The sequence below is a fragment of the Lacinutrix venerupis genome (assembly GCF_001971745.1).
Lineage (GTDB): Bacteria > Bacteroidota > Bacteroidia > Flavobacteriales > Flavobacteriaceae > Lacinutrix > Lacinutrix venerupis.
This window is the reverse complement of record NZ_CP019352.1, coordinates 115,343-346,028: the sequence shown is the minus strand read 5'-3', so window position 1 is coordinate 346,028 and position 230,686 is coordinate 115,343. Positions and strand designations below refer to the sequence as shown.

The window sequence follows — 230,686 nt, the reverse complement described above, 5'->3', positions numbered from 1 at the left end:
TTTAGCTTGTTCTGGCCAAGTTCCTGGTTTATGAATTTCAAAACGTTTACCACCACTTTTTAAAACTTCTAGACATTTTTCTACAGTACAATCTGCTAATCCTGCCCAAGTTGTAATATCATGATTATGAAATAACTCTTTTATTTTTGGTCCAATACCTTCTACCACAGTTAAGTCATCCTGTTTTATTGTTTTTCCAAAAAATAATTTTGCAGATGCCGCATCAAAAGCCACTGCCACTGTTCCACTTGATTGTTTTGGAGCTACAGCAGTTAAACTTGCAGCAGCTGATCCTCCAGAAGAGTTTCCTCCAGAGAATGTAGATTTCTTATTTGCTTTACAAGCCTCTAAATCTGCTTCAAGCTTAGAAATTCTATTTTTATAAACATCAACGTCTATTTCATTAGAGGTTTCATTATTTCCTCCACCTAAAAGCTTTCCTAATAGATATCCTAAAATTGCGCAAATAACACCAACTAATAATGGTATTAGCCAGCATGGAATGTTTGATATTAATAATAAAGTCATAATTATATGTTTTCAATGTTAGTTTAATGTTACTACTACTCTTCGGTTTTTTGCTTTTCCTTCATCAGTATTATTATCTGCAATTGGTTTATCTGGACCTTCTGAAGATGTTTTAATTTTACTTGAAGAAACACCATTACTTACCAAATAATTTTTGGCAAATTCTGCTCTATCCAAACCTAATCTTATATTGTTCTCTCTATTTCCAGTATTATCCGTATGCCCAATAATTTTTATAGAAGCACTATCCAATTTATCAACATATTTCACCATTTTAAATATTTTTTCACGCTGCTTAACATCAAGGTTTATAGATGCAGAAGCTGTATTAAAATATAGCACTAAAGGATCTGCAATAATCTCATCGTGCAGTTCTTTTAAAGCATCTGCTTCGCTTGTATCATTCTCGTCTTTAGTAATTATGCTATAAGATACTGGTCCGTAATATATATTTGAGTCATCAGGAGTTAAATCATCATTTAATTTACCATAAGTATTTATCATTTTAGAAGACATCCCGTGAGACACAAAATAATTTTTTATTGCATTTGCTCTTGCCAATCCAAGATTTGGAAATGCAGAAGTATTATTTTCTTCACTTGTATAATATCCAGTAATATCTATAGCTTTTCCAGGATTATCATTTAAATATGTAGACATTTTTTCTATTTCTACTTTTAAATCATCTGAAACGGGCTCTAACAGAGAAAAGGCCGAACCTTTAAAATTAAAATTATCACTACTATTAAATTCTAAACTACTTTTAGAATCTATTGCAGAAAAAACATTTTTTGTTGCAATTTTTACTTCTGGTTCTCTAACGATATTTTCGACTTCCGCTTCTTTATTTGCTGCTTCTAAACAAGGTTTACAACAGAAAAAATAATACAAAATAGTGCCGATAATAATGGTTAGCAAAATACCAAGAAGATAACTGGTTTTTTTACTCATTATATTTTGATTTAGTGTTAGTGAGCCTTAAGTTATTAAAAAAGTGTTAATTTTTAACTTTTTTTGTAACAAAATAGAAATCAAATAGTTAAAATTCGGTAAAATTACCAAAATAAGCGATTAACTTACATTGTGTAATTATAAGTGTTTTTCATAAAAAAAAGCCACATCTCTCGATGTGGCTTTTTAACTAACAAATAGTTATATTTTACAAATCAAACTTTATACCTTGAGCTAAAGGTAACTCGTCTGAGTAATTTACTGTATTTGTTTGGCGTCTCATGTAAACTTTCCAAGCATCAGATCCAGACTCACGTCCACCACCTGTTTCTTTTTCACCACCAAAAGCACCTCCAATTTCGGCACCAGAAGTTCCTATATTTACATTTGCAATTCCACAATCTGATCCTGCAAACGACAAGAATTTTTCTGCCTCTTTCATCTCATTAGTCATAATAGCAGACGATAATCCTTGTGCTACTCCGTTTTGAGTATCTATTGCATTTTCAACATCTCCAGAATATTTCATTAAATATAAAATAGGTGCAAAAGTTTCAGTTTGTACTATTTCAAAATCATTTTCTGCTTCAATAATTGCTGGCTTTACATAACAACCAGACTCATAACCTTCACCTTCTAAAACGCCTCCTTCAACTAAAACGTTTCCACCTTCGGCTTTTGCTTTTTCAATTGCTGTTAAGTAAGTGTTTACAGAATCTTTATCTATTAATGGTCCTATATGATTTTTTTCATCTAAAGGATTTCCAATGGTTAATTGCCCATAAGCACCAACAATAGCATCGCGTACTTTATCGTAAACACTTTCATGAATAATTAATCGTCTTGTAGATGTACAACGTTGTCCACAAGTTCCTACCGCACCAAATACTGCTCCTGGAACTACAACTTTTAAATCTGCAGTTGGTGTAATAATAATAGCATTGTTTCCTCCTAATTCTAATAGAGATTTTCCAAAACGTTCTGCAACTGTTGCACCAACAATACGTCCCATTCTTGTAGAACCTGTAGCAGAAATTAATGGAATTCTAGAATCTGTAGTCATCATTTCTCCTACCTTATAATCTCCATTAATGATACAAGAAATACCTTCTGGCAAATTATTTTCTTTTAAAATTCCTGCAATTATATTTTGGCAAGCTACTGAGCAAAGTGGTGTTTTTTCTGATGCTTTCCAAACACAAGTATCACCACAAACCCAAGCTAAAGCTGTGTTCCAAGCCCAAACCGCTACTGGAAAATTAAATGCAGAAATAATACCTACAACTCCTAACGAATGCCACTGCTCACGCATTACATGTCCTGGACGTTCAGATGGAATTGTTTGTCCGTTTAATTGTCTAGATAAACCTACAGCAAAATCACAAATGTCTATCATCTCCTGAACTTCACCATAACCTTCTTGAAGCGATTTACCCATTTCGTAAGACACTAACTTACCTAAAGGCTCTTTTAATTCTCTAAGTTTATTACCAAATTGTCTAACAATTTCACCTCTTTGTGGCGCTGGCATCGCTCTAAAAGTTGTAAAAGCAGAAGTTGCTGCTTCCATTACTTTCTCGTAATCTTCTTTTGTTGTTGTAGAAACTTTAGCAATTAAAGAACCATCTGTTGGCGAATACGAAGAAATTTCTTCTCCACTTCCAAAGTTATTTGAACCAGTAGAAGTACCATGGTTTACATCTTTTATGCCTAATTGCTCTAAGGCTTCTTTTATTCCGAAATCAGTTGAAACTGCTTGCATATATCTCTATTTTTTACGAATTATTAAATTTTGAAGCGAATATACTAATAAATATGCGTTTTTACAGTTATAGCTTTCTTAAAAAAATGTAACTTTAATGCTAATAAAAACCTCCAAAAAAAATGAAAAAAATTGTCTTCTACATCGCACTTTGTTTATTAGCATATAGCTGTGGCGAACTCGTACCAAATCCAGATGATAATCCTGAAAATATTACAAGAGAAAATACAAATACAGAAAACACATCTAAAAAAGTAAACGATTTTGCTATTGTTATACATGGTGGCGCAGGAACTATTTTAAAAAAGAACATGACAGATGAAAAAGAAGCCGAATACAAAGCCAAATTAGAAGAAGCTATTAGAACCGGTTATACCATTTTAAAAAACGGAGGAAGTAGTCTTGATGCTGTTGAAAAAACCATAAATATTTTAGAAAATTCTCCGCTTTTTAATGCAGGAAAAGGCGCGGTTTTCACAAATGCCGAAACCAATGAGTTAGATGCTTCTATAATGGATGGAAAAACGCTAAATGCAGGCGCTTCCGCAGGAACAAAAACCGTAAAAAACCCAATTAATCTTGCTAGAGCAATTATGGAAAAATCACCTCATGTCATGATGGCTGGTGAAGGTGCAGAAACGTTTGCAGAAGAACAGAATCTAGAACTTGTTTCTCCAGATTATTTTAAAACTGAAAACAGACTTAAAACTTTAAAACGAGTAATTAAAAAAGAACAAGAAAATACTCTTGAAAATAAATCGGCTTTTTACGATGCAGATATTAAAGACAGTAAATTTGGAACAGTTGGCTGCGTTGCCTTAGATAAAAACGGCAATTTAGCCGCTGGCACTTCAACCGGAGGCATGACAAATAAACGATATGGTCGCGTTGGAGATGTGCCAATTATTGGCGCTGGAAATTACGCTAATAATGCAACGTGTGCAGTTTCTGGAACTGGTTGGGGAGAATTTTTTATTCGCGCAACGGTTGCTCACGATATTTCTGCACTAATGGAATACAAAGGTTTAAGTTTAAAAGCGGCTGCAAAAGAAGTAATACAAAAAAAGGTTCCTAATTTAGGTGGAAATGGTGGTATTATTGCAGTAGACAAAAACGGCAATATGGTAATGGATTTTAACACCGCAGGAATGTATCGCGCAAGTATGAACGATAAAGGCGAATTAATTGTAAAAATCTACTCCAAATAAAACTTTAACAAAAATCTAACAATCAACCACAAACTAAATTTAAACAATTGAGCGTAATTATATTAACAAGAATACTCTCACCAGATTTTTCTTATCACTGTAATTCACTTTTAAACCAGCAACTATGCAAATAAAATCATTTTTTGCCTTGATTCTCTGTATCTTCTTGGCACAGTCTTGTAAGAAAAAATCAACCGAAACCGATAACCTTTTTAAGTTTAGAGACTATATTAGCTATACTACTTCTGGACGTGTTTCTACCTCTAGTAATATTCAAATTAGTTTAGCTAAAGAAGTCGAAGGTTGGGAAATAGATAATATAATTGAAGACGATTTAATTAGCATTACACCTCACGTTTCTGGAAATTTAACTGTTGCTAACAAACATGCGTTAACATTTACACCAAATGAAGCTTTAGAAAGTGACACAGAATATTCTGTTACTGTAAAATTAAAAGAAATATATCCAGATATTCCATCGGAATTTTCAAACTATACATTTCAATTTAAAACCATAACACCAAACTTTAATATTGTTACTAACGAGTTACAATCCTATAGCAAAGAATGGCAATACTTATTAGGTGTCGTAAAATCTGCAGATAACATTACAATAGATCAAGCCAAGCAATTAGTTGAAGCTTCGCAAGGCGGAAAAGATTTAAAAATTGAATGGAATGAAAACAGATTACCATCAAGACAATTTGAATTTAAAATAGATAGTATAAACCGAAAAATTGAAGACAGCGAAATTATTGTAAAATGGAACGGAAAAGCCATTAAAGCAGACAATTATGGAGAGAACACAGTAATTATTCCTGGTAAAAACAACTTTATAATTACTAAAATAGATGTTATACAGAACCCAGAACAGTACCTTTCTATAAATTTTTCCGACCCTATTAAAAAACAACAAAATTTTGATGGATTGGTAACCATTCAAAATATCAAAAATTCAAAATACGTGGTCGATGGTAATGTTTTAAAAGCCTATCCAGATTCAAAAATCACAGGAAACGTACAGGTTGATGTATTTCAAGGCATTAAAAACACCGAAGGCTATAAACTTAAAAAACCATTTTCTGAAACTATTTCTTTCGAAGAAATAAAACCTCAAGTTCGCTTAGTAAATAGTGGTGTTATTCTTCCTAATTCACGGGAATTAAAATTCAATTTTGAAGCCGTAAATCTTAAAAAAGTAGACTTAAAAATTATAAAAATATACGAAGACAATGTACTTCAGTTTTTGCAAGACAATAATCTTCAAGGAGGTAACGATAATAGTATTAGACAAGTAGGAAGACGCATTGCAAAGCAAACCATTACCTTAGTAAACGATGGTATTGAAAATGACGGAAAATGGAAAACATACAGTGCAGATTTATCTAAATTTTTAACTGTAGATCCAGGTGCTATCTATCGCGTAGAAGTAAGCTTCAAAAAAGAATATTCCTTGTACGATTGTTCTGTAAATAGAAATATTACAAATTCTGAAAACAACGATGATTATTATGAAGATGAGTACTACGAAGACGATTATTACTACGACGAATACAGCGAAAGTACCACAGAAGACGAAGACCGCAGAGAAGAAGAATACTGGGATAATGTAACGTACAGATACAGAAATTACAACTACAATTGGAGAGAACGCGACAACCCATGTCATGATGCATACTACAATCAAGATCGTGAAATTTCACAAAATTTATTAGCATCAAACCTTGGCGTTATTGTAAAAAAAGGAGCAAATAACAACTACTATTTTGCAGTTACAAATATCTTAAATACTAATGTTGAAGCTGCAGCAAAAATAACGCTTTACAACTACCAACAACAGGAAATTTCTAGCACTAGAACAGACCAAGAGGGTTTAGCTAAAATAGAAACCAACAATCACGCTTCTTTTGCAATTGTAAGCAAAGGTAAAAATAAAACTTATATAAAGTTACGAGATGGTCAAGCACTATCACTAAGTAAATTCGATGTTTCTGGAAACCATTTACAACGTGGCTTAAAAGGATATATTTATGGAGAACGAGGCGTTTGGCGACCTGGAGATTCACTTCATCTTACTTTTATTTTAGACGATAATGGTAATAAATTACCAAAAGGTCATCCAGTAAAAATGGAAGTTACAGATCCTAACGGAAAATTAGCCTACAAAAAAATTACAAGCGAAAACATAAATAACTTTTACACGTTTACAGTACCTACTTCAACCGAAAACAAAACAGGAAACTGGAATGCAAAAGTTAGTGTTGGTGGTGCTACGTTTTACAAAGGTTTAAAAGTAGAAACTGTAAAACCAAACCGCTTAAAAATTAAAGTCGATTTTAATAATGAAGTGCTTTCCGGTAGCGAAGCCTTAAACGGAACACTAAATGTTAATTGGCTACATGGAGCACCTGCAAAAAATGTAAAAACTGAAATTAAAGCCAAATTCAGTAATGCATATGCTCCTTTTAAAAAATTTAAAGACTATACATTTAGAGATCCTTCTCGCTCGTTTTCTCAAGAAGAACTAAACGTTTTTGAAGGCAATGTAAACGAAGATGGTTTTACCGAAATTAAAAACAAACTAAGCGTTGGGCAAAATGCTCCTGGCATGTTAAACGTACAATTTTTAGTACGTGCTTTCGAAAATGGTGGCGATTTTTCTATGGATGCTTTTACAAAACAATATGCACCTTACAAATCGTTTGTTGGATTACGTTCGCCTAAAGGAAGAGCTTATGGCTCGTTTTATACAGACGAAAATCAAACCTTCGATATTGTGGTTGTAGACGACCAAGGAAAGCCTATAAAAAGAAACGGATTAGAGGTAAAAGTTTATAAAGTTGAATGGCGTTGGTGGTGGAATTCGTCTTACGATAATTTATCAAAATACACCTCAAGTTCTTTTCATAAACCATATATGAATAGTAAAATTAATACCGATGCTAATGGTAAAGCCAGCTTCAATATTAATGTTCCAGAAAAAGATGGCGGACGCTATTTAATTCGTGTTTACGATCCTGAAAGTGGTCACGCAACCGGTCGTACAGCTTATTTTTATAAAAATTGGTGGAAAAAGCAACCAACAGGCGATAAAGAGGCAGCAAAAATGTTAGTTTTTTCAGCAGATAAAGAAAATTATAATGTTGGTGAAACTGCTAAAATTACGTTTCCTTCTGGAACCGAAGGTCGTGCATTAATTTCTATAGAAAATGGCACGGAAGTTATAGAGCATAAATGGTTAAAAACAAAAGCTGGTGAAACGGTTGTAGATATTCCTATTACTAAAGCAATGGCGCCAAATGTGTTTGTAAACATTTCATTATTACAACCGCATGCTACAACTGCTAACGACTTACCGTTACGTCTTTATGGAGTTATTCCAATTTTAGTTGAAGACCCAAACACCAAATTAGAACCTGAAATTAGAATGCCTAGCGTTTTAAAACCAGAAGAAGAATTTACTGTTATTGTTTCAGAAAAAAACAACAAACCTATGACGTATACTGTGGCAATGGTTGAAGAAGGTTTATTAGATTTAACGCGATTTAAAACACCAAATGCTTGGTCGTCATTTTATGCACGCGAAGCTCTAGGCGTAAAAACTTGGGATATTTTTGATGATGTTGTTGGCGCATACTCTGGTAGTATCGATCAAATATTTGCTATTGGTGGAGACGGAAGTGCTGCCGAAGGAAAAAACAAAAAAGCAAACCGTTTTAAACCTGTTGTTAAAGTTTTAGGTCCGTTTACATTAGAACCTGGCGGAAGAACAGAACATAAAATTAAAATGCCTAATTATATTGGCGCTGTGCGAACTATGGTTGTTGCTGGAAACACAGAGACTGAAGCTTATGGAAGCACAGACAAATCTGTTGAAGTTAAAAAACCTTTAATGGTTTTAGCGACGCTACCTAGAAAACTAAGTCCTGGTGAAAAAGTTACACTTCCTGTTACTGTTTTTGCTATGGAACCAAAGGTTAAAAATGTAGATATTAAATTAAAATTAAGCAACGGCATTTCTGTTGTTGGTGAGAAATCTAAAAGATTATCTTTTGCAAAACCAGATGAGCAAATGGCTTATTTTGAGCTTGATGTTAGCAAAGCAAATGGTATAAATACAGTAGAAGTTATTGCAACTGGAAATGGTGAAAAATCAACCTACAAAGTAGAACTTGATGTTGAGAATGTAAACCCAACAACCTCTAAAGCGCTCGATCAAACGTTAGAAAAATCGGCTTCAGCTAGTTTAGATTTTACAACTTTTGGTGTTGAAGGTTCTAACAGTGCAACGGTTGAATTTTCAACAATGCCACCAATGGATTTCTCTCGAAGACTTCAATATCTTATTCAATATCCTCATGGTTGTGTAGAGCAAACGACGTCAGGAGTGTTTCCGCAGTTATATTTAAATGAAATTTTTGATATTCCGTTAAAGAAAAAACAAGAAATTCAATCTAATATAGAAAATGGCATTAAGCGTCTTGGAAATTTTCAAAGACCAAATGGAGGCATGAGTTATTGGATGGGAGAAAACACTGCTAATGATTGGGGAACTAGTTACGCAGGACACTTTATGCTTGAAGCCGAAAAACTAGGATTCGTACTTCCTTTAACCTTTAAAAGTAATTGGATTAAATATCAAAAAGAAGCAGCAAGAAGTTGGAGACCAAGCTACAAAACATACAATAGTGATTTAGCACAAGCATACAGATTGTACACTTTAGCCTTAGCAGGAAGTCCAGATTTAGGTGCTATGAACAGGCTTAAAGAATTTAGCGAAATTTCTAACGAAGCAAAATGGAGATTAGCTGCTGCTTACGCTCTTGCAGGACAAACCGAAGCTAGCAACGCTATTTCTAAAACAGCAAACATAGAATTTGTAGCACCAAAATATAACTATTACACCTATGGCTCTATAGATAGAAATCGTGCCATGGCATTAGAAACAATGGTACTTACCAAAGATTCTAGAATGCAAGAATTAGCAAAAACATTGGCTAAAGATTTATCGAGTAACCGTTGGATGAGTACACAAACTACAGCTTACAGTTTATTAGCAATGGCTAAAATGGTTAAAGCAAACGGTGGAAAATCTCTTGATTTAGAATATACAATCAATGGTAAAACCGAAACCATAAACACCAAAAGCGCAATAGCTCAACGTGAATTAAAAGTAATAAACGGAAACAATAAATTAAGCTTTAAAAACAAACAAGGTAATGTGGTTTACGTTCGTGTTTTAAATTCTGGAAAATTGCCTTTAGGTGAAGAATTAACAGAACAAAGAGGTTTAAGTACAAGTGTAGTTTATAAAGATTTAAAAGGAAATGTAATCGATATTAAAAATCTTAAACAAGGTCAAGATTTTGTGGCAACTGTTACTGTATCTAATCTTAAAAACGAACGTGTTACAGATGTTGCTTTAACACAAATATTTCCTTCTGGTTGGGAAATTGTAAATACGCGTTTTACTGCCTTTGGAAGTAATACCACAAGCCAAGCACGATTTACAGATATTCGAGATGATCGTGTAAACTTTTATTTCGATTTAAATAAAAAAGGAAAATACGGTACAAATACCTTTAATGTTATGCTTAACGCATCATACTTAGGCACCTATTATTTACCAGGTGTTCAAGCGGAAGCCATGTACGATAATGAGTTTTTAGTACGCACAAAAGGACAATGGGTAACCGTAGAAAAATAACAAATTCCTGCGCAAGCAGGAATCTAAAAAACAAAAAAAAGACCACTATGATTTGAAATTGAAGATAATAAAGGACGCTTTATTAAAACGCTTTCAGGTGATAACAAACCAACTAAAATGTTTAACTGTCATATTAATTTAAAAACAAAACATTATGAAAACGACAAAACATTTTATCACAGCAATTGTATTATTATTTGTAGCACTTGGTTACAGTCAAGACTATGCTTACGTAACAGCAGACAGCGGTTTAACGGTTAGAGAGCTTCCAGATATTGGTGCTTCAAAACTAGGAAAACTTATGTACAACGAAGCTGTTGAGGTTGTAGAAAAAACAGATAAAAAACTGGTAATTCTAGACCAAGGCAAAAAAGTTGAAGGCGAATGGGTAAAAATTAAAATGAATGGCTATCAAGATTTAAAAGGCTATGTTTTTAATGGTTTTTTATCTGAAAATAAAATGGCTAAAATTGTGAATATTAAACTCACCGAAGCAGATATTAATATTAAAAATTTAGCTATTTATAACGACGATGAATTGCAAGATTTAACAACAAAAAACAATCTTAACATAGATATACATGTTAAAAATACTCCTGGTAAAAAAACCATTGAAGTTAAAAATAACAATTATAAAAGTGTAAAAATTTTACAGCGCTATCAAAACACAATAAATATCTTAGATGAAGATTCTCTTTGCGATTTAAGTGAGTGGAAGCAATTTCAATCGGACTGGAAACCAATTAAAAAAATAAATAAAACAAGGTTCGAAACATTAACTTACACCGAAGCAGATACAAAACAATTTGTTCCTTTTGGCATTGAAGATTTAAAAACTATAGTTTCAGAAAAATGTGGAGAAAATTGGGTAAAAAACGTAGAAAATATAAGTAATACGCATCAGTTTCCTATTAGTGTGTCAACAAATCAAGTATTTTTAAAATTCATATTAACAGATTTCGACGATAATATTACTGAAAAAACAGTAACATTTACAGTACCAAAACACGAAAATTAATTAAAAAAGATTTCCGCTTTCTCGGAAACTAAAGATGAAAAACTTTAAACCATACTACGCAGTGATTTTTACTTCTACTAGAACTGAAGGCGACAACGGTTACAGTGAAATGGCAGAATTAATGGAAACTTTAGCTAAAAAACAAACTGGTTTTATTAGCATAGATTCTGCCAAAAGCGAAGTAGGAATCACTGTTAGTTATTGGGAAAACTTAGAAGCAATACAACTCTGGAAACAACAAACAGATCATGTAGTTGCACAACAAAAAGGGATTAAAGATTGGTACTCTTGGTACAATGTAAAAATTTGTAAAGTGGAACGTGAATACACTTTCAAGCGCATGCAAGAATAAAAATGAATAAAGCATTTGCCTACATAAAAAAGCACAAAATAAAGTCGGTAATTATCGTTATACTTTTGCTTGTCTATTACTTTTGTTTACCAAAGCAACTCTTTAAAGATCCAACAGCAACGGTAATCACCAGTAGCAACAATACATTATTAGGCGCACAAATTGCCAAAGATGGCCAATGGCGATTTCCTAAAAACGATAGTGTGCCAGAAAAATTTAAAACCTGTATTATTAATTTTGAAGATGAGTATTTCTACAAACATCCTGGTTTTAATCCTGTTTCAATATTTAAAGCACTAAAACAAAACATTAATTCTGGAGCAGTAAAACGAGGCGGAAGCACATTAACTCAACAAGTTATTCGTTTATCACGAAAAGGACAATCGCGAACGTATTTCGAAAAAATTAAAGAAATTATTCTTGCCACGCGTTTAGAAATTCGCGAAAGCAAAGATGAGATTTTAGCATACTATTCTAGCTACGCTCCTTTTGGAGGCAATGTAGTTGGTATTGATGCTGCATCTTGGCGCTATTTTAATAGAAATCCACATGAATTATCTTGGGCAGAAAGCGCAACTTTAGCCGTTTTACCTAATGCGCCAAGCTTAATTTATCCTGGGAAAAATCAAGAGAGATTATTAAAAAAAAGAAACAGATTATTACAAAAACTCCTTCAAAATAAAATAATAGATTCCCTAACTTATAATTTATCTATTGCAGAAGGTTTACCTCAAAAACCGTATCCATTACCTCAAATCTCACCGCATTTACTTCAAAAAATAGTAAAATCTAATTCTGGAGAACGCATAAAAACAACAATAAATTACAAACTACAGCAACAAGCAAATAATGTGGTTTACAACCATTATAACTTATTAAAACAGAATGAAATTCATAATATTTCAGTTCTCGTTTTAGATGTAAAAACACGCCAAGTTTTAACATACATTGGTAATGCACCAACAGATAAAAAAAACCAGAAAGATGTGGATGTTATTACTAAACCCAGAAGTACAGGTAGTATTTTAAAACCATTTCTTTATGCCGCCATGTTAGATGCAGGTGATTTATTACCAAACACACTTGTGGCAGATATTCCTACTCAATTTGGAAGCTATGTGCCAGAAAACTACAATAAAGAATTTGATGGTGCAGTTCCTGCAAGCCGTGCATTGTCGCGCTCTTTAAACGTTCCTGCAGTAAGAATGCTTAAAGATTTTGGGTTAGATAGATTTCACCACTATTTAAAAGATTTAAAACTGAAAGACATAAAATACAATGCAAACCACTACGGTTTATCTTTAATTCTTGGTGGTGCCGAAAGTAATTTGTGGGATTTATGTAAAAGCTACGCGAGTTTTTCTTCAACTTTAAATCATTTTAACGAAACATCAAGTGAGTATTTTTCAAATGAATTTTGTGAACCCACTTTTTTAGCTTCAGAAAATATGGACTTCGGAAAAAAATCTACAGAAAAAACATTATTTGACGCTGCATCAATTTACCTTACTTACGAAAGTTTAAAACAAGTAAACAGACCTGAAGGTGATGAAAATTGGGAGTTTTTTGATGATTCCAAACAAATCGCATGGAAAACAGGAACCAGTTTTGGCTTTCGAGACGCTTGGGCAATTGGCACTACAAAAGATTATGTGGTTGGTGTTTGGGTTGGTAATGCAGATGGCGAAGGAAGACCTGGTTTAGTTGGTGTAGAAGCTGCTGCTCCAATCCTGTTTGACGTTTTCGATTTGTTACCAAATAGCGAATGGTTCGCCAAGCCTTTTGATGAAATGACAGAAATAAATGTATGCAAACAAAGTGGTTATAGAGCCGGACAATATTGCGAACACAGCTTAAAAACATTTGTTCAAAATAGCGGACTTAAAACAAAACCATGTCCTTACCATAAATTAGTTCATTTAGACAATTCTAAAAGCTATCAAGTAAACACTTCATGCGAAACAATAAACAACATAAAAAACACTTCTTGGTTTGTGCTTCCTCCTTTAATGGAATATTATTATAGGAGTAAAAATCCATTTTACAAAACACTTCCTCGATTTAGAAATGATTGTATTACTATTGAAGATGAAAAAATGCAATTTATATACCCAAAAAACAATGCAAAAATTTTCCTTCCTAAAGATTTTAACGAAGAAACTAACGAGCTAATTTTAAAGATTGCACATTCAAAAAAAATGAGCACTGTTTATTGGTATATTGACAATAAATACATAGGAAAAACCACTGAAATTCACGATATAGCAATCAAGCCTTTAGAAGGCAAACACACCATTACCGCCATAGACAAAGTTGGCAACGAATCCCGAATAAACTTAGAGATTAGTCAATAATTTTAGAATAATATTGAATACTTGAAAATTTTAGTTCATAATGCATCACTTCATCGAAAAAGAATGCATTACGTCTATCTGTAACAAGATATGTAATAAATTAGCATATATTTAACAATCAATTCTTGTTTTAATAACATACTAACACTGATCATATAATGAAAAAGATTACTTTATTGTTGATTTTACTTTTCATAAGTTTATCAATAAATGCTCAAACTTATTTAACCGAAAATTTTGACACAGAAATTCCAGCATCTTGGACTATAGATGATGGTGGTGATGCCACTGGAGATTCCTGGATTTCTGGACAACAAGGATTTGCAAACAACAGCCTTGATGGCACAAATGCTGCTATTGTAGATAGTGATGCAAATGGAAATGGTACACTGTTATTCGAAACATTAACCTCTCCAGCTTTTGATACAACAGGAGCCACTGCTATTTTTTTAGATTTCACTCAATACTTTAATAATGGTAGTACAGATACTGCCACTGTAGAAGTTTGGGATGGTAGTGCTTGGGTTGCTGTTTTAACACAATCGGCAGATGCTGGTACTTTTGCAACACCAGATGAACAACACATTGATCTTACAGCATATTCTAACAATGCAATGCAAGTTCGTTTTGTGTATGATGACAACGATATTTGGGCTTGGTATTGGTTAATTGATAATGTTATTATTTACAATGCTACTTGTCCTAATCCAGATAACTTAACTCTTATTAATACAACTGCAACAGAAGCAAATTTTTCTTGGACAGCAGGAGGAACTGAAACGGCTTGGGAAGTTGCTGTGCAGCCTCAAGGAACAGGTTTTCCTACCGGATCTGGCACTGCAACATCAACAAATAATCCATATTTAGCATCAGGTTTAACACCAGCTACAAATTACGAAGCTTTTGTAAGAGCAGATTGTGGTGGTGGTGATTACAGTATTTGGATTGGTCCAATAAATTTCGCAACAGAATGTACAACTTTTATAGCACCATACACAGAAGGTTTCGAAAACGGAGGTGCAATACCTTTATGTTGGTCGATGGATGGAGGTCAAGATTGGTTCTTTGATGATGCTCCAGGTTTTAACCACATTGGAGACAATGGAACAATAACTGGTAATACAGCTACAAACGGATATTTTGCATGGGCAGATTCTTCAGGAAATCTTGGTGCAAGAACATTAACCACTCCTTTAGTAGATGTCTCTGGACTTACAACACCAGCTATTACATTTTATGAAATTAGTGATAATGAAGGAAATGATAATTCACAACTAGATGTAGAAGTTTGGGATGGTGCTGCTTGGAATTTAATGGCAACATATAACACAAACACAAGTGGTTGGGAACAACGTACAATTAACATTAGTACTCTTAATATTACTGGAGATGTTCAAGCAAGATTTATTTTTTCTGAAGTAATAAATTCAGGAGATTTTTATGATGATATTGCAATAGACGATGTTACTTTTGATGAATTACCATCATGTGTTAACCCATCAAACTTAGCTGTAGACGCTACAGCAGCAACTACTGCAACATTATCATGGGTTTCTAACGGTACAGAAACAGCTTGGGAAGTAGCAATACAAGCTCCTGGAACAGGAATTCCTACTGGAGCTGGAGATGCTGCAACAACTAATCCATATACAGCAACAGCATTAACACCAGCAACAACATACGAATATTATGTTAGAGCAGATTGTGGTGGAGGAGATTTTAGTGATTGGATTGGACCATTAACTTTTGATACAGAATGTACAACATTTGTAGCACCTTACACAGAAGGATTTGAAAACGGAGGAGTTATTCCATTATGTTGGACAATGGATGGTGGAGAAGACTGGTTCTTTGATGATGATCCTGGTTTTAACCACATTGGAGATAATGGTACAATTACTGGAACAACTGCAACAAATAATTATTTTGCATGGGTAGATTCTTCTGGATCTAGTGCTCCAGCAACATTAACAACTCCTTTTGTAGATGTATCTGGCTTAACTACTCCAGCATTATCATTTTACGAAATAAGTGATAATGAAGGAAATGATAACTCTCAATTAGATGTAGAGGTTTGGGATGGTGCTGCTTGGAATTTAATGGGCACATATAATACAAACACAAGCGGTTGGGAAGAAAAAATAATAAATTTAAGTACACTTACAATTACAGGAGATGTTCAAGCACGATTCATTTTTTCTGAAGTTATTACACCATTAGATTTTTATGATGATATAGCTATTGATGATGTTACTTTCGATGAATTACCAACATGTGCTAACCCATCTAACTTAGCTGTTGACAGTACAACTGACACTACAGCTACATTATCTTGGGTTTCTAATGGTATTGAAACAGCATGGGAAGTTGTTGTTCAAGCTCCTGGAACAGGAACTCCTACTGGAGCTGGAGATGCTGCAACAACTAATCCATATACAGCAACAGGTTTAACAGCTATTACAGACTACGAATATTATATAAGAGCAGACTGTGGAACAGAATTTAGTGACTGGATTGGTCCATTTACATTTACAACAGAATGTGCAACATTTACTGCTCCATATACAGAAGGTTTTGAAAATAGTGGTACTATCCCAGATTGTTGGACAATGTTTGGTGGTGAAGACTGGGAATTTGCTGATAATGGTGGATTCGAACATATAGGTAATAACGGTACTATAACTGGAACAACTGCAACAAATGGTTATTTTGCATTTGTAGATTCTTCTGGATCTGATGCTCCAGCAACATTAGTATCTCCTCTTATAGATGTAACAGCTTTAACAGCACCAGCTCTATCTTTTTATCTATTAAGTGATAATGAAGGAAATGCCAATTCTCAATTAGATGTTGAAGTTTGGGATGGAGCAGCATGGAATCCTGTTGGAACATACAATACAAATACCAATGGCTGGGAATATATTATAATTAATATTAGTACATTAACAATTACAGGAGACATACAAGTTCAATTTATATTCTCTGAAGTTATAAATCCTACAGATTTCTATGATGATATTGCGATTGATGATGTAACAATAGACGAGTTACCTCCTTGTTTATTCCCTAACAATATAACAACAGCTAATATAACAGAAACATCTGTAGACATTTCATGGTTACCAGGTGCAGGAGAAACGGCATGGGAATATGTTGTACAACCTGTTGGAACAGGAATTCCAACAACTAACGGTACAGCTACAACAAGTACAACCGTTACAGAAAATGGACTTACAGCCGGAACAGCATACGAAATTTATATAAGATCAGATTGTAGTGCTTCTGGTGATGGATTTAGCGATTGGACTGGTCCTATAACTTTTTCAACATTACCTGCTAACGATGAATGTGATGCAGCGATAATGTTTACAGCAAACGCAGATGGGAATTGTACAAATTTTATAAGTGGTTCTTTATACGGAGCTACACAATCAACACAAGCAAATCCTTGTACTGGAACACCAAATGATGATGTATGGTTTTCTTTTGTTGCCGTATCTACAGATCATGCAATCAACATTAGCAACATTGTAGGTTCTACAACATTTTTATCTCATGGATTATATGAAGGTACAGATTGTGATAACTTAACAAATATAAGCTGTAGTACAGCAAACGAAAATATAGTTAATGGCCTTACTGTTGGAGATACTTATTATATTAGAATATTCTCTAATGGCTCAACACCTACGACAACAACTTTCGACTTATGTGTATTTACAGTTCCACCTCCAATTTACGTAACTTTATCAGATGATATAAACGGAGATAACGACGAAAATGATGACATCTACAGTGTACAAGGTTTAGTTGAAGATGTATTAGTAAACTCTCCGTGTTCTACAATATCAAACATTACATCTTCTACAGGAACAGATTTTGGTTCTGATAATGGAATTGGTTATTTTGAAGCTAATGGTTCTGGATTCCCTTTTGAAAGTGGAATTGTAATGACTACAGGTAATGCTGCTGATGCACCTGGACCAGAAACAGGAACTGTTAGTAGTGGTGGTTGGCCAGGAGATGCAGATTTAGAAGCAGAAATTAATGAAGGAACAACTAATGATGCCTCAATTATAGAATTCGATTTTGTACCTTTTATTGAAGATATGTCATTCGAATTTATATTTGCTGCTGAAGAATATGGAACATTCCAATGTGGATATTCAGATGCTTTTGCATTCTTATTAACAGATACTGTAACAGGTGTTACAACTAACCTTGCAGTAGTGCCAGGTACAACAACACCAGTTTCTGTATTTACAATTAGAGATAATACATATAACGCAAATTGTCCTTCAGCTAATGAAACATTATTTGATGCTTACTATGGAGCAGGTGGCTTACCACCAATCTCTAACCCAACCAACTTTATAGGTAGAACAGTACCATTAATAGCACAATCTACAGTAGTACCAAATAGAACTTACCATATTAAATTAGTTATTGCCGACGATGGAGATACTGCTTACGACTCAGCGGTATTCTTAAAAGCTTCTAGTTTTGAAATTGGTGAAGTAGATTTAGGAGAAGATATTCTTCTAGCAAACGGAAACGCAAATTGTGAAGGTGAAAGCGTAACTTTAGATATTGGAGTACCTGTTGGTGATAATGCAACTATTACTTGGTATACAATTGATGAATTTATGATTCAAGAGCCTATTATAAATGAAACTACTGGACTTCCTGAAGATGGATTAACTTTAGAAGTTACAGAAACTAACACTTATCAAGTAGAAATAGTTTTAAACCAGAATGCTTCATGTTTTGTTATAGATAATATTATTGTAGAATTCTTCCCAAGTCCTGAGTCACCAGATTCGTTACCAGACGTTCTTGGCTGTGACACAGATAATACGGGTCAGGCTTTCTTTGATATTACCGAAAACGAAGCATCAATTATTGGTACTCAAACCGATGTATCCGTAACTTATTACGAAACTCAAGCCGATGCTGAAGCTGAAACAAATGCAATAGCTAACCCAACAGCTTACCAAAGCACTCCTCCAACTATAATTTATTATAGAATAGAGAATGATACCACTGGTTGTTTTAAGGTTGGTACTTTTAACTTAGCATTAGCACCAAAACCTGTTCTTGTTCAAGCTGAAGACATTCTTGGTTGTGATGATGACGAAGATGGTATTTCTAATTACGATTTAACTTCTAACGAAGCAGTAATAATTAATAACCAAACAGGATTCAACTTCTCGTATCATACTAATTTAGCAGATGCTGAAGCAAGTACAAATGCTATTACTAACCCATCTGATTTTGATGGAGGAGCTCAAACTATATATGTAAGAGTAGAAGATGCTTCAAGCGGTTGTTTTGAAACAACAACGTTTAATTTAGCATTTGGCATATCACCGGTAACAACTTTTGATTCTGCTATTAACTACGAAGTATGCCCTAACGCTACAGTTCCAATCACTGTAACAGCAATAGCAGATAATTATTCGGAATCTGAAGTAACAATTACTTGGTATAATGAAGGTGTATTAGTTTCTGGACAAACAGATTTAACTATAGATAATGTATTAACATCTGGAACATATACAATTGAAGTAATGTTTAACGAAACAGGTTGTACAGCTAGCGAAGATATTTTTGTAGATGAACTAGAATCATGTATAATTCCACAAGGTATTTCGCCAAACGGAGACCAGAAGAATGACACGTTTGATTTAAGTAGTTTCGATGTTCAAAGCTTAACTATATTTAATAGAAATGGAGTAAAAGTTTACGAGAAGACGAATTATACAAACGAGTGGCATGGTCAATCATTAGATGGCGATGAGTTACCAGTAGGGACATATTACTATGTAATGAACTACCAAGGTAATAAAACAAAAGCCGCTTGGGTATATATCAATAGAGAAAACAAATAATCCAAACCAACTAGAAACCAATAATAATACAGATGAAGAACATACTATATATCGTATTCCTAATAGTTGTAGGAGTACAAGCGCAGCAAGATCCACAGTACACGCAATATATGTACAATATGAATGTGATCAATCCTGCGTATGCAGGATCAAGCGAAAGCGTATCCATAGGCGCATTATACCGTAGTCAATGGGTAGGTTTAGAAGGCTCACCAAGCACAGCAACCTTAGCGATACATTCTCCGGTAGGTAACCGAGTAGGATTAGGTTTATCATTAATTAGTGATGAGGTAGGCCCAGTAAGTGAGACTAACGCTTATGTAGACTTTTCTTATACTTTACCAGTAGGAAATGTTACAAAATTAGCTTTTGGATTAAAAGCAGGAGCAACTTTTCATGATATTGGTTTAGCAGGTATAGACACTATAGATCCTGATGATCCATTTTTCTCACAAGATGTTAATCAAACAACAGCCAATGTAGGAGCCGGATTATATTTATACCAGCCAAACCGTTGGTATTTATCAGCATCGATGCCAAACATTTTAAATGGAACACATTTAGATAGTGAGGGTAGAAAAATAGGTTCAGAATCAGAACACTTATTTGCAGCAGCAGGTTATGTATTTGATTTATCAGAGAACTTTAAATTAAAGCCACACGCTTTATTAAAGTATGCCTTTGATGCACCAGTAAGTTACGATGTTAACCTAAATTTATTTATGTACGATGTTGTAGAAATAGGAGCCGGATACCGACTAGACGATTCGTTTAGTGGTATGGTAAACTTTATGGTATCACCATCGCTTAGAATAGGTTATGCTTACGATGCTATTCAATCAGAATTAGATGTTGTAACAGATGCCTCACACGAGATCTTTGTAAACTTCGATATTAATTTACCAAGAAAAGTATCACGTTCACCACGTTATTTCTAAACCACAAAAGCTAACACAAAAGACAAGGACCAGATGAAACACTTAAAATTAATCATAACACTAGTCATACTAAGTAGCTTTAGCGTGACAGCACAAACAAAGGCAACAAAGAGTGCCGATAAGCATTTTGATAAATACCAATTTGTAGAAGCCATAGAAGACTATAATAAATTAGTTGAAAAAGGTGAAGCAGATGCATACGTTTATGGACGATTAGCAGAAGCTAATTATAACATCTTTAATACCACAGAAGCAGAGAAATGGTATGCAAAAGCATTGGAAACTTCTCAAGAACCAGAAATGATTTTCAAGTATTCTGAAATGTTAAAAGCCAATGGAAAGTACGAAGCATCTAACACGCAAATGAAAAAATTTGCATCTATGCGTCCAAGTGACGATAGAGCAGCAATGTTTATGAGCAATCCAGATTACCTTCCTAAAATTTTAGATAGAGGAAAGAAATTTAATGTTCAAAACATGGATATTAATACAGCAGTATCAGACTTTGGAGGTACACTTAAAGATGGAAAATTATACATCTCTTCAGCAAGAAATAATGCAAGAAAAAACTATGGCTGGAATGAACAACCATTTTTAGATATGTATTCATTTACACAAGCAGAAGATGGGTCGTACCAAAACGAAACAATGTTAGGAGATAAAATGAATACAAAGTATCATGAAGGATTAATGTCTTTCTCTCCAGATGGAAATACGGTATACTTTTCAAGAGAAAGTTTCTATGAAAACATTTACGAAAAAGACTCTGTATCTAATACAAAATATAGTGTATTACACCTGTTTAAGGCTAACAAAACAGGAGATAAATTTTCTAACATAGAAGCTTTACCAATAAACAGTAAAAACTATTCTATAAAAAATCCAAGTGTAAGTCCAGATGGTTCAACACTATATTTTGCAAGTGATATGCCAGGAGGATTTGGAAAGTATGATATTTACAAAGCAAGCATCGATGAAAATGGACAAGTAGGAACGCCTGTAAATATGGGACAAAAAATAAATACAGAAGGTCATGAAATGTTTCCATATATAAGTGATAATAATACACTTTACTTCTCATCAATAGGACATTTAGGACTAGGAGGAATGGATGTATTTTACACTAAAGAGATTGATGGTAAAATGGCACCGGTAAGAAATGTTGGAGTACCAATAAACTCTAATGGAGACGATTTTGCATTCTCAATAAATGAAGAAACAGGAGATGGTTTTGTATCTTCTAACAGAGAAGGCGGAAAAGGAGATGACGATATTTATGCATTTAAAAAAATACAACCACTTTGCGATGTACAAATCATAGCAACTATTGTAGATAACAAAACAAAAGCACCATTAGCCGGAGCAACAGCATCTTTAGTAGACGACCAAGGGAATGTTTTAGCTACTAAAACAGCAGACCAGAATGGTAAAGTAGAATACATTATAGAGTGTGATAAAGATACAGAACTGCAAGTAACAATGCAGGATTACGAAAGCAACACGCTAGCTATTAAAGGAACAGACGAGGAAGAAGCACTTGTAGAAATTGCATTAAATCCAATAGAAAAAATTATAGAGGTAGAAGAAGTAGTATTAAATCCAATCTATTTTGATTACGATAAATCTAACATTACAGCAAAAGCAGCCTTTGAGTTAGATAATTTAGTACAAGCCATGAATAAGTATCCAGATATGGTTATTTATGCAACATCGCATACCGATATTAGAGGAGGTGATAACTATAATTTACGTCTTTCAGATAGAAGAGCAAAAACAACAGTACAATACATTATCTCTAAAGGTATAGATGCATCAAGAATCTCTGGAGCAGGAAAAGGAGAAACAGAATTAGCAATAGACTGTGGTGATAACTGCACAGAAGAGCAACACCAAATGAACAGACGTTCTCAGTTTAGAATCATGAGCGGTGGACCTAAAGCTAATTAAAAAACAGCTATACAAAAGTTTAACCAACTAATACAACCAACAAAAAAAAGCCGCAACTAAGTTGCGGCTTTTTTATTTTTAAAAATTTTATTTCCCTCCTAACATTAATAATTCATTACAAACAACTTCTGTTGTATAACGCTTTATACCATCTTTATCTTCCCATGCACGAGTTGTTAGTTTTCCATCTATAGCAACCTCTTTCCCTTTTACCACATATTTCTCAATAACATCTGCTGTTTTTCCCCAAGCAACTACTTGATGCCATTGGGTATCAATAATTTTTTCACCTTGCGAGTTTTTGTAACTTTCGTTTGTTGCTAAAGTAAATTTTGCAAGTTTTTTACCGGATTCTAAATTAACAATTTCTGGATCTTTACCTAAATTACCAATTAACTGTACTCTGTTTCTTAACGTATTCATAAGATAAGTTTATTTTAATATTGAATGTCATTAGTTCGATTCAACACTGCAAAGATGCGATGCAGAGAAAGAATTAAACGGTATTTACACATTTAATGTCGGATGTAAACATTTGTAGTCGTTTGTAAACGAATAAATTGTATCTTACAAATCAACTATTTATAAATAAATGATTGTTAATATAGAAACCAAAAGGCTTATACTTAGAGATATAAGAACTGAAGATTTAAATGGTATGTTTGAATTAGATTCTAATCCAAATGTTCATAAATATTTAGGTAATAATCCTGTTAAAACTAAATCTGAATCTTTAAAATATATTGAAAAAATTCAAAAACAATATAAACAGTTTGGTATTGGTAGATTTGCTGTTATTGAAAAAAAATCTAAACAATTTATTGGTTGGTCTGGTATAAAATTTAATACAGGACCAAAAGAAGCTTTAGGAAGCAAAACAGATTTTTACGATATTGGATACCGCTTTATTGAGCACTATTGGAATAAAGGTTACGCAACAGAAACTGCTATTGTAGCTCTTGATTACGGTTTTAAAGAATTAAAATTAAAAACTATTGTAGGTGCTGCAGAAATTGGGAATATAGCATCAAATAGAATTCTTGAAAAAATAGGTTTAAAATATAAAGAGCAATTTCCATTTGAAAATGAGATGATTAATTGGTACGAATTAAACACAGAAGACTATGCAAAAAAAATGTCCTGAATGTGGTGATAAAATTGTTGGGAGAATAGATAAAAAATTCTGCAGCGATGGATGTAGAAATGCACACAACAATAAAGTAAATAAAGATGGAAAAAATCTTATACGTAATATAAATAACCGACTACGTAAAAATTGGCGAATTTTAGAAAGTTTAAATCCAGAACAGAAAACAAAAACTACTAAAACGAAATTAGAAGCTAAAGGATTCGATTTTAATTATTTTACAAGCATTTACACAACAAAAGCAGGCAAAGTGTATTACTTTGTATACGACCAAGGTTATTTGCCTATAGAAGGCGAATTTTATGCTATAGTAAAGAGAAATTAAACTTATTTAATACAAACAAATATTAAGGCTTCCAATTTTGTTGTTTTAATTGCATAGCAGCTTTTAAAATATCTTTTTGGCTTATTTGCCCAACTAATTTTCCGTTTTCAACAATAGGAAAACGTCTTCTTTTTGAGGTTAAAAAAACTTGTGCAGCATCAAAAACATTTAGATTACCATCTATAGTTTCAACATTAGTTATCATATGTTTTTCAATAGAATTATTATCCATTGGCATGTTATGATACCTACTATCACTAATTTGTTTGATACAATCACCTTCTGAAATAATTCCAATTAATTCATTATTATCATTTACAACTGGACCTCCAGAAATTTTATATTTAATTAATGCATCTACAACTTCTTCTACTGTTTGTGTAGCTTTAAAAGTTATTAAATCGCGTGTCATAAAATCACTCACTTTAAAATTTTCTTTTAAAATACTATTATTTTGCTGAGTCACTTTTCGTGCTCCTTGAAAGCTTTTAATTCCCATAATTTTAAGTTTTTTTGACATTAACAAACAACTTAAATCTACTCATTTTTAGACATTTAACCTAATTATTTAATAAATTTTAGTATTTAAAGTTATGCATAAATAGATGTTAAAATAAAAAAGACCTCGTAAAAAACGAGGTCTTTTTAAATTATTTATTACAAAATTTTACTACCAAATTCTCACACGCTTCTCTGGCGCTATATACATTTTATCACCTTCTTTAATATTAAAAGCTTCGTAAAATGCATCTACGTTTAAAAGTGGTTGTACAGCTCTATTCATTCCAGGAGAATGTGGATCTGTTTTAATTTTAGTTTTTAAAGCATCGTCTCTCATTTTAGTTCTCCAAACTGTTGCCCAACTCATAAAGAAACGTTGCTCTGGTGTAAAACCATCAATGTTTTCTGGTCTTCCAGATTCTTCATAACTTAACTGTAAAGCATCATAAGCAGCTAAAACACCTCCTAAATCACCTATGTTTTCACCTAGAGTAAATTTACCGTTTATGTTAACTTCTGGTAACACTTCAATAGCATCGTATTGTGCTGCTAAATCTGCTCCTAAGCCTTCAAATTTTGTTAAGTCCTCTTTAGTCCACCAATCGTTTAAGTTTCCATCTTTATCGTAACGTGATCCAGAATCGTCAAAACTATGAGAAATTTCATGACCTATTACTGCTCCAATACCACCATAATTTACCGCGTCGTCTGCTGTATAATTATAGAAAGGTGGTTGTAATATTGCTGCAGGAAATACAATTTCGTTATATGATGGGTTAAAGTAAGCATTTACTACTTGAGGCGCCATATACCACTCGGTCTTATCTACTGGTTTTCCTAGTTTATCGATATCTTTTTTAAAGTTCCAAGCTCTAGCATTTAAAGAGTTTTGAAGATATGAGCCTCCTTCTTCGGTACTTTTTATCTCTAAAGCAGAGTAGTCTTTCCACTTGTCTGGATAAGCAATTTTAATTTGAGTTGCTTTTAGTTTTTCTATAGCCTTTTCTTTAGTTTCTGGGCTCATCCACTCTAAATTATTGATTCTGTTTTCGAATGCTAAAATTACATTCTGAATCATTTTTTCTGCTTTTGCTTTTGCTTCTGGCGGAAATTTTCTTTCTACATATAGTTTTCCTAATGCTTCTCCTAAAGTCCCATTTAAGCTTCCTAATGCACGCTCATCTAAAGCGCGTTGTTTTTTAGCTCCATTTAAAGTTTTACCATAAAATTCCCAGTTTGCGTTATCTAGTTCTGTAGATAAGCGTCCTGCTGCATTATTAAATGTTCTCCATCTTAAATAAGCTTTCCAATCGTTAACATTACCTTCTGCAAGAATTTCTTGTAAACGATTATAATATCCTAAATCCCCAACAATTACTGTGTCTAAGTTTTTTGCTCCAATACCATCAAAGAAATTTCTCCAATTTACAGCTGGCACCATTTTTTGTAATTCTTCAATTGATCTTGGATTGTAACGTTTACGAGCATCACGTCTATCTACTTTATCCATTTTAGCTTCTGCTATACGTGTTTCGAAGGCTAAAATTTTATTGGCTTGCTCTTTTGCTTCTTCTTCTGTATCTCCTAAATACTGTAACATTCTAGAAACATGTTCTAAATATTTTGCTCTTTTTTCTTTAGAATCTTCATCGTCTTTTACATAGTAATCTCTGTCTGGCAAACCTGTGCTACCTCCTCCAACATAGGCAACATTTCTATTACTATCTTTTGGATCACTTCCTACACCAAAACCGTAAAGTCCGCCACCACCTTTAGGCTCCATCTCTATCATGTAAGCTTGTAAGTCTTCGATTGTTTTTATAGCTTCAATTTTAGCTAAATAAGGCTCTAAAGGTTTTATACCTTGCTCATCTCTACCCACAGTATCCATTATTGTTTGAAAATAATGAACTGCTTTTTCTTGGTCTGATCCTGGAAGAACTTTAATAGTTTCCATTTCTTCATTGGTGTTCATAGCTGCTTTTAATATAGCTAAAGCATCTGCATCGGTATTTTTTCTAAGTTCAGAAAAACTTCCCCAAGTAGAACGATCGTCTGGAATTTCGTTTGTTTCCAACCACTTTCCGTTTACATATCTAAAGAAATCGTCGTTTGGCTTAACAGATTTATCCATAAAATCTAGGTTAATACCTGGTGTTTCTTCAAGTTTTACCATTTCTTTTTTAGGTTCTTCTTTACAAGCAACAACAGTTGCAATAGCAAAAGCACCTAATAATGATAATTTAGTGATTTTAGTTTTCATTTGTTTTAGTCTTTAGTTGATATTTAGCGTGTAATTTACACAGATATTTAGTAATTTTTATTTGATTTAACATAAAAAGAAGTTTTAACTAAAATATTGTAGACATTAATAAGTATATACTTACTTAAGTTTTAGCTTTTTAATATAAAGACTATCAAAACTAGATTTTAATTTTACAACCTCTGTTATATTTTCATTGGGAATGGCAATAGATAAAACGTAATGGGCCACTTTCCACTGGTTGTTTTCAAGTTTTAAAATACCAGATCCTCTACATAATTTCATTTGAGTGTCTAACAACTCATCAAACCAAGCTATTTTATGGTTGTCGTAAACATAAATATTTCTATCTACAGCAGTAAAACTCCAAGCTTTACCTTTATCGAAATATGGTTTTGAAAAAGATTTAAAGGCATCGTTTTGCCAATTTTCTGTAGCATCTGTACCAATAAAAACTCCATCTTCTGTCATTAAATTAAAGTAGTTATCGAAATTTGCTTCTGCTGCTGCTTTATGCCAATTATCTAATGTTGTATTAATATTTGTTTCTATTTCTTTAATTGAGATAGTTTGATCTTTATCTGTATTTACTTTTACTTCTGTTTTACAAGATACTAAAATTAATCCTGCTAAAAATGGTATAATTATTCTCATAACGAATCTGGTTTTATAATGTTTTGTGCTTCTTTTTCAAACTTTTTATTTATTTGAAGTGTAACGTATGAAAAGGATTGAAACAACTCTTTTACACCTATTAACTTTTCTTTTTTACTAGAAGTATTTAGGTTTATTATTTCTCTAAATTTTAAAAGTTTTGTTCTTAAAATTAAAATTCTTGCATTAATTGATTCACTATTAATAGCTTCTGGAATAGTAGTTTCTAAATCATTTAATATTGTTATAAAAACCTGGTCGTCTGTTCTAAAAAACTTAAAATCACCTTGCTTTACTTCTTCTATAGCTCTATATACTATATTATAAGCTTCCCAAGAATCTAAAGTTACTCTTGCTTTATTGTCTATACCGTATTCAATAAAATTTATTTTAGAAATATCTTCTTTAGTTATTTTTGTTGAGTCGTTTACCTCTACACTAGTTTCTATTGAAGAATTTGACTTATTATTACAAGATGAAAGTATTATTAAAAAGGCTAATATAATTATGTGTTTCATTTTAAATTTATATTGTTTATTACAAATATATTGTATTCAAGCTTTTAAGTTCTTAGTTATATCATAAAAATAAAGTCTCTTTATTAATATTTTAGTTTTAACTAAATGTTGAATAAAATCTTATTATTTTTGGGACACATTTTACACCTTAATAGTTATGTCATCTAAAATTTTAATTATTGGAGCTTGTGGCCAAATAGGCTCTGAACTAACATATAAACTTAGAGAAATCCACGGAGACGACAATGTAATTGCTAGCGATATTAGCTATAACAACCTTGGCATTGTTAATTCTGGAATTTTTGAAATTATAGATGCTATGGATTATAAATCCATTCTTGTTTGTGTAGAGAAGCATAAAATTGATACTATTTATTTAATGGCTGCTATGTTAAGTGCAACTGGAGAAAAATACCCAATGAAAGCATGGGATTTAAATATGACTTCTCTATTTCATGTTCTTGATCTTGCAAAAGCTAAATTTATTAAAAAAGTATTTTGGCCTTCTAGTATTGCTGTTTTTGGACCTTCTACTCCTAAGGAAAATACACCACAATATACAACCATGGAACCAACAACTGTTTATGGTATTACTAAACAAGTTGGAGAACGTTGGTGTGAGTATTATAACGAAAAATACGATGTAGATGTAAGAAGTATTCGTTATCCTGGCATTATTAGCTGGAAAACTTTACCTGGTGGTGGTACTACAGATTATGCTGTTGAAATTTACCATAAAGCACTAGAAGAAAGCAAATACGAATGTTTTTTATCTGAAAAAACTGCGTTACCAATGTTATTTATGGACGATGCTATTAAAGCAACGGTAGATATTATGGAGGCTAAACCTGAAGCTATTAAAATAAGATCGTCTTATAATTTATCTGGAATTAGTTTTACACCAGAAGAAATTGCGCTATCAATACAAAAGCATATTCCAGATTTTAAAATGAGTTACAATCCAGATTTTAGACAAAAAATTGCAGACTCATGGCCAAAAAGTATTGACGATACTCAAGCTCGTGAGCAATGGAACTGGAAACATAGCTTTGACCTAGAAGCTATTACTAAAGAAATGTTGACGCAACTAAAAGCTACTAAAAAATAGCTTTTAATTACGCATAAATTATTAATACCCAACTTTAGCTCTAACACGCTTTAAAACAGCATCCGCTACAACTCGTGCTTTTTCTGCGCCTTTGGCTAATGCATCTTCTATTTTGTCTAAATTACTCATGTAATAATTGTAACGTTCTCTTTGTGTTTCGAACGTTTTTAATATTAATTCAAACAAAGCTTGTTTAGCATGACCATAACCGTAATTACCATTTTCGTAATTAGCTTTCATTGTTGCTATTTCTGCTTCAGAAGCCATTAAACTATAAATTGCAAAACAATTACATGTAGACCAATCTTTAGGGTCTTCTAATGCTGTACTATCGGTTTCAATACTCATTATTTGTTTACGCAGTTTCTTTTCTGGTAAAAAAATGTTTATTGTATTTCCTTTACTCTTACTCATTTTAGCACCATCTGTTCCTGGAATAATCTTACCATCTTCCTTTAATTCACTTTTAGGAATAACAAAAGTTTCTCCCATTTTTGCGTGAAAACGTGAAGCTACATCACGAGTCATTTCTATATGTTGTAATTGGTCTTTACCAACAGGAATAATTTCGGCATCATACAATAAAATATCTGCTGCCATAAGCATTGGGTATGTAAATAAACCAGAGTTTACATCCTCTAACCTATCTGCTTTATCCTTAAAACTATGTGCTAATGTTAAACGTTGGTACGGAAAAAAACAACTTAAATACCAAGACAATTCTGTTGTTTGCGGTATATCACTTTGTCTATAAAAAACTGTTTTTTCTATATCTAAACCTAAAGCTAACCATGTTGCTGCTGTAGAATACATGTTATTTCTAAGTGTTTCACCATCTTTTATTTGAGTTAAAGAATGCATATCTGCAATAAATAAAAACGATTCGTTTGCTGTATCGTTTGCTAAATCCATTGCCGGCATTAAGGCTCCTAAAATGTTTCCTAAATGTGGTGTTCCTGTACATTGTATTCCTGTAAGTATTCTTGCCATGGTACTTTCTGCTAAATCTTAAATTTTTAATGCGAATTATTTAAAATTCGACGTAATTCTATTCTGAAAAAACAAAGGTATTTTTTTTCGTTTAAAATAGCTCAAAACAATTATGTATTTTTGGTGGCTATGATTGTATTTAAATACATTTTTTGGTTTTTATATCGTATTTGGTTTTACATATTGGTTGCATTACCAATTATAATTATGTTTCCATTACTTATTCTTTCTATTCTAAAAGAATCTTGGTATCCATTCTTTTTTAAGTTGGCTCGTATTTGGGCTCGCTTTATATTAATAGGTATGGGTTTTAAAACTAAAACTATTAAAGAGCAATATCCTGAAAAAGACAAGAGTTATATGTTTATAGCTAACCATACCTCTATGGCAGATATTATGCTAATGCTGGTTACTGTAAAAAATCCATTTGTATTTGTTGGTAAAGCAGAATTAGCAAAAATTCCTTTATTTGGCTTTTTTTACAAGCGTACTTGTATTTTAGTAGATAGAAATAGCCCTAAAAGTAGACAAGCCGTTTTTTTAAGAGCACAAAAACGCTTAAAGCAAGGTTTAAGTGTTTGTATTTTTCCTGAAGGTTTAGTGCCAGAAGAACATATTCTTTTAACAGATTTTAAAGATGGTGCTTTCCGTTTAGCCATTAACCACCAAATACCTATTGTACCTATTACTTTTGGAGATAATAAAGAACGTTTTTCTTATACTTTTTTTAGCGGAAGTCCAGGAAAAATGAGAGTGAAAATTCACAAATTTATAAAGACTGAAGGCTTAACTAAAGAAGATGCTAAGAACATAAACGAACAGTCTAGAACTGTTATTTACAATCAGTTATTGGCTTTTGGAAGTAAGTAGGTTAACTGCTAACTAAGTTTTAAAATCCACGCTCTTTTTGCAGCTGTTCGTAAGCTTTTTGTACTTGTTTAAATTTGTCTTCGGCTCCTTTTTTATGTTCCTCTCCTAAGTGCTCTACTTTATCTGGATGGTATTTTTTAGCCATTTTTCTATAGGCTTTTTTTATCTCGTCGTTAGTAGCAGATTTTGTGATTTCTAGAATTTTATAAGCATTATTACTGCTATTATAAAACATTGCTTTTATACTATTATAATCTCCTGAACTAATCCCTAAATAACCTGCAATAGTATAAATTTGGCGCTCTTCATCTTCGGTTACCATACCATCTGCTTTAGCAATATTAAATAAGAAATGCATAAGTTGTAAGCGAGAGGCATGATCCATCATTTGTTGTATTTGCATACAAACTTGACGTAGTGGTATGGTTTGCTGACTTACTTTTTTAAATAATGAAAACGCTTTATTAGCCCTATCCTTACCATACATACTAACAAACTGAGAACGTACATAATCCAACTCACGTTGATCTTGTTTACCATCTGCCTTTATAACTACGGTTGCCAAAATTAGTAAGCTTACCTCAAAATCTCCAGAAGTAGTTTGTGCTCTTCTTTGTTGCTGCGTTCTATAATTTGGGCGTCTTTGTCTACCTCTTGTTTGCTGGGTATCACTATCTCCTAATAAAAAACCTCCATTTCCAGAAGCAAAGGCATCACCAATACTGCCTAATGCTAATCCAATTATTGCTCCTATTGGTCCTCCAAAAGACCAACCTAATGTGGCGCCAATCCATTTTAATCCACTCATTATTTTACCATTGTATTTTAAGATTGTAAATATAATACTTTGTTAGTTGTCAATACTCTTGTTTTGTTACGACTATTATTTGGTATGTATATTAAGAATTTTCACGTTTAAATAGCATAATCTAACTTTTTTAAGTTTTTGCTAAAAAGAGAATAGTAATAGTCTGAACTTATGGCACCATAAAAGATATAAAGCAATGCCATATTAATTATTGCATGGTTTTTGATTAACTTTGCATAAGTAGATATAATAATATTAAAAAATAGAAGATATGTATCCAGCAGAAATGGTAAAACCTATGAGCGAAGATTTAACAAACGCAGGTTTTGAAGCATTACACACAGCAGAGTCTGTTGACGAAGCTATAAAAAGAGAAGGAACTACTTTAGTGGTGGTAAACTCGGTTTGTGGTTGTGCAGCAGCAAATGCACGTCCAGGTGCAAAAATGAGTTTAAATAACGATAAAAAACCTACCAATATTGTTACTGTATTTGCAGGTGTAGATAAAGAAGCAGTAAACCAAGCAAGAACACATATGGTACCTTTTCCTCCAAGTTCGCCAAGTATGGCTTTATTTAAAAATGGAGAATTGGTACATATGCTAGAACGTCATCACATTGAAGGTAGACCTGCAGAATTAATTGCAGAAAATTTAATGGATGCTTATAACGAACATTGTTAGAAAACATTAAGTTTTTATAACAGCTTATTAATAGTATTTAGTACTAAGTATTATTTAAAAACCACGTTTTTTAAACGTGGTTTTTTTATTTTTGAAAGATAGATTTATTACTACATCATGAGAAAAATTCTAGCATACCCTTTAACATGTATTTATTTCCTATTTTTTGGGCTAACTCTACTAGTTTTTCACCCAATACAATGGTTTTGCTTTAATGTTTTTGGTTACACTGCACATAAAAAAAGTGTAGATATTTTACAGTTTTTTTTAATGCGTTGTATTAACCTCTTAGGTTCTACGCATCAATTTATTAATCCTTATAAGCTAGATAATTCTCAACCTGTAATAATAGTTTCCAACCATCAAAGTATGGCAGACATTCCACCATTAATGTGGTATTTTAGAAAGCATCATGTAAAGTTTGTAAGTAAGAAAGAGTTAGGCAAAGGTCTACCTAGTGTTTCTTATAATTTACGACATGGAGGTTCTGCCTTAATAGACCGTAAAAATCCTAGACAAGCCATTGCAGCTATTAGAAAATTTGCAGATTACATAGAAACTACAAACCGTGCAGCAGTTATTTTTCCTGAAGGCACTAGAAGTCGTGACGGCAAACCTAAAGCTTTTCACACAAAAGGTTTAGCAACATTAATAAAATATGTACCAAGTGCTATTATAGTTCCTGTTACTATTAACAACTCGTGGAAAAACTTACGTTATGGTAAATTTCCAATGGGAATTGGAAATCATTTAACCTTTACAGCGCATAAACCTGTTAAACCTAGTGATTTTGAAACTCAAGAGTTATTACTCAATCATATTGAAAATACAATTAAGAACAGTGTAATACTATAAAGTTATGTCAATAAAAAATGTAAGATTAGAAGTGATGAATTTTCTGGAAAAAGACATAGAATCACTTATAGAAAAATATTTAATTCCTGTTGAAACCATATGGCAACCATCGGACTTTTTACCAAACTCTGAAGGCCCAAATTTCTTTGAAGAAGTAAAAGAAATAAGAGAACTCTCTAAGGAATTGTCTTATGATTTTTGGGTAGTTTTAGTTGGAGATATGATTACCGAAGAAGCGTTACCAACCTACGAATCTTGGCTAATGGATGTTGAAGGTGTAAATCAAGTAGGTAGAAATGGATGGGCAAAATGGGTAAGACATTGGACGGCCGAAGAAAACCGTCATGGAGATGTTTTAAACAAATACCTATACCTTTCTGGACGTGTAAACATGAAAGAAATAGAGCAAACTACACAGCATCTTATTGCAGATGGATTTGATATTGGCACAGCTCAAGATCCTTATAAAAACTTTGTTTATACTAGTTTTCAAGAATTAGCAACATACGTATCTCACAATCGTGTTGCAAAATTAGCAAAGCAAAAAGGCAATAAACAATTAGCTAAAATGTGTAAAATTATTTCTGGAGACGAAATGAGACATCACCATGCTTATAGTGAATTTGTAGAGCGTATTTTTGCTGTAGATCCAAGCCAAATGATGTTAGCATTTCAATACATGATGAAACAAAAAATTACTATGCCTGCTCATTTTTTAAGAGAATCTGGAGGAAAAATTAGTACTATTTTTGAAGAATTCTCTAATACAGCACAACGTATTGGTGTTTATACATCTATGGATTATATAGAAATTCTACAAAAATTAATTAAACGTTGGGAAATTGATAAAATCACAGGCCTTACAGATGAAGCCGAAAAAGCTCGTGACTATTTAATGAAACTACCTTCTAGAATGATACGCTTAGCAGAACGTATGAAAATTCCAGAAAACTCTTATCAATTTAAATGGGTTGAACCAGCAAAACTATAATATGTTTAATCAAGATATAATTGAAGCTACCAAGGCGTTTGTAAAAAAAGAATTTGTTGGCGCCGAAGGTGGACACGATTGGTTTCATACTTTAAGAGTTTACAACAATAGTTTGCTTATTGCAAAAACAGAAAATGCCAACGCTTTAGTAATTGCATTAGGCGCACTACTTCATGATATTGCAGACAGCAAGTTTCATAATGGAGACGATACTGTTGGGTCTAAAAAAGCAAGAGAGTTTCTTTTTAAACTAAATGTAGATTCTGCAATAATAGAACACGTTGTTGCTATTATTGAAAACATCTCTTTTAGTTCTAATATTGGCAAAAAAAACACTTTCAACTCTATAGAATTACAAGTGGTACAAGATGCAGATCGCCTAGACGCAATTGGAGCAATTGGTATTGCACGTACTTTTAATTATGGTGGTTTTAAAAATAGAGCGCTTTATAATCCAGATATTAAGCCAAATCTTAATATGACTAAAGCAGAATATAAAGCATCAACGGCGCCAACTATTAATCATTTTCATGAGAAACTATTACTTTTAAAAGACACTATGAACACCAAAACAGCCAAAAAAATTGCCAAACAACGCCATAATTATATGGTAGGTTTTTTAGACCAGTTTTACGGAGAGTGTAATGGAGAGCGTTAATAAATTAAATAAAAGTGAAGACTACCAAACCAAGATTAATTTTATACGTGGTTTTAATTATAGCCGTTTTTACCAACTTTATGTTTAATGGCTTTTCACAAAATTTTATAGACTATAAAAGCTTATGCTTTGCATTGTTGCTTTTAGGAATTGTTTTATTAAGTACATTCCGTATAAAAAAAGAATAATTGAAACCTAATAAGACTATTGTATAATCTGCTTCATTTCACCTCTATATTTAGATGCATTTTTTCCAGTAATTTCTTTAAACAACTTATTAAAGTGAGAAAAGTTATTAAAACCACATTCAAAACATACATCTGTAATACTCATTTGTGTTTCTACTAATAGTTTTGTGGCATGTACAACTCTATATTCGTTTACCAATTTTGTAAATGTTTTACCTGTTGCCTTTTTAAAATAACGACAAAAAGCTGGCACCGTCATACTCACTTGTTCAGCAATAGTATCTAAACTAATATGTTCTTTAAAATTACTATATACGTATTTATAAACAATATCTATTTTTGCATTGTCTTGTAAGTGGGTTTCAAAAGCGTAGCCGTCTGCATTTAATAATGTATAATCTTCTGCTTCTGCTAAAATATTAAGGATATCCAACAACTTTATAACACGTTTAAATCCTTCATATTTAGGAAGTTTTGTTATTTTATCGCCTACCTTTTTCTTTGTTTCTGGTTGAAAAAGCACTCCTTTTTTTGCGCGTTCTAATAATAAAGAAATACTTGCCATTTGTGGAAGGCTAAAAAAATCTTTACCTAAAAATTCTGGATGAAACTGTATTAAGGTTTCTTTACCTTTAGCCGTTAGCCTATTTTCAAATCCGTTATGTGGTAAATATGAACCTATTAATAAAAGTTGACTATTATTAAAGTAAGACATATGATTACCAATATGTCTTCTACCTTTACCTTTATTTACATAAACTAGTTCTATTTCTGGATGAAAATGCCAAAAAGCCTGGTCTCTTTTTCTCTTTTTTAATTTATTTACTGCTAAAATAGAGTTTCCAAATCCAGGAGAAATTTTTTCTAAAATGGGTTTGTTATTCAAATGAATGTATGTTTTAAAATTAATGTAAAATTAATACTTCTGTTTTTAAAAATATATACAAAATTACCTTTTATTTATCTTATTTTAACCTTAACACTCATTTAAGACTTTAAAAGTGTTAATATAACATATATATTAGCAAAAATAGACGTTTTCTAAACTACCCATTACACATACCTTTGTAGTGTTAATTATAAATAAATAACATTATGAAAAAAGCAATTAAAAAAAGTTTATTATTTGTTGCTGTATTGGTAACAATGGTGAATTACGCAAGTAACGTATCTCCATTAAATGAAGATGACAACGTTAAAAAAACAGTTTTAACATTAAACAATGTAAAAGAAGGTCAACAATTATTAATTAAAGATAATAATCAAGTTATACTTTATAAAGAAGCAATTTCAAAATCTGGAGAATATAAAAAAGGATTCGATTTAACAGCTTTACCTAATGGAGATTATTACTTTGAACTTAATAAAGATATTGTAATAGAGGTTATTCCTTTTAAAGTTAAAAACAACCTAGTTACTTTTAATAAAGAAGATAAAACGCAAATTTTTAAGCCTTTTGTAACTTTAAAAAACAATACTCTATTTGTATCTTCTCTTTCTTTAAACGCTTCTCCTATTGAGTTTGTTATATATTACAAAAACGGTTCAACAACCGAGCTAATTCACGAAGAGAATATTAAAGATAAAGTAAATATCCAAAAAGCATACACATTAGATGCTACAAAAAAAGGAGACTATGTATTTGTTACTAAAACACAAAACAGAGTCTTTACAAACAATATTAACCTTTAGGCTCTAAGATAAGAGAGAGTTTAAGACCATTTAGTTAGTTAGTAAAAAGTGAGCTTTAAAAAGCTCACTTTTTTATTTAAATAAACTTAGTTGCCCATCTTTAAATTCCTTGTATAATGTAGTATTGAGATGAGGCATAGCTTTATTTTTAAAATACTTTAATTTGGCAAGTTTTACTAAGTCGTTAATTTGTTTAGCAATATTTCCTTCACCATGCATACGTGTACCATAACGACTGTTATTTAAACTACCTCCATGACAGTTTTCAATTTGATGTAAAACTTTTTCTGCTCTATCTGGAAGTGTTTTTCTTATCCAATCTGTAAAAATTTCTCCTATAGCTCCATTTAATCTTACAATTGTGTGTGCTATGTTTAATGCTCCAACTTCGGAAACAGCTTTTGCCAAAGGTAAAATTTCATGACTATTAATAGATGGAATAATAGGTGCTAGCATAACATTTACAGGAATACCATTTTCACTTAATATTTTAACTGTTTCCAACCTTTTTTTAGAAGTTGCGGTTCTTGGTTCTAAAATACGCCTTGTTTTTTCGCATAAAGAAGTAATAGAAATATTAACCGAAATTAAATTGTCTTTTGCCAATGCTTTTAAAATATCTAGATCTCGAAGTATTAATGCGTTTTTTGTAATAATAGCTACAGGATGCTTATACTTTAAAAATACTTCTAAACATTGCCTTGTTATTTTATAGTCTTTTTCTGCTGGTTGATAACAATCTGTGTTACCAGACATAACAATTGTTTGCGCCTTCCAAGATTTCTTTTTAAGCAATGCTTCTAAAAGTTTAGAGGCATCTTTTTTTACTAGAATACGACGTTCGAAATCTAAACCAGCACTGTATCCCCAAAACTCATGACTATTTCGGGCATAGCAATAAATGCATCCGTGTTCGCAACCTTGATACATATTCATAGAATATGCCATACCAACATCGGGACTTTTAACTTTATTAACTATTGTTTTGGGAAAAACAGGAAGATAAAGTGTTTTATTTTTATCTGGTTCTTCACCTTCTTTATGGCAAAATTCTAAAAAATCGTCACGCTGCTCATGGCTTAATTCAAAAAAACGATTGTGTACATTGAGTTGTGCACCTCGTCCTTTTATAATAGACTTGGAGTTCATAATGCTAAAAATTAAAGGTGATTACTATTATTGTAGTTACCTAAAATTAGCTATTTTTTTAAAGCAAAATTGTTAAAGTAACTGTGTATTATTAACAACTTCTACAACTACACTAAATTAACATAATTATACAAAATATTAACCTTTATGTTGTTTTAAATATCGCATTGTGTTAATATACTATATAAATAAGCAAATATATAATCTAATAAATCTTACTATGTTATATAAATTTGCACTTTAAATTTAAATATAAAATGAAAAAAGCAATCAAGAAAAACATAGTATCTGTAATAAGCTCTTTTAACTATTATAGTTAAATATATAATTACAGAATTTAGTATACACGCTAACAAAAGAAAGCTTCAATTAAATTGAAGCTTTCTTTGTTTTAATAAAACTCAATTCAAGAGTTTTAAATATTATTTCCCAGGAAATTCTGCCTTACGTTTTTCTAAGAACGCTGTAGTTCCTTCTTTAAAATCTTCGGTTCCAAAACAATTTCCAAATTGTTCTATTTCTGTTTTATAACCATTTATACCATCTACATAATTAGCATTTACAGCAGTTATAGCTTTACTAATGGCTACAGAAGAATTTCTCATAATTTTACTTGCTATTTTTTCGGCTAGAGGTATTAATTCTTCTTGAGATACAACATGGTTTACTAAACCATAATCCTTAGCTGTATTAGCATCAATCATACCTGCTGTCATTATCATTTCCATAGCACGACCCTTACCAATTAATTGTGGCAAACGTTGTGTTCCTCCATAACCAGGTATTACACCTAAAGAAACTTCTGGTAAACCCATTTTTGCATTATCACTTGCTATTCTAAAATGTGCTGCCATTGCCAATTCTAATCCACCTCCAAGTGCAAAACCATTTACAGCTGCAATAACCGGTGTGCTTAAATTTTGTACAAAATCGAATAACAACTCTTGACCTTTTGCCGCTAATTTTCCTCCATTTTCTACGTTAAAATTTGCAAATTCACTTATATCTGCTCCAGCTACAAAAGCCTTTTCTCCAACTCCCGTAATTATTATCACTTTTACAGAAGCATCGTTATTTGCAGTTTTAAACGCATCATGAAGTTCTTCAATTGTCGCCTTATTTAGTGCGTTTAATTTTGAAGGTCTATTAATTGTAATTGTAGTAATAGCGTTTTGAGATGTTGATATAATGTTTTCGTAATTCATAATAAATATGTTTATTTCTTTTAATTACTCAGCTTTATAACTGATACTTAATATTTTGTGAGTTTTAAAACTCTTATTTAACTAAAGGTTTATTTTTTAGGAAAAATTACGGTAAATGTTGTGCCTTGATCCTTAATAGATACAAAAGTAATAGTTCCATTATAAGTTTCCACAATATTTTTAACCATTCCTAAACCTAATCCCATTCCACTAGACTTTGTGGTAAATTTAGGTTCGAAAATTTTTAATTTATTTTCTTCGGAAACGCCAATTCCATTATCTGATACTGTTATTTTTATATTTTCATTATCATCGGAAACGTTAACAATTATTTGAGGCTGCCTATCTTCAGGAATTGCTTGAATACCATTTTTAATTAGGTTTGTAACCACTCTTATTAATTGGGTTCTATCAAACTTAGCTATAATTTCTTTTTTATCAGATTGAAATGTAATGTAGTTTTCATTGAAAATATCGAGTGTTAAATCTACTATTTCAACAACATTAAGTGTTTCGTTTTTTTGTGCCGGCATTTTTGCAAAATTAGAAAAAGCGCCTGCAATAGAACTCATTGTGTCTATTTGCTGAATTAAAGTTTTAGAGTATTCATCTACTTTTTGATGAATATTTTCATCGTTTGGATCGAATTTTCGTTGAAAGCTTTGTACTGTTAATCGCATTGGTGTTAATGGATTTTTTATCTCGTGCGCCACTTGCTTTGCCATTTCCCTCCATGCTTGCTCTCGCTCGCTAGTTGCTAATTGCACAGCACTTTCTTCTAACTCATCAATCATATTATTATAAGAGTTTACTAGTGCAGAAATTTCTTCGCTATTATCTGTTACATCTATTTTAGAGTTTCGTTTTTCTAGCTTTGTAGCTCTCATTTTTTCACTTATAGTTTTAAGTGATTTTGTTATATATTTTGATAAGAAAAACGCCAATGAGATAGCAGCCAACATTACTAAAATAAAAGTGTAGGCTAAACGTCTTAAAAATTCGTTTAGCTCTTTAGCAAGAAAATCGTCTTTTTCTAAATAAGGTAAGTTTAAAATTGCTAAAGGTTTAAATTTAGCGTCTGTTATATAGTTATAAGAAGATCTGTATGTAGCATCTTCGTCTTCTCTTTTTACTACTACACGATGCTCTGCTGTATTTAACAACCTATTTAATACTTCTGCATTAATACATTTAGTTGTTTGTTCTGGTTTTAAATCACTTTTAGAAGATATTAATAAAGAACCTTCTAAATCGTAAAGATTAATTTGAATATTATGTACCTCGGCAACCTCGTATATTTTAGATTTAAATATTACAGGTACTTTTTCCGTTATAACTTCAAAAGAGGTTTGTTTTATTACATAGTCTAAGCTTGTTATAATAGCTTTTTCTTTTCTAATTAAACGTTCTCTGTGATAGTCTTGAGTTTCTTCGTTATATTGATATATTACAACTACTGCTATTAAAATAGAAGATAACAATACCAGCAAAATCATTGCTATAAAAATTCTAGTTCGTAAAGACAGTTTTTTTAATTTCATATGTTTTTTCTGTTTCTACGTTTAGCCTTTTTAGCTTGTTTGGCTTGATATTTCAGGTATTTATGGTGTGCTTTTATTGTTTTTTCATCTAAATAGCCGTTTGCATCTAGATTGTAACCCAGGTTTATAAGTTGTTTTTGGTACGAAATAAATTTTTCTTGTTCTTTACCCGTTTTCTTTACAGTAAAAACATTAGTTCCTGGTAATTTATTTTTTTCAGATTTGTTACATTCTACTTCTTTCCATTCCACAGGCTTATCATAATAGAAACAACGCTCATAACATTTTCCTTGCTTAAAATTTGAAGGCAAGCTTATATTTTGAGCATTTATACCACTAAATGTAAAAGATATTACTGCTAGAAAGAATGAAAACCTCATAAAATTAAATTTCAATAAATATAACAATAATCAAACCAAAGTTGTTGTATATAAATTTGAAAAGCAATACTATTTTTTGTTTACTAGGCTTCAGGATTTTTTTTTCGAATAGACTTATATAATTTAAAACCTAGCATTAACAAAATGCCTAAAATAAAAATACCTATTACTCCAAAAATCCAATTAAAAGCACTTTTTAAAAGCACCAAAAAAATTACTGCAAATAAAATAAATGTGGCTCCTTCATTCCACAAACGCATAAAATTAGATGTTTTTTTTACTATACCTTTTTGTAATTGCTTAAAAAAAACATGTGTTTGTAAATGGTATATAATTAGTAAAACTACAAAACCTAGTTTTACTTGCATCCAATCTTGATATATTAAATATGGATTTAAATAAAATAAAGTTAGCCCAAAACAAAAAGCTAAAATAGCTGATGGCCATGTAATAATAGTCCATAATCGCTTTGCCATTAATGCTAATTGCTTACCTAAAATTTCCTTTTCTGGAGATGGTTTATGGGAAGCTTCTATTTGATAAACAAATAATCTTGGAATATAAAACAATCCAGCAAACCATGTTATTATAAAAATAAGATGTAGCGCTTTTATGTAATTATAGTAATCTTCCATTAATTATGCTTCAACACCATTTTTAGACCAATTATTTATTTTATTTGCTAAAAAGGTTACCCAATCTTTATTAGTATTTAAGCATGGAATTGTTGTAAATTCTTTACCACCCATTTCATGAAAAATTTCTTCGCCTTCCATAGCAATTTCCTCTAAAGTTTCTAAACAATCACTTACAAATGCTGGTGTTGCAATCGCCATTGTTTTTATTCCTTTTTTTCCTAAACGCTCAATAGTTCTGTCTGTGTATGGTTGTAACCATGGATCGAATCCTAAACGCGATTGAAATGATGTTGAATATGTATCTGGTTTTAGTTCTAAATATTCTGCCACCAAACGTGTTACTTCTAAACATTGATGACGATAACAAAACTCGTGAGCTTTACTTGGTGTTGCACAACAAGACCCATCTATTTTACAGTGCGATTGTGTTACATCACTCTTTTTAATATGGCGTTCTGGAACACCGTGGTAAGAAAACAATAAATACTCATAATCTTTACCTTTTAACTCGTTTTTTATGCTGTTTGCTAAAATAGAAATATAGTCTGGATTGTTATAAAATGGTGGTAAAGAGTCTATTTTTAAATTTGGAAAAAATTCTTCGCGTAATTCTTCGGCTAAAACCAAAATAGTCTCTGTTGTTGCCATAGCAAATTGAGGATATAAGGGAATTAAAAATACCTCGTCACAACCTTTATCTACTAATTCTTGTAATCCTTTTTTAATGGTCATACTTCCATAACGCATTGCTAAAGCTACTGGCAAACTAGTTTCTTCTTGAACTTTGTCTTTTAATCTTTCAGACAATACAATTAATGGAGAACCTTCGTCCCACCAAATTTTCTTGTAAGCCGCCGCAGATGCTTTTGGTCTTGTATTTAAAATAATTCCTTTTACTAATGCTGTTCTAGCTACTAATGGAATATCTATTACACGTTCGTCCATTAAAAATTCGCCAAGATATTTTTTTACATCTTTAGGTTCTGGACTATCTGGTGATCCTAAATTTACAAGTAATGCTCCTTTCATATAATTTTTTAAGAAAAAAGAAATCTTTTTTATTGTTTATGCAAAAATACAACACAATAATATATTAAACCATATATTAAATCGTTGCTTATGTTATAAACACGTTAAAATCCTATAATTTATCGTTAGTTACTACGAATTAAATATATTTATATTCGCTTAATATTAAATACATGCAAAAAACGCTAAAAACACTTTTCCTATTTATAGGTTTTGTATGCTTCTCTCAAACACAAGAACAAAGTTTACTTTGGGAAATATCGGGTAATGGTTTACAAAAACCATCTTATATATACGGCACCATGCATGTTAGCAAAAAAGTAGCATTTAGATTAGACGATGTTTTTTTTGAAGCATTAGCAAAAAGCGATGCTATTGCTCTTGAGAGCGATCCTTCTACTTGGTTAGACTACAGTTATGATTCTGCTATTTTAGCTCCTCAAAATATAAACACCAACTATAAAGAAGGTTTTTACTCCTCTAAATTTAGTTTAAAGCAACCAAACGAACTATTAATAAGAAGTGCGATTCGTCAAGATAACCGTATGTTAAATGGTTATTTGTACCGAAAAAACTCGAATACAGATAATTTTGAAGAAGAAACCTACCTCGATATGTTTATTTATCAAGCAGGTAAAAAGAAAAATAAGCCAATTATAAGTCTTGAAGACTTAGATGAAGCAGAGTTTTTAACCAGCAAGGCACGCACAAATGCTTACAAGAAAAAAATAGATCCATGGCTAACCGAAATTTATAAAAAAGAGCCTCCTTATTTATTACAAGAAAACACTTATCGCGAACGTAATTTAGCACTTTTAGACTCTATTGGAGAGGCTTCAAACACACAGTATTTTAGAGAAAATATGCTTTACACTCGAAACGACAATATGGTTAAAGTTTTAGATAGTGTTATGCAAGAAAAATCAATTTTTGCCGGTGTTGGCGCTGCACATTTACCTGGAGAACGCGGGATGTTAAAATTGCTACAAGATAGAGGTTATATCGTAAAAGCATTACTTAGCACACAAACTAAAAACGGACAAATAAAAAAACAAAAATTAGAAAATTTAATAGTTCCTCCTGTTTTAAAAGAATATGCTACCGCAGATGGTTTTATAACCATGAAAAGTTTTAGTGATTTAAAAGAATATTTTTACAACGGTCAAAAATTTTCAATTTCTCCAGACATGACTAATGGTGCTTTTTTAACTGTTAGCAGGTTTAATATATTTGATTATTTACCAGTCGAAGAGAAAATTACTTTAGAGCGATTAGAAAATTTTTTATTTGAAGACATTCCTGGTGATATAGTTTCAAAAGAAAAAATAACAACTCCTTTTCCTGGTTTAAGTATTTTAAATAAAACCAAGAAAAACGACTATCAAAAATATCATATCTATAAAACACCTTTAGAAATTATTGTTATAAAATTTGGAGGACCTAAAAACTATGTTTTAGATTATGAAAAAGAACTTTTTGAATCTATAAAATTTAAAAAACCTTCTAATAAATTAGAAAATTTTAAATCTCCTTTTGGTAAATACGAAGTGCGTTTGCCTAAATTTAACACACAAGACAACCTTAATAATGCTGGAGATAAGCTAATTCAAGCCAATATGGGTGACGATTTTTATTTTATAAAAGAAGCTGTAAATCAAGATACCTATTACATTGAAGAAGACGCTTTTGAAGCTAAATACATAACAGAAAATTTTTTTAAAGATTTAAAAATCAAAAACAACATATTTGGCGAGTTTAATAATGAAACCTACAAAAGCTACGAAGCTATTGGTGCTTTTGATTCGGTTTCAAACAGAAAAATTCATCTTAAAACTATTGTAAAAGATGGTAGTTATTATCTTTTAGGTTATTCAGGAAATGAAAAAGCAAAAGCAGATGCTTTTTTTAAATCTTTTAAGTTTAAAAACACAAACTATAATGGTTTTAAAACTATTACAGATACTTCGCTGTATTTTACTGTATTAACAAATACAAAACCAGTAATTCCTAGATATAATCGTTATAAAAATAATAACAAAAAGGATTACGAAGAAAACACAAAACAAGCTACTTACTACTCTAAAGCTAACGAACAAATATCGGTAATTAGAACTAAGTTTCACGATCTTGAAATGTATAACAACATTGATAGTTTATGGCAAGAAATAGAAGATTCTAGACTACCTAAATTTAAAAATGAGGATAATAAAGTACTTCAAATAAATAACAAAAAGAAAACACAAAAAAACAACACATATACTTATAGTTATACCTTAACCGATTCTCTAAGTGCAAAAGCAATACGCGTAAAACACATTGTAAAAAAAGGCGTATTATTTACTATTAAATCTTTAAACGATTCAATAGATAAACCATCTGCTTTTATTACCAATTTTTACAAGACGTTTAAACCCATAGATACTATTATGGGAGAAACTATTTTTAAAGATAAAACCCAACGTTTTTTTAATGCACTAAAAGAAGATGATAGCTTAGTGATAGATACTTATCACTTATTAAAATTCAATAAATCTCATACAAATACTATTATTGAATTAGTTAAAAATTTCGATTTTCCAGAGAATAAAGAAGACATAAAAATTAATTTTATAAGTGAATTAATAGAGTTAGACGCTGCAAAATCTTTACCTTTTTTAAAGACGCTTTATGTTAACTCATATTCTAATCCAAAAATTCAATCAACCATTTTAAAAGCGCTTTTAAACAAAAAAAATAAAAAATATTATAAAGAAGTACTAAACTTAATGCAAAAGGATCTACCATTAGAAAAATACGCAGTACAGTCACTTTTTTATACGTATAAAGACTCTCTAGAACTTAAAAAAGAATTATTTCCAGAACTTTTAGAATACACAAGTATTCAAGAATACAAAGAACCTATTTATAATATTTTAGCCAAATTAAAAGATAGCAGTTTAATAAAAACTAAAGATTATAAAAAGTACAAAAAAACTATTATTAATGATGGTAAAATGGAAATAAAACGCAGTTTAAGCGAAAAATCCGGCTACCAATCTAGAAAAAGTGCATTATATAGTTATGTTAAATTAATTTTCCCTTTTAGAAAAGAATCTGCCGCAGAAAGCTTTTTCCAAAAACTACTAGACAGTGAAAATGCAGAAGCCTTAACAACATACTACGCATTATTAGAAAAAGCAAAAGAGCCTATTCCTGCAAAACTTAAAAACAAAACTTTAGACGAGTATAAAAATCAAGCCTTGTTAGTCGATAAGTTGTATGCGCTAAGCTTAAAAAAACCTTATTTAACTAAAGAAATTTCGCAGCTTAAATATGCAAAATCTTACCTATTTAGCAATGTAAATATTGAAACCGGAATAGACTTTATTTCTTTTGTAACACAAAAAGGTTTTGAAACAGATAAAGGAAAAAAAGGAACAATTTATTTCTTTAAGCTCGACTCTAAAAGTGAATATGGAGACTCTAAAAAAATGTATTACGTTGCTTTTTTAGAAACAAAAAAAGAAAACGAACTAGCCACAGAAGTTTATTTTCAATCTAATTACAATGGAACTTATATTAGTGAAAATGAAAAAGAAGAAGAAGTTATTGAAAACGTTCTAAAATTAGTAAAATATAAAAATAGAAAAAGAATTAATTCAATTTATAATTAGTTTAAAACACTCAATAAATCTAGCCAACAGACTGCACATATTTTTTAGGCGTTGTTCCATATTTTTTCTTAAAAGCAGCAATAAAATGGCTCGACGTACTATAGCCAACACGCAAACCAACCTCGTTAACATTATGTGTTCCAGATTCTAGTAGTTTTCTAGCTACCTCCATTTTATAATCTAACAAAAAACTAAAAACACTATCACCATAAATTTGCTTAAAGCCTTCCTTTAGTTTTTTAAGTGTTAAACCTATTTCGTCTGCCAACTCTTGTAAACTTGGCGGCTCTGCCATTCTAGAAATAACAATATCTTTTGCTTTTCTAATTTTTAAAACATTAGCTTCATCTACAAGAAAAGGACACTGTTCAATATCTGCATCTTCACTTCTATTAAAATATAAGCTCAATATTTCATAAGCTTTGGCTTTAAAATAAATGTTTTTAATTGAAGCATTTAAATTATAATTAACCAATTGGTTTAACGCTATTGCCATAGATGGAGAAATTTTACCATCTTTATAATACTTTTTGTCGCGATTATCCTTACTTAAAAATGTAATATAGTCTGCTTCTTGAGAAAATAAACCATGAAATTTTTTAATAGAAATAATAACCGATACCAACCAAGAATTTGGTTTTACTTCTAAATGAATTGGTAAATCACGCTCAGGATTATAAAGTAAAAGAGAAGTCTCCTCTGCAACATTTAAGGTGTAATTTCCATTATTAAATAAAAATAGACTCTCTCCTTTTAAGCAAAAATGAAACTGTATAAAACTACTATCTATTTCACGCTCTATTATTTTAACTTCCTGTGTATCATTTTGATGTGTTAAAATAAAAACACCATCATCGGCACGTGTTTCTACAAAAAAACCTTTAGCGATACTTTTACTATTTTTATTTTCCATATATATTATAACTCTATTTAGATTTGTTCTAAACTACAAAACAAATAACGCTCGTAATTATAGCAAATATAGCACTTTTCAAGATTTATCATTAAAAACAACGACAAAAAACCACTAGCGACACTATTAGTTCTTTTAGCGTTGTTTTATCACCTATTGAGATATTATTTTTGCTGTCGTTACATTATGAAGCAATATCACATTTCAAAAGGTTCTACATTTTACGCCATTGGCTTAAGCTACAAAAAAGCTGATGCCGAAATTCGTGGTCATTTTAGTTTAAGTGATGACGCTAAAATTAATTTGCTTAATCAAGCAAAAAATAATGGTATTGAAAGCCTAATAGTAACTTCTACTTGCAATAGAACCGAAATATTTGGTTTTGCAGAACATCCTTTTCAACTTATTCAATTACTTTGTGAAAACACAAAAGGAACTGTAGAAGAGTTTCAAAAAGTAGCATATGTTTATAAAAATAAAGATGCTATTTCTCATATGTTTCGTGTTGGATCCGGGCTAGATAGCCAGATTTTAGGCGACTTCGAGATTATAAGTCAATTAAAAACAGCTGCAAGAATATCTAGAAAACATAAATTATTAAATCATTTTATTGAGCGTTTAGTAAACTCTGTTATTCAAGCTAGTAAGCGTATAAAAAATGAAACCGATATTTCTTCTGGTGCAACATCTGTATCATTTGCATCGGTTCAATATATAATGAAACATGTTGAAAACGTTTCAAATAAAAACATTTTATTATTTGGAACTGGAAAAATAGGAAGAAACACCTGCGAAAATTTAGTAAAACATACTAAAAACGAGCAAATTACACTAATAAATAGAACCAAAGATAAAGCAGAAGCTGTTGCCGGTAAATTTAACTTAGTTGTTAAAGATTATGCAAATCTTCAAGAAGAAATCAATGCTTCAGATATATTAATTGTTGCAACAGGAGCTCAAAATCCAACAATAGATAAACATATTATTCAGTCTAAAAAAGACTTATTAATTTTAGATTTATCAATTCCTAAAAATGTAAATAATAACGTTCAAGAATTAGATAACGTTAAACTTATACATTTAGATGACTTATCGCAAATTACCGATGAAACTTTAGCTAACAGAAAGCAACACATTCCTTTAGCAGAAAGTATTATTGAAGAAGTAAAATTAGAATTCAACAATTGGCTTGAAACAAGAAAATTTGCACCTACAATTAAAGCTTTAAAAGTAAAGCTACACGATTTTAAAAAATCTGAATTAGATACACAACGCAAAAAAATTGCAGATTTTAACGAAGAACAAGCCGAATTAATTAGCAATAAGTTAATTCAAAAAATAACAAATCACTTCGCTCATCATTTAAAAGACGAAGCCATATCCACAAACGATAGCCTGGAACTTATTCAAAAAGTATTTCAGTTAGAACCTATAAAAAATGTCTAAAATTATAAGAATTGGAACTCGCGATAGTGAGTTAGCGCTATATCAAGCCAACGCTGTAAAACAACAATTAGAACATTTAGGACATAAAGCAGTAATTGTTCCAATAAAATCTACAGGTGATATTGTTTTAGACAAACCATTATACGAGCTTGGTATTACTGGAATTTTTACCAGAACTTTAGATATTGCCATGCTTAATGGAGATATAGACATTGCTGTACATTCTTTAAAAGATGTACCAACCGTTTTACCAAAAGGAATTGTACAAGCTGCAGTTATGAAACGTGGAAACGTTCGAGACACTTTAGTATTTAAAGGTACCGAAGAGTTTTTAGGTGCAAAAAATGCAGTATTAGCAACAAGTAGTTTACGCCGAAAAGCACAATGGTTAAACCGCTACCCTACACATACTATCGAAGATATTCGTGGAAATGTAGCAACTCGCTTACAGAAATTAGAAGAAACAAAACATTGGAATGGAGCCATTTTTGCAGCAGCTGGACTTGGCCGTTTAAATGTTCGTCCTGAAAATTCAGACAATTTAGAATGGATGGTTCCTGCTCCAGGACAAGGCGCTATAATGACTGTTGCTCTTGAAGAAGATGAAGAAACAAGAGCTATTTTAGCAGAAATTAATCATGAAGAAACACAAATTTGCGTACAAATAGAACGTGAATTTTTAAACCGATTAGAAGGTGGTTGCACAGCTCCTATTGGCGCTTTATGCTACATAAAAGACGAAGAAGTTAATTTTGAAGGTGTTTTATTAAGCCCAAACGGAACTAAAAAAATAAGCGTTCAACGTGTTAAGCCATTAGGGCAGCATAGCGACATGGCACAATGGTGTGCAGATTATGTTATAGAAAAAGGCGGAAAACGTTTAATGGATAACATTAAACAATCTACCAAACCAATAAATGTTTATTCTACAAAATCATTTACAGAAGATCAACGCTTGTTGTTTAACGAAAAAGTAAATTCAGACAGCAGTGATTTTGTAAAAATAAGTTTAAACAGAATAGCTCCAAGACTATTAAAAAACGAAATAGAAAATGTAATAATTACAAGTAAAAATGCTGTTGAGGCACTACTTACTAACTTTTCTCCTATAGAATTACAATTTAAAAACATTTACTGTGTTGGACGTAGAACAAAACGCATGGTAGAAAAAAGAATTGGTAAGGTAAAACATAGTGAGAATAATGCTAAAAAATTAGCAGAATATTTAGTTGAGTTTATGGATGGTACAGAAGCTACATATTTCTGTAGCGATTTAAGGTTAGACGATTTACCAAACATACTTAATGAAAACAATATTAATGTAAAAGAAATTGAAGCTTACCAAACAAAATTAGACAGTGTTAAAATTAGCGATTCTGTAGAAGGTGTAATGTTTTACAGTCCATCTACAATAAAAAGTTTTAAACAAGAAAACACAGTAAAAGATAACATGATTGCTTTTTGTATTGGAGACTCTACAGCAAAAGAAGCGAAGCTTTACTTTAAAGACGTTAGAGTAGCAAAAGTTCCAACCGTAGAAAGTGTTATTGAGTTGGTAAACGAATATTATATATAGAATTTAATAGAGAGTTGACAGAGTGGCCGATTGTGCTACCTTGGAAAGGTAGTGTACTTGCAAAGGTACCAAGGGTTCGAATCCCTTACTCTCTGCAAAAAAACCTAAATTAGGTTTAAAAGAAATAATACCATTAAAAATATTCCTGAATTCTCAGGAATGACAGAAGTATGATTAAAAACGATTTATTTTTAAGAGCATTAAAAGGAGAAACAGTAGAACGTCCACCAGTTTGGATGATGCGTCAAGCAGGTCGTTATCTTCCAGAATTTATGGAAATTAAAGCTAAATACGATTTCTTTACACGTTGCCAAACACCAGAATTAGCAAGCGAAATTACCGTACAACCAATACGTAGATATGGTATGGATGCTGCAATATTATTTTGTGATATTTTAGTAATACCACAAGCAATGAATATTGAAGTACAAATGAAACCTAATTTTGGACCTTATTTACCAAATCCTGTTCGTACTCAAAAAGATGTTGACAATGTAATTGTACCAGACGTAAAAGAAAGCTTAAGCTACGTTTACGATGCTATTAAAATGACTAAAGAAAAACTAAACAACGAGATTCCGTTAATTGGTTTTGCAGGTTCACCATGGACAATTTTATGTTATTGCGTACAAGGTCAAGGCAGCAAAAACTTTGATAAAGCAAAAGAGTTTTGTTTTACAAATCCAGTAGCAGCACACCAATTACTTCAAAAAATAACAGATACAACTATTGCTTACTTAAAAGAAAAAGTAAAAGCAGGAGTTAACGCTGTACAAGTATTCGATTCTTGGGGAGGCATGTTATCGCCAGTAGATTATCAAGAATTCTCTTGGAAATATATACAACAAATTATCGATGCCTTAAAAGACGAAACACCAGTAATTGCTTTTGGTAAAGGTTGTTGGTTCGCACTTGGTGAAATGGCAAAATCTGGAGCATCTGCTTTAGGTGTAGACTGGACGTGTTCTGCACATAACGCACGTTATTTAACCGGAGGAAACATTACTTTACAAGGTAATTTTGATCCTACACGTTTATTTTCGCCTCCAGCAGAAATAAAAAAACAAGTACACCAAATGATTAATGATTTTGGTAAAGATAAATACATAGTAAACCTTGGTCATGGTATTTTACCAAACATTCCATTAGAAAATGCTAAAGCGTTTATTGATGCTGTAAAAGAGTATAAAGCATAACATATAAATGCTTATTTTGGTTGTTCAATTTGTAACAGGTAAGGCAAATTTTCGTCTACTAAGTTATTCAACTTAAAACCAAAAATGATTAAAAATATAATTAAAGGTATTAAAGCATACACTGGAGCTTTCTCGTTAATTTCAAAATTAAAACTTTGGAAGTTTTTTTTAGTTCCTGTTATCATTAGTATTATTACAGCAACAATTATAGGTCTTACAGCATATAGTTTGTCTGACAATATTGGGAGATTTATAGCCAAAATATGGCCTTGGGAAAAAGGGATAGAAACCTTTACTTCTATTTCAAGCTTTCTTGGAGCTGCAATAATAATTATTTTAGGTTTTATACTTTATAAACATATTGTAATGGCGCTTTCTGCGCCATTTATGAGTCCGGTTTCAGAAAAAATTGAAACGCATCTTACAGGCAAACACAAGCATGAACATAGAATAACATCGTTTAAAGAACAATTATGGAGAGGTATTCGTATTAACGTTCGTAATCTACTTAAAGAAATCCTATTTACAATTCCTTTAATTTTAATAAGTTTTATTCCTGTAATTGGCTTTGTTTCTACCATTTTAATATTCTTAGTTCAAGCTTTTTATGCCGGTTTTGGGAATATAGATTACACACTAGAGCGTCATTTTAAATACAACGAAAGTATTGCATTTGTAAGAAAAAACAGAGGCTTTGCCATAGGAAACGGCATAGTATTTATGTTGTTTCTATTAATCCCTTTTATTGGAATTATAATAGTTTTACCACTTTCAGTTATTGCAGCAACTACGCAAACAGTAGAACGTATTCGAAATGAAAACGAACTTATAAAAGCAGATAACGCATAATATGATTCAAGCATTTAATGGTTTCGAAATAAGTCCAATTCACGAAGGTGATGCTTGGAAAATTTGTGATTTTATGGTTACAAATCAAGATCGTTTTAAACGTTATTTTCCAAAAACTTTAGAGCAAAACTTAAATCCTACACTATCGCAATTATTTGTAGAAACCAAAGTAAAACAGTTTAATAAAAAAGAGGAATTTTTATTTACGCTAAAACATGCCGAAACCAGAAAGCTCGCAGCAATTATTTACATTAAAGAGCTAAATTGGATAAAAAAACAAGGCGAATTTGCTTACTGTATAGATTATAATTTTGAAGGACAAGGTTTAACCTCTAAAGCCATAGGATATTTATCAAACCATGCATTTAACAATTTAGGCCTTGAAACGCTTCAAATAATAGCTTATAAAGACAATAAATCTAGTATTAAAGTAGCTTTAAACAACGGATTTACTTGGCAAAAAACATTACCAAAAGAATACACTCCTATAGGTGAAACACCTTTAGACATGGAGTTATTTGAATTATATAAAATATAGATATGAAAGATAAATTCTTTAACTACATACACGAATTACAAGACACTATTACTGCCGCTTTTGAAACCATAGACGGTAAAGCCAAATTTCAAGAAGATATTTGGAAACGTCCTGAAGGTGGTGGAGGAAGAACACGAGTTATAGAAAACGGTAATGTTATAGAAAAAGGTGGTGTAAATATTTCTGGTGTACATGGTAAACTGCCAGACTCTATGCAAAAATATTTTGGTGTAGAAGATGCCGATTTTTTTGCCTGCGGATTAAGTCTAGTTATTCACCCAAAAAACCCAATGGTTCCAACCGTTCATGCAAATTGGCGCTATTTTGAAATGTATGATCAAGACGGTAATATTGTAGACCAATGGTTTGGTGGCGGTCAAGATTTAACACCTTACTATCTGTTTGAAGAAGATGCGAAACACTTTCACCAAACCTGTAAAACAGCATGCAACAAACACAATCCAGAATTCTACCCTAAATATAAAGCACGTTGCGACGAGTATTTTTATAATACTCATAGAAACGAAGGTCGAGGTGTTGGTGGTTTATTTTTCGATTATTGTAAAGCTACTGAAGAAATAAACATGAAAAACTGGTACGATTTTGTAACAGAAGTTGGTAATAGTTTCATTTCGGCATATCTTCCTATAATGGAAAAAAGAAAAGATTTACCATACACCAAAGCACAACGCGATTGGCAAGAAATTCGTCGTGGTCGCTATGTAGAATTTAATTTGGTACACGATAAAGGCACCCTTTTCGGTTTAAAAACAAATGGTAGAATAGAAAGTATTTTAATGAGTTTGCCTCCGCACGTTCAATGGGTTTACGACCATAATCCAGAACCTGGTAGCGAAGAAGAAAAACTAATTAAAGTATTAAAAAATCCTGTAGATTGGGTGTAATATGAATTGCTACTGCGGAAATAATAAAAGCTATAAAACTTGCTGCGAAGTATTTCATTTAAATAATGGAAAAACCGAAACTGCCGAACAATTAATGCGGTCTCGTTACAGTGCTTTTGTATTAGCAAATGGCGATTATTTAATGCAAACGCACCATAAATCTACAAGACCTATAAAAGAAAAGAAAGCCATTGTAAAATGGGCAAAATCTGTGCAATGGATTAAATTAGAAATTCTAGATACAACAACAGGTTTAAAAAGCCACAACAAAGGTACCGTTACCTTTAATGCTTATTTTTACGAAAATGGAAAAGTAGATGTTATACATGAAAAATCTGCTTTTGTAAAAGAAGATGAACAATGGTATTACTTAGGTTTTGCTTAAAGCTACTTCCAAACTAAAACCTCTTTAGTTTTCTTAGTAAAAGCATTATAAACATTATACAATCTTGCTTTTAATAAGAGTTTTCTACCATCAAATCGTCTCGTGTAAATTAGCTTATTTCGACCTAGATATTTTCTCCAGTTTTTTTGAAATAATAATGCATTTTCTTTTTTATCTCCAAAAACATCTGGAACAGAATAAAAACTTTCTACATCTAATTTTTTTCTAAATAAATTTGTTTTCACAATTAAATAGCGTGGAGAATTTATAGGTTCTAATAGCTGAGTAAGTGCTTTATTAAAAATAGAATTTTCTAAAGCATTTGCTCCTACTAAATTACAAACAACATCGCCTCTGCCATAAATCTGAGAGGTTACATAAACATTATTAATATTAGTGTTAAGAAGTTTTAAATCGTTTAAAGTATCTAAAACCGTCTGTCCCATTTTGCTAATTTTTTTATATAGAAAACCATAACGTAAATACAACTTAAATGCTTTGTAAAACTTATAGCCAAAGGTTAAAAAAAGAGCTACTAGTAGAGAATAAATAAAATAAAGAGCACCTTTTTGTAAAATAAGTTTAAAACTATAAACCACAAATTCTACATAAAATAACATAAATGCAATAATAATTTCTGCTATAAAAAAGCGTAATGCATCAAAATAATATATCTGTTTTTGCTTTTTAAAAGGCATTTTACCAAAATGAAATAATTTTAACTGTCTTGTTAATTTTGTGCCGCTTCCAATACTGGTTTCCCATTTAGCAATAACATTATTTCTTTGCTTTGCTTGATTTAGAGTATGCTTATTTAATCCATCAATCTGTTCTGGTAGAATATTCTCTAGAAAATATAAACGTTCAAAGCCATTAGAAATAAACGGAATATCGTTTTCTGTAACACCAACAAAGGCTTCAAAACGGCGTTTTAATATTTCAACCTCTCTTCCTCCATCAGTTTGTGTGGGATCTATGCTTGCCAAATGCCATATATTTCCTGTTTTATTTGGCATATTAGCATTTGTTCTAATTGCTCTACCTCGCATTTGATTAGACGATACAAACGAGCCAACAAAAGATGCCAAAATTAAACTGTTTATAGAAGGCGCATCCCAACCTTCACCCAATAAAGATTTTGTTCCTACGAGTACTTTAATTGTACCTTCTTCAAATAATTTAGTAATACTACTAACTATCGATTTTTTAGCATTTGTATTTGGTGTAATTTGCACAAAAGAATTATCGACCTCTAAAGGTTTTATTAAAAAATCTTCTCTTTTTTCTATTTCAAATAAACACTCTAAAACAGATTTATGAATAATAACAATGCTTCCAGAAAGCACTGCTAACGATTTATTATTTTCACAATAACAACGCACATATTGGAAAATAGACATCACTCCTATTTTATTTATAGTAGTGATATCTTTAGTTGTTAAAAATTCTTTTCTAATGTAATCTGTAAGAATAACACAGCGTAAATTTTCTTTTAAATAAGTGCTTTCAGAATTTATAATACTTACAATACTTTTTAGTTTTCTTGGACTATTAGCTAGTGACTTATAAATTAAATCTTTACCTACAAAGTCTACCTTTTTTTTATCGAAAACATGTAAAAGCCTAAGTTGCTTTTCTAGCTTTTTTAAATATGCTTCATGCTCGTATAATTGTTCTCTGTCTTCAACTAATATATTCTGAAACAAAATTTCTAACCAGTTTAATTCAAGGTTTGGAAATTTAATCTCTTCATTTTTTTCGAAACCAAGAATCTCCAATTTCTTTTCATTTATAGTTAAACCACAAGCATTTAATGTTATAAATATAGATGATAAGTACTCGGTATTTGCGTACAACTCATCTAAATGCCAATTAGGGTTTTTATAATATCGGTGATTTTGTAGAAAGTTTATAAAATTGTCATCTTTTAAAAGCTGATCTTTAAAATCGGCTATTTTTTGTCTAAATTCAACTATAAAATTTATTTCAACAGCTTCTGGTTTAGAAAAATAAACATAATCTTGGTGCGCGCATAAATCGCCTTCTTTAACCAAATCTGGCACAGCAATTTCATCATCTACCTCGCCACAAAGTGTAAAATATTTAGAAACTTCTGCTCTACTACTATCGTAAGGCGGTGTTGCTGTTAACGATACCATATAGAAATCACTATTATTTTTTAAATCCATTAAGCACGTCCACCAAGCATTTTTTAAATGGTGTGCTTCGTCTAAAACAAGCGTTTCAATTTCATAGGTTTTAAAAAATTGGTAGTAATCTTTTTTATCTTCAAATGTTTTATAAAAAGCATGTAGCGATTGGTAGGTAGCAAATGTAACGTCACTTGGTGCTTTAATATCAAAAGAAAAACTATTAAATTTTTTGTTTTCAGAAAAAAAAGTTTGCAACCTATCTTTCCATTGATTTCTAATGGTTAATGTTGGTGCCAATACTAATGTTTTCTTTCCTAAACGTTTAAAAATCTCAATTCCTAAAATAGTTTTTCCAGAGCCTGGAGGAGCAATTACATGAAAATGATTGTCTGCCATATGGCTTTCAAAATGCTTTAGCAGTTTTGCCTGGTAGCTTCTCCAAGGAAAAATAAATTTTAAAGCATCTAAGGATTCAATCAATTCTAAAAATGGGTTTTAATGTTTAACTTTGTATTCGATAAAAGTAATAAAAACTATGTATCCAATTAGAAGAAACAGACGCTTAAGAACAAATAAAGCTATTAGAAGTTTAGTTAGAGAAACTATTATTTCACCAAACGATTTTTTAGTACCACTTTTTGTGGTTGAAGGTAAAGGTATAAAAGAAGAAATTGCCTCTATGCCAAATTATTATCGCTATAGTTTAGATTTATTAGAAGCTGAAGTAAAAGAACTTTGGAAACTAGGTTTAAAATCGGTTTTACTATTTGTAAAAGTACCTGATAACTTAAAAGACAACAAAGGAACCGAAGCTTTAAATCCAGATGGATTAATGCAACGTGCTATTAAAACAGTTAAAAACGTATGTCCAGATATGTTGGTGATGACGGATGTTGCACTTGACCCATATTCATCTTTTGGGCATGATGGTATTATTGAAAATGGTAAAATTGTAAATGATGACACCGTTGAAGTTTTAGCCGAAATGAGCTTATCTCATGCTCAAGCTGGAGCAGATTTTGTTGCTCCAAGTGATATGATGGATGGGCGAATTCTTGCAATTAGAGAAACCTTAGAAGACGAAGGTTTTACAGACACCGGTATCATGAGTTATTCGGCAAAATATGCATCAGCTTTTTATGGCCCATTTCGTGATGCGTTAGATTCTGCTCCTGTAGATGCACAAGAAATACCAAAAGACAAAAAAACGTATCAGATGGATTATGCTAACCGTTTTGAAGCCATTCGTGAAACCGAAATGGATATAGATGAAGGCGCAGATATTGTAATGGTTAAACCAGGTTTATGCTATTTAGATATTGTTCGAGAAATTAAAAACGAAGTCGATGTTCCTGTTGCAGTATATCAAGTTTCTGGAGAATATGCTATGCTAAAAGCAGCTGCCGAAAAAGGTTGGCTTAACCACGACGCTGTAATGATGGAACAGGTTACAGCTATTAAACGCGCCGGCGCAGATATAATTGCTAGTTATTTTGCTAAGGATGTTGTAAAATTAATATCGTAAATTAGCAACAACATTAATTTAAAAAGTCCATGGGATTATTAATATTTTACGGAGTTATCTCCATATTTTTCTCTTTTTTATGTTCTATTTTAGAAGCTGTACTTCTAAGTGTAACACCAACATTTATAAACGTTAAAAAACAGGAAGGCAAAAGCTATGCTTTAGCATTAGAAGCTTTAAAAAAAGATGTAGACAGACCTTTAATAGCCATACTTACCTTAAATACAATTGCGCACACTGTTGGTGCAATTTTAGTAGGTAAAGAAGCAGAAGGTTTATATGGAAATGGTGATGGTTACGGCGTGTTTATTGTTTCGGCAGTAATGACAATTTTAATTTTAGTCGCTTCAGAAATTATCCCAAAAACCATTGGTGCAACCTATTGGAAAAGCTTAGCTAATTTTACAACCAAAGCACTTAATATTTTAATTTTCCCTTTAAAATGGACTGGACTATTATGGATTATGCAACTTACAACAAAACTAATTGGTGGTAAAGGTCATGGTAGTGTTTTAAGTAGAGAAGGCTTTTTAGTTATGGCAGATATGGCACATGAAGAAGGTGTTTTTGTTGATAATGAAAGTAAAATAATTAAAAACCTTTTAACATTTAAAGAAGTACTTGTTAAAGATATCATGACGCCAAGAACTGTTATGAAAATAGAAAACGAAACTACAACAGTTGAAGATTTTTTTAATAAAAATATGAATGTGCGATTTTCTCGTATTCCTGTTTTTCAAGATACCGAAGACAATATAAAAGGTCTTGTTTTAAAAGATGAAATATTTAAAGAAATGGCTTTAGGTAATGGTTCTAAAAAACTTTCCGAATTAAAAAGAAACATTGTACATGTAGATCGTGAAACACCTATTCCAACCTTATTCGAAAAACTTGTAGAAGGTAGAAATCACCTTGCCTCAGTAGTAGATGAATATGGAACTGTTAGTGGTTTGGTAACTATGGAAGATGTTATAGAAACGCTTCTTGGTTTAGAAATAATGGACGAAAGCGATAATGTTAGCGACTTACAACATCAAGCCAGAAAAAACTGGGAGGCAAGAGCCAAAAAGCTGGGTATTATAGAAAACATAGAGGAAAATCAATAAATGGAACAAGAAACCTGCTATATCAATTCACCTTTAGGCATCACTAAAATTGTTGGTGATCAAGATGGTATTGCTTCGGTTTCTGTACTAAATAAAAACGAAAAAGTATCCGATATTATTCCTGAAGTTTTAGAGGATTGTGTACTTCAATTAAAAGAATACTTTCAAGGAGAGCGCGAGATATTTAGCTTAAAATTAAATCCAAAAGGAACCATCTTTCAAGAACGTGTTTGGGCTGCTTTACAAACTATTCCTTACGGAAAAACAACATCATACTTACAATTATCAAGACAGTTAGGAGACGAAAAAGCCATTAGAGCCGTTGCAAATGCCAATGGTAAAAATCCACTTTGGATAATTGTTCCTTGTCATCGTGTTATTGGTAGCGATAGTAGCTTAACTGGTTACGCTGGTGGCTTACATAGAAAACAATGGCTATTAGAACACGAAAGCCCTTATAAACAACAACGTTTATTTTAATGTACAGAATTATAACCAACTTTTTAAAACGTTTTTTTAAAACGTCTACTATTTATAAATATGGTTTTAATTGGTCTCCAATGTATAAACGAAGTACAGCAAAATTAATCCAGGTTAGTGATAATTTACAGTACGTAAAAATCAGGTTAAAACCCAGTTGGAAAAATCGTAATTATGCGGGCTCTATTTTTGGAGGCTCTATGCTAAGTGCAACAGATCCCATTTATATGATACAACTTATACAAATACTTGGTGATGACTTTGTTGTTTGGGATAAAGCAGCAAGTATAAAATATAAACGACCTGCAAAAGAAACTATTTATGCAGAGTTTATTTTTTTAGATGAAGAAATTGAAGCTATAAAAAGCGAAATAAAACTTAAAAACGAAGTTAATATCACCAAGAAATTAACCTTAAAAAATACAGACAACATAGTATTTGCTGAAATTGAAAAGACTATGTATGCCGCAACAAAGTCTCACTATAAACAAAAACTAAAACAAAGAAAACAACAACAAAATACTGCGCAATAAAAAATTATTAGTATCTTATTTTCAAATTAAATTAACTAAATGAAATTTCTAAAAAACCTCTTAAAAGTACTTGTAGTACTATTTGGCTTACTTATTGCCATACTTTACATTACAGATACAGATTATTTAATAAAAGCCGTTCGCACCATTTATATGCGAGGTTACACAACAGCCTTTTTAGACGACTATAAAAAATTCGATAACCGCACCATAGATATTGGTACACCTCAACCTTGGCCAAACCATAAAAATTATAATACCGCTACAGAAACTGAAACTTTAAATAAAGCCAATAAAGATTGGGGAACTATAGCTTATGTAATTATTAAAAACGATAGTATTTGGTTTGAAAACTATTATGATGGTTATAATGAAAACTCAAAATCTAATTCGTTTTCAATGGCAAAAAGTTATGTATCTGGACTAATGGGAAAAGCAATAATGGAAGGCTACATAAAAAGTGAAGACCAACCTGTTTGCGATTTTCTACCAGAATTTTGTGGTGGCTTAGCGACAAAAATGACGGTTGGAGATTTATCTACAATGAGTTCTGGTACTAATTGGGATGAAGCCTATTACTCTCCATTATCTATTACAACACGTGCTTATTTTGATGATGATTTAGCTAAAGTTATGAATGGTTTAAAAGTAGTAGAAGAACCAGGAAAAGCTTTTAAATACGCTAGTGGCGATACACAAATGTTAGCAATGGTAATTGAAAAAGCTACAGGCAAAAAATTATACACATATTTAGAAGAAAGCTTTTGGAAACCTTTAGGTAGCGAAAACCAAACATTATGGCAGGTAGATAGTGATGATCATGATTTAGTAAAAGCGTATTGTTGCATTGCCAGCAATGCTAAAGATTTTGCGCGTTTTGGTAAACTATATAAAGACCATGGAAAATGGAATGGAAAACAGGTTTTAGATTCTGCTTTTGTTGCAAAATCTTTAACACCAAAATTTGATCCTGTTTATGGTTACGGTTGGTGGCTTAAAAACCATAATGGAAAAGATTTTAAAATGATGCGTGGACACTTAGGACAATACGTTATAGTGCAGCCAGAAGATAATATAATCATTGTTCGTTTAGGACACCAAAAATCACCAGATGCTGGTATTGGACATTATACAAAAGATATTTCACTTTATATTGATGAGGCTTATAAGATGTTAAACCAAAATAAAAACTAATTTTAAAAACATTTGTTTTTGTATAGTATGCTATGATTTCTAAACTCAACTTAGAAAATATTTTATTTTTAGATATTGAAACAGTTCCAGAAACTGAAAATTTTTCTGAATTAGACCAAACCAAGCAAGAGCTATGGGAAGCTAAGTCGCGATACCAACGTAAAGAAGAATTTTCTCCAGAAGAGTTTTACGACCGTGCTGGTATTTGGGCAGAGTTTGGTAAAATTATATGCATTTCGGTAGGTTATTTTACAATTCAAGGAGATACACGACTGTTTCGTACAACTTCTTTTTATGGCGAAGAAGCTACACTTTTAAAAGAGTTTAAAAATTTAATAATTTCTCATTTTAGCCAAGCTAAACATTTATTGTGCGCTCACAATGGTAAGGAGTTTGATTTTCCATACATTGCCAGACGTATGATTATAAATAATATTGAGTTACCATATAAACTTAATCTCTTTGGAAAAAAACCTTGGGAAGTACCTCATCTCGATACTTTAGAATTATGGAAGTTTGGAGACTATAAAACATACACTTCGCTAAAATTAATGACAAACGTTTTAGGCATACCATCTCCAAAAGACGATATTGATGGTAGCGAAGTATATAAAACCTACTATAAAGACAAAGATATTGACCGTATAATTATCTATTGTGAAAAAGATACCATTGCAGTAGCTCAGATTTTTTTAAGATTACGAGGTGAAAGTATTTTAAGCGATGATGAAATTATTCACGTATAATCTCAACTTAATTACCTTTTACAATCTTCAAGTCCCCAATTATCTAAACTTCTTAAAATAGCTTCAAGAGATTGACCTCTTTTACTCAAACTATATTCAACTTTAGGAGGAACTACTGGAAAAACTTTTCTATAAATAAGTCCGTCTTTTTCTAAATCTCTAACTGTTTGTGTAAACATTTTATTTGAAATACCAGGAATTTTCTTTTGTAATACTCCAGAACGTAAACTTCCTTCTAACAAATGAAATAAAATTAAAGGCTTCCATTTTGTACCTATTAAATTCATTGTATAATTTAATGGACAACTATTTTCTTTATTCAAATTTTAAACTTTATATTATTGATTATCATTATTTTACTCGTTTAAGTAACTATAGTACTTTTAGGTAAGTTATTGCTAATAAGGCAAATATAAATTAATTTTGTAATCTAAAATATAAATTATGACAACAAATAAAAATTATCCAAAATCATTTTCACACATTGGTTTAACTGTACCAAATATAGAAGAGGCTGTAAAATTCTATTCTGAAGTAATGGGTTGGTATGTAATTATGGAGCCTTCAAAAGTAAAAAAGGAAACAGATACTGCTATTGGCCAAATGTGTATTGATGTTTTTGGTGATGATTGGACAGAATTTGAAATTGCTCATTTAGCAACTTCAGATGGTATTGGAATTGAATTATTTTCTTTTCCAAACGGAATTAAAGAAGCTCCTGAATTTAATCCTTTTAATACTGGACTTTTTCATTTTTGCATACAAGATCCTAATATTGAGTCGCTTATTGAAAAAATAATATCTTACGGAGGAAAACAGAGAATGCCAATTAGAGAATATTATCCAAATGATAAGCCATTTAAAATGTGCTATGTAGAAGATCCTTTTGGAATTGTTTTCGAGATTTATACACATAGTTATGAGTTAACCTATTCTTCTGGTGCTTATTCAAAATAATATTATAGCTTGATTTTATAAAAAATAAATAGTGTAAATTAAAAAAGCCCAAACTAACGTTTGGGCTTTTATTTTTAATAACAAGTCTTAAACTTATTGCTTAATAAACTTTCTTGTTTCGGTTGTATTGTTCACGTTAAACTGAATCATGTACATTCCTGATTCAAGATTTGCAACATTAACACCTTGAGCCGAAGTTCCTTTTGCTACTTGTTGACCTAACATATTCACAATAGTAAATGGTAAGTTTTCTATATTAGATTTAACAAACAGTATGTTTCCTTTTACTGGATTTGGATAGACTGAAATATTAACTCCTAAATATTCTACAAAACCTTCGTCTGTTGTTCTTGCAGTTCCACAAGCACCTAAATTAATCCATCCAGATGAAGTTCTTTCGTATAAACTGCCTTGATAAGTTACTTGGTCTCCAACCGAGTATGATTGACCTGAAACATAAGGAGAAACACCAGCACATTTATCAGATGAGGCAGCTCCATTGCTTAAACCAATAGCATCTATAGCCATGTCTCCTTGCCATGTTGTTCCTGTAGTTCCATCAAATCTTAAACTAACATTATTACCTTCGTAAGAAGATAAATCTATACTAGCGTCTTGCCAAGAATTTCCTTGGTTTCCAGATCTAGTCCAAATAGTACTCCAAGTTGAACCGTTATTTGTGCTTATTGCTACATTTAAGCTTCCCATTGATGACGCTCCATACATGTGATATTTAAAACTAAATGTTGCTTGGTTTTGTCCTGTTAAATCAAAACATGGAGAAACTAAAATAGCTCGTTTAGTAGAATAGTTAGGCGAAGAAGATTCCATATAAACATATTGAGATCCTGCTGCTGCACTTGATGGCCCAGTATTGCTTGAAGGCGTAGACCCAGATTGTCTTGTCCAATTAAAATCGTCTCCAGATCCTTGAGTCCATAATCCAAAATTAGACTCGAAACTTTCACTATATGGGAAAGATGAAATTGCTCCTGTACATCCTGTTGGTGGATTTGATCCTCCAGATGTTATATTTACAGTATAATCCTCTACCTCTCCATACGAGAATGTTTCGCAAGATGTTGGTATACCATTATATTTCATAGATACACGTAAACGCTTATCTCCACTTGTAGTTCCTGCTGGCACTGTAAATGTCCCACTAACTGGAGAAGACTGCGTTGCTGCAAGAGAGAAAATTTGTTCTCCAGAATCTGTAAAATCTCCATCGTTGTTATAATCTATCCATGCTGCGTAACCTTCGCTATATGTTGTTCCTGTCCAGGTTGGTGTTACCGTAATTGTGTAACTTGAACCTTTACTTAAATCTGTAGAAGTACTTGTGAAATCTGAATATAATTGTGCTCCAGAAGATTTATTAATACTTCCTACTTGCACTCTTGAAATATACTCATCGTTTACACTATTACCTTGAGATGCACAATATTGTGTACCTGTTTGACATGGAGTACAAGAACCTCCACAATCTACTCCAGTTTCATCTCCGTTTTGTATACCGTCTGTACACGTTGGTTGTGCTACTGCTCCACATTTATCTGATAATGCTAAAGAACGTCTAACTCCTCCAGCTTCTAATACTGCACGCATTCTATTTTTTTGTCCTGTAGTAAACAAGTTCATACAAGAATCATTAGTATAATCCATATAATTTTGAACCATATCTGTAGAACCACAAGAAACTTGACCAACAGGACAACCTCCATTAGAAGTTTGATGAGTTGGTGTATCGCTCACAAAATCGTTTCCACAGTTGCTATCTCCCCAAATATGACGAAGATTTAAAAAATGACCTACTTCGTGAGTTGTTGTTCTACCGCCATCAAAAGGAGCACTTACTGCGCCCACTCTTCCAAAATAGTTGTAACCCATTACAACACCATCTGTTGCTGCACTTCCACCTGGAAATTGAGCATAACCCAAAATAGTACCACCATTACTTAACATTTGTGGTACAACCCACATATTTAAATACTGACTAGTATCCCAAGGATCTATTCCTCCTGTAGAAGATCGTTTCATGTCGTCACTAGTTCCCCAATCACGACGTGTTGTAGATTTTCTTGTAATTCCAGTAGTAGCATTTCCATTAGGATCTACAGTTGCAAGACAAAACTCTATTTGAGTGTCTGCTGCTTGTGACCATGTATTATCTGCATCTGGATTAGTTCTTCTAAAATCTTCGTTTAAAACATCTAATTGAGACTGTATTTGTGCTACGCTAATATTCTCGGTAGCATTTCTATACAGTACATGTATTACAACCGGCAATGTTATTATATCTCCTACTACTTTATTTTGGCTATTACTATCCATTTGTTGTAGTTTCTGTCTTGTAAACGTTTCAATGTCTTCCATGCGTTGAGCAAGCTGAGGATCATTTTGTTTTCTATACTCCAAATTTTTCATTGTAGCACATTCTCTATCCACTTGTGCAAAAGCACAAAACGCAAATAAAAAACTCATAATTGATAATGTAATTGTTTTTTTCATGTGAAATGTTTAAAATATTAATCAAAATTTTATTAAATCGATAAGAAATGTATTAAAATAAAATAGAATACATATTTAATTTTCGGTTTTTTCGCTAAAAAACTGTTAATTTTTTTAACATTTGCAATTGATTACGGCATTTACCGTAATTTTTCGTGTAAAAATTCTATTTTTACTAAACATGAATCACTTACTTTCTATAAACAATTTATCTGTTTCATTTTTTTCTAGTAAGAAAGAAAACAGAATCATTCATAACATTTCATATTATTTAAAAACTAACGAAATACTAGGCATTGTTGGCGAGTCTGGTTCTGGAAAATCGGTATCTTCATTGGCTATTTTAGGGCTGCTTCCTAAAAAAATTTCAAAAATAACTTCTGGAAATATTCTTTTTGAAGAAAATGATTTAACCACACTAACACCAAAAGCTTTTCAGTTTATAAGAGGAAAAAAAATAGCCATGATTTTTCAAGAGCCAATGAGCTCTTTAAATCCATCTATGACTTGTGGTAAACAAGTTGAAGAAATATTGTTTCAGCATACAAAATTATCTAAAAAAGATATTAAAGCAGAAACACTCTTATTATTCGAAAAAGTAAAACTACCAGATCCTTTCCGTGTTTATAATTCTTACCCACATGAAATTTCTGGTGGTCAAAAACAACGTGTAATGATAGCTATGGCTATTGCTTGCAAACCACAAATTTTAATTGCAGATGAACCAACAACAGCTTTAGATGTTACTGTACAAAATGATATAATAGCTCTTTTAAAAGAATTGCAAACTGAAACTAAAATGAGTATTATTTTTATAACTCATGATTTATCGTTGATTTCTCAAATTGCAAATCGTGTTTTAGTTATGTATAAAGGTAAAATTGTAGAACAAAATACGGTTGAAGCTATATTTAAAAATCCAAAACACGACTATACTAAAGCATTAATAAACTCTAGACCATCCTTAACCACAAGGTTAAAAAGACTACCAACTATTAATGACGTTATGAATAGCAATGTATTAAACGAAGAAATAACTTCTGAAATAAGAGCTAAAAATCATGAAAAAATATATAGTAAGACGCCTTTATTAGAAGTTGTTAATCTTGAAAAAGAATATATTTCAAAATCTGGATTGTTTTCTAAAGCAGAGAATTTTAAAGCTGTTAATAATGTTAGTTTTAAATTATATGAAGGAGAAACACTTGGTTTAGTAGGAGAATCTGGCTGTGGAAAATCTACATTAGGAAATGCTATTTTACTTTTAGATAAACCTACTAAAGGACATGTTTTGTTTAAAAGTAAAGACATTGTTAACTTATCGGCTTCTGAAGTTAAAAAGCTAAGAAAAGATATTCAAATAATTTTCCAAGATCCCTATTCTTCTTTAAATCCTAGGTTAACTGTAGGAGAGGCTATTATAGAACCTATGGTTGTTCATAATTTATATAATAATACTGATGAAAGACGAGATAAGGCTATTGAAATTTTAGAACGCGTAGGCCTTGATGCTTCTCATTTTAACAGATATCCACACGAATTTTCTGGAGGACAAAGACAAAGAATAGGCATTGCTAGAACTGTTGCATTACAACCTAAATTAATAATTTGTGACGAATCTGTTTCTGCTTTAGATATCTCTGTTCAAGCGCAAGTATTAAATTTATTAAACGAATTGAAAGAGAAATTTAATTTTACTTATATATTTATCTCTCACGACCTTGCCGTGGTAAAATATATAAGTGACCAATTATTGGTTATGAATAAAGGGAAAATTGAAGAATTAGATGATGCTGATATTATTTATAACTCACCAAAAAAAGAATACACAAAAAAGTTAATTAATGCTATACCCAAAGGATTATAGCATAAATACTTTTTTAGTTAAATACATTATATTTCCTATAAGTTTAAAAGTTTTCTTTACTTTTTTATATTGGTTTAAAAGAAATAAATCTGAATTCATAACGTAGGCAGTTTATGATAAATTTGAGTCAAATTATAAAGCTTTTAAACTTACATTTTGCATAACAAAGCAATTAAGCTATGGTACATTTGGCTATATAATTTTCGATAGGTTTGGGACTGCTAATATATATTAGATTTTCATATTTATCAGCCAAAAAGCATAATTATTCGACGAAACGCATAAAATTTTAACATTTAATGCGTTTTTACTACATTAAAGATTCATTTCTGGTATTTCGCCCTCAACAATTAAGTTACCTTCTGTAGCTTTTTTAATCTCATCTACAGAAACTCCTGGTGCGCGTTCTAATAATTTAAAACCCTTATCTGTTACTTCTATAACCGCAAGATTAGTTACTATTTTTTTAACACAACCAACACCTGTTAATGGCAAAGAGCATTTTTTTAGCAATTTTGATGCTCCAGCTCTATTAGTATGCATCATTGCCACTATAATATTTTCTGCACTTGCAACTAAATCCATAGCTCCACCCATACCTTTTACCATTTTTCCTGGTATTTTCCAGTTTGCTATGTCTCCATTTTCTGCAACTTCCATAGCTCCTAAAATAGTTAGATCTACATGTTGACCACGAATCATAGAGAAACTCATAGCGCTATCAAAAAAACTAGCGCCTGGTAATGTGGTAATGGTTTGTTTTCCTGCATTAATAATATCGGCATCTTCTTCGCCTTCAAAAGGAAATGGTCCCATACCAAGTACACCATTTTCACTTTGAAATTCTACTTCTATATCCTCTCGCACATAATTTGCTACTAAAGTAGGAATACCAATTCCTAAATTTACGTAGTAACCATCCTGCACTTCTTTTGCTATACGTTTTGCTATTCCTGTTTTGTCAAGCATAATATTTTATTTTTTGTCTTCGCTTACGCGGAAAATTTTATTAATTACTTTAAGCATATAATATGTTTTACATGCTTAAATACGAATAAATTGAAACTACATTTACTCTTTTTGTCTTACCGTTCTTTGTTCTATACGTTTCTCGTAATTTTTACCTTTAAAAATACGTTGTACAAAAATTCCTGGAATATGTATTTGGTTAGGATCTAATTCTCCAACTGGTACTAACTCTTCTACTTCGGCTACTGTAATTTTTGCGGCTCCGCACATTACTGGATTAAAGTTTCTAGCTGTACCTTTAAATATTAAGTTTCCGGCTGCATCACCTTTCCAAGCTTTTACAAAAGCAAAATCGGCTTTAAATGCGTGTTCTAAAACATACATTTTACCATCAAACTCTCTAGTTTCTTTTCCTTCGGCAACTTCTGTTCCATAACCTGCAGGTGTATAAATAGCTGGAAAACCAGCTTGTGCTGCTCGACATCTTTCGGCTAAAGTACCTTGTGGAATTAATTCTACATCTAACTCTCCAGAAAGCATTTGGCGTTCGAACTCATCATTCTCACCAACGTAAGAAGACACCATTTTTTTTATTTGCTTTTTTTGTAATAATAAGCCTAATCCAAAATCATCTACTCCTGCATTATTAGAAATACAGGTTAAACCTTTTATTCCACTATCAACTAATGCTTTTATGGCATTTTCTGGAATTCCAGATAAGCCAAAACCACCAAGCATAAACGTCATGTTATCACTTATACCTTTTGTAGCATCGTTAACCGAGTTTACTTTTTTGTTAATCATTGTTTTGTTTTTATTGTGGCTTAAATTTATGAAATAAAAAAGCCATTTCGTATAGAAATGGCTTGAAAATTTAATGTTCTTACAAATATTAATTGTCAATTAATAATTCTGCTTTTATAAGAATATCTTTTACTATTATACTATCTAATTTAATAGTATCTTCATTTGTTTTTTTAATAGACAATTTATATTTATTAAATAATTCTGAGTTTCTTAGTTTTGGTTTATTATCCCTATCATAACTTAAATAAACATCTAAAGGTGTGAAATTTGTTACAGAAACTGCATAAGGATTCGGTTTGCTAAAAATTCTCATTCCACTTAAAACAGGTGTTTTTTCCCAAGTTAATTGATAATTATTATACTCTAAGGTTTTAACTTCTTTATTTGGAAATTGCAAACTAATAAATGCTGGTAACATAAGTAAAAGATTAAATACAAAGTGTAAAAGAATCGATTTTTTTATATTGAAATTTAGCACAACCCACAATAGCAATAAACCTACAGCAAATTGTCCAATTATTGGAATAACAGTAATAATATTATTAAAATGCTCTAGCTTATAATGTGCTAAAGCAAAAACAACTGCGCTGTAAACAAAAAGAATGTGCTTATTACTATAATTTTTTTTATACAAATTAATAATAAGCAATATTAAATAAGGGATTGCAATTATTAATACGAAGTAATTTTTTATTAATAGTAAAAGAAGAGGTATACCAATAATAGATATTATTTGCAATATTCTGTTTTTAGTATAGAATCCTCTAAAGGCAAGCTCTTCGATAACAGGAGCAAATATAAGTGCCGAAAAAACAAGTGGCAAAAAACCTAAATTAGGATTAAATCTATTTGGAGCTTCACTAATTTCATTTAAGGAAAACCATCCAAAATAAATTAAAAGATAAGCGCAATACCCTATTACTGCAGTAATTAATAAATAGTTGTATTTATATTTTTTTATAAAATTCATATTAGTTTAAAAAAGTTAATCCTTTTATCTCTTTATTTTAAATTATCATTTAAAACAGGAAGCAGCAAGCTTGCTAAAGCACAATATAACTCGTAACAATAAGATTATTACTTTAAATAAAATTCCAATATGGCGAATCTAAAAAAGAAAAAATAATATTATTTAATTTTTTAAAGGAGGTTTGTGCGTTTTGTCGAAAATGCAATGTTTGACTGGTTTTTGATTACGGTAAAAACCATAATTTTATAAAAAAATTTATTTCTAACATTTAATCTTCGTCAGCCAACATAGCCTTTAAATCATTACTATAAGATGGATAAGTGAAAATGAGTCTTTTAAATTCTGAAACAGTCATTTTATTAGAAATTGCCATAGAAAACAAGTTAATATTTTCATTAGCAAGTTCACTTAAGATATGTGCACCCACAATCTCTTCGGTACGTTTATTTACTATTATTTTATAAGCGTATGTATTTTGATTGGATTTTTTCGCATTAAACCAATCTGTTGCTTCTCCTTTAAAAACTAAAATGTTTTTATAGCGTTTTTTTGCTTCATCTTCCTGCAAACCAATACTAGATAAATTAGGTTGAGTAAATACAGTTGATGGAACCACAGGAAATTGAAATTCCTTTTTATTATTATTTATTATATTTTCTCCAACTATATAGCCTTGTAAACCAGAAAGTGGTGTTAGCGGTAAAGATAAACTAGATACATCGCCACAAGCATAGACTTTTTTATTGGTTGTACTTTGAAGAAAATCGTTTACTACAATTCCTGTTTCGTCTAATTTTATATTTGCATTGTCTAATTTTAAATCTTTTACAGAAGGCACTCGTCCTGCTGTATTAAAAACTTTTCGACTTTTATGACGCTTTTTCTTTCCATTTTCTTTGTACTTTATTCTCAGGTTTTTGTTTAATTTTTCAATTGAAGAAACTTCGGAATTAAAGATAAAATTGACTCCTAAGTCTTTCATTTTAACAATTAATTTTTCTACCAAAAATTGGTCGAAATTTGAAAGTGCTTTATCGCCTTGCTCAAAAACAGTAACCTTACAACCTAATATAGCCAACATAGTTGCAAACTCCATACCTACATAACCAGAACCAATAAAACTTGCGCTTTTTGGAATTTTTTCCATATTTAAAATAGTATCGCTAGTTTCAAGATATTGATTTCCCTTTATAGGCAATATTCTAGGTGTATTACCTGTAGCAATAACAAAATAATCTGCCGAAATAGTTTTCCCTTCTACTAAAACTTGATTTTCATTAATAAACTCTGGTGATTGATGGTATAAATCAATTTTTAATTCTTTTAGATTTTCTTCGGTTTTTACTGGAATATCTTCAACAAATTGCGTTTTAAATTGTTGTACTTTTTTCCAACTTATTTTTGGTAGTTTTGAAACTCCTATTTTTTCTAACCTATGTGATTGTTCTAAAAAAGCAGAAAACTGGATAAGTGTTTTTTTAGGGTCACAACCTCTATTGGCGCAAGTACCACCAAACTCTCGATTATCGGCAATAGCAACGGTTAATTTTTGTTTTACACATGCTTTTGCAACAGTTTGTCCAGCAATTCCGGAACCAATAACGAAGACGTTGTAATGTTTTGTTTTCATAATTTTCAGTTTAAAAACTGAAGTTATAAAAGCAATTTTTATTTTATATTAATTATAGCTTAAAGTTTTGATGTTATTACTTTTTTCCACCAACCACAATTACAATTTCTCCTTTTGGTGGCTTGTTTGTATAATGTGCTAAAACGTCTTTAGCTGTACCTCTAATGGTTTCTTCGTATAGTTTAGTAAGCTCTCTCGATACCGATACTGGCCTATCTTCTCCAAAATATTCACAAAAATGTCCAAGAGTTTTTATTAGTTTGTGAGGACTTTCGTAAAAAATAATGGTTCGGGATTCTTCGGCTAGTAATTTTAAACGTGTTTGCCTTCCTTTTTTTACAGGTAAAAAACCTTCGAAAACAAACTTATCGTTTGGCAAACCAGAATTTACTAATGCAGGTACAAAGGCTGTAGCGCCAGGCAAACAGTCTACTTCAATTCCATTTTCTACACAAGCTCGTGTTAGCAAAAAACCAGGATCGCTAATGGCTGGTGTTCCTGCGTCGCTAATAAGCGCAATAGTTTCTCCGTTTTTAATACGCTCTACCAAACGCTCTACCATTTTATGCTCGTTATGCATGTGGTGACTTTGCATTGGTGTTTTAATCTCAAAATGTTTTAATAATTTACCAGAACTTCTAGTGTCTTCGGCTAAAATTGAATCTGAAGATTTTAAAACGGATACCGCTCTAAAGGTAATATCTTCAAGGTTTCCAATAGGTGTAGGTACAATATATAGTTTACTCATTATTACTTGCTTGTAATTTCAAATTTACAATCTTTTATATGTTTTTTACGCAACCTTTTATTAAATTGTCATCTATTAATAAAACCAACCAATGCAAAAAATCGCTATTTGCTTACTATTATTTTATTTTTCTTTTTTTAGTGTAAAAGCACAAACTACAGATTTATCTATTGTGGTAGAAGCCCAGAATTTATCTAATACTTCTGTTTCGCAAGTTAATATCTTTCAAGATTTTCAATATTTAATAACTATTTTAAATTCTGGAAACGCAGTAAGCAATGCTACATTTTCTCAAACGCTAAGTACAAATGTTAGTTATTTTACAGCTATGGGACAAAACCAAAATGGAGGTGCAAGTGATGTTTCGAATTTGGTTTTTGCTGGTAATACACTTACAGGAACTATTGCAAATATGCCAAGTAACTCTAGTGTAGAGGTGTTAGTAAACGTTCGTGCTCCTATTTCTCCAGGTGGGATTGCAACTAATGTTACTGTTTTTCCACCAAGTGGCACTACAGATAACAACAACTCTAATAACCAATCTATAATATCTATAGATGTTAATGATTTGCCTATTGATTTTTCTGTTGTCTATTCTCAAGTTTCACCACCTGAAGGCACAGGTATTTCTAATTGGGATGATACGGTTACCTATCAATTTACTATAACTAATAACAGTAGTATTGCGTTTCCTTTAGATAGTTTTTCTGGCAGATTACAACTAGCTAATGCTATAAATTTTGGAGTTCCAAACGTGCAGTTTGAATCTATGTCTTGCTTAAATGGAACCAATGGCACCATATGTCCTGATGTTTCTAGTTTACCACAATTAACTACTCTTGTTTCTACCGCTAGCCCTCAATACACTTCACTTTTTCTTTATGATGATCCTATTTTGTTTAATGCTAATAGTTCTTTAAGTTTTGAGGTAGTATATAAATATTTAGAACCTGCCTGCAGTATAGATATTGCGCCTTTGGCAATAGATGGTTATATACATATTGAAATTCCTCATGCTAACCAATCGTCTAACAACTCTAACACTGTTTTTACACAACTTATTGAGACCTCTGTTTGTGCAACAACAGATTTATGTATTGAAACTACACAAATAACACCTTTACCAACACAAATGGTAAATTGGGATGAAGAAATTACTTTTGAAACCATTGCTTGTAATAATGGTCCGCTAGATGGCTTTGGTCGGTTTTTTCTTCAAAATTTATCTGTAAATATAGAGTGGGACATAGTGTCTGTAACCTGCGATGCTACTACTGGACCCATAACTTGTAACGATTTTACTATTACAGATCAAGATATTTTTTGGACAACAAGTAATTTTATTGTACCCGCAAATACAACTATAACTTTTACTACAGTTGTAAAATTCTTGGAACCAGACAATTGTTCTACAGGTACTCCAATAGCTTCGGAAGGACATGTAAGAAGTGGTGCTAACCTTTTAGATACCAATGTTCTAGAAAGTAATACTGCAAATAATGCTGAAAGCGATTTTGTAATTTTGCCACCTCTATCAATTTGTGATCCTGAAGATATAGTAGACTTACAAATTACAAAAACACAAACAAACCCAATTTTACCATTAGGAAGTGATAATACTAATACTGTGGGCTGGCAACCGGTTACCTACGAGATTACTGCTACTAATCCAAATACAGATACAGATGCAATAGTAGAAATTATAGACTATATGCCTGTTGGAGCTAATACACTTGCAACAGCTTCTTTAGTATCTGTAAATTGCATCTCTACAACTGGCACAGCAACATGTCCTACAATTAATAACGCAAATATTGGTATTGAAATGGATGGCCTTCCTCAAGGCGGATTAGAAGATGTGTTTTGGAGTATTGCTCCTGAAGACAATTATACTTTACCTGCCCAAAGCTCAATTACTTTTGAAGTAGTTGTAGACTGGCAACCAGAATGTTCTAATAATGCAATACCTGTAACAAATGGAGCTAGAATTAATAGTGTTGATGGCATACAAGATTCTAACCTAACTAATAACCAACAAAGTGTGGTAACTTATTTTGCACCATGTGTAGATTTAATAGTACAAACGTATCCACAGTTTACTCAAGTTGTTGTAAACCAAAATTTTAATTGGATTATAGACATTACAAACAGTAATACAAGTTCTAATGCTATTAACATAGATTTTCAAGATATTATAGGAAGTGAATTTACAATTAATGGTACACCTACTTGCGCTGTTACTAATGGTAATGCAAGTTGTACCACATTTACAATGACAGGAAATACTATAACAGGAGTAATACCTAATATGGATGCCGCATCAACAATACAAATTATAATTCCTGTTACCGCTCCAAGTTATGGTGGTGCTTTTTCTAATAATGCACAAGCAATACCAAACCCAAGTGATAATCAAGAATTAACTATTGAAACTAATATTTCTATTAGTAATGTACAGGTTATTGCTCCTAGCGTTGTAAAATCTTTTACACCTAACCAAATTATTGTTGGGCAAGAAAGTATATTAGAATTTACGGTTAATAATTTAGCTGGAAATCCCGCACAAAATGATATAGATTTTACCGATAATCTCCCTAACGGATTGACTATTTCCGGTCCAATAACTTGGACACAAAGCAATGGTTGTACTGCTACTTTTTCTGGAAATAGTGGTGATACAAGTATAATGGTAAACGATTTAATATTTCCTAGTGGTGTAGCAACTTGTACATTTGCGGTACCGGTAACCTCGACTATTATTGGTAATTATTTAAATAATAACGATAATTTTACAGATCAAAACAATATTGACTCTTCTTTAGCCAGCGCAAGTTTAGATGTTATTGCAGATAATACAAATGTGGATATTGAAGTATTAAAAACTGTATTGCCAACACAAGCTTTTGTAGGAGAAAATGTAACCTTTACCATTAATGCTTCGAACCTTGGAACTTCTGAAGCCACAAACATTTCAATATTAGAAAATTTACCTAGTGGTTATCAGTTTATATCGGCTTCTGTTAGTACAGGAAGTTATGATAACACAACATATTTATGGAGTTTAAATAATTTATTACCTAACCAAACTGAAACTTTAACTATTGTTGCCCAGATTGTAGCAGATAATAACTTATTAAATGTTGCTAGTTTAAACAGTGTTACACAAACAGATAGAGACCTTACAAATAATGAAGACACAGCCGAAGTAATTATTTTAGAAACCGATGTAGATATTGAAGTTTTAAAATCTGTATCTCCACAACTTGTAAGTATTGGAGAGACTGTAACATTTACAATTACTGCAACAAATGTAGGTACAACTAATGCTACAGATGTTTCAATATTAGAAAGTATTCCAAGCGGTTATAATATTTCAAGTTTTAATACTTCATATGGTACATATAACAGTAATACTTTTCTTTGGAGTTTACCTAACTTAATAGCTAATCAATCTGAAACATTAAATATAACAGCACAGGTAATTTCATCTAACAACTTGCTGAATATAGCTTCTTTATCCGGTGTAACAGAAATTGATAGAGATGAGACAAACAATGAAGATTCTGCAGAAGTAACTGTAAATGATTGTTTAAAAATTTCTCAAGGTATATCGCCAAATAATGATGGAGATAACGAAATGTTTACTATAAATTGTATTGAAGATTATCCTGAAAATAATGTGAAAATTTTTAATCGCTACGGTAAGTTAGTATTCGAAACCAATAACTATAAAAATAATTGGAATGGTATTGCTAATACTGGTTCTCCAAATTCAGGCAATTTACTACCAGTAGGAACTTACTATTATAGTATTACTATAGACACAATAAATAGACCTTTTGTTGGCTGGTTATACCTTAATTATTAATTACATTACCTCTTACTTTTTTACCTAAAAAATAAGAGACTAAAATAAAAGGAATAACAAAATAAGATAAACCAATATCATGGTTTGCATTAAAATGTGCGGCACTTGCTAAAATAGCATTAAAAAAGAATCCTGCATACGCCCATTCTATTAACCAATTATTTTTACGTAATAAAATTACTATTACACCAATAATTTTTAAGCTGGCTAAAGGATAGATTAAATACGTAGGATGGTTAAGTGCTTTAAAAAAACCTTCTACCATATTGTATTTGGTAAAGTACATAGTTGCAGAAAATAAAAAAACACCACAAACAAAGAGTGTAGAAACCCAGTAAATTATTTTTTGAATTTTCATTCTAAAATTTAATTAAATCTAGCCTCAATAATCTCCATAAAACGCTCCGTATATTCCTCTTTAGATTCCCAAGACTCATAATCTGGTTTTACAGTAGTTTCAATAAAATTTTTAGCTTCATTAAAACTAGTCATTGTGTTTAATTGCGAAATAACACGATCGTATTCCACATTTTTCCCATCAAACAAATGTTTAATAAAAGCTAATTTATCATTTAAACCTATACTTAAACCACGTGATTTTAATTTATCGTTTAAAGATTTCTTTTCTGGAGGTTTAACATCACTAACTTTATCGAATACAGGTATTTTATCGAAATCTGCTGTTATTTCTTCAAAATCATTTTTATGGTATTTAGGTTTAATAGCTTCAAAAACATCATCAACCTGTTGCGTTTCTTGTGGCATTTGTGCAACCATGTCTTTAATTTTCTCCATTAAAGGCTCCATTATTTCTTCGTCATCGCGCTCATCTACATTAACATAAGTTTTATTTCCAACCTCAATATTATCGCTTACCGTATTGTTAAATGCGGTATCTAACATACCAAAGAACGAAGAGTCGTTGCCAATAGTTGGCAAATCTTCCTCAAAATTCTCTTGTGCAAATTTTAAAACTGTAAGTTTTTCGTATAAAGCAGCCACTTCTGTATGCATTTTATTTACATCCTCTTTTCCTTTTAGTTTAAGAATCTTATGAGCAATACTCATTAATTCGGATTCTAATTTCTTCTTCATAAAATTAAATTTTTTATAATTATTGAAATTTATACAATTTAGGCCTTAGATTTTTAATAAATTTGAGCCACCTTTATAGCAACGAGAAATTTATCTCGTTTGTTTGATAAAATTACGAAATGTTTCTTGAAAATACAGTAAATCAAAAAGAACAATTTGGTTGGATTGAAGTTATTTGCGGATCTATGTTCTCTGGAAAAACCGAAGAACTAATTCGCAGACTAAAACGTGCTCAATTTGCAAAACAAAAAGTTGAGATTTTTAAACCTGCAATAGATGTTCGTTATGACGACGAAATGGTGGTCTCTCACGATGCAAACGAAATACGCTCTACACCAGTACCTGCTGCAGCTAATATTCCTATTTTAGCAGACGGTTGTGATGTAGTTGGGATAGATGAAGCTCAATTTTTTGATGACGAGATTGTACGCATTTGCAACGATTTAGCAAATAAAGGTATTCGAGTAATTGTTGCTGGCTTAGATATGGATTTTAAAGGTAATCCATTTGGTCCTATGCCAAATTTAATGGCAACTGCAGAATATGTTACTAAAGTACATGCTGTTTGCACAAGAACAGGAAATTTAGCTCAATTTAGCTACCGTAAAAATAAAAGTGAGGATCTTGTATTATTAGGTGAAACCGAAGAGTATGAACCTTTAAGTCGTGCAGCATATTACAAAGCAGTAACAAGAGAAAAAATAAAAGCTTTAAATGTTAATGATGCTCAAGAGTTAAAATCTAAAGATAAAGATGCCTAAAGGTCAAGAAACCGTTCTGGAAATAGACTTAAACGCTTTAAAACACAATGTTACTTTTATTAAATCTAAACTTAAAAGCAACACAAAGTTTTTAGCTGTAGTTAAAGCATTTGCTTATGGCAGCGATGCTATTGAAATAGCAAAATATTTAGAAACTTTAAATGTAGATTATTTTGCTGTTGCTTATACAGATGAAGGCATAGCTCTTAGAAACGCAGGTGTAAATACACCAATTTTAGTATTACATCCACTTCCTATAAATTTTAAAGATATTGTAGAATACCGCTTAGAGCCTAATATTTATTCTCAAAGAGTTTTAAATAATTTTATAACAACATCTAAAGAACTAAAACAAAACAATTATCCTATTCATTTAAAATTTAATACAGGTTTAAATAGATTAGGTTTTGCTGAAAATGAGATTACCACTATTGCTAATAAACTACAAGAAACACAAGCTATTAAAGTAAAATCTATTTTCTCTCATTTAGCAGCAAGTGAGGATAAAAATGAAGAGAAGTTTACCTTAAATCAAATTGAAAGCTTCAAAAATATTTCAAAAAAAATAATAGATCTTTTAGGCTATCAACCTATTTTACATCAATGTAATACTTCTGGAATATTAAATTATCCTCAAGCGCATTTTAATATGGTAAGAAGTGGTATTGGGCTATATGGTTTTGGAAATGATAAAGAAATTAATAAAAAACTTAAACCTATTGCAACTTTAAAAACAAGTATTTCGCAAATACACACTATAAAAAAAGGAGATAGTTTGGGTTACAACCGCGCATTTATTGCAAAAGAAACCACAAAAACCGCTACTTTACCTATTGGTCATGCAGATGGTATAAATCGTCTCTTTGGTAATGGAAAAGGATTTGTTTACATAAATAACCAAAAAGCACCAATTATAGGAAATGTTTGTATGGACATGATTATGGTAGATGTTACAAACATTGCATGTCAAGAAAGTGACGAAGTTATTGTTTTTGGTCCACAACATTCGGCAGAAGATTTAGCAGAAAGTATAAATTCTATTTCTTACGAATTGCTAACATCCGTATCTCAACGTGTTAAACGCACGTTTTATCGATAACTATATAAGCTTTTACATTACGTCCTTATGATTTTTTAAAAAATTAAGCTAAATTTAATTTTATAATTAATAATTCAACTAATATTAAAAATTAAAATTATGCTTAAAGAATTTAAGGATTTTATTATGACAGGAAATGTCATAGATTTAGCTGTAGCAGTTATTCTTGCTGGAGCTGTAGGAATGGTAGTAAACGGCTTCGTATCGGACATTATGATGCCAATTGTTGGTAATTTTACTGGCGGTGTAGATTTTGCCGATTTAAAATATGTATTATCTCCAGCTACAATAGGTGCGGATGGAGTTGTTACAAAACCAGAAAATGCTATAATGTATGGTAAATGGATAAACTCAATAATAAACTTAATTATTGTTGGATTTGTATTATTTATGATTGTTAAAGCTTATAATAAAACAAAAACTCCTCCGGCTCCAGCTGCTCCAGCAGGACCATCTGAGTTAGACATATTAAAAGAAATTAGAGATGCTTTAAAAAAGTAATTTAATTTTTTTAAAATATTTTATAAAAATCGGTTTTGTATTGCAAAACCGATTTTTTTTATGCTGTATTTTTACGAAAAAAATAATTATTTTTTTTACACTAACTATTACAAATACAATAGCTTTGTAATTCTATTTTAATTTAGAATAAAATATTAAGTTATGAAATTAGCAGTTATTGGTGTTACAGGCATGGTTGGTGAAGTTATGCGCACAGTACTAGAAGAACGAAATTTTAAAATTACAGAATTTATTCCTGTTGCTTCAGAACGTTCTGTAGGAAAAAAAATAAATTTTAAAAACAAAAAGTTTACAATTGTAAGTTTGGCAGATGCAGTTGCAATGAAACCTGACGTAGCTTTATTTTCGGCAGGCGGAAACACATCTTTAGAATGGGCTCCAAAATTTGCAGAAGTTGGTACAACCGTAATTGATAATTCTTCGGCATGGAGAATGGATCATTCTAAAAAATTAATAGTTCCAGAAATTAATGCAAGCGAGCTTTCAAAAAGCGATAAAATTATTGCTAACCCTAATTGTTCTACCATACAAATGGTAATGGCTTTAGCACCACTTCATAAAAAATATAAAATAAAGAGAATTGTAGTATCTACATATCAATCTATTTCTGGAACTGGTGTAAAAGCAGTACAACAGTTAGAAAATGAAATGGCTGGTATAGATGGTGATATGGCTTACCATTATCCTATTCATAAAAATGCAATTCCACATTGCGATGTTTTTGAAGAAAACGGATATACTAAAGAAGAAATGAAATTAGTGCGTGAAACGCAAAAAATTCTTAACGATAAAACTATTGCCGTAACTGCAACAGCTGTTAGAATTCCTACTTCAGGAGGACATAGCGAAGCTGTAAATGTAGAATTTGAAAACGATTTTAATATTGCAGATGTAAAGCAATTATTAACTGAAACAGATGGAGTAACATTACAAGATAATTTAGACACAAACACCTATCCAATGCCACTATACGCTAATGGTAAAGATGATGTTTTTGTAGGTAGAATTCGTAGAGATGGTTCACAACCTAATACTTTAAATCTTTGGGTAGTAAGTGATAATCTTAGAAAAGGTGCCGCAACAAATACTGTACAAATAGCAGAATATTTAGTAAAAAATAATTTAGTGTAATTATAATATTGTTAAAAACAGATTTAAACACACTTATTAAAAACCTAAATTACTTTTAATTTAAAATTAATAGTAAATCATTTTAGTCTTTAAAAGCGCTTTCAATTATAAGGAAGCGCTTTTTTTGTTTATTTTTATACTCTATAAAATTTAGTAGCCATGAAAAAATTAGCAATTTGCTTAATAACACTTTCAATTATTATGTCTTGTAAAGAAGAGCAAAAAAGTAAAAAAGAAATTACACTTAACTATCCAGAAACACATAAAACAGATACTGTAGACACATACTTTGGAACAGAAGTTAAAGACCCATACAGATGGCTAGAAGATGATAGAAGTGAGGAAACTATGGCTTGGGTAAAAGCACAAAATAAAACTACATACGGCTATTTAGACAACATTCCATTTAGAAATGAATTAAAGGATAGATTAACAAAATTATGGAACTACGAGAAAATTGGAGCGCCTTTTAAAGAAGGAGATTACACTTATTTTTCTAAAAATACAGGACTTCAAAATCAATATGTAATTTATAGATATAAAACAGGAGAAGACCCAAAAACTGCAACTGTATTTTTAGATCCAAATAGTTTTAGTGATGATGGTACAACCTCATTGGGTGGCACAAGTTTTTCTAAAGATGGAAAAATACTAGCCTACGCAATTTCTGAAGGTGGAAGCGACTGGAGGAAAATATTAATAATGAATACAGAAACAAAAGAAATTATTGAAGACACCATAGTAGATGTAAAATTTAGTGGTATGTCTTGGTACAAGAATGAAGGTTTCTATTATTCTAGTTACGACAAACCAAAAGGAAGTGAACTTTCTGCAAAAACAGATCAACATAAAGTGTATTACCATAAACTAGGTACTTCTCAAAAAGATGATAAAGTTATTTATGGTGCAACTCCAGAAGAAAAACACAGATATATTTATGCAAGTGTAACAGAAGATAATAACTACCTATTAATATCACCTCGTACATCTACTTCTGGAAACAAACTTTACATAAAAGATTTAACTAAAACCAACGCTCCTTTAATAGAAGTTATTGGAAATACAGATAGTGATACTTATTTATTGGAAAATGTAGGCTCTAAACTTTATCTAGTAACAAATTTAAATGCACCAAATCAAAAAATTGTTACAGTAGATGCATCAAATCCTACTCCAGAAAATTGGGTTGATTTTATACCAGAAACTAAAAATGTTTTGAGTCCTTCTACAGCAGGTGGTTATATTTTTACTAATTATATGGTAGATGCCGTTTCTCAAATTTTTCAATACGATTACTCTGGAAAATTAGTTAGAGAAGTAAAACTACCAAGTATTGGAACTGCTGGAGGTTTTGGAGCTAAAAAAGAAGACAAGGAATTATACTACTCATTTACAAACTATGTAACACCTAATAATATTTATAAATATAATATTGAAAATGGAACTTCAGAACTATATAAAAAATCGAGTATAGATTTTAATTATGATGATTATGAAAGCACACAAGTTTTTTATTCTTCAAAAGATGGTACAAAAATTCCAATGATAATTACACATAAAAAAGGTATTGAGCTTAACGGAAAAAACCCAACAATTCTTTATGGTTATGGAGGTTTTAATATTAGTTTAACGCCAAGTTTTAGTATTGTAAATGCTGTTTGGATGGAGCAAGGTGGTATTTATGCTGTTGCAAATTTAAGAGGTGGTGGAGAATACGGAAAAGAATGGCACGATGCAGGAACACAATTAAAAAAACAAAATGTTTTTGATGATTTTATTGCTGCAGCAGAATATTTAATAACAAAAAATTATACCACATCAGAATATTTAGCAATAAAAGGAGGATCTAACGGAGGATTACTAGTTGGTGCTACTATGACACAAAGACCAGATTTAATGAAAGTTGCTTTACCTGCTGTTGGCGTTTTAGATATGTTACGTTATCATACATTTACAGCTGGCGCTGGCTGGGCATACGATTATGGAACAGCTGAGGATAACAAAGAAATGTTCGAATATTTAAAAAACTATTCTCCTGTACATAATGTAAAAGAAGGAATACAATATCCTGCAACTTTAATAACCACAGGCGATCATGATGATAGAGTTGTACCAGCACACAGTTTTAAATTTGCGGCAGAATTACAAGCAAAACAATCTGGAGATAATCCAACATTAATTAGAATAGAAACAGATGCAGGTCATGGTGCAGGAACTCCTGTAAGTAAAACTATAGAACAAGCTGCAGATGTTTTTGGATTTACACTTTATAACATGGGTTATAACGTATTGCCTAGTAAAACGAAAGATGAATTTAAAGACTAGAAATTTATAATATATTTTAGACCTTAAAATCTTTATAGACTTTAAGGTCTAATTATATTTATACAATATGTTAAAAGTAAATAACCTATCATTTAATTATAATAAATCTCCAATATTAAAAGCACTTTCTTTTAATGTAAAACCAGGAGAATACCTTGCTATAATTGGCGAAAGTGGTTCTGGAAAAAGCACACTTTTAAAAGTACTTCGTGGTGAATACGACTTAAATAACGGAACTGTATTCTGGAAAAAAGAACAAATTCTTGGTCCAAAACATAATTTAGTAATTGGTTATGATTTTATGAAATATGTTGCTCAAGAATTTGAGTTAGAACCTTTTATTTCGGTTGCAGAAAATATAGGACAACATCTTTCAAACTTTTACAAAGAAGAAAAAAAAGAACGCATTGCAGAACTTCTACAAGTTGTAGAGCTTACTGCTGTAGCAACAACTAAGGTAAAGCTATTAAGTGGTGGACAAAAACAACGTGTTGCATTAGCACGAGCCTTAGCAAAAGCTCCAGAAATTTTATTATTAGATGAGCCTTTTAGCCATATAGATAATTTTAAAAAACAATCGCTAAGGCGCAGTATTTTTAAATATTTAAAGGATAAAAATATTACCTGTATTGTTGCCACCCATGACAAAGAAGATGTTTTAGGTTTTGCAGATAACATGCTTGTTTTAAACAATAACAAAATTGAAGCTTACAACACTCCTAAACAATTATATAAAGACCCAAAGACTGCTTTAGTTGCTTCTTTTTTTGGAGAATTTAATATTATAAATAATGATATTTTTTATGCTCATCAATTAAAAATAGTAGATAGTTCCAACTTAAAAGCAATTGTAAAAAACAATTATTTTAAAGGACATTATTATTTAATTGAAGCAAATTTAAATGGAGAAAATGTGTTTTTAAAAAACAGTAAAAACCTAGAAAAAGGTGCTATTATTTATTTACAGAAAATTAAAAAACCTCACTAATAACAAATTTAGTATCTCTAAAAACTACTGTATCGCCAACTGTTTTAGAAACTAATAAAAGACCTATTGGTGTATTAGGTGAGATTGCATAAAATTTAATATTATCAACCTCTAATTCACCAGCACTAATACTAATAAAGTAATTTGCTTTATTAGTATAAACTACACTTCCCGGTTTTATTATTTTAGACTGATTAGTAATATCAATTTTAGATAAATTTGTTTTAATTTTTATAATTTCTGCAAGTTGATTTCCGGCTTTTTCTCTCTCTAATTGTAACATTGCTCTGCCTGTTTCATGCTTATCTCCTGCACTGCTTTTTGTTTCGGAAAGTAGAGATTCTTGTATTTCATTCATTGTAGCTTTAACTGTTAACAAACGATTATCTATGGCATTTAAACACAAGTTATATAACTTTTCTTTTACTGTCATTATTTAGTTTTTAAGTTTAAAGTACCATAAAATTGCATTTGCTTTACAATCCATTGTTTTCTTTGTTGAATAAAAGAAGAAGCTGGGTTTGCTTTATATTTTCTAGGGTTGGGTAATATAGAAGCTATTGCAGCTGCTTCATAACTTGTTAATTTAATTGCAGGTTTATTAAACCAAAATTGTGACGCTGCTTCAATTCCATAAACATTATCTCCCATTTCTATACTATTTAAATAGACTTCTAGAATACGCTCTTTAGTCCAAATTTTTTCAATTAAAAATGTAAAATAAGTTTCTAAACCTTTTCTAAACCAACTTCTTTTTGGCCACAAAAACACATTTTTTGCCGTTTGTTGGCTTATGGTACTTCCTCCTTTTATACGTTTTCCTTTCTTATTATGCTCGTAAGCTTTTTCAATAGCTTCAATATCAAATCCATTATGTGAAACAAATTTTTGATCTTCACTACAAATAACTGCTAATTGTATGTTCTTAGACATTTCTTCAATGGGAATCCAATTATGTTTCCATAGTTTTTTTTCTGATGGGTTTTCAAAATAGCGAATTACCATTAATGGTGTTACAGGAACAGGTGCAAATTTAAAAACCACAACTAATCCTATTGAAAGTAAAACACTCCAAAAAAATAATTTAACTAAAAATCTAAACAGTTTCTTCATAAATTATTTTAAAAAATCTGCTAATTGTTTACCAATATTACTTCCAATAGCAACTCCCATTCCTCCTAATCTAACTCCACAAAACACATTATTACTCAATTGCTTTATAATTGGCTTTTTTTGGCTTCCTACACCCATAATACCACTCCAGCGATGTTCTATTTCAAAAGCTGTATTTGGTAAAATAGTAGATTTAAGCAACTCTTCTAACTTATTTTGAATAATATTAGTTAAAGCCATTGTAGTAGTTTCTTCGGTTTTAAAATCTAGATGCCTACCACCACCTAAGAGTATTCTATTATTTATGTTTCTAAAATAGTAATAGCCTTCTTCTAAATGAAAAGTACCTTTTATTTGTAAATTTTTAATTGGTTTTGTAATTAATACTTGTGCTCTTGCTGGCTTTACTTTTTCTTTAATTAACTGTGAAGCAAAACCGTTAGTTGCAATTAAAAGTTTAGATGTAGTAAATTCAAACTGATTAGTTTTAACTTTAACCGATTCTCCTATATCTATAAAAGATTCAACAACCGTATTGTTTAGTATTTTAACTCCTTTACTTAATACCAATTGTGTTAATGATAACATCATTTTACCGGTATCTATTTGGCCTTCAAATTGGTTAAAAACAATCTTTGGTTTAATGTTTTTAAATTGAAAGTTATTTGGTTTTATGCTAAAAACATCTGCTTTAAATAATGGTTTTAAAAATTTATTAATGCTTTCTTTTTTAGATAAGCAGTCTTCAAATAATACATTATTTTTTTTTGAAAACAATTCGTAGCCGCCCAATGGTTTATAATCTATTACCTTGTCTCCTAAAGTTTCTCTTAGTTGTTTTAAGCCATCTTGTCTCTGTTTTACTATATCTAAAACCTCTTCGTTAGAATGTTGCTTTAAATCGGCTAGTATTTCGCTTAAACTACCAAAACATGCAAATCCTGCATTTTTTGTACTTGCTCCTTGTGGTAAAACACCTTTTTCAAGAATTAAAATATTGGCTTTTGGAAACCTCTCTTTTAATTGCAAAGCACAGTTTAAGCCCACAATACCACTTCCTACTATTGTATAATCTACATTGCTTAGCCATGTTTTTATTTCCCAAAAAGACATCTCCATAAAACGAAAATAGCTTAAATATTTAAACTATTATAAAATAAAAAAACTCCGAAATTGCTTTCGGAGTTTTTAATTTATTTAAAAGTAGAAAATTATTCTACAATAATCTTTTTAGTTATTGTTCTATCTCCGTCTTTTACATTTAATAAATACATTCCAGATTGAACATCTCCTAAGTTAATAGCTTCATTAAATGCTCCTGAAGTTGTGTAAGATTTATTATAAACCGAACGACCTCTAACATCAAATATAGAAATAGCTATATCATTAGATACTGAGTTAAATTTAATATTAAACTCTCCGTTGTTTGGGTTTGGAAAAACTGAGAATGAATTTTCTAAATCAAAATCTGTTGTTCCTAAAATTGGAATATTACCTGTTTCGCAAATGGTTAAAGTTAAACTATTCCAAGTAGCTCTATTTCCATCTACTATAATATCTCCAATATTAAAAATCCAGTCACCTAAAGAATTTTCTCCGTCTGCAAAACTTAAAGGTTCTAGAGGTTGAAGAGAAAGGTTAGTATTTGTACTTGTACATGCATTTGGAATACCTTCGTCATCGTAAGTTATTAATGCATCTGGTAATCCAGCACATCCATTATTAGTACCAGATTGTAAGAAATGTAAATTTGTTTGATCTCCAAAAGGGCCTCTTATAGCCATTGCTAATTCAGCATTATTTGTAGTAGTAACATCTACGCTTATATTTAAATCTGAAATAGTTTTAGAGTCGTTTACTGTTAAAATAAATCCTCCAAAGGTTGCATCGTTTTCTTCTAAAAGCGTATTTGCTGCAAAAAAGTAATCTTGGCAAACATCTCCTGGTCCGTAAGTATAATTACCTACTGCAAAATATTCATCATTAACATTAAAGAATATATTGTTAGAAGCCTTAACCATAATTCTACAATATGGTGCACTAATATTACTAGGTACAGTAATATTATAAGATCCTGTATTTGGTACATTAGTAGCTAAAACTACATCAAAATCTTCTGCATCTTGAGTTTGAGATGTAGATAATAAAATATCTACGCTTGATTCGTTTATACCATTTCCTGTAGTTCCTGCAACATCCCAAGTAATAGTTTCTGTACTTCCTGGCGTCCATACTATTTGATCTGTATCTTGCGAAGTAACTATAAATGGTCCAGCAACTGCATTTACATTAACTGTCATTTCATCTACAGCAGTCTGTCCTCCAGTAGCATCGTTATCTCTAACTGTTAATCTAAAATTTTGAGATCTTGCTACAGAAGCAAGTTTTTCCCAAGTTGTAGAAACACCTCCGTTAGCTACAACACTTGCTAATTGAGGTATAACTCTTGTAGGACTTGATGTTCCTTCAAACGATCTTACCATTGGTCCTGTAAAGTTAGTTTCTTCTGGTAATCCTGCTGGTCCTAAATCGTACTGTTCCCATGTGTAAGTATGCGTAGCTGTTCCGTCAGCATCTGTTGATGATCCAGTTAACATATATGGTGTAGATTTTGGAATAGTATAATTAGATCCTGCATTTGATGTTGGAGCACTGTTTCCTGTTGGAGTTGTAGTTGCACATTGACTGTTTCCAGAAAATACATTATCCCAAATCATTTGTAAACTTTTTTGGTGGAAATAAGCATCACTATTACTTTGAACGTTTTGTGGTGCACAAATACCTGCATATGCCATAATTGTAGTACCACTTCCTGGCTCGTAAGCGTTAGTAGCTTCTCTATTACTTCCAGCACAATTACCTGTGTTTCCATTAAATGTATGTGGTGCTCCAAATTGGTGTCCTAATTCATGAGCAACAAAATCTACATCGTAAGCATCGCCAACTGGTGCTGGTAAACCTGTGATACCTCTTGCTTTGTTTCCTGTACAAGGAGAATTTAACTGTGCTAAACCTCCACCACCTGTACTAAAGGTGTGACCAATATCATAATTTGCAGTACCTATAGCACCATCGATTACTGTTTGACTTTGGTTTATTAATGTTCCTGCATTATCATTGTTAAAATTATCTGAATTGATAAATACAATTGTATCATTATTTGCAACAAGCGTCATTGTTATAGATAAATCTCTTTCATAAATTTGATTGTTTCTATTTATTGTAACAACAATCGCTGCCATAACTGCAACTTTTTTTGAAGCTTCAGTATCTCCAGCTGCAAGTCCTGCAGCCATCCAGTGAAAAGAAGAATATTCAATAGTTGTAGCTATAGCTAATCTGAAATTTCTTAATAAACCGTCATTAGCATTCATTTGTGCTGCACTATTAGAAGCTCTATTTTCATAAATTTCTTCTCCTTCAATTACTCCACATTCCCATGGCTCATTAAGCATAGGTAAATCTTTTTTAGAGTATACTATATAGTCATTATTGTTTTTTGAATATGGATCAATAAATTGAGTTCCATTATTGTTAGACATAGACATTGTGTGTAGTCCTTGAGGAGTAATACTAAATCGAATTACAGTTCCTGGAGTATTAACACTTTCTCCTATATATGTTCTTAATTGTGGATATTTGTTTTGAAGTGCTTCTTCCATTACTGGTGCTTCCTTCACTCTATAAGATTCAAACGTTCCTTCTGCTGTTGGAAAATCTACTATAACATTAGACGTTCCAGCAAAATTATTTCTATTTGGAGCGTTCTGTAATTGTTGCTTTAAAGCGTTAATATCTAACTGATAAAATTCTGCTTTATTTGGTTCTGTTTTTCTATAAACTAATTCGTTATTAGATGCTTTGCTGTAAGACGTTTTAGTCCAAAAAGATTTCCCATTTTGGGAAAATGCTGGTAGTGTTAATAGTACTGAAAGTACTAAAGTAAAAAACCAGTTAAAGTAAAGTTTTTTCATGATTATTTTTTATTTTAATAAATGTGCTTAAATATATGCTGATAATGAAGAATGGGCAACTATTTGAAGTTAAAATTTATGAATATGCTACTAAAAGCAGTATATAATTATAATTTTAAGATATTTCCTTTCTTTTAAGGATATAATTTTTTTAGTCAATTAAAAAATAGTGTAAACTACTAAATAAAAAAAAATAATTTTTAGCAATAAGTATTTTTAAAACTAAAACAGCGACTTAAATATTTAAGTCGCTGTTTTTTTTTAATCTTCAATTGGTTTTTGCATTACAAAATCTTCCATAAATTTTGTAGTATAATTCCCTGATAGATAATCTGGATGATCCATTAATTGTCTATGGAATGGTATTGTTGTTTTAATGCCTTCTATTACAAATTCATCTAAGGCACGTTTCATTTTATTTATAGCTTCTTCTCTTGTTTGCGCAGTTGTAATTAACTTAGCAATCATAGAATCGTAATTTGGCGGGATAGAATATCCTGCATATACGTGAGTATCTAAACGAACGCCGTGTCCTCCTGGTGCATGTAAAGTTGTAATTTTACCTGGTGAAGGTCTAAAATCGTTATATGGATCTTCAGCATTAATTCTACATTCTATAGAGTGTAGTTGTGGTAAATAATGTTTTCCAGAAATTGGAACTCCAGCAGCAACAAGGATTTGTTCACGTATTAAATCGAAATCAATTACTTGCTCTGTAATTGGATGTTCTACTTGAATACGTGTATTCATTTCCATAAAATAGAAGTTACGGTGTTTATCTACCAAAAATTCTACTGTTCCTGCTCCTTCATATTTAATGTATTCTGCTGCTTTTACGGCTGCTTCACCCATTTTTTTACGTAAAGCTTTGGTCATGAATGGAGAAGGAACTTCTTCTGTAAGTTTTTGATGACGACGTTGTACAGAACAGTCTCTTTCTGATAAATGACATGCTTTACCATTAGAATCTCCTACAATTTGAATTTCGATATGGCGAGGCTCTTCAATAAGCTTTTCCATATACATATCATCATTTCCAAAAGCTGCTTTAGATTCTTGTCTTGCAGATTCCCATGCTTCTTGCAGATCTTCTTCTTTCCAAACGGCACGCATACCTTTTCCACCACCACCGGCAGAAGCTTTTAGCATAACTGGATAACCTGTTTCTTTAGCTACTTTTTTACAATCTTCAAAATTCTCTATTACTCCTTCACTCCCTGGTACACATGGTACTCCTGCAGCAATCATTGTTGATTTTGCATTTGCCTTGTCTCCCATTCTATCAATCATTTCTGGAGAGGCTCCAATAAATTTGATGTCGTGTTCGGTACAAATTTTAGAAAATTTAGCATTTTCTGATAAAAATCCATAACCTGGGTGTATAGCATCTGCATTAGTAATTTCTGCAGCTGCTATTATGTTAGACATTTTTAAATATGATTCGCTACTTGGTGCTGGACCAATACAAACAGCTTCATCTGCAAATTTTACATGAAGACTATCTGCATCTGCAGTAGAGTATACTGCTACTGTTTTAATGCCCATTTCTTTACAGGTTCTAATAACACGTAGTGCTATTTCTCCTCTATTGGCAATTAATATTTTTTTAAACATAATTCTTTTGAGTTTATAAGTTTATAGGTTTACTTGTTTATTGCTCTAATTAGTAATGTAAGAGCTTTAAAATTTAAACTTTAAACTTCAGATTATGATGGGTCTACCAAAAATAATGGTTGATCGAACTCTACTGGAGAAGAGTCGTCCACTAAAACTTTAACTATTTTTCCTGAAACTTCAGATTCTATTTCATTAAATAATTTCATAGCTTCAATTATACATAGTACATCTCCTACTGCAATAGATTGTCCTACCTCAACAAATAATGGTTTATCTGGAGATGGTTTTCTATAAAATGTTCCAATAATTGGAGATTTTACAGTTATATATTTAGAATTATCGTCTGCTGCTGGTGCTGCTGGAGCCTCAGTTGCTACTGGCGCTGGCGCTGATGGAGCAGCTTGCATTGGCATTTGTGGCATTTGTGCCATTGGCATTTGCTGTACAATTGTTGTTTCTTCAGATCCTGTTTTTATTGTAATCTTAACGTCTTCTGTTTCTAATTTAACCTCACTTGCACCAGATTTTGCTACAAATTTAATTAAGTTTTGAATGTCCTTTAAATCCATAATATAAGAGTTATTAAGTGTTTTTGTTAGTTTTTAAGAATTATAGGCCCACTTTAAATATATTGAGCCCCAAGTAAAGCCGCCTCCAAAGGCAGCAAAAATAATATTATCTCCTTTTTTTAGTTGCGATTCGTAGTCGTTTAATAATAATGGTAATGTGGCAGAAGTAGTATTTCCATACTTATCTATATTCATCATTACTTTTTCACTATCTAATTCTATACGATTTGCTGTTGCATCTATAATACGCTTGTTTGCTTGATGTGCTGCTAACCAAGCTATATCGTCTTTATTTAAGTTATTTCTTTCTAGAATTTTAACTGCTACATCTGCCATATTAAATACAGCGTTTTTAAATACTGTTTTCCCGTCTTGAAAAACAAAATTTTCTTTTCTTTCTAAAGTTTCTGCTGTAACAGGATAAGAAGAACCACTTGATTTTACTTGAAGAAACTCTCTTCCAGCACCATTACTTCTCAAGTATTCGTCTTGCAATCCTAATCCTTCTTCATTTGGCTGAAATAAAACGGCTCCTGCTCCATCTCCAAAAATGATGCATGTTGCTCTGTCTTCATAGTTTATCATTGAAGAGTTTTTGTCTGCTCCAATAAGTAATACATTTTTATAACGTCCTGATTCTATATACTTGGCTGCTGTAGACATCCCGAATAAAAAGCTTGAACATGCTGCTTCCAAATCGTAAGAAAAAGCGTTTACGGCTCCTATTTCGGTTGCTGTATAGGCTGCTGTTGATGCTGCTTGCATGTCTGGAGTAGCTGTTGCTACAATTACCAATTCTATGTCTTCAGGATTAACGTTAGATTTTTCAAGAAGGTTTTGCGCGGCTTTTATAGCCATATAGGAAGTTCCTTTACCTTCTCCTTTTAAGATACGACGCTCCTTGATACCTGTTCTTGAGGTTATCCATTCGTCGTTGGTATCGACCATAGATTCTAAAATCTTATTGGTTAATACGTATTCTGGCACATAAGCGCCTACAGCTGTAATTGCCGCAGAGATTTTACTCATATTTTTAAGTTAATTTGACCAAAAAATGACTAAAAACACCAAATTTTGGCGTAATTTTAATCAAAATAGGAAATTTTGGTTAATTAAGTGCAAATTAAGTTGTTTTTAACTTAAAGAAAAATATATCATAAAAAAAACGCTCACGAGGGAGCGTTTTCTGTATGCACGCATAATAAATTATGCGATATTTTCTTCTGCTACTGCATTGTCAATTAAAACTTGACCTCTATAGTAAAGTTTACCTTCAAACCAATGTGCTCTATGGTATAAATGCGGCTCACCTGTTGTTGGGCAAGTTGCAACCTGTGGCGCAGTTGCTTTATAATGTGTTCTTCTCTTATCTCTTCTTGTTTTCGAGATTTTTCTTTTTGGATGTGCCATTTTATTTTTTTATTTATCCGTTAATAGTTTCTTTAATGTATTCCACCGAGGATCTATTTCCTCTTGGTCTTCTTTTATATCCTTTTCTTTAGGACTTAATTCTTCTAATTTTTTAAGTATGTCTGAATCTAATGTTCCATCTTCAACTCCTGGATGAACTCTTTTTGTTGGCATTGCTAATACAATTAATTCGTATACATATTGTTGTATATTAATTTCGTATTCTCCATGAGGAATGATTAATATATCTATATTTTCATCATTATATTCCTCTCCAAACTTAACAACTAAATCAAACTCATTATTTAATGGTTGATTATAAGGTTCGTTTGTTACATCACAATTTATATTAACTGTACCAGATACTTCAAAATGTAGTTCTAAAAGTGTTGTTTTCTTTTCTAATTCAACATCTACTTTTAAATTACTACTATTAAAGTCATCATACTCAAAATACTCAAAGAACTTATTGTCAATTTCGTAATCAAAATGATGTTTTCCTACTTTTAGTCCTACAAATGGTATTGTAAACTCTTTCAATGGCTTCATTATCACATCTCTTTTGAGCCTGCAAATATACAAATATTTATTTATTGAACAGACTTATTAACAATTTTTTGTTTACTTCTTTTTAGATTCGTATTTTCTCTCGTCAAATCTCTTTCTTTTACTAATAGCAAGCGGATTTTTATTTAGCTCTATAAATTCATTTCTATTATTAAAAATACTTACAGCTGTAAATATTGCTTCTTTAAAAGAACTTGTATCTGCTTCACCTTTTCCTGCTATTTCATAGGCTGTTCCATGATCTGGAGAGGTTCTTACTTTATTTAATCCTGCTGTAAAATTTACTCCTTGCCCAAAAGATAAGGTTTTAAATGGTATTAGACCTTGATCGTGATAAGAGGCTATTATTGCATCGAAATTTTTATAATTATCGCTACCAAAAAAACTATCTGCTGCATATGGTCCAAAAACTAGCTTGCCGCTTTCTTTAATTTTTTGCAATGTTGGACGCATTACAACATCATCTTCGTTTCCTATAACTCCATTATCACCATTGTGAGGATTAATTCCTAAAACAGCAATTCTTGGTTTATTTATTCTAAAATCTTTTTTTAACGAGTTATATACTGTCTCTATTTTTTTTGTAATTAATTCTGAAGATATATGACTAGACACATCTTTTACAGGCACATGGTCTGTTAATAAACCAACTCTTAACGTGTTTGTTACCATAAACATTAAACTATCTCCTTCTAATTCTTTTGCCAAATAATCTGTATGGCCAGGAAATTTAAAAGTTTCAGATTGTATATTGCTTTTATTAATTGGTGCTGTAACTAATACATCTATAGTACCTTCCTTTAAAGATTGGGTTGCTGCTTCTAAAGACTTTATTGCATATTCACCTATTTTTACATCTTGTTTACCAAAATTAATATGTACGTTCTCTTTCCAGCAATTAACAATATTTACCTTTCCATGTATAATTTCTTTTACATTGTTAATTCCATTTAAATTTATATTTAATTTAAAATGGTTTTTAACAAAAGACATTGTTTTGGTAGAGGCAAAAATAACTGGAGTAAAAAAATCCAACATTCTATTGTCTTCAAATATTTTTAATACAATTTCAGAACCTATACCGTTTAAATCTCCTATAGAGATACCTACTATTATTTTTTCTTCTCTCTTCATTAATAATGCTAACTATTGTTCGTAATTTTACACTCGCAAATTTAACCAAATAATATAGTAAAAAGTATGTTTACAGGAATTATTGAAACCTTAGGTTATGTTACAAATCTTAATTATGAATTAGAAAATTTAAATATTACTGTAAAAAGTAATATCTCTAAGGAACTAAAGATAGATCAAAGCGTTGCACATAATGGTGTTTGTTTAACAGTAATTGAAATTATAGACGATTGCTACACTGTTACAGCTATTAAAGAAACTCTAAACAAAACTAATATTGGAAAATTAAATATTGGCGATGTTATAAATTTAGAGCGCGCTATGAAATTGGGAGATAGACTAGATGGACATATTGTACAAGGACATGTTGACCAAACTGCAGAATGCACTAATATAAAAGAAACTAATGGGAGTTGGTTATATACTTTTAAATATGACTCTTCGCTTAATAATATTACTATAGAAAAAGGCTCTATAACCGTAAACGGTGTTAGCTTAACAGTTGTAAATTCTAAAAGAAGTGAGTTTAGTGTAGCAATAATACCATACACACATGAGCATACTAATTTTAAAAATTTTAAAATTGGCTCTACTGTAAATTTAGAATTTGATGTTATTGGAAAATACGTTTCTAGATTAAACGCATTAAATAAATAATTTAAATATGCTTTTTTCTAAGATGGTATATTTTATAAATACCAAATATTAAGCCAGCTCCTAATAATACAAGTATTCCATTATCTATTGGTAATGGTAAACCAACCGGCCCTGGACCTGATGGCGGAGGCGGAGGTGTTTGGGCTGAGCATACAAAACTTATTAATACAAATAAGGTTGAGGCAATTGTTTTTTTATCTTGTATCATAATTTCAGGCTGTAAATGTATAAAAAAAACCTTCTAAACAAAATTTTTGACTACATATTCGATTAAAAAATATCTATAAACGGTATTTATTTTCGATAAAATGCTTAAAAAAGGATAGTTTAACAGTTTAATAAAAAAGGAAAGAGAACAAAACCCAAAAGTTTTTAATTAAAAAATCTTTTGGGTTCTATTTAGTTTTTTATTTCCAAAAACCTTCAATCTCTTCAAGAGATTTGCCTTTTGTTTCTGGTATAAATTTGTAGGTTACAAATACAATAATTAATATAAAAGCAATAAATATAAAGTACGGTAACGAACCATTCCAAGGAGCACTATTATTAGTTTCACTTCCCATTACTACAGGAAAAGATTGTGATACTATATAGTTTGCTGCCCATTGTGCAGCAACAGCTACAGACATAGCTACGCTTCGTATTTTATTTGGAAACATTTCTGATAGTAAAACCCAAACTACAGGACCCATAGATAGTGCAAATGAAGCGATAAACATAAGTACACCAATTAATGAAACCATACCAACATTTTCTTGTTGTAAACTAACTCCTAAGAGTAAAAATCCAACTATCATTCCTATAGAACCTATATAAAGTAAAGGTTTTCTACCAAATTTATCTACTGTAAACATCGCTACAAATGTGAAAACTAAATTTACAAATGCTAATAATATTTGTTGCGCTAACACATCTTCTTTACCAAAACCTAATGCTTTTTCAAAAATATCTGCTCCATAGTATAATACAGCATTAATACCTGTAAACTGTTGAAGCATTGAAAGTACTGTACCAATTGCTATTATTACAAAAATAGCTTTAGAGAAGTAACTTACCTTAACGCCATCATTATCTTCATTTATAGATTTTTTAATAAGGTCTATTTCTTTTAAAGCATCTTTTTCATCTTCATTTATTTTTTTTAAAACAACCAATGCTTCATCATCATTTCCTTTTAAAGCCAGCCACCTTGGACTTTTTGGTACAAAGAATAATAAAATTAAAAACATTAAACTTGGCACTAACTCTGACCAAAACATTTGGCGCCACCCAAAAGCTATATTCTCTTCTATTGTTAAATCTTTTCCTATGTAGTATGTTGCAAGAAATACAACAAAAAAACCAATTACGATTGCTAACTGGTAATAAGTAACCATTCGTCCTCTAATATTTGACGGTGCAATTTCTGCAATGTACATTGGCGCATTCATTGATGCTACACCAATACCTAAGCCTCCTATTATTCTAAAAAATACTAACATGCTTACAGACTGAGGGAATATTTCTGGTAAGCCAGAACCATAAGCAGATAGAGAGAAAAATATAGCTGAAATTATTAACGACCATTTTCTTCCAATTTTTATACTTAATGGACCGGCTATAATAGCGCCAATAAAACAACCTAAAAGAGCACTACCAACAACCCATCCTTTTAGAGCATCACTTAAATTAAAGTATTCTGTTAAATAAAACTGTGCTCCATTAATTACACCTGTGTCGTATCCAAATAGTAAACCTCCTAAGGCAGAGACGGCAGCTATTAGCAGTAAAAAAACTCCTTTTTTCATTTTAAAAATATATTTAGTTAGTATTTAAGCTCTAAATATAAGGTATTATCTGTTTAAAAAAAGAATACAGTTTTAAAAACAAAAAAGCCTTTCAATCTCTTGAAAGGCTTTACAATTTTTAAGTGGTCCCACTTGGGCTCGAACCAAGGACCACCTGATTATGAGTCAGGTGCTCTAACCAACTGAGCTATGGGACCAAAATTGGTCTGCAAATCTAATATTATTTTTAAAAGACCACAAGAATTTATTTCTTTATTTCTTATTTTATTTCTTGACAGAGCTCAATAAGCACTCCATTAGACGATTTAGGGTGTAAAAAAGCAACTAATTTATTATCTGCTCCTTTTTTTGGTTTTTCATTTAAAACAATGAAACCTTCAGACTTAAGTCTTTCAATTTCAGCAACAATATCATCAACATCAAAAGCGATATGGTGGATTCCTTCTCCTTTTTTTTCTATAAATTTAGCAATTGGACTGTCATCTTTAGTTGCTTCTAACAATTCAATTTTATTTTCTCCTACTTGAAAAAAAGATGTATTTACACCTTCAGATTTTACTTCTTCAATTTTATAATGTGGTTTTCCAAAGAGTTTATTAAATAATTCGTTTGAATTTTTTAAACTTTTTACGGCAATACCTATATGTTCTATTTTATTCATATTTAATTTTTTAAAGATATAATGTAATTTATACTTAAAAAGGTACAAATTTTGCTTTCAAAAATACTATAATATTTAAAAAGCGTATTTTTGCATTTCAAAGCAATTTAATAAAGCTTTGAATTAATACAACAGATGAAAACAGAAGAAAGTCAAAGACAAAAAAAAATAGGATCGGTTTTACAACGTGATCTAGTAGATATTTTACAAACGGCAGCTACTCAAGGCGGTATGCGTGGTGTTATAATATCGGTATCAAAAGTTTCGGTAACTGTAGATTTATCTGTAGCAAAAGTATATTTAAGTATTTTTCCTAATGATAAAGCAAAGGAATTGGTTGAAGGTATAAAATCTAACCAACCTTTTATTCGTCATGAATTAGCTCAACGTACAAAAAACCAATTACGTAGAATGCCACAACTTTACTTTTTTGTGGATGACTCTTTGGAGCATATTGATAAAATTGAACAGTCTTTAAAAGGAATTGATAATCCTTTAAAAGATCCTGATCTTCTAGGAAAACGTAAAAAATCTTAAAATTCTTTTGAGCTTTTCTCTTTATATAGCAAAACGTTATTTACGCTCTAAAAGCACTAATAATGCTATAAATTTTATAACATATATTGCTATTGCCGGTATTATAATAGGTTCTGCATCTTTATTTGTAGTGTTATCTGGTTTTGCTGGCCTTAGAGATTTTACTCTTGAATTTACAACAGTAATTGATCCAGATTTAAAAGCCGAAGCTACCATTGGCAAATCTTTTGTTTTAGATTCTATTCAAGAAAAACAGCTTCAAGACATTCAAGGTATAGCAAGTTTCTCTAAAGTTATAGAAGAACGAGTTATCTCTTCTTTTGATGATAAAAAACAACCTTTAATTATTAAAGGTGTTGATGCAAATTATAATAAAGTTTATGTTTTAGATTCTATTTTATGGAAAGGCAGCTGGTTAACAGATAAAACAAATCAAGTTGTAGTAGGTTATGGTGTTTCTAATAGTTTAAATATAGGTTTATTAGATTATGGAAAACGTATTACTTTATTAGTACCTAAACCAGGAAAAGGACAAATTACCTCGTTAAACCAGGCTTTTAATCAAATAGAAACTGTAAATGTTGGTGTTTTTACTGTAAACGAACAATTAGACGATTCTTATATTTTTTCAAGTTTAGAAGCTGCACAACAATTGCTTAGTTTTAATAAAAATCAAATTACAAACATTGAATTTAGGTTAAAAAAAGGAGCAAACGAAGACAGTATAAAAACCCAAATTCAATCTGTTTTAGGAGATAATATTACATTAAAAAATACTGCGCAGTTAAACGATGCGTTAAACAAAATGTTAAATACCGAAAATCTTCTAGTGTATTTATTATTGACGTTAGTCTCTATTATTTTAATATTTAATGTTATTGGCTCAATAATAATGATGATTTTAGATAAGAAAAAAACACTAACTACACTTTATAGTATAGGAGCAACACTAAAGGATATTAGAAGAATATTTTTTATACAAGGTGCAGCAATGACAATTATTGGATCTTTAATAGGTTTATTTCTTGGCTATTTAGTTTCATTAAACCAAGTATATGGTCCAGAGTATTTAAAAGTTTACATTACACAAACCTTACCGTATCCTCTTTCTATAAAATTAGAAAATATGCTTATTGTTTTTGTTACTATTACTGTCTTAGGTTTAATAGCATCAAAAATAGCTTCTACTAGAATTTCTAAAAATATGGTTAAAACAGGATAGTATTTTAAGAGACTCGCCTAATTATTAAACTCATTAAAATATTTCTCTACTAACTTAAAAAGGAAAATAAACACACCATTTAATCCTTTTTGCAGCGCACATATTTTTTTAGTTTTAATTAAAAAGAATAATTAGAAGTCATTATTCTGTAAATTGAAAATCGCCAAATTTTTCTAAAACCTCATCAAAAGCAGCAAACACATCTTTTGAGTCGTCACTTGTTACCATTTTCATACGATATTCTTTAAAATGTGGAATTCCCTTAAAATAGTTTGTGTAATGCCTTCTGGTTTCAAAAACACCAAGTACTTCACCTTTCCAATCTATAGACATTTGTAAATGCCTTCTGGCTGCTTCTACGCGTTCTTGCATAGTAATTGGTCTATAATGCTCTCCTGTTTCAAAAAAGTGTTTCACTTGTTTAAAAAACCATGGATTCCCAATTGTAGCTCTACCAATCATACAACCATCTAAACCGTAATCGTCTCGCATTTCCATTGCGCGTTCTGGAGAAGTAACATCGCCATTACCAAATACAGGAATATGCATTCTTGGATTGTTTTTTACTTGAGCAATAGGTTTCCAATCGGCTTCACCTTTATACATTTGAGCTCTGGTTCTACCGTGAATTGCAATAGCTTTACAGCCTACGTCTTGTAAACGTTCGGCAACCTCAACAATTTTAATAGAATCGTGATCCCAACCTAAACGTGTTTTAACAGTAATAGGAATATTGGTACGTTTAACCATTTCGGCAGTAAGTTTCTCCATTAAACAGACATCTTTTAAAATACCTGCTCCTGCACCTTTACTTACAACCTTTTTTACTGGACAACCAAAATTAATATCTATAATATCTGGTTTAGATGCAGAAACAATATCTATAGTTTCTAGCATACTATCCATATTAGCACCAAAAATTTGAATACCAACAGGTCTTTCTTTTTCGTAAATGTCAAGCTTCATAACGCTTTTTGCAGCATTACGTATTAAACCTTCACTACTTACAAACTCGGTATAAACAACATCTGCACCTTGCTCTTTGCATAATGCTCGAAATGGTGGATCGCTTACATCTTCCATTGGTGCTAAAAGCAATGGAAAATCTGGAAGTTCTATGTTATCTATTTTTACCAAAGTGTTCAATTTTGTGGCAAAATTAATGCTTTTTCTCTAATTCTTTATAAAAGGACCTTATAGGTTTTAAAAACTATAAGCTTTGAAATAAAATTTCTAATATATTTATAAAAAAAATAATCTTGCAAATTCCATTTGAACCCGTAATTTTAGGTTACAACATAAATATACATCTTGTTTTAGAGTACTTGGCTTTTTTTATTGCTTTTCGCTATTATGTTTATTTAAGAAAACATAGTATTGATGTTATTTCTGGAAGCAACAGGTTGTCTATAATATTAGGTGCTGCAATTGGTGCTTTAATTGGTTCTCGTTTGGTTGGCTTACTTGAAAATCCATTTGTAAATTGGACTCAAGCAAATATTTTAAACCTTCTAAACACAAAAACCATAATGGGCGGATTGTTTGGCGGATTACTTGGTGTTGAATTAGCTAAAAAATACATTGGCGAAACACATTCCTCTGGAGATTTATTTGTTTTTCCTATACTATTAGGCATTTTTATTGGTCGTATTGGTTGCTTTTTATCTGGCGTAAAAGAGTTTACTTATGGTAAAGAAACCTCATCAATTTTCGGTATGAATTTAGGCGATGGTTTACTTAGGCACCCAACTTCTTTATACGAATTGTTTTTTTTAATACTCTTATTTGTTTTTTTAAAATACCTTCAAAAAAAGGCTACTTTAAAAAATGGAGACTTGTTTAAAGTTTTCATGTTAAGTTATTTTGGCTTTCGTTTTTGTATTGAGTTTTTAAAACCAAATGTGTTTTATGTATTAGGACTAAGTAGCATTCAAATTTTATGTGTAATTTGTTGGTTGTATTATTATAAATTCATCTTTCAAAAAATAAAAAATGCCCGTTAGAAAATATACGTATTACGATTTTACACTAAGCTTATGCCCAGAATGTTTACGACGCGTTGATGCCAAAATAGTTTTTGAAAATGAAAAAGTTTACATGTTAAAACGCTGTAATGAGCACGGCAATAGCAAGGTACTTATTGCAGACGATATTGAGTACTATAAAAACATAAGAAACTATAATAAACCAAGCGAAACACCATACAAGTTTAACACCAAAACACATTATGGTTGCCCTTACGATTGTGGTTTGTGTCCAGACCACGAACAGCATTCTTGCTTAACCGTTATAGAAGTTACAGACCGTTGTAATTTAACTTGCCCAACTTGCTATGCAGGTTCCTCACCTACTTATGGAAGACATAGAACTTTAGACGAAATTAAAGCTATGCTTGATACCATTGTAGCTAATGAAAAAGAACCAGACGTTGTGCAAATTTCTGGCGGAGAGCCAACAATACATCCACAGTTTTGGGAAATTATGGATTATGCAAAATCCTTACCAATAAGGCATTTAATGCTTAATACAAACGGTATAAAAATTGCAAAAGATCTCGCTTTCGCGGAAAGACTAAAAACCTACGCTCCAGATTTTGAAATTTATTTACAATTTGATTCGTTTGAAAACAGTGTACTTAGAGAACTTCGTGGTGCCGATTTAAATACTATACGTAAACAAGCGATTAAAAATTTAAACTCTGTTAACCTCTCAACAACATTAGTTGTAACACTTCAAAAAGGATTAAATGATAACGAAATTGGAAAAATTATTGATTATGCTTTAAAACAAAAATGTTGTCGTGGTGTTACACTACAACCAACACAAATTGCAGGAAGATTAGATAATTTTAATCCCGAAACAGACCGAATGACACTTACCGAGGTTAGACGAAAAATAATGGAACAAACCTCAATTTTTAATAGCGACGACCTTATTCCTGTACCATGTAATCCAGATGCTTTAGTTATGGGTTATGCGCTTAAATTAGGTGAAGAAGTTTTTCCTTTAACACGCTATATAAACCCAACAGATTTACTAGATAACAGTAAAAACACTATTATTTATGAGCAAGACGAGCAGCTACAAGATAAAATGATAGAACTCTTTAGTACAGGAAACTCTGTAGAAGTTGCCGAAGAAAATTTAAAATCTATTATGTGTTGTTTACCTAATATTGATGCGCCTAACTTAGGTTACGACAACTTATTTAGAGTTATTATTATGCAATTTATAGACGCTTATAATTTTGATGTTCGCGCTATAAAAAAATCGTGTGTACATATTGTGGATAAAGACAATAAAATAATTCCTTTTGAAACCATGAATTTATTTTATCGCGATGATAAAAAAGAACGATTAGAAGAACTTAGAAACGAGATATAATTATGAAAACATTTTTGTTGGAAGCAACCAGTGGTGGAGGTTACGAAGGTATTATAATTTTAATAATTGCCATAATGTTTGGGCCAGCTATTTTACTTGCTATTATTGGTCTTATTCTTTTAAAAAAGAGTAAAAAAGCAGCAAAAGTACTATTTATTCTTGCTGTAGTTTATGTACTTGTAAGTTTAGGAATTTGTGGAAGTATAATGGTATAAAATTCAAAATACTTTAAAAAACTAAAAAATAAAGCCACACATTAAAACGTAACTTCTGTTTCTATTAATTCTTCACCTCTTTTTACGGTTACTTTCGTAGTGTTTCCTTTTTTAAAAGTCGATAAAGCTTTCATATAACTCATCATGTCTGTAATATCGTTATCACCAATTTTAATTACAATATCTCCTTTTTTAATTCCTGCATTTGTAGCTGGAGTATTAGATCTTGTACCATCTATACGCATACCTTTACCATCGTACAAATAGTCTGGTGTAACACCTAAACCTACTTCAAATTTTGGAACCTCACTACTTTCATTTTTAGTTTCTCTAAAAGGTAATTTTCCGTTATTGTCTAGGTCTGTTATTATTTCAAAAATATAATTTGAAATGGTTTGCATACCTTCATAATTTAACTTCTCGGTATCATCACTTGGCTTATGGTAATCTTCATGCTGACCTGTAAAAAAATGAAGTACAGGGATTTCTGCGTTATAAAAAGAAGTATGATCACTTGGCCCAACACCAGACTCTTTAACTACCAATTTAAAGTTAGAATTGTTAGAAGTAATTGTTTGTTTTAAAATAGGAGACGTGCCAACACCATACACAGCTAATGTGCTATCTGCTTTTAGGCGTCCTACCATATCCATATTAATCATGTAATCTATTTTTTTAGTATCGATAGTTGGATTTTTTACAAAATAATTAGAACCTAATAATCCCATTTCCTCTCCAGAGAAAGCCATAAATAAATAATTGTTATTTATATTTTTTCCTTTTAATCTATTGGCTAAATTTAAAAGTACTGCAACTCCACTCGCATTATCATCTGCTCCATTGTGTATAGCTGTTTCTCCTCTATGTAAAGAACCTTCTGCGCCTAAACCTAAGTGGTCGTAATGTGCACCAATTATAATTGTATTCTCTGCATTGTTATCTATAAAGCCTATAACATTTGTTCCTGTTATTGTACTATCACCATCTTTTACAGTATAATTAACTTCTTGGTGTGGATCTGTTTTTGGGCGAAATGAAAATGACTGAAAATAGCCTTCTGTACCTTTCTCTTGTAATCCTATATTTTTAAATCTTTCTGCAATATAAGCAGCTGCTTTTTGTTCTCCATTACTTCCAGTTTGTCTACCTTCTAAAGCATCGGAAGCCAAAAAAGTAACATCATCTTTTATTGAAATTGTTTTAATACTTTCATCTGTTTCTGTTTTACAAGCCATTAAAGACATTAAAAAAAGTGAAGTGATTATGTATTTCATAATAAGAATATTAGTTTTGTACAAAATTAGGCATTAAATGCCATTTATTAAAGCAAAGGATGAAAACACCTATATTCTATTTATTACTTACCTCAATACTTTTTTTTTCTTGTAAAAATGAAGTGAAAAATGAAACTGAAAAAACAGAAACTGTATTAGAAAAAGCAGAATCAAACAATCCTTTAATATATCCTGAAGAAACTCATTTTAAAAGCTTGCGCCAAGTTACTTTTGGTGGCGATAATGCCGAAGCTTATTGGAGTTTTGACGATAAGCAGCTAGTTTTTCAATCTAACTATACTAAATGGAATGTTAGCTGTGACCAAATGTTTTTAATGAATGCTAACGATACTTTCGACAGTATTGCACCTCCAATGGTAAGCACAGGAAAAGGTAGAACAACTTGTTCTTATTTTATGCCAGATAACAAACATATTATTTACGCATCTACACATTTAGCAAACGAAAATTGCCCAGACACACCATTACGTAAAAATGGAAAATATATTTGGCCAGTTTACGATACTTTCGACATTTTTGTTGCTGATTTAGATGGTAATATTGTAAAACAATTAACCAATGAAAAAGGTTACGATGCTGAGCCAACAGTTTCTCCAAAAGGAGATAAAATTGTATTTACATCTACTAGAAGTGGTGATTTAGAATTATATACCATGAATATTGATGGTAGTGATGTTAAACAAATTACAGATGAATTAGGTTACGATGGAGGTGCATTTTTCTCTCCAGATGGTACCAAAATTATTTTCCGTTCTTCTAGACCAAAAACTGAAAAAGAAATTAAAGATTATAAAGATTTATTAGCTGAAGGTTTAGTAGAACCAACAGATATGGAACTTTATATTTGTAATGCAGATGGAAGCGATTTACGCCAATTAACAGATTTAGGTAATGCCAATTGGAGTCCATTTTTTCATCCAAGTGGAGAAAAAGTGTTATTTTCTTCTAACTTTGAAGCAGAGCGTGGTTTCCCTTTTAATCTATATTTAATTGATATTGATGGTAAAAACCTTGAACGTGTTACGCATAGTGAAACTTTTGATGCTTTTCCTGTATTTTCTAACGATGGTAAAAAACTAGCCTTTTCGTCTAACAGAAATAATGGAGGTGGACGTGATACAAACTTGTTTATTGCAGAGTGGAAAGATTAAATATATTCTCTTAAAACATAAAAAGGCATTAAATATTTATACTATTTAATGCCTTTTTGTTTTAAAATATACGCTTTTACTTCTCTAACCTACTACGCTCTTTAAGTTCTTTAGTACGTTCATTTGTTTTTAAAGTAGTGTTACCAAACTTATAATTAAAACCTAGCTTTACATAACGGTTATCTAAATTTGTATAGTTTCTATTATTTTGATTTCCAAATTTAGACACTACACCAAAGTCTTGACTATTAAACAAATCTGCAAAAGCTAAAGACAAAGTACCTTTATTTTTAAAAACAGATTTACTAAACGTTAAGTCTGATACTAAACGAGAATCTACTTTTTGAAATCCTTGTTGATTTTTACCAACATAAGTTAAAGTAAAATTAGCATTAAGCGATCTATCTTTTAAAAACGAGAAATTATTATTTAACATAGTATAATTACTCCATTGGTCTATTTTAATATGTTGGTTATCTATAAAAGCCTCGTCTTGTACATTATACAAAGAGGTTACAAAATAAACAGACCAATTATCTTTTATATTAAAATAGGTAATAAAATCAAATCCAAATTCTATTGTATTACCAATATTTGTTGGAGAATAAATTAATAAATTATTAATATTATCCTGTCTTGGAATTTCGTTTATTTGATTAGATATATCTTTATAATATGCTTCTACTGTGTAGCGCGAACCTATCTGCGATCCTATAATATAGTGATTTGTAAATGAAGGTAACAAATTAGGGTTACCGGTTACAACTGTATTATCATTTAAAAAGAAATTAAACGGATTTAATAATTGATAACTTGGTCTAGAAATACTGCGGTTATAATTGGTATAAAGGCTTAAATTATCTTTTAAACTATACATTAAATTTAATGTCGGGAACAATTCTAAATAATTTTGCATGTTCTCTACATTATTAGAAACAGAAAGCCCATCTATATTTGTGTTTTCAAGTCTCAAGCCTCCTCTAAAATTCAATTTTCCCCAAGTTTTATCGTAACTAGTATATGCCGCAAAAATAGACTCTTCATAATCATAAATATTAGAATTTTCTGCATTTAAAATTGTATTACCCGTAACGGTATCATTATCGAACTGTGTAATATCACTATCTGTATTTATGTTTGAAGACTTCACTCCAATAGCAAATTCCGATCCATCATTTCCTGGTAATATATAATCTATTTGAGAAGTTTTAATATTTGTAGCTTGATGGCTAACTGTATTAAAACTAGTATTAAAATTATCTACGCTGTTTGAAAAGAAATATTCGCTATTTACATTTTGATCTCTCTTATAGTTATAGTCTGTATAATGAGCATTAAATGTTAGTTTCCCATGGTTTTTAAAACGATGTACAAAGTCTAAATTAAAACCTAGGTTATGTTTATCGTCATTAGATTGGTTAAGAGAATTAAAATTATAAATTGGAGTATTTGTGTTATCAAAAATTAATGTTTGACCATGTATATTATAATCGAAAAACGGAACTATTAATCCATTTGCAGAAAAACTTAACGTGTTACTATCGTCTAGAAAATAATCGAAATTTAAATTAACATTATGTGTTTTAGAAGTTGTATTTCTATTATTATTTGTTTCCCATTTTTCATCTAAACTACCTGAATTATCAAGATAATTAACACTGTTATCATTCTCTCTATTAATTTTACTTTGTGTAAAACTGTAATTTAAATTTACGTTTATTTTATTTGTTTTATAAAACTGATTTATACCAGCATTATATCTAGGAAAAACACCTTGTGTATAATTACCATACACATTACCACGATAACCAGTAATTAAGTTTCTAGTCATAACAATATTTAAAACGGCTCCGCTTTCGGCATCATATTTTGCTGGTGGATTTGTTATAACTTCTACTTTTTTAATAGTATTTGCAGGAGAGTTTTCTAAAAGCTGAGTAATTTCGGTGGCAGAAAGGTTTACTTTTTTATCATTAATATAAACTGTTGGTACAGTATTTTTTACAGTTATAGCATTATTTAAAATTAAAACTCCTGGAGTGTTACGCAATACTTCTAATAAACTTCCTTCGCTTAAAGCCGTATTAGCAACATTAAATATTAAACGATCGGATTCTTTATTTAAAGTAGGTTTTGCAGACACAAGATTAACTTCATCTAAGGTTTCTGAATTTTCTTTTAATACAATAGATCCAAAACTCTTATTAGAAGAAAGTTTAAATTCTTTAGTAAAAGTTTCGAAACCCATAAAAGACACGCTTAAAGTATAATTATTAGCTTCTACATTTGTAAAAATAAAACTACCATCTTCAGCTGTTGTTTTACCTGTAACTAGTGCTCCAGATTCATTTAAAATTAAAATATTTGCATAAGGTATAGTTTGACTTTGCTCATCTAATAACGTTCCAGATACTGTAAATTCCTGTGCAATAATTTTAGAAGAAGAAAGGAAAAGCAGGGCGTATAAAAAATATTTCATTTGTAAAATTAAGATAGGATGCAATATAATGATTGTTTTTTTAAAATTATTACGGTAAAAACCGTAAATTTTAGGTATTTGTATTACCAATAAAAACTAGAAAAATCGCCAATTTTTGCCTTATATTTGCAAACTCTTGCTTTTATTAAGAGCACATAGATTATGAAGAATATTAGAAACTTTTGCATTATTGCACATATAGATCACGGAAAAAGTACACTTGCCGATCGTTTACTCGATGTAACAGGCTCTGTAACTGCTCGTGAACAACAAGCTCAACTTTTAGATAGTATGGACTTAGAGCGCGAACGTGGTATTACCATAAAATCGCACGCCATACAAATGGACTATGTTTTAGATGGCGAACACTACGTTTTAAATTTAATCGATACGCCAGGTCACGTAGATTTTTCTTACGAAGTTTCTAGATCTATTGCTGCTTGCGAAGGTGCTTTATTAATTGTAGATGCAGCACAAAGTATACAAGCACAAACCATTTCTAACTTATATTTAGCTTTAGAAAATGATTTAGAAATTATACCTGTACTTAATAAGGTAGATTTACCAAGTGCAAATCCAGAAGAAGTAACCGATGATATTGTAGATCTTTTAGGTTGTGACCCAGAAGAAGTTATCCATGCAAGTGGTAAAACTGGTTTTGGAGTTGAAAATATTTTAAAAGCAATTATTGAGCGTGTTCCTGCTCCAAAAGGAGATCCAGATGCACCATTACAAGCCTTAATTTTCGATTCGGTTTACAATACATTTAGAGGTATTGAAACTTATTTTAGAGTATTTAATGGCGAAATTAAAAAAGGACAAAAAATTAAATTTGTTGCCACAGATAAAGAATATTTTGCAGACGAAGTTGGTACTTTAAAACTCAACCAAGTTGCTAAACAAAGTGTAAAAACAGGAGATGTTGGTTATTTAATTACAGGTATTAAAGCTGCAAAAGAAGTTAAAGTAGGAGATACTATTACAGATTTTGCAAACCCAACAACAAATGTAATTGAAGGTTTTGAAGATGTAAAACCAATGGTTTTTGCTGGTATTTATCCTGTAGATACAGAAGATTACGAAGAGCTTAGAAACTCTATGGAAAAGCTACAGTTAAATGATGCTTCTTTAGTTTTCCAACCAGAAAGTTCTGCAGCTTTAGGTTTTGGTTTCCGTTGTGGATTTTTAGGAATGTTACACATGGAAATTATACAAGAGCGCTTAGAGCGTGAGTTTGACATGACAGTTATTACTACTGTACCAAACGTATCGTACTACGCCTATACTAATAAAGAACCAGATGTTCCTTTAATTGTAAATAACCCAAGCGATTTACCGGAAACTACTATGATTAATAGGGTTGAAGAACCTTTTATTAAAGCAACAATAATTACAAAGTCTGATTTTGTTGGTAACGTAATGAGTTTGTGTATCGAAAAACGTGGTATGATTACTAATCAAACCTACTTAACACCAGAACGTGTTGAGCTAACTTTCGATATGCCTTTAGCAGAAATTGTTTTCGATTTTTACGATAGACTTAAAACCGTTTCTAAAGGTTATGCTTCTTTCGATTATTCTCCAATTGGTATGAAAACATCAAAACTTGTACGTTTAGATGTATTATTAAATGCACAACCTGTAGATGCACTTTCTGCATTAATTCATGCAGATAATGCACATACAATTGGTAAAAAAATGACAGAAAAACTTAAAGAATTAATACCACGTCAACAATTCGATATTCCAATTCAAGCTGCTATTGGAGCAAAAATTATTGCTCGTGAAACGGTAAAAGCATTACGTAAAGATGTAACAGCAAAATGTTACGGTGGTGATATTTCACGTAAACGTAAGCTATTAGAAAAGCAGAAAAAAGGAAAAAAACGTATGCGCCAAGTTGGTAATGTAGAAATACCTCAACAAGCATTTATGGCTGTTTTAAAGTTGAATGATTAATTTGAGTTTATAGTATAAAAAAACCTTCAGTTTTCACTGAAGGTTTTTTTATTTTAAATACATTAAATTATCTTTTAAACTTCTTCGTTTGCTACAACTTCAACATCAAAAGGTTTTCCTAAATAAACAAGTAGTGAGTTTTCGTCTATAGATTGTATATCTTTATTGTAAGATGAAATTATCTCAAATTCTCCATTGCTGTTTTTAATAAAAAGCGGAATTATTTCTTTATCATTATTACATATCTCTATTAAACTATCGTAATGCTCTTTATCTTTTAATTCAATTTCTTGAATGCTTGGATACTTTCTAGTAACGTTTGTTAATGTGTTATAATCGTCGGTATGGCTAAATAAACCTTCTTTAGGGTTTTTAGACATATCATTCATCTCATCTGTGGTAACTAGTCTAAACGCTCCATTTTCACCAAATTGCTTACTAAATTTGTTAATTGCATATTGATTTATATCTGAACTTCCAGTTAATGCCATTAAATATCCTACATCATTTAATTCTATATTATCCATTAAATTATCTGAATAGATATTTGTTGTAAAAGCTTCTAAACCCAGTTCTTTAGCTTTATTTATATTGCTTTGATTACTATCTATTAATACAACATGTCTTCCATTAGATTCTAAAAAATGTCCTAATAACCTTGAAACCTTTGAAGCTCCTACAATTAAAATACCATTAGATTTTGTTAAAAACACGCCAACTATTTTTGCAAATAATCGAGCAGTAGTTGCATTTAATAATACAGTCCCTAAAACTATTACAAATACTAAAGGCGTAATATATTCTGCACCAGTAATACCTTCTTTAGCTAGTTTTAAACCAAATAAAGAAGCAATACCTGCTGCTACAATTCCTCTTGGTCCTACCCAACTAATAAATAGTTTTTCGTTGAATTTTAATGATGAACCATAGGTACTTAAAAATACGCCTAAAGGTCTAATTATAAAAACAATAATAGCAAATAATAATACTGTGTTCCAGCTAAAAATTAAATATAGCTCTTCCATATTAATATTTGCAGCCAATAATATAAATAGAATAGAAATTAATAATACACTTAAAGATTCTTTAAAGTATAATATATCTTTAAGGTGTGGAGATTTAGAATTACCTAAAACCATTCCCATAACCACAACAGCTAATAAACCTGATTCGTGTGCAAAAACATCGGATAATACAAAAACACCTAGCACCGTGGCTAAAGTGAATACATTCATTAAATAATGCGGAACTAACTTTTTGTTTAAAATAAAATTTAATCCATGAGCAAATGTAAAACCAAAAGTGGCTCCAAAAAGAACAATTTTACCAAACTCTATAAATGCAGTTTTTGTAAATTCTCCTCCTGCATCAACACTTATAAACTCAAAAACTAAAACGGCTACTAATGCACCAATTGGATCTATTAAAATACCTTCCCATTTTAATACTGCCGATACATCTTTTTTTAATGGAATATTTCTTAAAATTGGTGTTATTACTGTTGGTCCTGTTACTATTATTAATGCAGAAAATAAAAATGAAATTTTCCAACTTAAATCAAAAATATAATGTGCTGAAGCTCCAGCTGCAAAAAAAGTAACTATAGAACCTATAGAAATTAGTTTAGTAATTGCAGGAGCAACATTTTTTATTTCTCCCATTTTTAAAGTTAAACCTCCTTCAAAAAGAATGATACTTATGGCGAGTGAAACAAAATAAAAGAGGCTTTCTCCAGGAAATAAACCTTCTTCTCCATTCCAAATTGGTTCAATCCATTTGGTACCATCATCACTTAAAAATTCTGCCGCTATTGGTCCTACTAACAGACCTATTAAAATTAATGGTAAAATAGCTGGAATTTTAAATTTCCATGCGACCCATTGAGCCAAAATTCCTAAAATAATAATACCTCCTAATTCTACCATATACAATTGGTTAGTTGTTAAAAATGCTAAATTAAAAATATTTAAATTAATTATGTAAAACTTCCAAGATTACTTGAATGCTTGTAAGGTACTACGAAAAAATCTATCTTCAATTTTTTTAAAACTTTTTTAAGTTTCCTTAAAAACAACACTTATTTATCATTTTGTAATTTAATAAGCATTAAATTAACTCGTAATCACTTAGCAAGTATAAATAAATTAAAACGATACAATTTTACTAGGTTAATTATAACAATTAAATTCTTAATAAAAACTTAACGTTTACTTACAATCCTTACATTTTTCATAATTTGCAGCTATGAATTTATATCCTATTAACGCAGGTAATTTTAAACTTGATGGTGGCGCTATGTTTGGTGTTGTACCTAAATCTTTATGGACAAGAACCAATCCAGCAGATAGCAATAACATGATTGATATTGCTGCTCGTTGTTTATTAATTGAAGATGGAAAACGTCTTATTTTAATAGATACAGGAATGGGAAACAAACAAAGTGAAAAATTTTATGGTTACTACCATCTTTGGGGAGACGATACTATTGATAAATCTTTAGCAAAATATGGTTTTCATCGTGATGATATTACAGACGTTTTCATGACGCATTTACACTTCGATCATTGTGGTGGTTCTATACAATACAATAAAGACAGAACACTTTTAGAACCCGCTTTTAAAAACGCTAATTTTTGGAGTAATAAAAATCATTGGCAATGGGCAACACAGCCTAATCGTAGAGAAGTTGCATCATTTTTAAAAGAAAATATTTTGCCAATGGAAGAAAGCGGACATTTAAAATTTACTAAATTACCACAAAACACTTCAGAAGATATTTTAAAAAACTCTGATCTAGGATTCGATATTTTCTTTGCTAATGGGCATACCGAAAAACAAATGATTCCTATGCTAAATTATAAAGGGAAAACTATTTGTTTTATGGCAGATTTATTACCAACTGTTGGTCACTTGCCTTTACCTTTTGTAATGGGTTATGACACAAGACCTCTATTGACATTAGACGAAAAAGAAAAATTCCTCAATTTAGCGGCAGATAATAATTATTACTTATTTTTGGAGCACGATGCACATAACGAACTTATAACTGTGCAACATACAGAAAAAGGAGTGCGTTTAAAAGACACTTTTTCTTGTAAAGACATTTTTAATATATAACAACTAAATAAATACTTATAAAAAATGAAACTAATTAATAAAACACTATTGTTTTCAGTATTTTCGGCAGCTATTTTATCAAGCTGTGGTGGTGGAGCACCAATTTTAACTACTCCAGTAGAAAACATAGATAGCTCTCCTTTAAAAGAAGCTGAATTAACAGATGCTGAAGCTAAAAACTGGGGACACCTTGACCTTGCAAAGGATACTATTCCAGGAATGAGTGTTGATAAAGCATATTCTGAGATTATTAAAGGTAATAAAGGACAAAAAATTATTGTTGCTGTAATTGATTCTGGTATAGACATTAGTCATGAAGATTTAGATGGTGTACTTTGGACTAATAAAAAAGAAATTCCTGGAAATGGAATTGATGATGATAAAAACGGTTATGTAGACGATATACATGGTTGGAACTTTTTAGGAGATGGATACGATGAGCAATTAGAGTATATACGTTTAGTTGCAAGCGGAGATACAAATGCGCCAAGATATGCAGAAGCTAAAGCAAAATACGATACAGATTATGCTAAAGCATTAGCAGGTAAACAACAATACGAAGGTATTTATAACTCTGTAAATGATGCTCATAAAACATTAACAGCTCACTTTAATAAAGAAGATTATACATCTAAAGAAGTTGCTGCCATTACTACAGATGATGCAACTTTAAAAGCTGCAGCAGATACTGCTACAAGTATGTTTGGGCGTGGAGCTCCTTCTTTACCAGCAGTACTTGAACAAGTTCAAGGCGGATTAGATTATTACGGAGATCAAGTTGCTTTTAACTTAAATAAAGATTTTAACGGAAGAACTACTGGAGATAACCCAGACGATTTTAACGATAAACCAGGTTATGGTAACGCTAATGTAATGCCAGTAAAAAAATCTGAAAGCCATGGAACTCACGTAGCTGGAATTATTGCTGCAGAGCGTAACAACGGCTTAGGAGCAAATGGTGTTGCTAATAATGTTGAAATTATGAGTATTCGTGCAGTACCTAATGGAGATGAGTACGATAAAGATGTTGCAAAAGCAATACGTTATGCAGTAGATAATGGAGCAAAAGTTATTAACGGAAGTTTTGGTAAGAGTTTTTCACCTCATGCGGATTGGGTAAGAGAAGCTATTAAATATGCTAGTGATAACAACGTTGTTTTTGTTCATGCTGCAGGAAACGATGGAAAAGACGTAGATACAGAACCTAACTTTCCAGACGATAATGTAAACTATGTAGAAGTAGGTAATACTTACATTCGTGTTGGTGCTTTAGCTCCTAAATACGGAACTGGTATGGTTGCAGGTTTTTCTAACTACGGAAAACAAAATGTAGATGTTTTTGCTCCAGGAGCACAAATATATTCTACATACCCAGAGAATGAATATAAAGCAATTAGTGGTACATCTATGGCCTCTCCTGCTGTTGCTGGAGTTGCTGCTTTAGTTTGGTCTCAATATCCAAAACTAACTGCTGCACAAGTAAAACAAGTAATTTTAGATTCTGGTTTAGCAATTAACACTAAAGTTGTTGTTGGTGGAAACGGAGAAGATGTTAGAGATTTTGGAACACTATCAAAATCTGGAAAAATGGTTAATGCTTACAATGCATTAATTATGGCATCGCAATTATCTAAATAATTAATAATTTTAAAAAAACCTCAGTAGCCAAAAGTTACTGAGGTTTTTTTGTTTAAAATAAATTAAAATGAAAAAAGTTCTTCTATTTAGCCTTTCAGCTTCATTATTTTTAATGGGTTGCGGCTCATCTAAAAGTGTATCTACTCCAATATCAAATCAAACTAGTACAAATACCACTTCTAATAAATCTACTTATTGGCAACAACATGTAGATTATAAAATGGAAATTGATATGGATGTTAATAACTTTCAATATCAAGGAAAACAAAACCTAGTATACACAAATAATTCTCCAGATGTATTAAAAAAAGTCTTTTATCATTTATATTTTAATGCTTTTCAACCAGGAAGCGAAATGGATGCTAGATTACAGTCTATAGTAGATCCTGATTCTAGAATGGTAACAGAAGTTAATGGAGAAAAGCAAAGTAGAATTAGCACGCTAAAGCCTAACGAAATTGGTTATATAAATGTTAGCGATTTAAAACAAAATGGAACTGCAGTAAAACATGAAACTGTTGGTACAATTCTAGAAGTAACATTAAATAAACCTATTCAACCAGGAGAAAGTGTAACTTTCGATATGGTTTTTAATGCTCAAGTACCTGTACAAATTCGTCGTTCTGGTAGAAATAATGCAGAAGGTGTTGCACTTTCAATGACACAGTGGTATCCTAAATTAGCAGAATACGATTTTGAAGGCTGGCATGCAGATCCATATATTGGTAGAGAGTTTCACGGTGTTTGGGGAGATTTTGATTTAAAATTAACTATCGATAAGGATTATGTTGTTGGTGGTACAGGCTACCTTCAACCCAATCCAGAAATGAATGGTAACAAAAAAACACTTCATTTTAAAGCTCCTAATGTTCATGATTTTACTTGGGCAGCAGATCCAGATTATATTCACGATACTGTACAAGTACCAAATGGTCCAGTATTAAACTTTTTTTATAAAAAAGATTTACCAGCAGAAAACTTAGAAAATTGGAAAAATCTTCAGCCTAAAACTGTAGAAATGATGCAATATTTTAGTGAAAATATAGGTAAATATCCTTACGACCAATACTCTGTTATACAAGGAGGAGATGGTGGTATGGAATATGCTATGTGTACTTTAATTACTGGAAAACGTAAATTTGGTAGCTTAATGGGAGTTACAGCTCACGAGTTAGCACATACATGGTTTCAATTTTTATTAGCTACTAACGAAGCTAAACACGAATGGATGGACGAAGGTTTTACAAGCTATATTAGCGATCGTGCAATGGACTATATTACTAAAAAGAATGCAGATAATCCTTCTTTAGGTGCATATAGAGGTTACGATTATTTAGCAAAATCTGGTAAAGAAAAACCACAAACAACACATGCCGATCGTTTTGAAACTAATATGGCTTATAGTATTGCTGCATACAACAAAGGTTCTGTATTTTTATCTCAATTAGGATATATTATTGGTGAAGAAAATTTAAAACAAACCTTAAAACAATATTTTATAGATTGGGCTTTTAAACACCCAACACCAAACGATTTTATTCGTGTTGCCGAAAAAGTATCTAATTTAGAATTAGAATGGTACTTAACAGATTGGACTATGACGACAAATACAATAGATTATGGTGTAAAAAGTATTAATGGTAATACAGTAACTTTACAACGTATTGGCGAAATGCCAATGCCTATAGATTTAGAAGTAACCTATGTTGATGGCTCAACAGAAAGTATTTACATTCCTTTACAAATGATGCGTGGTGAAAAACCAACAAATGCAACTATTATAAAGGATTGGGCTTGGGCTCACCCAACATATTCTTTTGATGCAAAAAAAGAAGTTAAAAGTGTAGAAATAGATACCAAAAATTTAATGGCAGATATAAACAAAGAGAATAATAAAAAATAAAAATCTCTTAAAATATAAGTTTAAAACCTCATCAATTGATGAGGTTTTTTATTTTCTTAAAAATTTAATTTCTACTTGATGTTTGTATATTAGCATCTTATTGCTATTTTTAAAAAGTAGCATTTTCTTTTACTATATAATGAAACTTACCTATAACAAACACGAAAAACTTAAAAGCCAAAAAACTATCGAACAATTATTTCTCGAAGGAAAATCGGTTTCGGCATATCCTTTGCGGTTAGTCTATTTAAAATGTGGAGATTCTCGTAAAGTTGGTGTTTCGGTTAGTAAGCGTAATTTTAAAAAAGCTGTAGATAGAATTCGTATAAAACGTTTACTACGTGAAGCTTATAGATTAAATAAAAGCATGTTAATTAATAATGATGTTAACAATTATGCGTTAATGATTTTATATATTAGTAAAGATATGCCAGATTTTGAATTGGTTAATACCAAAATGAAGAAAGCATTAACAAAATTTACAGATACTATTTCTAACTTATAGAACTATGAAAAAATTATTAAAACAAAAAGTACTAATTCCTGTTCTAGCACTTACAATTTTACTTACAGGTTCTGCATTTAAATCTTACAATAGCGATTTTTTTGAAATTGCAAAGCAAATTGAAATATTTACAACTCTTTTTAAAGAGTTGAATATGAATTATGTAGACGAAACAAATCCTGGAGAATTAATGGATAATGCCATTAAAAATATGCTAAATGAGTTAGATCCTTATACTAAGTTTTATAACGAACAAGATGTAGAAGCAGCTAGAATTAAAAGAACAGGAGATTATACAGGAGTAGGCGCACAAGTACGTATTTTAAAAGATAAATTATTAATTGTCGAACCATACAAAGGTTATCCAGCAGATAAAGCTGGTTTAAAAGCAGGAGACGAAATTATAGAAATAGATGGCCAAGTAGTATCAGATTATAAAGATGATGCAGGAAACCTGCTTAAAGGAATTCCAAATTCTGAAGCACAAATTACTTATGTAAGACAAGGCAAAACTGCTAATACAACAGTAAAACGTAGTGAAATAGAGATAAATGCAGTCCCGCATTTTTCATTAATAAATGAAACGACAGGTTATATTGTATTAGGAAAATTTAATGAAAAAGCTTCACAACAAACCGGTTACGCTTTAAAAGATTTAAAAGCACAAGGAGCAAAAAATATTATACTAGATTTACGTGGAAATCCTGGTGGATTATTAAGAGAAGCTGTAAATATTGTTAATTTATTTGTTCCAAAAAATCAATTAGTAGTTACAACAAAATCTAAGGTTAAAAAATATAATAGAACATACTATACAAAAAAAGATCCTATAGATACCGAAATACCAGTAATTGTACTTATAAACGGTAGTAGTGCATCAGCTAGTGAAATTGTTTCTGGTACTTTACAAGATTTAGATAGAGCAGTAATTGTAGGATCAAGAAGTTTTGGAAAAGGCTTAGTACAACGTCCTAAAAAATTAACTTATGGTACGCAGTTAAAAGTAACTATTTCTCGTTATTATACGCCGTCTGGTCGTTGTATACAAGCTTTAGACTACTGGAATAAAGATGAAAAAGGAAATGCAATACGTGTAAAACAAAAAGATTATAACGTTTTTAAAACTAAAAACGGTAGAAAAGTATTTGATGGTGGTGGTGTTTTTCCAGACGAAGCATTAGATTACTCTAAAAACTCTGCTATTACTAAAGCTATTTTAAGCAATCAAAGTGTATTTGATTATGCAACAAAATACTATTACGAACATCAAAATATTAAAGATATAAACAATTGGGAGTTTACAAATTCAGATTTTAATGATTTTAAAAATTTCTTAAAAGCTTCAAATTTTTCTTTTGAAACCGATACTGAAAAGTCTTTAAATAAAGCACTAGAAATTGCCAAATCTGAAAATTTAGACGATGATATAAAACGCGATTATAATACATTAATCCAAAATTTAGGTCAAGCAAAATTAAAAGCTGTAGACGACAATAAATCTCAACTTATGAGTTTATTAAGTGATGAAATTATTAAACGTTATGTATACAGAGAAGGATTGTATGAGTATTATAAACTACATAATAAAGAAATAAAAAAAGCTACAGAAATATTAGCTAATCCTATTAAATATAATAGCTATTTAAACTAAAAACATATAAATTATTATAGATTAATTTATATAATAATCTATTTATTAAAATGAAATTTTTAATCACCATATTATTTTTTGTATCCTATTTTGGGTTTTCTCAAACTCAATTTACACACGATGTATATTTTGATACAGATAAATATATCGTACCATTAACCGAGGAAAATAGGCTACTACTCTTTATTTCATCGTTAGATAGTATTCCAGTAGAAAAAGTTTCTATCTATGGTTTTACAGACGATAGAGGTTCTAATGAATATAACTTAGAATTATCTCAAAATCGTGCAGATGCTATAAAAGAAATGTTTTCTGGCTATGGCATAGATCCTAATTTAATAACAAATGTAAACGGAAAAGGAGAAATACTTTTAAAAGTTTTACATGAAGATGAAGTACACCAAATTCGTGGTTTAAATAGGAAAGTAGAAATAATTGTAACTAAAAAAATTAATAAAAAACAGATAGAAAATAGTATCGAAGAAAATGTTGATGTAGACGATGGTCCAAAAGAAAAAACAACAAACGATATTAAAAAAGGGACTATAAAAAAGGGTGATAAAATACGTTTAGATAAAATTTATTTTAAAACAAGTTATAGTTATGTAACCTCAGATTCTAGAAAAACATTAGAGGAATTGGCTAAAATAATGGTTGATAATAAAAACATTTATTTTACTATTCAAGGTCACGTGTGCTGTACTCAAAACAGTCGTGATGCTGTAGATAAAAAAACAAGAAAAAGAAACTTATCTGTAGCAAGAGCTAAATATATTTACGATTATTTAGCAAGAAAAGGTGTAGATAAAAAACGTATGAAATATGTAGGTTTACGCAGAAAATTTCCTCTTGGTGGAGAACCAAAATTCGATAGACGTGTGGAAATTTTAATAACTTATGTTGGCAAATCTGAGTAAAAATATACTATTGTAGTAATACTTCTATTAAGCTATTTTTTTATGTAATCTTCTAAGTGTTAATTAACAAGGTTAAAATACACTACTGTTTATCTCTTACAATTTACACTTTATCTTATAATTTGTTTTTAAACAAATAATTTTGAAACTGAACCGTATTTTTTCTTTTAATTAAAAAGAACATTTATGTTTGGTATGCTATTAATCAATTATATGTAAGTAAATAATTTTTAGTAGAGTTTTTTACTTATAAAGTCTGTGTAAAAATTTATACAGACTTTTTTTATTTTTTATACAGCATTCCAATGTGTGGAATTCCATCTTCAAGATACTCCTCTCCCACTTCAAAAAATTCTAAATTATTATAAAATTTTTTTAAATAACATTGTGCCGAAATTTTAATTTCTGATGTATTAAAATATTTTTTAATAGCTATAATAGATGCATTCATAATATCATAACCATACTTATGTTGCCTTTGGTTTTTAGCAACCACTACTCTACCAATACTTGACAATTTAAAATAATCGCCAGGTCTAAATATGCGAGTATAAGCTACTATTTTTTCGTTTTTGTAACCAATAACATGTAATGCTTTCTGATCTTTAAAATCTATGTCTTGATATACACAGTTTTGCTCTACTACAAAAACTTCACTTCGTAATTGGAGTAAATTATATAATTCTTGTGTTGTAAGTTCATTAAAAGCTTTAATTTTAATTGTTATCATAATTTAATCTTGTACAATTACATCTTTAACATCATCTTTTTCAAATTCTGGTTGAATGTTAACATGATTGATATCAAATTCTTTAAATAATAGTTTTTCTATTTTAGTTAGAATAACATCAAATTCTGTTAATGTTATATTATGTTCAAAATCTACATGAGCTTCAAAATGTATTTCTTCTTCATTTAATTGCCAAACATGTACGTGATGTACGTTTTTTATTTCTTTAAAAGCATTTAATTTTTTAATTATTAATTCTATAGGAATTGTGTCTGGAGTAAACAACATTAATACTTTTGTAGATTCTTTAAGTAAATGAAAGCCCATCCAAATTAAATAAATAGCAATAGCTAGTGTTAAAGCGCTATCTACCCAAAATAAATTGTAAAACTTCATTAATAATCCACCTATTAAAACGGCTACACTAGCCATCATATCTGTTAAAAGATGTAAATACGCACTACGCATATTCATATTAGATTTACTATCTTTTTTAAGTAATAATACGCTAAATCCATTTCCAAGAATTGCTATAAACGATAACCAAATAACTAGACTACTTTCTATTTCCTGAGGATTTTTAAACCTTTTTATAGCTTCTATAATAAGTAAAATAGCAACTATTATTAATGTTGAAGAATTTATAAAAGCAGCTAAAATTTCGGCACGTTTATAGCCAAATGTTTTATGTAGTGAAGCTTTTCTTTTTGTTAATTTATCTGCTATATAGCTAATTATAAGTGATACAACATCGCTAAAATTATGTAAGGCATCACTTAATAAAGCAAGACTTCCAGATAATAATCCACCAATAATTTGGGCAACAGTAATTATTATATTTAAAAGTATAGAAATTAATAAGTTTCTTCCTTTTAAATTAACATGATCATGTGTATGGTTATGTTGATGGTTTTGTGACAATTAACAAGGTATTTTGTCTACTCTATTTTGGTGTCTTCCACCTTCAAATTTAGTATTTAAAAATGTATCTACCATTTCTATAGCCTGTTGTAATGCTGTAAATCGAGCTGGAATACAAATTATATTTGCATTATTATGTTGCCTTGTTAAAGCTGTAATTTCTTTTGTCCAGCAAATTCCTGCACGTATTCCTTGATGTTTATTAGCTGTCATGGCAACACCATTTGCACTACCACAAATTAATATACCAAATTCAGCATTATTTTTTTCAACATCATTTGCAACAGGATGTACAAAATCTGGATAATCTACACTATCGGTAGCATCTGTTCCTTGATTTATAATGGTTATTCCATTACTTTCTAAATGTTTTATAATAGCAAATTTGTAATCTGTTCCAGCGTGGTCGTTTCCTATAGAAATAGTCATAATCTAATTTATTATTTGTTTCGTTTTTTATCGAAAACAAAATTATTTTATTTAATGCTGTAAATTTAATAAAACGCTTTTTTAAAACATTAATATGTTATTAAAACTTAATTAAATAAAAAAAACTTGAGTAAATAAATACTCAAGTTTTTAAATAATTGATTAATAGCTATTTATTTAATCCATTATTAAATTATAAAACCATCCCTTAACTTGATTTTATAAATATATATTTAATGATTAGTATGAAATTTCAAAACTTAACTGCAATGCTAAATAATATAAATTAAAAATTTAAAAAAATGTTACCAAATGCTTTATTTTGGTTACCAAATACATCACTAATAAGGTTTTATATAATGTAAACTAATGTATATAAATATAAAATGTAAAAATGTTAACAACTACATCTTTTAATATTGACTATTTGTTAATATCTAATCATAGTTTTTTAAAACTTTTATTAGGATTATTCAATAAATTTTTCAAACAAAAACATAAATTTAAACACCAAAAAAGTTATCTATTTTCTTTTGGTTAATTATCATTAAAAAAAATGGATATACAAACACTAAAAAATAAAATACTTATTAAAAAAAGGTTGTCAACTAACGTTATAAACAGTTGTTAATAGTGTTATTAATTTATATAAAAATCAATACTTTAAGATGTTTATAACGTGTTAGCAGAAACAGAAAAGTAACATTTACAACTATTGGCTAAAAAAGTTATACCGCTATTAACAAGCTATAATAATCATTATTATTTTTTTAAATTTTTAAAAGAAAAAGATTATAATATATATATATGTGAATAAGTGTTTACGTTAACATAATATTAAATAGATTTCTATTAAATATTAAAAGCGTAGCTTTGTATAAACTTAATAATCAATCTTCTCCTTATAAATTAAGTTTAAATAACAGAATTTCACATAACTTAGAAATTCAATTAGATTACAAATTAAATGACAAAAAAAAAACATAGGAAACCAAGTCATAACAAGATTTCCAACCTAACAAATACAATTCTAAGTATTTTAAAAAAAGATAGAAACCAATCCTTTAACTATAAACAAATTGCAGCTAAACTTGGCGTTAACGATGCTAGTAGCCGTAACCAGATTATAAAAAAATTAGCGCAACTTAAAGCTAAAGAAGAGATTAAAGAAATAGATCGTGGTAAGTTTCAAATAGTAAATAATACAGAATACCATACAGGAATTTTTGATGCAGCTCAACGTGGTAACGGATACGTTATTTGCGATGATTTTGAAGATGACATCTATATAGCATCAAACAATGTTAATAAAGCTTTAAATGGTGATGAAGTAGAATTATACGTTTATAAAAGAAGAAAACGTGGCAAATTAGAAGGCGAAATAACTAAAATTATTAAACGTGCTAAAACAGAGTATGTTGGAATAATTCAACTTCATAAAAATAATAATTTTGCTTTTGTAGTGGTCGATGGTAATAAAATGAAAACAGACATTTTTGTACCTATTAACAAAACTTTAAAGGCCGAAGATGGTGATAAAGTACTTGTAACACTAGAAGATTGGCCAGAAAAAGCCGATTCTCCTAACGGTAAAGTTTTAAAAGTATTAGGAAAAGCTGGTGAGCATAATACCGAAATTCACGCCATTTTAGCAGATTATGGTTTACCATACGAGTTTCCAAAAGAAGTAGAAGATTATGCAAATAATATAGATTTAAAAATACAACCAGACGAAATAAAAAAGCGTCGAGATATGCGTAAAGATTTAACCTTTACCATAGACCCAAAAGATGCTAAAGATTTTGATGATGCATTATCTTTTACCGTTTTAGAAAATGGAAACTACGAAATAGGAATTCATATAGCAGATGTTTCGCATTATTTACAAGAAGGAACCGTTTTAGACGATGAAGCTTACGAGCGTGCAACATCTGTATATTTAGTAGATAGAGTAGTGCCAATGTTACCAGAAATTTTAAGTAATGGTGCATGTTCATTACGTCCGCATGAAGAAAAATATACATTTTCTGCAGTTTTTGAGCTCGATAATAAAGCACAAATTAAAAAAGAATGGTTTGGTAGAACAGTAACTTATTCTGATGCACGTTTTGCATATGAAGAAGCACAAGCCATTATAGAAAATAAAAACAATACCATTCCAGCCGAAGTTTCATTAACAGGAAAAGAATATAAAACAGATCAAGCCATTGCAGACGCTGTTTTAAAAATGGACGAACTTGCAAAAATAATGCGTGGAAGACGTATGCGAGATGGTGCAATATCTTTTGATAAAGTAGAAGTTAAATTTAATTTAGATGAAGATTCAAATCCTATAGGAGTATTTTTTAAAACCAGTAAAGATGCTAATAAATTAATTGAAGAATTTATGTTATTAGCAAACCGAAAGGTTTCAGAATTTGTTGGTAAACAAAAACCAGAAAAAACATTTGTTTATAGAGTACACGACGAGCCAGACGAAAGTAAATTAATGGCTTTGCAAGGCGTAGTCTCTAAATTTGGACATAAAATTAACTTTAATAGTAAAAATGGTATAGCATCTTCTTTAAATAAGTTATTGAACGATGTACAAGGTAAAAAAGAACAAAATCTTGTAGATACTTTAGCTATTAGAACTATGTCTAAAGCAGAATATACAACACATAATATTGGTCATTATGGTTTAGCTTTCGACTACTACAGTCATTTTACATCTCCAATTCGTCGTTACCCAGATGTTATGGCACATCGTTTATTACAAAGGTATTTAGATGGAGAAAAATCTGCAAACGAGGAGGTTTACGAAGAAAAATGTAAACACTCTAGTAATATGGAAAATCTAGCAACAAAAGCCGAAAGAGACTCTATTAAATACATGCAAATTCGTTTTATGCAAGATCATCAAGACGAAGAATTTGTTGGTGTTATTTCTGGAGTTACAGATTGGGGAATTTATGTAGAAATAATTTCTAATAAATGCGAAGGAATGGTTAGAACTCGTGATATAAAAGGCGATTACTATGAATTTGATCAAGATCAATTTGCTTTAATAGGGCAAAAAACAAAAATAATGTATCAGCTTGGAGACGAAGTTATTGTAAAAGTAAAACAAGCCGATTTAGTAAAACGACACCTAGATTTCGAATTAATTGGAAAAGCAAATAGTTAAATTGTATAAACTTAAATTTTGTAACATTTTTTATAAAGTAACAACTAATAAAAAAAATAATTATGGTTTTAACTACAACAAATTCAATTGAAGGTTTCAGAATTATAGAATATAAAGGAATTGTAACAGGAAACTCTTACGAAACAAAAACAAATTTTTCTTTTAATTCAGGCAAGAATAAAGCTATTATGGATAATGTAATTAACGAAGCTAAAGAAGTAGCTTTTCAAAAATTACAAAACAATGCTAGAAATTTAAATGCAAATGCAGTTGTTGGAATAAATGTAGATTTTGAAACCGTTAATGGTTCTTATTTTTTTGTATCAGTTACTGGAACAGCTGTAAACGTAGCTACAGAAAAATAATTTTGTAATACTGTAACATTTTAAACTTTTAATACTCTTTAAAAGAAACAATACTTTATTATGAAATATATTACAACAGTAGTGCTTCTTTTTATGTCTATTGCAATATTTGGACAAAATCCAAAAGAGATGAAAGTACAAGATTTTAATACAGTTAAAGTCTTCGATTTAATACATATAAGCTTAGTAAAAGCTAATGAAAACAAAGTTATAATTTCTGGACAAGATGCAGATGATGTAGAAATTATTTCTAAAAATGGAATATTAAAAGTACGTATGAAATTTGATCGTATTTTTGATGGAACTAAAACTTTTGTAGCTGTACATTATACAAATTTAGAAGTAATAGATGGAAATGAAGGTGCTAAAATTGTTGGAAACGAGTTAATAGTACAAGACAAAATAGAACTTCGTGCACAAGAAGGAGCTGTATTAAAAATAGGATTAGATGTAAAAAATCTTGAAGTAAGATCTGTTTCTGGTGGTATAATTGCAACAAAAGGTAAAGCTCAATCTCAAGAAATAGTATTAAATACTGGAGGCATTTATGAAGGTCGTGAGTTTGAAACAGAAAACACAATAGTTAAAATTAAAGCAGGTGGAGAGGCAGATGTTAATGCAAGCGAAACAGTAGATGCAAGAGTAACAGCAGGTGGTGATATTTACATTTATGGAAATCCAAATAATGTAACTAAAAAACACACGTTTGGAGGTAAAATAGAAATTAAAAAATAAAATTTACCCGATATTTAATTAAAGAGCTTCAGAGTAATCTGAAGCTTTTTTTATTTTAAATCATTTAACTAAAAATAGTAAATACTTTACTTTAACCACTTAATTTCTTTACTTTGTAATAAACATTTACTTTTTATATGATTGAAGATATTCAGGCGGCAATACCATTAGGCTTTTTTCTAGCTTTTATGATTGGTCCTGTATTCTTTGTATTATTAGAAACTAGTGTAATAAAAGGATTTCGTGCTGCTTTAGCTTTCGATTTAGGTGTAATTGTAGCAGATATTTTATTTATTGCTATTGCATATTTTTCAAGTTTTCAACTCTTAGAAAACTTAAGTAATCAACCAGGACTTTATGTATTTGGTGGTACTATTTTAGCAATTTATGGCTTTATTATTTTTTTTAAAAAACCTAAAAAAGAAGCTATAGAAACTATGAAAATAGTAATACCTAAAACCGATTATTTTAGATTATTTATAAAAGGTTTCTTTTTAAACTTTATAAACATTGGTGTTTTAGTATTTTGGTTAGGAGTAATAATTGTAGTTGGTCCAAGTTTAGAAAATAATGCAAATAGATTTGTAGTATTTTTTGGTGCTATGATTGGAGCTTACTTTGTAACAGATATTTTTAAAATACTATTAGCAAAACAACTTAAAAATAAATTGACACCTAATGCTATTATAAAAGTTAAACGTTTATTAGGTTTAATTTTAGTAATCTGTGGAATTGTACTTATAATTAAAGGTTTCTTACCAAAAGATAGTTTAAATCCTCAAGAAATATTTGAGCAAATAGAAGAGAAAACTCATTAAAAAGCCCTTATTAATTACTATAAAAATTTTAAAATAAAAAAAGCGTTACTTTTTAAATAACGCTTTTTTAGAGGTGTCGAGCGGATTCGAACCGCTGTAGATGGTGTTGCAGACCACTGCCTAGCCACTCGGCCACGACACCTTAATTGGAAGGCAAATATAAAAATAATTACCTTTTAACACTACATAGTTTAACTTTTTCTTTTTTCAGTTAATTCTATAGTTACCATTTCAACATCTCCTCCTATAGGCGGATTTATTTTACTTACAGCAACTGTAGCAACGGTAACTAACTTATCTTCAGCAAATATACGGTCTAAAATACGTTTAGCAACATGCTCTAAAAGTGCACTTGGAGTTGCCATTTCTTCAATAACAACTTTGTTTAAAAAAACATAATCTACAGTATCACTAAGTGCATCAGAGTTAGCACTTTTTTGTAAATCGGCTTTTACCTTTAAATCTATACGATAATCACTTCCAATAGCAGTTTCTTCTTTTAAACAACCATGATATGCATAAACGCGGATATTTTCAACTTTAATTATTCCCATTAAATTATTTTAATTAGTAAAAAAGTCAAAGATATTACTAATTGCACTAGTTTTAGACTTAAAAAACTCTGTATATGTACACTTTTTACATGTTACAGTTGTAAATCTCTTATTTTGAATGTTAAAAAGTTTTGAAAACAGACCTCCAGTAGCTTGCATTTGGTCTATATCGCATGAAGTATTGTGGCATTTTGGGCATTCGTAATTCATAATTTTAAAATTTTACTTAAACAATTCAAAGTATAAGTATTATAAATATATATTTTGTTACGTAATTTCATTAATTTTACAGCTTATTAAAATTGATTTAATAGCATTAATCAATAGTTATATTTATGTCTACAGAAACCAAATCGCTCAATTTTTTAGAGCACATTATTGAAGAAGATTTAACCAACGGATTATCTAAAGATAAATTACGTTTTCGTTTTCCACCAGAACCAAATGGTTATTTGCATATTGGCCATACTAAGGCTATAGGAATAAGTTTTGGACTAGGTGAAAAATATAATGCACCAGTAAATTTACGTTTCGACGATACAAATCCTGCAAAAGAAGAACAGGAATATGTAGATGCTATTAAAGAAGATGTATCTTGGTTAGGATACAAATGGGCAGAAGAGCGCTACTCTTCAGATTATTTTCAAGAACTTTACGATTGGGCAATACTACTAATTAAAGAAGGAAAAGCCTATGTAGATTCTCAATCAAGCGAAGCTATGGCAGAGCAAAAAGGAACACCTACACAACCTGGTGTAGATGGACCTTATAGAAATAGAACGATTGAAGAAAACTTAGCTCTTTTTTCTAAAATGAAAGCAGGAGAATGTAATGAAGGCGAACATATTTTACGAGCTAAAATAGACATGCAACACGTAAATATGTTAATGCGAGATCCTATTATGTATCGTGTTTTAAAAAAAGACCACCATCGTACAGGTAGCGATTGGTGTATATATCCAATGTACGATTGGACCCATGGAGAAAGCGATTATATAGAGCAAATTTCTCACTCTTTATGTTCGCTCGAATTTAAGCCGCATAGAGAACTTTACGATTGGTTTAAGGAACAAGTATATAATTTTGCAAAGAACAAGTATCCAATGCTTCCTAAACAACGTGAATTTGCACGTTTAAATTTAAGTTATACCATAATGAGTAAACGAAAGTTACTTAAATTGGTTGAAGATGGTATAGTTTCTGGTTGGGACGACCCAAGAATGCCTACCATTTCTGGTTTACGCCGTCGTGGTTATACACCACAATCTATTAGAAAATTTGTAGAAACTGTTGGTGTTGCCAAGCGAGAAAATATAATAGATGTATCTCTTTTAGAATTTTGTATTCGTGAAGATTTAAATAAAAAAGCCGATAGAGTAATGGCTGTTTTAAATCCAGTAAAACTAGTGATTACTAATTATCCAGAAGATAAAGAAGAATGGCTAGAGGCAGAAAATAATCAAGAAGATGATAGTGCTGGTTTTAGAAAAGTACCATTTTCTCGCGAATTATACATTGAAAAAGAAGATTTTAAAGAGGAAGCAAGTAGCAAATTTTTTAGATTAAAATTAGGTGGAGAAGTAAGGTTAAAAAATGCCTACATTATTAAAGCAGAAAGTGTTGTAAAAGATAATAATGGAGAAATTACAGAAATACACTGTACATATTCTACCGATACCGAAAAACGTGTAAAAGGTACCTTACATTGGGTATCTATAAAACACGCTATAAAAGCAGAAGTTCGTGAATATGATAGATTATTTACAGACGAAGCTCCAGATAGCCATGCAGATAAAGATTTTATGGAATTTATTAATCCTAATTCTTTAAATGTAATTGAAGCTTTTGTAGAACCAAGCTTAGTAGAAGCCAAAATAGGTGAGCAGTTTCAATTTCAACGCTTAGGTTATTTTAATGTGGATAAAGATTCTACTGCAAAAAAATTAGTGTTTAATAAAACAGTTGGTTTAAGAGATTCTTGGGCGAAAGTAAAACCTAAAACAAATAATAATAACCAACAAAAACAATCACAACAAAATAAGCGTCCAGCAATAGAGCAAATTAAATCTTACGGTAAAAAGTACGATAGAATGAAGGATGAGCAACGTGAAAAAGCTAAATTAGAAATCCAAGAACTAGCTAAAAATATTAGTTATCAAGATATAGAACCACTCTTTGGAACAGCAGTAAAAAAGGCTGGAACACGTATAATTACCATGATTAGTTTAGGCGTATTATTAGAAAATGGTTTAGAAAAAAATGAAGCAATAAACGAGTTTATTTCTAAAGCATTAGACGATAAAAACGAATTATTAGTAACAGAAGCTAAAGCATTAGCCTAAATTTAAATAACATATATAAAAAGCCTTTAAATATTAGTTTAGAGGCTTTTTTGTATCTTTAAAACAACTAACCTAACACAAAATAATTATGGAATTTAATTTTTTAGCAATTTTAGTTGCTGCAATTGCACCTATTCTAATAGGTTTTTTATGGTATAATCCAAAAACTTTTGGAAATTCATGGATGCGAGAAGCAGAAATGACACCAGATAAAATGAAAAGTGGTAATATGGCTGTTATTTTTGTACTTACTTTATTACTATCATTTGTTTTAGCTTTCTTTTTACAACAATTAACCACACACCAAATGGGAGCTTATAGTTTAGCACAAGGTGAACTAGGCGAAACAGCAAATTATAAAGCTTTTATGGAAGAGTATAAAAATGAATTTAGAACTTTTAAACATGGTGCTTTACACGGTATTTTAGCAGGTGTTTTCTTATTTTTTCCTGTAATAGCAATCAACGGTATGTTTGAGCGAAAAAGTTGGAAATATATTTTTATTAATTCTGGATATTGGATTGTTTCTTTAGCTGTAATGGGAGCAATTGTTTGTGGTTGGATTTAATAATGTAATTTTATAAAAAAATAAATTTAAGACTGATGGGTTGCCATCAGTTTTTTTATGAATAAACTACAAGTTAAAATATATAATAAAGTTTCTCAACTTCCAGACTCCTGGAATGCTTTACCTAATAATGATGTTTTTTTAAAAACACCATTTTTAAGCGCATTAGAGCAATCTTCTCCTAAAAACATTACTTCATATTACATAGCTTTTTTTAAAGCTAAAGAGCTTGTTGGAATCGCTATAATACAGCGAGTAGAAATGTATCTTAAAGATATTTTTAGAAATAATAAGGATAAGTATTTAACTCAAAAAACAAAACAGTTAATATCTAAAATAGTTAGAGGTAATACGTTGGTTATTGGTAATATAATGCACACAGGACAACACGGTTTATATTTTAATATAAAAGAGATTAGTTATAAAGAGTATTTAGAGCAATTATCTTTAGTTATTGATGAAATTAAAACTAATTTAAAACAAGAACAGAATAAAAAAATTAGACTAATAGCTTTTAAAGATTATTTTAAAAACGATGTAATCCATAATAATCAGGACTTTTTTAATACCCAAAAACTTTACAAAGTTCAAGTACAACCCAATATGGTTTTTAATATACCAGAATCGTGGAATACATTAGAAAACTATACATCTTCCTTTACAAAAAAGTATAGAGATCGTTTTAAATCTGCCAAAAAAAAGGGAGCACAAATTACTAAGCAAGAATTAACTATTAAAGAGTTAAACATGTTAGAATCTAAAATGTATCAATTATATAAAAATGTATCAGACAATGCGCGTGTAAACACTTTCATATTAAACCAAAATCATTTTAAAATTTTAAAAAGAGAACTAAAAGATAATTTTAAAGTGTTTGGTTATTTTTTAGAAGAAGAACTTGTTGGTTTTTATACTTTAATTTTAAATAACTCAACATTAGAAACCTATTTCTTAGGCTATAATCATAAATACCAACATAAAAACCAATTATACTTAAACATGCTTTTTGATATGGCACAATTTGGCATTAAAAATAATTTTAAAAAAATTGTTTATGCAAGAACTGCAATGGAAATAAAAAGCTCTATTGGTGCAAAACCAAAGCCTATGTATATTTATATGAAACATACAAACTTTGTAGCAAATTCAATGCTTAAGCTTATTGTTAAGTATTTAAATCCAACAATAAAGTGGAAAGAAAGACATCCTTTTAAGTATTAATTAACTTTAAAAATTTCTAGTTAAGTAATTGTTTTTATAATTTTAGAGTAAATCAAAACATTATGGAAAATAGAGACCTTCTTACTAAAATTAGTAATATAACTAGAGAAATTGAAGATAATTATCCTGAGGTTTATAAACATTTGGATGAAATTCCTCAAACAATCCCTTCAGAAGAAAATCCAGAAGTTCATAAAAAACAACTAGAAAATTATTTAAATAGTTTGCAAAATATTTTAGCTAAGGCAAAAGAAAACCCGAAGCTTTAACTTCGGGTTTTCTACTATTTATAACTAGTTAGCTATTGCTTATCTAGTTTCTTTTTTAGTTTAGCTTCTTTCATAGCCTCTCCAATTTGATTACTTGCTGCAAAGCTAGCAACCATATCGTTAAGCATATTACTTCCAGCTTGTGGTGAGTTAGGTAATAAAATTAAATTACTATTAGTTTCACCACCAATAGCTTGTAAAGTATCGTAATGTTGTGTTACTACAATTAAAGCAGAAGCTTCTTGAGAGTTAATACCAACTTTATTTAATACCTCTACAGATTCTTCTAAACCTCTAGCAATTTCACGACGTTGGTCTGCAATACCTTGTCCTTGTAAACGTTTACTTTCAGCTTCAGCTTTTGCCTTTTCTACAATTAAAATACGTTGTGCATCACCTTCATATTGTGCAGCAGTTTTTTCTCTATCTGCAGCATTAATACGGTTCATAGCTTCTTTAACTTGTTGATCTGGATCAATATCTGTAACTAAAGTTTTAATAATATCAAAACCATAATCTAGCATAGCATCGTTAAGTTCAGATTTTACTGCAATGGCAATATCATCTTTCTTTAAGAATACGTCATCAAGAATCATTTTTGGTACTTCGGCACGAACAACATCAAAAACATAACTTGTAATTTGATCGTGTGGGTAATCTAGTTTGTAAAAAGCATCATAAACCTTTTGGCTTATAACACGGTATTGTACAGATACTTTTAAACGTACAAAAACATCATCTTTAGTTTTAGTTTCTATAATTACATCTAATTGCTGAATTTTTAAACTTAAACGTCCAGCAATTTTATCAATAATAGGAATTTTTAAATGTAACCCAGATTGTCTTATACTATGAAATTTTCCAAATCTCTCAATAATAGCTGCTGTTTGTTGTTTTACAACAAAGAATGCAGAGATTAAAATAATGAGACCAAAAAATAAAATTGGAATTAAAATAAGTTTACCCATAACAGTTTTAAGTGGTTTAAAAAAGCTAATAATATTAGCTTTTACGATTAATAAATATGAAATACTAAAATAAGCTATATTTGCTCATAAACACCCAAATTAAAGATGAAAAGAATACAACTTTCCTTATTAGTAGCACTTATACTATGTTTTGTTACAAAAAGTTTTTCGCAACATAGAAATATAGATATTAAAAATGGCTTTGGTTTGTTTGGTGGTATTACACAATTCGATATTATAACAGACAATTTTGAAACTACAAAAGGAAACGGTTGGGTTGCTGGAATGAGTGCAACTGTAGAAATTCCGCATAAATGGTATAATGCAAGTTATGGCATGCAATTATCAGAAAATAATTTTGGCATTGCTGGAGTTTCTAATTTAGATTTTACAACCCAAGAATTAGAATATAAAGTGTTTACAGCACAGGTTCTTTTTCTTTGGCACGCAAAACTTGCAGGAAGTTTTTTAACTTTTGATTTTGGACCAATGCTACAATACAATAGCGATTTAGAATTAAAAAATGAACAACAAGAACAGTTTTTAGTAACCAATTATACAGCTTTAACGGCTAAAGAAATTGAAGATATTTCTAACTTTAATGCCAATGGAGTGGTAGGTTTAACAGCTGGATTTAGTATTATAAAATTTAAAGCACAATATATTTATGGTTTTTTAAATACACTTAATGCATTAAACTCTAACAATAATATAGATATGGAGGATAATAATAAGTTTAAAGGAAATCAATCTATGTTTGCTTTTTCTGCAATGATTACGTTTTAAAAAATTGTAACTATCTTGTGCTTAATTAATTAATTAATTAACGAATTATGAAACAAAAACTACTTTTTTTATACTTTATGCTTTTTAACTTATCTATAGTTTTTGGGCAAATAGATGGCGAAACTATTGCTCGTAATTGGTTAGAAAATAATAAGCATGAGTTAAATATTCAAGATAATCATACTCTAGATATGCAATTTAGTAGAGTAGGACCTTCTGGTGAAACGTTTCGTTTTTATCAAATGATGAATGGTGTACAGGTTTTTAATGCAGAAGTTACAGTTCATTTATCTAACAGAAAAAATGTAACATACCACGCAAGTACTTACGATTCTAGTATTGAAACCATAAATACAATACCAAGTATTTCTCAAACAGAAGCTCAACAAAGCGCTTTAACAAATTTAAATGTTGAATTAGAAGATGTTGTAAATTTAGAAAAGAAACTTTTTATAATAAAAAGCAATAACCAAACAACACTTGCTTACCGCTTTTTAGTAAATGCTTATACTAAACCTGGAGCTTGGGAGGTAATGGTAGATGCTCAAACAGGAGCTATTTTAAGTAGTAAAGATGTTGCTTTTTATTATTCTCATGGAGATAAAGATAAAAAGCACAAAACAACTCCATTAAAAACAAAAAACACCTCTTCAATTATGATGGCTTCTGGAACTGCAATGATATACGATACAGATCCATTAACAGCAACTACAAGTGCTTATGGCGGACAATATGTAGATGGAAACGATGTTACTAATGCTGCTTTAGATGCAGCAAGAACACCTGTTACACTTTTAGATATTGAATTATCAGGTGGAAATTATACTTTAAAAGGTCCTTACACACAAATTGCAGAACTAACAGCTCCAAATAAAGGTTTATTTATTCAAGCTTCAAACAATTTTGAATTTAATAGACAAGAAGATGGTTTTGAAGCTGCAAACGTATATTACCATACAGATAAATCTATGCGTTATATTAATTTAGATTTAGGTATTACGTTAGCACCATCTCAAAATGGTGGTGTAATCCGTTTCGATCCGCATGGAGCAAACGGTGCAGATAACTCTTATTATACTAGTGGAACTTTAAATTTTGGTGAAGGTTGCGTAGATGATGGTGAAGATGCCGATGTAATTTTACACGAATTAGGTCACGGTTTACACGATTGGATTACTAACGGAGGTTTATCTCAAGTAAACGGATTAAGTGAAGGTAGTGGAGATTATTGGGCAAACTCTTACAAAAGAAGTTTAGGGCAATGGTCTGCAAGTGATGCTGCTAGAAATTGGGTTTTTGGTTGGGATGGACATAATGCATGTTGGCCAGGAAGAAGTACAGTTTACGGAGCACAATATCCAGGAGGATTAGTAGGACAAATACACACCGATGGACAAATGTGGGCAACTACATTAATGGAAATTTGGGAAGATATAGGTCGTGAAAAAACAGATAAAGCCTTTTTAGAAGGACTTGGTATGACTAATAGTGGTACTAACCAACAAAATGCTGCAATAGCTGTAAGGCAAGCGGCAATAGATATGGGAACAGCTCATGGTTATACTTGTGCAGATATTCAAGCCATGACAAATAGATTTACTGCACAAGGCTATAATTTACCTGCTTATACTTGTAATTTAAGTGTAGATGAATTTAATGTAAATACAATTTCAATATTCCCAAATCCAACAAATGGAGTTATTACTTTTAAAAATATAAATGAAGAATATAATGTTACTGTATTTAATATGTTAGGTCAAAAAGTTAAAGACCAAATAATAAATACTACTAGTAAAACAATGGATGTATCTCATCTTTCTACAGGAACTTACTTTGTTAAGTTTAATGGAGTAGATGCTGTATTAAAGTTTATTAAAGAGTAAAAATTAGATTTATTTATAAATAAAAAAGCGAGCTAAATGGCTCGCTTTTTTTCTATATATATTTTAAATTTTATAAAACTGAAATTACTTTTTCTATACGCTTTATAGTTTCTGCTTTACCAATCATGTAAATAATATCAAAAACATCTGGACCTTGTAAAGCACCAACAAGAGCTAAACGTAAAGGCATCATAACTTTTCCAAAACCTATTTCGTTTCCTGTAATCCAACCTTTTATTTCCTTTTGAAGCGTTTCTACTTCAAATTCTTCAATATTAGATATTATTGAAACAAGTGTCGTCATAAGTTCTTTTGTTTCGTCTTTAAAAGCTTTTTTAGATGCTTTTTCATCAAAACTTTCTGGTGCTACAAAGAAGAAGCTACTTAAGTCCCAAAAGTCGTTTACAAACGTTGCACGTTCTTTTACTAAATTAACAACCATAGCAATGTAATTAACATCGATATCTTTTAACTCGTCATGATTATTTTTAAAAGCTTCGGCTAACTCATCGTTATTTTGTTCTTGCATGTAATGGTGGTTAAACCATTTTGTTTTATCTGGATCAAAACGTGCTCCGGCTTTATTTACACGACTTAAATCGAAAGCAGCAATAAGTTCTTCTAAACTAAAAATTTCTTGTTCTGTACCAGGATTCCAGCCTAAAAATGATAAGAAATTAATAACAGCATCTGCAAAATAGCCTTCTTCTTTATAACCTTTAGATACATCTCCATTTGGTGATGTATACTCTAAAGGAAATACTGGAAAACCTAATTTATCGCCATCACGTTTGCTTAATTTTCCTTTACCAGTTGGCTTTAAAATTAGTGGTAAGTGTGCAAATTCTGGAGCATCCCAACCAAAAGCAGTATATAATTGCATATGTAATGCTAAAGATGGTAACCATTCTTCACCACGAATAACATGAGAGATTTCCATTAAATGGTCGTCTACAATATTTGCTAAATGGTAAGTTGGCATACCATCGCTTTTAAATAACACTTTATCGTCTAATATATTAGTGTCTATTTTTATATCACCACGTATAATATCTTTTAAATGTAATGTTTGGTCTTGAGGCGATTTAAAACGAATAACATAATCATCACCATTATCTAATTTAGCTTTTACTTCTTCTTGAGAAAGAGATAAAGAGTTACTTAGTTTTAAACGGTTATGCCAGTTGTAAATAAATGTTTTTCCGTTAGCTTCATGGTCTTTACGGTGTGCATCTAAACTCTCTGCAGTATCAAAAGCATAATATGCATTACCAGATGCTATAAGTTGCTCGGCATAATCTTTGTATAAATCTTTACGTTCGCTTTGTCTATAAGGGCCAAATTTTTCGTTTTTATTTGGACCTTCATCAAAAGGAATATTACACCAATTTAAAGCATCAATTATATATTGTTCTGCGCCTTCTACATAGCGGTTTTGGTCTGTATCTTCAATACGTAATACAAAAGTACCATTATGTTTTTTTGCAAATAAATAATTAAAAAGAGCAGTTCTAACTCCTCCTATATGTAAAGGTCCAGTTGGACTAGGTGCGAAACGCACACGAACATTTTTAGACATCAATTTAAGTTTTAAGTGCACAAAGATACAATTAACACATAATTATTAGAGTTTGAAAAATAAAATTGTAGTTTTATAAGTTGTAAACAAGTGGTTTTAAGCAGTAGTTGTTAAAAAAGAATTTATAAATTAATGAGCAATTTTAAAAATATACAAACTAAACTTGAGCAATTCATTAAAAAATATTACACCAACGAGTTAATTAAAGGTGCTATTTTGTTTTTTAGTATTGGTTTGTTATATCTGTTAATTACCTTATTAATTGAACATTTTCTTTGGCTAAATTCTACCGCTCGAACAATTTTATTTTGGTTATTTATAGCCGTAGAAGTGGCGCTTTTTATTAAGTTTATAGTTATTCCGTTAGCAAAATTATTTAAACTTCAAAAAGGGATAAATTATGAAGATGCCTCGTTAATAATTGGTAGTCATTTTCCAGAAGTTAACGATAAATTATTAAATGTTTTACAACTTAAAAGCTCTAATTCGGACTCAGAGTTATTATTAGCAAGTATTAATCAAAAATCCTCCGAATTAACGCCAGTACCATTTAAGCTCGCTATTAATTTTAAGAAAAACACTAAGTATTTAAAATATACTGCTATTCCATTAGCAATAATATTAATCACAGCAGTTTCAGGTAAATTAAATTGGTTTAGCGATAGTTATGAACGTGTAGTTAATTATCAAACTGCCTATGAGCCACCAGCTCCTTTTCAATTTTTTGTATTAAACGAAAGCTTACAGGCTGTTGAAAATAAGGAATTTAGATTAATTGTAAAAACTGCTGGCGATGTAATACCAGAAACAGCACAAATTACTTTTAACAACGAAACATATTATTTACAACAACACGGAGCGGGAGCTTTTGAGTATGTTTTCGAGCAACCTAAAAACAATATAACTTTTAATTTATTTGCTAATAATGTAATATCTAAACCTTATACTGTTTCTGTTGCTCCAGTACCAACACTATTAAGTTTTGATATGGTTTTAAACTATCCAAACTATACAAATAAACGAGATGAGGTTTTAAAAAGTACAGGTAATTCCATTGTTCCAGCAGGAACTAATATAACATGGAAATTAAATACAAAAGCAACAGATTATGCTACATTGTATGCAAACGATACAATACAATTTAATACCATAGAAAACAACAAGTTTTCTGTACAAAAAAGAGTATATAATAATTTAGATTATAGTATTGCAACAAGTAACAAGCAACTAAAAGATTACGAAAATTTATCCTTTAACATTCAAGTAGTTCGTGATGAATATCCAGAGCTTAAATTACAAACTAAAATAGATTCTTTAGACCAACAATCTTTATATTTCTATGGGAAAGTTAGCGACGATTATGGTTTAAATAAATTACAATTAGTTTATTATCCAAGCGAAAATGAGAAGGATAAAAAAATAGAGCGTATACCAATTTCGGGTTCAAATTTTAGTGAATTTGTTAGTGCTTTTCCTAATAATTTAGAAATAAAAGAAGGTACGAGCTATAATTTATATTTTGAAGTTTTCGATAATGATGCAGTTAATAAAAATAAAAGCACTAAAAGTAGTGTGTTTAGTTATAGAAAACGTACTGCAGATGAAGAGGAACAAAAACAATTAAATGAACAAAATGAAACCATTCAAGATTTAAATAAATCTTTAGAAAAATTCGATAAGCAACAAAAAGAATTAGAAGAACTCTCTAAAACACAAAAAGAAAAATCTGAACTTAATTTTAACGATAAAAAGAAATTCGAAAATTTTATAAAGCGTCAAAAGCAACAAGAACAAATGATGCAGAAGTTTAATAAAAAACTTCAAAAAAATTTAGAAGACTTTCAAAAAGAAAATAAAGAAGAAGATCAATTTAAAGAAGATTTAAAAGAGCGTTTAAAAGAAAATGAAGAGCAGCTTAAAAAAGACGAAAAACTTCTTGAAGAATTAGAGAAACTTCGCGAGAAAATGAATAAAGAAGAATTCTCAGAGAAGTTAGATAAACTAGCGCAAAAAGCAAAAAACCAAAAAAGAAGTCTCGAACAAATGCTTGAATTAACGAAAAGATATTACGTTAATAAAAAGATGGAAAAAATTGGAAATGAATTAGATAAGCTTGCAAAAGAACAAGATAAACTTGCAAATAAAGAGCCAAAAGAGAATACAAAAGAAAAGCAAGAGGAATTAAATAAAAAGTTTAAAGACATACAAAAACAATTAGACGAACTTGAGAAGGATAATAAACAATTAAAACAACCCATAGATTTACCACGAGACGAAAATAAAGAAGAGAATGTAGCACAAGATCAAGAAAAAGCTACAGAAGAATTAGATAAAAAAGAACAATCTCAAACTGAAGAGCAGAAGCAAAGTCAAAATTCAAAAGCTAAAAAAAATCAAAAAGGTGCTGCCCAAAAAATGAAAGAAATGAGCATGAAAATGCAAGCACAAATGTCTCAAGGAGGACAAGAAGCTTTACAAGAAGATATAGAAACCTTGCGTCAAATTTTAGATAATTTAGTACTTTTTTCTTTTGATGAAGAGCGTGTAATGAAGCAGTTTAAAAGTATAGAAGTTAACCATAATGAATATGCGACATATTTAAAAAAGCAAAAAGAATTACGTACACATTTTGAACATGTAGATGATAGTTTATTTGCATTATCACTACGTCAACCAAAAATTTCTGAAAAAGTAAATAGAGAAATTTCCGAAGTTTATTCTAATATAGATAAAGCATTAGCAGATTTAGCAGAAAATAATTTATATAGAGGAACATCTTCACAACAATATGCAGTAACATCTGCAAATAATTTGGCAGATTTTTTAAGCAATGCTTTAGACCAAATGCAAAATGCTATGGCAATGCCATCATTAGGAAAAGGTAAAGGAGAAGGCGGTATGCCACTTCCCGATATTATTATGAGTCAAGAAGAACTCAATAAACAAATGGAAGAAGGTACAAAAAAAGGCAAAAGCGGAAAGCCACAAAGTGAAGGTGGCGAGAAACCTGGAGAAAAGCCTGGAGATAAACCTGGTGAGAAACCAGGTAAAGGTAAAAAGCCTGGAGAAAATGGTGAAAATGGTGAAGACGGAGAGAATGGCGAAAGTGGAAAAAATGGTAAGAAGGGAAAAAACGGAAAAGGTGAAGGAAAAGGAGAAGGTAATGGAGGAGGTAAAGGTGAAGGACAAGATGGAAACGATGGATTTAGTGAAGATATAAATGGAGAATTATATAAAATATACCAACAACAACAATTAATACGTCAAGCTTTAGAAAATAAACTTGCTATGGATGAAAAACTAGGAAAAGGTATTCCTGCAAATGCAAAGCAATTATTAAAACAAATGGAAGATGTAGAAGATAATCTTATAAATGGCGGTTTTACAAACGAAACTTTATCCAAAATGATGAATTTGCAACATCAATTATTAAAACTTGAAAAAGCAACATTAGAGCAAGGACAGGATACAAAACGTAAATCTGAAACAAATAAAAAAGATTTTTCAAATACTACAAACAATCAAATTCCTAAAGCAAAAGAATATTTTAATACAACCGAAATATTGAATAAGCAAGCCTTACCTTTGCAACAAATTTATAAACAAAAAGTACAAGAATACTTTAAAGAAAAGAATGATTAGTTTTAACTACGAAAACGATTTTAAGCTTGTTAATGAAGCTAAAATTTCAAAATGGATATCTTCTGTTATTTTAAACGAAAACTGCAAGGAGGATGAAATAAACTATGTTTTTTGTGATGATGATTACCTACATAAATTAAATGTAGATTTTCTAAATCATGATACATTAACAGATATTATTAGCTTTGATTATTCAGTAGGAAAAAAGCTACAAGGAGATATTTTTATTTCCACAGAAAGGGTAGAGGATAATGCAAAAGATTTTAAAGTTTCTTTTGAAACAGAACTCCATCGTGTTATTGTTCATGGAATTCTTCATTATTGTGGGTATAAAGATAAAACAGATATTGAAGCAAAGCAGATGCGAGATAAAGAAAACTTCTATCTTAATACACTTATATAGAATTCATTAATTCGTAGTATATTTGCAGACTTTTTTATTTTAATAATATAATGTTTCACGTGGAACATTGTATTTTAAATTAAAAGAAAACTTAATTGTTTCACGTGGAACACTAAAAAAAATAATTCTGTAGTTACAGATGTAGTAGTAGCTAAATTTAAGAAGAAAGAAATTATGTTTAACGAAATTTATGATGTTATTGTTGTTGGAGCAGGTCATGCAGGAAGTGAAGCTGCAGCTGCAGCTGCTAATATGGGAAGCAAAACATTGCTTATTACCATGAATTTGCAAAACATAGCACAGATGTCTTGTAATCCGGCCATGGGAGGAATTGCTAAAGGACAAATTGTAAGAGAGATTGATGCGCTTGGTGGTTATAGCGGAATTGTAAGTGATACGTCTGCTATACAATTTAAAATGCTAAATAAATCTAAAGGGCCTGCAATGTGGTCTCCAAGAGTGCAAAGTGATAGAATGCGTTTTGCAGAAGATTGGAGAATGCTTTTAGAAAATACTAAGAACTTAGATTTCTATCAAGAAATGGTTTCTGGGTTAATTGTTGAAAACGGAAAAATAGCTGGAGTAAAAACATCTTTAGGAATCGAAGTAAAAGCTAAGTCTGTTGTTTTAACAAATGGAACTTTTTTAAATGGCTTAATTCATATAGGTGATAAAAATTTTGGTGGTGGTAGAGCAGGAGAAAAAGCTGCTACAGGAATTACAGAACAGCTTGTAAATTTAGGTTTCGAATCTGGTAGAATGAAAACAGGAACACCTCCAAGAGTAGATGGTCGTTCTTTAGATTTTTCTAAAATGACAGAGCAACCTGGTGATGAAGTTCCAGAAAAATTCTCTTTTTTAGATTCAACAAAACCTTTAGAGAATCAAAGATCATGTTACATGGCGCACACAAGTGAATTGGTTCACGATTTGCTTCGCGAAGGTTTCGATCGTTCTCCAATGTTTAATGGTAGAATTAAGAGTTTAGGACCAAGATATTGCCCAAGTATTGAAGATAAAATAAATAGATTTTCAGATAAAAATAGTCATCAATTATTTGTTGAACCTGAAGGTTGGAATACTGTAGAAATGTATATAAATGGTTTTTCTACTTCTTTACCAGAAGATGTTCAGTTTAAAGCGATGCGTTCTATTGTTGGTTTTGAAAACGTAAAGTTCTTTAGACCTGGTTATGCAATAGAATATGATTATTTTCCACCTACACAATTAAAACACACATTAGAAACTAAGTTAGTAGATGGATTGTATTTTGCTGGTCAAATTAATGGAACTACAGGATACGAAGAAGCTGCTTCGCAAGGTTTAATGGCTGGAATAAATGCATCTTTAAAAGTGCAAGAAAAAGATCCGTTTATCTTACAAAGAAATGAAGCATATATTGGAGTTCTTGTAGACGATTTAATTACAAAAGGAACAGAAGAACCATATAGAATGTTTACGTCTCGTGCAGAATATAGAACTTTATTAAGACAAGATAATGCCGATTTTAGATTAACACCTCGAGCTTATGATTTAGGTTTAGCTAGCGAAAAACGATTAAGAAGAATGGAGGAGAAGCGTGAAGCTTCAGAAAAATTTGTTCAGTTTTTTAAAGACACAAGTGTCACTAAAGAAGAAGCAAATCCTATTTTAGAATCTAAGAACTCTGCTAGTGTAAAACAGCAAGGTAAAATGCATAAAATATTTGCAAGACCAAATATTACTATTGAAGATATGCGTAAAATTAAATCTGTAGACGATTATATTAAAGAGCATAATTTAGATAGGGAAATTATAGAGCAAGCCGAGATTCAGGTAAAATACTCTGGATATATTGATAAGGAAAAGAATAATGCAGATAAATTAAATAGATTAGAAAATATTAAAATACCTCCTAATTTTAATTATTCAAAATTGCAATCTATGAGCTTAGAGGCAAGAGAAAAATTAAACAAAATTCAACCAGTTACAATTTCTCAAGCGTCTAGAATAAGTGGTGTTTCTCCTGCAGATATTTCTGTTCTTTTAGTATATATGGGTAGGTAAAAATTTAGCAATTAATTTAACGTTCCACGTGGAACGTTAAATTAATTTTTCTTTTTTATATTCTTTATATTAGGAATTTTTCTAAATATTCAATTATAGAATTTATTTAAAATATTTAAATAAAGAGCAATTTTAAGATGAGTTTTATATAAAGTATAAACCTATTCCAATTGGAAATAATAATACTAAAAAGATGTTTTTCTTAAAGAATATTGTATTACAAAAAACAATAAAAAGCATTATTAGAAAAAAATAAATTAATATGCAGGTAAAAGATTTTTCGGTTTCTGGAGAAGAATTCCAATTAATAAAAAATAAAGAATTGGGTTATTTAGAAACGACACCGCAACCATCTTTAAAAAAGCTATCTAAATATTATGAAAGTGAAGATTATATTTCGCATACTAATAGTAAGCGAAACTTGTTTGAAAAAGCATATCACTTTATAAGAGATATTTCCTTAAAACGAAAATTAAAACTGATTAATTCATTTAATTCAGAAGAAAAAAAAATACTAGATATTGGATGTGGTACAGGATCTTTTTTAAAAATAGCTAAAGACAATAATTGGAATGTTGTTGGAATAGAGCCAAACGAAAAAGCAAGAAGTATTGCAATTGAGAATTGTGGTAACTCAATTTTTGATACTAATAAAATAGAGGAACTTAAAGATGGTAGTTTCGATGTTATTACACTTTGGCATGTTTTAGAACATCTTCCAAATCTTGATAGACAAATAGCGTCTTTAAAAAGGCTTTTAAAAGCTAACGGAACTTTAATAATTGCTGTACCAAATTTTAAAAGTTTCGATGCAAAATATTATAAAGAGTTTTGGGCTGCTTATGATGTACCAAGACATTTATGGCATTTTTCTAAGGAATCTATTATTAAATTGTTTTCTACAAAAAAAATGATAGTAGTAAAATCTCTTCCTATGGTTTTTGATGCTTATTACGTGAGTTTACTTTCAGAAAAATATAGAAATACATTCTTAAGAATAATACCCGCATTTTTTATAGGATTGGTTTCAAATTTAAAAGCTAAGCAATCTGGAGAGTATTCTTCTCTTATTTATGTGATAAAAAACAGCAAAAACTAATTTTAACACGTTTTAAAGCTGTTTATTTTGTTTTAACATATGTTTTACTACTAAATCTCTAAAACAAGCTTAAATATACCTTAAAATAATTCAATTTTAATAGATGTTTATTATTTATAAAATGGTTTAGTATAAATTATACTTATAGTTTGTTTTTCTCCTTTAATTTAGATAATTATTATAGCCACTTTTCTATTTTTGCGCAAACAGAAAATTATTTTATAAAATGAAAAAATTAATATTAGCAGTAATTGTATTAGTAACTTTTGCATCTTGTCAAGAACAAAAAATAGGATTTGTAGATAATGGAAAAGTTATTAACGATATCCAAGAGAAAAAAGATATCGAAACTAAATATGATGGTTTAACAGAAGCTTTTAAAAAAAGAGCAGATAGTATAGGTCAAACTTACCAAGCCGAATATCAAGGACTTCAAGCAAAGGCAGCTAGAATGTCTCAAAGTAAACAACAAGAAGAAATACAAAAGTTTCAAGCAAAAGCGCAACAATTTCAACAAATGATGCAAGCAGAGCAACAGCAAATGCAAACAGCTTATCAAACAGAACTAGATTCTGTAATTTCTAAAATGAAAACTACTGTTGAAGATTACGGTAAAGCAAATGGTTATAAATTTATTTTTGGAACAAACGAATCTGTTGGAACTGTATTATACGGCGATGAAGCTTCAGATTTATCAGATATTATAATTAAAGAAATAGATTCTAAATACAAAAAGTAATTAGTAATTAATCTTTTTCACTTTTAAAAAACGCTAAATAACTATTTAGCGTTTTTTTTTGTTTATTAATCCCGTAGAATTCAGTGCAATAAAATAAATTGCCTATATTTAGATCAATAATTTAACGCTATTAATTATTCTATTTTAAGATGATGAAAAACTGCATAACCATCAGTTTCATCGTCTTTACTTTTTGTGGGTTTTTATATGCCCAAGAAGCAGTTCCGTTCAAAGTTCAAAATGAATTTTTTATTTACGGAGATGCTGCTGTTATTGGTAACAATATACTAAGTAAAGACGCTAAAAAACCATTTAACGACACATCATTAACTAATGATGATATAAATATGGTTTTTGTTGATATTGACAACGATTCCTCTACTTTTAGCTCGAGTTCTGCTAGCTTAAAATTACCTAAAAATCACAGCAAAATTGTTTATGCCGCTTTATATTGGTCTGCAACTTATAGTTATGAAGAAGGTTATAGAAAAGAATCTGCAGGACAATTTATATTTCAAGGAAAACGTGTAAATAATAGAGAGAACATTCATAAAATAAAATTTAAAACGCCAAGCGGAGACTACAAAAATATTAACGGAAAAGTGCTTTTTGATGGTGCAAAAAACACTTCTTTTAGGCTAAACTCGCCTTACGTTTGTATGGCAGATGTTACTAAACTGCTTCAAAAAAATGATATAGTAAATGGAGAGTATACTATAGCAAATGTTATGGCAACAAAAGGATTTGTATCTGGAGGAAGCGCTGCAGGATGGTTACTTTATGTTATTTACGAAGCTCCTACAAAAAATCCTAAATATATTACTACTTACAATGGTTTTGCACATGTAAATAACCAACCATTAAAACTAAAATTTAATAATTTTAAAGCCTTAGAAAAAGGAGAAATACAAACAAGTTTAACGTTTGCTGCTTTAGAAGGCGACTCTGCATTAAAAGAAGATGAGTGTATTTTAATTAATCCAATTTCAAAACGCCTCTCACTTTTAAGCACAGAAAATAGGCCTAGAAATAACTTTTTTAATAGTAAAATTACTTATAGTAATACAGCTTTTAATGAGCGATATCCTAAAAGCGAAAACACCTTAGGTTTTGATATTGTTTCTATGGATGTACCAAATGAATCGCAACCGTTAATAGACAATACAACCACAGAAATTGAAATGGCTTTTAATACTAATTCCGATAGATTTTATATGTTTTTTACTGCTTTTCAAACAGAAATAAGTAAAACTTTTTATGAGGAAAATAAAGGCAATACAGTAATAGAAATTACAGATGTAGAAAAACCAAAAAAAATAGTTAGTGAAAAACCTAAAAAGGAAAAAATTACTAAAAAGAAACAGTTAAAAAAAGAAATAAAAAATACTGAAATAGCCAAATTAACTGTTCCTCAAGAAAAACAAAAAGTAAATAAAACTAATCAAGATATTTTTACGCCAGAAAAACAATTACCTTCTCCAGAAGCATATAAAACAAAAACAATAGAAAAGGAAAAACCACTACCTGTATGGTTACAAAAAAAACAAACTGAAAATAATGTAACTATTACACAAACAGATATTTATCAGCCAAATATAACTCTTCAAAAACCAGTATATTCAAACACTTCTCTTGTAATGAACAGAGAAAATTATGAGAAATTATTAACCGTAGAAGATTATGTTTACGAAACTCAAAAATTTAAAAGAATTCTTAACCAAGAGCCAAATATAATAGCTGGAGTCGAAAAAGGATACTATATAATAGCCGGATTATTATACGACTTAGATTATGCTATTAATTATCAAAAAGAGCTTCAAGAAAAAGGAGTAAATTCAAAAATTTTTAAAGACATATCTAAAGGTCATTATTACGTATATCTTTTTAATTCTGAAAATTTTTACGATGTATTCATGCTTAGAAAAGCATTTATTAAAAGCGAATTTTTAGAACAAGTTTGGATACTAAATATTAATATAGAAAAACAGGTAATAAAGAAGCTTTAACAATAAATAGAGAAGCTTTTGGATTTATAATTGCAAACAATTACTAAAAGATTACATTATTCCGATTTTTTATGAAGTAATCTCGTTAATTTTATAGATAAATCGGTGAGAATAATTTTAGAGTTACCATTACGCTCAATATGGTAAATAGCGTCTTGTATTTCGTTAGAAATGTCTAAAATATTGTTGTTATGTACAAAAGGTGCAAAATTTTCAAGTTTAAATTTTTCGTTTTTAACTTCCATATAAACTAATTCTTCTGCATTGTAGTTTAATAGCAAAGCTTGACGAAAAAAATCTAAACAAAAGTTTAAAAAATGTTTTTGAGTTTCACGGCCAGTTTTAGCAATATCTTCACTCCATTTTATTAAATCGTGAATAGCTGCTTTGTTACCTTTAGCTTTAAAAGCAGAACGAATCCAGAAAATAAACCAGTCTTCAAACTGAGTGTCTTCACTATCGCTATATACTAAATCGCATGCTTTATTATAGTTTCCATTAGCTTGATGTGCTAATTTTGTTGCTATTGTTTCATTTAAACTATAATTTTTTATAAGAGCATTTTTAATATCAACTTCGGCTAGTGGTGGAAAGTGTAATATTTGACAACGAGATCTAATGGTATTAATTATTTGCTCTTCTTCTTCAGCAATTAAAATAAAAATTGTTTTATTTGGAGGCTCTTCAATTAACTTTAAAAGCTTGTTTGCAGCAGCAGTATTCATTCTATCTGCCATCCAAATAAGCATTATTTTGTAACCACCTTCGTAAGATTTTAAGGATAAAGATTTTATAATATCTTGAGCTTCATCCACACCAATTTGGCCTTGCTTATTATCTACACCTAATTGTTTATACCAATCAAAAAGATTTCCGTACGGTTGTTTGGTTAATAAATCTCTCCATTCTTCTAAAAAATGACTAGAAACAGGATGTCTTTTAATTTTATCGTTAGTAGTTACCGGAAATGCAAAATGTAAATCTGGATGAGAGAAATTTTTAAATTTTAAATTACAAGCCTCATTGCCATTATTATTTTTACCGTTAGTATTAGAGCATAAAACATATTGCGCATAGGCAATTGCCATAGGTAAAGTTCCAGAACCTTCCGGTCCTATAAAAAGTTGAGCATGAGGTACACGACCATTATCTACACTAGTAGTTAGGTGTTTTTTTATATGTGTCTGTCCTATTATTTCACTAAAAAGCATAAGGCAAATATAGTTTATAGCTGTTATAGTTTAAATTTAAGCCTAAGGAAATTACTTATTTTTGTAAAGTATCGGTTTAAAATTCAATTTTAAACAGTGTAACTCAAACACGTTTGTTAGTATTTATCTATATTTGAAGCATATAAAACGTATCGCTATTTTTTATAATAATGAAAATAATATTAATGAAATATTTATTACTAATTAGTCTTTCCTTTTTAGCTTTTTTTAATGGCTATTCTCAAGAGCAGACTATTAAACAAAGCCTAGAGTATGATGGTGTGGATTTTAAATCGGTTAACGAATTTTATATCTATGGAGATAGTAAAGTTATAGGAAACAGTGTTTTAGGAGAACATAAGGTTAACGATTTTGATGATATAACAGTAAGTAATGATGATGTAAAAATGAAATATATAGACATCGACGACGACAAATCTACCTTTAGTTCAAGTTCTGCTAAATTAAAACTACCAGATAATTTAAAAAAAATAACCTATGCAGCCTTATATTGGACAGCAACATATAGCTTAGAGCAAGGAAAACGAAGAAAGGTTAAAGATAGTTACGAATACAAAGGAGATTTTAGACATAGTCACGCAATAGATACAATTAAATTTAAAACGCCAAATAGCGAATACCAAACTATTGCAGGAGAAATTATTTACGACGGAGCCGAAAATCCAACACATGCAATAAATTCACCTTACGTTTGTGTTGCAGATGTTACAAAAATACTTAGAGAAGCACAAGATAAAAATGGCGACTATACTGTAGCTAATGTAAGAGCCTCACAAGGTTATATTTCTGGAGGTAGCGCTGCTGGATGGATGCTTTATATTATTTACCAATCGCCTACAGATAACCCAAAATATATTTCATCTTATAATGGTTTTGCTTTAGTAAATAACCTACCAGTAGACATTACTTTTAGAAATTTTAAAGCAGTAGATCAAGGAGATGTTAAAACATCGCTTGTAGTTTCTGCTTTAGAAGGAGATTTAACATTACTACAAGACGAGTGTGCAATAATTAAAAGAGATGGTTCTTACCAGTCACTTAGTAATGGATCAAGGTACCAGCAAAACTTTTTTAATAGCAGTATTACAAATAACAGTTTAGTTAATACAGACCGTGTTCCAAGCAGTAGAAACACATTAGGTTTCGATATTGCAGAATTAGAAATACCAAACTACAATAACTCTATTATTGATAATAATATGAGTTCTACAACATTAAGATTAAAAACAAAATCAGATAGATATTATATGTATTTTGCTGCTTTTCAAACAGAAATTAGTCAAGATTTTTTTGAAGATGTTGTAAAAGAAAAAGAGCCTGTTAGCAAAGTTTCCACTATCGAGCCAGAAGTTATTAGAACCACACAAGCAGAGGTTAAAAAAAACAATAGAAAATACGTATGGAAACCACCAGGAAAAAAAGGTTTTGACTCTAAAGATTTTAAAATGTTAGTTGCAAAAAAACCAACAATTTTTAATGGTGTTAGTAATGGCTATTATGTGGTAACTAATGTGTTTTCAGAACCTTATAGAGCTAGAAAATGGGAAGCATTTTTAATTAAAAAAGGACATACACCAATTACAATTACTAATCCAAAAAATAATTGGAATTTTGTAGCTGTGCTGCAAACAGAAAGTGCAAAAGAAGCCTTTACAAAACAACAAGAATTAATTCAAGAATATAAATTTAGAGACACTTGGGTATTAAAAGTTAATTTAGATTAAAAAAGATAAAACAAATATGAAAACGATAAAAGACTTCAATTTTAAAAATCAAAAAGCTTTAATTAGAGTAGATTTTAATGTGCCATTAGACGATAATTTTAATGTAACCGACGCGACAAGAATTTCATCTGCAAAGCCAACATTAATAAAAATATTAGAAGACGGCGGAAGTTGTATTTTAATGTCTCATTTAGGAAGACCTAAAGGAGTGCAAGATGAGTTTTCTTTAAAACACATAGTTAGTAAAGTTGAAGACATTATTGGAGTCGAAACAAAATTTGTATCAAATTGTGTGGGAGCAGAAGCAGAGGAAGCTGCAGCAAATTTAAAACCAGGAGAACTTTTAATTTTAGAGAACTTACGTTTTCATGAAGAAGAAACTAAAGGAGATAAAGATTTTGCAGAAAAATTATCGAAACTTGGAGACATATATGTAAATGATGCTTTTGGTACCGCACATAGAGCGCATGCATCTACAACAGTTGTAGCACAATTTTTTCCAGAGAAAAAGTGTTTTGGCCATTTATTAGCACAAGAAATAGAAAGCATAGACAAGGTTTTAAAATCTGACGACAGACCAGTTTTAGCAATCTTGGGAGGAGCAAAAGTATCATCTAAAATTACTGTAATAGAAAATATATTAGACAAAGTAGATGATATTATTATTGGTGGAGGAATGGCCTTTACCTTTGTAAAAGCTCAAGGCGGAACCATTGGAGACTCTTTAGTTGAAGACGATAAATTAGAAATGGCCTTAGACATTTTAAAACAAGCTAAAGCAAAAAATGTAAATATTCATTTACCTGTAGATTCTATTATAGCAGATGCTTTTAGCAATACTGCAAATACTAAAACATCAGATATTACTGCTATTCCAGAAGGTTGGATGGGATTAGACGCAGGACCAGAATCAAGAAAGCAATTTCATAATGTAGTTATGAATAGTAAAACAATTTTATGGAATGGTCCTTTAGGTGTGTTTGAAATGGAAAGTTTTGCAAATGGAACCATTGCTTTAGGAAACTCTATAGCAGAGGCTACAAAAAATGGAGCATTTTCTTTAGTTGGTGGAGGAGACTCTGTTGCTGCAGTAAAACAATTTGGTTTTGCAAATAAAGTAAGCTATGTAAGTACTGGTGGAGGAGCCATGCTAGAAAGCTTAGAAGGTAAAACACTACCGGGAATAGCTGCTATTTTAGATTAAAATAGTACTTATACCATTTTTGTAATTATAGCGTTAATTTAGCACAACTATTTTTTAAATGACATTAGTTTTAAAATATACATTTCTCTTTTTTTCTGTTTTATTCGGAATGCAATTGTATGCGCAAGATTCGCTAAATGTAAAAACAACAAGGCTTTCAGAATCTGAATTAATTGCAGGCGAAAGCTATGTAATCGATACCATTGTAGACGGTAAAGTTTTTTTTAAAAAATCTATAGAACCTATAAAGGAAATAGATTTAACAAAAGAATTACAAGACCACGAAATGGCATCAGAATTCGATAAAAAATGGATGGAAGAGCTGTATAGCACCTCTCTTTTTGACACTATTTATCGAGAAGTAACAGATCTAAAATATGAGGCTGTATATTATCCAGAACTTTCTACAGATACTTTAAAGGCACGTTTAGAACGTTTAAATGCAAGGACTCCTTTTAATGTAGAATACAATCCGCAATTAGAAAACTTAATAAAACGTTGGTTAAAAAATAGACATCAGTCTATGGAGCGTTTAATGGGATTAAGTAAGTATTATTTTCCAATGTTTGAGCGAGAATTGGATAATTATAATATTCCTTTAGAGATGAAATATCTTGCCATAGTAGAATCGGCTTTAAAACCAAGAGCTAAATCTAGAGTTGGAGCAACTGGTTTATGGCAGTTTATGTTTGCAACAGGAAAACAATATGGGCTGGATGTAAGTAGTTATGTAGACGAGCGTAGTGACCCTATAAAATCTACAAAATCAGCGTCAATATATTTAGCAAAATTATACGAAATTTTTGGAGATTGGGATTTAGCATTAGCGGCATATAATTCTGGTCCAGGAAATGTAAGTAAAGCTATTAGGCGTTCTGGAGGTTACAGAAATTACTGGAATATTAGACCTAATCTTCCACGTGAAACAGCAGGTTACGTTCCTGCTTTTTTAGCTACAATGTATATATTCGAATATGCAAAAGAGCATGGTTTTATACAGCATAAACCTCAATTTAATTATGTAGAAACAGATACTATTCATGTAAAACAGATGATTACATTAGATCAAGTTTCAGAATTTACTGGTGTAAAAATGGAAGTCCTTCAGTTTTTAAACCCATCATATAAATTAGATGTTATTCCATATATAAAAGGTAAAAATTATACTTTAAGATTACCAAGAGATGTAGTAGGTATTTTTGTAAATAATGAAAAAGACATGTATGCTTTTGCTAAAGCAGAATTTGATAAACGAGAAAAACCATTACCTAAACTTTTAACTGCAGATACTAAAACAAGATATAAAGTAAAACAAGGCGATTATTTGGGTAAAATTGCAAGAAAATTTGGTGTTCGAGTTAGCCAACTAAAACAATGGAATGGTTTACGAAGTAATAATTTAAAAATAGGGCAACGTTTAACGGTATATCCTCGTAATCCATCGGCAATAACTAAAGCTGCTTCAAAACCTAAAAGTACTGCAAATTTTAAAGGAAAAACATATACCGTAAAGAGTGGAGACTCATTATGGAGTATTTCTCAAAAATTTTCTGGAGTTTCTGTTCAAGATATTAAAAATTGGAACGATATTAGTGGTACTAATTTAAAAATAGGAATGACTTTAAGAGTTTCTAAAAGTTAGTTATAAAAAAAATTAAATTATGCGTAAATTTATTCTATTAGTAACAATCGTTGCTACTACTTTATCTTGTAATAATAATGGTAAAAAAGAAAACATTAAAATACTACCAGATTCTGCAGGACCAGTTAATAAAATAGCTATTGTAATAAATAATGAATTATGGGAAAATAGCGTTGGAGATACTGTAAGAAGTATTATGGCGCAATCAATAGATGGATTGCCACAACCAGAACCAATGTTTTCTTTAAATCAAATACCAACTCAAGTTTTTACAGGATTTGCAAAACAAAATAGAAGTATTTTAAAAATAGAACAAGGAAAAGCAGATTTTAAAATTGAAAGAGATGTACACGCAAGACCGCAAAAAATTGTTACAATTTCAGGAAAAGATATAGCCGAAATTAAGGAGCAAATAATAAATAAAGCAGATAATATTGTTGAGGCTTTAAAAGAAGAGGAAATAAGGTACAAACAATCACAAATGAGTAAATCTCTATCTAATACTACAGATGTTCAAGAATCTTTAGGTATTAAGGTAAAGTTTCCATCTTATTACAGAGTAGCAAAAACAACAGCAACACCAGAAGATAAATTTAATTGGATAAAACGAGATTTACCAACAGGATATACAAATGTGTTGTTTTACGAATTACCATTAAGCGCTATTAAAAAAAATGACAGTTTAGTAAGTCAAATAATAAAAACAAGAGATTCTATTGGAAAAAAATATATTGCTGGTCCTGTAGACGGTAGTTATATGGCAACAGAAATGGCTTATGCACCACATGTTTACGAAACAATTATAGATAATAAACCTACAATAGAAGTTAAAGGTCTTTGGGATGTAAAAAAACAATTCATGTCAGGCCCTTTTTTAATGTATTTAATAGAAGATAAGGTAAATAATAGGTATTTGGTTGCAGAAGGATTTGTTTATGCTCCATCGGTTTCTAAACGCAATTATGTTTTTGAATTAGAATCTATTATAAGATCTATTAAAATTAATTAATAATATTTTTTAATATAGAGCACAAAAAAACCATCGCATTGCGATGGTTTTTTTGTGTTATTTAGTTTAGAAATTTACTTTTTTTCTTCAGCTTTTTCTTCGTCTTCTTTACTAGCGTCTTTAAATTCTTTAATTCCGCTTCCAAGTCCTTTCATTAATTCAGGAATTTTTTTACCTCCAAAAAGTAATAAAATAGCTAAAACTATTAATCCTATTTGCCATGGGCCTGGTGCTAAAAATATACTTAGTGATATCATAATAATTGTATTTAAAGCACAAAGTTAGTAATTAAAGTTTTTATAATGCGTTAAAACTTGTAAGATTTAATTTTTATTAAAAAATAAAACAAGCTATTAAAAAAAATATTAAGACAAGAAACTTAAAAATAGTTTAGTGTATAAAAAATGTTACATATTGGCTAAAAGATAGTTTTTTAAACCACAATTTTAGTATAATTTAAAATATAACTTTCAATGTTTTTTTATTAAGAGATTTTATGAATGAAACTCTAATTAATAAATATAACATGTGCTTGAGTATTTTAATCAAAGCAACATATAATAATAAACAAATACAAAGTAAGTGTCCTTAATTTTATAAAATAAAGTATTATCAAAATTTTATTAAATATTTAAAAAACAGCTATTTGTGTTATTTTTAATTTAAATTAAATAAAAAAAGTCTTTTTAAAATGTTTTACAAAAAAGCCTTTTTTATATTTGTTACAACATAGGTTATGAAAAAAAAGAAATCAAAAAAAATATCAAAAAAATTACTTCACAAGTATCGTTTGGTGATTTTAAATGAAGATACTTTTGAAGAAAGGTTATCGTTTAAATTAACAAGGCTAAACGTTTTTGTATTGGTTGGTATTTCATCTATTGCATTAATAATTTTTACTATTTTACTTATTGCTTTAACACCATTAAGAGAATATATTCCAGGATATTCTTCCACAGCTTTAAAAAAGAAAGCAGTAGAACTTAATTACAAAACAGATTCATTACAACAGGTAATTACAAATAATGACCAATATTACGCATCTATAAAAAAAGTATTAAAAGGAGAAATTAGCGCTGTAAATTTTAATCGAGACTCTATAATTGAAGCGGCAAATATTGAGACAAACGAAATAGATTTAACAGCAAACAAAGCAGATTCCATATTAAGAGCAAAAGTAGATAAGGAAGATAAGTATAGTCTTTTTGAAACAGCAAAATCAAAAACCAATTTTGTTTTATTTCCACCTGTAAACGGTGAAATTAGTGAACATTATAACACAAAAGAAAAACACTATGCAGTAGATATTGTTGTTGCAAAAAACACACCAGTAAAAGCAACAGCAGATGGAACAGTTATTTTTGCAGAATGGACTGCACAAACAGGTTTTGTAATTTTAATAGAGCATAGTCATGGCTTACTTTCTGTATACAAACACAATGCAACATTAACCAAAGAACAAGGAGATTTAGTAAAAGCTGGAGAAGTAATTGCTACTTCTGGAAATACAGGCGATTTATCTACAGGGCCACATTTGCATTTCGAATTATGGAGTGATGGCTATTCTGTTAATCCAACAAATTTTATAGATTTTAAGAAATAAATATGTCGTTAAAATCAATCTTAGCAAAATCATTTGCAAAATATATTTACTATAAAGTTCAAAAATGGTCTAATAATCCTATTGATACTCAAGACAAAGTATTTAAGAACTTAATAAACGAAGCAGCCCAAACTAAATTTGGTAAAGATCATGATTTTGCTAGTATAAATAATCATAACGATTTTGTAAAACGAGTACCAATTCGTGATTATGAAGCACTAAAACCTTATGTAGAAAGAGTAGTTGCAGGAGAAAAAGATATTCTCTGGAAAGGTAAACCACTCTATTTTGCCAAAACATCTGGTACAACTTCTGGAGCAAAATATATTCCTATTACTGCCGAAAGCATGCCTAATCATGTTAATGCGGCACGAAATGCTATTTTATTATATATCCATGAAACAGGAAATTCTAAATTTGTAGATGGCAAAATGATTTTTCTACAAGGCAGTCCTGTTTTAAAAGAACAAAACGGAGTACAATTAGGGCGTTTATCTGGAATTGTAGCACATTATGTACCAAAATATCTTCAAAAAAATCGTCTTCCTTCTTGGGAAACTAATTGTATAGAAGACTGGGAAACTAAAGTAGATGCTGTAGTAGAAGAAACTTTACCAGAGAATATGACAATTATTTCTGGTATACCATCTTGGGTTCAAATGTATTTTGAAAAGCTTCAGAAAAAAACAGGACAAAAAGTTGGCGATATATTTAAAAACTTTAACCTATTTATTTTTGGAGGTGTTAATTACGAACCATACCGAGCAAAGTTTGAAAACCTTATAGGAAGAAAAGTAGATAGTATAGAGCTATATCCAGCAAGTGAAGGTTTTTTTGCCTTTCAAGACAAGCAAAACGAAAAAGGAATGCTGCTTCAATTAAACTCTGGAATGTTTTATGAATTTGTTTTGGCTGAAGAGTTTTTTAATGAAAATCCAAAACGAATAACTATTAAAGACGTAGAATTAAACAAAAATTACGTAATAATAATTTCTACTAATGCAGGACTTTGGGCTTATAATGTTGGAGACACAGTAATGTTTACAAGTATAAAACCATATAGAGTTATTGTCTCTGGGCGCATAAAACATTTTATTTCAGCATTTGGAGAACATGTAATAGGTAAAGAAGTAGAGCATGCTTTAAAAGAAGCTACTAAAGGCACATTGGTTAGTATAAACGAGTTTACTGTAGCGCCTCAAATTAATCCAGAATCTGGTTTACCATATCACGAATGGTTTATTGAATTTGAAAATAAGCCAGAAAATTTACAAGATTTAGCAATAAAAATAGATAATGCATTACAACAGCAAAATAGTTATTATTTAGATTTAATTGTTGGTAAGGTTTTGCAACCGTTAAAGATATCTGTAATACAAAAAAATGGATTTCAAAACTACATGAAATCTATTGGAAAATTAGGTGGGCAAAATAAAATTCCACGCCTCTCAAACGATCGTAAAATAGCAGATGCTTTAAATACCGAAATAATATTTAAATAATAGTATATTTGCCAGCTAAGGAAATTACATGAGTAAAATTAAAAAACACGAAAGAACAAGAGCTCAAGAAAGCTCGAACGCTATTGAAAGAATGTACATTACAATGAGGCATTTATTCAACCGCGGTTTTTATAAGCCTATGGGCGTGTCTGGAGAAACTCTACGTGAAGCTCTTTTAGTATTAAGACCAGAAATTTATGGTTCTATAGCAGACGAAAAAGCTGAGCTAGAAGGACTTTTGTATGTTATAGATAGATTACCTATAGGTATAGAAGAGTGTCGTTTTATTAACTTAACAAGTGACGAAGGTTATGCTAATTCTCATTTTGAAGCCATAATACCTCCAAAAAGAAGACGAAATTGCTACAGGATTGATGCAGAGCAAATGAATATTGAAATTACACGAGGAAGAAGTGAAATTTACGATATTTTAACACATTTAACCTTTTTATTTGTTGAGTCTCATAAAATTTTTAAAAGAGTAGTTATAGATGATAAAGGCTCTACAACTAGAGACTGGATTAAACTTGAGGCAGCAGTTTTAAGTAAAAAGAAGCTAACAAAACCAGAAAGAGAAATTGCAATAACACATACGGCTAATATTTTAGGACGTACATTTAAAGAATTAACAGATGTTTATCCTGTTTTTGCTACAGCTAAACATCCAGAACGTTTATTAGAAATAGTATATTGGCTAGGTAAATTAGCAATAGATGAGGTTGTTAATAATAATAAGCGTACAGTAACTTTTAGTCCTGTTTTAAGAGAGCGTTTAGGGCATCATATTCATGGAGAACGTTGGGCAAACACTATAAAAGAGACATTAAAAGCAAACGGTTTATTATCTAGACCAATTCATATAGTTAGTGCAAATCTTCATAGTGTAATGAATACGCTTTATGCACCACAAGCTTTAAAAACGTTATCAGCAAAAAAGAATATATTTGAGGTTTACGAAGCTTTAAGTAGCTCAGAAAACGAGAATTTACGCAATAAAGTAACACAAAAAGCGTTACAGCAAGGGATGATATATATCAAAGATAGCTCTGGAACTAACATAAATGTTCAGATTTTTGATACCGCTAAATTTGATATAAGCCATACCGATTTAGATATAAAAAAACAAAAAGAGTCTAACGAGAATAAGCCTGTACTTTTTGTAATGGATTATGCATTTGGAGAGCAAGCTTACGAAACTATAGATGAATTTTTAAAACCATTTGGAGAAGGAAAAGATAAAATACATTTAAATATTGAATCTATTTCAATAATGGGAAAAGCTGGAATTTTAGAGGGAGGAAAAGGAGATATTATGATTCCTTCTGCTCATATTTTTGAAGGAACAGCAGACAATTATCCTTTTAAAAACGAATTAAAAAAAGAGCATCTTGAAGCACAAGGAGTAGATGTTTACGAAGGTAGTATGATAACTGTTTTGGGAACATCACTTCAAAACAAAGATATCTTGAAGTTTTTTAATACCTCTACATGGAATGTTATTGGGCTTGAAATGGAAGGAGCCCATTATCAAAAAGCAATTCAAGCAGCATCAAAAGTAAGAGGAAGTATTAATCCAGACGTAAAAGTAAGATATGCATATTACGCCAGTGATAATCCATTAGAAACAGGAAGCACATTAGCATCTGGTGGTTTAGGAACTTCTGGTGTTAAGCCAACCTATTTAATAACAAGAAAAATATTGCAACAAATATTTAATTAATATAGTAATGAATAAAGAATTACCGTCGAACAAAAACAACAATGAAGAGGTTGATTTAATTGTGTTTTTTAATTTTATTGGAAATGCAATAAATAAATTAATCGATTCTGTAAAAACTATTTTAGTTTCTATTTACGGTTTGTTTATTTCTATATTAAAAGTAGTATTTGTTAATATTAAAATATTATTAGGAGTTTTAGTTGTTGCATTTGTACTAGGTGCTTTTATAGATTTTAAAAGTGATAAAAAGTATTATTCTGAAATGTTTGTTATGCCAAAGTTCGAATCAAAATACGAACTAATTAATAATATAAAATATTTTAATTCTCTAATTAAAATTAGTGATATAGAAGAGCTGTCTAAGCAATTTAATATAACAGAAGAAGAAGCAAAATCACTTATTGAATTTGAAATTGAAATAGGTCCAGAATCAAAAAATGAACAGTTAGAGAGTTTTAATGGATTTTTGAAAACGTTAGACAGTATAACAAGAACCAAAATTACTTTGGATGACTATTTAGAAAATAGAAATATTTACACAGCCAATGTTTTTCTGCTTAGAGCGCGCTCAAAAAACTATAGAATATTTAAGAAACTAGAAGTTGGGCTTTCAAAATCTATAAGCAGTGAGTTTTCTGATATAGAAAAGAAAAAGAGAGATTCTGTACTTGTTTTAGAAAAAGAAATATTAGAACAGAATTTGGTTGAAATTAGGAAAATGAAAAACACCTATCTAGAAATTTTACAAAAAGAAGCCGATAAAAATACTGTATCTTCAAATATAGCCAACTCATTGGGTTTTCAAGTTGAAAAAACAGAAACTAAGGAAGACGAATTATTGTCTCAGGAAATAGCTGTTTTAAACAAATTAAATGCTTTAAAAAAAGAATTAGTTATAAACGATGAAATTTTTTCTAAAATCTCTGCATTTAAAGAAAAAGGATTAGTAGAAAATATTTGGTATAAAAAATTTAAATTAATATTACCTTTTATAGGATTGATTATATTAGCTTTAATAACTTCTTTTTTTAGATTTTATAAGCACGTAATTAATTATAAATAAAAATAAATTATTTCTTAATGAGTGATACTAACAAACCAGTAAAAGAAACAAATAAGGATGAAGAGGTAGATTTAATTGTATTTTTTAATCTTATTGGAGCTGCCTTAAATAAAGTATTTAACTTTATTTCTTTTGTCCTTAAAGCTGTTTTTTCAGTTATTATTTATACTATAAAAGTATTTATTGATGGTTGGAAAATTATTTTAGGTGTTATTGTAATTTCATCTATTATTGGATATGCTCTAGAAAAAACAACACCTAAATATTACCAATCAGAGATGTTGGTTAGACCATATTTCGATTCAAAATTTCAATTGGTTAATAATATTAGTTTTTTCAATGCTTTAATTACAAATAAAAATTATGACCAATTAAATTCAATTTTTAATTCAGACAGTACTTCAAATGTCGACGTTAAAGACATTAAAGGTTTTACTATAGAACCAGGACCAGAAACTGAAAACGATCGTATTTTGCAATATCAAGATTTTGTTCGTGAATTAGATAGTATAGGTCGTTTACAAGTAGATTATGATAGATTTATAGAAAATAGAAGTATTTATTCTGGAAGTATTTTTCTAATAACTGCAAAATCTAATAATAAAGATATTTTTAAAGATTTAGCTTACGGTATTAACTCTGCATTTACAAATGAGTATTCAAACTCAAAAAAGATAAAGGATACATTATTATATAAAATACAAAGAGAAAATATCGAAGAGAGTTTAGAAGAGGTTCAAAAACTTCAAGATATTTATATTCAAGCTTTACAAGAGCAGGCAAAAAGTCCTAGTCAAAGAGTAAGTGCAGGAGAGTATTTATTAACTAAAGAAAAAGAGTTAGATACTAAGGAATATGCCTTACTTGATAAAGAACTTGCTTTAAGAGATCAATTAAGAAAATTAGACGAGAAACGAATTACAGAAGATGTTTTTGTAGATGTAATCTCTAGTTTTCAACCAGTAGGAAGACAGGAAATAGGCTTGTTAGACAGATATTCTATTGTTTTTCCAGTTCTAGGCTTTATTTTATTATGTTTATTATATCTTATTAGAAGAGTAATTTTTTATGCTAAAAACTATGAAGGATAAAACTATTTTAATTACGGGAGGAGCTGGTTTTATAGGATCTAACTTTATACCATATTTTTTAGAAAACAACCCAGAAACCCACTTAGTAAATTTAGATAAATTAACTTACGCTGGAGATATAACAAATATAAAAGAGATTGAAAACAATCCTAATTATACTTTTGTTAAAGGAGATATTTGTAATAGAAAACTAATTGAAGATTTGTTCGATACGCATAAGTTTTCTGGAGTAATTCATTTTGCTGCAGAGTCTCATGTAGATAACTCTATTAAAAATCCAGGAGCATTTATAGATACTAATATTACTGGAACATTTAACTTATTAGATGTTGCAAAACAACATTGGATGAATGGGCCTAATCAAGTAAAAAAGGGTTTCGAAAATGCTAGATTTCATCACATTTCTACAGATGAGGTTTATGGAACTCTAGGAGAGACAGGTTTGTTTACAGAGCAAACACCATATGCTCCAAATAGTCCATATAGTGCATCAAAAGCATCTTCAGATTTTATAGTTCGTAGTTATTTCCATACTTATGGCATGAACGTTGTTACAACCAATTGTTCTAATAATTATGGGCCAAAACAACATGATGAAAAGTTAATTCCTACAATTATAAGAAAAGCCATTACTGGAGAAAATATACCAATTTATGGCGACGGTAAAAACATTAGAGACTGGTTATTTGTACTAGACCATTGTAAAGGTATAGAGTTAGTTTTTAAAAATGGAGAAGCTGGAGAAACATATAATATTGGAGGAAGAAACGAAAGAGATAACTTATATATAGTTAATACAATTTGCAAGATTTTAGATGAAATTAAACCAGCTGAAACATCTTATAAAAAGCAAATTACTTTTGTAACAGATAGGCCTGGTCACGATTTTAGATACGCTATAGATGCCTCTAAAATAGAAAATGAATTAGGTTGGGAAGCCGACGAAAATTTTGAAACAGGTATTAAAAAAACAATAAGTTGGTACTTAAATAAATATAGCTCATAATATGAAAGGTATAATATTGGCAGGAGGTTCAGGAACACGTTTACATCCATTAACTTTAGCAGTAAGTAAGCAGTTAATGCCTATTTACGATAAGCCAATGATTTATTATCCCTTATCTACATTAATGTGGTCTGGAATTAAGGATATTCTTATTATTTCTACACCTCACGATTTACCATTATTTGAAGCTTTACTTGGAGATGGAAAAAAGTTTGGATGCAATTTTGAATATGCAGTACAAGAAGCTCCAAATGGTTTAGCAGAAGCATTTATAATTGGAGCCGATTTTATAGGTAACGATAAAGTAGCACTAATTCTTGGTGACAATATTTTCTATGGTACTGGTCTAGAAAAGCTTTTACAGGATAATAATAATCCAGAAGGCGGTATTATTTACGCTTATCATGTACATGATCCAGAACGTTATGGTGTTGCAGAGTTTGATGATAATGGTAATGTTATTTCAATAGAAGAAAAACCAAAAAAACCAAAATCTAATTACGCAGTACCAGGTATCTATTTTTACGATAATGAAGTGGTTAATATTGCTAAAAATATAAAACCAAGCCATAGAGGAGAATTAGAAATTACAGACGTAAATAAAGAGTATTTAAGGCAAGGAAAACTAAAAGTAAGTGTCTTAGACAAAGGAACCGCTTGGTTAGACACAGGTACTTTTAAATCTTTAATGCAAGCCTCTCAATTTGTTCAAGTTATAGAGGAAAGGCAAGGTTTAAAAATTGGTGCTATAGAAGAAGTTGCATATAGAATGGGTTATATAGATAAAGCACAATTAAAAAAACTTATAGAACCATTAGTTAAAAGTGGTTACGGTAAACACCTTTTAAGCATTTTAGAACATTAATATTAGTATAATGAAAGTTTTAGAAACAAAATTAAAAGACTGTTACATTATAGAACCTAGAGTTTTCGAAGATAAAAGAGGTTATTTTTTTGAAAGTTTTAATACCAAACAGTTTCAAGAGTTAACTCACTTTAAAAATACGTTTATACAAGATAACGAGTCTTTTTCTACTAAAGGCGTTTTAAGAGGCTTGCATTATCAAACAGGAGAGCATGCACAATCTAAACTAGTTCGAGTTATAAAAGGTAAAGTTTTAGATGTAGCAGTAGATTTAAGAAAAAACTCAAAAACTTTTGGAGAATATGTTTCAGTAGAACTTTCAGAAGATAATAAAAAGCAATTGTTGGTACCTAGAGGTTTTGCTCACGGTTTTGTTGTACTTAGTGATACTGCAATTTTTTCATATAAATGCGATAATTACTATAATAAAGCTTCAGAAGCTGGTATTATTTTTAATGATAAAGATTTAAATATAGATTGGCAATTGCCTCAAGAGGAGCTTTTAGTTTCAGATAAAGATAGTATACTTCCAGCGTTTAAAAATGCTGTTATTGAATAAGAATTAAGTATATCTATAAGCTAAGAGTTAAATAATATTTTGCAGTAATAAACAATAGGTTTACTTATATAAAGAAAGATAAAAATGAAAACTAAAGTTTTAGTTACTGGTGCAAATGGTCAGCTTGGTCAATGTTTACAGTTATTGGCTTCAAAAGCTAACATTGAATTTACCTTTTTAAATAGTAAAGAATTAGATATAACCTCAGAAAAAAGTATAAAAAACAACTTTAATTCTACTTATAATTTTTGTATTAACTGTGCTGCGTATACAGCAGTAGATAAAGCTGAGGAAGAAAGAGATCAAGCTAATTTAATAAATAATATAGCTGTAAAAAATATTGCAGAATCTTGTAAAGAAAACAATATTACATTAATTCATATCTCTACAGATTTTGTGTTTAATGGAAATAAAACCCAAATGTATTCTGAACAAGATAGCACTAACCCAATTTCGGTTTATGGGCAAACAAAGCGAGATGGCGAAAAAGCTATAGAAAGCATATTAACTAAATATTTTATAATTAGAACCTCTTGGTTGTATTCTCAATTTGCAAATAATTTTGTTAAAAGTATGCTTAACTTATCTAAAACTAGAGATACACTTGGTGTGGTAAGCGATCAAATTGGTACTCCAACTTACGCTATAGACTTAGCAAAAGTTATATTAGAAATTATTAAACAAGATAAAAATTACGGTTTATATCATTATAGCAATAAAGGTGTTGCTAGTTGGTACGATTTTGCTAAAGCAATTTTTAATAAAACAAATACTAAAATTACTTTAAACGCCATTCCTACATCATCATATCCAACGGCAGCTAAAAGACCAAAGTATAGTGTTTTAGATAAAACTAAATTAGTAGAAAATTTTAATATTGAAATCCCAGAATGGGAAGATAGTTTAGATACTTGTTTAAAAGCTATATTTTAATATAACATCTATTATTATGGCTCATAAAATTGCAATTATAGGATTAGGGTATGTAGGTTTACCATTAGCAGTCGAGTTTGCTAAAAATAAATTTAATGTCATTGGTTTTGATATTAATGAAATTAGAATAAAAGAATTAAAGGCAAATAAAGATAATACATTAGAAATTTCAACTAAAGTATTACAATCTACTAAAACACTTAATTTTTCTAGTTCATTAGAAGACTTAAAAACCGCAAATATTTATATTGTAACAGTACCAACACCAATTACAAAACATAAATCTCCAGATTTAACACCAATAATTAAAGCAAGTAAAACAATTGCTAAAGTTTTAAAAAAAGGAGATATAGTAATTTATGAATCTACTGTATACCCTGGTTGTACAGAAGAAGTTTGTGCTCCAATATTAGAGTCAGAAAGTAAATTAGTATTTAATAAAGATTTTTTTTGTGGCTACTCTCCAGAGCGTATAAATCCTGGAGATAAAACGCATACAATAAGTAAAATTATAAAAGTAACTTCAGGTAGTACTCCAGAAGTTGCAACTATTGTAGATAATTTATATAAATCTATTATTACTGCTGGAACTCACAAAACAAGCTCTATTAAAGTAGCCGAAGCAGCAAAAGTAATTGAAAATACGCAACGCGATTTAAACATTGCATTTATTAACGAATTGGCTATTATTTTCGATAAGTTAGATATAGATACTACTCAAGTTCTAGCAGCAGCAGGAACAAAATGGAATTTCTTGCCATTTACACCAGGATTAGTTGGTGGACACTGCATAGGCGTAGACCCTTATTATTTAACACACAAAGCAGAATCTGTTGGCTATCATCCAGAGGTTATACTATCTGGAAGAAGAATAAACTCAAACATGGGAATGTTTGTAGCCAATAAATTAATTAAATTATTAGCACTTAAAGGAAGCGAAATAAAAGGAGCAGATGTACTTGTAATGGGTATAACATTTAAAGAAAACTGCCCAGATATTAGAAATACAGGTGTAATAAATGTAATTAAAGAGTTAAATGAGTTTGGTTTAAACGTAGATGTTTACGATTCTTTTGCAGATAAAGAAGAAGTAAAACAAGAATACGAAATCAATTTAATTCCAGAAATAACAAAAAATTATAAAGCCATAGTATTAGCTGTTAAGCACGATAAATTTAACATTTTAAATTGGAAAAATATTATAAGTACAGATACTGTGGTGTTCGATCTAAAAGGATTTCTACCGGATAATTTAGTAACTGCAAGACTTTAAGTGTTTTATACAAATTTAGAGCTAATTTATTAGTTTTAGTTTAATTGTTAAAATATTTATAAAAACAGTACTTTTGCAACTTTAAAAGGAAAACTTTAATGAAAAAGAATTTAATTATTTTTGGAACAAGACCCGAAGCTATTAAAATGGCACCTTTAGTAAAGGAGTTTTTAAAAAATAGTGAGGAATTTGATACTCGTGTTTGTATTACTGCTCAGCACAGAGAAATGTTAGACCAAGTATTAACATTTTTTGAAGTAACACCAGACTATGATTTAGATTTAATGAAACCAAATCAAAATTTATATTCTCTAACAGCAGATATTATTACAAATTTAAAGCCAATACTAGAAGAATTTAAGCCAGATTATGTTTATGTACATGGAGATACTACTACCACCATGGCTGCAAGTATAGCTGCATTTTATTCAGGAGCAAAAGTATGCCACGTAGAAGCAGGATTAAGAACTTTTAATAAGCGTTCTCCTTTTCCCGAAGAAGTTAATAGAAGTATTGCTGGTAGTGTTTCAGATTATCATTTTGCACCAACAACAACATCTAAGCAAAATTTATTAAACGAAAACATTTCAGAAAACAGCATTCTTGTTACTGGAAACACAGTAATTGATGCATTAGATTTTAGTTCGGGTAAAGTAACATCTTCTCAATATTCAGATAAAGAAGTTGAACAATTAATTTCAATAGTAGATAACTCTAAAAAATTAATTTTAGTAACAGGACATAGAAGAGAAAACCATGGTCAAGGTTTCATTAATATTTGTAGTGCATTAAAAGAAATTGCAGAGCAAAATAGCGATGTTCAAGTTATATATCCTGTACATTTAAATCCAAATGTACAAAAACCAGTATATGAATTATTAGCAGATATTGATAATGTGAAGTTAATAGATCCGTTATCATATCCAGCATTTGTATGGTTAATGAATAAATCATATTTAATTATTACAGATAGTGGTGGTGTGCAAGAAGAAGCACCAAGTTTAGGAAAGCCTGTTTTAGTAATGAGAGATACTACCGAAAGACCAGAAGCTGTAGATGCAGGAACTGTTTTTTTAGTAGGAACAAACAAAGAAAAAATAGTAAAAGAAACAAACAACTTATTAAATAACGAAGACGCCTACTTAAAAATGAGTAAGTTACACAATCCTTATGGAGATGGTACTGCTTGTAGTAAAATAGTAAACTTCATATCTAACTTATAATCATGAATAACAAACCAAGTGTTGTAATGGTTGGTTTAGGCTACATAGGCTTACCAACAGCAGCTTTAATTGCAAGTAGAAACATAAAAGTTACAGGAGTAGATATCCACCAACATGTTGTAGATACAATTAACAAAGGAGAAATACATATTGTAGAGCCAGATTTAGATGGTTTAGTACACCATGTTGTTAAAGAAAATTACTTAACAGCTAGCACAACTCCGGTTGAAGCAGATGTATATTTAATTGCAGTTCCAACACCATTTAAAGGTGATCATGAACCAGATATTTCGTATGTAGAATCTGCTACACGTGCTATTTTACCAACTTTAAAAGAAGGAGCTTTAGTAATTATAGAATCTACAAGCCCAGTTGGTACAACAGAAAAAATGGAAAAAGTTATTTTTTCTGTAAGACCAGAACTTAAGGGTAAAATTTTCATGGCTTATTGCCCAGAACGAGTATTGCCAGGAAATGTAATACATGAGTTAGAGCATAACGATAGAGCAATTGGTGGTATTAACGAAGCTTCAACAGAAAAAGCTGTAGCGTTTTACAGACATTTTGTTAAAGGAGAATTACACAAAACAAACTCTAAAACAGCCGAAATGTGTAAGCTTGTAGAAAACTCTTCTAGAGATGCACAAATAGCATTTGCTAACGAGTTGTCTATGATATGTGATGAAGCAGGAATCAACGTTTGGGAGCTTATTAGACTAGCAAACAAACACCCAAGAGTTAATATTCTACAACCGGGAACTGGAGTAGGTGGACACTGTATTGCAGTAGATCCTTGGTTTATAGTAAGTGAATTTCCAAAGCAAGCAAAAATTATTCGTGCGGCAAGAGAAATTAACAACTATAAAACAGAATGGGTTATAGAAAAAATTAAAAGTACAGCACTACAATTTGAATTAGATAATGGTAAAAAGCCTAAAATAGCAGCAATGGGATTAGCTTTTAAACCAAATATAGACGATTTAAGAGAGTCTCCAGCTTTAAATGTGGTAGAAGCTTTAATTAAAGATAACTTTAATATTATGGCTGTAGAGCCTAATATAACCTCACATAAAACTTTAGAAATATACAATGCAAAAAATGCTTTAGAACAAGCAGATATTGTGGTGTATTTAGTTTCTCATAACGAGTTTAAAGCATTAGAATCTACAGCAATTACATTAGATTTTTGTAATGTTACTAAGCAGTAGAATATTATTGTTTATTGTATCTTTGAGTTAGAGTAATAAATCTTAAATTTTATTAAATGAGAATTATAGCATTAATTGCAATTACAGTATTGTTTTTTTCATGTAAAAATGAAACAAAAAAAGAAGTTGCAGTAGAAGAAAATATGCCAAAAACTGAGGTTGTGGAAACTGATAATTTCCCAAAACTTGAAGGAGTGCCACAATCTTTAAATTATATTTTTGATGAAGGTTATTTATATTCTCAAGGCATACAAATTAGCGAAGTAGCTTCTTATAGAGCAGGAGAGAACAATTATAATTTTGTGATTTATTTAGATAAAGACACAGACCTTGAGGAATTAGAAAAAATGACTTTAGGCTTTGTGGTGTATCCAAAAGATCTTTCTGTTTTAACAACTGCTAAAGAAAAGAAAACAAAAAGTAAAGCATCTGGTTACAGTCCAGAAGTTTATACTTTAGATAACTCACTAGTATTATCTATTAAAGATTTTAAAATTGACACTAACGAGTTTAATTTAATTAAACTATACTTTTATAATAAAAATGGTGTATTAAATGATAAAATTTTAAAATTAAGTAACGTAAAGTTATAAATTACAAGAACCATTTTGCCAGTAAGAGAAACAAACAAATATATTGTGTTATTGATAATGGGTATTATTTCTATAATACCTATTTTCTTATCGAATACTTTTGCTGCAAAATATGAGATTACCAACTACGTAATAATCCAGCTAAGTTTATTTTGGTTGCTATTTAAATTTAAAGAAGACCGTTTTAAATTTTTATTATCCCCTAGTTTTCTTGCTGTAACATATTTAAACCTTAATTTTATAATTGGTTCTTGGGTATTCTCAAACAATCTGGTATTTACCAGACTTCTTCCAGATTATAAACTTTGGGAGCATGCTTCATCTAGATTATTTATATTTAATATTCTTAATTTTTTTATAATACTATCTTACTTTGTTACTTTAAACTTAAAATTTAGTTTAAAACAACAGATAAATCTTAATAAAATAAACCAAAAGTTTCTGTTTTACACAACAGTTTTTCTATTTATTACATTACTAATTTTATCTCCATACTTAGAGTTTTTAGGTTTTTTACTAGTTGTTTTTAAAACAGCATTAGCACTTATATTAATTGCTTATGCTTTTAAAAAATTCAAGCTTAAATATAGAATAATGCTCTACTTTGTAATTCTACTTATTTTTGTAATTTTCTCTGTAGAAAGTAAAAGAGAAGCCATATTTCTTATTTTACCAATCGTATTATTAGAAACCTCTAAGTTAAAATTAAGGTTTAAATTTAAGCAAATATTTATTCTGTTCGCCTTAGCACTTGGTTTATGTTATTTTATAATTACTATGTCTATATTAAGAAACTATGGAGGCTTTAAAGCTAAAAGTTTTTTAGAAGCAACAACCTATGTTGACGATTATATACAAACAAAAACATTTGTAGCTGGTTTTATGAATAATCTTGAAATCTCTACAACATATTTACACTCTAATAATGCAATAGAGTATTTAAAAAAAGATAAGCTAGATTTGGTGTATGGAGAGACTATTATAAAACCAATATTTATATTTATACCAAGATCTTATTTTAAATTTAAGCCCAGAAGTGCTATAGATATTTATACATCTGAATACGATATAGAATTTAGAAATCGTGGAGGTTCGTTTCCAATAAGTATGCAGTCTGAATTGTATTTAAATTTTGGTTATCTATCTTTTATATTTGGCTTTATTATATTTACTTTTTTTAATAGTGTTTATAAAAATGCTTTAAAACTAATTAAAAACAACGAAATACTTAACTACATATATTTGTTATATATGTATGAGATTTTTCTATTTGTAATTAGAGGATCTGGATTAGATATATTTTCTGTATACTCTATTGTATTTATAATATTCTTTATTTGTTTTAAACTGTTTTTAAAGATTGTGTATGCACTTACTAAAACATAATATCCAAAGAGATACACTTCAAAGCATGCTTTTAGTGATGTATGCTTTTTTTATGCCTCTAAGTTTGTTTTTAAATGCAAATACAGTAATTCTAATTCTTTTAGTACTCATTTTTATTGCCGACGTTTATAATAAACGAGCCATTAAATTTAAAACAACTTTTAGTTTGGTTGTTTATTTCATAATATTAGTCTGTTCTTTAATTTATACAAAGGCTCTTGATTTTGGAATAGAAACGGTAATAAAATCCATTACCTTAACTTTATTTCCATTAGCGCTATCTACTACATCGTTTGTGTCTGAAAAGCAATTAAAATCTATTGCAATAGGTTTTTTTGTAGGTAATATGGTGGTGTTTATAATTTCGATTATCTATGCTATAGGCGTATATAAAATCAATCCACTGCCTTTAAGAGAAGGTTTTTCATATTTTACAAATTATGTAGATATACATTCTTCTTACTATTCAATATATTTAATATTTTCTACAGCATTAATATTTTGGGCTTTTAGAAAAGACAAACGGTTCAACCTTTTTATTAAAATAGGACTTGTAATAGCAATTGTGTTAATGCAACTATATTTAAAAAGTAGAGCAGGATTATTATCCACAGCTGCATTAATATTTATATATGTTATACTAAATTACAGAAAACGAATAATTATATTTAGTGCATTAGGCTTGGTGGTTTTTATATTTCTATTTAACAATTTAGATTTTTTAAATAGAAATTTAAACGAGTCTACTAACGATAGGTTTAGTGTTTGGTCTAGTGCAAAAGATGTGATTGTAAATAAACCAATATTTGGTGTAGGTATTGGTGATTACCAATATGAGTTAGATAAACAATACTACCTTAATTTATTCAATCATGGAATAGACGATAAGTTAAACAGCCATAATCAGTTTTTAGAAACTACCGTGGCAACAGGTATAATAGGTTTAATAGCATTTTTAGCAATTTTTTATTTTTTGATGAAACGCTATTTTGAAACCAAATCTCATATTATTTTATACTTTGTCATACCCACTATAATTTTAATGATGTTCGATTCTGTTTTATTACGACAGCACGGCATTTATTTTTTCGCTTTTTTTACAACATTACTGTTAAAATATAAGCCAGAATGAAAAAACAAACGTGTTTCATATTTGCTTTTTTATCTATTATAATAGCGCAATCTCAAATTGATTTAAATAGATGTAAAATTACACAAAACCAAAGTTTTGCTGTTAGAACATTGCTTTTAACAGATTCTCTTTTTGTACAGCAATCTTATAACTTGAGTACGCTTTATGTTTCTAAAAACGATGGATCTGGAACTATAACCATATTAAACGGGTCTCCTTTGGGTATCAAATTAGTAGCCGTAGATAGTACACAAAAGTACATAGCAATTGTAGATTATGATAAATCTGTAAAAATTATAGAGCATAACACAAAAGAAGTAGTAAAGCACTTTAAGATTGAGAATTCTAAAATTACAGCAATAACCTGGTATAAAAACAAACTTATTCTAGGTTTAGAAGATGGGAGTAATCAAATTCATTGTCTTAATAAAGAGAAGCCTATTCTAACTAAAACACACAATGCGGCAATAATAGACTTTAAAGTAGTTAATGAATATTTATATTCAATTGCTCAAGATGGTTATTTAAAAAAAATAATGCTTAATAAAACTTTAAGAATAGAAAAATCGTTAAATCTAGAAGCAATACCATCTGCTTTAGCAATAAATTTTAAAGCAAATAAAATTGCAGTTGGAATGTTTAATGGAGATTTAAATATTATAAACCTTAATACATTTAAAGTAGAAAACACTTTAAATTTGCATGATAATATTATTACAAAAGTTAAGTTTTTCGATAACCAAAGATTGGTGTCTTCTTCCTTTGATAAAACAATGAAAATTTACAATTTAAAAAAAAATAATAAAAAAGAATTAGTGTCTTGTAAAGACTATATTATGACCTTCAATTTTAACAAACAAAAACTACTATATTCTTGCAGAAATGGTACTTTAGTTTATATAAATTTAGATTGTAATAGTAATGAGATACTACTTAAAACACTATCAACTTTTGAATAAAAACATCAAAAATTTAATTTGAAAAAATTATTAAATAGCCTCTCGAAAAATAATTTAATAGTAGACTCCTTTTGGGCACTGTTAGGTAATGTTGTATTTAAAGGTTTATCACTTTTAGGAGGAATACTAGTGGCTAGACTTTTAGGTAAAAACATATTTGGTGAGTTTAGTATTATAAAAACAACCTTTATTTCTATTGCTTTTATAACCACATTAGGCTTTGGTTACACAGCAACAAAGTTTGTTGCAGACTATAAAAAAAACCATCCAAAGAAGCTTTATGCTATTTTTAAATTTACTCAAAAAACAATACTCATTCTTACAAGTATAGCTTTTGTAATTGTTTTTATTTTTTCAAATAAAGTTGCTTCTTTAATTTTAGAGGATAATGCGTTATCATCTTACATAAAAGTAGTTTCCGTACTTATCATTCTAAACAGTTTAAATTTTCTTTATGTAGGCTTTTTATCTGGCTTAGGCTTGTTTAAAAAAATGGCTAAAATCAACTCTTATATTGGAGTGTTAACCTTTTTGTTTAGTGTAGGTTTTACTTACTTTTTTGGGCTAATAGGTGCCTTATCTGCTTTAATTTTGGTGCAATTAATTAATGTAGTTGCTAACTATAATTTAATTAATAAAAACTTAGAGAAAAATACCATACAAAAGGATAAAGTATTAAACCGTAAAATTTTAATTTACTCCTTACCAATAGCTATACAAGAAACGGTATATGCTGTAATGTCTTGGTTAATTAATTTTTTAATAGTGTTATATGTGTCTTTTGGAGAATTAGGCATGTATACAGCAGCAATACAATTAAATGCTATAATTTTATTTATTCCTGGTATATTAAGAAACGTAGTATTATCTCATTTATCAAAAAATTCTGATGACGAGGGTTCCCACAAAAAAGTGTTAACCACAATACTTACTATAAATTTTTTAGCCACATTAATTCCTAGTCTTATTGTATTTATATTTAGTGATTTTGTTTCTACTTTTTATGGTAGCACTTATCAGGGACTGGGAGACTTAATTAAAATTTCTATTTTTACAACCGTATTTGTAAGTATAAGTAACGTGTACGTACAGGCTTATATGTCAAAAAACATGAACTGGACAATGCTTGGTTTTAGGATTTTTAGAGACGGAGGTATTATATTATTGTTTATATTTTTGGTTAAACAAAACCAATCTGGAGCTGCATCTATGATTTATTCAAACTTAATTCTAAGTGCGGTATTTATGCTTATAATGATTATTTTTTATAGGCTGAAAACCAATAAAATTAATAATGATAAATAATAAAGAAAAAACATTAGTAAATATTGGAGTTTTCTCTTTTTATATTATCATTTTATTTGATTTTATAACAAAAATTTTGCTAACCTATTCTGTAGAAGTATTCAATCGCTATAGCTTAATCCCTAAATTAATACTTAATATATTATTGTTGTTTTTAGTTTTAAAATCGACGCCTTTTAAAAGAAACAAGTATGTTATTTTTTTCTTTATAATGTTCTGTTTAACACTATTGTCTTTTTTCCAACTTTATAATCAATACGATTTTAAAACAACATATAAGCAAGTTTACGGTTTACTACTATATTCCTTTCCATTTATATTGGTTACTTATTTTAAAACATTGGACATAAGCAAAAAAGAGATGCTTATTCTAACTTTAAAAAAGCAAATAATAATTATTGGTGTAATTAGCAGTGCCTTAATTATACTAGGATTAATTACAAATATAGAATTATTTAGGTCTTATAGTTTTTCAAATAGATTTGGTTTTAACGGTGTTTTTTTAAAAACATCCGAAGCGAGTTACTTCTATATATTATTAATAGCGTTAACAGCTTATAAAGCAAGAAAAAGCAAAAAACAATTAATTTTATTAATATTTTTTATAACAACGGCCCTATTAATAGGCACAAAAATAGTATGGCTATTTTTAGCATTAATATTATTTATAACAATTTGGTTTTATTATAAAAAAGTAACACTAATAGCTGTTACAATCTCAGGAATAATATACCTAGTTTTTAGAAAAGTAATAGATTTATTTTTAATTAAACTCCTGCCTAATGGAGAGATTTTATATAAGGAAAACGGAATGTTTACAGTATTAACCTCTACAAGAGACTTATTGTTAGAGCAAACTATAAAGTTTAGTAGCGAACATTGGGGAATTATTAACTATCTGTTTGGAGGTAATAAGTATTGGATATATAAAGTTGAATTTGAAATTTTCGATTTGTTTTTCAATTTTGGGCTATTAGGTTTAGTTGTTTATTTTCTATTTATAAAAAACTGTTTTTATAAAAAAGTTAATAATGATTATGCAAAATTCACTTTGTTTCTTGTATTAATATGCGCTTGTTTTGCAGGAAATTTTTTTAAAAGTTTTCTTGTATTTACAGTATTCTATATCTCTTTTGAATATTTAAACATGAAAAATAAGTTTAAAAAACAGAGAGAATAATATAATCTTTAAAAGGAACAAATTAATAAATGTACTTACCTTTGCGGTGAATTAAAATATTCTTTATTCTAACCACATGAGTGTCAATCAAAAAAAAGTTTTAATAATTACCAATAAGGTACTTAATTATAGAAACGATTTATACGAACTTCTAGGAGAAAAAGTCGATTTAACAGTTGTTCATGCTGGAGATTTTAAAGACAATAGAAGCTATAAATTAATAAAACTTGAAAAGCTTAATTTTAAAACATTCTATTATTATAAAGGGCTTAAAAGTTTTCTTAAAAAACACACGTTTGATACCATAATATCAATTTACGATTTATATTTTCTAAACAATTATAATTTAGCTGCATCAAAATTTAAAAATAAATTGTTGTTTTGGGGAATTGGCATTTCATCATCAAATGGGTTAAAAGAAAAAAAGCTTACAGATATATTTCGTTTAAAATTGGCAAGTAAATCACAAGGAGTTATTTTATACAGTGAAACGGTAAAAAACATATACTTAGCAAATGGTTTTAAAAAAGAAATATTTGTTGCAACCAATTCAACCTTAGTATCCTCACAAGCTAGCGAAAAATTAGAGCCATCAAATACAATAAATTTTTTAAGTATTGGAGCCTTAAACAAAAGAAAGGGAATTGATGTTTTTTTAAAAGCATTAGCAAAAGCTAAGCATGAAAGTAAAATTAATAACTTAAGAGCTTTTATTGTAGGTAGCGGTGCCGAAAAAGAAAATTTAGAAGCCTTAGTTAAACAATTAGATATTGTAGAGAATGTAGTATTTTTTGGTAGGATATCTAATCCAGAAAAGCTAACCGAATTATATCAAAAATCAATATTTTCTTTTAGTATTAATCAAGCAGGATTAAGTGTTTTACAAAGTCTTGGAAATGGTGTGCCATTTGTAGCCTCCCAAAACGCTATAACCGGAGGAGAATTGTTTAATATTAAAAATGAAGAAACCGGTTTTTTAATACCATCTGGAGATGAGCAAGATCAAATTCAGTATTTAACAAAACTAATAAAAAGGACAACTGAAGATAAAGAGCATTTTATAAAAATGAGAAAAGTTTGTAAAACTTATTATTTAAATGAAGCCAGCCTAGATCACATGATAGTGGTATTTTTAAAAGCAATAAATAGTATATGAAAACAATATTAGTAAACGCTTCTGCAGCGAATACAGGAGGAGCAGAAACTATTTTAAGAACTTTTGTAAGCGAGATAAAAAAAGAAACCCAATATAAGTTTGTAATCCTATCTCCGCATAAATTTAATCTTGCAGAAAAACACATAACTTTTGAATATGCTAAAACTTCAGGTTTTAAAACCGTTTGGTTTACAATAAAAGGCATTGGGAAATACGTAAAAAAATACAGCCCGAATAAAATAATAAGTTTTAATAATTTAAATTATATTTTTAAACCTGGCATAGGTATTACCTATTTTCATCAGCCAAAAGCATTAGAAAAAGGATATTCAGATGTAAAAATCAAAGTATATCAATTCATTATTTCTAAATTCTTAAAAAAGAATACCTTCATTGTACAATCTGAATATATTAGAAATAAATTTTTAAAAATGTTTAACTATGAAGAGGATGAAGTTATATCATGTTGGCCAGGATTTATTATCCCAAAACAAGACACCTCTTTAAACTCAAAAATTTCAAGCAATTTTAAACATAAAGGGTTATTACCTATTGCTTATGCATCGCCACATAAAAATGTAAAATCTCTGGAGGAGATATATGGCTTTTTAGAAGAAAATAACATAGAAATCACCACTTTATTAAATCCAGCAAATAATTATTTATCAGCATCTAAAAATATAAATTCCATTGGTGCCATTACAAGGCAACAGCTTTTTGGCCTTTACAAAGACATAGATTTTTTAATTTTCACCTCAAAAGATGAAACCGTAGGTTTACCAATATTCGAGTTTTTACAAACAGGTAAGCCAGCATTTGTTTATGCTGCAGATTATGCAATAGAGTTTAATAAACAATTTGGTAATCCTGAAAATTTAGTGCTATTCAAAGACGCAGAAGAATTTAAAACATTATTTTTGCAAAAAATTAATTGCACATCAAAACCTTTTGATTACTCAAAAGGGGAATGGTATAAAATTATAGATTTAATATGAAGCAAATACTCCAATCTTTCAAAACAGGTAATACAGAACTTGCAGATGTTCCAGCACCTAAAGTTAAAAGAGGTCAGGTACTTATACAAACAACAAGAAGTTTAGTTTCGCTAGGTACAGAACGTATGCTTGTTGAGTTTGGAAAAGCATCACTTATACAAAAAGCAAGACAACAGCCAGACAAGGTAAAAATGGTTTTAGACAAAATTAAAGCCGAAGGTTTAATGCCTACTATTGAAACAGTTTTTAATAAGTTAGAGCAGCCATTACCATTAGGATACTGTAACGTAGGTAAAGTAATTGCAGTTGGAGAAGGTGTTTCAAATTTTAAAATAGGAGATCGCGTAGCCTCTAATGGACAACATGCAGAGTTTGTTTGTATTCCACAAAATTTAGTGGCACACGTACCAGATAGTATAACAGACGAAGAAGCTGCATTTACAGTAATTGGGTCAATAGGACTTCAGGGAATAAGGTTAATAAAACCAACAATGGGAGAAACTATTGTGGTTATTGGTTTAGGCTTAATTGGTTTAATGACGGCAGAAATGCTTGTTGCAAATGGTTGTAAAGTAATTGGTTACGATTTGGACGATGCTAAAATAGAAATAGCAAAATCTAAAGGTATTATAGCTTTTAATCCTTTAAAAGGAAATGATCCGGTAAAATTTGTGTTAGAAAACACGAAACATATTGGAGCAGATGGTGTAATTATTACAGCATCAGCAAAAACTAATGATATTATTTCTCAAGCTGCTAATATGAGTAGAAAAAGAGGAAGAATAGTATTAGTAGGAGTAATTGGTTTAGATATTTCTAGAGCAGAATTTTATGAAAAAGAATTAAGTTTTCAAGTTTCTTGCTCATACGGTCCAGGAAGATATGATGATGATTACGAACAAAAAGGAATCGATTATCCGTTACCATTTGTACGTTGGACAGAAAAAAGAAATTTTGAAACCGTATTACAGCTAATAGAGACTGGAAAATTACAGGTAAAAGAACTCGTTTCAGATGTAACACCATTAGAAGAGTTTGATAAAATTTATGGTAATATTGGGCAATCAAAATCTATTGCTTCTATTATAAAATATAATGAAAACAGTGTACCAGATCATAGCATTACTGTAAATAAAAAAACATTAGAAGCAAATAAAGGTGTTATAGCTTTAGTAGGAGCAGGAAACTTTGCTAAAATGACCTTGCTACCAGCTTTAAAAGGAACAGATGCGCAAATAAAACACATTGTATCTTCAGGTGGCGTTAATGGTACAGCACTTGCAGAAAAGCATAATATTGCACAAAGTACGACAGATTACGATTTAGTTTTAGACGATGAAGATGTAAATTTAGTAATGATTACTACAAGACATAATTTACATGCTAATATGGTAATTAAGGCTTTAAATAAAGGAAAACATGTATTTGTTGAAAAACCTTTAGCTTTAAATGCAGAAGAGCTTGAAAGCATAGAAGAAGCTTATAAAAATAATAAAGGCACATTAATGATAGGTTTTAACCGTCGTTTTTCTCCACATACTCAAAAAATAAAATCTATAATTGGTGATGCACCAATGAATGTGATTGCAACAATGAATGCTGGCGCAATACCTTCAAATGTTTGGGTACACGATATGGCAGTTGGTGGCGGAAGAATTATAGGCGAAGCATGCCACTATTTAGACTTAATAGTGTACTTAACAGGAAGTAAAATTAAAGCCGTTTGTATGAATGCCTTAGGAGAGAATCCAGAAGAAAATACAGATAACGCTTCTATTTTAGTGAAATTAGAAAATGGTTCTACCGGAGTTGTAAACTACTTCGCAAATGGTGCAAAATCTTATTCTAAGGAACGTTTAGAGGTTTACTCTCAAGAAAAAACTTTGACTATGGATAACTTTATTAAAACCACAGGTTACGGTACTAAAGGCTTTTCTAAATTAAAAACTAAATTAGATAAAGGCCATAAAAATCAATTTTCTACTATTTTAACTGAATTAAAAAAGGGAAGCGTAGAGCTAATTCCTTATAATGAGTTAATCAATGTAACCAAAGCAAGTTTTGCAGCTATCGAAAGCCTAAAAGAAGGACAATGGGTAGAAGTTAAATAATCTTTTACATATTTAATATTTTAGTATGATTCATAAAATAAAATTAGTTTTCAACTTGTTGAAAAACATGGGATTGCGATATGTTTTATTTAGAATCTATTATGCGATTTCAACAAAATTAGGATGGCAAAAAAAAGCATTTCCTATAAATCCTGAGTTTAAAACATTTATAACTCTAGAAGAGTGGAAAAATAATTTATCTCCATTTTTCTTCTACGGAAAAGATATACATAAGCTTCCAAAAAATAGAGATGAGAAGTTAAAATCTACTTTTCAAAAGATAGAGAATGGAACCTTTACTTTTTTTAGTAAACAAGAATTAAGCTTAGGAAAACATTACGACTGGATTACAAATCCAATAACAAATCATAAGTATGATATTTCAAAGCATTGGAGTGAAATACAAGATATTTCATTAGACGCTGGAGATATAAAATTTGTTTGGGAGAAAGCAAGATTTTCATTTTTATATGATGTTATTAGATACGATTATCATTTTGATGAAGATCAATCGCAATTGGTTTTTAATGAAATTAAAGATTTTATAGCTAAGAATCCTATAAATCAAGGTCCAAACTATAAATGTAGCCAAGAAATAAGCTTAAGGGTTTTAAATTGGACATTTGCTCTCTATTATTACAAAAATTCAGAGAATTTAAACGAAACACTGTATCAAGAAATAATGAATTCAATATACTGGCAATTGCACCATGTATATAATAATATTCATTTTTCAAGAATTGCTGTAAGAAATAACCATGCTATAACAGAAACCTTAATGTTATATTTATCTGCCAAATTATTTCCATTCATGGCAGACACAAAAAAATGGAGCATAAAAGGAAAGAAATGGTTTGAACAAGAAGTAGAATATCAAATATATAAAGACGGTACATTTCTTCAATATTCTATGAATTATCACCGTGTGACCGTGCAGTTATTGACATGGGCAATTCAATTATCTAAGTTAAATAATGAGAAATTTAAACCAGTTGTTTACGATAGAGCAGAAAAATCATTAAGTTTTTTAGAGACTTGTTTAGATCCGGTTTCTGGAGAGTTACCAAATTATGGATCTAACGATGGCGCTTTATTTTTTAAGCTAACAAATAAAGACTATAGAAACTATAAATCGCAATTAGACGATTTACGTTTAGCTCTAGGTAATAAATATTATTACAAGTCCGAAAGCCAGTTTTGGTATGGTTTTAAAAACGAAAAACAAGTAAATAATATTCAAATTCCAGACATAAATGTTTTTGATAAAGGTGGATATTACATTATTAAAGATCAAGATGTAAAAACATTTATACGTTGTGGGAAATATAAAGATAGGCCTGCACAGTCAGACAATTTACATTTGGATATTTGGGTGAATGGCAATAATATTTTAAGAGATTCTGGTTCTTATAAATACAATACAGAAAAAGAACTTATAAATTTCTTTAATGGTTGCGAAGGTCATAATACTGTTGGTATTGAAGGCGAAAATCAAATGCTAAAAGGCAGTCGTTTTATATGGTATAATTGGGTTAAATATGCTAAGGCAACCTTAATTAAAAAGCAGGATAATTATATATTTAATGGTGAAATTAAGGCTTTTAAAAATTTAGGAAATAATATTTTCCACAACCGAAGGGTTGAAAAACCAGTTTCTAAGAATATTTGGAGTGTTACAGATGAGTTTAAAAACACTAATAATTTCACAAAAAACCAATATTGGCATATAAATCCAGAATTTTTAGATAAAATAACTATCGAAACAACCGATGCTACTGGAAATAAATTAAATCCTTTAATAGAAGAAAAATACTTTTCTAGTTACTACGGTGTAAAAGAAAAAAGTATTAGGCTTACCTTTGCCACTAAAACAAACACCTTTAATACCGAAATTAAAATAAAGTTATAATATGAAAATATTACTCATACATCAATATTTTTTAGAAAAAGGAGACGGTGGAGGCTCACGTTTTAATGAGATGACACAGGTATGGGCAAACCAAGGTCATGAAATTACGGTTTTAGCAGGGATGGTACATTATGCAACAGGTAAAAAACCTGAAAAATATAAAGGAAAGTATTTTTTTACTGATTTAGATTTTTATAATAATGTAGATGTCATTAGATCTCATGTATCCGAGAGTTATAATACTAATTTTTTAGGAAGACTATGGGCTTATTTTTCATTTGTTTTCTCAAGCATTTACGCTGGTTTATTTAAAACTAATAAAAAATTTGATGTTATTCTTGTTACATCTCCTCCACTATTTGTAGGTATCACCGCTTATGTTTTATCAAAAATAAAAAGTGTGCCGTTTGTTTTCGAAATTAGAGATTTGTGGCCAGAATCTGCAATAGATACAGGTGTATTAAAAAATAAAATGATAATTAAATTCGCTTATTGGTTTGAGCGCTTTATTTATAAAAAAGCTACATTAATTAATGTGTTAACACCAGCGTTTAGAGAGAAGTTAATAGTAGATAAAAAAATTGATCCCAAGAAAGTTATTTTTATACCAAATGCAGCAGATTTTTCTTTAGCAGAAAGCATTCAGGAAAATTTTGACGCTACTGCTTTTAAGAAAGAACTTAATCTTCAAGATAAGTTTGTAATAACTTATGTTGGAGCTCATGGTGTTGCTAATCATTTAATTCAATTAATAGAAACTGCAGAGAGGTTAAAAGACACCAATGTTGTATTTCAATTAATTGGAGCAGGTATGCAAAAAGACATGCTAGTTGAAGAAGCTGCTAAAAGAAAATTGAATAATATAATTTTTAGAGATCCTGTTCCTAAAAAAGAAGTGTTTAAGTATATTTTAGCTTCAGATGCTGGTGCATCTGTCTTAAAAAAAGTTGATACTTTCAAAACAATATACTCTAATAAAACATTCGATTATATGTCTTGTAAAAAGCCAATTTTACTTGCGATAGATGGTGTTTCAAGAGATTTAGTTGAGCAGGCTAAATGCGGTTATTATGTTGAGCCTGAAAATCCAGAAGAAATAGAAAAAGGAATTAGGTTAATGTTGGCTAATAAAGAGTCTCTTAATATAATGGGAGAAAATGGTTTTAACCATGCTAAAAAATATTTTGACAGAAGGGATTTAGCTTCAAAATATACTAATAAAATAAAAGAAGTTTTAGAATAATGTATATCAGGTTAATTAAACCAAGTTTAGATTTATTGTCGGCATTAATAGCTTTGGTGTTATTTAGTCCATTATTTATAATAGTATTAATATTATTAATTTTTAATAATAATGGTAAACCTTTTTTCTTTCAAGAAAGACCAGGAAAAAAAGGAAAAATTTTTAAAGTCATTAAATTTAAAACAATGACAGATAAAAAAGATTCTAATGGAAATCTATTGCCTGATGCAAAAAGATTAACACCTGTAGGGAAATTTGTTAGAAAAACATCTTTAGACGAGTTACCACAACTTTTAAATGTGCTTAAAGGAGATATGAGTTTAGTAGGACCAAGGCCTTTACTTCCAGAATATCTTTCGTTGTATAACGAAGTACAAAAAAAGAGACATGATGTAAAACCAGGAATAACTGGTTGGGCTCAAGTTAATGGAAGAAATGCAATTACATGGAACAAGAAATTTGAATTAGATGTTTGGTACGTAAATAATATAAGTATTATTTTAGATATCAAGATTTTATTAAAAACAATATTAAAAGTTGTTCAATCTGAAGGGATTAATGGAGTAAATGCTGTAACCACAGAAAAATATACAGGAAATAACTAATGAAGTATTTATTTGGAGCAAGCGGCCATGCAAAAGTGGTGTTAGATGTTATTGAGTCTAAAAACATTAATATTGATGGTGTTTTTGATGATAATAAAAAAGAAGATTGTTTTCAAGGTTTACCTTTTTTAGGCAAATTAGAACCTGGAAATAAGGCATTAAATCAAGGTGAATTTATTATAGCTATAGGAAACAATAAAATTAGAAAAGAAATTGTAAATAATACAAAGACAAAATATTTCAACGCTTACCATAACAATAGTTTTATATCTAGATTTAGTAAAATTGGAGAAGGAACTGTTGTTATGAATAATGCAACCATAAACTCAGGAGCTATAATAGGGAGTCATTGTATAATTAATACAGCCTCTATAATAGAGCACGATTGTGTAATAGAAGGTTTCTCACATATATCGCCTAATGCAACTTTAACAGGAAATGTAAAGGTAGGAGAAGGAACACATATTGGTGCAGGTGCAATTGTAATTCCAAATATAACTATAGGAAAATGGTGTGTAATTGGAGCTGGAGCAGTAGTAATAGAAAATATACCAGACAACTCTGTCGCCGTTGGAAATCCTGCTAGAATAATAAAAAAAGTATAAATAATGAACCAAAAAATATGGCTATCCTCTCCACACATGGGAGGTAATGAGCAAACGTATATAAAAGAAGCTTTCGATACTAACTGGATTGCGCCGTTAGGACCAAATGTAACAGGTTTTGAAAAAGATTTAGAGTCTTATTTAAAAGAAGATGTACATGTAGCAGCATTATCTTCTGGTACTGCAGCAATACACTTGGCATTAGTGCAATTGGGAGTAGGTTTAAACGATGAGGTATTATGCCAAAGTATGACGTTTTCTGCATCAGCAAATCCAATTGTTTATCAAGGTGCAAAACCAGTATTTATAGATAGTGAAGAAGATACATGGAATATGTGCCCAATTCACTTAGAAACAGCTATAAAAGATAGAATAGCAAAAGGAAAAACACCAAAAGCCATAATAATAGTTCATTTATATGGCATGCCTGCCAAAATGGACGAAATATTAGCAGTGGCCAATACATATAATATTCCGGTAGTAGAAGATGCTGCAGAAGCATTAGGCTCAACGTTTAAAGGTAGAAAATGTGGAACTTTCGGAGATTTTTCAATTTTATCATTTAATGGAAATAAAATTATTACAACCTCTGGTGGTGGAGCAATGGTTTGTAATAACATAGAAAAGAAACAAAATACTATCTTTCTTGCAACGCAAGCCAGAGATCAAGCAACTCATTACCAGCATTCTCAAATTGGTTATAATTATAGAATGAGTAACATTAGTGCAGGAATAGGAAGAGGTCAAATGGAGATCTTAGATAAGCATATAAACTTAAGACGCGAGATGAACAGTTTTTATAAAGAATTGTTTAGTGATGTTGAAGGTGTAGATGTATTTACAGAACCTAATGAGTATTCGTATTCAAATCATTGGTTAAGTTGCATCGTTGTTAATGAAAATGCACCATTTACTAAAGAAGAACTGTTTAATAAAATGCTAGAAGCTAATATAGAAACAAGACCGCTATGGAAACCAATGCATTTGCAACCTGTATTTAAAAATGCACCATTTTATGGAACTAATATTAGTGAAACATTGTTTGAAAAAGGACTTTGCTTACCAAGTGGCTCTAACCTTACAGAACAAGATAGAGATCGAATTTTTAAAGTTGTAAAAAGCCTTAAGTAAAATTTAATTCTATCTAATTTAAACTGTAAAGTACAGTTATATTTCTATATTGTAATTATAATTATGATATTTGTACACTCAAATACAACATTTTAAATGCTTAGAAAATTAAAACAAGCTGTATTTCAAGTTTTAGAGTCTAGTCGAAAAAAAATAGATTTTAAAAACATTAACTATCTGCCAAGATGGGCAATATTGTGTTTTGATAGTGTAATTTTATTAACAGCATTAGTAGTTACTAAAATTATAATAGGTAATTTAAAAAGCGGAAACGTCTATTTTTCTTATTTACCAACCGGACAGGAGTTAATAGTTGTTCTTGTTAATATATTGTTTTTTATTTTTTTTAGAACCTATGCTGGTTTAATTAGACATTCTACATTTATAGATGCTGTAAAACTGTTTTTAGCCTCTGCTACTACATTAGTAACAACATTAGCCATACATTATGTTTTTTTCCTATTTACTGAAGAAAGCATTTTTTTAGTACCAGAAATTTTAGTGTATGCAATTGTTTCTTTTTGTGGATTATTTCTTTTCAGAATTTTAGTAAAACATGTTTTCGAAGAATACTTATCATATCAATATGAAGAAGACCAAATAAACGTATTAGTTTATGGAACTGGTGAAAATGCCATAGCAATTGCTTCGGCATTAAAATCAGAAAAACCATCACGTTATAAAGTATTGGGTTTTATAGATAGAGAAGGTAAAAATAAAAGTAAAGAAATATTAGGGCTTCCAATTGTTCAATTGCATAGAAAAGTTGCCGTAACATTAAGAGCATATGGCGCTCAGGCACTTATTATCGCAGATAATAAAATAACAAAAGAGGCAAGTATAGCTATTATAGATAACTGTTTAGAATATAACTTTAAAGTATTTAGAGCACCATTAATTTCGGATATTGAAAACAATAAAAGTTTATCTAATCAAATAGAAAAAATTCAAATTGAAGATATTCTAGAAAGAGACCCAATAAAACTAGACAATAAACTTGTTGCAAAAGAAATATACAATAAGTGCATTTTAGTTACTGGAGGAGCAGGATCCATAGGTAGTGAAATAGTTAGGCAAGTAGCAAACTATAATCCTAAAAAACTATTAATTTTAGATAATGCCGAAACTCCGCTTTATCGCATTCAACATGAAATTAATCAAAATTTTCCAAATCTAGATTTTGAAGCCATTATTTCCGATGTAAGAAATAGAGAAGTAATAGACGAAGTTTTTAGTAAACATAGGCCTAACGTTGTATACCATGCGGCAGCATATAAACACGTGCCATTAATGGAAAAACATCCATCGCAAGCTGTTTTTGCAAATGTAGTAGGTTCTAAAAACGTAGCAGATATGTCTAGCAAATATGAAGCTGAAAAATTTGTTATGGTCTCTACAGATAAAGCTGTAAATCCAAGTAATGTTATGGGAGCATCCAAACGCATTGCCGAAATTTATGTTCAAGCCCTTCAAAGTAAATTAAAAAAAGAAAATAAAACAACCACACAATTTGTAACAACAAGGTTTGGTAACGTTTTAGGCTCTAACGGCTCTGTAGTACCTTTATTTAAAAAACAAATAGAAGAAGGCGGACCATTAACTATTACGCATCCAGACATTATTAGATATTTCATGACTATTCCAGAAGCTTGCCAACTAGTAATAGAAGCTGGTGCAATGGGAAATGGAGGAGAAGTATTTATTTTCGATATGGGAGAAGCAGTAAAAATTATAGATTTAGCTAAAAAAATAATTCGTTTAGCTGGATTTGTACCATATAAGGATATAGATATAAAAGTTATTGGTTTAAGACCTGGTGAAAAATTATACGAAGAACTTCTAAACGATAAGTCTGAAACACTACCTACTTACAATGAAAAAATAATGATAGCAAAAATCGAATGCTATGATTATGCAACAATAAATAAACTAATAACAGACCTTACCGCCTCAGCAAAAGATGGTAGTAAAAACGAAATTGTACTTAAAATGAAAGATATTGTTCCAGAATTTTTAAGTATGAATTCAGACTTTGAAAGACTAGATAAAAAAATAGTCTAAAAAAATATAAATCACTTTAAAGCGTTCTTTTAAAAAGAAGCGTTTTTATAGAAACAAGCATACAATTTTTAAATGAAAATAGCAGTAATAGGCACAGGATATGTGGGTTTAGTTACAGGAACATGTCTTGCAGAAACAGGTAACGATGTCCTTTGTATAGATATAGATAAAAATAAAGTAGAACAAATGCAAAGTGGTAAAGTACCTATTTACGAGCCACACTTAGATGTTTTATTCGAAAGGAATATTAAAGCAAATCGCCTAAAATTTTCAACAAGTTTAGAAGAAGGTTTAGAGCATGGCGATATTGTATTTCTAGCTTTACCAACACCAGAAGACGAAGACGGTTCTGCCGATTTAAAGTATATATTAGGAGTAGCAAACCAAATAGGGAAACTTATTAAAGGTTATAAAGTTATAGTAGATAAAAGCACTGTTCCTGTTGGTACTTCCGAAAAAGTAAAAGCAGCAATTGCAAAAAATGCAACAGTAGATTTTGATGTAGTTTCTAATCCAGAATTTTTAAGAGAAGGTTTTGCCGTAGACGATTTTTTAAAACCAGAACGTATTGTTGTAGGATCCAGCAGCGAAAAAGCAATAAAGCTTATGGAAAAACTGTACAAACCTTACGTGCGTTCAGGAAATCCAATAATAGTAATGGACGAAAAGTCTGCAGAGCTTACTAAATATGCCTCAAATGCTTTTTTAGCCGCTAAAATTACATTTATGAACGAGATAGCTAACTTTTGTGAAAAAGTAGGAGCAGACGTCGATAAAGTAAGAATTGGTATGGGAACAGATTCAAGAATAGGAAAACGTTTCCTTTTTCCAGGTATTGGTTATGGAGGTTCTTGTTTTCCTAAAGATGTAAAAGCGCTTCATAAATCTGGAAAAGATTCAAATTATAATTTTCAGATATTAGATGCTGTTATCAATGTAAACGCAAGACAAAAATTAGTTTTAATTCCTAAAATAGAGAATCATTTTAATAATAATTTAAAAGGAAAAAATATTGCTGTTTGGGGATTGGCATTTAAACCAGAAACAGACGATATACGTGAAGCTCCGGCACTTTATATGATAGATAGTTTACTAGAATCTGGAGCAAATATTACAGCTTTCGATCCAGAAGCAATGCCTAACGTAAAGCGAAAACTTGGCGATAAAATAAAATATGCAGACGGCATGTATAATGCTTTAGAAAATGCCGATGCATTAGTTATTTGTACAGAGTGGAGTATTTTTAGAACACCAGATATTGATAAAATGAAGGCAAATATGCAAAACAATATTATCTTTGATGGTAGAAATTTATACGATGTAAAAGATATAGAAAACGAAGGTTTTACATATATATCAATAGGAAGGTAATGGGTTTAAAAAAAGTACTAATAACAGGAGCTGCAGGATTTTTAGGGTCTCATTTATGTGATCGTTTTATTCATGAAGGTTATCAAGTTATTGGTATGGATAATTTTATAACTGGCGATAAAAAAAACCTTGCGCATCTTAAAAATCATGAAAACTTTACTTTTATAGAGCATGATGTTACTAAGTTTATAAAAATTGAAGGTAATTTAGACTATATATTACATTTTGCATCACCAGCTAGCCCTATAGATTATCTTAAAATACCAATTCAAACATTAAAAGTAGGCTCTTTAGGTACACATAATTTGTTAGGCTTAGCTAGAGCAAAAAAAGCAAGACTTTTAATTGCATCTACTTCAGAAGTATATGGAGATCCTTTAGTGCACCCTCAAACCGAAGAATATTACGGAAATGTAAACACCATTGGACCAAGAGGTGTTTATGATGAAGCCAAACGTTTCCAAGAGTCAATTACAATGGCTTATAATAGATTTCATGGTTTAGAAACACGTATTGTTAGAATATTTAATACTTACGGTCCAAGAATGAGGCTAAACGATGGTCGTGTAATTCCAGCATTTATGGGTCAAGCTTTAAGAGGAGAAGATTTAACTGTATTTGGAGATGGTAAGCAAACGCGCTCTTTTTGTTATGTAGACGATCAAATAGAAGGTATTTATCGTTTGTTATTAAGCGATTATAGTTATCCAGTTAATATTGGAAATCCTCACGAAATTACCATTAGTGATTTTGCAGAAGAGATTATAAAACTTACCGGTACAACTCAAAAAGTTATATATAAAGATTTACCAGTAGACGATCCTATGCAAAGACAGCCAGATATTACTTTAGCAAAAAAAATCTTAGGTTGGGAGCCAAAAGTAAATCGTTCAGAAGGTATGAAAATAACATTCGATTATTTTAAAAGTTTAAGTGAGGAAGAACTTAATAAAAGTGAGCATAAAGATTTTTCAAGCTATAATAACAAATAGCAAATGGAATATAAACGTGGAAGATACTCTTGGTTATTAAGACCTTTTTTGGTGGTTTTTGATTTGCTAATAATTAATCTTTTAGCGTTTTATTCCTTTAATTTTAACGAAGAACATCTTCATTTTTTTTCATCAGCTTTCTTTAATAATAAGCACTTACTTTATATAATATATTCTATTATATTTTGGATTTCGTCAACAGCTTTTATAAATTTTTATCATGTCTATAGGTATACATCTGCACTAAATATTATTACATTATTAATAAAGCAATTTCTAATATTTTCAATATTAGTATATGCTTTTATTGGTGTTTTTAGGAGTGTAAATATACAAGCCTTTGTTACAATTAATTATTTGTTTTCTGCATTTGCTATTATTGGTTTTGTAAAACTTTTAAGTTATTACTTACTAAAAGCCTATCGTTTAAGACTAAAAGGAAATTTAAGGCGTGTAGTTATTATTGGTGATACAAATGGAGCTAAAGAGCTTAAAACTATTTTTACTAATAAAAAAGAGCTAGGATATAACTTATTAGCACGCTTTAGTAATAATAAGTCTCCAGAAATTACAGGAAGTATAAGTGACAGTTTTTTGTTTTTGGAAGCTAATAGCGGAATTGATGAAATTTACTGTGCAATGGATGAGCTTACAGAAAATCAAGTTAACGATTTTGTAAAGTACGCAAACAATCACCATTGTAATATTAAATTTATTCCAGAAACTAAAAAACTATTTACCAAACGTTTAAAAACAGATTTTTATAGTTATCTTCCAGTATTGTCTATACAACAAGTTGCTTTAAATCAAGATTTTAATAAGTTGGTAAAGCGTGTGTTCGATGTTGTGTTTTCATTATTCATTATTGTTTTTATACTTTCTTGGGTATCGGTTATTTTATTTATTTTAATAAAATTAGAATCTAAAGGACCGTTATTTTATAAACATAAACGTAATGGAATAAATTATAAAGTATTTACATGCTATAAATTTAGATCTTTAAGAACGGTAAAAGAAGTAAAAGGAACTTACGTTAAAGAAAACGATAATAGATTAACTAAAATAGGTAAGTTTTTAAGAAAAACCAGTATAGACGAGTTGCCACAATTTCTCAATGTAATATTAGGAGATATGTCTGTGGTTGGTCCAAGACCTCATATGCTTTCTTATACAGAAGACTACTCAAAAAAAATTGATAAATATAACTTTATATTTCGTCATCATGTAAAACCAGGTATAACAGGATTAGCGCAAATAAAAGGTTACAGAGGAGAAATTAAAAGTGATGAAGATATAATAAACCGAATTAAATTCGATAATTTTTATATTGAAAACTGGTCGTTATTATTAGATATTAAAATAATTATTCAAACTATTTTAAGCATCTTTAAAGGACAAAAACAAGCCTATTAATTGTGAAAGCACTCGTTTCTATAATAACACCACTATATAATTCTGAAACCTTTATTAGCGACACAATTACCTCTGTTATAAATCAAACCTACTCTAATTGGGAATTAATTTTGATAGACGATTGCTCAACAGATAATACCATTAAAATTGCAGAAAATTTTATTTTTAAAAATCATAGAATAAAATTACTTAAAAACGAAAGCAATCAAGGAGCAGCTATATCAAGAAATAAAGGTATAATGGCTTCAAAAGGAGATTATATTGCATTTTTGGATGCAGACGACCTTTGGAAACCTATTAAACTAGAAAAACAAGTGGCTTTTATGAAAGCTAATAATTGTTATGTTTGTTTTTCTAGTTACGAGCAAATAGACGAAGAAGGAAAACCATTAAATAAAATGGTTAAAGCGTTACCAGTTTTAACGTATAACAAATTTTTAAAAAGTAACTATATAGGTAATTTAACAGGAGTTTATAATGCCAATGTATTAGGAAAAATAACTTCAGCTAATTTACGTAAACGTCAAGATTGGTTATTGTGGTTAAACGCAATAAAAGCTTCAGGAAAACCGGCTCAAGGACTACAAGAATCTTTAGCATTTTATCGCGTTCGTGAAAACTCAATTTCATCAAACAAAGTTGCTTTGTTAAAACATAATTATTGGGTTTACAAAAAAGGTTTAGGATATTCTACAATTAAGTCAATGTATTGTATGGTAATATTTTTATGGGAGCATTTTTTTGTAAAAAGTAAACAAATAGTTTCTATTTCTTAACATAAGAAATAAACTGTTTTACTTTACCACTTTTTGCGCGTTCTAAGCTTTCTTTTCTATCAAAAGAAACATGTAAACCAGGTTCTAAATAATCATCTAAAGCCTTTTTTATAGTTTCTTTTTGTATTTCTGAGAGTTCTTCTTCTGCAACATAACTTACTTTAAAGGTGTCAATTTTAAATTGTTCAAGCATAAACTCTTTAATTTTAGAAGCATCTTCAATAATAGTTTTTGTAACATAATACATAGTAAAACCAGCTGCAGTTTTTCCGCTTGGCAAATTTAATGTGTCATTTGTTCTTCCTGCTAAAGACTCAAGAATAGGCTTGGTTAAAGTGCTTTTTTTAGAGAGCGTTCCAATATCTCCTAAATCGTATCTAATAAATGGATGTGCTTTATTGTATAATGATGTAATTACAATTCTACCTTGTTCGCCGTAAGGTAAAATATTATCATTTTCGTCTAAAATTTCAACATATAAATCATCACTATTTATTAACCATTCGTTTTTACTATTTTGAAAAGCAATTAATCCTAATTCTGCACAACCATATTCGTTAATTACAGGCACACCAAATTGTGTTTCAAGTATTTTCTTATCTTCTTCAAATAAAGTTTCAGAAGTTGCAATACAAGCTTTTAAGCTTTTACATACGTCTTTTAAAACAATAGTTTCTCGCTTTAAATATTTTGCAAAAAGAGTTAGTGCATTAGAGTAACCGTAGAGATATTCGTAATCAAATTTGCTAAATAATGTTACGTTTTTAGCAAGTTGTTTATCACTCATATCAAAAACCGAAAATCGAAACCGGTTACTTAATTTATCTTTTAAACGTTCTTTATAATAACTTTTTTTGTCTAATGGAATACCATAAAAACGAGCTTGTTTAGAGGTGTTTATGTCTAAGTCATGCCAGCCATATCTATCCATAAAAATAGACCAAGTTAAAGCGTGGCAAAATTTATCTTTAGCAAACGATAACGGATAACCAGAAGAACCAGAAGTGTTATTTACTTGACAGTTTTTGGTTGTAAAGCCTTTAGATAATCTATTGTTTAATGGTTGTTGTAAGTTTTTTTTAGTTAAAACAGGAATACTATTCCAATCGTTCACGTTTGCTTTATTTGCAAACGATTTATAAAATGTGTTTTGTTGTAAATGGTAATTTATAATTTCGGTTCTTTTATTAATAATATATTGAGCTTTGTCCTCAACAGATAAGCCTTTAATACGTTTTAAAGCAAGTTTTGCTTTTTGTATAGGAAAGCCTTTTAATTTTAGAGAAAGGTTAAATAGATTCAAAAGAAAAAATTATAAATATGAATTTGTAAAGTAAATAATTATTTTTGCGGAAACAATCACAACTATGAATATTTTAATACTAGGTTCTGGAGGAAGAGAACATACAATTACATGGAAATTAGCACAAAGTAACAAATGTAGAAATTTGTTTGTTGCACCAGGAAACTCTGGGACAGCTAATATAGCTACAAATGTACCAGTAAATGTTACCGATTTTCAAGCCATAAAAGAAGTGGTATTAAATAATAAAATAACAATGGTTGTTGTTGGTCCCGAAGATCCTTTAGTACAAGGTATTCATGATTTTTTTCTTGAAGATGAGGCGCTTAAAAATGTTGCTGTTATTGGACCGCAAAAGGCAGCTGCGGAATTAGAAGGAAGTAAAGAGTTTGCTAAAGAATTTTTATTTAGACACAATATTCCAACAGCAGCTTACCAAAGTTTTAATGCAGAAACAGTAGAAGATGGGTACGCTTTTTTAGACACTTTAAATCCACCTTATGTACTTAAGGCAGATGGTTTAGCAGCAGGAAAAGGTGTTGTTATACTTGAAGATTTAAACGAAGCTAAAGCAGAGTTAAAAGCAATGTTAGTAGATGCTAAGTTTGGAAATGCAAGTACAAAAGTTGTTATAGAAGAATTTTTAGATGGAATAGAATTAAGTTGTTTTGTTCTAACCGATGGTAAAAATTACAAAATTTTACCAACCGCAAAAGATTACAAACGTATTGGAGAAGGAGATAACGGTTTAAATACTGGAGGAATGGGAGCAATTTCGCCTGTGCCTTTTGCAGATGAAGAATTTATGTCTAAAATCAAGGAGCGTATTGTAATACCTACAATTAATGGTTTTAAAAAAGATAATTTACCTTATAAAGGTTTTGTGTTTATTGGTTTAATAAAAGTAGGAAATAATCCTTTTGTAATAGAGTATAATGTACGTTTAGGTGACCCAGAAACAGAAGTAGTTTTACCTCGTTTAAAAAATGATTTAGTTGAGGTATTTCAAGCAGTTGCTAACCAAACATTAGATACAATTGAAATAGAAATAGATGAGCAAGCAGCAGCAACAGTAATGTTAGTTTCTGGTGGCTATCCTGAAGCTTATGAGAAAGGAAAAGAAATTTCTGGAATAGATAACATAGAAGACTCTATTGCATTTCATGCAGGTGCACAATTAAAAGATAATAAAGTTGTAACTTCTGGAGGAAGAGTAATGGCTATAACAAGCTATGGAAATACGTACAAGGAGGCCATAAAAAAATCTTACCAAAATATAGAAAAACTACATTTTGATAAGATGAATTATCGAAAAGATATTGGGTTCGATTTATAAGTAAGAATGAGAAGAAATACTCTTATCTTCTTCATTATTATCGTTAAAACCTTTTAATTGTATCATCCAGTAAACCATTGCTATAGCACCTATAATCATAAATAACCAATTAACACCGTTAGCTAAAAACCAGTTTTCTAATTCTAAAAATCTAAGCATATCTAAAGGTGCAAATGCAACATCTACAAAAAAGTCTTGTATAGCGTAAAATAAATCTTTCATAATAATAGTAGTAAATTTATAAAGCAAAAATACAAAAACAGATAATGATTACAAGCATTTTTAGTAAATCTAAACCAATTAATTTTTTAATTGTTTTTTCATTGTCTCTTTTGGCATTACTTATTGCTACCAATAAGTATAGCAATATTGCGTTAAATACCACTTCTGTTTTTAAATTAATAGCAGTTTTTGCGTGCTGTTTTTTATCTATTTTATTGGTAGATTTTATTGTTACAAAAAACTCGTTATCTCAAAAAGGAAATACAGAGGTGTTGTTGTTTAGTATCTTTCTTCTTACGGTACCACAAGTATTTTTAAAATGGGAAGTTGTATTATCTAATTTTTTAGTACTACTAGCATTAAGACGAATAATTAGTTTAAGAACCCAAAAAGAACATATAAAAAAATTGTTTGATGCAGGTTTTTTAATAGGCTTAGCCAGCTTGTTTTATTTTTGGTCGCTTCTCTTTTTTATTCTCATATTTATAGCGTTAATATTCTATTCAGAATCTGAGATAAAAAAATGGATTACTCCTTTTCTTGGTTTATTAGCAATTATAATTTTATCCATATCCACATCTATAATAATAAAACACGATTTCTTTTCGTACTTAAGTATAAATCCTAAGGTAGGTTTTAATTTTACTGTATATAATTCTATCCAGTTTATTGTTGCAATTACGGTATTGTTGTCGTTTGGTTTATGGTCATCTTTATTCTATTTAAAAGATATTAATAAAAAGAAAAAAACATTTAGGCCATCTTATAAAGTTATTTTTATGGCGTGCGTTGTAGCATCTTTAATAGTTATAATTTCTCCTAAAAAAAACGGTAGTGAGTTTCTTTTTTTGTTTGGACCTTTAACTATTATTTTTTCAAACTATATAGAAACTATAGAAGAAAAATGGTTTAAAACACTTTTTGTTGTTTTGTTATTAATAGTACCAGTTGTATTATTAATGTTGTAGTTTTTGCCCAAAAGCCAAATCTCCTGCGTCACCCAAACCAGGTACTATATAACCTTTGTTGTTTAGGTCTTTATCTACTGTTGCAATCCATAAATGCGTGTTTTCTGGAAAATGTTTTGCAGCAAAATCTACACCTTCTTGAGCTCCAATAACAGCAGCTAAATGGATTTCTTTAGGAGTTCCAAATGGTTTTAAAGCTTCATAAGTAGCTAGTAAAGATTGTCCTGTTGCTACCATTGGATCTGCAAGTACTAATGTTTTACCTTCTAAACTTGGGCAAGCTAAATACTCTACTACAATTTCAAAAGTATCAGGATTTTCTTTGTGATGTCTGTAAGCAGATATAAAAGCATTTTCTGCCTTGTCAAAATAATTTAATAAACCATTATGTAAAGGTACACCTGCTCTTAAAATAGAGCATAAAACAACATCACTATCAATAGTTTTAACAGTAGTTTTTGCTAAAGGAGTTGTAATCTCTTGATTTTTAAATTTAAAGGATTTGCTCATTTCATAACTTAAAACCTCTCCAATACGTTCTATATTTCTTCTAAAGCGCATACTGTCCTTTTGTATATTGACATCTCGTAGTTCGGAAATAAAAGTGTTTAAAATTGAATTATCTTCAGATAAATTATGAATATGCATTATTGTGAATCTAAGTTATTGAATGGTAAAGTTAAATATTTATCCGTAATTTTACATTTCAAAAAATTAAATCAATATGTTTTCAACTAAAGCCAACGCTATTTTTCAAGAAGTAATAGCTAAATATCACGAAATTAACACTGTAGACCAGCCGTTTACAAATAAATATGAAAAATCAGATTTATTAGAGCACTTATTATATAGAAAATGTTGGATAGATACAGTACAGTGGCATTACGAAGACATTATTAGAGATCCACAAATAGATCCTGTTGCGGCTTTAGAATTAAAGCGTAAAATTGATGCATCTAACCAAGATAGAACAGATATGGTAGAGTATATTGATAGTTATTTTTTAGAGAAATATAAAGATGTTTCTGCAAAAAGCAATGCTACCATTAATACCGAAAGTCCTGCTTGGGGAGTAGACAGGCTATCAATTTTAGCATTAAAAGTTTATCATATGGAAGAAGAAGCAACAAGAAGTGATGCTTCTGCTGAACATAGAGCTACTTGCCAGAAAAAATTAGACATTTTGTTAGAGCAGCGCGTAGATTTATCTACAGCAATAGACACTTTATTAGAAGATATTAGCAAAGGAGACAAATACATGAAAGTGTATAAGCAAATGAAAATGTATAATGATGATGAGCTTAATCCTGTTTTAAGAGGACAAAAGTAATTTTTGCTGTAACAGCAAGAGTTCCCATAATAAACCTATGGCATTTTCTTAATAATAAGTAAGTAAATTCTATATGCCAAAACCAAAGCACATTTTAGTAATTCGTCTCTCTGCAATGGGAGACGTTGCTATGTCTGTTCCTGTTTTAAGGGCTTTTATACAACAACACCCAAATGTCAAGGTAACAGTTTTAACACGAGATTTTTTTAAGCCTTTTTTTAGAGATTTAAAAAATGTAACTATTTTTTCTCCCGACTTAAACGGAAAACATAAAGGTTTTTTAGGTCTTTATAAATTATCTAAAGAATTAAAAAGTCTAAGCATTGATGAGGTTGCAGATTTACACAATGTATTAAGAACAAAGATTATTAAGTTTTTTTTCTTCGGAAAAACCTTTAAACAAATTGATAAAGGAAGAGAGGAAAAGAAAGCATTGGTAGTAGGACAAAAATTTGAACAGTTAAAAACTACACACGAGCGTTATGCCGATGTTTTTAGAAAATTAGGTTATACTATTAACCTTTCTAATCCTAATTTTCCAGAACAAAAAACACTGGATCAAAGCACACAAGATTTAATTAAAAAAGATAATAAAAATTGGATTGGCATTGCGCCTTTTGCTCAATATCAATCTAAAATGTATCCTTTAGATTTATTAGAACGTGTAATATTTGAATTATCAAAATCTAATAAAATACTCTTATTTGGTGGTGGTAAAAAAGAGGTTAAAATTCTAAACGCTTTTCAAGATAAATATAGTAATGTTATAAATCTAGCAGGAAAATTATCTTTAAGTCAAGAGTTAGATGTTATTTCTAATTTAGATGTTATGTTAGCTATGGATTCTGGTAACGCACACATAGCGGCAATGTTAGGGAAAAAAGTAGTTACTATTTGGAATGTTACACATCCTTTCGCTGGATTTTCTCCATTTAATCAACCAGAAGATTATTGTTTACTATCAAATAGAAGTCAGTTTCCTTTAATACCTACTTCTATTTATGGCAATAAATTTCCAGAAAATTATAAAGAAGCTTCAAGAACTATTGCTCCAGATACGGTAATTAAAAAAATAGATTTTATTTTAGCTAATAATAAATAAAAAGCCTCACTAAAAGTGAGGCTTATAAACTTGTAACGTATTAAAAATATCTACTGTTTTATCCCTTAAACTAACAAATTTTTAGCGTTACAATAATTACAAAGCTATGCAGTTAATCGAGATAATTATAATAAAACTGTAGTATTATTCGGTAATTCGACAAAAAGACTTAAAAAACAGATTAAAAACAATTAAAAACGTTTTTGTGTTATACATCATCATAATCTACAACAATTTTAGAACTTTTAGGATGTGCCTGACAAGTTAAAATTAAACCTTCGGCTACTTCATTATCTGTTAAAATATTGTTTTGTCTCATAGTTGCTTCGCCTTCTGTAACTCTAGCAATACAGCTACTACAAATTCCACCTTGACAAGAATAAGGTGCGTCTAAATCTTTGTCTAAAGCAGCTTCTAAAATAGTTTGTGATTGTTTCATAATAAAAGTTTCCTCTTCATCATCAACAATAACTTTAATTTTGGTTTCTCCAGTATTTACAGCATTTTCTATAATTTGCTCTGTTTTGGCAACTTTAAAAAGCTCAAAAAATACGTTGTCTTTATCTACATTATTTTCTGTTAAAACATCTTTTACTGTGTGTATCATTGCTTCTGGACCACAAAGATAAAATGCATTTATAGTAGTATGTTTATATTTGTTTTTTACAATTAAGTTTACGGTACTTTTCTCAATACGTCCAAATAAAGCGTCTGGTTCTTGAGATTGGCTATACACAAACTTAACATCGAAACGGTCTTTATATTGGTGGTGAAGATTTAATATTTCATTTAAAAAAATAGTATCTTCTGTGGTTTTATTACCATAAACTAAAACAAATGTGCTGTTAGGTTCTTCTTCTAAAACAGTTTTTGCGATACTTAATATGGGAGTAATACCACTTCCAGCAGCAAAAGCAGCAATAGTTCTTGTTTTGGAACTGTCTGGTAAAAAGATAAATCTACCTTGAGGTTCTGCAACTTCTAAAACATCATTCTCTTTTAATGTGTTATTTGCATATTTTGAAAAAGTTCCATTTTCTACTTCTTTTACAGCTACAGTAATATCTCCACTTTTTGGAGAAGAGCATAAAGAGTAATCTCTTCGTATCTCTTCACCATTTATAGAGGTTTTAAGGGTAATATATTGTCCTGCTTTAAAGTTAAAGTTTTGCTTTAAAGTATCTGGTACATTAAAACTTAATGTAACAGATTTATTTGTTTGACGTGTTATTTTTTTTATTGATAATTTATGAAAATTAGCCATGTTTTTATTTTTTGTAAAAATAGTGAACAAGAAATTAATTTCATTTTGATTGTAACAAAAACTATGTTAATATTACTAACTATTAAACCAAAATAATAACTATGCTCAAACATTTTATTAGTTTAGAATGGAAATCCTTTTTTAGGTCTGCTTCTTTTAAAGTTAATTTGTTTCTTAAAATATTAATGGCTATTGCAGCATTATTTATGCTTATTTATGCTTTAGGAATTGGAATAGGCGCTTATTTTCTTATCGAAAAGTATGTAGATCCAGATCCGTTAAAAATTGTAAATAAGTTTTTAATTTTCTATTTGGTTGCAGATTTGGTTATGCGTTATTTTTTACAAAAAATGCCTATTGTAAATATAAAACCATTACTGTATCTACCTTTAAAAAAAGATCAAGTGGTAAGTTTTGGTATTAAAAAAACAATGATATCTTTTTTTAATATTCTGCACGCTTTCTTCTTTATACCGTTTTCTTTTGTATTAATTTTTAAAGGAGGATACGACGCTTTTGGAGTTATAGGGTGGCATTTGGCAATGTTAGGTCTTTTTTACTGTAATAATTTCATAAACATTTTTGTTAATAATAAAGATGTTGTTTTTTACTCGGTAATAGGTTTAATAATTGCTTTTGCTGCGATGTATTATTATAATATTTTTAATATTACATTATTTACACAACCAATTTTTCAAGCATTTTACAATCAGCCTTATTTAGCAATAATTCCTTTGGCCTTAGCATTTATACTATATAAAACAGCATTTGCATATTTTAGAAATAACTTTTATTTAGATGCTGGTTTAGCAAAAAAAGTAAGTATTGCCGAAACAGATAATATGGGTTGGTTAGATCGTTTTGGTAGTGTTTCTACATTTTTAAAAAACGACATTAAACTTATTAAAAGAAATAAACGCTCAAAAACAACTGTTATAATGAGTGTTATTTTTATTTTTTACGGGCTACTTTTTTTTACTAATTCTATAGAGATGTACAATGGGCCTTTTTGGCGTGTTTTTGCAGGGATTTTTGTTTCCGGAGGTTTTCTATTTAGTTTTGGACAATTAGTGCCGAGTTGGGATAGCGCTTATTATCCATTAATGATGAGCCAAAATATTCGTTACAAAGAATACTTAGAATCTAAATGGTATTTAATGGTTATTGCAACCGTTATTTCTACTATAATAGCATCATTTTACTTGTATTTTGGCTGGCAAGCATATGTTGCTGTTGTAGTTGGTGCAATTTATAATATAGGTGTAAACTCTCATGTAGTACTTTGGGGAGGTGCATATATAAAAACTCCTATCGATTTAACATCTAACAAGAAGGCGTTTGGAGATAAAAAAGCATTTAACGTAAAAACTTTATTATTAACCATTCCTAAATTAATATTACCAATTGTAATTTATGCTATAGGTCACTTTGCACATAGCGACATTTTAGGTTTTGCTTTAGTTGCAGTAGCAGGTGTTTTAGGGTTTTTATTTAAAAATAAAGTATTTAAAATAATAGAAAAAATATATAAAGCAGAAAAGTATAAAACTTTAGAAGCTTATAAACAAACAAATTAAAAAAGTTATGATTACAACATCAAACCTTTCAAAAACTTACAACGGAGTAACAGTTTTAAATATTGAAAATTTAGATATTCCAAAAGGACAAAGTTTTGGATTAGTAGGAAATAATGGTGCAGGAAAAACAACATATTTTAGTTTGTTACTAGACCTTATTCAACCAAGTACAGGACATATAAAAAATAATGATGTTTTAGTTAACGAAAGTGAAGATTGGAAACCATTTACATCAGCTTTTATAGACGAGACATTTTTAATAGGTTACTTGACACCAGAGGAGTATTTTTATTTTATTGGAGAACTACGTAATCAAACCAAAGAACAAGTCGATACGCTTTTAGCTCAGTTTGAAGACTTTTTTCATGGAGAAATTTTAAATAAGAAAAAATATTTAAGAGATTTAAGTAAAGGAAACCAAAAAAAAGCAGGAATTGTTGCTGCACTTATTGGTAACCCAGAAGTTATTATTCTCGATGAACCATTTGCAAATCTCGATCCAACAACACAAATTAGATTAAAAGGAATTATTAAAGACTTAGCACAAACTAAAGGAGTTACTGTATTAGTATCAAGCCACGATTTAATGCATGTTACAGATGTTTGCGAACGTATTGTTGTGTTAGAGAAAGGTCAAATAGTTAAAGATTTAGCAACTAATCCTGCAACTTTAAAAGAATTAGAAGCTCATTTTTCTGGAACAGCAGAGGTGTGATTTTTTATAAGCTAAAGTCTAAGTATAAATGTTAATTTTAACAATTACATTTATAAATGTATTTTAGTTATAGATTATAGTTTTTAATACGTTATGGTGATCTAACTTTTTCAACTTTCAGCATATTTTTTACTAAAAACGTAAAAAGATGCTTATTTTTACAAGCTTATGTAGATAACTATACTAATTTCAAAAGTTTTTAGTTATCTAAATTAGACTAAACACTATAGCGTTGAAAACAGTAAAATACTTCATATTACTTACAGCCATTTCGGCATTGTTAATTACAGGTTGTTCGCGTAAAAACGACAGTTTTATTAGCCGTAATTATCATGCAGTAACAACCGAATATAATATATTATACAATGGTAATATTGCTTTCGAAAAAGGTAGAAAAAGCTTAAACGAAGCTTATAGAGACAACTATTGGGAGATTTTACCAATAGAGCGCATGCAAATATTAGATGAGGTAATTTTGCCAGGCCAATCTAAAAACGCAGATTTTACTCTTGCAGAAGAAAAAGCTGTAAAAGCCGTACAAAAGCACGGTATGAATATTCAAGGCAAAGAGCATAATCCACAAATAGACGAGGCTTATTTACTGTTAGGAAAATCACGTTATTTCGATCAACGTTTTGTGCCAGCCTTAGAGGCTTTTAATTATATTTTGTATAAATATCCAGCAAGTAGCAATATAAATCAAGCAAGAATTTGGAGAGAAAAAACCAACATGCGTTTAGAAAACGACGAGTTGGCAATTAAAAATTTAAAAACACTTATAGAACAAGTAGAGCCAAAAGGTCAAGATTTAGCAGATGCCACATCTACAATGGCACAAGCCTATATAAATATAAAATCTTTAGATAGTGCTTTAACACAAATTTCTATTGCTGCCGAAGCAACTAAAAATCGTTTCGAAGAAGGAAGATACTATTTTATTAAAGGTCAATTATATAATGCATTAGAAGATAAAGATAGTGCAAACATAGCTTTTGATAAGGTTATAGATTTAAACCGAAAAATCCCACGTAAATACTTAATAAGTGCTCACGTAGAAAAAGCTAAAAATTTCAATTACGAAAAAGGAAATAAACAAGAGTTTTTAGAGCATTTAAAAAAGCTAGAAAAAGATAGAGAAAATAGACCTTTTTTAGACCACATATATCACCAAGTTGCGCAGTATTATATAAACCAAAAACAAGATTCTTTAGCTACAGTTTATTATAATAAGTCTATTAGAACAAACTCTTCAGACAAAATTCTAATGGCAAGAAACTACGAAATTCTAGGAGATATGAATTTCGATGTTAATAATTATAAGTTAGCAGGAGCATACTACGATAGTACAATGACTAAAATGGTTGAAAACAGTAAACCATATAGAATTATTAAACGTAAAAGAGAAAATTTAGATGATGTTATTTATTATGAAGGCGTAGCCGAAGTCAATGATAGTATTTTAAATCTTGTTAAAATGGGTGAATTTGATAGAGCGCGTTTTTTCGAAGATTATGTAGCAAAGTTAAAATTAGAAAGAGAAGCAGAAGCAGAACGTTTAGCTATACAAGAACAAAAAGCCATTTTATCTCAAAACAATTCTGGTCAAGCACAAAATAATAGCTTTAAGCCTAAAGGAAATTCGGCAAATGCCTCATCATTTTATTTCTATAATGACCAAACGGTTGCTTATGGAAAAAATGAATTCTTACGTATTTGGGGAGATAGAGAAAATACAGATAATTGGAGATGGTCAGATGGGTCAAAAGCCACACAATTTGCAACAACATCTAATGCTGAGAATTTAAATCCAGAAAATAATAAACTTTTAGATGTAGATTTTTATTTAGCACAAATTCCTTCAGACGAAAAAGAAATAGATAGTATCTCTAAAGAAAGAAATTTTGCATACTACCAATTAGGATTAATTTATAAGGAAAAATTTAAAGAGTACGATTTAGCAAAATCTAGATTTACAGACTTATTAAATAATAATCCAGAAAAAAGATTAATACTTCCGGCAAAATATAACTTACTTAAAATGTATGAAACTTTAGGGAGAACTGCAGAAGTAAATATTCTTAAAAACGAAATAATTACAAATTATCCAGACTCACGTTATGCACAAATTTTAAGTAATCCAGAAGCTGCATTAGCAAAAGACGAAAGTAGTCCTAAAAGTATTTATGAGAATACATATAAGCAATTTGAAGCTCAGGAATTTGAAAGCGTTATAAAAAAATGCGTAGAATACATTAATACATTTGAAGGTGATGAGATAGTGCCAAAATTCGAATTATTAAAGGCATTTGCTGTAGGAAGGTTGCACGGTTTTGAAGCTTATAAAAAAGCAATTAATGAAGTTGCTGTTAATTATGCAAATACAGAAGAAGGTATACAAGCACAATCTATTTTAGATACCTCTATAAAAGGATTAGAAAACTCAGAATTCGAAGACGATTTAACCGCTACTAAATGTAAGGTTGTTTATCAATTTCCAAGTGCATCAAAAACTGAAATTGATACATTTAAAAAGACATTAGACGAAACCATAGAATTAGCCAAATACAATAATTTATCTACATCAATAGATGTGTATAGTAAAGATAAAACATTTGTGGTAGTGCATGGTTTAAGAAGTATAGAAGCAGCAAAAGGCTTTACAGATATATTTCCATCAGAATTAAAATATAAAATCGATCGTCCGTTTTTTGGTATTTCAACTAACAATTATAGGACAGTTCAAATTCATAAAAACTTACAAGCCTACATGGCAAATAAATAATTTAAATTAATAACCATGTTTTCTGATAATAAAAAAAACAAACAAAACGAAAACTCATCAATTCAAAACATAATAGCTAAAGGCACAAAAATAGTAGGTACTTTTAGTAGTGAAGGAGATATTAGAATAGATGGCATTATAGAGGGAGACATTATTACACCTGGAAAAGTTGTTGTTGGAAAAACAGGAGAAATACACGGTTCTCTAGAAAGTAGTAATGCCTACTTTGAAGGTAAATTAATTGGTGAATTAAAACTAACAGGTACATTAACGTTAAGGTCTTCTGCTTATATTGAAGGTAATGTAATTACAGAGAAATTAGCCGTAGAACCTGGTGCAACATTTAATGTATCTTGTGTTATGAAATCTACAGTAAAAGATATTAAAGGTGAGCAAAAAACAAAAAAAACAGCTTAATCCATATGTAAGGTTTACATCTATTGCCATTCAAATGGGATTAACCATTTATCTTGGCAATCTATTAGGCGAATGGTTAGACGAAAAATATAATACAACATATTGGGAAACCTCTATTAGCTTATTAGCTGTATTTATTGCCATATATAGTGTAATAAAGCAAGTTATTAATTTTACAAACAAACAAAAGTAAATGGTAAAGCAAGTTTTAACCGCTTTTTTTTTATGCTTAATTTTAGCAGTTATATGTATTCTAATTAATACTCAATTATTAGTTACACCATTACGTTTTTCTATAAATGCTATTTATGGTTTTCATGCAATAGCCTCTTTTATAGTATATGTGTTAGTGTTTTTTATACATCAAAAAATGCCAAACCAAGCAGGATATATATATTTAACCAGCGTATTTGTAAAAATGGGCGTGTTTGTTTTAATATTTAAAAATACTGTTTTTTCTATAGATGAGCTTACAAAACCAGAACGTATAACCTTGTTAGTTCCCCTAATATTGTTCTTAACTTTAGAAGCTGTTTTAGTATCAAAAATATTAAGCCAAGACAATAAGTAAATTAGCCTTTTTTTAAGGTAGAAAAACTTAGTTTAAAAAAGGGTTTGGAATTTTAATTTATTGTGTACCTTTGCACAAATTTTTAAGAGAGCATAAATTTCATATTTTTAACAAGAGTTATGGTGATTGCAAAAAAATCTATTAAGTTACTAGCTGTTTTATTCATGGTTTTTGGCATGTTTACTGTTCAGGCAGAAAACGATACGCCTCAGCATGGAGACGTTTCTGGAAATCAGGTAGATACGCCGGAAGAGATTAATTCATATATTCAGCATCACTTAAAAGACTCGCACGATTTTCATTTTTATACAGATAATTCAACTGGGAAGCATTATAGTTTTCCGTTACCGGTTATTGTTTGGACTAGTGAAGGTTTAAAAACTTTTATGTCTTCAGCTTTTCATCATGATGATGCTGGGCACGAGATTGTTGATGCAGGTGGAGTTAAGTTAACAAAAATACACTCTAAAATTTACGAGTTAAATCCTGGAGAAACAGAGGTTGCTTTCGATGAAGAGCATCATGCAACAAATGCAAGTAAAGTTATAGATTTTTCTATTACTAAAAGTGTATTTGGAATGTTAATTACAGGGCTAATTATGTTATTAGGTTTTGGAGCTTTAGCACGTGGTTATAAAAAAGGAAATACAATACCAAAAGGTGTTGGTCGTGTTTTAGAGCCATTGGTTTTATATGTTAGAGACGAAATAGCAAGACCAAATATTGGAGAGAAAAAATATAAAAAATTCATGAGTTTTTTATTAACAGTGTTTTTCTTTATATGGATTTTAAATTTATTAGGTTTAACACCATTAGGTTTTAATGTAACAGGACAAATTGCTGTAACAGCTGCAATGGCGATATTTACAGTAGTTATTTATATGTTTAGTGGAACAAAAGATTTTTGGGCGCATACTTTATGGATGCCTGGTGTACCAGTAATCTTACGTCCTATATTAGCAGTTATAGAGTTAGTAGGTTTTGTAATAATCAAGCCATTCTCTTTATTAATACGTTTATTCGCAAACATTACAGCAGGTCACTTTGTGGTAATGAGTTTAGTAGCGTTAATGATAACAATGAAAGCATCTTTTGGTCCAGCAGCATCAACAGGTATGTCTTTAATTTTAACCTTATTTATTATGGTTATTGAGCTTTTAGTAGCTTTTTTACAAGCATTTATTTTCACGATGTTATCATCGTTATTTATAGGTATGGCAGTCGAGGAACACGATGACCATCATTAATAAGAATTTGTTTAATTAATATTTATAAAAACCAAATTAGTATGTACAATTTAATTGGAGCAGGATTAATCGTAATCGGAGGAGGAATCGGATTAGGTCAAATTGGAGGAAAAGCAATGGAAGGTATTGCTCGTCAACCTGAAGCAGCTGGAAAAATCCAAACTGCGATGATCATCATCGGTGCCTTATTAGAAGGTTTAGCATTCGGTGCATTAATCTTAGGGAAATAATATTTCCTTTAAAAAAACAAGAGCATTTCTGCAACGGTTGGTTGCAGAAATGTTTTTAAAAAAATTAAACAAACAATAATTTATAATACATCATTATGGATCAGTTATTAAACGATTTTTCGCCAGGATTGTTTTTCATGCAAATCATTATATTAATTATATTAATAGTGTTAATGCGTGCCTTTGCTTGGAAACCAATATTAGGAGCTTTAAGTACAAGAGAAGAAGGTATTCAAAATGCATTAGATTCTGCAGAAAAAGCAAAATTAGAAATGCAAAATCTTCAAGCAGATAACCAAAAGTTATTAAACGAAGCACGTGCAGAACGTGAAGCTATGCTTAAAGAAGCTCGTGAAATGAAGAACACAATGATTGACGATGCTAAAACTGAAGCAGAAGCACAAGCAAGCGCAATGATTGCACAAGCACAAGCAGCTATAGAAAGTGAAAAGAAAGCAGCAATGGCAGAATTAAAAAGTCATGTAGCTGGTTTATCTGTTGATATAGCAGAAAAAGTAGTACGTCAAGAATTATCAAATAAAGATAAGCAATTAGCATTGGTAGATTCTTTATTAGGTGAAGCAAAATTAAACTAGTCTAAAAAATGGCAGGAGCAAGAGCAGCAATACGTTACGCAAAAGCAGTGTTAAGCTTAGCACAAGATCAAAATACAGCAGAAGCTGTAAATAACGATATGAAGCTAATAGCAAACACTATTGCAGGTAGTAAAGATTTACGCGACATGCTTAATAGTCCTGTAGTAAGTCCTTCAATAAAAAAAGCATCTTTATTAGAAATTTTTAAAAACACTAATGCGTTAACAGTTAATGCAATAGATACTTTGATTGCTAATAAAAGAATTGCTATATTAAACGACGTTGTAAAACAATATTCAATATTGTTCGATCAACATAAAGGAACTCAAGTTGCTACAGTAACAACAGCATTACCTTTAACAGACGATTTAAAGTCTAAAGTTTTAGCAAAGGTTAAAGAATTAACAGGTAAAGAAGCTGAAATTAAAAATATTATAGATGAAAGCATTATTGGTGGTTTCATTCTTAGAGTAGGTGATTTACAATATAATGCAAGTATTGCAAACCAGCTAAGCAAATTAAAAAGAGAATTTACATTAAACTAAGATATTTATATCTAAATAAATAATAAGATGGCAGAAGTAAAACCGGCTGAAGTATCAGCAATCTTAAAACAACAACTTTCAGGATTTGAAGCAAGTGCTTCGTTAGACGAAGTTGGAACAGTATTAACTGTAGGTGATGGTATCGTACGTGCTTATGGATTAGCTAACGCTCAATATGGAGAATTAGTAGAATTCGAAGGAGGTGCAGAAGGAATCGTACTTAACTTAGAAGAAGATAACGTAGGTATCGTACTTTTAGGAACTTCAATAGGAGTTAGAGAAGGTTCTACGGTAAAACGTACAGAACGTATTGCTTCTGTAAAAGTAGGAGAAGGTATTGTTGGTCGTGTTGTAGATACTCTAGGAAACCCTATCGATGGTAAAGGACCAATTGCTGGAGATACTTACGAGATGCCTTTAGAGCGTAAAGCACCAGGTGTTATTTATAGAGAGCCAGTAACAGAGCCATTACAAACAGGTATTAAAGCAATTGATGCTATGATTCCAGTTGGTAGAGGACAACGTGAGTTAGTTATTGGAGATCGTCAAACAGGAAAAACAACTGTTTGTATTGATGCTATCTTAAATCAAAAAGAATTTTACGATGCTGGTAATCCAGTATATTGTATATATGTTGCTGTAGGTCAAAAAGCATCAACAGTAGCAAACATTGCTAAAACTTTAGAAGAAAAAGGAGCTTTAGCTTACACAACAATAGTAGCTGCAAATGCAAGTGATCCTGCTGCAATGCAAGTTTATGCACCAATGACAGGAGCATCTATTGGAGAGTACTTTAGAGATACTGGTAGACCAGCTTTAATTGTTTTTGATGATTTATCAAAACAAGCCGTTGCTTACCGTGAAGTATCTTTATTATTAAGACGTCCACCAGGACGTGAGGCATATCCTGGAGATGTATTTTACTTACACTCTCGTTTATTAGAGCGTTCGGCAAAAATAATCAACGACGATTCTATTGCTAAAGAAATGAATGATTTACCAGAAACTTTAAAACCAATGGTTAAAGGTGGTGGTTCTCTTACAGCTTTACCAATTATCGAAACACAAGCAGGAGATGTTTCGGCTTATATTCCAACAAACGTAATTTCTATTACAGACGGACAAATTTTCTTAGATGGAGATTTATTTAACTCTGGTGTACGTCCAGCAATTAACGTAGGTATTTCTGTATCTCGTGTTGGTGGTAATGCACAAATTAAATCTATGAAAAAAGTATCTGGTACTTTAAAATTAGATCAAGCACAATTCCGTGAATTAGAAGCTTTTGCTAAGTTTGGTTCAGATTTAGATGCTGTTACTTTAAACGTAATTGAAAAAGGAAAACGTAACGTAGAAATTTTAAAGCAAGGACAAAACGATCCTTACACAGTAGAAGATCAAGTTGCAATTATATATGCTGGTTCTAAAAACTTATTAAAAGATGTACCAGTAGATAAGGTAAAAGAATTTGAAAGAGATTTCTTAGAGTTCTTAAATGCTAAACACAGAGGTGTTTTAGATACTTTAAAAGCAGGTAAATTAACTGACGAGGTTACAGATACATTATTAACTGTATGTAAAGACCTTTCAGCTAAATATAGAGCATAATTAACATTTCCACGAAGGTGGAAATCTTATTTCATATTTTAAAATATGGCAAATTTAAAAGAAATACGTAATAGAATATCTTCGGTATCTTCAACGATGCAGATTACTAGTGCCATGAAAATGGTATCTGCTGCAAAATTAAAGAAAGCTCAAGACGCTATTACAGCAATGCGACCTTATGCAGATAAGTTAACAGAGCTTTTACAAAGCTTAAGTGCAACTCTTGATGCAGATACCGGAAGTCAATATTCTGAACAAAGAGATGTTAAGAATGTACTTATAGTTTCAGTATCTTCAAATAGAGGATTAGCAGGTGCATTTAACTCGAATATAATCAAGCAAACACAAAATTTAATTGATAATGTTTATACGGGTAAAAACGTATCGGTAATTGCAATAGGTAAGAAAATTAACGATGCCTTCTCTAAAAGAGGTATTGTAATTGCAAACCATAGTGATTTATTTGATGATTTAACTTTCGATAACGTTGCTGAAATTGCAGAAATGTTAATGGAAAAATTTGTTTCTGGCGAATTTGATAAAATTGAAATTGTTTACAACAAGTTTAAAAACGCTGCTACACAAATTGTAATGACGGAGCAGTTTTTGCCAATTGTTCCTGTAGAGGGAGGTGCAGAAATGAATGCAGATTATATATTTGAGCCTTCTAAGTTAGAAATAGTAGAGCAACTAATTCCAAAATCTCTTAAAACACAATTATATAAAGGCATTAGAGATAGTTTTGCAAGTGAGCACGGTGCACGTATGACGGCAATGCACAAAGCTACAGATAACGCTACAGAATTAAGAGATCAACTTAAATTAACTTACAATAAAGCACGTCAAGCTGCAATTACTAACGAAATTTTAGAGATTGTTGGTGGTGCAGAAGCTTTAAATAACTAAATATCATTCTAAATATATATTTAGAAATATTACAATAATTTAAAAAACCTTATTCAATTTGAATAAGGTTTTTTTATGGAACAACTTTTGATTCTTTATCTTTATAATCTTATAATACAAATACACTTATTATGAAATCGGTTAAAGCAATTACTTTATTTATATTATCTTTTGTTTTGTTTACAAGTTTTACACAATGCTCGAGCTCAAAAAACACTATGGATAAAGAAAATAAAGAAAACATAATTAGTCCAGAAGAGGAATCTAACAAAGATAAAGGAGATGTTGTAGAAGTACCAGATACTACAGGAACTATGCAAGGCAGAGGAAAAGAAATGCCACTTTTTATTAGAGACACCTATTTTCAATCATGGTTTTCTGGCCAAAAAGCTGGAGGTTCTGGAATACATATTTATTTTCCAACCTTAATTAACAAACAAAATTATAAGCTTGAAAAAGTTTATTTTCGAGGTATGATTGGTGATATGCAAGAAGAAAATAATATGCATTTTGCAAATTTAAAATCTAATAAAAATAGGCTTGTAATGAGTAATGATGAAAATGCAGAATACGGCAATACAAAACCAGAGCCATTTCCATTCGAATTAAAACCAAACGAATGTATGATAAGTTATAAGCATGGAGACAAAATTAAATATTTTCAAGTTTATAATATTAAAGAAAAAGCATCTGTTAACTATCCATCGGCACCAATAAAACATAATTAATTCCTAATATATTAGAGATTACTATATTTAGATTAAACAATACAAAACGGCTTGAGCGGATTTAAATCTCTTTTTAAACAAACATTTATTTATGGTTTAGCAACTGTGCTGCCAAGAATGCTTAGTTTTATTTTAGTTCCGCTTTATACCAATCCAGCAGTACTATCGGTTAAAGAGTATGGTCGTGTCTCATTTATTTTTGCATACTTTGTTCTTTTTAATGTTGTATTAGCCTACGGTATGGAAACTGCTTTTTTCCGATTTTTTAATAAAGAAAAAAGTCAAGAAAAAGTGACAAGTACAGCTGCAATTTCGTTAATATTAAGCTCATTTGCATTATTAGGAATAGCTTTTTTATTTAGAAATCAAATTTCCAGTTTAATAGACATTGAATTAAAATACCTTAATTTGGTATTTATTATTTTACTTTTAGATGCTTTAGTAATAATACCATTTGCATGGTTACGAGCTACAGCACAACCAATGCGATATGCAATAATTAAAATTCTAAACGTAGCTATTAATTTAGGTCTTAATGTTTTTTTACTATTATATTTAAAAGAGTTGTCTTATGAGAATTCTCTCTTTTCAAGTATTTGTAAAGATAACTATGAAATTAGTTATATATTTATTTCAAACCTTATTGCAAGTAGTATAACCTTACTATTATTACTACCATTTTATTTAAAAATAAAATTAAAGTTTGATACTGTATTATGGAAAAACATGATGCGTTATGCTATGCCTGTTCTTATTGCAGGAATAGCTTATTCTATTAATGAAACTTTCGACCGCATTTTATTAGAAAAGTTATTGCCAAAAAACATAGCCGATGAGCAAATAGGTATGTATTCCGCTTGTTACAAATTAGCTTTATTTATGACCTTATTTGCAACTGCCTTTCGTTTAGGTATAGAGCCTTATTTTTTTAGTCATTCTAAATCTAAAAACCCACAAAAAAACTATGCTAAAATTTTAGAATACTTTGTGGCATTTGGATCTATAATTTTTTTAAGTGTAGTTGTTTTTGCCGATATTTTAAAACCTTACATTATTAGAAGTGAGGCCTATTATGAAGCAATGTGGATAGTTCCATTTATATTACTAGCTAATTTTTGTTTAGGAATTTATCATAATCTTTCTGTTTGGTATAAAATAACAGACCGTACAAAGTTTGGTGCTTATATTTCAATATTAGGAGCCATAATAACTTTGGTTATTAATTTTATATTAATTCCTATAATAGGCTTTAAAGGCTCTGCGATTGCTACACTCTCAGCTTATTTAGTAATGATGTTGTCCTCTTTTTTCTTCGGAAGAAAATATTACCCAATTCCATATAATTTAAAAAAAATAGCACTGTATTTTGGGTTATCAACGTTAATTTCAATGTTGTATTTCTATCAATTTAGAGGTAATTATGTTATTGGAATTGGAGCATTAATTGTATTTTTAGGCATCGTTTTTCAGCTTGAGAAAAAAGAGTTTAAAACATTGCTTAAAAAATAAAATCATGCAAATAAAAATAATTAATAAATCTAATCATGCTTTACCGCATTACGAAACTATTGCGTCTGCCGGAATGGATTTAAGAGCAAACTTAACAGAGAATGTTGTTTTAAAGCCTATGGAGCGCACAATAGTTCCAACAGGCTTGTTTTTAGAACTTCCAATAGGTTTAGAAGCTCAAGTAAGACCAAGAAGCGGTCTTGCAGCTAAAAAAGGTATAACAGTACTTAATGCTCCAGGTACAATAGATGCAGATTATAGAGGAGAAGTAGGTGTTATTTTGGTTAATTTGTCTACTCAAGTATTTGTAATTGAAAATGGAGAGCGCATAGCGCAATTAGTAATTGCAAAGCATGAAAGAGCAGAATGGCAAGAAGTTGAAACACTTTCTAAAACCGAACGAGGAGAAGGTGGTTTTGGCAGTACAGGAATAAAATAAAGATATTAATAAAAAAAATCAAATTAAAATATAATGAAGATTATTGTACCAATGGCAGGAAGAGGTTCTCGACTGCGTCCACATAGTTTAACAGTGCCAAAACCATTAATTCCAGTTGCAGGACAACCAATTGTACATCGTTTAGTAAAAGATATTGTTAAAGTTTTAAATCAACCAATAGAAGAAATAGCTTTTGTTTTAGGCGATCCAGCTTGGTTTGGAGACGACGTAGTTTCAAGTTTAGAAGATTTAGCAAAAAGCTTAGGAGCAAAAGCCTCTATTTATAGACAAGACCAACCATTAGGAACAGGTCATGCTATTATGTGTGCTAAAGAATCTTTATCTGGACCCGCAGTTATTGCTTATGCCGATACTTTAATTCGTGCCAATTTTAATTTAGATCCAGATGCCGATGCCGTTATTTGGGTAAAACAAGTCGATAAGCCAGAAGCATATGGAGTTGTTAAGTTAAACGATAATAAAGAAATAGTAGAATTAGTAGAGAAACCAGAACAATTTGTTAGTGATTTAGCAGTAATAGGAATTTACTATTTTAAAGAAGTATCTATTTTAAAAGATGAGCTTCAAAAAGTACTCGATAATAATATTATTAATGGTGGCGAATACCAAATTAACGATGGTATTAAAGGCATGATGGCTAATAATAAAATATTTAAAACAGGAGAAGTAAGCGAATGGATGGACTGTGGAAATAAAGCAGTCACACTAGAAACTAACCAACGCATGTTAGGCTTTTTGCAAGCAGATGGAGATGAGCAATTAATAGCCTCTACAATTAAAAACGATAATTCTACTATTATAGAACCTTGCTATATAGGTGAAAATGTAATGCTTAAAAACGCAACAGTTGGTCCAAATGTTTCAATTGGAAATAATTGTGTTATAGAAAATAGCACCGTTAAAAATAGTTTAATACAAAATGAAACAACGGTAAAAAACGCTAATTTAGACGAGGCTATGATTGGAAATCACGTAAAATATGATGGAAAATTTACTAAAATTAGTATAGGAGACTATTCTGTTTTGGAATAAATATTGATATTAAATAAACATGTACATTGTTCTTTATTCATTTGATATAAAACCAAACCAAGAAGACAACTTCTTAAAAGCTTGGAAAGCATTAACTAAGCTAATTGTAAAACATGAAGGAGGTTTAGGTTCTAGATTGCATTTAGAAAAGCCATTAAAGTACATTGCTTACGCACAATGGCCAGATAAAGAAACATTTACTAATGCAGGAAATAAATTACCAAAAGAAGCAGATAAGTTTCGAAATATAATGAGAGAATCTTGCGAAAAGTTTGAAATTTTAAATAAACTTAAAGTAGTAGAAGATTTGCTTTTAAAATAGACATGATTAAAAAAAACCTTAAAATATTACTTTTTATTTTCGGCATTTTCTTGTTACCGAAAGGTGTTTTTGCGCAAGTAGATTTTAACGCTACTCCAAATGACGATTTAGGAAATGTTACAGATGAATTTCAAGAATTATTTTACGAGGCACTTAAGCAAAAAGCAATAGAAAATTACGACAAAGCCATAATTGCATTACAAAAATGTATAGATATGGACGATTCTAAATCTATATTATATTATGAATTAGGAAAGAATTACAATAAACTTAAAAATTTTGGTGCAGCAGAAGATGCTTTAAAAGAAGCTGTAAATAAAGAGCCAGATAACGAGTGGTATTTAGACGAATTATACGAAAGCTACGCACAACAAAAAGATTATGATAAAGCAATAAAAACCATAAAGCAACTTGTAAAATATCATCCAGATTATAAAGAAGATTTAGCATCACTTTATGTAAGAACAAAAAAGTATAAAGATGCTATAAAAGTATTAGATGATTTAGATGATGAGTTAGGAGTTTCAGACCAAAGAGACCGTTTAAGAAACCAAATTTATAACGCGACAGGACAAAAAAAGCAACAAATTAAAAAGCTTGAAGAAAGAGTAGACGACAATCCTGAAGCAGAGAGTAATTATTTAGCTTTAATTTTTAGATATAGTGAAAATAACGATCCTAAAAGAGCTTTCGAAACAGCAAAAAAACTATTAGAAGTTCATCCAGAGTCACAATTAGTCCATTTAGCATTATATAAATTTTATTTAGACGATAATAAGGCAGAAATGGCTATAGAGTCTATGAAAATAGTTTTAAACAGTAGGCAAATAAAACCAGAAGCAAAATTAAAAGTATTAACCGATTTTGTAAATTTTGTAAACAAAAATCCAAAGTACGAAAAAGATTTAGTCGAAATTACAACATTAGTAACAGAAAGCGCTGCAGACACAAAAACATTTGTAGAAATTGCACAGTATTATTTAGCTAAAAAAGATAATGTTAAAGCTATTGAATACTATAAAAAAGCACAAGACCTTGAACCTGATAACTTTGGAATATTAAGAAATATTATTTTATTACATATCGACTTAAATGAGTTTGATATTGCGAAACAAAAAAGTGCAGAAGGAATAGAAAAATATCCATCGCAGCCAGTACTTTACCTTATTAATGGTGTAGCGCTAAATCAATTAAAAGAGTACAATAATGCTATAGAAATTCTTGAAACAGGCTTAGATTATATAATAGAAGACGCAAAAATGGAAGCCGATTTTTATAAACAATTAAGTAAGTCTTTTACTGGTCTAAACAATTTAGCAAAAGCAAAAACGTTTAGTGATAAAGCTAAAGCACTAGAAATTTCTAATTAAATGATAATTAAACCTAAAATAATTTCGCTAATACTTATATTAAGTATTGGATTAGTAAGTTGTAAATCTGCAAAAACTATTACAGATAATGGTACGCTAAACAGTAATCTTTCCGCAAAGCAAATTATAAAAAATAGTGATAAGAATACTTCAAAATTTAATACGTTAAGTGCGAGATTAAAAATTGAATCTAATGATGGTAAAAATTCACAGTCCACTTCTGTTTCCTTAAGAATAGAAAAGGACAAAACAATCTGGATGAGTAAATTAGGTATTGTTAAAGCTTTAATTACACCAAATAGAGTTGCATTTTATAATAAATTAGATAATACTTATTTTGATAGTGATTTTACTTATCTAAGCAGCTTGTTAGGTACGGAACTAGATTTTAATAAAATACAAGCTTTACTTTTAGGTGAGCCTATATATAAACCAAATACTAAAGATTACGAAGCTTCAGTATTCGAGAAATCTTATATGCTACAACCTAAAAATCAAAATAATTTGTTTGAGATTTTTTTATTGTTTAATCCAACACACTTTAAAATGGATTCTCAGCAAATAGCACAATCTAAAGACAATAGACATCTTGAAATAAATTATTTAGCATATCAAGAAGTAGAAAACGAAATTCTTCCAGAAGCTATAAATATTATAGCCTTAGAGCACGAAGACCAATTAAAAATTGATTTAGAATTTAAAGGTGTAGAATTAAACCAAAAGTTAAGGTTTCCGTTTACAATTCCTTCAGGTTACAAAAAAATAGAACTTAAATAATGCGAGCGTTTCAATACAAAATAACACTTTTTAATATACTGTTTTTTTGCAGTTTTTTTGTTTTTTCTCAAGGAGGAAAGCAAAAAGAATTAGAAGCAAGACGTTTGGAATTATCTAGAGAAATTCAGCAGATAAATAAATTATTATCTTCAAATCAATCTAAAGAAAAGTCTCAAATTTCACAAATTGAAGACTTAAATCATAAACTTAGTGTGCGCGAAAACCTTATTAAGGTAACTAATCAGCAAGCGAATTTGTTAACACGAGAAATTAATACTAACCAGAAGCAAATAACAGCAAATAGAGAGGAATTAGAGCTTTTAAAGAAAGGATATGCTAAAATGCTACAAAAAGCCTATAAAAATAAAAATAAGCACAATCGCGTTATGTTTTTATTGTCTGCAACAAATTTTAAACAAGCATATAAAAGAATTCAATATTTAAATCAATATGCAGATTATCAAAAAGAGCAAGGAGATAAAATAAAAGAGAAAACTATAGCGCTGCAAAAGGCAAATTCAAACCTGTTAATTCAAAAAGAAGCAAAAAGTAAATTAATTGCAGAAAATAAAAAAGAACAAAAAGCTTTAGAAGCAGAGCGTAAGCAGCACGAAGCTATAATGAGTGCTATAAAAAAAGACTTAAATAAATATACTGCTCAAATTAAAGCTAAAGAAAAGGAGGCAAGACGAATAGATAGAGAAATCGATAAATTAATTGCCGAAGCTATTGCTGCTTCAAACAAAAAAGCTGGAGCAAAAACTACAACAAAATCTAAAAGTTTTGCTTTAACGGCAGAGGCAAAAGCCTTAGCTGCAGATTTTCTTGGTAATAAAGGTAAATTACCTTGGCCTGTAGGAAAAGGTGTTGTAAAATTACGATATGGAAAACAGCCATCTCCAGTAGATCGAAATTTAACAATTAACAGTAATGGTGTTAGAATTTCTACCGAAAAAGGAGCTCAAGTTAGAGCTGTGTTTAATGGTGAGGTTATGGGTATTTTAAAACCTAAAAGAAGTAATCCAATTGTAATGGTAAAGCATGGTAATTATATAACTACATATCAAAATCTTGGAAAGATTTATGTAAAAACCGGCGATAAAGTAACTACAAAACAAGATATTGGCGAGGTGTTTACAAACCCAACAACAGGAGAAACTGTATTAAAATTTAGAATAGATAAGGATAATAAAACACAAAATCCGTCGAGCTGGATTTATAAAATGTAATTTAATAAAGTAATTATTCAAATAAAGCCTTTAATTCTGTAGCATCATCTGGTTTCATTTTACCAGCCAAAACTAAGCTTAATTGTTTTCTTCTTAAAGCGCCTTCATAGCGTTCAATTTCAATTTTTGTTTCTGGAATTAATTCTGGAACTCTTACAGGTCTTCCTGTTTCATCTACAGCAACAAAAGTGTAAATAGCTTCATTGGCTTTCGATTTAACACCAGACTCTCTGTCTTCTATCCAAACGTCTATATAAATCTCCATAGAGCTTTTAAAAGCACGTGAAACTTTTGCATCTACAGTAACTACACTTCCTAAAGGAATAGCACGATTAAATGCCACATGGTTAACAGAAGCCGTTACAACAATTCTTCTAGAATGACGGCGTGCACTAATTCCAGCAGCTCTATCCATTCTGGCCAATAATTCACCACCAAAAAGATTGTTTATTGGGTTGGTTTCACCAGGTAAAACCATATCTGTCATTATTGTTCTTGAGTCCTTTGCTGTTTTAGCTTCCATAATCTTGTTTTGTCCTTTCTACAAAGGTAGAAATCTATTATTTTTCTAGTATTATGCACAGTATGTAGAATACTGCAGATAACATTTTGTGTTTTAAAAATGCAAAGGTAAGCCGATTTAAAAAGTCAGCCTTAAATTTTAGGAAATTTTATGAGAAAGTTTAATTAAGGTCCTTAACCAGTAACCAAGCAGCATCATTATTATTGTTACGAATACTGTTTAACTCACGAAGGGCTTCATTTCTATCATTAAAACTAGCATAAGCAACTTGGTGTAAACCATACTTGTTTACTCCTATTTTTCTTGCCTTAAAACCTTCTTGTTTAAGTTGAGCTACTTTTTTATCGCAATTTTCTTCAACTCTAAATGCTCCAGCAACAATGTGATAATTTCCAGATTGTTTACTAACATTTAATGTAGCTGCAGGTAATGGATTACTAATTACAAAGGTAGCTTCTTGAATTTTGTTTTCTAATTGATTGTTAGCTTCTTCTTGTGCAATTTGGTTATGTGTAGCAACGCTGTCTGCATAATGTTTAGAAGCTCCAAAACCTCCAATTGTTAACGCAATTAATGCAATAGCAGCATACTTAAAGTAAGATTTAGTTTTACGTTTTTCTGGCGTTATAGTTAATGGAATTACTTTTTCAATAGTTTCTGCTTCTTCTTTGTAAACTTCACGCGTTACAGCAGGAGATACTAATTGAGATAAGCCAAAAGCATCGGTTAAATAGTTTAAATGATAACTAGGATTAAATTCTATTTTTCCTTCGCTATTAAGCTTTAAATCGCCTATATTTTGAAGAGATAAAGTTTCACCTTCAATTAAACTAGATTTTAGAGATTTTACGCGTTTTGAAATCTTTAACGTGGCAGCTTCAAACGGTATTTTTTCAGCATCAGCAATGTAATTTGCTAATAAACCATCATTAGTCTGTATTTGTTCGTTAAACGATAACTGTTTTTTTGGTGGATAAAACGCGTTTGTAGATTCATGCACAGTTGCAGGAACACGTTGTGATAAAAAAGCACCAAAGTTAGGTACAGTAACACATTCGTAACGGTATAATAAATCGCTTATGTAAGTCTCTAATTGCATAAAAACAAAGTTAGTATTTTTTGTAACCTAATAAAATGTTGGTACTATTATTTATTAACAGCATTAAAATTCTTTTATTGTAGACTCAAAATCAATTAGATAAAATGACAGAAAACGACTTAATTTACGTTTTAGCTTTACAAAATGTCATAAAAATAGGTGATGTAACAGCAAAAAAACTGATAGCTCATTGCGGTTCTGCAGAAGCTGTGCTTAAAGAAAAGAAACAAAATCTTTTAAAAATTGATGGAATTGGTAGTGTAACAATTTCTGATTTATTTAACCCTAATCATTTTAAAGCAGCTCAAGCTGAGTTAGAATTTATTAAAGCTGAAGGTTTAAAAACACACTATTTTAACTCTGATACCTATCCTGAAAAATTAAAACATTGTATAGATAGTCCAATATTACTTTTTGAAGCTGGTAATATAAACCTAAATAAAAAACATATTATAAGTATTGTTGGAGCAAGAAAAATCACCACTTCAGGGATTGCTTTTTGCGAAAAGTTAGTAGAAGAACTTGCTATTTATAATCCTGTAATAGTTTCTGGTTTTGCCTATGGTACAGATATTACTGCGCAAAAGGCTGCTATAAAACATAATTTGCAAACCATAGGTTGTTTGGCTCATGGTTTAAATCAAATTTATCCAAAGACCCACAAAAAATATATGGCAGATGTTGAAAACAATGGTGGTTTTTTTACAGATTTTTGGAGTACTTCTAGTTTTGATAGAAATAATTTTTTAAAAAGAAACAGAATAATTGCTGGAATTAGTGAAGCAACAATTGTTATAGAAAGTGCGGAAAGAGGTGGTAGTTTAGTTACTGCAGATATTGCAAACTCATACAACCGAGATGTATTTGCAGTTCCTGGTCGTACAACAGATTCGCAAAGTACTGGATGTAATAATTTAATAAAACAACAAAAAGCACATTTACTCTCAACACCGTTAGACGTGCCGTACTTATTAAATTGGCAATTAGAAGAAGAACAAAAGCAGCCAATACAAAAACAACTTTTTGTAGAGCTTGATGATAACGAAAAAGTAATTTACAATTACTTAAAAGCCCACGATAAACAAATGTTAGATATTATAGCTTTAAACTGTAATATGCCTACTTTTAAAGTTGCTGGTATTTTGTTGAATATGGAATTAAAAGGAGTGGTAAGACCATTACCAGGAAAACTGTTTGAGGTTATTTAAAGCAGGTAAATTTATTCCATAAAAAAAGCCCTACATTTCTGTAAGGCTTCTGTAAACTTGCTCCTCTTCTTAGGCTCGAACTAAGGACCCTCTGATTAACAGTCAGATGCTCTAACCAACTGAGCTAAAGAGGAGTGTTTTTCGCTGTTGCGAGCGCAAATATAAAATGTTTTTTAGATACTGCAAAATATTTTTTAATTTTTTTAATTAAAAATTGCTTTGAAGATATCATTTCCGTTTGCAAAGAGCACTAAACCTATTAAAATAAAGAATCCAACTGTTTGTGCATACTCCATAAATTTATCGCTAGGCTTGCGTCCAGAGATCATTTCGTATAGTAAAAACATTACATGTCCACCATCTAAAGCTGGTATTGGAAGTAAGTTAAGCACACCTAACATTATAGATAAAAAAGCTGTTATGCTCCAAAAGTTTTGCCAATTCCAATAATCTGGAAAAATATTTAATATAGCATAAAAACCACCAACGCCTTTATAAGCTCCAGTTTCTACATTTCCTATTTCTTTAAGTTGGCCAAAATATTTGTTTATTTGGCCTGTAAATTTATTGTAACCAGCACCAAAGCTTTCACCTAAAGTATATTCTTTAGTTTTCATTTTATAGTAACCTAGTTTCTCCATTGTTTGTGGACCGGCTCCAGAATAATAAATAATACCCAAGTTAGCTTCGTCACTAACTTTTAATTTTTCGGTAATTAATTTTTCATCTCTTAAAACTGTAACATCAACTTCTTGACCTTTATAAGCGTTTAGAGCTGGTTTTAATTGGTCTATATATTTAATGTTTTTATCTCCAAAAGTTCTTAAAATATCTCCATCCTTTAAATTAACTCCTTTATTTATTGAAGAATCTGGAACTTTAGAAATCATTAATGGGTAACGCATTTCAAATAAATCTCTACGCTTACTATCCGAAAACTGTCCTAAAAAATCTACAGGCATTGTAATGGTTTGCTGTACACCATCTCTTTCAAAAGTTATGGTTTTTGCACCTATAAAGTTTCCTTTAATATCAGATACGTTTTCAACATTATATTCTCCAACTTTTATAATGTTATCACCAGTTTTAAAACCTAAATCTGTTAGTAGAGGATTTTCTACTAAATACCCATCTTGAATACTTGTTGCATCGATAAACTTATCTCCATAAACAAAAGATAAGAAAAAGTATATAACGTATGCTAATATAAAGTTAACCATAACACCTCCAAGCATAATAATTAAGCGTTGCCAAGCTGGTTTACTTCTAAACTCCCAAGGTTTTGGTTCTTCTTTCATGGCTTCGGTATCCATGCTTTCGTCAATCATTCCAGCAATTTTTACATATCCACCAAGCGGTAACCAACCAATACCATAAACAGTTTCACCTATTTTTTTCTTAAAAAGTGAAAATTTAACATCAAAAAACAAGTAGAATTTCTCTACTCTAGTTCCAAATAATTTTGCTGGGATAAAATGCCCTAGCTCGTGAAGTATAATTAATAGTGAAAGTCCCAGTAAAAACTGAGAGATTTGTATAATAATTCCCATGTAATTTATCTATTCATTTTTATAACGCCCAAAAGTAAGTATTTAGACTTACTTTAAAAAGCTATTATGACTTTGCTTTATGTTTTAACAGCAATTTATGAGCCAAAAAAATGGTTTAACACATGTACGCTTTGTATTTTTGTAAAATATTGACTCAATTCTATTAATATGCTTTCTTTTTTTAAAGATTATAAAAAATTCGCGATTGGTTTTTTTATCCTTTCATCAATTATAATTTTAATAATATATAATATTTTAAATGTTGAAAAACCTCTACCTGTATATCAGCCAAATAATGTTGAAACGACACTGGTTGATAGTACAATCCAACATGTGAAAAAATATCATAAAATAGCCGATTTTAGCTTAATTAATCAAAACGGGAAAACAATAACCCAAAACGATTATAAAGATAAAATTTATGTAGCCGATTTCTTTTTTACCACCTGCCAGACTATTTGTCCAATAATGACAGATCATATGTACGAAATACAAAAAGAATATAGTAACGATGATGATGTTATGTTGTTGTCGCATTCTGTAACACCAGTTATAGATAGTGTAGAACAACTTAAAAGATATGCTGTTAAAAAAGGTGTTAACGATGCTAAATGGAATTTAGTTACAGGAGATAAAAAACAAATATATGAGTTGGCTAGAAAAAGCTACTTAGCAGTAAAATCTGTTGGTAATGGAGATAAGTTTGATATGATACACACCGAGAACTTTATGCTTATCGATAAGAAAAAACAAATTCGTGGTTTTTATGATGGTACAGATCCAGAAGCCATTTCACAATTAATTTTAGACATAGAAAAGTTAAAACGCAGTGAGAAACTGTAGTTTCTTCACTACAATTTTTTAGCTTAAGTTTTTTCACTTACTTTTGCTTCTTTAAAATCAATCTAAATAAGCTTGCAACATACAATAGTACATTTAAAACGCGGAGAGAAAGGAGTTATAACAGATGTTTCTTCAGAATTAATACCTTTAAAACTTCTTGAAATGGGTTGCCTACCAGGAAACTTTGTAGAATTGGTACAAGTTGCACCATTTAGTGATCCATTATATTTAAATATAAATGGCAGTCATTTAGCTATTAGAAAGGAAACAGCTATTCATATTTTAATAGATAAAATAGATGAGTAAGCAAATAAATGTCGCTTTAATTGGAAATCCTAATACAGGAAAAACCTCTGTTTTTAATGCTTTAACAGGCTTAAATCAACAAGTTGGTAACTATCCAGGTATAACTGTAGAAAAAAAGGAAGGTATTTGTAAATTACCAAGAGGCGTAAAAGCTCATATTATAGATTTACCAGGAACGTATAGTTTAAATGCTTCGTCTTTAGACGAAAGTGTGGTTATAGAGTTGCTTTTAAATAAAAATGATAAAGATTTTCCAGATGTTGCAGTTGTAGTTAGTGATGTCGAAAATTTAAAACGTAATCTCTTACTATTTACTCAAATAAAAGATTTAGAAATTCCATGTTTACTAGTAGTAAACATGGCAGATAGAATGCGTAGAAAAGGAATTACGTTAGATATTGGCTATTTAGAACAACAATTAGAAACTAAAATAGCTGTTATTAGTACACGTAAAAATGAAGGTATAGAAAACCTAAAACAGCAAATTTCGAATTATAAAGAACTATCTGTTAAACCATGTTTAAATGCTTCAGAAATAGATACTGAATATTTTAATAGACTACAAAAAGCATTTCCAAATCAATTATTATATAAACTTTGGTTGGTTATTACCCAAGATGTAAACTTTGGTAAAACCGATAGAAAAGATATTGATGCTATTGCTAGTTTTAAAACAAAATCTAAAGGAGATCTTAAAAGACTTCAGCAAAAAGAAACTATAAAGCGTTATCAATTTATTAATAATGTTCTAAAAAGAGGGCAAACTATAGATATAACACAAGCTACAGATGTTAGAACTAAGTTAGATCGTATACTAACCCATAAAATTTGGGGTTATGTAATTTTCTTTTTTATTTTACTTACCATTTTTCAAGCCATTTACGATTGGTCAAGTGTGCCAATGGACTGGATAGATTCTTCGTTTGCATCGTTAAGTAATTGGGTAAAAGAAACTTTTCCAGGAGGAGGAAAAGTAACAGATTTAATTGCCGAAGGTATTATTTCTGGACTTGGAGGTATTGTAATTTTTATACCACAAATAGCCTTTTTATTCCTATTTATATCCATATTAGAAGAAAGTGGCTACATGAGTCGCGTCGTATTTTTAATGGATAGAATAATGCGTCGTTTTGGATTAAGCGGTAAAAGTATTGTACCATTAATCTCTGGTACAGCATGTGCTATTCCAGCAATTATGGCCACCAGAAATATAGAAAGTTGGAAAGAACGATTAATAACTATTTTAGTAACACCATTTACAACCTGTTCTGCGCGTTTACCTGTATATTTAATTATTATCTCATTAGTAATTCCAGAAGGCAGAATACTTGGTTTAAGCTACCAAGCACTAACTTTAATGTTATTATATTTAATTGGTTTTGGTGCAGCAGTAGGTTCTGCTTGGATTTTAAATAAAGTTTTAAAAATTAAAAGCAAAACCTTTTTTGTAGTAGAAATGCCAAATTACAAAGTGCCACTGTTTAAAAACGTAGCACTTACCGTATTAGAAAAAACAAAAGCATTTATTTTTGGTGCTGGAAAAATAATACTAGCCATATCAATTGTACTTTGGGTATTAGCATCTTATGGTCCAGGAGAACAATTTAATAATGCCGAAAACATTATTACAGAGCAATATGCCGCACAAGATTTAACAGAAGATGAGCTACAACAAAAAATAGCATCACATAAATTAGAACACTCATTTATTGGCCTAACAGGACGCGCAATAGAACCAGCAATTAGACCGTTAGGTTACGACTGGAAAATTGGCATAGCCATAGTTAGTAGTTTTGCAGCACGAGAAGTATTTGTAGGAACTTTAGCTACTATTTACAGCGTAGGTAGTGACGACGAAGAAACTATAAAAAACCGAATGGCAGGAGAAGTAAACCCAATACTTGGCGGTCCATTATTTAACTTTGCATCTGGTATATCCTTACTATTATTTTATGCCTTTGCTATGCAATGTATGAGTACGCTTGCCATAGTTAAAAAGGAAACCAATAGCTGGAAATGGCCAACATACCAATTCGTTATTATGACAGCGATTGCTTATATTGTAGCTTTATTATCATTTCAATTTCTAAAATAATGAGCACACTATTTCAAGACATAATAGTATTTACCATTTTAGCAGTCGCTTTAGTGTTTTTATTTAAAAAATACATCTGGAAAAAGAAAGCAAAAAAAGCTTGTGGCAAAGACGATTGTGGCTGCCATTAAACCATAATAAAAATATTTAATTTGGGCGTTACCAAAAAATGCAAAAAGGCATTTTTTAGTCAGGCTATCACTACTCGCTCTCTGCGAGGAGCTCAAACATGCCGTTCTATCCTTAACGCAAAAACAATAACGCAGTAAAAATTAGTTTTTAACAGAAAGCTGTACATAATAATCTTCAGCTTTAATTTTAGTGCCATGCTCTGGATAAGGCGCAATATTTAAACCAGAAACCTTTAATTTTTCCGAAGAAAACAAATTCCCTAAAGCATTTTGCAGTTGGCTAGAAGGAGAAAAAACCAATCGTTTTTGTTCTATTTTTTTTCCGTTTTCAAAAACATCAACTAAAACGATTGCTTCGCCTGCCCAAACGCATTGCACACCTTTTGGACAGCGCGAATCGCTTTCAACTGCTACAAATTTAAACTCAATATTTTCAACCTTAATAGTACTGCCATACATTAATTTAGATACAATTTTTGGAGCATCTACTTTTACACTTGTAGAGTCTTGAGCAAAAACTGAATTAATGATTAATACAGCAAAAATTAGTAATAGTTTTTTCATGATAATTAAACAAATTAGAAAATAAATATAGCTTAAATCATACCAAAATTACAATAATTAAAAATTTTAGTTACATTTGTAAAAAATTTAAGTAAGCTTAAAAATTAATTAAAGCAATTAAAAATGTCTGTAGCAATAGAGAATTTTGTAAAAGCTATTTACAAAAACAACAATAACGATGTTAACGATACCAAACCAGGTAACATTGCAAAAAAATTAGGCATATCTAACGCAGCAGCAACAGATATGGCAAAAAAATTAGCCGCAAAAAATTTACTTAATTACGAAAAATACCAAGCCTTACAACTTACAAATAAAGGCGAGAAAATGGCATTAAATGTTATTAGAAAGCATAGGTTATGGGAAGCGTTTTTACATAAAACATTCGATATGACTTTGCATGAAATACATAGAGAAGCAGAATTTTTAGAGCACGAAACCTCAGATTTTTTAGCAAATAAAATTAGCGACTATTTAGGTAATCCAAAATTCGATCCGCATGGCGATCCAATTCCAAACGAAAAAGGAGAAATTACAACTATAGACACATCAATTAGCTTATCAAACACTCAAGAAGGCAAACAATATATTATATCACGATTAATGAGTGATGATAAAGAATTCTTTGATTTTTGCGCACAAAACGGTCTTAAATATGGTAATTCCATATTGGTAACAAAACAGTTTAGCAAAAATAAAATGACTCAAATATCAATTAACAATAACACCATTCTTTTAAACGAAGATTTTACAAACATAATTTACGTCAATGATCTCAACTAAAAATTTAAAAACAATTACAACTGGATTTTTATTTTCTGTTGTATCTTTTTCATTTGCACAAGAAAACAAAACACTTGAGCCATTAATAACAGATAGACCAGATGCTACCGAGTCTCCAACAGCAATGCCTAAAGGATTTCTGCAAGTAGAAACTGGTGCGTTTTACGAAAGTTTTGAGGAAAACAACATTAAAACCGAAGACTTTACTTATAACACTATGTTGGTGCGTTACGGCTTACTAAATAATTTAGAGTTACGCTTAGGTTATGATTATACAGATAGCACAGTAAAATTTAATGGTAGTAAAATTGCATCAGCCAATAGCTTTTCTCCTTTGCTTTTAGGTTTTAAAACAACCATTACTCAAGAAAACGGCTGGATGCCAGAAATTGGTTTTCTTGGTCATTTAAACTTGCCGTTTTCTGTAAAAAAAGAATTAAGGCCAGAAAATACTGGAGTAGATTTTAGATTTTCTTTTGCACATACATTAAGCGAGAAATCTAGTTTATCTTATAATTTAGGCGCCGCTTGGGAAAACGACAATCCAGAAGCAGCTTACGTTTATACAATTGCTTACGGCTATAGCTTAACTAATAAGCTTGGTGCTTATGTAGAGTTATATGGTGATTTTCCAGAAAACAATAAAGCTAACCATCTTTGGGATGCAGGATTTACTTACTTAGTTTCAAACAATTTTCAGTTAGACGCAACCGTTGGCTCAAGCATAACAAACGGGCAAGACATATTAATAAGTGGTGGATTTAGTTTTAGAATTCCAAAGTCTTAACAAATTAACTATTAGTATATAAATACAATAAAAATGAAAAAAACAATACTACTTTTAGCAATTACACTATCTTTTTTTAATTGTAAAAATGACTCAAAAAAAGACAATAGCAAACTAAATGTTGTTACCACTACAACCATGATTACAGATTTGGTTAAAAATATTGGAGGCGATTTAGTTAGCGTAAACGGTTTAATGGGTTCTGGTGTAGATCCGCATTTATATAAAGCTAGCGAAGGCGATGTTACCAAATTAGTAAATGCAGATGTTATTTTTTATAACGGTTTACATTTAGAAGGAAAACTGGTAGAAGTTTTCGAAAAAATGAAAACACAATCACCAATTGCTTTGGCAGATGGTTTAGATAAATCGGGCTTAATTGGTTCAGATTATTTTGCTTCAAATTACGATCCGCATGTATGGTTTAATATTTCTTATTTCAAACAATTTGCTAAAAAAGTAACACAAGTTTTAGCTGAAAAAAATCCTGAAAATGCTGCGCGTTTTACTGAAAATGAAAAAAATTACCTTCAGCAATTAGAAGCTTTACAAGCAAAAGTGTCCTCAACAATTGAAACACTTCCAAAAGAAAAAAGAATACTAGTAACTGCACATGATGCCTTTAATTATTTCGGAAAAAATTACGGTTTTAATGTTGTTGGTTTACAAGGATTAAGCACTGCAACCGAAGCAGGCGTACAAGACGTTCAAAAATTAGCTACCTTTATAATAGAAAATAAAGTGAAAGCCATTTTTGTTGAAAGTTCTGTACCAAAACGTACGATTGAAGCTTTACAAGCAGCGGTAAAATCTAAAAATCACGATGTGGTTATTGGTGGTACTTTATATTCTGATGCGCTTGGAAACGCAGGAACTATTGAAGGTACATATATTGGTATGTTTGAGTACAATGTAAATACAATTGTAAACGCTTTAAAATAATATGAAAACTAAAATAGCCGTAAAAGTAGACGACCTTACAGTAGCTTACAACTACAAGCCAGTACTTTGGGATATCGATTTAGAAATTCCAGAAGGAGTATTAATGGCTATTGTAGGACCAAATGGCGCTGGAAAATCAACACTTATAAAATCTATTTTAGGCATTCTAAAACCCATTGCAGGAAGCGTTACTATTTATGGTAAACCTTATGAAAAACAACGCAGACTAGTTGCTTATGTACCGCAAAAAGGAAGTGTAGATTGGGACTTCCCAACTACTGCCCTAGATGTTGTAATGATGGGAACCTACGGTAGTTTAGGTTGGATAAAAAGGCCAAGACAAAAAGAAAAAAAAGCAGCACTTGAAGCTTTAGAAAAAGTAGGAATGCTAGCCTTTAAAGGCAGACAAATTAGCCAGCTTTCTGGAGGACAACAACAGCGTATTTTTTTAGCACGCGCTTTAGTGCAAAACGCTTCTATCTATTTTATGGATGAGCCGTTTCAAGGTGTTGATGCAACAACCGAAATTGCAATTATTAATATTTTAAAAGAATTACGTAAAGCAGGAAAAACTGTTATTGTTGTGCATCACGATTTACAAACTGTACCAGAATATTTTGATTGGGTAACTTTTTTAAATGTGAAAAAAATTGCCACAGGTCCAGTAAAAGATATATTTAATGATGATAATTTAACCAAAACTTACGGTATAAACTATAAAGTAAGTATACAGGAGTAATCAATTCCTGTGAAGACAGGAATCTCATAAAATGAAATTATAAATAACAAATATTGCGAAAACAGGATGAAATTCTGCCTTCGCAGGAATTATGGACATAACAGAATATTTTTCATTAGTATTTAGTGATTATACACTACGCACAATAACACTTGGAACAGCCATTTTAGGCGCTGTAACAGGCATGCTTGGTAGTTTTGCTGTACTTAGAAAGCAAAGCTTACTTGGTGATGCTATTTCGCACGCTGCCTTACCAGGTATTGCAATTGCCTTTTTAATTACCGGTGCAAAAGATTCTAACACTCTACTTTTAGGTGCTTTAGTTAGTGGGCTAATTGGAACATTTTGGATTCGTGGTATTGTAAAGAAAACACATTTAAAAAGTGATACTGCTTTAGGGTTAATATTGTCGTTATTTTTTGGTTTTGGTATGTTATTATTAACCTTTATACAAAAGCAACCCAATGCGAACCAAGCAGGATTAGATAAATATTTATTTGGTCAAGCAGCGACTCTAGTAGAAAGTGATGTTTGGTTAATGGCTATTATTACTGGCTTATGTTTGTTTGTTCTATTACTATTTTGGAAAGAATTTAAAATTTTGCTTTTTGATGCAGACTATACTAAAACACTTGGATTTAACACTAAGTTTATAGATGTTTTAATCACTAGTTTTATTGTATTAGCTATTGTATTAGGTTTACAAACTGTTGGTGTTGTATTAATGAGTGCTATGCTGTTAGCACCAGCTGCTGCTGCACGACAATGGACAAACAGTTTATCTACAATGGTAGTTTTAGCTGCTATTTTCGGCGCATTTTCAGGTGTTTTTGGTACAGCAATTAGTGCCAGCCAAACCAATTTATCTACTGGACCTGTAATTGTTTTAGTGGCTTCGGTTTTTGTGTTTTTCTCTTTTGTTTTTTCGCCAAGTCGTGGCTTACTGTTTAAACAAATTAGGGTTATTAAAAACCGTCGCGATTTAGAGCTTCATAAAACATTAGCTTTTATGTATCATATTGCAGAAACGCATGATAATATTTCGCATCCGCATGCTATTAAATTACTAAATAACTTTCAAGGTTATACAAAATCTACATTGCAAAAATTGGTAGAAAAAGATTATGTAAAATTAGAAGGTAAAATGTGGCGATTAACCGAAACAGGTTTTAATACTGCTGCAAATTTATATACAAAACAATCTACAGACGATGAATAGCGCTCAAATTGAAATACAACTTATTGCAAGCCTAGTCGCTATTGCTTGCGCTATTCCTGGTACTTTTTTAGTGCTTAGAAAAATGGCTATGATAAGCGATGCTATAAGTCATTCTATTTTACCTGGAATTGTCATTGGATTTTTTATTACACATAACCTCAACTCACCATTGCTAATTTTATTTGCTGCTTTTACAGGTATTATTACTGTGGTTTTAGTTGAGTATATTCAAAAAACTGGATTGGTAAAAGAAGACACAGCCATAGGTTTAGTGTTTCCTGCTTTATTTAGTATTGGTGTAATATTAATTGCTAAAAATGCTAACGATGTACATTTAGATGTAGATGCTGTTTTACTTGGTGAATTAGCCTTCGCACCTTTTGATAGGTTGCTAATTTCTGGTGTAGATGTTGGGCCCAAAGCACTGTGGATTATTGGTGTTATTTTGTTAATTACAGTAATACTATTAATCGCATTTTTTAAGGAGTTAAAAGTAAGTACGTTTGATGCTGGATTAGCGGCATCATTAGGTTTTTCGCCAGCGATAATACACTATGGATTAATGAGTGTCGCATCTGTTACAACTGTTGGTGCTTTTGATGCTGTTGGTGCTATTTTAGTTGTTGCCTTAATGATTGCTCCTGCTGCAACCGCCTATTTATTAACTACAGATTTAAAGAAAATGCTTGCTTTAGCTATTGGTTTTGGTGTTTTAAGCGCAATTTCTGGTTATTGGTTTGCACATTGGTTAGATGCCTCTATTGCTGGATCTATTACAACTATGTTGGGATTACTTTTTTTAATTGTTTATTTATTTGCTCCAAGTAAAGGTATTATTGCGGTTATGTATCGTGAAAAACAACAACGTACAGAAGTGTCTCTGTTAACGTTTTTACTGCATTTAAAAAACCACAATGAGCTTGAAGAACGCCATGTTAATCACTTA

General features: G+C 30.3%; 202 protein-coding genes and 4 tRNA genes (2 of these 206 cut by a window edge). 141 read left to right on the top strand and 65 right to left on the bottom strand.

Annotated features, from left to right (window positions below):
* The 3 genes from BWR22_RS01520 to amaB all read right to left on the bottom strand — a co-directional run.
* Window positions 1–528 carry the 5' portion of a hypothetical protein gene (locus BWR22_RS01520; protein WP_076731683.1) on the bottom strand. It extends 66 nt beyond the left edge of the window, so 528 of the gene's 594 nt are visible here — the first part of the coding sequence; the start codon lies at window positions 526–528; its stop codon lies off the left edge, out of view.
* An 18-nt stretch (window positions 529–546) separates the two neighbouring features.
* The gene (locus BWR22_RS01515; RefSeq protein ID WP_076731682.1) at window positions 547–1,479 is read right to left on the bottom strand and encodes an OmpA family protein; all 933 of its coding nucleotides are present in this window, start codon (window positions 1,477–1,479) and stop codon (window positions 547–549) included.
* 208 nt (window positions 1,480–1,687) lie between these two features.
* Window positions 1,688–3,241, bottom strand: coding sequence for an L-piperidine-6-carboxylate dehydrogenase (gene amaB, locus BWR22_RS01510; RefSeq protein WP_076731681.1), 1,554 nt, complete (start codon window positions 3,239–3,241; stop codon window positions 1,688–1,690).
* A 122-nt stretch (window positions 3,242–3,363) separates the two neighbouring features.
* Here amaB and BWR22_RS01505 point away from each other — a divergent pair, with 122 nt between their 5' ends.
* The 8 genes from BWR22_RS01505 (at window position 3,364) to BWR22_RS01470 (ending at window position 22,656) form a co-directional block, all read left to right on the top strand.
* Window positions 3,364–4,449 carry an isoaspartyl peptidase/L-asparaginase family protein gene (locus BWR22_RS01505; protein ID WP_076731680.1) on the top strand — a complete coding sequence of 362 codons (1,086 nt, stop codon included), beginning with the start codon at window positions 3,364–3,366 and terminating at the stop codon, window positions 4,447–4,449.
* A 124-nt stretch (window positions 4,450–4,573) separates the two neighbouring features.
* On the top strand, window positions 4,574–10,156 hold the full coding sequence (locus tag BWR22_RS01500) for an alpha-2-macroglobulin family protein (RefSeq protein WP_076731679.1): 5,583 nt from the start codon (window positions 4,574–4,576) through the stop codon (window positions 10,154–10,156).
* 154 nt (window positions 10,157–10,310) lie between these two features.
* On the top strand, window positions 10,311–11,174 hold the full coding sequence (locus tag BWR22_RS01495) for an SH3 domain-containing protein (RefSeq protein ID WP_076731678.1): 864 nt from the start codon (window positions 10,311–10,313) through the stop codon (window positions 11,172–11,174).
* A gap of 34 nt (window positions 11,175–11,208) precedes the next feature.
* Entirely contained in the window at window positions 11,209–11,526 is a 318-nt protein-coding gene (locus BWR22_RS01490) for an antibiotic biosynthesis monooxygenase family protein (protein ID WP_076731677.1), read from the top strand.
* A gap of 2 nt (window positions 11,527–11,528) precedes the next feature.
* The gene (pbpC, locus tag BWR22_RS01485) at window positions 11,529–13,880 is read left to right on the top strand and encodes a penicillin-binding protein 1C (protein ID WP_076731676.1); all 2,352 of its coding nucleotides are present in this window, start codon (window positions 11,529–11,531) and stop codon (window positions 13,878–13,880) included.
* A gap of 158 nt (window positions 13,881–14,038) precedes the next feature.
* On the top strand, window positions 14,039–19,771 hold the full coding sequence (locus BWR22_RS01480) for a choice-of-anchor L domain-containing protein (RefSeq protein WP_076731675.1): 5,733 nt from the start codon (window positions 14,039–14,041) through the stop codon (window positions 19,769–19,771).
* 32 nt (window positions 19,772–19,803) lie between these two features.
* On the top strand, window positions 19,804–20,709 hold the full coding sequence (locus tag BWR22_RS01475) for a PorP/SprF family type IX secretion system membrane protein (RefSeq protein ID WP_076731401.1): 906 nt from the start codon (window positions 19,804–19,806) through the stop codon (window positions 20,707–20,709).
* 33 nt (window positions 20,710–20,742) lie between these two features.
* Window positions 20,743–22,656 carry an OmpA family protein gene (locus tag BWR22_RS01470; protein ID WP_076731400.1) on the top strand — a complete coding sequence of 638 codons (1,914 nt, stop codon included), beginning with the start codon at window positions 20,743–20,745 and terminating at the stop codon, window positions 22,654–22,656.
* An 87-nt stretch (window positions 22,657–22,743) separates the two neighbouring features.
* Here the strand turns inward: BWR22_RS01470 and BWR22_RS01465 are convergent, their stop codons facing one another.
* Window positions 22,744–23,079 carry a single-stranded DNA-binding protein gene (locus BWR22_RS01465; protein ID WP_076731674.1) on the bottom strand — a complete coding sequence of 112 codons (336 nt, stop codon included), beginning with the start codon at window positions 23,077–23,079 and terminating at the stop codon, window positions 22,744–22,746.
* A 169-nt stretch (window positions 23,080–23,248) separates the two neighbouring features.
* On the opposite strand from BWR22_RS01465, the gene BWR22_RS01460 reads away from it, so the two are divergent.
* Both BWR22_RS01460 and BWR22_RS01455 read left to right on the top strand, forming a co-directional pair.
* Window positions 23,249–23,800 (top strand): GNAT family N-acetyltransferase, encoded by a 552-nt coding sequence (locus tag BWR22_RS01460; RefSeq protein WP_076731673.1) that lies wholly within the window; start codon window positions 23,249–23,251, stop codon window positions 23,798–23,800.
* Window positions 23,781–24,128, top strand: coding sequence for a hypothetical protein (locus tag BWR22_RS01455; protein WP_076731672.1), 348 nt, complete (start codon window positions 23,781–23,783; stop codon window positions 24,126–24,128). Before BWR22_RS01460 ends, BWR22_RS01455 begins: the two co-directional genes overlap by 20 nt.
* Window positions 24,129–24,150: 22 nt before the next feature.
* On the opposite strand, the gene BWR22_RS01450 is transcribed toward BWR22_RS01455, so the two are convergent.
* The 4 genes from BWR22_RS01450 to BWR22_RS01435 form a co-directional block, all read right to left on the bottom strand.
* Window positions 24,151–24,627, bottom strand: a complete 477-nt coding sequence (locus BWR22_RS01450; RefSeq protein WP_076734334.1) for a CBS domain-containing protein — start codon at window positions 24,625–24,627, stop codon at window positions 24,151–24,153.
* Between the two features lie 171 nt (window positions 24,628–24,798).
* Window positions 24,799–26,892: a M13 family metallopeptidase gene (locus tag BWR22_RS01445; protein ID WP_076731671.1), complete on the bottom strand. Its 2,094-nt coding sequence runs from the start codon at window positions 26,890–26,892 to the stop codon at window positions 24,799–24,801.
* 120 nt (window positions 26,893–27,012) lie between these two features.
* Window positions 27,013–27,546, bottom strand: coding sequence for a nuclear transport factor 2 family protein (locus tag BWR22_RS01440; protein ID WP_076731670.1), 534 nt, complete (start codon window positions 27,544–27,546; stop codon window positions 27,013–27,015).
* Window positions 27,543–28,064, bottom strand: coding sequence for a hypothetical protein (locus BWR22_RS01435; protein ID WP_076731669.1), 522 nt, complete (start codon window positions 28,062–28,064; stop codon window positions 27,543–27,545). Before BWR22_RS01435 ends, BWR22_RS01440 begins: the two co-directional genes overlap by 4 nt.
* Before the next feature lie 157 nt (window positions 28,065–28,221).
* Between BWR22_RS01435 and BWR22_RS01430 the strand changes: the two genes are divergently transcribed.
* Window positions 28,222–29,172: an NAD-dependent epimerase/dehydratase family protein gene (locus BWR22_RS01430; protein WP_076731668.1), complete on the top strand. Its 951-nt coding sequence runs from the start codon at window positions 28,222–28,224 to the stop codon at window positions 29,170–29,172.
* 21 nt (window positions 29,173–29,193) lie between these two features.
* Here the strand turns inward: BWR22_RS01430 and trpS are convergent, their stop codons facing one another.
* Complete coding sequence (gene trpS, locus BWR22_RS01425; RefSeq protein ID WP_076731667.1) at window positions 29,194–30,162, bottom strand: tryptophan--tRNA ligase; 969 nt, start codon at window positions 30,160–30,162, stop codon at window positions 29,194–29,196.
* A 129-nt stretch (window positions 30,163–30,291) separates the two neighbouring features.
* Here trpS and BWR22_RS01420 point away from each other — a divergent pair, with 129 nt between their 5' ends.
* A complete protein-coding gene (locus tag BWR22_RS01420; RefSeq protein ID WP_076731666.1) occupies window positions 30,292–31,032 on the top strand; it encodes a lysophospholipid acyltransferase family protein in 741 nt (246 codons plus the stop codon).
* A gap of 19 nt (window positions 31,033–31,051) precedes the next feature.
* Here the strand turns inward: BWR22_RS01420 and BWR22_RS01415 are convergent, their stop codons facing one another.
* Window positions 31,052–31,840 carry a TerB family tellurite resistance protein gene (locus BWR22_RS01415; RefSeq protein WP_198033383.1) on the bottom strand — a complete coding sequence of 263 codons (789 nt, stop codon included), beginning with the start codon at window positions 31,838–31,840 and terminating at the stop codon, window positions 31,052–31,054.
* Between the two features lie 271 nt (window positions 31,841–32,111).
* Between BWR22_RS01415 and BWR22_RS01410 the strand changes: the two genes are divergently transcribed.
* The 4 genes from BWR22_RS01410 to BWR22_RS01395 all read left to right on the top strand — a co-directional run bounded on the left by BWR22_RS01410 (window position 32,112) and on the right by BWR22_RS01395 (window position 35,026).
* Complete coding sequence (locus BWR22_RS01410; RefSeq protein ID WP_076731664.1) at window positions 32,112–32,522, top strand: BrxA/BrxB family bacilliredoxin; 411 nt, start codon at window positions 32,112–32,114, stop codon at window positions 32,520–32,522.
* Between the two features lie 117 nt (window positions 32,523–32,639).
* The gene (locus BWR22_RS01405; RefSeq protein WP_076731663.1) at window positions 32,640–33,377 is read left to right on the top strand and encodes a lysophospholipid acyltransferase family protein; all 738 of its coding nucleotides are present in this window, start codon (window positions 32,640–32,642) and stop codon (window positions 33,375–33,377) included.
* 4 nt (window positions 33,378–33,381) lie between these two features.
* On the top strand, window positions 33,382–34,368 hold the full coding sequence (locus BWR22_RS01400; RefSeq protein ID WP_076731662.1) for an acyl-ACP desaturase: 987 nt from the start codon (window positions 33,382–33,384) through the stop codon (window positions 34,366–34,368).
* 1 nt (window position 34,369) lies between these two features.
* On the top strand, window positions 34,370–35,026 hold the full coding sequence (locus tag BWR22_RS01395) for an HD domain-containing protein (protein ID WP_076731661.1): 657 nt from the start codon (window positions 34,370–34,372) through the stop codon (window positions 35,024–35,026).
* A gap of 204 nt (window positions 35,027–35,230) precedes the next feature.
* Here BWR22_RS01395 and BWR22_RS01390 read toward each other — a convergent pair whose 3' ends face one another.
* Entirely contained in the window at window positions 35,231–36,100 is an 870-nt protein-coding gene (locus BWR22_RS01390) for an AraC family transcriptional regulator (RefSeq protein ID WP_076731660.1), read from the bottom strand.
* Window positions 36,101–36,309: 209 nt separating this feature from the next.
* On the opposite strand from BWR22_RS01390, the gene BWR22_RS01385 reads away from it, so the two are divergent.
* Window positions 36,310–36,906, top strand: coding sequence for a hypothetical protein (locus tag BWR22_RS01385; protein ID WP_076731659.1), 597 nt, complete (start codon window positions 36,310–36,312; stop codon window positions 36,904–36,906).
* A 72-nt stretch (window positions 36,907–36,978) separates the two neighbouring features.
* Here the strand turns inward: BWR22_RS01385 and BWR22_RS01380 are convergent, their stop codons facing one another.
* From BWR22_RS01380 to hemH, 6 genes are all read right to left on the bottom strand, one after another.
* Window positions 36,979–38,055, bottom strand: coding sequence for a PA0069 family radical SAM protein (locus BWR22_RS01380; protein ID WP_076731658.1), 1,077 nt, complete (start codon window positions 38,053–38,055; stop codon window positions 36,979–36,981).
* A 422-nt stretch (window positions 38,056–38,477) separates the two neighbouring features.
* Window positions 38,478–39,260, bottom strand: a complete 783-nt coding sequence (locus BWR22_RS01375; RefSeq protein ID WP_076731657.1) for an enoyl-CoA hydratase/isomerase family protein — start codon at window positions 39,258–39,260, stop codon at window positions 38,478–38,480.
* Window positions 39,261–39,349: 89 nt separating this feature from the next.
* A complete protein-coding gene (locus tag BWR22_RS01370; RefSeq protein ID WP_076731656.1) occupies window positions 39,350–40,801 on the bottom strand; it encodes a sensor histidine kinase in 1,452 nt (483 codons plus the stop codon).
* Complete coding sequence (locus tag BWR22_RS01365) at window positions 40,798–41,181, bottom strand: hypothetical protein (protein ID WP_076731655.1); 384 nt, start codon at window positions 41,179–41,181, stop codon at window positions 40,798–40,800. Before BWR22_RS01365 ends, BWR22_RS01370 begins: the two co-directional genes overlap by 4 nt.
* 83 nt (window positions 41,182–41,264) lie before the next feature.
* Window positions 41,265–41,816: a CopD family protein gene (locus BWR22_RS01360; protein WP_076731654.1), complete on the bottom strand. Its 552-nt coding sequence runs from the start codon at window positions 41,814–41,816 to the stop codon at window positions 41,265–41,267.
* A 3-nt stretch (window positions 41,817–41,819) separates the two neighbouring features.
* Entirely contained in the window at window positions 41,820–42,848 is a 1,029-nt protein-coding gene (gene hemH, locus BWR22_RS01355) for a ferrochelatase (protein WP_076731653.1), read from the bottom strand.
* Between the two features lie 173 nt (window positions 42,849–43,021).
* Here hemH and BWR22_RS01350 point away from each other — a divergent pair, with 173 nt between their 5' ends.
* Window positions 43,022–46,501: a TraB/GumN family protein gene (locus BWR22_RS01350; RefSeq protein WP_076731652.1), complete on the top strand. Its 3,480-nt coding sequence runs from the start codon at window positions 43,022–43,024 to the stop codon at window positions 46,499–46,501.
* A 19-nt stretch (window positions 46,502–46,520) separates the two neighbouring features.
* On the opposite strand, the gene BWR22_RS01345 is transcribed toward BWR22_RS01350, so the two are convergent.
* Complete coding sequence (locus BWR22_RS01345; RefSeq protein WP_076731651.1) at window positions 46,521–47,414, bottom strand: helix-turn-helix transcriptional regulator; 894 nt, start codon at window positions 47,412–47,414, stop codon at window positions 46,521–46,523.
* A 186-nt stretch (window positions 47,415–47,600) separates the two neighbouring features.
* Between BWR22_RS01345 and hemA the strand changes: the two genes are divergently transcribed.
* From hemA to BWR22_RS01310, 8 genes are all read left to right on the top strand, one after another.
* Window positions 47,601–48,860, top strand: coding sequence for a glutamyl-tRNA reductase (hemA, locus tag BWR22_RS01340; protein ID WP_076731650.1), 1,260 nt, complete (start codon window positions 47,601–47,603; stop codon window positions 48,858–48,860).
* Complete coding sequence (gene hemC, locus BWR22_RS01335) at window positions 48,853–50,436, top strand: hydroxymethylbilane synthase (RefSeq protein ID WP_076731649.1); 1,584 nt, start codon at window positions 48,853–48,855, stop codon at window positions 50,434–50,436. The genes hemA and hemC overlap by 8 nt, the downstream gene beginning before the upstream one ends.
* An 8-nt stretch (window positions 50,437–50,444) precedes the next feature.
* A tRNA-Ser gene (locus BWR22_RS14320) sits at window positions 50,445–50,531 on the top strand.
* Window positions 50,532–50,606: 75 nt separating this feature from the next.
* The gene (gene hemE, locus BWR22_RS01330; protein WP_076731648.1) at window positions 50,607–51,632 is read left to right on the top strand and encodes a uroporphyrinogen decarboxylase; all 1,026 of its coding nucleotides are present in this window, start codon (window positions 50,607–50,609) and stop codon (window positions 51,630–51,632) included.
* An 84-nt stretch (window positions 51,633–51,716) separates the two neighbouring features.
* Complete coding sequence (locus BWR22_RS01325; protein WP_076731647.1) at window positions 51,717–52,481, top strand: EI24 domain-containing protein; 765 nt, start codon at window positions 51,717–51,719, stop codon at window positions 52,479–52,481.
* Between the two features lies 1 nt (window position 52,482).
* A complete protein-coding gene (locus tag BWR22_RS01320; RefSeq protein ID WP_076731646.1) occupies window positions 52,483–53,019 on the top strand; it encodes a GNAT family N-acetyltransferase in 537 nt (178 codons plus the stop codon).
* A 2-nt stretch (window positions 53,020–53,021) separates the two neighbouring features.
* A complete protein-coding gene (gene hemF / locus BWR22_RS01315) occupies window positions 53,022–53,924 on the top strand; it encodes an oxygen-dependent coproporphyrinogen oxidase (RefSeq protein WP_076731645.1) in 903 nt (300 codons plus the stop codon).
* Window position 53,925: 1 nt separating this feature from the next.
* Window positions 53,926–54,309 carry a YchJ family protein gene (locus BWR22_RS01310; RefSeq protein WP_076731644.1) on the top strand — a complete coding sequence of 128 codons (384 nt, stop codon included), beginning with the start codon at window positions 53,926–53,928 and terminating at the stop codon, window positions 54,307–54,309.
* Between the two features lie 2 nt (window positions 54,310–54,311).
* Here BWR22_RS01310 and BWR22_RS01305 read toward each other — a convergent pair whose 3' ends face one another.
* The gene (locus BWR22_RS01305) at window positions 54,312–56,942 is read right to left on the bottom strand and encodes a DEAD/DEAH box helicase family protein (RefSeq protein ID WP_076731643.1); all 2,631 of its coding nucleotides are present in this window, start codon (window positions 56,940–56,942) and stop codon (window positions 54,312–54,314) included.
* 55 nt (window positions 56,943–56,997) lie between these two features.
* On the opposite strand from BWR22_RS01305, the gene hemB reads away from it, so the two are divergent.
* From hemB to BWR22_RS01275, 6 genes are read left to right on the top strand one after another with little or no spacing between them, the layout of a single operon-like run.
* Entirely contained in the window at window positions 56,998–57,987 is a 990-nt protein-coding gene (gene hemB, locus BWR22_RS01300; protein WP_076731642.1) for a porphobilinogen synthase, read from the top strand.
* A 29-nt stretch (window positions 57,988–58,016) separates the two neighbouring features.
* Complete coding sequence (locus BWR22_RS01295) at window positions 58,017–59,093, top strand: CNNM domain-containing protein (protein ID WP_076731641.1); 1,077 nt, start codon at window positions 58,017–58,019, stop codon at window positions 59,091–59,093.
* Window positions 59,094–59,573 carry a methylated-DNA--[protein]-cysteine S-methyltransferase gene (locus tag BWR22_RS01290; RefSeq protein WP_076731640.1) on the top strand — a complete coding sequence of 160 codons (480 nt, stop codon included), beginning with the start codon at window positions 59,094–59,096 and terminating at the stop codon, window positions 59,571–59,573.
* Window positions 59,573–60,106: a DUF4442 domain-containing protein gene (locus tag BWR22_RS01285; RefSeq protein WP_076731639.1), complete on the top strand. Its 534-nt coding sequence runs from the start codon at window positions 59,573–59,575 to the stop codon at window positions 60,104–60,106. Before BWR22_RS01290 ends, BWR22_RS01285 begins: the two co-directional genes overlap by 1 nt.
* A gap of 39 nt (window positions 60,107–60,145) precedes the next feature.
* Window positions 60,146–61,300 (top strand): serine hydrolase domain-containing protein, encoded by a 1,155-nt coding sequence (locus BWR22_RS01280; protein ID WP_076731638.1) that lies wholly within the window; start codon window positions 60,146–60,148, stop codon window positions 61,298–61,300.
* A gap of 32 nt (window positions 61,301–61,332) precedes the next feature.
* The gene (locus tag BWR22_RS01275) at window positions 61,333–62,046 is read left to right on the top strand and encodes a 3'-5' exonuclease (RefSeq protein ID WP_076731637.1); all 714 of its coding nucleotides are present in this window, start codon (window positions 61,333–61,335) and stop codon (window positions 62,044–62,046) included.
* Between the two features lie 11 nt (window positions 62,047–62,057).
* On the opposite strand, the gene BWR22_RS01270 is transcribed toward BWR22_RS01275, so the two are convergent.
* Window positions 62,058–62,333 carry a winged helix-turn-helix transcriptional regulator gene (locus tag BWR22_RS01270; RefSeq protein ID WP_198033400.1) on the bottom strand — a complete coding sequence of 92 codons (276 nt, stop codon included), beginning with the start codon at window positions 62,331–62,333 and terminating at the stop codon, window positions 62,058–62,060.
* A gap of 157 nt (window positions 62,334–62,490) precedes the next feature.
* On the opposite strand from BWR22_RS01270, the gene BWR22_RS01265 reads away from it, so the two are divergent.
* Window positions 62,491–63,003, top strand: coding sequence for a VOC family protein (locus BWR22_RS01265; RefSeq protein WP_076731635.1), 513 nt, complete (start codon window positions 62,491–62,493; stop codon window positions 63,001–63,003).
* A 93-nt stretch (window positions 63,004–63,096) separates the two neighbouring features.
* Here BWR22_RS01265 and BWR22_RS01260 read toward each other — a convergent pair whose 3' ends face one another.
* Window positions 63,097–65,514: a GEVED domain-containing protein gene (locus BWR22_RS01260; protein ID WP_076731634.1), complete on the bottom strand. Its 2,418-nt coding sequence runs from the start codon at window positions 65,512–65,514 to the stop codon at window positions 63,097–63,099.
* A 181-nt stretch (window positions 65,515–65,695) separates the two neighbouring features.
* Here BWR22_RS01260 and BWR22_RS01255 point away from each other — a divergent pair, with 181 nt between their 5' ends.
* The gene (locus BWR22_RS01255; RefSeq protein WP_076731633.1) at window positions 65,696–67,381 is read left to right on the top strand and encodes an ABC transporter ATP-binding protein; all 1,686 of its coding nucleotides are present in this window, start codon (window positions 65,696–65,698) and stop codon (window positions 67,379–67,381) included.
* A gap of 315 nt (window positions 67,382–67,696) precedes the next feature.
* Here BWR22_RS01255 and BWR22_RS01250 read toward each other — a convergent pair whose 3' ends face one another.
* From BWR22_RS01250 to rsmI, 5 genes are all read right to left on the bottom strand, one after another.
* Window positions 67,697–68,350, bottom strand: a complete 654-nt coding sequence (locus tag BWR22_RS01250) for a CoA transferase subunit B (protein WP_076731632.1) — start codon at window positions 68,348–68,350, stop codon at window positions 67,697–67,699.
* Window positions 68,351–68,452: 102 nt separating this feature from the next.
* Window positions 68,453–69,154 (bottom strand): CoA transferase subunit A, encoded by a 702-nt coding sequence (locus tag BWR22_RS01245; RefSeq protein ID WP_076731631.1) that lies wholly within the window; start codon window positions 69,152–69,154, stop codon window positions 68,453–68,455.
* An 88-nt stretch (window positions 69,155–69,242) separates the two neighbouring features.
* Window positions 69,243–70,127, bottom strand: a complete 885-nt coding sequence (locus BWR22_RS01240; RefSeq protein WP_076731630.1) for a CPBP family glutamic-type intramembrane protease — start codon at window positions 70,125–70,127, stop codon at window positions 69,243–69,245.
* 268 nt (window positions 70,128–70,395) lie between these two features.
* A complete protein-coding gene (locus BWR22_RS01235) occupies window positions 70,396–71,757 on the bottom strand; it encodes a dihydrolipoyl dehydrogenase family protein (RefSeq protein WP_076731629.1) in 1,362 nt (453 codons plus the stop codon).
* A 76-nt stretch (window positions 71,758–71,833) separates the two neighbouring features.
* The gene (gene rsmI / locus BWR22_RS01230; RefSeq protein WP_076731628.1) at window positions 71,834–72,505 is read right to left on the bottom strand and encodes a 16S rRNA (cytidine(1402)-2'-O)-methyltransferase; all 672 of its coding nucleotides are present in this window, start codon (window positions 72,503–72,505) and stop codon (window positions 71,834–71,836) included.
* Between the two features lie 91 nt (window positions 72,506–72,596).
* Between rsmI and BWR22_RS01225 the strand changes: the two genes are divergently transcribed.
* The gene (locus BWR22_RS01225; protein ID WP_076731627.1) at window positions 72,597–76,373 is read left to right on the top strand and encodes a DUF7933 domain-containing protein; all 3,777 of its coding nucleotides are present in this window, start codon (window positions 72,597–72,599) and stop codon (window positions 76,371–76,373) included.
* Here the strand turns inward: BWR22_RS01225 and BWR22_RS01220 are convergent.
* Together BWR22_RS01220 and BWR22_RS01215 are read right to left on the bottom strand one after the other, a co-directional pair.
* On the bottom strand, window positions 76,363–76,731 hold the full coding sequence (locus tag BWR22_RS01220) for a DoxX family protein (protein ID WP_076731626.1): 369 nt from the start codon (window positions 76,729–76,731) through the stop codon (window positions 76,363–76,365). The genes BWR22_RS01225 and BWR22_RS01220 overlap by 11 nt on opposite strands.
* Before the next feature lie 8 nt (window positions 76,732–76,739).
* The gene (locus BWR22_RS01215) at window positions 76,740–77,468 is read right to left on the bottom strand and encodes a hypothetical protein (protein WP_076731625.1); all 729 of its coding nucleotides are present in this window, start codon (window positions 77,466–77,468) and stop codon (window positions 76,740–76,742) included.
* A 119-nt stretch (window positions 77,469–77,587) separates the two neighbouring features.
* Between BWR22_RS01215 and BWR22_RS01210 the strand changes: the two genes are divergently transcribed.
* The 6 genes from BWR22_RS01210 to BWR22_RS01185 all read left to right on the top strand — a co-directional run bounded on the left by BWR22_RS01210 (window position 77,588) and on the right by BWR22_RS01185 (window position 84,294).
* Entirely contained in the window at window positions 77,588–78,229 is a 642-nt protein-coding gene (locus tag BWR22_RS01210) for a thymidine kinase (protein WP_076731624.1), read from the top strand.
* Entirely contained in the window at window positions 78,222–79,328 is a 1,107-nt protein-coding gene (alr, locus tag BWR22_RS01205) for an alanine racemase (RefSeq protein ID WP_076731623.1), read from the top strand. The genes BWR22_RS01210 and alr overlap by 8 nt, the downstream gene beginning before the upstream one ends.
* 99 nt (window positions 79,329–79,427) lie before the next feature.
* The gene (mscL, locus tag BWR22_RS01200; protein ID WP_076731622.1) at window positions 79,428–79,829 is read left to right on the top strand and encodes a large conductance mechanosensitive channel protein MscL; all 402 of its coding nucleotides are present in this window, start codon (window positions 79,428–79,430) and stop codon (window positions 79,827–79,829) included.
* Window positions 79,830–79,991: 162 nt separating this feature from the next.
* Entirely contained in the window at window positions 79,992–80,981 is a 990-nt protein-coding gene (locus tag BWR22_RS01195; protein ID WP_076731621.1) for an aspartate-semialdehyde dehydrogenase, read from the top strand.
* A gap of 159 nt (window positions 80,982–81,140) precedes the next feature.
* Window positions 81,141–83,306, top strand: coding sequence for a prolyl oligopeptidase family serine peptidase (locus tag BWR22_RS01190; protein ID WP_076731620.1), 2,166 nt, complete (start codon window positions 81,141–81,143; stop codon window positions 83,304–83,306).
* A 67-nt stretch (window positions 83,307–83,373) separates the two neighbouring features.
* Window positions 83,374–84,294, top strand: coding sequence for an ABC transporter ATP-binding protein (locus BWR22_RS01185; protein ID WP_076731619.1), 921 nt, complete (start codon window positions 83,374–83,376; stop codon window positions 84,292–84,294).
* On the opposite strand, the gene BWR22_RS01180 is transcribed toward BWR22_RS01185, so the two are convergent.
* The 10 genes from BWR22_RS01180 to pdxA form a co-directional block, all read right to left on the bottom strand.
* Entirely contained in the window at window positions 84,278–84,727 is a 450-nt protein-coding gene (locus BWR22_RS01180; RefSeq protein ID WP_076731618.1) for a 3-oxoacyl-ACP synthase, read from the bottom strand. The genes BWR22_RS01185 and BWR22_RS01180 overlap by 17 nt on opposite strands.
* The gene (mtgA, locus tag BWR22_RS01175; RefSeq protein WP_076731617.1) at window positions 84,727–85,407 is read right to left on the bottom strand and encodes a monofunctional biosynthetic peptidoglycan transglycosylase; all 681 of its coding nucleotides are present in this window, start codon (window positions 85,405–85,407) and stop codon (window positions 84,727–84,729) included. The genes BWR22_RS01180 and mtgA overlap by 1 nt, the downstream gene beginning before the upstream one ends.
* Window positions 85,408–85,410: 3 nt before the next feature.
* A complete protein-coding gene (locus tag BWR22_RS01170; protein ID WP_076731616.1) occupies window positions 85,411–86,526 on the bottom strand; it encodes an NAD(P)/FAD-dependent oxidoreductase in 1,116 nt (371 codons plus the stop codon).
* Window positions 86,527–86,618: 92 nt separating this feature from the next.
* Window positions 86,619–89,381 carry a zinc-dependent metalloprotease gene (locus tag BWR22_RS14450; protein WP_076731615.1) on the bottom strand — a complete coding sequence of 921 codons (2,763 nt, stop codon included), beginning with the start codon at window positions 89,379–89,381 and terminating at the stop codon, window positions 86,619–86,621.
* Window positions 89,382–89,642: 261 nt separating this feature from the next.
* Window positions 89,643–90,995 (bottom strand): acetyl-CoA carboxylase biotin carboxylase subunit, encoded by a 1,353-nt coding sequence (gene accC, locus BWR22_RS01160; RefSeq protein ID WP_076731614.1) that lies wholly within the window; start codon window positions 90,993–90,995, stop codon window positions 89,643–89,645.
* A gap of 92 nt (window positions 90,996–91,087) precedes the next feature.
* Window positions 91,088–91,567 carry an acetyl-CoA carboxylase biotin carboxyl carrier protein gene (accB, locus tag BWR22_RS01155; RefSeq protein ID WP_076731613.1) on the bottom strand — a complete coding sequence of 160 codons (480 nt, stop codon included), beginning with the start codon at window positions 91,565–91,567 and terminating at the stop codon, window positions 91,088–91,090.
* Window positions 91,568–91,600: 33 nt separating this feature from the next.
* Window positions 91,601–92,596 (bottom strand): beta-ketoacyl-ACP synthase III, encoded by a 996-nt coding sequence (locus BWR22_RS01150; protein ID WP_076731612.1) that lies wholly within the window; start codon window positions 92,594–92,596, stop codon window positions 91,601–91,603.
* A gap of 177 nt (window positions 92,597–92,773) precedes the next feature.
* A complete protein-coding gene (gene rpmF / locus BWR22_RS01145) occupies window positions 92,774–92,977 on the bottom strand; it encodes a 50S ribosomal protein L32 (protein WP_013869593.1) in 204 nt (67 codons plus the stop codon).
* Window positions 92,978–92,986: 9 nt separating this feature from the next.
* Complete coding sequence (locus BWR22_RS01140) at window positions 92,987–93,526, bottom strand: YceD family protein (RefSeq protein ID WP_076731611.1); 540 nt, start codon at window positions 93,524–93,526, stop codon at window positions 92,987–92,989.
* Between the two features lie 72 nt (window positions 93,527–93,598).
* On the bottom strand, window positions 93,599–94,678 hold the full coding sequence (gene pdxA, locus BWR22_RS01135) for a 4-hydroxythreonine-4-phosphate dehydrogenase PdxA (protein WP_076731610.1): 1,080 nt from the start codon (window positions 94,676–94,678) through the stop codon (window positions 93,599–93,601).
* Window positions 94,679–94,744: 66 nt separating this feature from the next.
* Between pdxA and BWR22_RS01130 the strand changes: the two genes are divergently transcribed.
* A complete protein-coding gene (locus BWR22_RS01130) occupies window positions 94,745–95,335 on the top strand; it encodes a riboflavin synthase (RefSeq protein WP_076731609.1) in 591 nt (196 codons plus the stop codon).
* A gap of 1 nt (window position 95,336) precedes the next feature.
* Here the strand turns inward: BWR22_RS01130 and BWR22_RS01125 are convergent, their stop codons facing one another.
* The 4 genes from BWR22_RS01125 to mce all read right to left on the bottom strand — a co-directional run bounded on the left by BWR22_RS01125 (window position 95,337) and on the right by mce (window position 97,783).
* Window positions 95,337–95,543, bottom strand: a complete 207-nt coding sequence (locus BWR22_RS01125) for a hypothetical protein (RefSeq protein WP_076731608.1) — start codon at window positions 95,541–95,543, stop codon at window positions 95,337–95,339.
* 199 nt (window positions 95,544–95,742) lie between these two features.
* Window positions 95,743–97,122, bottom strand: a complete 1,380-nt coding sequence (locus BWR22_RS01120) for a sugar porter family MFS transporter (protein ID WP_076731607.1) — start codon at window positions 97,120–97,122, stop codon at window positions 95,743–95,745.
* Between the two features lie 123 nt (window positions 97,123–97,245).
* Window positions 97,246–97,319: transfer RNA gene (locus BWR22_RS01115), tRNA-Ile, on the bottom strand.
* Between the two features lie 62 nt (window positions 97,320–97,381).
* Complete coding sequence (mce, locus tag BWR22_RS01110) at window positions 97,382–97,783, bottom strand: methylmalonyl-CoA epimerase (RefSeq protein ID WP_076731606.1); 402 nt, start codon at window positions 97,781–97,783, stop codon at window positions 97,382–97,384.
* A gap of 135 nt (window positions 97,784–97,918) precedes the next feature.
* Here mce and rbfA point away from each other — a divergent pair, with 135 nt between their 5' ends.
* Window positions 97,919–98,320, top strand: a complete 402-nt coding sequence (gene rbfA / locus BWR22_RS01105) for a 30S ribosome-binding factor RbfA (protein WP_076731605.1) — start codon at window positions 97,919–97,921, stop codon at window positions 98,318–98,320.
* Window positions 98,321–98,327: 7 nt separating this feature from the next.
* Window positions 98,328–99,542 carry an ABC transporter permease gene (locus tag BWR22_RS01100; RefSeq protein ID WP_076731604.1) on the top strand — a complete coding sequence of 405 codons (1,215 nt, stop codon included), beginning with the start codon at window positions 98,328–98,330 and terminating at the stop codon, window positions 99,540–99,542.
* A gap of 141 nt (window positions 99,543–99,683) precedes the next feature.
* Here the strand turns inward: BWR22_RS01100 and dusB are convergent, their stop codons facing one another.
* Window positions 99,684–100,679, bottom strand: a complete 996-nt coding sequence (dusB, locus tag BWR22_RS01095; protein WP_076731603.1) for a tRNA dihydrouridine synthase DusB — start codon at window positions 100,677–100,679, stop codon at window positions 99,684–99,686.
* Between the two features lie 122 nt (window positions 100,680–100,801).
* Here dusB and BWR22_RS01090 point away from each other — a divergent pair, with 122 nt between their 5' ends.
* The 3 genes from BWR22_RS01090 to BWR22_RS01080 are packed head-to-tail and all read left to right on the top strand — an operon-like array spanning window position 100,802 to window position 103,141.
* Entirely contained in the window at window positions 100,802–101,545 is a 744-nt protein-coding gene (locus BWR22_RS01090) for a prolipoprotein diacylglyceryl transferase family protein (protein WP_076731602.1), read from the top strand.
* Complete coding sequence (locus tag BWR22_RS01085) at window positions 101,535–102,926, top strand: radical SAM protein (protein ID WP_076731601.1); 1,392 nt, start codon at window positions 101,535–101,537, stop codon at window positions 102,924–102,926. Before BWR22_RS01090 ends, BWR22_RS01085 begins: the two co-directional genes overlap by 11 nt.
* A gap of 2 nt (window positions 102,927–102,928) precedes the next feature.
* Window positions 102,929–103,141, top strand: coding sequence for a hypothetical protein (locus BWR22_RS01080; protein ID WP_076731600.1), 213 nt, complete (start codon window positions 102,929–102,931; stop codon window positions 103,139–103,141).
* Between the two features lie 41 nt (window positions 103,142–103,182).
* Here BWR22_RS01080 and BWR22_RS01075 read toward each other — a convergent pair whose 3' ends face one another.
* Window positions 103,183–104,415, bottom strand: a complete 1,233-nt coding sequence (locus BWR22_RS01075) for a M28 family peptidase (protein WP_076731599.1) — start codon at window positions 104,413–104,415, stop codon at window positions 103,183–103,185.
* A 59-nt stretch (window positions 104,416–104,474) separates the two neighbouring features.
* On the opposite strand from BWR22_RS01075, the gene BWR22_RS01070 reads away from it, so the two are divergent.
* Window positions 104,475–105,587, top strand: a complete 1,113-nt coding sequence (locus BWR22_RS01070) for a TolB family protein (protein ID WP_076731598.1) — start codon at window positions 104,475–104,477, stop codon at window positions 105,585–105,587.
* Between the two features lie 76 nt (window positions 105,588–105,663).
* Here the strand turns inward: BWR22_RS01070 and BWR22_RS01065 are convergent, their stop codons facing one another.
* Window positions 105,664–108,066 (bottom strand): TonB-dependent receptor domain-containing protein, encoded by a 2,403-nt coding sequence (locus tag BWR22_RS01065; RefSeq protein ID WP_076731597.1) that lies wholly within the window; start codon window positions 108,064–108,066, stop codon window positions 105,664–105,666.
* Between the two features lie 162 nt (window positions 108,067–108,228).
* Here BWR22_RS01065 and lepA point away from each other — a divergent pair, with 162 nt between their 5' ends.
* A complete protein-coding gene (gene lepA, locus BWR22_RS01060) occupies window positions 108,229–110,025 on the top strand; it encodes a translation elongation factor 4 (RefSeq protein WP_076731596.1) in 1,797 nt (598 codons plus the stop codon).
* 74 nt (window positions 110,026–110,099) lie between these two features.
* On the opposite strand, the gene BWR22_RS01055 is transcribed toward lepA, so the two are convergent.
* Window positions 110,100–111,950 carry a cation:proton antiporter gene (locus BWR22_RS01055; protein WP_076731595.1) on the bottom strand — a complete coding sequence of 617 codons (1,851 nt, stop codon included), beginning with the start codon at window positions 111,948–111,950 and terminating at the stop codon, window positions 110,100–110,102.
* Window positions 111,951–112,269: 319 nt separating this feature from the next.
* Here BWR22_RS01055 and BWR22_RS01050 point away from each other — a divergent pair, with 319 nt between their 5' ends.
* The 6 genes from BWR22_RS01050 to BWR22_RS01025 all read left to right on the top strand — a co-directional run bounded on the left by BWR22_RS01050 (window position 112,270) and on the right by BWR22_RS01025 (window position 119,756).
* A complete protein-coding gene (locus BWR22_RS01050; RefSeq protein WP_076731594.1) occupies window positions 112,270–113,142 on the top strand; it encodes an MBL fold metallo-hydrolase in 873 nt (290 codons plus the stop codon).
* Window positions 113,143–113,166: 24 nt separating this feature from the next.
* Window positions 113,167–114,780 (top strand): S8 family peptidase, encoded by a 1,614-nt coding sequence (locus tag BWR22_RS01045; RefSeq protein WP_076731593.1) that lies wholly within the window; start codon window positions 113,167–113,169, stop codon window positions 114,778–114,780.
* A 67-nt stretch (window positions 114,781–114,847) separates the two neighbouring features.
* Window positions 114,848–116,683 carry a M1 family metallopeptidase gene (locus tag BWR22_RS01040; RefSeq protein WP_076731592.1) on the top strand — a complete coding sequence of 612 codons (1,836 nt, stop codon included), beginning with the start codon at window positions 114,848–114,850 and terminating at the stop codon, window positions 116,681–116,683.
* Window positions 116,684–116,822: 139 nt separating this feature from the next.
* Entirely contained in the window at window positions 116,823–117,188 is a 366-nt protein-coding gene (gene rnpA, locus BWR22_RS01035; protein ID WP_076731591.1) for a ribonuclease P protein component, read from the top strand.
* A gap of 4 nt (window positions 117,189–117,192) precedes the next feature.
* Window positions 117,193–118,839, top strand: a complete 1,647-nt coding sequence (locus BWR22_RS01030) for a S41 family peptidase (RefSeq protein WP_076731590.1) — start codon at window positions 117,193–117,195, stop codon at window positions 118,837–118,839.
* A gap of 50 nt (window positions 118,840–118,889) precedes the next feature.
* On the top strand, window positions 118,890–119,756 hold the full coding sequence (locus BWR22_RS01025) for an OmpA family protein (protein ID WP_076731589.1): 867 nt from the start codon (window positions 118,890–118,892) through the stop codon (window positions 119,754–119,756).
* Window positions 119,757–120,039: 283 nt separating this feature from the next.
* Here BWR22_RS01025 and BWR22_RS01020 read toward each other — a convergent pair whose 3' ends face one another.
* Genes BWR22_RS01020 through rpiB form a run of 3 tightly spaced genes read right to left on the bottom strand, consistent with a single transcriptional unit; the run spans window position 120,040 to window position 121,836 of the window.
* Entirely contained in the window at window positions 120,040–120,486 is a 447-nt protein-coding gene (locus BWR22_RS01020; protein WP_076731588.1) for a GNAT family N-acetyltransferase, read from the bottom strand.
* A 3-nt stretch (window positions 120,487–120,489) separates the two neighbouring features.
* On the bottom strand, window positions 120,490–121,407 hold the full coding sequence (locus tag BWR22_RS01015) for a cation diffusion facilitator family transporter (RefSeq protein ID WP_076731587.1): 918 nt from the start codon (window positions 121,405–121,407) through the stop codon (window positions 120,490–120,492).
* Window positions 121,408–121,836 carry a ribose 5-phosphate isomerase B gene (rpiB, locus tag BWR22_RS01010; protein WP_076731586.1) on the bottom strand — a complete coding sequence of 143 codons (429 nt, stop codon included), beginning with the start codon at window positions 121,834–121,836 and terminating at the stop codon, window positions 121,408–121,410.
* Between the two features lie 967 nt (window positions 121,837–122,803).
* Between rpiB and rnr the strand changes: the two genes are divergently transcribed.
* The 4 genes from rnr to BWR22_RS00990 all read left to right on the top strand — a co-directional run bounded on the left by rnr (window position 122,804) and on the right by BWR22_RS00990 (window position 126,920).
* Window positions 122,804–125,002 (top strand): ribonuclease R, encoded by a 2,199-nt coding sequence (rnr, locus tag BWR22_RS01005; protein ID WP_076731585.1) that lies wholly within the window; start codon window positions 122,804–122,806, stop codon window positions 125,000–125,002.
* A gap of 62 nt (window positions 125,003–125,064) precedes the next feature.
* Window positions 125,065–125,367, top strand: a complete 303-nt coding sequence (locus BWR22_RS01000) for a heavy metal-binding domain-containing protein (protein WP_076731584.1) — start codon at window positions 125,065–125,067, stop codon at window positions 125,365–125,367.
* A gap of 60 nt (window positions 125,368–125,427) precedes the next feature.
* Window positions 125,428–126,102 (top strand): head GIN domain-containing protein, encoded by a 675-nt coding sequence (locus tag BWR22_RS00995; protein WP_076731583.1) that lies wholly within the window; start codon window positions 125,428–125,430, stop codon window positions 126,100–126,102.
* A 137-nt stretch (window positions 126,103–126,239) separates the two neighbouring features.
* Window positions 126,240–126,920, top strand: coding sequence for a LysE family translocator (locus BWR22_RS00990; protein WP_076731582.1), 681 nt, complete (start codon window positions 126,240–126,242; stop codon window positions 126,918–126,920).
* A gap of 71 nt (window positions 126,921–126,991) precedes the next feature.
* Here BWR22_RS00990 and BWR22_RS00985 read toward each other — a convergent pair.
* The 3 genes from BWR22_RS00985 to BWR22_RS00975 form a co-directional block, all read right to left on the bottom strand.
* Window positions 126,992–127,062 (bottom strand) — tRNA-Cys (locus BWR22_RS00985).
* Between the two features lie 49 nt (window positions 127,063–127,111).
* Window positions 127,112–127,474 carry a dihydroneopterin aldolase gene (folB, locus tag BWR22_RS00980; protein WP_076731581.1) on the bottom strand — a complete coding sequence of 121 codons (363 nt, stop codon included), beginning with the start codon at window positions 127,472–127,474 and terminating at the stop codon, window positions 127,112–127,114.
* Window positions 127,475–127,483: 9 nt separating this feature from the next.
* Window positions 127,484–127,633: a zinc ribbon domain-containing protein gene (locus BWR22_RS00975; RefSeq protein ID WP_317042545.1), complete on the bottom strand. Its 150-nt coding sequence runs from the start codon at window positions 127,631–127,633 to the stop codon at window positions 127,484–127,486.
* 176 nt (window positions 127,634–127,809) lie between these two features.
* On the opposite strand from BWR22_RS00975, the gene BWR22_RS00970 reads away from it, so the two are divergent.
* The 4 genes from BWR22_RS00970 (at window position 127,810) to BWR22_RS00955 (ending at window position 131,874) form a co-directional block, all read left to right on the top strand.
* The gene (locus BWR22_RS00970) at window positions 127,810–129,816 is read left to right on the top strand and encodes a glutamine--tRNA ligase/YqeY domain fusion protein (protein WP_076731579.1); all 2,007 of its coding nucleotides are present in this window, start codon (window positions 127,810–127,812) and stop codon (window positions 129,814–129,816) included.
* A gap of 88 nt (window positions 129,817–129,904) precedes the next feature.
* On the top strand, window positions 129,905–130,384 hold the full coding sequence (locus BWR22_RS00965; RefSeq protein WP_076731578.1) for a DUF1761 domain-containing protein: 480 nt from the start codon (window positions 129,905–129,907) through the stop codon (window positions 130,382–130,384).
* A gap of 57 nt (window positions 130,385–130,441) precedes the next feature.
* Complete coding sequence (locus BWR22_RS00960) at window positions 130,442–131,605, top strand: GNAT family N-acetyltransferase (RefSeq protein ID WP_076731577.1); 1,164 nt, start codon at window positions 130,442–130,444, stop codon at window positions 131,603–131,605.
* 62 nt (window positions 131,606–131,667) lie between these two features.
* Window positions 131,668–131,874 (top strand): hypothetical protein, encoded by a 207-nt coding sequence (locus tag BWR22_RS00955; protein ID WP_076731576.1) that lies wholly within the window; start codon window positions 131,668–131,670, stop codon window positions 131,872–131,874.
* A gap of 32 nt (window positions 131,875–131,906) precedes the next feature.
* Here the strand turns inward: BWR22_RS00955 and BWR22_RS00950 are convergent, their stop codons facing one another.
* Window positions 131,907–132,842: an SPFH domain-containing protein gene (locus tag BWR22_RS00950; protein ID WP_076731575.1), complete on the bottom strand. Its 936-nt coding sequence runs from the start codon at window positions 132,840–132,842 to the stop codon at window positions 131,907–131,909.
* 105 nt (window positions 132,843–132,947) lie between these two features.
* Here BWR22_RS00950 and BWR22_RS00945 point away from each other — a divergent pair, with 105 nt between their 5' ends.
* On the top strand, window positions 132,948–133,628 hold the full coding sequence (locus BWR22_RS00945; protein WP_076731574.1) for a hypothetical protein: 681 nt from the start codon (window positions 132,948–132,950) through the stop codon (window positions 133,626–133,628).
* A gap of 47 nt (window positions 133,629–133,675) precedes the next feature.
* Window positions 133,676–135,511, top strand: coding sequence for a T9SS type A sorting domain-containing protein (locus tag BWR22_RS00940; protein WP_076731573.1), 1,836 nt, complete (start codon window positions 133,676–133,678; stop codon window positions 135,509–135,511).
* Between the two features lie 70 nt (window positions 135,512–135,581).
* Here BWR22_RS00940 and gltX read toward each other — a convergent pair whose 3' ends face one another.
* The gene (gene gltX, locus BWR22_RS00935; RefSeq protein WP_076731572.1) at window positions 135,582–137,090 is read right to left on the bottom strand and encodes a glutamate--tRNA ligase; all 1,509 of its coding nucleotides are present in this window, start codon (window positions 137,088–137,090) and stop codon (window positions 135,582–135,584) included.
* A gap of 132 nt (window positions 137,091–137,222) precedes the next feature.
* Here gltX and BWR22_RS00930 point away from each other — a divergent pair, with 132 nt between their 5' ends.
* The 6 genes from BWR22_RS00930 (at window position 137,223) to BWR22_RS00905 (ending at window position 147,025) form a co-directional block, all read left to right on the top strand.
* The gene (locus BWR22_RS00930) at window positions 137,223–140,732 is read left to right on the top strand and encodes a DUF4175 family protein (protein WP_076731571.1); all 3,510 of its coding nucleotides are present in this window, start codon (window positions 137,223–137,225) and stop codon (window positions 140,730–140,732) included.
* Window positions 140,725–141,135, top strand: a complete 411-nt coding sequence (gene ybeY, locus BWR22_RS00925) for an rRNA maturation RNase YbeY (RefSeq protein WP_076731570.1) — start codon at window positions 140,725–140,727, stop codon at window positions 141,133–141,135. The genes BWR22_RS00930 and ybeY overlap by 8 nt, the downstream gene beginning before the upstream one ends.
* Window positions 141,136–141,309: 174 nt before the next feature.
* The gene (gene mnmG, locus BWR22_RS00920) at window positions 141,310–143,181 is read left to right on the top strand and encodes a tRNA uridine-5-carboxymethylaminomethyl(34) synthesis enzyme MnmG (RefSeq protein ID WP_076731569.1); all 1,872 of its coding nucleotides are present in this window, start codon (window positions 141,310–141,312) and stop codon (window positions 143,179–143,181) included.
* Window positions 143,182–143,443: 262 nt separating this feature from the next.
* Entirely contained in the window at window positions 143,444–144,280 is an 837-nt protein-coding gene (locus BWR22_RS00915; RefSeq protein ID WP_076731568.1) for a class I SAM-dependent methyltransferase, read from the top strand.
* Between the two features lie 226 nt (window positions 144,281–144,506).
* On the top strand, window positions 144,507–145,019 hold the full coding sequence (locus BWR22_RS00910) for an OmpH family outer membrane protein (protein ID WP_076731567.1): 513 nt from the start codon (window positions 144,507–144,509) through the stop codon (window positions 145,017–145,019).
* A 152-nt stretch (window positions 145,020–145,171) separates the two neighbouring features.
* A complete protein-coding gene (locus BWR22_RS00905) occupies window positions 145,172–147,025 on the top strand; it encodes a hypothetical protein (RefSeq protein ID WP_076731566.1) in 1,854 nt (617 codons plus the stop codon).
* 56 nt (window positions 147,026–147,081) lie between these two features.
* Here the strand turns inward: BWR22_RS00905 and BWR22_RS00900 are convergent, their stop codons facing one another.
* Window positions 147,082–148,236: a DNA polymerase III subunit gene (locus tag BWR22_RS00900; RefSeq protein ID WP_076731565.1), complete on the bottom strand. Its 1,155-nt coding sequence runs from the start codon at window positions 148,234–148,236 to the stop codon at window positions 147,082–147,084.
* 185 nt (window positions 148,237–148,421) lie between these two features.
* On the opposite strand from BWR22_RS00900, the gene BWR22_RS00895 reads away from it, so the two are divergent.
* From BWR22_RS00895 to BWR22_RS00880, 4 genes are read left to right on the top strand one after another with little or no spacing between them, the layout of a single operon-like run.
* Window positions 148,422–149,981, top strand: a complete 1,560-nt coding sequence (locus BWR22_RS00895) for a hypothetical protein (RefSeq protein WP_076734333.1) — start codon at window positions 148,422–148,424, stop codon at window positions 149,979–149,981.
* A gap of 16 nt (window positions 149,982–149,997) precedes the next feature.
* Entirely contained in the window at window positions 149,998–151,185 is a 1,188-nt protein-coding gene (locus BWR22_RS00890) for a phosphoglycerate kinase (RefSeq protein ID WP_076731564.1), read from the top strand.
* A gap of 58 nt (window positions 151,186–151,243) precedes the next feature.
* A complete protein-coding gene (locus BWR22_RS00885) occupies window positions 151,244–152,827 on the top strand; it encodes a LysM peptidoglycan-binding domain-containing protein (protein ID WP_076731563.1) in 1,584 nt (527 codons plus the stop codon).
* Window positions 152,828–152,846: 19 nt separating this feature from the next.
* Window positions 152,847–153,836, top strand: a complete 990-nt coding sequence (locus tag BWR22_RS00880) for a DUF4837 family protein (RefSeq protein ID WP_076731562.1) — start codon at window positions 152,847–152,849, stop codon at window positions 153,834–153,836.
* 74 nt (window positions 153,837–153,910) lie between these two features.
* Here the strand turns inward: BWR22_RS00880 and BWR22_RS00875 are convergent, their stop codons facing one another.
* Window positions 153,911–154,093, bottom strand: a complete 183-nt coding sequence (locus tag BWR22_RS00875; RefSeq protein ID WP_076731561.1) for a Sec-independent protein translocase subunit TatA/TatB — start codon at window positions 154,091–154,093, stop codon at window positions 153,911–153,913.
* Window positions 154,094–154,572: 479 nt separating this feature from the next.
* On the opposite strand from BWR22_RS00875, the gene BWR22_RS00870 reads away from it, so the two are divergent.
* The 31 genes from BWR22_RS00870 (at window position 154,573) to BWR22_RS00720 (ending at window position 190,805) form a co-directional block, all read left to right on the top strand.
* Window positions 154,573–155,439, top strand: a complete 867-nt coding sequence (locus tag BWR22_RS00870; RefSeq protein WP_076731560.1) for a M23 family metallopeptidase — start codon at window positions 154,573–154,575, stop codon at window positions 155,437–155,439.
* 2 nt (window positions 155,440–155,441) lie between these two features.
* Window positions 155,442–156,941 (top strand): GH3 family domain-containing protein, encoded by a 1,500-nt coding sequence (locus BWR22_RS00865; protein WP_076731559.1) that lies wholly within the window; start codon window positions 155,442–155,444, stop codon window positions 156,939–156,941.
* Window positions 156,942–156,969: 28 nt separating this feature from the next.
* Window positions 156,970–158,661, top strand: coding sequence for a DUF6909 family protein (locus tag BWR22_RS00860; protein ID WP_076731558.1), 1,692 nt, complete (start codon window positions 156,970–156,972; stop codon window positions 158,659–158,661).
* 7 nt (window positions 158,662–158,668) lie between these two features.
* Window positions 158,669–159,724 carry a hypothetical protein gene (locus BWR22_RS00855; protein WP_076731557.1) on the top strand — a complete coding sequence of 352 codons (1,056 nt, stop codon included), beginning with the start codon at window positions 158,669–158,671 and terminating at the stop codon, window positions 159,722–159,724.
* A gap of 17 nt (window positions 159,725–159,741) precedes the next feature.
* Complete coding sequence (locus BWR22_RS00850; protein WP_076731556.1) at window positions 159,742–160,815, top strand: hypothetical protein; 1,074 nt, start codon at window positions 159,742–159,744, stop codon at window positions 160,813–160,815.
* On the top strand, window positions 160,805–161,821 hold the full coding sequence (gene rfbB / locus BWR22_RS00845; RefSeq protein ID WP_076734332.1) for a dTDP-glucose 4,6-dehydratase: 1,017 nt from the start codon (window positions 160,805–160,807) through the stop codon (window positions 161,819–161,821). Before BWR22_RS00850 ends, rfbB begins: the two co-directional genes overlap by 11 nt.
* A gap of 1 nt (window position 161,822) precedes the next feature.
* On the top strand, window positions 161,823–162,686 hold the full coding sequence (rfbA, locus tag BWR22_RS00840; protein ID WP_076731555.1) for a glucose-1-phosphate thymidylyltransferase RfbA: 864 nt from the start codon (window positions 161,823–161,825) through the stop codon (window positions 162,684–162,686).
* A gap of 10 nt (window positions 162,687–162,696) precedes the next feature.
* Window positions 162,697–163,245 carry a dTDP-4-dehydrorhamnose 3,5-epimerase gene (gene rfbC, locus BWR22_RS00835; RefSeq protein ID WP_076731554.1) on the top strand — a complete coding sequence of 183 codons (549 nt, stop codon included), beginning with the start codon at window positions 162,697–162,699 and terminating at the stop codon, window positions 163,243–163,245.
* Between the two features lie 84 nt (window positions 163,246–163,329).
* Window positions 163,330–164,178: a dTDP-4-dehydrorhamnose reductase gene (gene rfbD, locus BWR22_RS00830; protein ID WP_076731553.1), complete on the top strand. Its 849-nt coding sequence runs from the start codon at window positions 163,330–163,332 to the stop codon at window positions 164,176–164,178.
* 16 nt (window positions 164,179–164,194) lie between these two features.
* Window positions 164,195–165,451: a nucleotide sugar dehydrogenase gene (locus BWR22_RS00825; RefSeq protein WP_076731552.1), complete on the top strand. Its 1,257-nt coding sequence runs from the start codon at window positions 164,195–164,197 to the stop codon at window positions 165,449–165,451.
* Window positions 165,452–165,549: 98 nt separating this feature from the next.
* Entirely contained in the window at window positions 165,550–166,674 is a 1,125-nt protein-coding gene (gene wecB / locus BWR22_RS00820) for a non-hydrolyzing UDP-N-acetylglucosamine 2-epimerase (RefSeq protein WP_076731551.1), read from the top strand.
* 2 nt (window positions 166,675–166,676) lie between these two features.
* Window positions 166,677–167,882 (top strand): UDP-N-acetyl-D-mannosamine dehydrogenase, encoded by a 1,206-nt coding sequence (gene wecC, locus BWR22_RS00815; protein WP_076731550.1) that lies wholly within the window; start codon window positions 166,677–166,679, stop codon window positions 167,880–167,882.
* A 56-nt stretch (window positions 167,883–167,938) separates the two neighbouring features.
* Window positions 167,939–168,475: a hypothetical protein gene (locus BWR22_RS00810; RefSeq protein ID WP_076731549.1), complete on the top strand. Its 537-nt coding sequence runs from the start codon at window positions 167,939–167,941 to the stop codon at window positions 168,473–168,475.
* 15 nt (window positions 168,476–168,490) lie between these two features.
* A complete protein-coding gene (locus BWR22_RS14390) occupies window positions 168,491–169,861 on the top strand; it encodes a hypothetical protein (protein WP_198033382.1) in 1,371 nt (456 codons plus the stop codon).
* Complete coding sequence (locus BWR22_RS00800; protein WP_076731547.1) at window positions 169,842–170,993, top strand: O-antigen ligase family protein; 1,152 nt, start codon at window positions 169,842–169,844, stop codon at window positions 170,991–170,993. Before BWR22_RS14390 ends, BWR22_RS00800 begins: the two co-directional genes overlap by 20 nt.
* The gene (locus BWR22_RS00795; RefSeq protein WP_076731546.1) at window positions 170,990–171,952 is read left to right on the top strand and encodes a WD40 repeat domain-containing protein; all 963 of its coding nucleotides are present in this window, start codon (window positions 170,990–170,992) and stop codon (window positions 171,950–171,952) included. The genes BWR22_RS00800 and BWR22_RS00795 overlap by 4 nt, the downstream gene beginning before the upstream one ends.
* 18 nt (window positions 171,953–171,970) lie before the next feature.
* Entirely contained in the window at window positions 171,971–173,257 is a 1,287-nt protein-coding gene (locus BWR22_RS00790; RefSeq protein ID WP_076731545.1) for an oligosaccharide flippase family protein, read from the top strand.
* A gap of 340 nt (window positions 173,258–173,597) precedes the next feature.
* Window positions 173,598–174,437 (top strand): hypothetical protein, encoded by an 840-nt coding sequence (locus tag BWR22_RS00785; RefSeq protein ID WP_156875557.1) that lies wholly within the window; start codon window positions 173,598–173,600, stop codon window positions 174,435–174,437.
* Between the two features lie 76 nt (window positions 174,438–174,513).
* A complete protein-coding gene (locus tag BWR22_RS00780; protein ID WP_076731543.1) occupies window positions 174,514–175,593 on the top strand; it encodes a glycosyltransferase in 1,080 nt (359 codons plus the stop codon).
* The gene (locus BWR22_RS00775) at window positions 175,590–176,588 is read left to right on the top strand and encodes a glycosyltransferase family protein (RefSeq protein WP_076731542.1); all 999 of its coding nucleotides are present in this window, start codon (window positions 175,590–175,592) and stop codon (window positions 176,586–176,588) included. Before BWR22_RS00780 ends, BWR22_RS00775 begins: the two co-directional genes overlap by 4 nt.
* Window positions 176,585–178,699 carry a bi-domain-containing oxidoreductase gene (locus tag BWR22_RS00770; RefSeq protein WP_076731541.1) on the top strand — a complete coding sequence of 705 codons (2,115 nt, stop codon included), beginning with the start codon at window positions 176,585–176,587 and terminating at the stop codon, window positions 178,697–178,699. Before BWR22_RS00775 ends, BWR22_RS00770 begins: the two co-directional genes overlap by 4 nt.
* A gap of 25 nt (window positions 178,700–178,724) precedes the next feature.
* Window positions 178,725–180,608 carry a heparinase II/III domain-containing protein gene (locus BWR22_RS00765; RefSeq protein ID WP_241828215.1) on the top strand — a complete coding sequence of 628 codons (1,884 nt, stop codon included), beginning with the start codon at window positions 178,725–178,727 and terminating at the stop codon, window positions 180,606–180,608.
* A 1-nt stretch (window position 180,609) separates the two neighbouring features.
* On the top strand, window positions 180,610–181,851 hold the full coding sequence (locus BWR22_RS00760) for a glycosyltransferase family 4 protein (RefSeq protein ID WP_076731539.1): 1,242 nt from the start codon (window positions 180,610–180,612) through the stop codon (window positions 181,849–181,851).
* Window positions 181,851–182,456, top strand: a complete 606-nt coding sequence (locus BWR22_RS00755) for a sugar transferase (protein WP_076731538.1) — start codon at window positions 181,851–181,853, stop codon at window positions 182,454–182,456. The genes BWR22_RS00760 and BWR22_RS00755 overlap by 1 nt, the downstream gene beginning before the upstream one ends.
* Window positions 182,456–183,061 (top strand): acetyltransferase, encoded by a 606-nt coding sequence (locus BWR22_RS00750; protein ID WP_076731537.1) that lies wholly within the window; start codon window positions 182,456–182,458, stop codon window positions 183,059–183,061. Before BWR22_RS00755 ends, BWR22_RS00750 begins: the two co-directional genes overlap by 1 nt.
* 3 nt (window positions 183,062–183,064) lie before the next feature.
* On the top strand, window positions 183,065–184,192 hold the full coding sequence (locus tag BWR22_RS00745) for a DegT/DnrJ/EryC1/StrS family aminotransferase (protein ID WP_076731536.1): 1,128 nt from the start codon (window positions 183,065–183,067) through the stop codon (window positions 184,190–184,192).
* 96 nt (window positions 184,193–184,288) lie between these two features.
* Window positions 184,289–186,253, top strand: a complete 1,965-nt coding sequence (locus tag BWR22_RS00740; protein WP_076731535.1) for a polysaccharide biosynthesis protein — start codon at window positions 184,289–184,291, stop codon at window positions 186,251–186,253.
* A gap of 72 nt (window positions 186,254–186,325) precedes the next feature.
* Window positions 186,326–187,624 (top strand): UDP-glucose dehydrogenase family protein, encoded by a 1,299-nt coding sequence (locus BWR22_RS00735; protein ID WP_076731534.1) that lies wholly within the window; start codon window positions 186,326–186,328, stop codon window positions 187,622–187,624.
* Window positions 187,624–188,616, top strand: a complete 993-nt coding sequence (locus BWR22_RS00730; protein ID WP_076731533.1) for a UDP-glucuronic acid decarboxylase family protein — start codon at window positions 187,624–187,626, stop codon at window positions 188,614–188,616. The genes BWR22_RS00735 and BWR22_RS00730 overlap by 1 nt, the downstream gene beginning before the upstream one ends.
* Before the next feature lie 3 nt (window positions 188,617–188,619).
* Window positions 188,620–190,029: an exopolysaccharide biosynthesis polyprenyl glycosylphosphotransferase gene (locus BWR22_RS00725; protein WP_076731532.1), complete on the top strand. Its 1,410-nt coding sequence runs from the start codon at window positions 188,620–188,622 to the stop codon at window positions 190,027–190,029.
* 2 nt (window positions 190,030–190,031) lie between these two features.
* Window positions 190,032–190,805: a glycosyltransferase family 2 protein gene (locus BWR22_RS00720; RefSeq protein ID WP_076731531.1), complete on the top strand. Its 774-nt coding sequence runs from the start codon at window positions 190,032–190,034 to the stop codon at window positions 190,803–190,805.
* Here the strand turns inward: BWR22_RS00720 and BWR22_RS00715 are convergent.
* Entirely contained in the window at window positions 190,795–192,108 is a 1,314-nt protein-coding gene (locus BWR22_RS00715) for a phenylacetate--CoA ligase family protein (RefSeq protein ID WP_076731530.1), read from the bottom strand. The genes BWR22_RS00720 and BWR22_RS00715 overlap by 11 nt on opposite strands.
* Before the next feature lie 64 nt (window positions 192,109–192,172).
* Between BWR22_RS00715 and purD the strand changes: the two genes are divergently transcribed.
* Window positions 192,173–193,444, top strand: a complete 1,272-nt coding sequence (purD, locus tag BWR22_RS00710; RefSeq protein ID WP_076731529.1) for a phosphoribosylamine--glycine ligase — start codon at window positions 192,173–192,175, stop codon at window positions 193,442–193,444.
* Here the strand turns inward: purD and BWR22_RS00705 are convergent.
* On the bottom strand, window positions 193,439–193,666 hold the full coding sequence (locus tag BWR22_RS00705) for a DUF6341 family protein (RefSeq protein ID WP_076731528.1): 228 nt from the start codon (window positions 193,664–193,666) through the stop codon (window positions 193,439–193,441). The two genes, purD and BWR22_RS00705, sit on opposite strands and share 6 nt — an antisense overlap.
* Window positions 193,667–193,710: 44 nt before the next feature.
* On the opposite strand from BWR22_RS00705, the gene BWR22_RS00700 reads away from it, so the two are divergent.
* Entirely contained in the window at window positions 193,711–194,634 is a 924-nt protein-coding gene (locus BWR22_RS00700; RefSeq protein ID WP_076731527.1) for a DUF6427 family protein, read from the top strand.
* On the opposite strand, the gene upp is transcribed toward BWR22_RS00700, so the two are convergent.
* Window positions 194,623–195,282, bottom strand: a complete 660-nt coding sequence (gene upp / locus BWR22_RS00695) for a uracil phosphoribosyltransferase (RefSeq protein ID WP_076731526.1) — start codon at window positions 195,280–195,282, stop codon at window positions 194,623–194,625. The genes BWR22_RS00700 and upp overlap by 12 nt on opposite strands.
* Before the next feature lie 76 nt (window positions 195,283–195,358).
* On the opposite strand from upp, the gene BWR22_RS00690 reads away from it, so the two are divergent.
* A complete protein-coding gene (locus BWR22_RS00690; protein WP_076731525.1) occupies window positions 195,359–195,964 on the top strand; it encodes a DUF4254 domain-containing protein in 606 nt (201 codons plus the stop codon).
* A gap of 73 nt (window positions 195,965–196,037) precedes the next feature.
* Window positions 196,038–197,066 (top strand): glycosyltransferase family 9 protein, encoded by a 1,029-nt coding sequence (locus tag BWR22_RS00685; protein WP_076731524.1) that lies wholly within the window; start codon window positions 196,038–196,040, stop codon window positions 197,064–197,066.
* Window positions 197,067–197,274: 208 nt separating this feature from the next.
* Here BWR22_RS00685 and BWR22_RS00680 read toward each other — a convergent pair whose 3' ends face one another.
* On the bottom strand, window positions 197,275–198,330 hold the full coding sequence (locus tag BWR22_RS00680) for a ferredoxin--NADP reductase (protein WP_076731523.1): 1,056 nt from the start codon (window positions 198,328–198,330) through the stop codon (window positions 197,275–197,277).
* Window positions 198,331–198,431: 101 nt separating this feature from the next.
* On the opposite strand from BWR22_RS00680, the gene BWR22_RS00675 reads away from it, so the two are divergent.
* From BWR22_RS00675 to BWR22_RS00580, 20 genes are all read left to right on the top strand, one after another.
* Window positions 198,432–199,907, top strand: coding sequence for a DUF5687 family protein (locus BWR22_RS00675; protein ID WP_076731522.1), 1,476 nt, complete (start codon window positions 198,432–198,434; stop codon window positions 199,905–199,907).
* 7 nt (window positions 199,908–199,914) lie between these two features.
* The gene (locus BWR22_RS00670; protein WP_076731521.1) at window positions 199,915–200,622 is read left to right on the top strand and encodes an ABC transporter ATP-binding protein; all 708 of its coding nucleotides are present in this window, start codon (window positions 199,915–199,917) and stop codon (window positions 200,620–200,622) included.
* Window positions 200,623–200,854: 232 nt separating this feature from the next.
* The gene (gene porW, locus BWR22_RS00665) at window positions 200,855–203,404 is read left to right on the top strand and encodes a type IX secretion system periplasmic lipoprotein PorW/SprE (protein ID WP_156875556.1); all 2,550 of its coding nucleotides are present in this window, start codon (window positions 200,855–200,857) and stop codon (window positions 203,402–203,404) included.
* Window positions 203,405–203,419: 15 nt separating this feature from the next.
* Complete coding sequence (locus tag BWR22_RS00660) at window positions 203,420–203,821, top strand: bactofilin family protein (protein WP_076731519.1); 402 nt, start codon at window positions 203,420–203,422, stop codon at window positions 203,819–203,821.
* Window positions 203,793–204,014, top strand: coding sequence for an AtpZ/AtpI family protein (locus tag BWR22_RS00655; RefSeq protein WP_241828214.1), 222 nt, complete (start codon window positions 203,793–203,795; stop codon window positions 204,012–204,014). The genes BWR22_RS00660 and BWR22_RS00655 overlap by 29 nt, the downstream gene beginning before the upstream one ends.
* A complete protein-coding gene (locus tag BWR22_RS00650) occupies window positions 204,015–204,392 on the top strand; it encodes a DUF6168 family protein (RefSeq protein ID WP_083678166.1) in 378 nt (125 codons plus the stop codon).
* Between the two features lie 119 nt (window positions 204,393–204,511).
* Window positions 204,512–205,639, top strand: coding sequence for a F0F1 ATP synthase subunit A (atpB, locus tag BWR22_RS00645; RefSeq protein WP_076731517.1), 1,128 nt, complete (start codon window positions 204,512–204,514; stop codon window positions 205,637–205,639).
* A gap of 41 nt (window positions 205,640–205,680) precedes the next feature.
* A complete protein-coding gene (atpE, locus tag BWR22_RS00640) occupies window positions 205,681–205,869 on the top strand; it encodes an ATP synthase F0 subunit C (protein ID WP_004569351.1) in 189 nt (62 codons plus the stop codon).
* Window positions 205,870–205,964: 95 nt separating this feature from the next.
* Entirely contained in the window at window positions 205,965–206,465 is a 501-nt protein-coding gene (locus tag BWR22_RS00635; protein WP_076731516.1) for a F0F1 ATP synthase subunit B, read from the top strand.
* A gap of 8 nt (window positions 206,466–206,473) precedes the next feature.
* Window positions 206,474–207,010, top strand: a complete 537-nt coding sequence (gene atpH / locus BWR22_RS00630; RefSeq protein ID WP_076731515.1) for an ATP synthase F1 subunit delta — start codon at window positions 206,474–206,476, stop codon at window positions 207,008–207,010.
* A gap of 27 nt (window positions 207,011–207,037) precedes the next feature.
* The gene (atpA, locus tag BWR22_RS00625; protein WP_076731514.1) at window positions 207,038–208,618 is read left to right on the top strand and encodes a F0F1 ATP synthase subunit alpha; all 1,581 of its coding nucleotides are present in this window, start codon (window positions 207,038–207,040) and stop codon (window positions 208,616–208,618) included.
* Window positions 208,619–208,663: 45 nt separating this feature from the next.
* Window positions 208,664–209,524: an ATP synthase F1 subunit gamma gene (gene atpG / locus BWR22_RS00620; RefSeq protein ID WP_076731513.1), complete on the top strand. Its 861-nt coding sequence runs from the start codon at window positions 208,664–208,666 to the stop codon at window positions 209,522–209,524.
* A gap of 218 nt (window positions 209,525–209,742) precedes the next feature.
* Window positions 209,743–210,252, top strand: coding sequence for a hypothetical protein (locus tag BWR22_RS00615; RefSeq protein WP_156875555.1), 510 nt, complete (start codon window positions 209,743–209,745; stop codon window positions 210,250–210,252).
* A 51-nt stretch (window positions 210,253–210,303) separates the two neighbouring features.
* Window positions 210,304–211,761, top strand: a complete 1,458-nt coding sequence (locus BWR22_RS00610) for an oligosaccharide flippase family protein (protein WP_076731511.1) — start codon at window positions 210,304–210,306, stop codon at window positions 211,759–211,761.
* A gap of 4 nt (window positions 211,762–211,765) precedes the next feature.
* On the top strand, window positions 211,766–212,200 hold the full coding sequence (gene dut / locus BWR22_RS00605; protein WP_076734330.1) for a dUTP diphosphatase: 435 nt from the start codon (window positions 211,766–211,768) through the stop codon (window positions 212,198–212,200).
* Between the two features lie 33 nt (window positions 212,201–212,233).
* Window positions 212,234–213,253 (top strand): sugar phosphate nucleotidyltransferase, encoded by a 1,020-nt coding sequence (locus tag BWR22_RS00600; protein ID WP_076731510.1) that lies wholly within the window; start codon window positions 212,234–212,236, stop codon window positions 213,251–213,253.
* 19 nt (window positions 213,254–213,272) lie between these two features.
* Complete coding sequence (locus BWR22_RS00595; protein WP_076731509.1) at window positions 213,273–213,575, top strand: antibiotic biosynthesis monooxygenase family protein; 303 nt, start codon at window positions 213,273–213,275, stop codon at window positions 213,573–213,575.
* A gap of 2 nt (window positions 213,576–213,577) precedes the next feature.
* On the top strand, window positions 213,578–214,945 hold the full coding sequence (locus BWR22_RS00590) for a tetratricopeptide repeat protein (protein WP_083678164.1): 1,368 nt from the start codon (window positions 213,578–213,580) through the stop codon (window positions 214,943–214,945).
* Window positions 214,946–215,722 carry a DUF4292 domain-containing protein gene (locus BWR22_RS00585; protein WP_076731508.1) on the top strand — a complete coding sequence of 259 codons (777 nt, stop codon included), beginning with the start codon at window positions 214,946–214,948 and terminating at the stop codon, window positions 215,720–215,722.
* A complete protein-coding gene (locus BWR22_RS00580) occupies window positions 215,722–216,951 on the top strand; it encodes a murein hydrolase activator EnvC family protein (protein ID WP_076731507.1) in 1,230 nt (409 codons plus the stop codon). Before BWR22_RS00585 ends, BWR22_RS00580 begins: the two co-directional genes overlap by 1 nt.
* Before the next feature lie 13 nt (window positions 216,952–216,964).
* Here BWR22_RS00580 and BWR22_RS00575 read toward each other — a convergent pair whose 3' ends face one another.
* Together BWR22_RS00575 and BWR22_RS00570 are read right to left on the bottom strand one after the other, a co-directional pair.
* A complete protein-coding gene (locus tag BWR22_RS00575) occupies window positions 216,965–217,474 on the bottom strand; it encodes an acyl-CoA thioesterase (RefSeq protein WP_076731506.1) in 510 nt (169 codons plus the stop codon).
* Window positions 217,475–217,634: 160 nt separating this feature from the next.
* The gene (locus BWR22_RS00570; protein WP_076731505.1) at window positions 217,635–218,573 is read right to left on the bottom strand and encodes an HU domain-containing protein; all 939 of its coding nucleotides are present in this window, start codon (window positions 218,571–218,573) and stop codon (window positions 217,635–217,637) included.
* Between the two features lie 104 nt (window positions 218,574–218,677).
* Between BWR22_RS00570 and dprA the strand changes: the two genes are divergently transcribed.
* Window positions 218,678–219,781 (top strand): DNA-processing protein DprA, encoded by a 1,104-nt coding sequence (gene dprA, locus BWR22_RS00565; protein WP_076731504.1) that lies wholly within the window; start codon window positions 218,678–218,680, stop codon window positions 219,779–219,781.
* 60 nt (window positions 219,782–219,841) lie between these two features.
* On the opposite strand, the gene BWR22_RS00560 is transcribed toward dprA, so the two are convergent.
* A tRNA-Asn gene (locus tag BWR22_RS00560) sits at window positions 219,842–219,915 on the bottom strand.
* Window positions 219,916–219,984: 69 nt separating this feature from the next.
* On the bottom strand, window positions 219,985–221,331 hold the full coding sequence (rseP, locus tag BWR22_RS00555) for an RIP metalloprotease RseP (RefSeq protein ID WP_076731503.1): 1,347 nt from the start codon (window positions 221,329–221,331) through the stop codon (window positions 219,985–219,987).
* Between the two features lie 168 nt (window positions 221,332–221,499).
* Here rseP and BWR22_RS00550 point away from each other — a divergent pair, with 168 nt between their 5' ends.
* From BWR22_RS00550 to BWR22_RS00535, 4 genes are all read left to right on the top strand, one after another.
* Window positions 221,500–222,174 (top strand): SCO family protein, encoded by a 675-nt coding sequence (locus tag BWR22_RS00550; protein WP_076731502.1) that lies wholly within the window; start codon window positions 221,500–221,502, stop codon window positions 222,172–222,174.
* A gap of 72 nt (window positions 222,175–222,246) precedes the next feature.
* Window positions 222,247–222,480 (top strand): FeoA family protein, encoded by a 234-nt coding sequence (locus BWR22_RS00545; protein WP_076731501.1) that lies wholly within the window; start codon window positions 222,247–222,249, stop codon window positions 222,478–222,480.
* Window positions 222,473–224,575, top strand: coding sequence for a ferrous iron transport protein B (feoB, locus tag BWR22_RS00540; RefSeq protein ID WP_076731500.1), 2,103 nt, complete (start codon window positions 222,473–222,475; stop codon window positions 224,573–224,575). The genes BWR22_RS00545 and feoB overlap by 8 nt, the downstream gene beginning before the upstream one ends.
* The gene (locus tag BWR22_RS00535) at window positions 224,575–224,706 is read left to right on the top strand and encodes a FeoB-associated Cys-rich membrane protein (RefSeq protein WP_076731499.1); all 132 of its coding nucleotides are present in this window, start codon (window positions 224,575–224,577) and stop codon (window positions 224,704–224,706) included. The genes feoB and BWR22_RS00535 overlap by 1 nt, the downstream gene beginning before the upstream one ends.
* A gap of 141 nt (window positions 224,707–224,847) precedes the next feature.
* On the opposite strand, the gene BWR22_RS00530 is transcribed toward BWR22_RS00535, so the two are convergent.
* On the bottom strand, window positions 224,848–225,270 hold the full coding sequence (locus BWR22_RS00530; protein ID WP_076731498.1) for a hypothetical protein: 423 nt from the start codon (window positions 225,268–225,270) through the stop codon (window positions 224,848–224,850).
* A 123-nt stretch (window positions 225,271–225,393) separates the two neighbouring features.
* On the opposite strand from BWR22_RS00530, the gene BWR22_RS00525 reads away from it, so the two are divergent.
* The 6 genes from BWR22_RS00525 to BWR22_RS00500 all read left to right on the top strand — a co-directional run.
* Complete coding sequence (locus BWR22_RS00525) at window positions 225,394–226,053, top strand: metal-dependent transcriptional regulator (RefSeq protein ID WP_076731497.1); 660 nt, start codon at window positions 225,394–225,396, stop codon at window positions 226,051–226,053.
* Window positions 226,040–226,840: a transporter gene (locus tag BWR22_RS00520; protein ID WP_076731496.1), complete on the top strand. Its 801-nt coding sequence runs from the start codon at window positions 226,040–226,042 to the stop codon at window positions 226,838–226,840. Before BWR22_RS00525 ends, BWR22_RS00520 begins: the two co-directional genes overlap by 14 nt.
* Before the next feature lie 33 nt (window positions 226,841–226,873).
* A complete protein-coding gene (locus BWR22_RS00515; RefSeq protein ID WP_076731495.1) occupies window positions 226,874–227,782 on the top strand; it encodes a metal ABC transporter solute-binding protein, Zn/Mn family in 909 nt (302 codons plus the stop codon).
* 1 nt (window position 227,783) lies between these two features.
* Window positions 227,784–228,521 carry a metal ABC transporter ATP-binding protein gene (locus tag BWR22_RS00510; RefSeq protein ID WP_076731494.1) on the top strand — a complete coding sequence of 246 codons (738 nt, stop codon included), beginning with the start codon at window positions 227,784–227,786 and terminating at the stop codon, window positions 228,519–228,521.
* Window positions 228,522–228,612: 91 nt separating this feature from the next.
* On the top strand, window positions 228,613–229,740 hold the full coding sequence (locus tag BWR22_RS00505; protein ID WP_076731493.1) for a metal ABC transporter permease: 1,128 nt from the start codon (window positions 228,613–228,615) through the stop codon (window positions 229,738–229,740).
* Window positions 229,733–230,686 carry the 5' portion of a metal ABC transporter permease gene (locus BWR22_RS00500; protein ID WP_076731492.1) on the top strand. The gene runs 207 nt beyond the window's last position, so 954 of the gene's 1,161 nt are visible here — the first part of the coding sequence; the start codon lies at window positions 229,733–229,735; its stop codon lies off the right edge, out of view. Before BWR22_RS00505 ends, BWR22_RS00500 begins: the two co-directional genes overlap by 8 nt.

Bases quoted from the DNA above. Each gene is read 5' to 3' on its own strand.
- BWR22_RS01515 (WP_076731682.1), bottom strand. From the start codon at position 1,479: ATGAGTAAAAAAACCAGTTATCTTCTTGGTATTTTGCTAACCATTATT.
- amaB (WP_076731681.1), bottom strand. From the start codon at position 3,241: ATGCAAGCAGTTTCAACTGATTTCGGAATAAAAGAAGCCTTAGAGCAA.
- BWR22_RS01505 (WP_076731680.1), top strand. From the start codon at position 3,364: ATGAAAAAAATTGTCTTCTACATCGCACTTTGTTTATTAGCATATAGC.
- BWR22_RS01500 (WP_076731679.1), top strand. From the start codon at position 4,574: ATGCAAATAAAATCATTTTTTGCCTTGATTCTCTGTATCTTCTTGGCA.
- BWR22_RS01495 (WP_076731678.1), top strand. From the start codon at position 10,311: ATGAAAACGACAAAACATTTTATCACAGCAATTGTATTATTATTTGTA.
- BWR22_RS01490 (WP_076731677.1), top strand. From the start codon at position 11,209: ATGAAAAACTTTAAACCATACTACGCAGTGATTTTTACTTCTACTAGA.
- pbpC (WP_076731676.1), top strand. From the start codon at position 11,529: ATGAATAAAGCATTTGCCTACATAAAAAAGCACAAAATAAAGTCGGTA.
- BWR22_RS01480 (WP_076731675.1), top strand. From the start codon at position 14,039: ATGAAAAAGATTACTTTATTGTTGATTTTACTTTTCATAAGTTTATCA.
- BWR22_RS01475 (WP_076731401.1), top strand. From the start codon at position 19,804: ATGAAGAACATACTATATATCGTATTCCTAATAGTTGTAGGAGTACAA.
- BWR22_RS01470 (WP_076731400.1), top strand. From the start codon at position 20,743: ATGAAACACTTAAAATTAATCATAACACTAGTCATACTAAGTAGCTTT.
- BWR22_RS01465 (WP_076731674.1), bottom strand. From the start codon at position 23,079: ATGAATACGTTAAGAAACAGAGTACAGTTAATTGGTAATTTAGGTAAA.
- BWR22_RS01460 (WP_076731673.1), top strand. From the start codon at position 23,249: ATGATTGTTAATATAGAAACCAAAAGGCTTATACTTAGAGATATAAGA.
- BWR22_RS01455 (WP_076731672.1), top strand. From the start codon at position 23,781: ATGCAAAAAAAATGTCCTGAATGTGGTGATAAAATTGTTGGGAGAATA.
- BWR22_RS01450 (WP_076734334.1), bottom strand. From the start codon at position 24,627: ATGGGAATTAAAAGCTTTCAAGGAGCACGAAAAGTGACTCAGCAAAAT.
- BWR22_RS01445 (WP_076731671.1), bottom strand. From the start codon at position 26,892: ATGAAAACTAAAATCACTAAATTATCATTATTAGGTGCTTTTGCTATT.
- BWR22_RS01440 (WP_076731670.1), bottom strand. From the start codon at position 27,546: ATGAGAATAATTATACCATTTTTAGCAGGATTAATTTTAGTATCTTGT.
- BWR22_RS01435 (WP_076731669.1), bottom strand. From the start codon at position 28,064: ATGAAACACATAATTATATTAGCCTTTTTAATAATACTTTCATCTTGT.
- BWR22_RS01430 (WP_076731668.1), top strand. From the start codon at position 28,222: ATGTCATCTAAAATTTTAATTATTGGAGCTTGTGGCCAAATAGGCTCT.
- trpS (WP_076731667.1), bottom strand. From the start codon at position 30,162: ATGGCAAGAATACTTACAGGAATACAATGTACAGGAACACCACATTTA.
- BWR22_RS01420 (WP_076731666.1), top strand. From the start codon at position 30,292: ATGATTGTATTTAAATACATTTTTTGGTTTTTATATCGTATTTGGTTT.
- BWR22_RS01415 (WP_198033383.1), bottom strand. From the start codon at position 31,840: ATGAGTGGATTAAAATGGATTGGCGCCACATTAGGTTGGTCTTTTGGA.
- BWR22_RS01410 (WP_076731664.1), top strand. From the start codon at position 32,112: ATGTATCCAGCAGAAATGGTAAAACCTATGAGCGAAGATTTAACAAAC.
- BWR22_RS01405 (WP_076731663.1), top strand. From the start codon at position 32,640: ATGAGAAAAATTCTAGCATACCCTTTAACATGTATTTATTTCCTATTT.
- BWR22_RS01400 (WP_076731662.1), top strand. From the start codon at position 33,382: ATGTCAATAAAAAATGTAAGATTAGAAGTGATGAATTTTCTGGAAAAA.
- BWR22_RS01395 (WP_076731661.1), top strand. From the start codon at position 34,370: ATGTTTAATCAAGATATAATTGAAGCTACCAAGGCGTTTGTAAAAAAA.
- BWR22_RS01385 (WP_076731659.1), top strand. From the start codon at position 36,310: ATGAAAAAAGCAATTAAAAAAAGTTTATTATTTGTTGCTGTATTGGTA.
- BWR22_RS01380 (WP_076731658.1), bottom strand. From the start codon at position 38,055: ATGAACTCCAAGTCTATTATAAAAGGACGAGGTGCACAACTCAATGTA.
- BWR22_RS01375 (WP_076731657.1), bottom strand. From the start codon at position 39,260: ATGAATTACGAAAACATTATATCAACATCTCAAAACGCTATTACTACA.
- BWR22_RS01370 (WP_076731656.1), bottom strand. From the start codon at position 40,801: ATGAAATTAAAAAAACTGTCTTTACGAACTAGAATTTTTATAGCAATG.
- BWR22_RS01365 (WP_076731655.1), bottom strand. From the start codon at position 41,181: ATGAGGTTTTCATTCTTTCTAGCAGTAATATCTTTTACATTTAGTGGT.
- BWR22_RS01360 (WP_076731654.1), bottom strand. From the start codon at position 41,816: ATGGAAGATTACTATAATTACATAAAAGCGCTACATCTTATTTTTATA.
- hemH (WP_076731653.1), bottom strand. From the start codon at position 42,848: ATGAAAGGAGCATTACTTGTAAATTTAGGATCACCAGATAGTCCAGAA.
- BWR22_RS01350 (WP_076731652.1), top strand. From the start codon at position 43,022: ATGCAAAAAACGCTAAAAACACTTTTCCTATTTATAGGTTTTGTATGC.
- BWR22_RS01345 (WP_076731651.1), bottom strand. From the start codon at position 47,414: ATGGAAAATAAAAATAGTAAAAGTATCGCTAAAGGTTTTTTTGTAGAA.
- hemA (WP_076731650.1), top strand. From the start codon at position 47,601: ATGAAGCAATATCACATTTCAAAAGGTTCTACATTTTACGCCATTGGC.
- hemC (WP_076731649.1), top strand. From the start codon at position 48,853: ATGTCTAAAATTATAAGAATTGGAACTCGCGATAGTGAGTTAGCGCTA.
- hemE (WP_076731648.1), top strand. From the start codon at position 50,607: ATGATTAAAAACGATTTATTTTTAAGAGCATTAAAAGGAGAAACAGTA.
- BWR22_RS01325 (WP_076731647.1), top strand. From the start codon at position 51,717: ATGATTAAAAATATAATTAAAGGTATTAAAGCATACACTGGAGCTTTC.
- BWR22_RS01320 (WP_076731646.1), top strand. From the start codon at position 52,483: ATGATTCAAGCATTTAATGGTTTCGAAATAAGTCCAATTCACGAAGGT.
- hemF (WP_076731645.1), top strand. From the start codon at position 53,022: ATGAAAGATAAATTCTTTAACTACATACACGAATTACAAGACACTATT.
- BWR22_RS01310 (WP_076731644.1), top strand. From the start codon at position 53,926: ATGAATTGCTACTGCGGAAATAATAAAAGCTATAAAACTTGCTGCGAA.
- hemB (WP_076731642.1), top strand. From the start codon at position 56,998: ATGTATCCAATTAGAAGAAACAGACGCTTAAGAACAAATAAAGCTATT.
- BWR22_RS01295 (WP_076731641.1), top strand. From the start codon at position 58,017: ATGGGATTATTAATATTTTACGGAGTTATCTCCATATTTTTCTCTTTT.
- BWR22_RS01290 (WP_076731640.1), top strand. From the start codon at position 59,094: ATGGAACAAGAAACCTGCTATATCAATTCACCTTTAGGCATCACTAAA.
- BWR22_RS01285 (WP_076731639.1), top strand. From the start codon at position 59,573: ATGTACAGAATTATAACCAACTTTTTAAAACGTTTTTTTAAAACGTCT.
- BWR22_RS01280 (WP_076731638.1), top strand. From the start codon at position 60,146: ATGAAATTTCTAAAAAACCTCTTAAAAGTACTTGTAGTACTATTTGGC.
- BWR22_RS01275 (WP_076731637.1), top strand. From the start codon at position 61,333: ATGATTTCTAAACTCAACTTAGAAAATATTTTATTTTTAGATATTGAA.
- BWR22_RS01270 (WP_198033400.1), bottom strand. From the start codon at position 62,333: ATGAATTTAATAGGTACAAAATGGAAGCCTTTAATTTTATTTCATTTG.
- BWR22_RS01265 (WP_076731635.1), top strand. From the start codon at position 62,491: ATGACAACAAATAAAAATTATCCAAAATCATTTTCACACATTGGTTTA.
- BWR22_RS01260 (WP_076731634.1), bottom strand. From the start codon at position 65,514: ATGAAAAAAACAATTACATTATCAATTATGAGTTTTTTATTTGCGTTT.
- BWR22_RS01255 (WP_076731633.1), top strand. From the start codon at position 65,696: ATGAATCACTTACTTTCTATAAACAATTTATCTGTTTCATTTTTTTCT.
- BWR22_RS01250 (WP_076731632.1), bottom strand. From the start codon at position 68,350: ATGCTTGACAAAACAGGAATAGCAAAACGTATAGCAAAAGAAGTGCAG.
- BWR22_RS01245 (WP_076731631.1), bottom strand. From the start codon at position 69,154: ATGATTAACAAAAAAGTAAACTCGGTTAACGATGCTACAAAAGGTATA.
- BWR22_RS01240 (WP_076731630.1), bottom strand. From the start codon at position 70,127: ATGAATTTTATAAAAAAATATAAATACAACTATTTATTAATTACTGCA.
- BWR22_RS01235 (WP_076731629.1), bottom strand. From the start codon at position 71,757: ATGAAAACAAAACATTACAACGTCTTCGTTATTGGTTCCGGAATTGCT.
- rsmI (WP_076731628.1), bottom strand. From the start codon at position 72,505: ATGAGTAAACTATATATTGTACCTACACCTATTGGAAACCTTGAAGAT.
- BWR22_RS01225 (WP_076731627.1), top strand. From the start codon at position 72,597: ATGCAAAAAATCGCTATTTGCTTACTATTATTTTATTTTTCTTTTTTT.
- BWR22_RS01220 (WP_076731626.1), bottom strand. From the start codon at position 76,731: ATGAAAATTCAAAAAATAATTTACTGGGTTTCTACACTCTTTGTTTGT.
- BWR22_RS01215 (WP_076731625.1), bottom strand. From the start codon at position 77,468: ATGAAGAAGAAATTAGAATCCGAATTAATGAGTATTGCTCATAAGATT.
- BWR22_RS01210 (WP_076731624.1), top strand. From the start codon at position 77,588: ATGTTTCTTGAAAATACAGTAAATCAAAAAGAACAATTTGGTTGGATT.
- alr (WP_076731623.1), top strand. From the start codon at position 78,222: ATGCCTAAAGGTCAAGAAACCGTTCTGGAAATAGACTTAAACGCTTTA.
- mscL (WP_076731622.1), top strand. From the start codon at position 79,428: ATGCTTAAAGAATTTAAGGATTTTATTATGACAGGAAATGTCATAGAT.
- BWR22_RS01195 (WP_076731621.1), top strand. From the start codon at position 79,992: ATGAAATTAGCAGTTATTGGTGTTACAGGCATGGTTGGTGAAGTTATG.
- BWR22_RS01190 (WP_076731620.1), top strand. From the start codon at position 81,141: ATGAAAAAATTAGCAATTTGCTTAATAACACTTTCAATTATTATGTCT.
- BWR22_RS01185 (WP_076731619.1), top strand. From the start codon at position 83,374: ATGTTAAAAGTAAATAACCTATCATTTAATTATAATAAATCTCCAATA.
- BWR22_RS01180 (WP_076731618.1), bottom strand. From the start codon at position 84,727: ATGACAGTAAAAGAAAAGTTATATAACTTGTGTTTAAATGCCATAGAT.
- mtgA (WP_076731617.1), bottom strand. From the start codon at position 85,407: ATGAAGAAACTGTTTAGATTTTTAGTTAAATTATTTTTTTGGAGTGTT.
- BWR22_RS01170 (WP_076731616.1), bottom strand. From the start codon at position 86,526: ATGGAGATGTCTTTTTGGGAAATAAAAACATGGCTAAGCAATGTAGAT.
- BWR22_RS14450 (WP_076731615.1), bottom strand. From the start codon at position 89,381: ATGAAAAAACTTTACTTTAACTGGTTTTTTACTTTAGTACTTTCAGTA.
- accC (WP_076731614.1), bottom strand. From the start codon at position 90,995: ATGTTTAAAAAAATATTAATTGCCAATAGAGGAGAAATAGCACTACGT.
- accB (WP_076731613.1), bottom strand. From the start codon at position 91,567: ATGGATTTAAAGGACATTCAAAACTTAATTAAATTTGTAGCAAAATCT.
- BWR22_RS01150 (WP_076731612.1), bottom strand. From the start codon at position 92,596: ATGAGTAAAATCTCTGCGGCAATTACAGCTGTAGGCGCTTATGTGCCA.
- rpmF (WP_013869593.1), bottom strand. From the start codon at position 92,977: ATGGCACATCCAAAAAGAAAAATCTCGAAAACAAGAAGAGATAAGAGA.
- BWR22_RS01140 (WP_076731611.1), bottom strand. From the start codon at position 93,526: ATGAAGCCATTGAAAGAGTTTACAATACCATTTGTAGGACTAAAAGTA.
- pdxA (WP_076731610.1), bottom strand. From the start codon at position 94,678: ATGAAGAGAGAAGAAAAAATAATAGTAGGTATCTCTATAGGAGATTTA.
- BWR22_RS01130 (WP_076731609.1), top strand. From the start codon at position 94,745: ATGTTTACAGGAATTATTGAAACCTTAGGTTATGTTACAAATCTTAAT.
- BWR22_RS01125 (WP_076731608.1), bottom strand. From the start codon at position 95,543: ATGATACAAGATAAAAAAACAATTGCCTCAACCTTATTTGTATTAATA.
- BWR22_RS01120 (WP_076731607.1), bottom strand. From the start codon at position 97,122: ATGAAAAAAGGAGTTTTTTTACTGCTAATAGCTGCCGTCTCTGCCTTA.
- mce (WP_076731606.1), bottom strand. From the start codon at position 97,783: ATGAATAAAATAGAACATATAGGTATTGCCGTAAAAAGTTTAAAAAAT.
- rbfA (WP_076731605.1), top strand. From the start codon at position 97,919: ATGAAAACAGAAGAAAGTCAAAGACAAAAAAAAATAGGATCGGTTTTA.
- BWR22_RS01085 (WP_076731601.1), top strand. From the start codon at position 101,535: ATGCCCGTTAGAAAATATACGTATTACGATTTTACACTAAGCTTATGC.
- BWR22_RS01080 (WP_076731600.1), top strand. From the start codon at position 102,929: ATGAAAACATTTTTGTTGGAAGCAACCAGTGGTGGAGGTTACGAAGGT.
- BWR22_RS01075 (WP_076731599.1), bottom strand. From the start codon at position 104,415: ATGAAATACATAATCACTTCACTTTTTTTAATGTCTTTAATGGCTTGT.
- BWR22_RS01070 (WP_076731598.1), top strand. From the start codon at position 104,475: ATGAAAACACCTATATTCTATTTATTACTTACCTCAATACTTTTTTTT.
- BWR22_RS01065 (WP_076731597.1), bottom strand. From the start codon at position 108,066: ATGAAATATTTTTTATACGCCCTGCTTTTCCTTTCTTCTTCTAAAATT.
- lepA (WP_076731596.1), top strand. From the start codon at position 108,229: ATGAAGAATATTAGAAACTTTTGCATTATTGCACATATAGATCACGGA.
- BWR22_RS01055 (WP_076731595.1), bottom strand. From the start codon at position 111,950: ATGGTAGAATTAGGAGGTATTATTATTTTAGGAATTTTGGCTCAATGG.
- BWR22_RS01050 (WP_076731594.1), top strand. From the start codon at position 112,270: ATGAATTTATATCCTATTAACGCAGGTAATTTTAAACTTGATGGTGGC.
- BWR22_RS01045 (WP_076731593.1), top strand. From the start codon at position 113,167: ATGAAACTAATTAATAAAACACTATTGTTTTCAGTATTTTCGGCAGCT.
- BWR22_RS01040 (WP_076731592.1), top strand. From the start codon at position 114,848: ATGAAAAAAGTTCTTCTATTTAGCCTTTCAGCTTCATTATTTTTAATG.
- rnpA (WP_076731591.1), top strand. From the start codon at position 116,823: ATGAAACTTACCTATAACAAACACGAAAAACTTAAAAGCCAAAAAACT.
- BWR22_RS01030 (WP_076731590.1), top strand. From the start codon at position 117,193: ATGAAAAAATTATTAAAACAAAAAGTACTAATTCCTGTTCTAGCACTT.
- BWR22_RS01025 (WP_076731589.1), top strand. From the start codon at position 118,890: ATGAAATTTTTAATCACCATATTATTTTTTGTATCCTATTTTGGGTTT.
- BWR22_RS01020 (WP_076731588.1), bottom strand. From the start codon at position 120,486: ATGATAACAATTAAAATTAAAGCTTTTAATGAACTTACAACACAAGAA.
- rpiB (WP_076731586.1), bottom strand. From the start codon at position 121,836: ATGACTATTTCTATAGGAAACGACCACGCTGGAACAGATTACAAATTT.
- rnr (WP_076731585.1), top strand. From the start codon at position 122,804: ATGACAAAAAAAAAACATAGGAAACCAAGTCATAACAAGATTTCCAAC.
- BWR22_RS01000 (WP_076731584.1), top strand. From the start codon at position 125,065: ATGGTTTTAACTACAACAAATTCAATTGAAGGTTTCAGAATTATAGAA.
- BWR22_RS00995 (WP_076731583.1), top strand. From the start codon at position 125,428: ATGAAATATATTACAACAGTAGTGCTTCTTTTTATGTCTATTGCAATA.
- BWR22_RS00990 (WP_076731582.1), top strand. From the start codon at position 126,240: ATGATTGAAGATATTCAGGCGGCAATACCATTAGGCTTTTTTCTAGCT.
- folB (WP_076731581.1), bottom strand. From the start codon at position 127,474: ATGGGAATAATTAAAGTTGAAAATATCCGCGTTTATGCATATCATGGT.
- BWR22_RS00975 (WP_317042545.1), bottom strand. From the start codon at position 127,633: ATGCAAGCTACTGGAGGTCTGTTTTCAAAACTTTTTAACATTCAAAAT.
- BWR22_RS00970 (WP_076731579.1), top strand. From the start codon at position 127,810: ATGTCTACAGAAACCAAATCGCTCAATTTTTTAGAGCACATTATTGAA.
- BWR22_RS00965 (WP_076731578.1), top strand. From the start codon at position 129,905: ATGGAATTTAATTTTTTAGCAATTTTAGTTGCTGCAATTGCACCTATT.
- BWR22_RS00960 (WP_076731577.1), top strand. From the start codon at position 130,442: ATGAATAAACTACAAGTTAAAATATATAATAAAGTTTCTCAACTTCCA.
- BWR22_RS00955 (WP_076731576.1), top strand. From the start codon at position 131,668: ATGGAAAATAGAGACCTTCTTACTAAAATTAGTAATATAACTAGAGAA.
- BWR22_RS00950 (WP_076731575.1), bottom strand. From the start codon at position 132,842: ATGGGTAAACTTATTTTAATTCCAATTTTATTTTTTGGTCTCATTATT.
- BWR22_RS00945 (WP_076731574.1), top strand. From the start codon at position 132,948: ATGAAAAGAATACAACTTTCCTTATTAGTAGCACTTATACTATGTTTT.
- BWR22_RS00940 (WP_076731573.1), top strand. From the start codon at position 133,676: ATGAAACAAAAACTACTTTTTTTATACTTTATGCTTTTTAACTTATCT.
- gltX (WP_076731572.1), bottom strand. From the start codon at position 137,090: ATGTCTAAAAATGTTCGTGTGCGTTTCGCACCTAGTCCAACTGGACCT.
- BWR22_RS00930 (WP_076731571.1), top strand. From the start codon at position 137,223: ATGAGCAATTTTAAAAATATACAAACTAAACTTGAGCAATTCATTAAA.
- ybeY (WP_076731570.1), top strand. From the start codon at position 140,725: ATGATTAGTTTTAACTACGAAAACGATTTTAAGCTTGTTAATGAAGCT.
- mnmG (WP_076731569.1), top strand. From the start codon at position 141,310: ATGTTTAACGAAATTTATGATGTTATTGTTGTTGGAGCAGGTCATGCA.
- BWR22_RS00915 (WP_076731568.1), top strand. From the start codon at position 143,444: ATGCAGGTAAAAGATTTTTCGGTTTCTGGAGAAGAATTCCAATTAATA.
- BWR22_RS00910 (WP_076731567.1), top strand. From the start codon at position 144,507: ATGAAAAAATTAATATTAGCAGTAATTGTATTAGTAACTTTTGCATCT.
- BWR22_RS00905 (WP_076731566.1), top strand. From the start codon at position 145,172: ATGAAAAACTGCATAACCATCAGTTTCATCGTCTTTACTTTTTGTGGG.
- BWR22_RS00900 (WP_076731565.1), bottom strand. From the start codon at position 148,236: ATGCTTTTTAGTGAAATAATAGGACAGACACATATAAAAAAACACCTA.
- BWR22_RS00895 (WP_076734333.1), top strand. From the start codon at position 148,422: ATGAAATATTTATTACTAATTAGTCTTTCCTTTTTAGCTTTTTTTAAT.
- BWR22_RS00890 (WP_076731564.1), top strand. From the start codon at position 149,998: ATGAAAACGATAAAAGACTTCAATTTTAAAAATCAAAAAGCTTTAATT.
- BWR22_RS00885 (WP_076731563.1), top strand. From the start codon at position 151,244: ATGACATTAGTTTTAAAATATACATTTCTCTTTTTTTCTGTTTTATTC.
- BWR22_RS00880 (WP_076731562.1), top strand. From the start codon at position 152,847: ATGCGTAAATTTATTCTATTAGTAACAATCGTTGCTACTACTTTATCT.
- BWR22_RS00875 (WP_076731561.1), bottom strand. From the start codon at position 154,093: ATGATATCACTAAGTATATTTTTAGCACCAGGCCCATGGCAAATAGGA.
- BWR22_RS00870 (WP_076731560.1), top strand. From the start codon at position 154,573: ATGAAAAAAAAGAAATCAAAAAAAATATCAAAAAAATTACTTCACAAG.
- BWR22_RS00865 (WP_076731559.1), top strand. From the start codon at position 155,442: ATGTCGTTAAAATCAATCTTAGCAAAATCATTTGCAAAATATATTTAC.
- BWR22_RS00860 (WP_076731558.1), top strand. From the start codon at position 156,970: ATGAGTAAAATTAAAAAACACGAAAGAACAAGAGCTCAAGAAAGCTCG.
- BWR22_RS00855 (WP_076731557.1), top strand. From the start codon at position 158,669: ATGAATAAAGAATTACCGTCGAACAAAAACAACAATGAAGAGGTTGAT.
- BWR22_RS00850 (WP_076731556.1), top strand. From the start codon at position 159,742: ATGAGTGATACTAACAAACCAGTAAAAGAAACAAATAAGGATGAAGAG.
- rfbB (WP_076734332.1), top strand. From the start codon at position 160,805: ATGAAGGATAAAACTATTTTAATTACGGGAGGAGCTGGTTTTATAGGA.
- rfbA (WP_076731555.1), top strand. From the start codon at position 161,823: ATGAAAGGTATAATATTGGCAGGAGGTTCAGGAACACGTTTACATCCA.
- rfbC (WP_076731554.1), top strand. From the start codon at position 162,697: ATGAAAGTTTTAGAAACAAAATTAAAAGACTGTTACATTATAGAACCT.
- rfbD (WP_076731553.1), top strand. From the start codon at position 163,330: ATGAAAACTAAAGTTTTAGTTACTGGTGCAAATGGTCAGCTTGGTCAA.
- BWR22_RS00825 (WP_076731552.1), top strand. From the start codon at position 164,195: ATGGCTCATAAAATTGCAATTATAGGATTAGGGTATGTAGGTTTACCA.
- wecB (WP_076731551.1), top strand. From the start codon at position 165,550: ATGAAAAAGAATTTAATTATTTTTGGAACAAGACCCGAAGCTATTAAA.
- wecC (WP_076731550.1), top strand. From the start codon at position 166,677: ATGAATAACAAACCAAGTGTTGTAATGGTTGGTTTAGGCTACATAGGC.
- BWR22_RS00810 (WP_076731549.1), top strand. From the start codon at position 167,939: ATGAGAATTATAGCATTAATTGCAATTACAGTATTGTTTTTTTCATGT.
- BWR22_RS00800 (WP_076731547.1), top strand. From the start codon at position 169,842: ATGCACTTACTAAAACATAATATCCAAAGAGATACACTTCAAAGCATG.
- BWR22_RS00795 (WP_076731546.1), top strand. From the start codon at position 170,990: ATGAAAAAACAAACGTGTTTCATATTTGCTTTTTTATCTATTATAATA.
- BWR22_RS00780 (WP_076731543.1), top strand. From the start codon at position 174,514: ATGAGTGTCAATCAAAAAAAAGTTTTAATAATTACCAATAAGGTACTT.
- BWR22_RS00775 (WP_076731542.1), top strand. From the start codon at position 175,590: ATGAAAACAATATTAGTAAACGCTTCTGCAGCGAATACAGGAGGAGCA.
- BWR22_RS00770 (WP_076731541.1), top strand. From the start codon at position 176,585: ATGAAGCAAATACTCCAATCTTTCAAAACAGGTAATACAGAACTTGCA.
- BWR22_RS00765 (WP_241828215.1), top strand. From the start codon at position 178,725: ATGATTCATAAAATAAAATTAGTTTTCAACTTGTTGAAAAACATGGGA.
- BWR22_RS00760 (WP_076731539.1), top strand. From the start codon at position 180,610: ATGAAAATATTACTCATACATCAATATTTTTTAGAAAAAGGAGACGGT.
- BWR22_RS00755 (WP_076731538.1), top strand. From the start codon at position 181,851: ATGTATATCAGGTTAATTAAACCAAGTTTAGATTTATTGTCGGCATTA.
- BWR22_RS00750 (WP_076731537.1), top strand. From the start codon at position 182,456: ATGAAGTATTTATTTGGAGCAAGCGGCCATGCAAAAGTGGTGTTAGAT.
- BWR22_RS00745 (WP_076731536.1), top strand. From the start codon at position 183,065: ATGAACCAAAAAATATGGCTATCCTCTCCACACATGGGAGGTAATGAG.
- BWR22_RS00740 (WP_076731535.1), top strand. From the start codon at position 184,289: ATGCTTAGAAAATTAAAACAAGCTGTATTTCAAGTTTTAGAGTCTAGT.
- BWR22_RS00735 (WP_076731534.1), top strand. From the start codon at position 186,326: ATGAAAATAGCAGTAATAGGCACAGGATATGTGGGTTTAGTTACAGGA.
- BWR22_RS00730 (WP_076731533.1), top strand. From the start codon at position 187,624: ATGGGTTTAAAAAAAGTACTAATAACAGGAGCTGCAGGATTTTTAGGG.
- BWR22_RS00725 (WP_076731532.1), top strand. From the start codon at position 188,620: ATGGAATATAAACGTGGAAGATACTCTTGGTTATTAAGACCTTTTTTG.
- purD (WP_076731529.1), top strand. From the start codon at position 192,173: ATGAATATTTTAATACTAGGTTCTGGAGGAAGAGAACATACAATTACA.
- BWR22_RS00705 (WP_076731528.1), bottom strand. From the start codon at position 193,666: ATGAAAGATTTATTTTACGCTATACAAGACTTTTTTGTAGATGTTGCA.
- BWR22_RS00700 (WP_076731527.1), top strand. From the start codon at position 193,711: ATGATTACAAGCATTTTTAGTAAATCTAAACCAATTAATTTTTTAATT.
- upp (WP_076731526.1), bottom strand. From the start codon at position 195,282: ATGCATATTCATAATTTATCTGAAGATAATTCAATTTTAAACACTTTT.
- BWR22_RS00690 (WP_076731525.1), top strand. From the start codon at position 195,359: ATGTTTTCAACTAAAGCCAACGCTATTTTTCAAGAAGTAATAGCTAAA.
- BWR22_RS00685 (WP_076731524.1), top strand. From the start codon at position 196,038: ATGCCAAAACCAAAGCACATTTTAGTAATTCGTCTCTCTGCAATGGGA.
- BWR22_RS00680 (WP_076731523.1), bottom strand. From the start codon at position 198,330: ATGGCTAATTTTCATAAATTATCAATAAAAAAAATAACACGTCAAACA.
- BWR22_RS00675 (WP_076731522.1), top strand. From the start codon at position 198,432: ATGCTCAAACATTTTATTAGTTTAGAATGGAAATCCTTTTTTAGGTCT.
- BWR22_RS00670 (WP_076731521.1), top strand. From the start codon at position 199,915: ATGATTACAACATCAAACCTTTCAAAAACTTACAACGGAGTAACAGTT.
- BWR22_RS00660 (WP_076731519.1), top strand. From the start codon at position 203,420: ATGTTTTCTGATAATAAAAAAAACAAACAAAACGAAAACTCATCAATT.
- BWR22_RS00650 (WP_083678166.1), top strand. From the start codon at position 204,015: ATGGTAAAGCAAGTTTTAACCGCTTTTTTTTTATGCTTAATTTTAGCA.
- atpB (WP_076731517.1), top strand. From the start codon at position 204,512: ATGGTGATTGCAAAAAAATCTATTAAGTTACTAGCTGTTTTATTCATG.
- atpE (WP_004569351.1), top strand. From the start codon at position 205,681: ATGTACAATTTAATTGGAGCAGGATTAATCGTAATCGGAGGAGGAATC.
- BWR22_RS00635 (WP_076731516.1), top strand. From the start codon at position 205,965: ATGGATCAGTTATTAAACGATTTTTCGCCAGGATTGTTTTTCATGCAA.
- atpH (WP_076731515.1), top strand. From the start codon at position 206,474: ATGGCAGGAGCAAGAGCAGCAATACGTTACGCAAAAGCAGTGTTAAGC.
- atpA (WP_076731514.1), top strand. From the start codon at position 207,038: ATGGCAGAAGTAAAACCGGCTGAAGTATCAGCAATCTTAAAACAACAA.
- atpG (WP_076731513.1), top strand. From the start codon at position 208,664: ATGGCAAATTTAAAAGAAATACGTAATAGAATATCTTCGGTATCTTCA.
- BWR22_RS00615 (WP_156875555.1), top strand. From the start codon at position 209,743: ATGGATAAAGAAAATAAAGAAAACATAATTAGTCCAGAAGAGGAATCT.
- dut (WP_076734330.1), top strand. From the start codon at position 211,766: ATGCAAATAAAAATAATTAATAAATCTAATCATGCTTTACCGCATTAC.
- BWR22_RS00600 (WP_076731510.1), top strand. From the start codon at position 212,234: ATGAAGATTATTGTACCAATGGCAGGAAGAGGTTCTCGACTGCGTCCA.
- BWR22_RS00595 (WP_076731509.1), top strand. From the start codon at position 213,273: ATGTACATTGTTCTTTATTCATTTGATATAAAACCAAACCAAGAAGAC.
- BWR22_RS00590 (WP_083678164.1), top strand. From the start codon at position 213,578: ATGATTAAAAAAAACCTTAAAATATTACTTTTTATTTTCGGCATTTTC.
- BWR22_RS00585 (WP_076731508.1), top strand. From the start codon at position 214,946: ATGATAATTAAACCTAAAATAATTTCGCTAATACTTATATTAAGTATT.
- BWR22_RS00580 (WP_076731507.1), top strand. From the start codon at position 215,722: ATGCGAGCGTTTCAATACAAAATAACACTTTTTAATATACTGTTTTTT.
- BWR22_RS00575 (WP_076731506.1), bottom strand. From the start codon at position 217,474: ATGGAAGCTAAAACAGCAAAGGACTCAAGAACAATAATGACAGATATG.
- BWR22_RS00570 (WP_076731505.1), bottom strand. From the start codon at position 218,573: ATGCAATTAGAGACTTACATAAGCGATTTATTATACCGTTACGAATGT.
- dprA (WP_076731504.1), top strand. From the start codon at position 218,678: ATGACAGAAAACGACTTAATTTACGTTTTAGCTTTACAAAATGTCATA.
- rseP (WP_076731503.1), bottom strand. From the start codon at position 221,331: ATGGGAATTATTATACAAATCTCTCAGTTTTTACTGGGACTTTCACTA.
- BWR22_RS00550 (WP_076731502.1), top strand. From the start codon at position 221,500: ATGCTTTCTTTTTTTAAAGATTATAAAAAATTCGCGATTGGTTTTTTT.
- feoB (WP_076731500.1), top strand. From the start codon at position 222,473: ATGAGTAAGCAAATAAATGTCGCTTTAATTGGAAATCCTAATACAGGA.
- BWR22_RS00535 (WP_076731499.1), top strand. From the start codon at position 224,575: ATGAGCACACTATTTCAAGACATAATAGTATTTACCATTTTAGCAGTC.
- BWR22_RS00530 (WP_076731498.1), bottom strand. From the start codon at position 225,270: ATGAAAAAACTATTACTAATTTTTGCTGTATTAATCATTAATTCAGTT.
- BWR22_RS00525 (WP_076731497.1), top strand. From the start codon at position 225,394: ATGTCTGTAGCAATAGAGAATTTTGTAAAAGCTATTTACAAAAACAAC.
- BWR22_RS00520 (WP_076731496.1), top strand. From the start codon at position 226,040: ATGATCTCAACTAAAAATTTAAAAACAATTACAACTGGATTTTTATTT.
- BWR22_RS00515 (WP_076731495.1), top strand. From the start codon at position 226,874: ATGAAAAAAACAATACTACTTTTAGCAATTACACTATCTTTTTTTAAT.
- BWR22_RS00510 (WP_076731494.1), top strand. From the start codon at position 227,784: ATGAAAACTAAAATAGCCGTAAAAGTAGACGACCTTACAGTAGCTTAC.
- BWR22_RS00505 (WP_076731493.1), top strand. From the start codon at position 228,613: ATGGACATAACAGAATATTTTTCATTAGTATTTAGTGATTATACACTA.